Annotated in this window: 181 protein-coding genes and 2 riboswitches (1 of these 183 cut by a window edge); of the genes, 72 read left to right on the top strand and 109 right to left on the bottom strand. The window is 66.4% G+C overall.

The window, feature by feature from the left end:
• Both LK542_RS17840 and LK542_RS17835 read right to left on the bottom strand, forming a co-directional pair.
• On the bottom strand, positions 1–172 hold the beginning of the coding sequence (locus LK542_RS17840) for a carbohydrate ABC transporter permease (RefSeq protein WP_227802447.1). Its footprint begins 710 nt before the window's first position; only the first 172 of its 882 coding nucleotides appear in the window; it begins with the start codon at positions 170–172; the stop codon falls past the left edge of the window.
• An 8-nt stretch (positions 173–180) separates the two neighbouring features.
• Positions 181–1476 (bottom strand): extracellular solute-binding protein, encoded by a 1296-nt coding sequence (locus tag LK542_RS17835; protein WP_227812937.1) that lies wholly within the window; start codon positions 1474–1476, stop codon positions 181–183.
• A 132-nt stretch (positions 1477–1608) separates the two neighbouring features.
• Here LK542_RS17835 and LK542_RS17830 point away from each other — a divergent pair, with 132 nt between their 5' ends.
• Positions 1609–2607, top strand: a complete 999-nt coding sequence (locus LK542_RS17830) for a DMT family transporter (protein ID WP_227812936.1) — start codon at positions 1609–1611, stop codon at positions 2605–2607.
• Here the strand turns inward: LK542_RS17830 and LK542_RS17825 are convergent.
• Positions 2530–4341 (bottom strand): family 43 glycosylhydrolase, encoded by a 1812-nt coding sequence (locus LK542_RS17825; RefSeq protein WP_227812935.1) that lies wholly within the window; start codon positions 4339–4341, stop codon positions 2530–2532. The genes LK542_RS17830 and LK542_RS17825 overlap by 78 nt on opposite strands.
• A gap of 298 nt (positions 4342–4639) precedes the next feature.
• Between LK542_RS17825 and LK542_RS17820 the strand changes: the two genes are divergently transcribed.
• The 4 genes from LK542_RS17820 to LK542_RS17805 are packed head-to-tail and all read left to right on the top strand — an operon-like array spanning position 4640 to position 12696.
• Positions 4640–6883 (top strand): TonB-dependent receptor, encoded by a 2244-nt coding sequence (locus LK542_RS17820; RefSeq protein WP_227812934.1) that lies wholly within the window; start codon positions 4640–4642, stop codon positions 6881–6883.
• Positions 6884–6941: 58 nt separating this feature from the next.
• Positions 6942–8309, top strand: a complete 1368-nt coding sequence (locus LK542_RS17815) for an oxygenase MpaB family protein (RefSeq protein ID WP_227812933.1) — start codon at positions 6942–6944, stop codon at positions 8307–8309.
• Positions 8306–11770: a hybrid sensor histidine kinase/response regulator gene (locus tag LK542_RS17810; protein ID WP_227812932.1), complete on the top strand. Its 3465-nt coding sequence runs from the start codon at positions 8306–8308 to the stop codon at positions 11768–11770. Before LK542_RS17815 ends, LK542_RS17810 begins: the two co-directional genes overlap by 4 nt.
• Positions 11767–12696, top strand: a complete 930-nt coding sequence (locus LK542_RS17805) for a diguanylate cyclase (RefSeq protein WP_227812931.1) — start codon at positions 11767–11769, stop codon at positions 12694–12696. Before LK542_RS17810 ends, LK542_RS17805 begins: the two co-directional genes overlap by 4 nt.
• Positions 12697–12705: 9 nt before the next feature.
• On the opposite strand, the gene LK542_RS17800 is transcribed toward LK542_RS17805, so the two are convergent.
• Positions 12706–13665, bottom strand: coding sequence for a hypothetical protein (locus LK542_RS17800; protein WP_227812930.1), 960 nt, complete (start codon positions 13663–13665; stop codon positions 12706–12708).
• A 98-nt stretch (positions 13666–13763) separates the two neighbouring features.
• A complete protein-coding gene (locus LK542_RS17795) occupies positions 13764–14366 on the bottom strand; it encodes a DedA family protein (RefSeq protein ID WP_227812929.1) in 603 nt (200 codons plus the stop codon).
• Between the two features lie 126 nt (positions 14367–14492).
• Between LK542_RS17795 and LK542_RS17790 the strand changes: the two genes are divergently transcribed.
• Entirely contained in the window at positions 14493–15434 is a 942-nt protein-coding gene (locus tag LK542_RS17790; RefSeq protein ID WP_227812928.1) for a LysR family transcriptional regulator, read from the top strand.
• Here the strand turns inward: LK542_RS17790 and LK542_RS17785 are convergent.
• Positions 15431–15814, bottom strand: a complete 384-nt coding sequence (locus tag LK542_RS17785) for an OsmC family protein (protein WP_227812927.1) — start codon at positions 15812–15814, stop codon at positions 15431–15433. The genes LK542_RS17790 and LK542_RS17785 overlap by 4 nt on opposite strands.
• A gap of 23 nt (positions 15815–15837) precedes the next feature.
• Positions 15838–16539 (bottom strand): pirin family protein, encoded by a 702-nt coding sequence (locus tag LK542_RS17780; protein WP_227812926.1) that lies wholly within the window; start codon positions 16537–16539, stop codon positions 15838–15840.
• Positions 16540–16773: 234 nt separating this feature from the next.
• On the opposite strand from LK542_RS17780, the gene LK542_RS17775 reads away from it, so the two are divergent.
• From LK542_RS17775 to LK542_RS17765, 3 genes are all read left to right on the top strand, one after another.
• The gene (locus LK542_RS17775; protein ID WP_227812925.1) at positions 16774–17292 is read left to right on the top strand and encodes an ankyrin repeat domain-containing protein; all 519 of its coding nucleotides are present in this window, start codon (positions 16774–16776) and stop codon (positions 17290–17292) included.
• An 88-nt stretch (positions 17293–17380) separates the two neighbouring features.
• Positions 17381–19258, top strand: a complete 1878-nt coding sequence (locus tag LK542_RS17770; protein ID WP_227812924.1) for a bifunctional diguanylate cyclase/phosphodiesterase — start codon at positions 17381–17383, stop codon at positions 19256–19258.
• Positions 19259–19326: 68 nt separating this feature from the next.
• Positions 19327–19788 (top strand): hypothetical protein, encoded by a 462-nt coding sequence (locus tag LK542_RS17765; protein WP_227812923.1) that lies wholly within the window; start codon positions 19327–19329, stop codon positions 19786–19788.
• Here the strand turns inward: LK542_RS17765 and LK542_RS17760 are convergent.
• A complete protein-coding gene (locus LK542_RS17760) occupies positions 19739–20281 on the bottom strand; it encodes a GNAT family N-acetyltransferase (protein WP_227812922.1) in 543 nt (180 codons plus the stop codon). The two genes, LK542_RS17765 and LK542_RS17760, sit on opposite strands and share 50 nt — an antisense overlap.
• Positions 20282–20435: 154 nt before the next feature.
• Between LK542_RS17760 and LK542_RS17755 the strand changes: the two genes are divergently transcribed.
• From LK542_RS17755 to purU, 5 genes are all read left to right on the top strand, one after another.
• Positions 20436–21632, top strand: a complete 1197-nt coding sequence (locus LK542_RS17755; protein WP_227812921.1) for a sensor histidine kinase — start codon at positions 20436–20438, stop codon at positions 21630–21632.
• Positions 21629–22375 (top strand): LytTR family DNA-binding domain-containing protein, encoded by a 747-nt coding sequence (locus tag LK542_RS17750; RefSeq protein WP_227812920.1) that lies wholly within the window; start codon positions 21629–21631, stop codon positions 22373–22375. Before LK542_RS17755 ends, LK542_RS17750 begins: the two co-directional genes overlap by 4 nt.
• Positions 22376–22508: 133 nt before the next feature.
• Positions 22509–24263, top strand: coding sequence for a histidine kinase famiy protein (locus LK542_RS17745; RefSeq protein ID WP_227812919.1), 1755 nt, complete (start codon positions 22509–22511; stop codon positions 24261–24263).
• 5 nt (positions 24264–24268) lie between these two features.
• Positions 24269–24628 (top strand): response regulator, encoded by a 360-nt coding sequence (locus LK542_RS17740; RefSeq protein WP_227812918.1) that lies wholly within the window; start codon positions 24269–24271, stop codon positions 24626–24628.
• A gap of 188 nt (positions 24629–24816) precedes the next feature.
• Positions 24817–25713 (top strand): formyltetrahydrofolate deformylase, encoded by an 897-nt coding sequence (gene purU / locus LK542_RS17735; RefSeq protein WP_227812917.1) that lies wholly within the window; start codon positions 24817–24819, stop codon positions 25711–25713.
• A gap of 6 nt (positions 25714–25719) precedes the next feature.
• Here purU and LK542_RS17730 read toward each other — a convergent pair whose 3' ends face one another.
• Positions 25720–27486 carry an ABC transporter ATP-binding protein/permease gene (locus LK542_RS17730; protein WP_227812916.1) on the bottom strand — a complete coding sequence of 589 codons (1767 nt, stop codon included), beginning with the start codon at positions 27484–27486 and terminating at the stop codon, positions 25720–25722.
• Positions 27487–27664: 178 nt separating this feature from the next.
• Between LK542_RS17730 and LK542_RS17725 the strand changes: the two genes are divergently transcribed.
• The 5 genes from LK542_RS17725 to LK542_RS17705 all read left to right on the top strand — a co-directional run bounded on the left by LK542_RS17725 (position 27665) and on the right by LK542_RS17705 (position 32807).
• The gene (locus LK542_RS17725; RefSeq protein WP_227812915.1) at positions 27665–28078 is read left to right on the top strand and encodes a hypothetical protein; all 414 of its coding nucleotides are present in this window, start codon (positions 27665–27667) and stop codon (positions 28076–28078) included.
• Positions 28078–28863, top strand: a complete 786-nt coding sequence (locus LK542_RS17720) for a DUF2145 domain-containing protein (RefSeq protein WP_227802471.1) — start codon at positions 28078–28080, stop codon at positions 28861–28863. The genes LK542_RS17725 and LK542_RS17720 overlap by 1 nt, the downstream gene beginning before the upstream one ends.
• A 100-nt stretch (positions 28864–28963) precedes the next feature.
• Positions 28964–29488, top strand: coding sequence for a (2Fe-2S)-binding protein (locus LK542_RS17715; RefSeq protein ID WP_227812914.1), 525 nt, complete (start codon positions 28964–28966; stop codon positions 29486–29488).
• Positions 29485–30489 (top strand): xanthine dehydrogenase family protein subunit M, encoded by a 1005-nt coding sequence (locus LK542_RS17710; RefSeq protein ID WP_227812913.1) that lies wholly within the window; start codon positions 29485–29487, stop codon positions 30487–30489. Before LK542_RS17715 ends, LK542_RS17710 begins: the two co-directional genes overlap by 4 nt.
• Positions 30486–32807, top strand: coding sequence for a xanthine dehydrogenase family protein molybdopterin-binding subunit (locus LK542_RS17705; RefSeq protein ID WP_227812912.1), 2322 nt, complete (start codon positions 30486–30488; stop codon positions 32805–32807). The genes LK542_RS17710 and LK542_RS17705 overlap by 4 nt, the downstream gene beginning before the upstream one ends.
• A gap of 172 nt (positions 32808–32979) precedes the next feature.
• On the opposite strand, the gene LK542_RS17700 is transcribed toward LK542_RS17705, so the two are convergent.
• From LK542_RS17700 to LK542_RS24845, 4 genes are all read right to left on the bottom strand, one after another.
• Positions 32980–33528 (bottom strand): hypothetical protein, encoded by a 549-nt coding sequence (locus LK542_RS17700; RefSeq protein WP_227812911.1) that lies wholly within the window; start codon positions 33526–33528, stop codon positions 32980–32982.
• Between the two features lie 105 nt (positions 33529–33633).
• Entirely contained in the window at positions 33634–34791 is a 1158-nt protein-coding gene (locus tag LK542_RS17695) for a serine hydrolase (protein ID WP_227812910.1), read from the bottom strand.
• Positions 34792–34817: 26 nt separating this feature from the next.
• On the bottom strand, positions 34818–36893 hold the full coding sequence (pbpC, locus tag LK542_RS17690) for a penicillin-binding protein 1C (RefSeq protein ID WP_227812909.1): 2076 nt from the start codon (positions 36891–36893) through the stop codon (positions 34818–34820).
• Complete coding sequence (locus LK542_RS24845; protein WP_267877557.1) at positions 36893–42619, bottom strand: alpha-2-macroglobulin family protein; 5727 nt, start codon at positions 42617–42619, stop codon at positions 36893–36895. Before LK542_RS24845 ends, pbpC begins: the two co-directional genes overlap by 1 nt.
• A 369-nt stretch (positions 42620–42988) precedes the next feature.
• On the opposite strand from LK542_RS24845, the gene LK542_RS17675 reads away from it, so the two are divergent.
• The 3 genes from LK542_RS17675 to LK542_RS17665 all read left to right on the top strand — a co-directional run bounded on the left by LK542_RS17675 (position 42989) and on the right by LK542_RS17665 (position 46049).
• On the top strand, positions 42989–43975 hold the full coding sequence (locus LK542_RS17675) for a tripartite tricarboxylate transporter substrate binding protein BugD (RefSeq protein WP_227812908.1): 987 nt from the start codon (positions 42989–42991) through the stop codon (positions 43973–43975).
• 87 nt (positions 43976–44062) lie between these two features.
• Complete coding sequence (locus tag LK542_RS17670) at positions 44063–44539, top strand: tripartite tricarboxylate transporter TctB family protein (RefSeq protein ID WP_227812907.1); 477 nt, start codon at positions 44063–44065, stop codon at positions 44537–44539.
• A 4-nt stretch (positions 44540–44543) separates the two neighbouring features.
• On the top strand, positions 44544–46049 hold the full coding sequence (locus LK542_RS17665) for a tripartite tricarboxylate transporter permease (RefSeq protein WP_227802479.1): 1506 nt from the start codon (positions 44544–44546) through the stop codon (positions 46047–46049).
• A 202-nt stretch (positions 46050–46251) separates the two neighbouring features.
• Here LK542_RS17665 and LK542_RS17660 read toward each other — a convergent pair whose 3' ends face one another.
• Both LK542_RS17660 and LK542_RS17655 read right to left on the bottom strand, forming a co-directional pair.
• Positions 46252–48621: a DNA polymerase II gene (locus tag LK542_RS17660; RefSeq protein ID WP_227812906.1), complete on the bottom strand. Its 2370-nt coding sequence runs from the start codon at positions 48619–48621 to the stop codon at positions 46252–46254.
• A 4-nt stretch (positions 48622–48625) separates the two neighbouring features.
• Positions 48626–49426, bottom strand: coding sequence for a ferritin-like domain-containing protein (locus tag LK542_RS17655; RefSeq protein ID WP_227812971.1), 801 nt, complete (start codon positions 49424–49426; stop codon positions 48626–48628).
• A gap of 99 nt (positions 49427–49525) precedes the next feature.
• Here LK542_RS17655 and LK542_RS17650 point away from each other — a divergent pair, with 99 nt between their 5' ends.
• The 3 genes from LK542_RS17650 to LK542_RS17640 all read left to right on the top strand — a co-directional run bounded on the left by LK542_RS17650 (position 49526) and on the right by LK542_RS17640 (position 51586).
• A complete protein-coding gene (locus LK542_RS17650; RefSeq protein WP_227812905.1) occupies positions 49526–50068 on the top strand; it encodes a hypothetical protein in 543 nt (180 codons plus the stop codon).
• Between the two features lie 294 nt (positions 50069–50362).
• Positions 50363–50920, top strand: coding sequence for a cysteine hydrolase family protein (locus LK542_RS17645; protein ID WP_227812904.1), 558 nt, complete (start codon positions 50363–50365; stop codon positions 50918–50920).
• A 105-nt stretch (positions 50921–51025) separates the two neighbouring features.
• Positions 51026–51586 (top strand): hypothetical protein, encoded by a 561-nt coding sequence (locus tag LK542_RS17640; protein WP_227812903.1) that lies wholly within the window; start codon positions 51026–51028, stop codon positions 51584–51586.
• Here the strand turns inward: LK542_RS17640 and LK542_RS17635 are convergent.
• Together LK542_RS17635 and LK542_RS17630 are read right to left on the bottom strand one after the other, a co-directional pair.
• A complete protein-coding gene (locus LK542_RS17635) occupies positions 51549–52334 on the bottom strand; it encodes a LytTR family DNA-binding domain-containing protein (RefSeq protein WP_227812902.1) in 786 nt (261 codons plus the stop codon). The two genes, LK542_RS17640 and LK542_RS17635, sit on opposite strands and share 38 nt — an antisense overlap.
• Entirely contained in the window at positions 52331–53449 is a 1119-nt protein-coding gene (locus tag LK542_RS17630; protein WP_227812901.1) for a sensor histidine kinase, read from the bottom strand. The genes LK542_RS17635 and LK542_RS17630 overlap by 4 nt, the downstream gene beginning before the upstream one ends.
• 333 nt (positions 53450–53782) lie before the next feature.
• Between LK542_RS17630 and LK542_RS17625 the strand changes: the two genes are divergently transcribed.
• Genes LK542_RS17625 through LK542_RS17615 form a run of 3 tightly spaced genes read left to right on the top strand, consistent with a single transcriptional unit; the run spans position 53783 to position 56457 of the window.
• A complete protein-coding gene (locus tag LK542_RS17625; protein ID WP_227802485.1) occupies positions 53783–54946 on the top strand; it encodes a sialidase family protein in 1164 nt (387 codons plus the stop codon).
• Positions 54946–55641, top strand: a complete 696-nt coding sequence (locus tag LK542_RS17620; protein ID WP_227812900.1) for a hypothetical protein — start codon at positions 54946–54948, stop codon at positions 55639–55641. Before LK542_RS17625 ends, LK542_RS17620 begins: the two co-directional genes overlap by 1 nt.
• Before the next feature lie 3 nt (positions 55642–55644).
• On the top strand, positions 55645–56457 hold the full coding sequence (locus tag LK542_RS17615; protein ID WP_227812899.1) for a hypothetical protein: 813 nt from the start codon (positions 55645–55647) through the stop codon (positions 56455–56457).
• A 128-nt stretch (positions 56458–56585) separates the two neighbouring features.
• On the opposite strand, the gene LK542_RS17610 is transcribed toward LK542_RS17615, so the two are convergent.
• Positions 56586–59081 carry a TonB-dependent siderophore receptor gene (locus LK542_RS17610; RefSeq protein ID WP_227812898.1) on the bottom strand — a complete coding sequence of 832 codons (2496 nt, stop codon included), beginning with the start codon at positions 59079–59081 and terminating at the stop codon, positions 56586–56588.
• A 194-nt stretch (positions 59082–59275) separates the two neighbouring features.
• On the opposite strand from LK542_RS17610, the gene LK542_RS17605 reads away from it, so the two are divergent.
• The 4 genes from LK542_RS17605 to LK542_RS17590 all read left to right on the top strand — a co-directional run bounded on the left by LK542_RS17605 (position 59276) and on the right by LK542_RS17590 (position 63276).
• Positions 59276–60181, top strand: coding sequence for an alpha/beta fold hydrolase (locus LK542_RS17605; protein WP_227812897.1), 906 nt, complete (start codon positions 59276–59278; stop codon positions 60179–60181).
• Positions 60182–60272: 91 nt separating this feature from the next.
• Positions 60273–61076 carry an SPFH domain-containing protein gene (locus LK542_RS17600; RefSeq protein ID WP_227802490.1) on the top strand — a complete coding sequence of 268 codons (804 nt, stop codon included), beginning with the start codon at positions 60273–60275 and terminating at the stop codon, positions 61074–61076.
• A 179-nt stretch (positions 61077–61255) separates the two neighbouring features.
• Entirely contained in the window at positions 61256–62650 is a 1395-nt protein-coding gene (locus LK542_RS17595) for an APC family permease (protein WP_227812896.1), read from the top strand.
• 32 nt (positions 62651–62682) lie between these two features.
• Positions 62683–63276 carry a cyclopropane-fatty-acyl-phospholipid synthase family protein gene (locus LK542_RS17590; protein ID WP_227802492.1) on the top strand — a complete coding sequence of 198 codons (594 nt, stop codon included), beginning with the start codon at positions 62683–62685 and terminating at the stop codon, positions 63274–63276.
• Positions 63277–63291: 15 nt separating this feature from the next.
• Here LK542_RS17590 and LK542_RS17585 read toward each other — a convergent pair whose 3' ends face one another.
• Positions 63292–64413: an MBL fold metallo-hydrolase gene (locus LK542_RS17585; protein ID WP_227812895.1), complete on the bottom strand. Its 1122-nt coding sequence runs from the start codon at positions 64411–64413 to the stop codon at positions 63292–63294.
• A 418-nt stretch (positions 64414–64831) separates the two neighbouring features.
• Between LK542_RS17585 and zwf the strand changes: the two genes are divergently transcribed.
• Positions 64832–66298: a glucose-6-phosphate dehydrogenase gene (gene zwf, locus LK542_RS17580; RefSeq protein WP_227802494.1), complete on the top strand. Its 1467-nt coding sequence runs from the start codon at positions 64832–64834 to the stop codon at positions 66296–66298.
• Here zwf and LK542_RS17575 read toward each other — a convergent pair.
• Positions 66223–66642: a DUF2784 family protein gene (locus LK542_RS17575; protein WP_227812894.1), complete on the bottom strand. Its 420-nt coding sequence runs from the start codon at positions 66640–66642 to the stop codon at positions 66223–66225. The genes zwf and LK542_RS17575 overlap by 76 nt on opposite strands.
• Before the next feature lie 136 nt (positions 66643–66778).
• On the opposite strand from LK542_RS17575, the gene LK542_RS17570 reads away from it, so the two are divergent.
• Both LK542_RS17570 and LK542_RS17565 read left to right on the top strand, forming a co-directional pair.
• Positions 66779–67894, top strand: a complete 1116-nt coding sequence (locus tag LK542_RS17570; protein ID WP_227812893.1) for an alpha/beta fold hydrolase — start codon at positions 66779–66781, stop codon at positions 67892–67894.
• A 107-nt stretch (positions 67895–68001) separates the two neighbouring features.
• The gene (locus LK542_RS17565; protein ID WP_227812892.1) at positions 68002–68658 is read left to right on the top strand and encodes a trimeric intracellular cation channel family protein; all 657 of its coding nucleotides are present in this window, start codon (positions 68002–68004) and stop codon (positions 68656–68658) included.
• A 10-nt stretch (positions 68659–68668) separates the two neighbouring features.
• Here the strand turns inward: LK542_RS17565 and LK542_RS17560 are convergent, their stop codons facing one another.
• Together LK542_RS17560 and LK542_RS17555 are read right to left on the bottom strand one after the other, a co-directional pair.
• Entirely contained in the window at positions 68669–70912 is a 2244-nt protein-coding gene (locus LK542_RS17560; protein WP_227812891.1) for a glycoside hydrolase family 3 N-terminal domain-containing protein, read from the bottom strand.
• A gap of 91 nt (positions 70913–71003) precedes the next feature.
• Positions 71004–72221, bottom strand: coding sequence for a YeeE/YedE family protein (locus LK542_RS17555; RefSeq protein WP_227812890.1), 1218 nt, complete (start codon positions 72219–72221; stop codon positions 71004–71006).
• Between the two features lie 241 nt (positions 72222–72462).
• Here LK542_RS17555 and LK542_RS17550 point away from each other — a divergent pair, with 241 nt between their 5' ends.
• A complete protein-coding gene (locus LK542_RS17550) occupies positions 72463–73593 on the top strand; it encodes an acyltransferase (protein WP_227812889.1) in 1131 nt (376 codons plus the stop codon).
• On the opposite strand, the gene LK542_RS17545 is transcribed toward LK542_RS17550, so the two are convergent.
• Entirely contained in the window at positions 73590–74906 is a 1317-nt protein-coding gene (locus LK542_RS17545) for an MFS transporter (RefSeq protein WP_227812888.1), read from the bottom strand. The two genes, LK542_RS17550 and LK542_RS17545, sit on opposite strands and share 4 nt — an antisense overlap.
• A 128-nt stretch (positions 74907–75034) precedes the next feature.
• The gene (locus tag LK542_RS17540; protein ID WP_227812887.1) at positions 75035–76480 is read right to left on the bottom strand and encodes an NAD-dependent succinate-semialdehyde dehydrogenase; all 1446 of its coding nucleotides are present in this window, start codon (positions 76478–76480) and stop codon (positions 75035–75037) included.
• 485 nt (positions 76481–76965) lie between these two features.
• On the opposite strand from LK542_RS17540, the gene LK542_RS17535 reads away from it, so the two are divergent.
• Complete coding sequence (locus tag LK542_RS17535; RefSeq protein WP_227812886.1) at positions 76966–77520, top strand: hypothetical protein; 555 nt, start codon at positions 76966–76968, stop codon at positions 77518–77520.
• 67 nt (positions 77521–77587) lie between these two features.
• Here the strand turns inward: LK542_RS17535 and LK542_RS17530 are convergent, their stop codons facing one another.
• Positions 77588–77731 carry a hypothetical protein gene (locus tag LK542_RS17530; RefSeq protein ID WP_227802504.1) on the bottom strand — a complete coding sequence of 48 codons (144 nt, stop codon included), beginning with the start codon at positions 77729–77731 and terminating at the stop codon, positions 77588–77590.
• 182 nt (positions 77732–77913) lie between these two features.
• Positions 77914–78405: a DUF421 domain-containing protein gene (locus LK542_RS17525; protein WP_227812885.1), complete on the bottom strand. Its 492-nt coding sequence runs from the start codon at positions 78403–78405 to the stop codon at positions 77914–77916.
• 193 nt (positions 78406–78598) lie between these two features.
• Between LK542_RS17525 and LK542_RS17520 the strand changes: the two genes are divergently transcribed.
• On the top strand, positions 78599–79801 hold the full coding sequence (locus tag LK542_RS17520; protein ID WP_227812884.1) for a family 1 glycosylhydrolase: 1203 nt from the start codon (positions 78599–78601) through the stop codon (positions 79799–79801).
• A gap of 25 nt (positions 79802–79826) precedes the next feature.
• Here the strand turns inward: LK542_RS17520 and LK542_RS17515 are convergent, their stop codons facing one another.
• Together LK542_RS17515 and LK542_RS17510 are read right to left on the bottom strand one after the other, a co-directional pair.
• On the bottom strand, positions 79827–80027 hold the full coding sequence (locus LK542_RS17515; protein ID WP_227812883.1) for a hypothetical protein: 201 nt from the start codon (positions 80025–80027) through the stop codon (positions 79827–79829).
• Positions 80028–80116: 89 nt separating this feature from the next.
• Positions 80117–81739 carry an NAD(P)/FAD-dependent oxidoreductase gene (locus LK542_RS17510; protein WP_227812882.1) on the bottom strand — a complete coding sequence of 541 codons (1623 nt, stop codon included), beginning with the start codon at positions 81737–81739 and terminating at the stop codon, positions 80117–80119.
• A 220-nt stretch (positions 81740–81959) separates the two neighbouring features.
• On the opposite strand from LK542_RS17510, the gene LK542_RS17505 reads away from it, so the two are divergent.
• The 4 genes from LK542_RS17505 (at position 81960) to LK542_RS17490 (ending at position 87102) form a co-directional block, all read left to right on the top strand.
• Complete coding sequence (locus LK542_RS17505) at positions 81960–83192, top strand: DUF4071 domain-containing protein (RefSeq protein ID WP_227812881.1); 1233 nt, start codon at positions 81960–81962, stop codon at positions 83190–83192.
• Between the two features lie 68 nt (positions 83193–83260).
• Positions 83261–84421 carry a hypothetical protein gene (locus LK542_RS17500; protein WP_227812880.1) on the top strand — a complete coding sequence of 387 codons (1161 nt, stop codon included), beginning with the start codon at positions 83261–83263 and terminating at the stop codon, positions 84419–84421.
• Positions 84422–84536: 115 nt separating this feature from the next.
• Entirely contained in the window at positions 84537–86720 is a 2184-nt protein-coding gene (locus tag LK542_RS17495) for a serine/threonine-protein kinase (protein ID WP_227812879.1), read from the top strand.
• A gap of 13 nt (positions 86721–86733) precedes the next feature.
• Positions 86734–87102, top strand: a complete 369-nt coding sequence (locus tag LK542_RS17490) for a hypothetical protein (protein WP_227802512.1) — start codon at positions 86734–86736, stop codon at positions 87100–87102.
• Positions 87103–87113: 11 nt separating this feature from the next.
• Here the strand turns inward: LK542_RS17490 and LK542_RS17485 are convergent, their stop codons facing one another.
• The 4 genes from LK542_RS17485 to LK542_RS17470 all read right to left on the bottom strand — a co-directional run bounded on the left by LK542_RS17485 (position 87114) and on the right by LK542_RS17470 (position 94163).
• Entirely contained in the window at positions 87114–88607 is a 1494-nt protein-coding gene (locus LK542_RS17485; RefSeq protein ID WP_227812878.1) for a sigma 54-interacting transcriptional regulator, read from the bottom strand.
• 114 nt (positions 88608–88721) lie between these two features.
• The gene (locus LK542_RS17480; RefSeq protein WP_227812877.1) at positions 88722–89411 is read right to left on the bottom strand and encodes a hypothetical protein; all 690 of its coding nucleotides are present in this window, start codon (positions 89409–89411) and stop codon (positions 88722–88724) included.
• A 465-nt stretch (positions 89412–89876) separates the two neighbouring features.
• Entirely contained in the window at positions 89877–92435 is a 2559-nt protein-coding gene (locus LK542_RS17475) for a family 20 glycosylhydrolase (protein WP_227812876.1), read from the bottom strand.
• A gap of 12 nt (positions 92436–92447) precedes the next feature.
• Positions 92448–94163, bottom strand: coding sequence for an MFS transporter (locus tag LK542_RS17470; protein ID WP_227812875.1), 1716 nt, complete (start codon positions 94161–94163; stop codon positions 92448–92450).
• A 169-nt stretch (positions 94164–94332) separates the two neighbouring features.
• On the opposite strand from LK542_RS17470, the gene LK542_RS17465 reads away from it, so the two are divergent.
• Entirely contained in the window at positions 94333–96090 is a 1758-nt protein-coding gene (locus LK542_RS17465; RefSeq protein WP_227812874.1) for a glycoside hydrolase family 9 protein, read from the top strand.
• A 123-nt stretch (positions 96091–96213) separates the two neighbouring features.
• Positions 96214–97746, top strand: a complete 1533-nt coding sequence (locus LK542_RS17460; protein ID WP_227812873.1) for a tryptophan halogenase family protein — start codon at positions 96214–96216, stop codon at positions 97744–97746.
• A gap of 13 nt (positions 97747–97759) precedes the next feature.
• On the opposite strand, the gene LK542_RS17455 is transcribed toward LK542_RS17460, so the two are convergent.
• From LK542_RS17455 to LK542_RS17440, 4 genes are all read right to left on the bottom strand, one after another.
• Positions 97760–98848: a GDSL-type esterase/lipase family protein gene (locus LK542_RS17455; protein ID WP_227812872.1), complete on the bottom strand. Its 1089-nt coding sequence runs from the start codon at positions 98846–98848 to the stop codon at positions 97760–97762.
• On the bottom strand, positions 98845–99981 hold the full coding sequence (locus tag LK542_RS17450; RefSeq protein ID WP_227812871.1) for a glycosyl hydrolase: 1137 nt from the start codon (positions 99979–99981) through the stop codon (positions 98845–98847). The genes LK542_RS17455 and LK542_RS17450 overlap by 4 nt, the downstream gene beginning before the upstream one ends.
• Positions 99978–102857, bottom strand: a complete 2880-nt coding sequence (locus tag LK542_RS17445) for a TIM-barrel domain-containing protein (RefSeq protein ID WP_227812870.1) — start codon at positions 102855–102857, stop codon at positions 99978–99980. The genes LK542_RS17450 and LK542_RS17445 overlap by 4 nt, the downstream gene beginning before the upstream one ends.
• 204 nt (positions 102858–103061) lie before the next feature.
• Positions 103062–104726 carry a DUF5597 domain-containing protein gene (locus tag LK542_RS17440; RefSeq protein WP_227812869.1) on the bottom strand — a complete coding sequence of 555 codons (1665 nt, stop codon included), beginning with the start codon at positions 104724–104726 and terminating at the stop codon, positions 103062–103064.
• A 466-nt stretch (positions 104727–105192) separates the two neighbouring features.
• On the opposite strand from LK542_RS17440, the gene LK542_RS17435 reads away from it, so the two are divergent.
• Both LK542_RS17435 and LK542_RS17430 read left to right on the top strand, forming a co-directional pair.
• Positions 105193–108255, top strand: a complete 3063-nt coding sequence (locus LK542_RS17435) for a TonB-dependent receptor (RefSeq protein ID WP_227812868.1) — start codon at positions 105193–105195, stop codon at positions 108253–108255.
• 94 nt (positions 108256–108349) lie between these two features.
• Positions 108350–109939 carry an aldehyde dehydrogenase (NADP(+)) gene (locus LK542_RS17430; RefSeq protein WP_227812867.1) on the top strand — a complete coding sequence of 530 codons (1590 nt, stop codon included), beginning with the start codon at positions 108350–108352 and terminating at the stop codon, positions 109937–109939.
• A gap of 79 nt (positions 109940–110018) precedes the next feature.
• On the opposite strand, the gene LK542_RS17425 is transcribed toward LK542_RS17430, so the two are convergent.
• The 9 genes from LK542_RS17425 to LK542_RS17385 all read right to left on the bottom strand — a co-directional run bounded on the left by LK542_RS17425 (position 110019) and on the right by LK542_RS17385 (position 122453).
• Positions 110019–111221 carry a sugar ABC transporter permease gene (locus LK542_RS17425; RefSeq protein ID WP_227812866.1) on the bottom strand — a complete coding sequence of 401 codons (1203 nt, stop codon included), beginning with the start codon at positions 111219–111221 and terminating at the stop codon, positions 110019–110021.
• Positions 111221–112747 carry a D-xylose ABC transporter ATP-binding protein gene (gene xylG / locus LK542_RS17420; protein WP_227812865.1) on the bottom strand — a complete coding sequence of 509 codons (1527 nt, stop codon included), beginning with the start codon at positions 112745–112747 and terminating at the stop codon, positions 111221–111223. Before xylG ends, LK542_RS17425 begins: the two co-directional genes overlap by 1 nt.
• Positions 112748–112848: 101 nt before the next feature.
• Positions 112849–113859, bottom strand: coding sequence for a D-xylose ABC transporter substrate-binding protein (xylF, locus tag LK542_RS17415; RefSeq protein WP_227802527.1), 1011 nt, complete (start codon positions 113857–113859; stop codon positions 112849–112851).
• 118 nt (positions 113860–113977) lie between these two features.
• Positions 113978–115777, bottom strand: a complete 1800-nt coding sequence (locus LK542_RS17410; protein WP_227812864.1) for an IlvD/Edd family dehydratase — start codon at positions 115775–115777, stop codon at positions 113978–113980.
• Between the two features lie 4 nt (positions 115778–115781).
• Positions 115782–116672 (bottom strand): SMP-30/gluconolactonase/LRE family protein, encoded by an 891-nt coding sequence (locus tag LK542_RS17405; protein ID WP_374040153.1) that lies wholly within the window; start codon positions 116670–116672, stop codon positions 115782–115784.
• Complete coding sequence (locus LK542_RS17400) at positions 116669–117460, bottom strand: SDR family NAD(P)-dependent oxidoreductase (protein WP_227812863.1); 792 nt, start codon at positions 117458–117460, stop codon at positions 116669–116671. The genes LK542_RS17405 and LK542_RS17400 overlap by 4 nt, the downstream gene beginning before the upstream one ends.
• Before the next feature lie 10 nt (positions 117461–117470).
• Entirely contained in the window at positions 117471–118664 is a 1194-nt protein-coding gene (locus LK542_RS17395) for a fumarylacetoacetate hydrolase family protein (RefSeq protein ID WP_227812862.1), read from the bottom strand.
• Between the two features lie 10 nt (positions 118665–118674).
• The gene (locus LK542_RS17390) at positions 118675–121089 is read right to left on the bottom strand and encodes a glycoside hydrolase family 3 N-terminal domain-containing protein (protein WP_227812861.1); all 2415 of its coding nucleotides are present in this window, start codon (positions 121087–121089) and stop codon (positions 118675–118677) included.
• Between the two features lie 236 nt (positions 121090–121325).
• Positions 121326–122453: a LacI family DNA-binding transcriptional regulator gene (locus LK542_RS17385; RefSeq protein WP_227802532.1), complete on the bottom strand. Its 1128-nt coding sequence runs from the start codon at positions 122451–122453 to the stop codon at positions 121326–121328.
• Between the two features lie 413 nt (positions 122454–122866).
• Here LK542_RS17385 and LK542_RS17380 point away from each other — a divergent pair, with 413 nt between their 5' ends.
• Positions 122867–124015 (top strand): endo-1,4-beta-xylanase, encoded by a 1149-nt coding sequence (locus LK542_RS17380; protein ID WP_227812860.1) that lies wholly within the window; start codon positions 122867–122869, stop codon positions 124013–124015.
• A 27-nt stretch (positions 124016–124042) separates the two neighbouring features.
• On the opposite strand, the gene LK542_RS17375 is transcribed toward LK542_RS17380, so the two are convergent.
• Positions 124043–125056, bottom strand: a complete 1014-nt coding sequence (locus LK542_RS17375) for a LacI family DNA-binding transcriptional regulator (protein ID WP_227812859.1) — start codon at positions 125054–125056, stop codon at positions 124043–124045.
• A gap of 146 nt (positions 125057–125202) precedes the next feature.
• Here LK542_RS17375 and LK542_RS17370 point away from each other — a divergent pair, with 146 nt between their 5' ends.
• Positions 125203–126570: a GH1 family beta-glucosidase gene (locus tag LK542_RS17370; RefSeq protein WP_227812858.1), complete on the top strand. Its 1368-nt coding sequence runs from the start codon at positions 125203–125205 to the stop codon at positions 126568–126570.
• Complete coding sequence (locus tag LK542_RS17365; protein WP_227812857.1) at positions 126557–127912, top strand: MFS transporter; 1356 nt, start codon at positions 126557–126559, stop codon at positions 127910–127912. Before LK542_RS17370 ends, LK542_RS17365 begins: the two co-directional genes overlap by 14 nt.
• Here the strand turns inward: LK542_RS17365 and LK542_RS17360 are convergent.
• From LK542_RS17360 to LK542_RS17345, 4 genes are all read right to left on the bottom strand, one after another.
• The gene (locus LK542_RS17360; protein WP_227812856.1) at positions 127902–129824 is read right to left on the bottom strand and encodes a sialate O-acetylesterase; all 1923 of its coding nucleotides are present in this window, start codon (positions 129822–129824) and stop codon (positions 127902–127904) included. The genes LK542_RS17365 and LK542_RS17360 overlap by 11 nt on opposite strands.
• A gap of 10 nt (positions 129825–129834) precedes the next feature.
• A complete protein-coding gene (locus LK542_RS17355; RefSeq protein WP_227812855.1) occupies positions 129835–132105 on the bottom strand; it encodes a beta-glucosidase in 2271 nt (756 codons plus the stop codon).
• Positions 132106–132152: 47 nt separating this feature from the next.
• Positions 132153–133763 (bottom strand): glycoside hydrolase family 43 protein, encoded by a 1611-nt coding sequence (locus LK542_RS17350; RefSeq protein WP_227812854.1) that lies wholly within the window; start codon positions 133761–133763, stop codon positions 132153–132155.
• A gap of 289 nt (positions 133764–134052) precedes the next feature.
• Positions 134053–134508, bottom strand: a complete 456-nt coding sequence (locus LK542_RS17345; RefSeq protein ID WP_227812853.1) for a universal stress protein — start codon at positions 134506–134508, stop codon at positions 134053–134055.
• 261 nt (positions 134509–134769) lie between these two features.
• Between LK542_RS17345 and LK542_RS17340 the strand changes: the two genes are divergently transcribed.
• Positions 134770–136092: a polysaccharide lyase family 1 protein gene (locus tag LK542_RS17340; protein ID WP_227812852.1), complete on the top strand. Its 1323-nt coding sequence runs from the start codon at positions 134770–134772 to the stop codon at positions 136090–136092.
• A 230-nt stretch (positions 136093–136322) separates the two neighbouring features.
• Positions 136323–138827: a toll/interleukin-1 receptor domain-containing protein gene (locus LK542_RS17335; RefSeq protein ID WP_227812851.1), complete on the top strand. Its 2505-nt coding sequence runs from the start codon at positions 136323–136325 to the stop codon at positions 138825–138827.
• 84 nt (positions 138828–138911) lie between these two features.
• On the opposite strand, the gene LK542_RS17330 is transcribed toward LK542_RS17335, so the two are convergent.
• The 4 genes from LK542_RS17330 to guaB all read right to left on the bottom strand — a co-directional run bounded on the left by LK542_RS17330 (position 138912) and on the right by guaB (position 144284).
• On the bottom strand, positions 138912–139493 hold the full coding sequence (locus tag LK542_RS17330; RefSeq protein ID WP_227812850.1) for a hypothetical protein: 582 nt from the start codon (positions 139491–139493) through the stop codon (positions 138912–138914).
• 178 nt (positions 139494–139671) lie between these two features.
• Positions 139672–140727, bottom strand: coding sequence for a substrate-binding domain-containing protein (locus tag LK542_RS17325; RefSeq protein WP_227812849.1), 1056 nt, complete (start codon positions 140725–140727; stop codon positions 139672–139674).
• Positions 140728–141140: 413 nt separating this feature from the next.
• Positions 141141–142751: a glutamine-hydrolyzing GMP synthase gene (gene guaA / locus LK542_RS17320; protein WP_227802545.1), complete on the bottom strand. Its 1611-nt coding sequence runs from the start codon at positions 142749–142751 to the stop codon at positions 141141–141143.
• Positions 142752–142823: 72 nt separating this feature from the next.
• Complete coding sequence (gene guaB, locus LK542_RS17315) at positions 142824–144284, bottom strand: IMP dehydrogenase (protein WP_227802546.1); 1461 nt, start codon at positions 144282–144284, stop codon at positions 142824–142826.
• Between the two features lie 150 nt (positions 144285–144434).
• Between guaB and LK542_RS17310 the strand changes: the two genes are divergently transcribed.
• Positions 144435–144932, top strand: a complete 498-nt coding sequence (locus LK542_RS17310) for a DUF4124 domain-containing protein (RefSeq protein ID WP_227812848.1) — start codon at positions 144435–144437, stop codon at positions 144930–144932.
• On the opposite strand, the gene LK542_RS17305 is transcribed toward LK542_RS17310, so the two are convergent.
• From LK542_RS17305 to LK542_RS17295, 3 genes are all read right to left on the bottom strand, one after another.
• Positions 144929–146089 (bottom strand): diguanylate cyclase, encoded by a 1161-nt coding sequence (locus LK542_RS17305; protein ID WP_227812847.1) that lies wholly within the window; start codon positions 146087–146089, stop codon positions 144929–144931. The two genes, LK542_RS17310 and LK542_RS17305, sit on opposite strands and share 4 nt — an antisense overlap.
• A 140-nt stretch (positions 146090–146229) precedes the next feature.
• Positions 146230–146547: an RnfH family protein gene (locus LK542_RS17300; RefSeq protein ID WP_227812846.1), complete on the bottom strand. Its 318-nt coding sequence runs from the start codon at positions 146545–146547 to the stop codon at positions 146230–146232.
• Positions 146540–146971, bottom strand: coding sequence for a type II toxin-antitoxin system RatA family toxin (locus LK542_RS17295; RefSeq protein ID WP_227802550.1), 432 nt, complete (start codon positions 146969–146971; stop codon positions 146540–146542). Before LK542_RS17295 ends, LK542_RS17300 begins: the two co-directional genes overlap by 8 nt.
• A gap of 107 nt (positions 146972–147078) precedes the next feature.
• On the opposite strand from LK542_RS17295, the gene smpB reads away from it, so the two are divergent.
• Positions 147079–147528, top strand: a complete 450-nt coding sequence (smpB, locus tag LK542_RS17290; RefSeq protein WP_227802551.1) for an SsrA-binding protein SmpB — start codon at positions 147079–147081, stop codon at positions 147526–147528.
• Positions 147529–147537: 9 nt separating this feature from the next.
• Here smpB and LK542_RS17285 read toward each other — a convergent pair whose 3' ends face one another.
• From LK542_RS17285 to lepB, 4 genes are all read right to left on the bottom strand, one after another.
• Positions 147538–148188, bottom strand: coding sequence for an ATP-binding cassette domain-containing protein (locus LK542_RS17285; RefSeq protein ID WP_227812845.1), 651 nt, complete (start codon positions 148186–148188; stop codon positions 147538–147540).
• A 7-nt stretch (positions 148189–148195) separates the two neighbouring features.
• The gene (locus LK542_RS17280; RefSeq protein ID WP_227812844.1) at positions 148196–149395 is read right to left on the bottom strand and encodes a hypothetical protein; all 1200 of its coding nucleotides are present in this window, start codon (positions 149393–149395) and stop codon (positions 148196–148198) included.
• Positions 149396–149417: 22 nt separating this feature from the next.
• Entirely contained in the window at positions 149418–150599 is a 1182-nt protein-coding gene (locus LK542_RS17275) for a multidrug effflux MFS transporter (protein WP_227812843.1), read from the bottom strand.
• A gap of 106 nt (positions 150600–150705) precedes the next feature.
• The gene (lepB, locus tag LK542_RS17270; RefSeq protein WP_227812842.1) at positions 150706–151371 is read right to left on the bottom strand and encodes a signal peptidase I; all 666 of its coding nucleotides are present in this window, start codon (positions 151369–151371) and stop codon (positions 150706–150708) included.
• Positions 151372–151514: 143 nt separating this feature from the next.
• On the opposite strand from lepB, the gene ppk1 reads away from it, so the two are divergent.
• Positions 151515–153665, top strand: coding sequence for a polyphosphate kinase 1 (gene ppk1, locus LK542_RS17265; RefSeq protein ID WP_227812841.1), 2151 nt, complete (start codon positions 151515–151517; stop codon positions 153663–153665).
• Positions 153637–154113, top strand: coding sequence for a histidine phosphatase family protein (locus LK542_RS17260; protein ID WP_227802557.1), 477 nt, complete (start codon positions 153637–153639; stop codon positions 154111–154113). Before ppk1 ends, LK542_RS17260 begins: the two co-directional genes overlap by 29 nt.
• A 149-nt stretch (positions 154114–154262) precedes the next feature.
• Here LK542_RS17260 and LK542_RS17255 read toward each other — a convergent pair whose 3' ends face one another.
• The 3 genes from LK542_RS17255 to LK542_RS17245 form a co-directional block, all read right to left on the bottom strand.
• Positions 154263–155729 (bottom strand): Ppx/GppA phosphatase family protein, encoded by a 1467-nt coding sequence (locus LK542_RS17255; RefSeq protein ID WP_227812840.1) that lies wholly within the window; start codon positions 155727–155729, stop codon positions 154263–154265.
• A 76-nt stretch (positions 155730–155805) separates the two neighbouring features.
• Entirely contained in the window at positions 155806–155994 is a 189-nt protein-coding gene (locus tag LK542_RS17250) for a hypothetical protein (protein WP_227812839.1), read from the bottom strand.
• Complete coding sequence (locus LK542_RS17245) at positions 155991–157154, bottom strand: PepSY domain-containing protein (protein WP_227812838.1); 1164 nt, start codon at positions 157152–157154, stop codon at positions 155991–155993. The genes LK542_RS17250 and LK542_RS17245 overlap by 4 nt, the downstream gene beginning before the upstream one ends.
• 109 nt (positions 157155–157263) lie before the next feature.
• On the opposite strand from LK542_RS17245, the gene LK542_RS17240 reads away from it, so the two are divergent.
• Positions 157264–159405: a TonB-dependent siderophore receptor gene (locus LK542_RS17240; protein WP_227812837.1), complete on the top strand. Its 2142-nt coding sequence runs from the start codon at positions 157264–157266 to the stop codon at positions 159403–159405.
• Between the two features lie 54 nt (positions 159406–159459).
• Here the strand turns inward: LK542_RS17240 and LK542_RS17235 are convergent, their stop codons facing one another.
• The 6 genes from LK542_RS17235 to ppsA form a co-directional block, all read right to left on the bottom strand.
• Positions 159460–160059 carry a hypothetical protein gene (locus LK542_RS17235; protein WP_227812836.1) on the bottom strand — a complete coding sequence of 200 codons (600 nt, stop codon included), beginning with the start codon at positions 160057–160059 and terminating at the stop codon, positions 159460–159462.
• A 145-nt stretch (positions 160060–160204) separates the two neighbouring features.
• Positions 160205–161026, bottom strand: coding sequence for an SDR family oxidoreductase (locus tag LK542_RS17230; protein ID WP_227802563.1), 822 nt, complete (start codon positions 161024–161026; stop codon positions 160205–160207).
• Complete coding sequence (locus LK542_RS17225; protein ID WP_227812835.1) at positions 161023–161958, bottom strand: SPFH domain-containing protein; 936 nt, start codon at positions 161956–161958, stop codon at positions 161023–161025. The genes LK542_RS17230 and LK542_RS17225 overlap by 4 nt, the downstream gene beginning before the upstream one ends.
• Before the next feature lie 40 nt (positions 161959–161998).
• Entirely contained in the window at positions 161999–162421 is a 423-nt protein-coding gene (locus tag LK542_RS17220) for an NfeD family protein (RefSeq protein ID WP_227812834.1), read from the bottom strand.
• A 199-nt stretch (positions 162422–162620) separates the two neighbouring features.
• Entirely contained in the window at positions 162621–164531 is a 1911-nt protein-coding gene (locus LK542_RS17215; RefSeq protein WP_227812833.1) for a carboxy terminal-processing peptidase, read from the bottom strand.
• Positions 164532–164665: 134 nt separating this feature from the next.
• Positions 164666–167098, bottom strand: coding sequence for a phosphoenolpyruvate synthase (ppsA, locus tag LK542_RS17210; protein ID WP_227812832.1), 2433 nt, complete (start codon positions 167096–167098; stop codon positions 164666–164668).
• Between the two features lie 182 nt (positions 167099–167280).
• Between ppsA and LK542_RS17205 the strand changes: the two genes are divergently transcribed.
• Positions 167281–168129, top strand: a complete 849-nt coding sequence (locus tag LK542_RS17205) for a pyruvate, water dikinase regulatory protein (protein WP_227802568.1) — start codon at positions 167281–167283, stop codon at positions 168127–168129.
• 298 nt (positions 168130–168427) lie between these two features.
• On the opposite strand, the gene LK542_RS17200 is transcribed toward LK542_RS17205, so the two are convergent.
• The 19 genes from LK542_RS17200 to rpsB all read right to left on the bottom strand — a co-directional run bounded on the left by LK542_RS17200 (position 168428) and on the right by rpsB (position 186260).
• Positions 168428–168709 carry a hypothetical protein gene (locus tag LK542_RS17200; protein WP_227812831.1) on the bottom strand — a complete coding sequence of 94 codons (282 nt, stop codon included), beginning with the start codon at positions 168707–168709 and terminating at the stop codon, positions 168428–168430.
• A gap of 202 nt (positions 168710–168911) precedes the next feature.
• On the bottom strand, positions 168912–169448 hold the full coding sequence (locus tag LK542_RS17195) for a peptide-methionine (S)-S-oxide reductase (protein ID WP_227812830.1): 537 nt from the start codon (positions 169446–169448) through the stop codon (positions 168912–168914).
• Between the two features lie 10 nt (positions 169449–169458).
• The gene (locus tag LK542_RS17190) at positions 169459–170676 is read right to left on the bottom strand and encodes an EAL domain-containing protein (RefSeq protein ID WP_227812829.1); all 1218 of its coding nucleotides are present in this window, start codon (positions 170674–170676) and stop codon (positions 169459–169461) included.
• Between the two features lie 50 nt (positions 170677–170726).
• Positions 170727–171524, bottom strand: a complete 798-nt coding sequence (locus tag LK542_RS17185) for an RNA methyltransferase (RefSeq protein ID WP_227812828.1) — start codon at positions 171522–171524, stop codon at positions 170727–170729.
• The gene (gene rnhB, locus LK542_RS17180; RefSeq protein ID WP_227802572.1) at positions 171521–172168 is read right to left on the bottom strand and encodes a ribonuclease HII; all 648 of its coding nucleotides are present in this window, start codon (positions 172166–172168) and stop codon (positions 171521–171523) included. Before rnhB ends, LK542_RS17185 begins: the two co-directional genes overlap by 4 nt.
• Positions 172165–173295, bottom strand: a complete 1131-nt coding sequence (gene lpxB / locus LK542_RS17175; protein WP_227812969.1) for a lipid-A-disaccharide synthase — start codon at positions 173293–173295, stop codon at positions 172165–172167. The genes rnhB and lpxB overlap by 4 nt, the downstream gene beginning before the upstream one ends.
• 13 nt (positions 173296–173308) lie before the next feature.
• Positions 173309–174097, bottom strand: a complete 789-nt coding sequence (gene lpxA / locus LK542_RS17170) for an acyl-ACP--UDP-N-acetylglucosamine O-acyltransferase (RefSeq protein WP_227812827.1) — start codon at positions 174095–174097, stop codon at positions 173309–173311.
• Between the two features lies 1 nt (position 174098).
• Positions 174099–174590 (bottom strand): 3-hydroxyacyl-ACP dehydratase FabZ, encoded by a 492-nt coding sequence (fabZ, locus tag LK542_RS17165; protein WP_227802574.1) that lies wholly within the window; start codon positions 174588–174590, stop codon positions 174099–174101.
• Complete coding sequence (gene lpxD / locus LK542_RS17160; RefSeq protein ID WP_227812968.1) at positions 174587–175636, bottom strand: UDP-3-O-(3-hydroxymyristoyl)glucosamine N-acyltransferase; 1050 nt, start codon at positions 175634–175636, stop codon at positions 174587–174589. The genes fabZ and lpxD overlap by 4 nt, the downstream gene beginning before the upstream one ends.
• A 70-nt stretch (positions 175637–175706) precedes the next feature.
• Positions 175707–176234, bottom strand: coding sequence for an OmpH family outer membrane protein (locus LK542_RS17155; protein WP_227802575.1), 528 nt, complete (start codon positions 176232–176234; stop codon positions 175707–175709).
• 52 nt (positions 176235–176286) lie between these two features.
• Positions 176287–178620 (bottom strand): outer membrane protein assembly factor BamA, encoded by a 2334-nt coding sequence (bamA, locus tag LK542_RS17150; protein WP_227802576.1) that lies wholly within the window; start codon positions 178618–178620, stop codon positions 176287–176289.
• Between the two features lie 71 nt (positions 178621–178691).
• Complete coding sequence (gene rseP / locus LK542_RS17145; protein WP_227812826.1) at positions 178692–180032, bottom strand: RIP metalloprotease RseP; 1341 nt, start codon at positions 180030–180032, stop codon at positions 178692–178694.
• Between the two features lie 3 nt (positions 180033–180035).
• Positions 180036–181211 (bottom strand): 1-deoxy-D-xylulose-5-phosphate reductoisomerase, encoded by a 1176-nt coding sequence (ispC, locus tag LK542_RS17140; RefSeq protein WP_227812825.1) that lies wholly within the window; start codon positions 181209–181211, stop codon positions 180036–180038.
• Positions 181212–181224: 13 nt separating this feature from the next.
• Positions 181225–182055 (bottom strand): phosphatidate cytidylyltransferase, encoded by an 831-nt coding sequence (locus LK542_RS17135; protein ID WP_227812824.1) that lies wholly within the window; start codon positions 182053–182055, stop codon positions 181225–181227.
• 34 nt (positions 182056–182089) lie between these two features.
• A complete protein-coding gene (gene uppS / locus LK542_RS17130; protein WP_227802580.1) occupies positions 182090–182842 on the bottom strand; it encodes a polyprenyl diphosphate synthase in 753 nt (250 codons plus the stop codon).
• A 136-nt stretch (positions 182843–182978) separates the two neighbouring features.
• Entirely contained in the window at positions 182979–183539 is a 561-nt protein-coding gene (frr, locus tag LK542_RS17125) for a ribosome recycling factor (protein ID WP_227802581.1), read from the bottom strand.
• Between the two features lie 39 nt (positions 183540–183578).
• Entirely contained in the window at positions 183579–184295 is a 717-nt protein-coding gene (gene pyrH, locus LK542_RS17120; RefSeq protein WP_036207004.1) for a UMP kinase, read from the bottom strand.
• A 154-nt stretch (positions 184296–184449) separates the two neighbouring features.
• The gene (tsf, locus tag LK542_RS17115; protein WP_227802582.1) at positions 184450–185355 is read right to left on the bottom strand and encodes a translation elongation factor Ts; all 906 of its coding nucleotides are present in this window, start codon (positions 185353–185355) and stop codon (positions 184450–184452) included.
• Between the two features lie 152 nt (positions 185356–185507).
• The gene (gene rpsB / locus LK542_RS17110) at positions 185508–186260 is read right to left on the bottom strand and encodes a 30S ribosomal protein S2 (protein WP_227802583.1); all 753 of its coding nucleotides are present in this window, start codon (positions 186258–186260) and stop codon (positions 185508–185510) included.
• Between the two features lie 295 nt (positions 186261–186555).
• Here rpsB and map point away from each other — a divergent pair, with 295 nt between their 5' ends.
• The 3 genes from map to LK542_RS17095 are packed head-to-tail and all read left to right on the top strand — an operon-like array spanning position 186556 to position 190765.
• Positions 186556–187392, top strand: coding sequence for a type I methionyl aminopeptidase (gene map / locus LK542_RS17105; protein WP_227812823.1), 837 nt, complete (start codon positions 186556–186558; stop codon positions 187390–187392).
• Between the two features lie 9 nt (positions 187393–187401).
• The gene (locus tag LK542_RS17100; RefSeq protein WP_227812822.1) at positions 187402–189984 is read left to right on the top strand and encodes a [protein-PII] uridylyltransferase; all 2583 of its coding nucleotides are present in this window, start codon (positions 187402–187404) and stop codon (positions 189982–189984) included.
• A 34-nt stretch (positions 189985–190018) separates the two neighbouring features.
• A complete protein-coding gene (locus LK542_RS17095; RefSeq protein WP_227812821.1) occupies positions 190019–190765 on the top strand; it encodes a pseudouridine synthase in 747 nt (248 codons plus the stop codon).
• A gap of 12 nt (positions 190766–190777) precedes the next feature.
• On the opposite strand, the gene LK542_RS17090 is transcribed toward LK542_RS17095, so the two are convergent.
• Complete coding sequence (locus tag LK542_RS17090; protein WP_227812820.1) at positions 190778–191026, bottom strand: hypothetical protein; 249 nt, start codon at positions 191024–191026, stop codon at positions 190778–190780.
• A gap of 189 nt (positions 191027–191215) precedes the next feature.
• Here LK542_RS17090 and LK542_RS17085 point away from each other — a divergent pair, with 189 nt between their 5' ends.
• Positions 191216–191809, top strand: coding sequence for a DUF488 family protein (locus LK542_RS17085; protein WP_227812819.1), 594 nt, complete (start codon positions 191216–191218; stop codon positions 191807–191809).
• Here LK542_RS17085 and LK542_RS17080 read toward each other — a convergent pair.
• Genes LK542_RS17080 through LK542_RS17065 form a run of 4 tightly spaced genes read right to left on the bottom strand, consistent with a single transcriptional unit; the run spans position 191751 to position 194736 of the window.
• Positions 191751–192491, bottom strand: a complete 741-nt coding sequence (locus LK542_RS17080; protein ID WP_227812818.1) for an amino acid ABC transporter ATP-binding protein — start codon at positions 192489–192491, stop codon at positions 191751–191753. The genes LK542_RS17085 and LK542_RS17080 overlap by 59 nt on opposite strands.
• 15 nt (positions 192492–192506) lie before the next feature.
• The gene (locus LK542_RS17075; protein ID WP_227802590.1) at positions 192507–193199 is read right to left on the bottom strand and encodes an amino acid ABC transporter permease; all 693 of its coding nucleotides are present in this window, start codon (positions 193197–193199) and stop codon (positions 192507–192509) included.
• A gap of 7 nt (positions 193200–193206) precedes the next feature.
• Entirely contained in the window at positions 193207–193902 is a 696-nt protein-coding gene (locus LK542_RS17070; protein ID WP_227812817.1) for an amino acid ABC transporter permease, read from the bottom strand.
• Between the two features lie 3 nt (positions 193903–193905).
• Positions 193906–194736, bottom strand: a complete 831-nt coding sequence (locus tag LK542_RS17065; RefSeq protein ID WP_227812816.1) for an ABC transporter substrate-binding protein — start codon at positions 194734–194736, stop codon at positions 193906–193908.
• A gap of 184 nt (positions 194737–194920) precedes the next feature.
• Between LK542_RS17065 and xth the strand changes: the two genes are divergently transcribed.
• Positions 194921–195724: an exodeoxyribonuclease III gene (xth, locus tag LK542_RS17060; protein WP_227812815.1), complete on the top strand. Its 804-nt coding sequence runs from the start codon at positions 194921–194923 to the stop codon at positions 195722–195724.
• A 57-nt stretch (positions 195725–195781) separates the two neighbouring features.
• A complete protein-coding gene (locus tag LK542_RS17055) occupies positions 195782–196405 on the top strand; it encodes a LysE family translocator (protein WP_227812814.1) in 624 nt (207 codons plus the stop codon).
• A 39-nt stretch (positions 196406–196444) separates the two neighbouring features.
• On the opposite strand, the gene LK542_RS17050 is transcribed toward LK542_RS17055, so the two are convergent.
• From LK542_RS17050 to LK542_RS17040, 3 genes are all read right to left on the bottom strand, one after another.
• Positions 196445–198832, bottom strand: coding sequence for a TIM-barrel domain-containing protein (locus LK542_RS17050; RefSeq protein WP_227812813.1), 2388 nt, complete (start codon positions 198830–198832; stop codon positions 196445–196447).
• Between the two features lie 102 nt (positions 198833–198934).
• Positions 198935–200362 carry an FAD-dependent oxidoreductase gene (locus LK542_RS17045; RefSeq protein ID WP_227812812.1) on the bottom strand — a complete coding sequence of 476 codons (1428 nt, stop codon included), beginning with the start codon at positions 200360–200362 and terminating at the stop codon, positions 198935–198937.
• 121 nt (positions 200363–200483) lie between these two features.
• Positions 200484–201431, bottom strand: coding sequence for an amidohydrolase family protein (locus LK542_RS17040; protein WP_227812811.1), 948 nt, complete (start codon positions 201429–201431; stop codon positions 200484–200486).
• 166 nt (positions 201432–201597) lie between these two features.
• On the opposite strand from LK542_RS17040, the gene LK542_RS17035 reads away from it, so the two are divergent.
• Positions 201598–203112: a peptide MFS transporter gene (locus LK542_RS17035; protein WP_227812810.1), complete on the top strand. Its 1515-nt coding sequence runs from the start codon at positions 201598–201600 to the stop codon at positions 203110–203112.
• A gap of 69 nt (positions 203113–203181) precedes the next feature.
• Positions 203182–204393, top strand: a complete 1212-nt coding sequence (locus LK542_RS17030) for a pyridoxal phosphate-dependent aminotransferase (RefSeq protein WP_227812809.1) — start codon at positions 203182–203184, stop codon at positions 204391–204393.
• 1 nt (position 204394) lies between these two features.
• On the opposite strand, the gene LK542_RS17025 is transcribed toward LK542_RS17030, so the two are convergent.
• From LK542_RS17025 to LK542_RS17015, 3 genes are read right to left on the bottom strand one after another with little or no spacing between them, the layout of a single operon-like run.
• On the bottom strand, positions 204395–205780 hold the full coding sequence (locus LK542_RS17025) for an ATP-binding protein (protein ID WP_227812808.1): 1386 nt from the start codon (positions 205778–205780) through the stop codon (positions 204395–204397).
• Positions 205781–205787: 7 nt separating this feature from the next.
• Positions 205788–207257 (bottom strand): ATPase domain-containing protein, encoded by a 1470-nt coding sequence (locus tag LK542_RS17020; protein ID WP_227812807.1) that lies wholly within the window; start codon positions 207255–207257, stop codon positions 205788–205790.
• Positions 207258–207656 (bottom strand): hypothetical protein, encoded by a 399-nt coding sequence (locus LK542_RS17015; RefSeq protein ID WP_227812806.1) that lies wholly within the window; start codon positions 207654–207656, stop codon positions 207258–207260.
• 238 nt (positions 207657–207894) lie between these two features.
• Between LK542_RS17015 and LK542_RS17010 the strand changes: the two genes are divergently transcribed.
• Positions 207895–209652: a DUF885 family protein gene (locus LK542_RS17010; RefSeq protein ID WP_227812805.1), complete on the top strand. Its 1758-nt coding sequence runs from the start codon at positions 207895–207897 to the stop codon at positions 209650–209652.
• A gap of 99 nt (positions 209653–209751) precedes the next feature.
• On the opposite strand, the gene LK542_RS17005 is transcribed toward LK542_RS17010, so the two are convergent.
• From LK542_RS17005 to LK542_RS16975, 7 genes are all read right to left on the bottom strand, one after another.
• Positions 209752–210240, bottom strand: a complete 489-nt coding sequence (locus tag LK542_RS17005) for a hypothetical protein (RefSeq protein WP_227812804.1) — start codon at positions 210238–210240, stop codon at positions 209752–209754.
• Positions 210240–210776, bottom strand: a complete 537-nt coding sequence (gene def, locus LK542_RS17000) for a peptide deformylase (protein WP_227812803.1) — start codon at positions 210774–210776, stop codon at positions 210240–210242. The genes LK542_RS17005 and def overlap by 1 nt, the downstream gene beginning before the upstream one ends.
• Before the next feature lies 1 nt (position 210777).
• Positions 210778–211665 (bottom strand): UTP--glucose-1-phosphate uridylyltransferase GalU, encoded by an 888-nt coding sequence (galU, locus tag LK542_RS16995; protein ID WP_227812802.1) that lies wholly within the window; start codon positions 211663–211665, stop codon positions 210778–210780.
• Between the two features lie 13 nt (positions 211666–211678).
• Positions 211679–213985: an NAD-dependent DNA ligase LigA gene (gene ligA, locus LK542_RS16990; protein ID WP_227812967.1), complete on the bottom strand. Its 2307-nt coding sequence runs from the start codon at positions 213983–213985 to the stop codon at positions 211679–211681.
• A 39-nt stretch (positions 213986–214024) separates the two neighbouring features.
• A complete protein-coding gene (locus tag LK542_RS16985) occupies positions 214025–215197 on the bottom strand; it encodes a cell division protein ZipA C-terminal FtsZ-binding domain-containing protein (protein WP_227812801.1) in 1173 nt (390 codons plus the stop codon).
• Positions 215194–218718: a chromosome segregation protein SMC gene (gene smc, locus LK542_RS16980; protein WP_227812800.1), complete on the bottom strand. Its 3525-nt coding sequence runs from the start codon at positions 218716–218718 to the stop codon at positions 215194–215196. Before smc ends, LK542_RS16985 begins: the two co-directional genes overlap by 4 nt.
• A gap of 117 nt (positions 218719–218835) precedes the next feature.
• The gene (locus LK542_RS16975) at positions 218836–221037 is read right to left on the bottom strand and encodes a DUF1631 family protein (RefSeq protein WP_227812799.1); all 2202 of its coding nucleotides are present in this window, start codon (positions 221035–221037) and stop codon (positions 218836–218838) included.
• Between the two features lie 271 nt (positions 221038–221308).
• On the opposite strand from LK542_RS16975, the gene LK542_RS16970 reads away from it, so the two are divergent.
• Positions 221309–221506 carry a hypothetical protein gene (locus LK542_RS16970; protein ID WP_227802610.1) on the top strand — a complete coding sequence of 66 codons (198 nt, stop codon included), beginning with the start codon at positions 221309–221311 and terminating at the stop codon, positions 221504–221506.
• A 71-nt stretch (positions 221507–221577) separates the two neighbouring features.
• On the opposite strand, the gene LK542_RS16965 is transcribed toward LK542_RS16970, so the two are convergent.
• Positions 221578–222138, bottom strand: coding sequence for an ATP-dependent Clp protease proteolytic subunit (locus LK542_RS16965; RefSeq protein WP_227802611.1), 561 nt, complete (start codon positions 222136–222138; stop codon positions 221578–221580).
• Between the two features lie 167 nt (positions 222139–222305).
• Positions 222306–222391, top strand: a riboswitch (glycine riboswitch).
• Positions 222392–222410: 19 nt separating this feature from the next.
• Positions 222411–222510, top strand: a riboswitch (glycine riboswitch).
• A gap of 47 nt (positions 222511–222557) precedes the next feature.
• Here LK542_RS16965 and gcvT point away from each other — a divergent pair.
• From gcvT to LK542_RS16945, 4 genes are all read left to right on the top strand, one after another.
• Positions 222558–223676 (top strand): glycine cleavage system aminomethyltransferase GcvT, encoded by a 1119-nt coding sequence (gcvT, locus tag LK542_RS16960; protein ID WP_227812798.1) that lies wholly within the window; start codon positions 222558–222560, stop codon positions 223674–223676.
• Positions 223677–223734: 58 nt separating this feature from the next.
• The gene (gene gcvH / locus LK542_RS16955) at positions 223735–224115 is read left to right on the top strand and encodes a glycine cleavage system protein GcvH (RefSeq protein ID WP_227812797.1); all 381 of its coding nucleotides are present in this window, start codon (positions 223735–223737) and stop codon (positions 224113–224115) included.
• 104 nt (positions 224116–224219) lie between these two features.
• Entirely contained in the window at positions 224220–227099 is a 2880-nt protein-coding gene (gcvP, locus tag LK542_RS16950; protein WP_227812796.1) for an aminomethyl-transferring glycine dehydrogenase, read from the top strand.
• 277 nt (positions 227100–227376) lie between these two features.
• The gene (locus tag LK542_RS16945; RefSeq protein WP_227812795.1) at positions 227377–227823 is read left to right on the top strand and encodes a DUF4440 domain-containing protein; all 447 of its coding nucleotides are present in this window, start codon (positions 227377–227379) and stop codon (positions 227821–227823) included.
• Positions 227824–227846: 23 nt separating this feature from the next.
• On the opposite strand, the gene LK542_RS16940 is transcribed toward LK542_RS16945, so the two are convergent.
• Positions 227847–229526, bottom strand: a complete 1680-nt coding sequence (locus LK542_RS16940; protein ID WP_227812794.1) for a methyl-accepting chemotaxis protein — start codon at positions 229524–229526, stop codon at positions 227847–227849.
• Between the two features lie 296 nt (positions 229527–229822).
• Here LK542_RS16940 and LK542_RS16935 point away from each other — a divergent pair, with 296 nt between their 5' ends.
• Positions 229823–230494, top strand: a complete 672-nt coding sequence (locus LK542_RS16935) for an outer membrane beta-barrel protein (RefSeq protein ID WP_227812793.1) — start codon at positions 229823–229825, stop codon at positions 230492–230494.
• Positions 230495–230686 lie beyond the last annotated feature (192 nt).

The raw sequence follows: 230686 nt of genomic DNA, 5'->3' as shown, positions 1-230686 counted from the left end.
CGATGCCGATGAAGGCATTGGTGCGGGTCAGGCTGCTCTCGGTCAGGCTCATGTAGAAGGTCTGAAGCGCCGGCAGCAAGAAGAACAGCAGGAACACGATGGCGAAGGGCGCCAGCAGTGTGAATGCCGACAGCGTGTCGCCGCGCCCGCCCTGGGTATGGTGCCTGGACATCGTCCCTCCTAGTAGCGCGGCGCGCGCTTGCGCAGCAAGAGCGCCGCTTCGGTTTCGAACATGCGCAGCGCCTGGGTAGGCGTGAGTTGCGACGAGAGTGCGGCCGGCAGGTACTTCGAGGCCATCGCCTCCAGCGGACCGGCGGCGCCCATGTACCAGGCGTCCGGCGCGTAGATCACGCTGCGCGCAACTTCCGCATACAGACGGTTGGGCATGAGGGACAACGCGGCCGGCGACTCGGCCACCGGCCGGTAGGCCAGCACGTGGCCGCCCTCGGCCCAGGTCAGCGAATTCTTGGTGACAAAGGCGATGAAGCGCATTACGGCGCGCAGCTTCTGCGGCGACATCGCCTCGCCTTCGTTGGCAGGGATCGCGAAGGCGTGCGAATCGGCCCAGACGCTGTCGTTACCGTACATGCGCGGCAGCGGCACGATGCCGTACTCGAAGCCGAGGGTGCCCTGCTTGGTCGCGCGCACCATCTCGGGCACTTCCCACACGCCGTTGATCATGAAGCCGGCGTTGCCGCCCATGAACTGGCTGGTCGATGCCTGGTAGTTCAGCCCGGCCTGGGCATAGCCCTTGGCGAACCAGTCGCTGATGCGGGTCAGCGAATCCACGCCGGCGGCCCCGTAGGCGAAGCGCCCGTTCTGGATCAGCGGAACCTCGCGCTGGGCCAGCATCGACAGCCACAACCGCAACACCGCGTAGGAACTCTGGTTGCTCTCCATCGTCATGCCGGGGCGGCCAGTGGCCTGGCGTACGGCGCGGAAGGCGCTTGTCAGGGCATCGATGCCCTGGATCGGCTTCAGATTGCCGCCCGCGTCGAGCAGTCCCGCCTTGCCGACCAGGTTCTTGTTGTAGTACAGGACCAGCGGGTGCAGGTCGAGCGGAATCGCATAGGTCTTGCCGGCGTGCTGGGATTTCTCCCACTGGCGCGGATAGAAGTCGGCCGGGTTCAGGCCCGCCTGGCGCAGTTCGTTCGGCGCGATCGGGCGCAGCACGCCGCCGCCGGCCAGGTTGGTCATGCGCGACAGGTGCACGGTGGCGATGTCGGGACCGGCGCCGACCACGGACGAGGTGATGAGCTTCGTGTAGAAGGGCTCGCCCCACTTCAGCGTGGTGCTGACCACCCTCACCTCGCGCTGGCTGGCATTGAAGCGTTCAACCAGCGCCGCCATGCGCGCACCATCGCCGCCGCTCAGTAGCGTCCACATGCGCACTTCGGTCTGCGCCAACGCGCACGTGGGTGCGCACAGCAGCGCTGCCAGCACCGCGCCGGCGAGGCGCAACGTGAATGGGGTCAAGCCTGTCTCCTGGTCGATCTGGTGGGATGCCACTCTTTTATCATTAATACTAGCAAATAATTATTAATAGGGGCTGTCCTGCAGGCATGAATGCGTGCGAGGTAGAATCAGCCTTTTTGGCGGTGGACGGGGATGTGGATCGGTGTGCTGTGCGGCCTGGCTGCAGGAGCCTTGTGGGGCCTGGTGTTCATCGCGCCCGCCTTGCTGGCGGCGTTCTCGCCGCTGGAACTGGCGGTCGGCCGCTATACCGCCTACGGCGCCATGGCCCTGGTGCTGCTGTTGCCGCGCCTGAAGTCCCTGCTGACCAGCCTGCTGCCGGCCGATTACGCGGCGCTGCTGCGCCATGCGCTGGCGGGGAACATCGTGTATTACATGCTGCTCGCGGCCGGCGTGAAGTATGCCGGGGTGGCGCCAACGTCCCTGATCATCGGCATGCTGCCGGTGGTGGTCACCCTGATGGGCCGCAACGACCACGGCGCCCTGCCGCTGCGGCGCCTGGCGCTGCCGCTCCTGCTGGTGGCGGCCGGCATCGCCTGCATCAACGTCGACAGCTTCCTGCATGCCGGCCCTAGCACGTCTGCCGCCGACATCCTGCTCGGCATGCTGTGCGCGGCGGGCGCTTTGCTCTGCTGGAGCTGGTATGCCCTCGACAACGCGCGCTACCTGAAGCGCAATCCGCAGTTCTCCAGCACCCAGTGGTCGGCCCTGTATGGCCTCGCGACCGGCGTGATCGCCTTGGTACTCGGCTGCGTTGCCTGGGCCTTCGGCATCGGGACGGGCGCAGGACCGGCGCGCGACTGGCAGCTGTTCTGGGCCTGCAATGCGCTGGTGGCGCTGGGCGCTTCGGTGATCGGCAACGGCCTGTGGAACGTGGCCAGCCGGCGCGTGCCGGTCACGCTGTCCGGCCAGCTGATCCTGTTCGAGACCCTGTTCGCGCTGCTGTATGGCTTCCTGTACCGCGGCCACGGCCCGCGCGCGCTCGAGCTGGCCGCGATCGCGCTACTGGTAGCGGGCGTGACCTGGTCGGTGCACGCCCATGCAGCGCAAGACGATTCAGCGCGGCAGGCGCTCGATCCGGACCTCGTCGATCGTGACGGCGTGTCCGGCGCCGCCCATCGCCACCAGCCCTAGGCGGGCCTTGCCGCCCAGGCGGTGGGTCCAGGTCGTGCCGCCGACCCAGGCGCCCTTGGTCTTGCCCTCGGCCTGCGACCAGGCCGTGTAGTGCTCCTCGTCGCCGACGCGGCGGATGTCGATGCGCAGCCAGGTCCATTCGCCCGGCGTGCCGGCCACCGTGTTGCCGTAGCGCGGATAGCCCTTGGCGACCGGCGCCAGCTCCTTGCCGAACTCGACCTGGCGCAAGCCCTCGTGCGCCAGTTCCACCAGCTTGACGTAGTTGTCGTCGTCGCGCATCACCACGATCCCGGCCTGCACCGGCTTCTCGCAACAGTCGAGCGGCGCGTCCAGGCGGATGCGCGCCAGGATGCGCAGGTCGCCTTCGGGTAGCGGCGTGGCCAGCACGGCGGCGCTGTTGGTGTCGACATGCAGGTCGGTCGGCTGGGTCGACAGGCGCAGACCCGGCTGGCCGCTGCTCCAGCTGCCGGCTGCACGCGGGCGGATCCAGCTCCAGCGTGCATCCAGCTGGGCCTTGTCGAAGCGCTCGCTCCACAGCGGTGTGGTCGCCACCGGCGTAGGCGCCGCCGGCAGCGCCGCCGGCAGCGGTCCCGGGGTGACCGCAGGCCCCTGCATGGGGCGGTCCGACGGCCCGTCACCGCGGTTGATGACCGGCCACCCATCCACCCAATCGACACGGTCCAGCAGCAGCGGGCGCCGCGTCAGCTTGTCCTCGACGCTGAAATAACCCTGGTTGCGGTCCACCGCGTGGTACAGCGTCCACCATTGACCGGCCGCGTCCTGGAACACGCTGTTGTGGCCTGCGCCGACCCAGCGGTTGCCGTTCTGCGGCAGCACCGGGGTGCCGCCGGCGCGCGCGGCGGCCATGTCATTGCCCTCGCGGTCGAGGAACGGGCCTTCCGGACTGGTCGCGCGGCCAACCATCAGGGCGTAACCGGTCAGCGGGCCGCGGCAGCAGTCGGTGGTGGACGCGAACATGTACCAGTATTTACCCACCCGCACCACTTCCGCGCCCTCGTAGCGATTGGCGGCCCCCACGCGCACCGCATTGCCTTCAACCTGCAGCCCATCCTTCGACAGGCGCTGGACAAAAATGCCGCCGCCGTAGCTGCCGTAATACAGCCAGCGGTCGCCCTGCCCGTCCTCGACCACGTCCGGATCGAAGGTCCATTGGAAGTTACAGCCGGCGCCAGCGCGGCGCGGCGCCACCACCGGGCGCTCCACCGCTTTCCACGGTCCGGCCGGCGAAGCGCTGGTCGCCACCGCGATGCCGCTGTCCGCCTCGCAGCCCTTTTCCGGGCTGTGGCGGTCGGCCACGTCGGTGACCGTGAAATACAGGTAGTAGCTGCCGTTCTGGTACACCGGCTCGGGCGCCCACAGCCCGGCCTTCGGGCCCGCGAGGCCGGCCGGGCGCCGGTCGAAGGAGTCGCGTACGAAGTGCCAGTTGACCAGGTCGACCGAGCGGTAGACCGGCATCATGCGGAACTTCCAGCCCGCTCCATCGCGTTCCTTGCGGCTGACCGGGTCCATGGTGCAGTACAGGTACCAGACGGTGGGCGACGAGGTGCGGTCGCGCAGCAGCGCCGGGTCGGCGCAGCTCTCGGCCAAGCTGCCGTCGGCCAAGCGCAGCGGCAGCGGATTGGTATAGGTGCTCGCGGCAGCGGACTGGGCCGCGGCGCCGCAGGCCAGGAACAGCGCCGCCAGGCAGACGGGCAGTCGCGGGAATCGCATCATGGGGTCTCCTCGTGGGCGCCCGGGCAGGACGCCTGTTATTGCCCAAAAAATATTCTATTCGTGTGTCCGGCGGCGCACGGGTGGGCCTCGGCCTTGCCGTTCTGGCCAAATTGTCTAGTCAATCGTTGTAGCTGGATGATATTTTCGTTCAATTATTTTTGTAGGACTATTGCCCGTTGTCACTACCTGCTAGACTGCCCGGGCTGCATCCAAGCATCATCGCAAAGTTGTCGAAATAGAACAACAGGGATGCGGCCAGAGTGAGAGAATTAACAAGAAGAAACAGGGGAAGTCTGAAATGAAAGTCATGCAGGTCCGTCCGGCGCGCAAGCTGCTGGCGCTTGCCGTATCCAGCGTCGCCTGCGGCATGGTCGGGGCACAGGAAGTGCCGGCCGCCCACGAAGACGCCGTTCCGGAAGTCGTGGTCACGGCCCAGCGCACCGTTTCCACCATCTCGCGCACCCCGGTCGCGATCAGCGTGCTCCAGGGCGAGCAGCTGCGCGAGCTCGGCCTCGACAACCCGGCCTCGCTCGGTGCACGCCTGCCCAACGTCCACGTCGACCAGGCCTTCTCGGGCCTGCGCGTGAGCATGCGCGGCATCAGCAACAACGACACCACCGACAAGGGCGACCCGTCCGCCGCCTTCATGCGGGATGGCGTCTACATCGCGCGGCCGGCCGGCCAGACCGCCAACTTCCTCGACGTCGACCGCATCGAAGTGCTGCGCGGTCCGCAGGGCACCCTGTACGGCCGCAATACCACGGCAGGCCTGATCAACGTGATCTCGAACGCGCCCACAGCACGGCTGGAAGGCCGGATTGCTCTCGAGGCGGGCAGCTATCGCAACCGCAAGGTCGAGGGCGTCATCAACGTGCCGGTGAACGATGCGCTGGCCCTGCGCGCCGCCGTCAGCGCGCGCGAGCAGGACCCCTTCCTGGAAAACCGGCAGGGCACGCGCTGGACGCCCGGCATGAACCGCGACGACCGCGATGCGCGCCTGAGCGCCAAGCTCGCGCTTGGATCCGACGCCGCGCTGCTGCTGCGCTACGACCACAGCATCGTCACCGACAACAACGACCGCATCGTCCCCGACACCAATTTCTATACCGGCGTTTCGAGCGGCGCCCCGGTATGGAAACCAGGCAGCACGGACGAGCGCCTGGCCATGGCCTTCCGCCCCACGAACATCGCACCGGTGCAGGGGATGCAGGACCGCCGCGCGCGCGGCCTGTCGGCCGACCTGAGCTGGAAGCTGGGCCCGGCCACCTTCTACTACCTCGGCTCGCACCGTGAACTCGACCAGCAGATGGTCAACAACTACTATTACCGGATCGCGCCGACACTGGCGCTCGGCGTGATCAACACCTACGACGGCGCCAATGCCCAGGATTCGCACGAACTGCGCGTCGCCAGCAATGGCGATGGCCCGTTCAGTGCGCAGGGCGGCCTGTACTGGTTCAGCGAAGAATCCGACACCAGCTATGCCTTCCAGGGCCTGCGTCCGGTCGGCCTGCCGCCCTACTACTCCTTCCCGCTGCGTACCGAAGCGCGCAGCCGCGCCACATTCGGCCAGTTGACATGGCGCGCCCGCGCGGACCTGCGCCTGACCGCCGGTGCGCGCCGCACGCTGGACCGCAAGTGGCGGGTCGGTTCGACCGACTTTCAGCAAGGCCCGGTGTTCAACCCGGCCCTTGATCGCCGAATCCTGAGCGCCGCCGACCTGTCGACAGGGCGCACGACCTGGCGCCTGGGCGCCGAGTTCGACCTGGCCCCAGGCACCATGGCCTACATCAGCCTGGCCACCGGCTACAAGGCCGGCGCCTTCAACGACGGCTGCGTGGCCGGCGCCAGCGCCCTCGGCATCGCCTGCCCGGCTGCCACCGCCGTCACGCCCGAGTACCTGTACTACCAGCCGGAAGAACTGCGCGCCTGGGAAGGCGGCGTCAAGTCGCGCCTGATGGGCGGCCGCCTGACGCTCAATGCGGCTGTATTCGACTACGACTACACCAACCTGCAGCTGACCGGCAATGCGATCGTCGCGGGCGCCCCGCGCCTCCTGACCCGCAACGCCGGCGCCGCGCGCAGCCGCGGCCTCGAGCTCGATGGCGAACTGCGCGTCGGAGCAGGCGGGCGCCTCAGCTACGGTCTCACCCTGCTCGACGCCCGCTACGTGAGTTATATGGCGACGCCGACCGTGTCCTGGGCAGGCCACAAGCTGGACCGGGCGCCGAGCCGCGTGATTACGCTCGGCTACCAGCAGCGGCTGACGCTTGCCGGCGGCCAGCTCAGCGCCGGCGTGTTCACGCGCGCCAGCAGCGAGTACGTCCTCGGCATCCCGACCCAGCTGCTGACCTACCGCGTGCCCGCGCACACCAGCAGCGACGCCACGCTGGCGTGGGCGCCGGGAGCCGGCGCTTGGCGTCTGCTGGCGCGCGTGCGCAACATCGAGAACAAGGTGCGCCCGACGCTGATCGACAGTTTCGGCATGACCACGCCGAGCGCCCCGCGTACGGCCGACCTGCGCCTGGAGCTGCTTTTCTAACCTGCGCCGGGAACCGCCCGGCTTTTCCTTATCCGTGAATTCTTCTGCTGGAGGCTGAATGAAGCGCGACGCCGTGCCCTTGACGTCCCCCTCGATGCGGGCCGACCCGCCCGCCGACGACACCGTCGCCCGCCTGCTGGCCGGCGCCGACGGTCCCCATGCACTGGCCGAGCGCGTCGCCGCGCTCAACCGCGAGCTCGTGCGCTGGGACAGCAACGGCGGCCTGGCGGCCTGGCAACCGGGGCCGGATTGCGATCCTCAGCTCGGCGCCGCGCTAAAAGACTACCTGGCGCGCTGCCGGCAGCTTCCCGACTGGGCCGATGTGGAGAAGATCGACCGCGCGGAGCACCTGTTCATGGACATGAGCATGCTGTCCTGCACCCTGCTGTTCTGCGCCAGCCTGCCCGAGTGCTACGTGCTGCCAGACCTCTCCGCCGTGCTGCACGCCGCCGGCCAGCTGGAACAGCACACCGACTACCGGATCCGCTCCACCGCCGCCATGATCTTCCCGGTCATGATGCGCGGCGGCCTGACGTCGCCGCAGGGCTTCGGCGTTGCCCAGGCCCTCAAGGTGCGCCTGATCCACGCGACCATCCGCCACCTGATCCTGCGCGGCGCTCCGCCAGCTAGCGAAGCCGTGGCCGCGCCGCCGCTGGCGCCGCTGCGCCCGGCCGGCGGCGGCATGTACCACCTGCTCTACGCCCACGGATGGGACAGCGCGGAGCGCGGCTTGCCCTGCAACCAGGAAGAACTGGCCTACACCCTCCTGACCTTCAACTTCGTGTTCCTGCGCGGGCTGCGCCGTCTTGGCCTGGGCCTCCAGCGTAGCGACGAGGAAGCCTACCTGCACGCCTGGAACGTGCTGGGCCACCTGCTCGGCATCGAGCGCGAGCTCATGGCCTGGACCATGATTGACGCCGAGGCGCGCTTTGCCGAGATCCAGGCGCGCGCCCGCAAGGCGCCGCGCGAGAACGACCCGCGCCCGCCCCTCGCCGCGGCCCTCATGCGGGAAATGGAAAACCAGATCCCGCTGCGGATCCTGAAAAGCTTCCCGACCCTGTTGACGCGCCGCCTGTGCGGACCCCAATCCAGCCGCGACCTCGGCCTCAACGGCCGCGTGTCGCTGGCCTCGCGCATCCTGTTCCGGCTGTGCTTCGGCGCCGTGCGCGCCTTCGACGCCGTGCTGCGCCTGTTCGTGCCGGGCTTTTCGATCAGCCGCATGCTGACGCGGGTGGCCGGCTACCGCCTGGTGTCGCGCTTCCTGATGGACCAGACCCGCCCGCTGCGCCTGCCCGATGCGCTGCTCAACCAGGTCGACGCCGCTTTCGAGGACTGGCGCAGCGACCCGGACGCACCGCGCTGGCTGAACCGGGTCGAGGACAGGCTCGCCGGCCGTTCCCCCACGGCCGGAGGAACGCCCGCATGATCGCTACCCTCGCTATGCTGCGCGCGCACCTGCGCAGCTACCTGCTGCTGGCTCTGGTGCTGCTCCTGGCTTGCGCGAGCGCAGGCGCCGCCGCCCCCGCCCCGCTCGTGCTCGGCCCGGAAACCTCCAGCGTCGACGCCTGGCCCGCCACATCGGTGCTGGTCGACGAGGGTGGCCGGCTCGACGCCGCCGCCGCGCTGGCGCTTGGGGCCCGCTACGCTCCGCCGACCACCTCGCGCGGCGTGCTCAAGCTGGTCAAGGATCCCCACTGGGTGCGCATCCCGCTGCGCCTGGCCCCTGATGCGCCGCGCGACTGGGTGGTGCAGATCGACTTCGGCATGCTCGACGAAGTGGCGTTCTACCTGGAACACGAGGGCCGCCTGCGCAAGCTTGCCAGCAGTGGGCGCCGCCTGCCGGAAGAGGGGGCGCTCAAGGGGCGTGTGCCGGCCGTGGCGCTGACGCTGGAACCTGGCGCCGACTACACCCTGCTGGTGCGGGTATTCACCGTGGGTTCGCGCGTGGCCCCGATCAGCATCATGCGGCCGGACGCCTACAACCGCGCCGCGCTGGGCGAGCAGATGCTGCAAGGCCTGCTGCTCGGCCTCGCGCTCTGCCTGGTCGCCTACAGCCTGGGCCAGTGGCTGGCCCTGCGCGAGACCCTGTACCTGAAATACGCCATGTACGTGGGCGGCCTGACCCTGTATTCGATGGCCTGGTTCGGCCTGGGCGAGCAGTTCCTGTGGCGCGGCCATGCGTGGTTCAGTACTCACGTGCTGGGTATCGCCTCGCAGATCGGCTCCGCCGGCGCCTACCTGTTCGTGGAACAAATCCTGGCGCGGCCCGGCGCCGACCGCCGCTTCAGCCGCATCATGAAGGGCGGCGCGGCCGTCTGCATCCTGGCCGCCGTGCTGTGGGGCGCCGGCCTGGTGGGCCAACGCGCCCTGATGGTGTTCACCATGACGATCGGCGCCCTGCCGATGTTCCTCGGCCTGCCCGGCGCCTGGCGCCGCATGCGCGCCGGCGACGAGATCGGCTTGTTCTTCCTGTTCAGCTGGTTCTTCAGCGCAGGCGGCGCCGTGGTGCAGGGCATGCTGGCCGTGGGCGTGCTGCCCGCGAATTTCTGGACCCTGCACTCGCTGCAGCTGGGCGTCACGATCGACATGCTGATGTTCCTGCGCATGATCAGCATCCGCAGCGAGGCGACCCGGCAGGCGATGCTGCGCGCGGAAGCGGAGGCGCGCATGAAATCCGAATTCCTGGCCAACATGAGCCACGAGATCCGCACGCCGATGAACGCCATCATCGGCATGAGCCGCCTGGCCCTGATGGGCGACGCGCCGCCCAAGCTGCGCAACTATCTGAGCAAGATCCTGGGCGCGGGTGAGCACCTGCTAGGCTTGATCAACGACATCCTTGACTACTCCAAGATGGAAGCCGGCAAGCTGGCGATCGAGGACGTCGCCTTCGACCTGAACGAATCATTTGACCACCTCTCGAGCGTGATCAGCGTGAAGAGCGACGCCAAGGGTGTCGAGCTGGTCTTCCGGGTGGGCCCCGGCGTGCCGCAGCACCTGGTGGGCGACCCGTTGCGACTGGGCCAGGTGCTGGTCAACCTGGCCGGGAATGCCGTCAAGTTCACCGAACGCGGCGAGATCGTGGTGGCAGTGGAAGTGGTGGAACGCCTGGACGAGCGCGTGACCCTCGAATTCTCGGTGACCGATACCGGCATCGGCATGAGCGAGGAAGAGATCGGGCGCCTGTTCCAGTCCTTTACCCAGGCCGACAGCTCGACCACACGCAAGTACGGCGGCACCGGCCTGGGCCTGTCGATCTCGCGCCAGCTGGTCGAGCTGATGGGTGGATCCATCGGCGCCACCAGCACGCCCGGCAAGGGCAGCCGCTTCGCCTTCACGCTGCCGCTCGGCGTGGCAGCGGACGAGGCCGCGGCGGCGCGCCCGGGCGCCCTGCGCCAGGTGCGCGCCCTGGTGGTTGATGACAGCGCTACCGCGCGCGCGGCACTGGCTGAAATGTTGGACGCGCTCGGCGTGCAGGCCGACACCGTTGCCTCGGGCGAGGAATGCCTGGCGGCGCTCGCCACGGCCCGCCAGGGCGACAAGCCGTACGGCGTGGTGCTGATGGACTACCTGATGCCGGGCCTGGACGGGGTCGAGACCATCCGCCGCATCCACGCCGCCAGCCCCGGCGCGGCGCCGCCGGCGATCCTGATGGTGTCGGTGTGCACCCGCGACGCCGTGCTGGAGCAGGAAGGCGAGCTCCCGGTCGACGCTTTCCTGCACAAGCCGGTTGCCCCGGCCCTGCTCTACCACAGCATGCTGCAGGCACTGTATCCGCAGGGAGCGGGCCTCGGCCCGCTGGCCCCGCCCGCAATGGCGCCAATGAGCTCGGTGGCCGAGCTGCCGCGCCTCGATGGCGCCCGCATCCTGCTGGCCGAGGACAATGCCAACAACCGCGAAGTCGCACTCGACTTCATGGCCGCCGCCCGCATGCAGGTGGACGTGGCCTTCAACGGCGTCGAGGCGGTGCGCATGGCGAAAGCAGGCGACTACGACCTGGTGCTGATGGACATCCAGATGCCGGAACTCGACGGCCTGGACGCCGCCCGCGAGATCCTGGCCGACCCGCGCCTGCGCAAGCTGCCGATCGTGGCCATGACCGCGCATGCGCTGCCGAGCGACCGCGCCCGGAGCCTGGAAGCGGGCATGATCGACCATGTCACCAAGCCGATCGACCCAGACCTGCTGTTCTGCGCCCTGCTCAAGTGGATCGACCCGACGCGGCTGGCCGGACGCCCGCTGCCGGCCGCCCAGCCGCAGCCGGCGATCCAGTTCGAGGGCCTGGCCGCGCTGCCCCGCGTGCCCGGACTCGACTGGCAGCGTGCGCTGGAAAAGGTCGACGGCCAGCGCAGCCGCCTGGAAAAGCGCGCCAGCAGCTTCGTGCGCGAATACGCCGATGCGCCGCGCATCCTGCGCGAAGCCCTGGGCTCTAGCGACCATCCGCGCCTGCAGTCGCTGGCGCACAACCTGAAGTCGAGCGCCGCCTACGTCGGCGCCTTCGAACTGGCGGCCAGCGCGCATCGCCTGGAACAGGACCTGCGCAACGGCCAGGCCGAGCGCCTGGCGACCCAGGTCCCGGGCCTGGTGCACGCCGCCGAGACCGTGCTGGCGGCCCTGGCGCAGCTGGCCGAGGCGGCGCAGCCGCGCCGGGCCGACCCGGCCGCGCTGGCTGAGTTGCTGGGTCAACTGCAGGAACACCTGCACCAGGACGACGCGCGCGCCGAGGACGTCCTGCGCGAGCTGGAAGCCCTGCTGCATGGTGGCGCCCACGACGCCGTGCTGGGCGAACTGCGGCGCGCGGTGCTGGACCTCGAATACGGCGCCGCCCTGGCGCCGCTGGCGCGCCTGGCCGCCAGCCTGGAACTGAGCATGGAGGACGCCCGATGAATGGGGTGGAGATGCAGAAGGTGCTGGTCGCCGACGACGACGCGGTCAACCGCGACGTGCTGGGCGAACTCCTGATGCCCGAATACACCGTACTGCTGGCCCGGAACGGCGCCCAGACCCTGGAGCGCGCCCTGCGCCACCTGCCCGACCTGATCCTGCTCGACGTGATGATGCCGGACATGGACGGCTACGAGGTGCTGCGTCGCCTGCGCGCCGAGCCGCAGACGGCGCACATCTCGGTGATTTTCATCTCGGGCCTGGACCGGCCGGAGGACGAAGCGAGCGGCCTCAAGATGGGCGCCTCGGACTACATCACCAAGCCCTTCAACCAGACCGTGGTGATGGCGCGCGTCGCGCTGCACCTGCAGGTGGTGCGCCAGCGCCGGATGCTCGAGCGCCTGGCCAACATCGATGGCCTGACCGAGCTGGCCAACCGGCGCCGCTTCGACGAAGTGTATGCGCTCGAGTGGCAGCGCGCACGGCGCAGCAACCGCCCGCTGTCGCTGGCCCTGCTCGACATCGACGCCTTCAAGCAGTACAACGACCGCTACGGCCACCCGGCCGGCGACCGCGCCCTGCGCGCGGTGGCGCGCCTGGCCGCGGGCGCGATGCGGCGCCCGGCTGACCTGGCGGCGCGCTACGGCGGCGAAGAGATGGTGCTGCTGCTGCCCGAGACCGGCGCCCTGGAAGCCTGCCAGGTGGTGGCGCAGCTGCGCGAGGCCGTGGCCGCCCTGATGATCACCCACGAAGCGTCGAGCGTGGCGCCGGTGCTGACCGCCAGCGTGGGCGGTGCCACCCTGGCGCCGGACGACCCGGGCTCGGCGGCCGACCTGTTCGAGGCTGCCGACGCCGAGCTCTACCGGGCCAAGCAGGCTGGCCGCAACCGGGTGGCCTGGCGCGGGCTCGATGCCTGCGCCGTCCAGTAGACGGAGCCTTCAGCCGCGACAGGCCAGGCCGTAGCGGGTCGCCTCGCAGCCGCGCTTGAGGCAGGCGGTGGCGTGGTAGCCCGCCGCGCGGCACATGCGCAGGGTTTCCGTGAGCGGATCGTCGACCGGCGGCGGCGCCGGCGGCGGTTCTGCCACGGGCGCGGCAGGCCTGGGCCTGACCGGCACGCTGGCGCGCGCCAGCACCCGTTCGCGGGGTGGGGCCGCCTTCGGCTTCGACGCCGTTTTCTTCAGCTCGGGACGGGAACGCTTTGCCGGTGCGGCGGCGACCCGGCGCTCCGGCGGCGGCTTTGCAGCCACCGGCGCTTTCGGCTGCACGGTGGGTGGAGCGGGAGGGGGCGCGGCGGCAACGATTTCTTCAGGCTCGGCGGCCGGTGCGGGAAGCGACGCCACAGCCACCGGCTCCGGCGGCAGCATGCGCAAGGGCGGCGGCTCGTCCTGCACGGCTGCGGGTGCGGGCGCTGGTGGCGGCGCAGCGATGGCGGGCGGCGCCGCCGCCGGCGTATGGTCGGCCACCACCGCCAGCGTCGACTGCACCTCGGTCTCGCGATACATCCACACGCCGGCGCTGGCCACGGCAAAGGCGGCAACCACGGCGGCCGTCCAACCCAGCACCTTGCGGCCCCAGCGCTCGGTCCAGGGCGCCGGTTCGGGCGGCAGCGGCCTGGCCCAGTCCGGCTGTGGGCTGGAGAACGAGGCCATCGCGGGGTCGATGCGCGGCCGCGCGGGGGCTTCGGGCGCGGGTGTGGGTTGTGGCGGAGGCGGCGGCGGCGGTGTCGGTGTCGACAATGCCGCGGCGTCGCGGCTGCGCCACACGCCCGCACGCTGGCGGGCGGCCGGCTGTGGAGCCGGGGCGATTGGCGCGGGGGCGGCAGCCGGGGCGCGGCGTAGCAGCCGTCGCGGCACGCTGGACTGGCTGTCGCCGAAATCTTCCAACAACTGATTCTTCATGGGCGGGCCTGCTTTGGAACAAGCCGAGTGTAGCCGAATCGCCGCGAACCTGCCTCCGCACGCCATGCTGCGGTGCGGCAGACACGCACAACCCGGGTTCAAGCCCTGGCCGGGCGGTGCGTGACGACGCGGTAGAGGTACCAGACCAGCAGGATGCCGAAGATGCCTTTCGAGATCGGGTCGATGTATTTCCCCACCTGCTCATAATTGCTTTCGAGCAGGTAACCGGCCCCGGTCAGCACGCCGGTCCAGGCCAGCGAACCGATACTCGAATACAGCAGGAACTGCCCGAGCGACATGCAGGCCAGGCCGGCGGGCACCGAAATCAGGGTGCGGATGGCGGGAATCAGGCGTCCGAACAGCACCACCGAGCGGCCATGCCTGTCGAAGGCGGCAATCGCCTTGTCGATGTCTTCGGAAGTGACGGTCATCCAGCGCGCGTGGCGATCGGCAAACTTCTTGAGGCGTTCCTTGCCGTAGACGCGCGCGCCGTAATACCAGGGCAAGGCGCCCGCAATCGAACCGGCAGTGCCAGCCGCCAGCACACCTACCACGTTGAGGTCGCCACGGGCGGCAACGAAGCCGGCAAAGGGCATGATGAGCTCGGACGGGATGGGCGGAAAAATGTTTTCCACTGCCATCAGGACAAAGACGCCCAGGTAGCCGCTGGTCTGGAGGAATTCGGTAATGAACTCGAACATGATTGGTCGCCACTCAAAACAGTCAGCCTGGACCTTATCATGTTGTCAAAAATACTTGCGCCCGCCTGCGCGTCCGGTACCATGCCGGATTAATTGCAAGCATTCTTACAGGAAAAAGGAACGCAATTGCTGAAGCTCAGCCTGGATGCCCTCGAAATCGTCGAAACCATCGCCCGCAAGGGTTCCTTCGCAGGCGCCGCGAAGGAATTGTTCCGCGTCCCTTCCACCATCTCATATACGGTCTCCAAGCTGGAAGACGACCTGGGCGTGCGCCTGTTCGACCGCTTCGGCCCCAAGGTGGCCTTGACGGCGGCTGGCAAGGAATTGCTAAAGGAAGGGCGTTTCCTGCTGCGCGCGGCCGGCGACCTGGAGTCGCGCGTGCGCCGCGTCGCGTCCGGCTGGGAAACGGAACTTGCGATCGGCATGGATTCGATGCTCGCACCGAGCGCCCTGGAAGACGACATCGCCGCCTTCTACGACGTGGCCGACCAGACCCGGCTGCGCATCGTGCGCGAAGTGTTGTCCGGCACCTGGGATGCGCTGCTGGACCGCCGGGTCGACCTGCTGGTGGGTGCGGCCGGCGAAGGCCCGTCGGGCGGCGGCTACACGGCCGAGCCGATCGGCAAGAGCAGCTTCGTGTTCGCGGTCGCCCCACACCATCCGCTGGCCGCGATCGATCGTGCGCTCGACAAGGCCGACCTGCTCGACTACCGGGCAGTGGCCGTGTCCGACTCGGCGCGCCAGCTGGGCCCGCGCACCGTCGGCCTGCTGTTCGGCCAGGACATGCTGGCGGTGCCGGACATGGAAACCAAGTACTCCTTCCAGCTCAGGGGAATCGGTTTCGGCTTCCTGCCCGAAGCCTGGGCCAGGCCCGCGATCGCGGCCGGGCTGCTGGTCGAGAAGCAGGTGGTCGAGCCCAAGCCGGACGAGACCTTCTATCTGGCCTGGCGCAGCGGCGAGGAAGGCGCCGCGCTGTCGTGGTGGCTCAAGCGAATGCGCGATCACCCGCCGTTCGCGGGGATGATCGCACGGCATTGTCACGAGGCTGAACGGGCGCGGGCAGGCTAGCGCGCTTCGGTCTCGATGCGGATGCTGCCGCTGAGCGTCTTGTGCACCGGGCACTTGTTGGCAATTTCGGTCAGGCGCTGGCGCTCCTCCAGGCCGAGCTCGCCCACGTACTCGATGTGGCGCCGGAAGGCGTAGACACCCGCCTCCTGCCCATGCTCGATGCGCACCCGCACGTCGTCCAGCGCCATGCCCTTGCGCCGGGCATACATGGTGACGGTCAGCGTGGTGCAGGCCGCCAGCGCGGCGGCCAGCAGGTCGTGCGGTTCCGGCCCGCTGTCCTCGCCGCCGAAAGCTTCCGGCGCGTCGCTCAGCAGCTGGTGCCGGCCGACGGTGATCACCTGCTGCAGCTTGCCGCTGCCCTTCTGTGCGCGCACTTCCATGGCATTCCCCTTGTCGTCAATACTTACTGTGGCAGGTCGAACACCAGGATCTCGGCCGCTTCGGCGCCCTCCAGGCGCACTGCGTCCTCGTCGGTGACCTTCAGCGCGTCGCCGCCCTGCAGCTGCACGCCGTTCACGCTGGCACGGCCGCGGATCACGTGCACATAGGCCTGGCGCCCTGCCGCAAGCGGGTGGCTCAGCGCGTCGCCGCCGTTCATGATGGTGGCGTAGATCGACGCATCCTGGCGCATCGACACCGAACCCTCGCGGCCGTCGTTCGAGGCGATCAGGCGCAGCCGCCCCTGCTTGGAAGCGGTGTCGAAGTGCTTTTCCTCGTAGCCCGGCGGCTCGTTCGTGGTGTTCGGCTCGATCCATATCTGCAGGAAGTGCACGCCCTCTTCCTTCGAGTGGTTGTACTCGCTGTGCACCACGCCGCTGCCGGCGCTCATGCGCTGGACGTCGCCGTAGCGCAGCACCGAGCCGTTGCCCATGCTGTCCTTGTGCTCCAGCGCGCCTTCCAGGACATAGGAAATGATTTCCATGTTGCGGTGGCCGTGCGACTCGAAGCCGCGGCCCGGCGCCACGTGGTCTTCATTGATGACGCGCAGCGGACCGAAGCCCATGTGCTTCAAGTCATAGTAGTGGCCAAACGAGAAGCTGTGCTGGGATTTCAGCCAGCCAAAGCTGGCGGCGCCGCGTTCATTGCTTTTACGTACGTTCAACATGGTGTTCTCCTTGTGTCTGGTTGATCATCGACCGCTTCGATCCTCGGGTTCTCTCCTGTGCCGCTGTTCGTTCGATGCGATGGAGTCATTATGCGCGCCACACTGGGAATTGAAAAACGAGTAATTTACCGCCACTTAATCGAAATTTTCGATGATGCTCCTTGAGACCACCGCCCGTGCTCCCCCTGGCGCCGCCCTGTGGTCTAATCTTCGCATCCCCCAATGGAGAAAACGATGCAGCAAGCCCCCGACCCGACCCAGCTCGACGAAGAGACGCTGGCCTTCGTCCGTACCGTGTTCCAGCACGCACGCACCGGCGAGACAGGGGCGCTGGCCACGCTGCTGGGGCAAGGACTCCCGCCGAACCTGCGCAACGAACGCGGCGACAGCCTGCTGATGCTGGCCTGCTACCACGGCCATGCCGAGACCGCACGCGTGCTGCTCGAGCATGGGGCCGATCCGGAACTGATGAACGACGCCGGCCAGACGCCGCTTGCGGGCGCCGCCTTCAAGGGCGACCTGCTTGTTGCCACGCTGCTGCTGGAGCATGGCGCCAGCGTGGACACCGCCGGGCCGAACGGCAAGCAGGCCTTGATGTTCGCGGCCATGTTCAACCGGCTCGACATCGCCCGCCTGCTGCTGGACCGCGGGGCCGATCCTGCCGCGCGCGATGCCGACGGCGTCTCGGCCATGGAGGCGGCACGGCGCATGGGCGCGGCCGACACCGCGGCACTGCTGGCGTCCCTGGGTTGACCCGGCAGTTCGTTTGCCTGCAGCAAGATTGCAAACTGTCTCTGGTTCTGGCGTAATACATCCAAGCAAAGAGATCGGACAACCCAGGATGGAACGACCCCGTATTCCGCTCGACGAAGCCCAGCGCCTCGCTGCCCTGCACGCCACCCGGCTGCTCGGCAGCGCGCCGGAAGAAACCTTCGACCGCATCACCCGTACCGCCGCACGCCTGCTCGGCGTGCCGATCGCCCTGGTCTCGCTGATCGACAAGGACCGCCAGTGGTTCAAGTCGCGCACCGGGCTCGACGCCTGCGAAACACCACGCGACGTGTCCTTCTGCGGGCACGCCATCCTGGCCGACGAGCCCATGGTGGTCCCCGACGCCGCCCAGGACGCGCGCTTCGTCGACAATCCCCTCGTCACCGGCTCGCCCCACCTGCGCTTCTACGCCGGGGTGCAGCTGTATTCGGTAGACCGCAAGAAGATCGGCACCCTGTGCGTGATCGACCGCAAGCCGCGCGAACTGAGCCCGGGCGACCTGGATGCCCTGCGCGACCTGGCGCGGATGGTCGAGCAGCTGGTCTATCACCGCCAGCTGGCGATGGCCGCGCAGTCCCTCAGCGAGCGCCTAACCGACGAACCGGCCCCTGGCAAGGGCGCCCCGTCCGGCGAATTGGCCTGGCTGGTGGCGCACGACCTGCTTACCGGCCTGCCCAACCGCCAGGCCATGCTGCGCGCCATCCAGCACAGCATCGCCGCCTGGCGCGAGGACGGCACGCCGGCCCTGATCGCCTGCATCAACGTCGACCGCTTCAAGCGCTTCAATGAAACGCTCGGCCACCGCGCCGGCGACGAGATCCTGGTGGCGCTGGCCACCAGCCTGCAAGCCCTGCTGCGCGAAGGGGACATGCTGGCGCGCGCCGGCAGCGACGAATTCCTGGTGCTGCTGCATGCACGTGGCGAGCACCCGGAGCCGGAACGGGCGCTGGAGCGCATCAGCGCCGCCGCCAACCGCGCGGTGCCGATCCCGGGCGGCGAGATCGCCCTCACCTGCAGCATCGGGACCACCCTGCTGCCGCAGGACGGCGAGGATGCCGACGCCCTGCTCAACAACGCGGTCACCGCCATGCGTCACGCCAAGGCGCAGGGCCGTGGCGCTATTCAGCGCTTCACGCCTGATTTGCGCACCGAACATGGCCGCCGCCTGACCCTCGAGAGCCACCTGCGACGCGCGATCGCCCAGGACGAACTGTTCGTGCAGTACCAGCCCAAGGTCGACCTGAGGAGCGGCACCCTGGCGGGTTTCGAGGCCCTGGTACGCTGGCGCCATCCCGAATACGGGGTAATCCCGCCGGACGAATTCATCCCGATCGCCGAAGAAAGCGGCATGATCGTGCCGATCGGCGAATGGGTGCTGCGCACCGCCGTGGCCCAGCTGGCCGCCTGGCGTGCGGAGGGCCTGCCGCTGGCGCCGGTGGCGGTCAACCTGTCGGCGCGCCAGTTCCTGCAGAGCGACGTGATCGCCATGGTGGGCGACCAGCTGGCGCAGTCGGGGCTTGCCCCGGAACTGCTGGAACTGGAGCTGACCGAGAGCGTGTCGATGGCCGACCCGGAACGCAGCGTGGTGGTGATGCAAGGCCTAGGCGAGCTCGGCGTCATGCTCAGCATCGACGACTTCGGCACCGGCTACTCCAGCTTCGGCTACCTGCGCCGCCTGCCGCTCGACAAGCTCAAGATCGACAAGTCCTTCGTGCAGGACATGGCGTCCAGCGCCGAATCCTCGGCCATCGTGCAGGCGATCGTGGCGATGGCGCACCGGCTGCAGCTGGCCGTGATCGCCGAGGGTGTCGAGACCGCCGAACAGGTGGCGGCGCTGCGCAAGGCCGAGTGCGACCAGATCCAGGGCTACTACTATTCCAGGCCGCTGGCGGTCGAGGACTGCGCCGGCTTCATCCGGCGCTACGCGGCCGAACCGGTGGGCGGCTGAGAACCCGTCCCGCCGGGCCGGCTTGTCGATATAATCCTTTGCTTGTGACAAACAAGCGAAGGATGACGATGAAAGCACTGCCCCTTTTCCTGCTCCTGCTGGCCGGTTCCGCATGCGCCAGCGATGCCGATGTGCTGAAGTGCCGCGCGCTCGCCGACACCGGTGCGCGTCTGGCCTGCTATGACGCGATTCCTGTCGGCGCGAAGCCTGCGCTGGCCGCTGCCACTCCTGCACCTGTTGCTGCGCCCATGCGCAACAAAGAAGAAAGCTTCGGCATGGAAGCGAAGAAACAGCGCGAGGAAGAGCCTAAGTCGATCACCAGCACCATCGCCGGCGAATTCCAGGGCTGGGGCCCTGGGGCGCAGATCCGCCTCGCCAACGGCCAGGTTTGGCGCGTCATCGACGGCAGCGAAGCCGTGCTGCCACGCACGCGCGACCCGAAGGTCACCATCGAGCGCAACATGTTCGGGACCCTGTTCCTCAGGGTCGAAGGGACGAACAGCTCGGCGAAGGTACGCCGGGTCCAGTAAGGGGGCGCACCATGTAGCGCGCCTCGCCCGGGTAGCTCGCCAGCGCATCGGCACAGGCGCTGTTCGCGGGCCGGTAGCCGAGCGTCGTCCAGAAGCCTGCGGTGTCCTGCACCGAAACCAGCGCCGACGCCGACAACCCTTGTGCCCGCGCCAGGAGGTGCTCGACCAGTCGCCGCGCCAGGCCGCGGCCATGTGCGCGCGGGGCTACTGCCAAGTCGTGCAGGTAAAGCGTGTCCGCATCCGCTGCGGGCGCGAACTCCGCGCCGAGCGGCGTCACCATCCCGAGCGTGCTCGGATAGGCGAACAGGTAGGCGCACACCCCGCGGTCATCTTCGGCCACGATGCAGGTGTCACCGGCCGCGGACACGCGCGCCAGCACCACTGCTGCCGCTTCCTGCATCGCGGGCGGATAGCAGGCCGCCTGCACGGCCAGGACGGCATCGAGGTCGGCGGCGCGCATGGCGCGAATGGAAGCTTGGTATGCGTGCTGCATGGTGGGTGCCCGGCAAAGGGCGCGATGGTAGCACGGCACAGTCCATCGTACTTCGTGACCGCGCCGCCGTCGTTCGTCGCAACCGCGTTTTCTCGCCCCACAGCCTTTCCTAGACTTGCCACATTGCCTTATATTGAACACCGAGGAGAGGACGATGTGGCGCAAGATCATTAACTGGTACACGGAGCTGGAACGCGAACAGCTGGCGCTGCTGGAACGGCCCGAGCTGGCAGCCCAGGTGCCCTGCGGCTACCGTCGCAAGATGGCCGACGGCATCGCTCTGATGTCGCCGATCGAGCGCCAGCAGCTGCGCGCGTTCATGCTTCGCTATCGCGGACCGCGCCTGTGGATTGCGCTGGCCGCGCTGTTTGCCCTCTTCACGCTGGCCGGCCTCGCGCTCGAGCTGATGATCGCCAAAGGCAGGTGGTGGATCCCGGTCATCGCCGCCAACCTGATGGGCGTTATCCTGATCCTGGGCGGCACGGTGGTCTGGTTCAATGCCAGCCAGCTGCTCCGGCACAAGCGCCGCCTCGTGTGGGGCGTGTTCGGCGGGGGCGTCGGGGCCTATTGCGGCATGGCGCTGACCAGCCCACGGCCCCTGTCCGATCCTGCCCTGTTGAAGGTCGTGCCGATGGGGCTCCTCGCGAGCACCTGTGTTGCGATCCCCTTCCTCGCGCTCGGCGTCTACCGCCGCCGCCAGCACGCGGCGCTGACAGCCCAGCTCCAGCGCCAGGCCGAAAGCGAGCGCCTGGCGCGCGAGCTGAGCGAATCGAAACTGCGCATGCTGCGCGCCCAGATCGAACCGCACTTCCTGTTCAACACCCTGGGCGCGGTGCAGCAGCTGGCCACCGACGGCGCACCACGGGCCGCCGCCCTGACCGCCGACCTGATCGCCTTCCTGCGCGCCAGTTTCAGCGACATGCGCGCCGAAACGGTGACCCTGTCAAGCGAATTCACCACGATCAGCTCCTACCTGCGCGTGATGCAGGCACGCATGGGTGCACGGCTGCGCTTCGATGTTTCCTTACCCGTTGATCTGGCCCGGACCGCGGTGCCGAGCATGCTCGTCCTCACCCTGGTCGAAAACGCGATCAAGCACGGCATCGAACCGTCGCTGCGTGGCGGCGACATCCGCGTCAGCGCCGTGGAGGACGGCGGCACGATGCGCATCCGGGTGCACGACAGCGGCGTCGGCATGAGCGACACGCCGGGCAATGGCGCGGGCCTCGACAACGTGCGCCGGCGCCTGCAGCTGGCCTATGGCGACGCAGCGGGCCTGGCGCTGATTGATGCCGATCCGGGACTGCTCGCCGAGATCACCATCCCGGCCATGATCGAGGTGGCGGCATGACCCGGGTCCTGATTGCCGAAGACGAACCGCTGATGCGCGAGCGCCTGGCCGGCCTGCTGGCGACCAGCTGGCCCGAGGCCGAGGTGGTGGCACTGGCCGAGAACGGCAACGATGCCTGGGATGGATTCCTCGAGCACGAACCCGAGGTCGTGTTCCTCGACATCCGCATGCCAGGCCTGTCCGGCCTGGAAGTGGCCGAGCGCATCGGCGACAGCGCCCACGTGGTATTCGTCACGGCCTATGACCAGTACGCGGTCGACGCCTTCGATGCCGGTGCGGTCGACTACCTGCTCAAGCCGGTGCAGGCCGACCGCATGGAGCGCGCCGTCTCGCGCATCCGCGCGAAACTGAGCAAGCCGCCGGCCGACCTGGGCGACCTGCTGCGCCACCTGAAAACCGCCTTGCCCGGCGCCGCGGCCGAGAAGATGAAGTGGATCAAGGCCACCGTCGGCAAGCAGATCCGCCTGATCGACGTCGAAGAAGTGCTGTTCTTCCAGTCCGATACCAAGTACACGCGTGTGGTGCTGCCCGACTCGGAAGCCTTGGTGCGCATCCCCCTGAAGGACCTGCTGGGCGGCCTCGACCGCGACCGCTTCTGGCAGATCCACCGCGGCACCCTGGTCAACGTCGGCGCCATCGCAGCGGTGGAGCGGATCGATGCCGAACGCATGCAGGTGCTGCTGCGCGGCTGCGAGGAGAAGCTGCCGGTGAGCCGGACCTTTACCCACCTGTTCCGCGACTGAGTCACCCTGCAGTCCCCAAAGCCGCGCGATTCCGTCAATTTTAGACTTGTAAAATTGCCTCTGTTATATAATTCACACGGGAGTCCGATCCTCCAGGTGCGTCGGCCTTCTTTCCACGATCAAGGGGGCCGCATTGGCGACAGGGAGCAGCAAGGAAGAACGGGACCGTCTGCCGCATGACGATGCGCACAGCCGTGGCCAGAGCGAAGGCGTGCCCAGCGTCGGGACCCTCGAAGGCAGCGCCTTCAATCCGCTCGGCGACCCCGGCATCCGCCACTGGCAGGCGAGCCAGATTTCGCGTCCCGGCTTCGAAGAGCGCGGCAACATTTTCTTTGCCGCGATCGAGATGACGCGCATGCCGATGGTGGTGACCGACCCGAACCAGCCGGACAACCCGATCGCCTTCGTCAACCGCGCCTTTCTCGACCTTACCGGCTACGAGGAGCGCGACGTCCTGGGCCGCAACTGCCGCTTCCTGCAGGGCGAGCAGACCGACCCGCATACCATCGACGAGATCCGCGCCGCCCTCGCCGAGCAGCGCGCGGTGGCGGTCGATGTCCTCAACTACAAGGCCGACGGCCGGCCGTTCTGGAACGGCCTGTTCATCGGCCCTGTGTTCGACGACCATGGCAAACTGCTGTACTACTTCGCCTCGCAGATGGACATCACGCGCCGGCGTGTCTCCGAGCAGTCCTACCTGCAGGCGCAGAAGATGGAAGCCATCGGCCAGCTCACCGCCGGCCTGGCCCACGACTTCAACAACCTGCTGCAGGTCGTCGCCGGCAACCTCGAACTGGCCGCCACCAACCTGGACGACCGCGTCACGGTTGGACAAGCGATCGACCGCGCGCGCCAGGCCAGCGACCGGGCCGGCAAGCTCACCCAGCAGCTGCTCACCTTCGCGCGCAAGCAGCGGCTGGAGCCGAAGCGCCTCAACCTGAACTCGCTGGTGGTCGAGTTCAGCGAAATGCTGGTGCGCACCCTGGGCGACAAGGTCGACCTGCACCTCGACCTGAAACCCGGCCTGCCATCCTGCACGCTCGATCCGACCCATATGGAGATGGCGCTGCTCAACGTCCTGATCAACGCGCGCGACGCCATGCCGGACGGCGGCAAGGTCACCGTCGCCACCTCGACCATGGACGACCCCGAGCGGCTCGAGCGCCTGCGCCTGGCGCCCGGGCGCTATGTGGTGCTGTGCGTGATCGACGAAGGCGAAGGCATGTCGCCGGAAGTAGCGGCGCGTGCGACCGAGCCCTTCTTCACGACCAAGGGTCCCGGCACCGGCCTGGGCCTGGCGATGGTGCACGGCTTCGTGCAGCAGTCGCACGGCCGCCTCGAGATCGACAGCGCGCCGCAGCGCGGCACCGTCATCCGCATGGTGTTCCCGCAGGCCGCCAAGTCGGGCATGGAAATCATGGGCGAGCGCGCCGGCAGCGGCGCAAAATGGACGCCGGAGGCGATCCTGGGCAGGCGCACCGTGCTGGTGGTCGACGACAGCGAAGAAGTGCGCGAGCTGGCGGAAACCCACCTGCGTGCCAGCGGCTACCGCGTGCTGGGCGCCCCGAGCGGCGAGGCGGCGCTCGAGATGATGGACCGCTACGGCAGCATCGATCTGCTGTTCACCGACATCATCATGCCGGGCGGGATGAACGGCCTGCGCCTGGCCGAGCTGGTGCGTGAACGCCAGCCCGAGGTGCCGGTGCTGCTCGCCACCGGCTACATCGATGCGCTGCCCGCTTCCAAGGGCGAGGCCAGCGCCTTCCCGATCATGACCAAGCCCTACCGCCTGAACGAACTGGCCGAGCGCATCCGCCAGGCGCTGAAGGTCGAGAAACGGACCCAGTCCGCGGTCGACCCGGCCGACGGTTTCACCCACGAGGGCTGAGGACGATGGCGCATATCCTGCTGGTCGACGACGAAGAGGCCATTACCTACGTCTTCAAGCGCTACCTGGAGCGGGCCGGTCACCAGGTGACGGCGGCCGTCGATCCGGTCGATGCGCTGACGATCGGCCTGGCAGGCGGCATCGACCTGCTGGTCACCGATTTCCGCATGCCCGGCATGACCGGCGCCAGCCTGATCGGCCGGCTGCGCGAACATACGCCGCAGCTGCCGGCCCTGATCGTGACCGCCTACGGCGCCGAGGTCGGGGTGACTGCCGCCGACATCCGTGTCCTCAACAAGCCGCTGCCGCCCCAGGACCTAGTCGACGCCGTGGCCAGCGCCCTGCGGCCGGACGGCGCGTCCTGAGCGGCAAATCGTGCGCTCCTTGACGACGGCATCCGCATCGGCGATGCTAGCAAAATGACAAGGTCTGCACCGTCCACAAGGCTTGCACGGCGGCGCCAACGGCATGCGGCTACCCGTCGCGGCGCCGCGGCGTCACCGGCAACAGCGCAGGCACCCACCCGCCACGAACGCACCGACAGGACAGAAGCATGACGCCGAACGAAAACGCCAGGGCCCCCAACGCCCCGATCGAATACATCCTCAACGCCAGCTGCCGCGCCGGTATCGGCATCGTGGCCGCCGTTGCGACCTTCCTCGCGGAGCGCGACTGCTACATCTGCGCCCTCGAGCAGTTCGACGACGATTCCACCGAGCGCTTCTACATGCGCGCCGTGTTCCGCCTGCAGGCCGGCTCGCCCACCATCGAGAACATCCGCGAGCAGTTCGGCGAAGGCTGCGGCGCCCGACTGCAGATGCAGTGGAAGATCCACGACCCTTCGGACGCCGTCAAGACTGTGATCATGGTGTCGAAAGACGACCACTGCCTCGACGACCTGCTGTACCGCCGCCGCAACGGCGAACTGAACATGTCGCTCACGGCGGTGGTGTCGAACCACCTCGACCTGCGTCCGATGGTCGAGCGCGAGGGCATCCGCTTCATCTTCCTGCCCGTCACGAAAGACAACAAGGCGCAGCAGGAAGCGCGGCTGCTGGAAGTGGTCGAGGAAACCGGCGCCGAGCTGGTGATCCTGGCGCGCTACATGCAGATCCTGTCGGACGAGCTGGCGCGCCGCCTGGCCGGGCGCTGCATCAACATCCACCACTCCTTCCTGCCGGGCTTCAAGGGCGCCAAGCCCTATCACCAGGCCTTCGACCGCGGCGTCAAGCTGATCGGCGCCACCGCGCACTACGTCACGCCCGACCTGGACGAAGGTCCGATCATCGAGCAGATGGTCACGCGCGTGGACCACAATTTCCGGCCCGAGCAGCTGGTGCGCGTGGGGCGGGACAACGAATGCATGGCGCTGGCCGCGGCGGTCAAGTTCCACATCGAGCGCCGCGTCTTCCTGCACGGGAACAAGACCATCGTCTTCCGCGGGCCCTGAGCGCCGTCAACGCGCAGCGTCCTCCTCCATCCTCTGCTGCAGCAGCCACAGGCGCGCATAGGCGCCCTTGCGGCGCAGCAGTTCCCCGTGCGTGCCCTGCTCCACGATGCGTCCCCGGTCCATCACCACGATCGTGTCGGCATTGACGATGGTGGACAGGCGGTGCGCGATCACCAGGGTCGTGCGGTGCTGCGACAGCCGGTCCAGCTCCTGCGTGATGGCGTGCTCCGAGTCCACGTCCAAGGCCGAAGTGGCTTCGTCGAAGATCAGGATCGGCGGATCCTTCAGCACGGCGCGTGCGATCGCGATGCGCTGTTTTTCGCCACCCGACAGGTTGACGCCGCGCTCGCCCACCGGCGCGTCATAGCCGCCGGGCAGCGCCTCGATCACCTCGTGCAGGTGGGCCGCGCGGCAGGCCGCCACGACCTCCTCCAGGGTGCTGCCGCTGCGGCCATAGGCGATGTTGCTGCCGATCGTGTCGTTGAACAGGGCCGTATCCTGCGGCACCACGCCGATCGCCTGGCGCACGCTGGCGGCGCTGCACAGGCGGATATCCTGGCCGTCCACCAGGATGCGGCCATTGGCCGGGTCGTAGTAGCGCAGCAGCAGTCGCGCCAGCGTCGATTTGCCGGAGCCGCTGCGTCCCACCACCGCCAGCGTGGTGCCCGGCGCGATGCGCAGGCTGACGTCAACCAGCACCGGGCGCGCCGCCTCGTAATCAAAGCTGACGTGCTCGAACACGATCTCGCCGGGGCCGGGCTGCAGCGCCGGGCTGCCTGGCGGATCGTCGATCTCGGGCCGCTCGCGCAGCAGTTCGAACAGGCGCTCGGCATTGACCCAGGCGTCGCGCGCCTCGCGGTAGGTGAAGCCGAGGGCGTTCAGTGGCAGGCAGACCTGCAACGCATAGGCATTGATCAAGACCAGGTCGCCCACGCTCATCTGGCGCGCCAGCACCGCCTGCCCGGCCAGCACCATGATCGCCGCCACACCCAGCGCGATGATGGCGCTCTGCCCCACGTGCAGCGTGAACAGGGCGCGCTGGTTGGCGGCGCCGGCATCGACCCAGTCGCCCATGATGGCGGCGAAACGCCGGGCCTCGCGCGCTTCGCCGCCGAAGTACTTGACCGTGTCGTAGTTGATCAGGCTGTCGGCCAGCCGCCCCTTGGCGGTGGAATCGAGCTTGTTGACGCGGCGCTGGTAGAACACGCGGCGGGCGGTGAACACCAGCGTGAAGCCGGCATACACCAGGAAGGTGACCAGGATGATGCCGGCGAATCCCGCCGCGTAGCGGTTGAGCATGATGGCCAGCACCAGCCCGATCTCGACCAGGGTCGGCACGATGGTGAACAGGCCGACACCGAGCAGGAAGGCGATGCCGCCCGTGCCGCGGTCGATGTCGGGCAGCAGGCTGCCCAGCTTGCGCCGGGCGTGAAAGCGCGGCCCCAGCGCATGCAGGTGCGAGAAGGTCTTCTGGGCGTATGCCGATACTGCGGCCAGGGTGACGCGCACGAACAGCAGGTCGCGCCACTCGTTGAACAGGGTGGACGAAAAACGCAGCAGCGCATAGCCGACCAGCAGGTAGAGCGGCAGGCTGGCCGGCAGCGAGGCCGTCGACAAGGCATCGATGATCCGCTTGAGCAGCAGCGGCACCGCGACCGTCGCGAGCTTGGCCACCAGCAGCAGCGCGACCGCCGCCGCGATGCGCCAGCGGTGGCGCCGCAGCACTTCCCACAGCTCGGCGCTGATGCGGCCGCTACGCTCCCCTTCCTTCATCCCGCCCCTCCCTGAGTCAGGATGTTGGACCAGCCTTTGCTGCCCACCGTTCACCGGGACCACCGTCCGGTATCGCAATCCGATACCGCAGCGTCAGTACCGCGCTACTTCGTGCGTTTTTCTTGCAAGCATCACGTCGGGTGGCGATCATGCCAACACTTCAACGAAGGAGCACACCATGAAACGGATCATCCTCGCTACCCTGCTCGGCCTCGCCTGCGCCGCCACCCAGGCGGCGGGCCACGCCGGCCAGTCGGGCCAGTCGGCCGTGTCGAACGCCAGCGCCAACCTGTCGGGTGTGGTGGTCGGCGGTTCCATCCTGGCCGTTGCGGCCACCGGCAGCGTGGTCGTGGCCAGCGTCAAGACTGTCGGCGACGGCCTGGAAGTGGTACTGGAAAACGCGGCGGACGCCAGCCGGGCCACCGTGCGCCTGTCGGGAAAGGCCGCCGGCGGCGTTTCCGTGGCGGTCGGCAGCACGCTGGAAGTGGTCACCGCCTCGACCGGCTACGTGCTGGTCGCCTCGGGCAAGGCGCTCGCCTTTATCCCGAACGAAGCGGGCAAAGCCCTGCTGCACCATGCGAGGGCAAGCTGATGCGCCCGCTGCTTGCCGCGGCCCTGCTCGGCGCACTGGCTGCGACTGTCCCTGCGCACGCGGGCCAGCCCTGCGAGGAACGTCCTCTCGCGCCGCACGAGGTGGTACTGTCGATGGACCTGGCCCAGCGCACCGTGCAGGCGCTCGAGGCCAGCGGCGCCCAGGTCGCGCTGGTCTCGCGCGCCGGCCAGGACCTCAGCAAGTATCGCCTGCGCTACTCGCACATGGGGATTGTGGTGCGCGACCATCCGGCGGGGCGCTGGATCGTCGTGCACGAACTGAACGACTGCGGCAGCGCCAGTTCGGCGCTGTACAACGAGGGCATGGGCAACTTCTTCCTCACCGACCTGTATCGCTTCGAGGCGCAACTGGTGATTCCGGGCCCGGAGATGGGGGCGAAACTGGCCAAACTGGTGGCGACCCGCACCCCGGTGCGCCTGCACGAGCCGAACTACAACATGCTGTCCTACGTGTACTCGACCAGGTACCAGAACTCGAACCAGTGGGTGCTGGAGAACCTCGCCGCCGCTTTCGCTCCCGCTGGCCAGGTAGAGACCCGTCTTGAAGCCCAGAAATGGCTGCGCTCGATCGGCTTCCAGCCGCCCACCGTCGAGGTGCCGGCGGCGGTGCGCCTGGGCGCGCGCATGTTCCGCGCCAATGTCGCCTTCGACGACCACCCGTTCGAGCGCCGCATGGCGGGGCAAATCGACACCGTCACCACCGACGCCGTGGTGCGGATGCTCCGCATGGTGGACCCGCAGGCGAAGACCCTGACTGTGGATTGAACCGCCGAGGCCGCGATGGTACGTGTGTGAACTAACCGAACAGGATCGGGTGGACGGTTAAGGTAGTGGCTTCGCTCAAGGATATTACGAAGGGACGGCCATGGAACTGCACCAACACCCGATCCGGCTGCGCATCAACGGGGAGGACCGCGAGTATTCGGTCGAACCCTGGGTGACGCTGCTCGACCTCCTGCGCGAACGCGCAGACCTCACCGGCACCAAGAAGGGCTGCGACCATGGCCAGTGCGGCGCATGTACCGTCCTGCTGGACGGCAAACGCATCAATTCCTGCCTGACCCTGGCGGTGATGCACGACGGCAAGGAGCTGACCACGGTCGAGGGCCTGGCCGACGGCGACACCCTGCATCCGCTGCAGCAGGCCTTCATCGATTGCGACGCCTTCCAGTGCGGTTACTGCACCCCCGGCCAGCTGTGTTCCGCCGCCGGCCTGATCGCCGAAGGCCAGGCCAGGAGCATCGACGACGTGCGCGAGCTCATGAGCGGCAACGTGTGCCGCTGCGGCGCCTACCCACAGATCACCGAAGCGGTGATGCAGGTGATGGGCATCCAGGGCAAGCCTGGCGAAGGCGAAAAGCCGTTCACGACCGGTCCGGTGCTCGCATGAACCCGTTCACCTTTACCCAGGCCAGCGACGTGGACGCCGCGCTGGCCCGCCTGGCGTCAGGCGCGCGTCCCATCGCGGGCGGCACCAACCTGCTCGACTTAATGAAAGAAGGCGTGATGCGCCCAGGCGAGCTGGTCGACATCAACGGCCTCGGCCTTGACACGGTCGAAGAAGCGAACGGCGGGCTGCGCCTGGGCGCCCTCGCCCGCAACGCCGACACCGCCTACCACCCGCTGGTACGCGAACGCTATCCGCTGCTGAGCGCCGCGATCCTGGCCGGCGCCTCGCCCCAGCTGCGCAACATGGCCACCAACGGCGGCAACCTGCTGCAGCGCACCCGCTGCTATTACTTCTACGACGTCGGCACGCCCTGCAACAAGCGCGAACCGGGCACCGGCTGCCCCGCCAAGGACGGCCTGAACCGACTGCACGCCATCCTCGGCACCAGCGAACACTGCATCGCAACCCACCCGTCGGACATGTGCGTGGCCCTGCGCGCCCTCGACTCCGTGGTGCACGTGCGCTCGCAGCGCGGCGAGCGCGACATCCCCTTCGCCGACTTCCACCGCCTGCCGGGCGACCGGCCCGAGCTGGACAACACGCTGGAGCCGGGTGAACTGATCACCCACATCACGCTGCCGGACGCCGCCCGCTTCAGGGCGCATTCCGCCTACATCAAGGTGCGTGAGCGCTTGTCCTATGCGTTTGCCCTGGTGTCGGTGGCGGCGGCGCTCGACATCCAGAGCGGCACCATCCGCGCCGCCCGCATCGCCCTCGGCGGCGTCGCCCACAAGCCCTGGCGCGTCGAAGAGGCGGAGGAAGCCCTGGTGGGCAAGACGCCGGGACTGGAAACCTTTGGAGCTGCAGCCGACATCGTGCTGCGCGGCGCGAAAGGCCACGGCCAGAACGACTTCAAGCTGACGCTGGCCCGCAATACCATCGAACAGGCATTGACGACCGCCGCGCGCGGCACCGAGTACGCCAAGGGAGAACAACGATGACCGACCTGATTCCAGAACTGCGCACCCCGACCGCGCCCGAAGGCACCGGCCGCGTGCGCAGCGGCATGCCGGTCTCGCGGGTCGACGGCTACGCCAAGGTGACCGGACAAGCGAAATACGCCGCCGAGCACGAGGCGCCCGACCTGCGCTACGGCGTGGTGGTGAGCGGCACCGCGGCGCGCGGCCGCGTCAAGAGCATCGACACCCGTGCGGCGCTCAGCGTCCCCGGCGTGGTGGAGGTGCTCACCCACCTGAACCGCCCCAAGGTCCGCTCCTGGGACCTGGCCTACAAGGACATGACCGCGCCCGCCGGCTCGCCCTTCCGCCCGCTGTTCAGCGACCGTATCTTCTACAGCGGCCAGCCGGTCGCCCTGGTGGTGGCCGAGACCTTCGAGGCTGCGCGCCATGCGGCCCAGCTGGTGGACGTCAGCTACGAGGAAGAGGAGCACGAAACGAACCTGCTGGAGAGCCTGGACCAGGCCTACAAGCCGCGTCCGCTGAAGGCCGGCTTCACGCCTCCCAGCTCCACCGGCAACGCCGACAAGGCGTATGAACAGGCCGAGGTCAAGATCGAATCGCAGTTCTACCACGGCGTCGAGCACCACAACCCGATGGAGATGCATGCCACCACCGTGGTGTATGGCGAGGACGGCCACCTGACCATCTACGACAAGACCCAGAGCTCACAGAACAACCGTTGGTACGTGTCGCGCGCCTTTGGTTTGAAGAAGGAAAAGGTCACGGTGCGCAACCCCTACGTGGGCGGCGCCTTCGGCTCCGGCCTGCGTCCGCAGTACCAGCTGCCCCTTGCCGTGATGGCGGCGCTGAAGCTGAAATGCTCGGTGCGCGTGGTGCTCACGCGCCAGCAGATGTTCAGCTTCGGCCACCGGCCCGAGACCTGGCAGCAGGTCAAGCTGGCCGCCAATCAGGACGGCAAGCTGCAGGCCATCGTGCACGAGGCCATCCACGAGACCTCGCGCCTCGAGGACTACGTCGAAGTCGTCGTCAACTGGTCGGGGCAGCTCTACGCCTGCGACAACATCAAGCTCGGCTACAAGCTGGTGGCGCACGACCGCCACTCGCCGATCGACATGCGCGCCCCCGGCGCCGCCCACGGCATGCATGCGCTGGAAGTGGCGATGGACGAACTGGCCTACAAGTTGCGCATGGACCCGCTGGAGTTCCGGCGCCTGAACTATGCCGACCGCAATCCGCTCGAGGACAAGCCGTATTCGACCAAGGAACTGAGCCAGTGCTACGACAAGGGCGCCGCCCGCTTCGGCTGGAAGGACCGCCCGATCGAGCCGCGTTCGATGCGCGACGGCGACGAACTGGTCGGCTGGGGCATGGCAACCGGCATGTGGGATTCGCTGGTGATGCTGGCGCGCGTGAGCGCCGTGTTCCATGCGGACGGGCGCCTGGTGGTGAGCAGCGCGGCGTCCGACATCGGCACCGGCACCTACACGGTGATGTCGATGATCGCGGCCGAGAGCCTGGGCCTGCCGCTGGAGCGCGTCACCTTCCAGCTGGGCGACTCGACCCTGCCTTTCGCACCGGTCGAAGGTGGTTCTTCGCACGTCTCGACGGTGGGCAGCGGCGTGCACAGCGCCTGCGACAAGCTCAAGAAGAGTCTGATCAAACTGGCCAAGAAGATGCCGGGTTCGCTGCTGGCCAAGGCGCGGCCCCAGGACCTGGAGTTCACCGACGGTACCGTGCGCCTGCGCAATCGGCCGGAAACCGCGATGCAGCTGCGCGAAGTCCTGGCTTCCGCAGGCGTCGACCGGGTCGAGGAAAAGTTCTTCATGACGCCCTCGATGCTCAAGCAGCGCAAGTACACGCGCGCCGTGCACTCGGCAGTATTCTGCGAAGTGCGGGTCAACGAGAAGCTGGGCATCGTACGCGTCACGCGCGTGGTCAATGCGGTGGCGGCTGGCCGCATCATCAGCGCCAAGACCGCGGCCAGCCAGGTGATCGGCGGCGTGGTCTGGGGCATCAGCCAGGCGCTGCATGAGGAGAGCTTCACGGACCACCGCTTCGGGCGCTTCATGAACCACAACTACGCCGAGTACCACGTGGCGGTGAATGCGGACGTCCACAACATCGAGGTGATCTTCGCCGACGAGGACGACCGCATCGTCAGCGAGCAGCTCGGCGCCAAGGGTGTGGGCGAGATCGGCCTGGTGTCGGTGTCGGCGGCGATCAGCAACGCGATCTTCCACGCCACCGGACGACGCCTGCGCAGCACGCCGATCACGCCGGACAAGATCCTGCTGGGGGATCTGGAGATTCCAGTGCAGGACCCGCCGCAGGTCAGTTAGGAGATTGCTGACTGAACGCTTGTCCTTGTCAGCAAGACCGTGGCACTGGCGAAGGTCGGTGCCCAAGTTGCAGCACCGCGAGAACATGCAGAACCTGGCTTTCGGTGGACCGTCGGGTCTTGCTGTCGTCCAACGCTCTGAGGCTGGCTGCCGACATTGATTTTCGCTGGTCTCACGGCGCACAAAGGAAGGGCCGCGGACGTTTTGCCAGGCTCGCCCTCGCCGAGGTGACTTGGCCCTTCAGTCCGGGGAGTGCTGCGTTGAGCTCGTGCCTGACCGCCTCCAGATTTCGGCTGAGTGAAACGACCTGGCTCTTCTCGAAGCGGAAAATTCCTAAGTATACGATTTGCGCAGGTGGGGCCTCGAAGGCTACAAAATCACCTGCGAATCGCGTTGCGTGGAAGGGACTGTAGCCATAGTGACCTGGCGGCACATCGAAAGCGAAGTATCTAACAGGTCCGGGAACCGAAGAGACGCTGGCAACGGCACGATTAAAGCGGAAACAGTTACCTGTAATGTTCTGTTTCTCGATATCGTACTCATCTATTTGGACACCGAAACCAGCGTAATCCCAGACGCCTTCGACTTGTACACCATACACGATTACCGCGCGATTCGCAGACGGTAAGCCGCCGGCAGGCAGGGGTTTGACTGAATTGAAGGTGCAAGCCACATTCAGTAATCCAGGTAGAAGCACCAGTAAACTTCGGAAAAATTTCATTATTGCGATTCTATTATCGTAAACAGATCAGCAAACCAGTCGAGACTTGACCCTGGATCCCGCTGCATCCGCTCGTGATCAACCCGCTGCAAGGAAAAATGCCGGTCACGGCCTTGCCCAACTGCGCGGCCCATACTCCCAGCTCCAGGGCATACCGGTCTCACCCAGGATGAGGCGGACGATCTCCGGGAACAACGGCTCGGCGCGCACATCGTTCGACAGGATCACTACGCAGCTTTGTTGTCGTTCCAGGCAGACCCAGGTATTGCCGGTGGAATCATTGTGTCCGCCTTTCTGGAATCCACGACCCTGAGGCCCGTCGAAGGTGATGACGCCAAGCCCCGCGGTCAGGTCGCGGTGCCGTCGCTCCGGCGGGGCGATGGCCTGCAATGAAGGAAACTGTGAGGCAGTCAGGATGGGCAACTGGGGCCGCGTCAGCTCAGCCCGGGATCCTGGCTGCAGGCCGTCGCCGCGGACGTAAGCAGCGGCAAATTCGGCGAAATCCCTGATCGTCGTGTCCATCGAACCGGCAGCGCGTGTCTTGCTGCGCTCGTCGTGTGCTTCGACGCTGCCATCCTCTTTCCACCCATCGGCAAGATTCGTGGCGAAATCCGGACGCCAGGTCATGCTGGTTCGCTTCATGCCGAAGCGGTCGAACACACGCCGCTGCATCTCCTTGCCCAAGTCGAGACCCAGCCCGCGTTCAATGACGAACTGCAGCAGGATCAACCCATCGCCGGAATAGGCGTACCGGGAGCCGGGGTCGAAATGGAACTTCAGTTTTCCGTCAGGTTCGAGAAACCCGAAATTCGAAAAGCCGGCGCTGTGGGTGAGCAGGATGCGTGGCGTGAGTTTTCGCCAGCGCTCATCGCCGGCGAGATGCTGCCAGGCGGCGTACCTGCCTGCTTCGCCCGCATACTCGGGAAGCGCTTTCGGAAGATAGGCCGCGATCGACGTATCCAGGTCAAGCCTGCCTTCCTCGACAAGCTGCATCACCGTATAGGCAAACACGGCTTTGGTGAGCGACGCGCCATACATCACTGTGTCGGGCGTGAGAGGCTCGCCGCGGGCGTTGCGCTTTCCCCAGGTAGCTACCCGCGTCACGACTCCGCCTCGGACGACCGCGATCGCCAGACCCTGCGCACCGGTTTCCCGCATACCCTGGACCACGTACTTATCCAGCGCGTGCCCCGAATCACCCGTAGCGCACCCCGTCAGCAGCAGGCACGAGACCAGGAACGATCGAAAGAATGTAGATGTCATTGGTGGCCCTCTCGTTCGCACGTTTGCTAGTTACCCCGCACCTCGAAGCGGCTGGTCGATACGGCCTTGCCTGAACCATCCACCAGTTCCAGGCGGTGCTCGCCGACGGCAGGATGCCAGGCCAAAGGATTGGACGCCAGGCCGACGTCCTTCCCGTCCAGTCGCCAGCGGTGCTCGCCCGCCCCCTGGGCCTGGAACAGCACGCGTTCCACGCCGTCCGGGATGTCCGGGTCCACCGCCACGATGCTGCCATCCACCGGATACACGATGCGCGGTGAACGGCGCGCGGCCGGCACGGCTTCCACAAGCGCCGTCTCGGTCCCGCGCAGGAACCATTCCTCACGCGCCGGCTCGTGTGCGGGCTGGTAGCTGACGGCTTTGCGCACCACGCCCGCCGGCGCCGCAGCCTGCCGTCCGGGCCGGTCGCGGTGCAGGAAGTCCATTACATCGCGCCACACTGGCGCCGCTCCTGACACACCCGACACGTCCCACATCGGCTGACCATTGAAGTTGCCCACCCAGACGCCAACCGTGTAGCGGTCCGTATAGCCGATGCACCAGTTGTCGCGCATGTCCTTGCTGGTGCCGGTCTTCACAGCGCTCCAGTAGGCAGTGGCGAGGTCGCTGCGTAGCCCGAATGTCGGGCTGCGGGCGCCGCGGTCGGCCAGGATGTCGCCGATGACGAAGGTGGCGGCGGGATCGAGCAGTCGTATCAGCGGCTCTTTCGCGCGCGGCCGCAGCGTCGGCGTCCCCTGGCGCCCGCCATTCGCCAGGGTCCGGTAGGCATTGCTCAGTTCCAGCAGCGTCACGTCGCTTGAGCCCAGCGCCAGCGAGGGGCCGTAGAAGTCGGCGTCCTCGCTGAGGGTGCCGATCCCCAGCGCGCGCAAGCGCTCGTGGAAGCGCTCACCGCCGGCCAGCAGCAGCGTGCGCACGGCAGGCACGTTGAGCGAACTGGCCAGGCTGGTGCGCACACTGGCATAGCCCCGAAATGCGCGGTCGTAGTTCTGCGGCACGTAAGAAGCGCCCCCTAGCGCGATGTCGACCGGGCTGTCGTCCAGCAGCGAAGCGGCCGTGAGCAGGCGCCGCTCGAGCGCCAGCTGGTACAGGAAAGGCTTGAGGGTGGAACCGGCCTGTCGCGGCGCGGCGACGCCGTCGACCTCGCCCTTGCCGGTATTCGCCACATAGGCCAGCAGCTCGCCGCTGGCATTGTCGATGACGACCACGGCGCCGTCGCCGACGTTGCGCTCGGCCAGTTCGCGCACATGGCGGCGCAGCGCGTCGAGCGCGGCGGCCTGCACCCGCGCGTCGAGGGTGGTGCGTACGCCGCTACCGGCGTTCCCGAGCAGCCGGCGCAGCGCAGGCGGTGTGTTTGCCTGGGCTGCTGGGGCCGGACGCGCCAGGGCCACGGCGGCGCGCCATTCGACGGCGGTGCAGTCGCCGGGCAGCTTCAGCTCCTTCGCCAGCTGGCAGGCGCGCCGCGCCACTGCTTTCGGCGCGGCGGAAGGTGCGCGCAGCAGCGCGGCCAGGATCGCCGATTCGGTACCGTCCAGGCCCGAGGGCGCCTTGTTGAACAGCGCACGCGAAGCGGCGCCGACGCCCTGCAGCTCGCCACGGAAAGTCACCAGGTTCAGGTAGGCTTCCAGGATCTGCTGCTTGCTCCAGCCGGCCTCGATCTCGCGCGCCGCCAGCACCTGGTCGAACTTCTGCATCCAGCTGCGGCCGTCCTTCGCCGCCCGCAGTTCCGCATCGAGCAGGCCGGCCAGCTGCATGGTGATGGTCGACGCGCCGCGCGGGCGCTGGCGGAACAGGTTGTCCCAGGCCGCCTGCCCAGCCGCGCGCAGGTCGATGCCGCCGTGCTGCATGAAGCGCTGGTCTTCCGCTTGCAGCACGGCCACCCCGAGTGCGGGCGAGATATCGGCCAGGCTCACCCAGTTGCCGCGCCGGGCCTTCAGGTCGACGCGCACGGAATCGAGGGCGACGCCATTGCGGTCGAGCAGGCGTGCCTCGGACGGCTGCCAGGCCGCGCGCACATCAAAGGGTGTGGGCATTGCCGCCACGGCGAACGCCGGCAACAGCAACAGCAGCGCAGGAACGAGGCGCATCAGCGTCCCACCACCACGGGCGGATTCGGCGCCTCACCGAACATCTCGGGGTTGTACATGGCTTCCACCCGGGTCGGCGGCAGCGCGAAGCGGCCGTCGTTGTTCAGGCGGACAGTGTACTCGATGCTCCACTTGCCCTTCGGGACCCAGGCATAATAGGCGCGGAAGGCGCCGGCGCTGCGTTCCTGGAAGTCCGGCTGTACCCAGCCGCGCTGGACTTCGCCTCCGGTAGCGATCTGCGAGTCGCCGCCCAGGCCGCTGCCGAGGATGCTGGCGCTGGCGGGAATCGGGTCGTCCACGACCACCCAGTTCATGTCGGCCTGCGCTTCCAGGTCCAGGCGGACCCGGTAGACGTCGCCGCGTGTCCACACGCCGGCCGTCTGCTGCTCGACCGGGGTGATGCTGCGCGCGATCCTGTAGCCGCTCGAGAGCGGGGCCTTGAGCGGGATCGCGGCCAGGCTCTGGATCGTGGCCCAGGGCTTCCCGCTACCCTCGTGGCGGATCGAGACCGGCGCTGCGCCCTGCGGCCAGGCCTGCAGCACGCTGCCGGGCACGCTGCCGCTCCAGTGGTTGTCGGCCAGCTGCACGCTGCTCTTTCCCGTGACGGGAACCGCCTCGAATTTGTCCGAGAATTTGCGCATCGCCAGCGCGCCCCAGGCATTGGCCAGCGTGGTCTCCCAGTGGCCGCGCTGCTGGCGCCCGAGGCTGCCGCGCGCGATGCGCCCCATGTCGGCCTGCCAGGCTGGATTGTCGAGCATGGCCAGCAGCAGCCGGTTGGCGTTCGCGTCGGGCGAGGCCATCAGCCACCACCAGTCGTCGCTGCGCTCGGTGGAAAAGCCCATGGTGCTGCCCTGCAGGTTCAGGCGCGAGCGCAGGATGTGCTGGGCCTGGGCCAGCAGCTCGTCGCGGCGCGTTAGCCCCTCGGAGCGCTGCAGGATCAGGTACCAGTCGACCACGGCAGACGTCGGCCACAGGTTCGGCTGGATCTGGAAGGATAGCAGCCAGTTGTCGCGCACCGGCTGTCTGCGCGACAGGGCTTCCAGCGCCGCGATCTTGCGCACCGCCAGCTCGCCGGTGCGCAGGCTGCTCCCGCGCACGATGCGGCCTTCGACGAAGGCGACCAGGGCCGCTTCCATGCGCTCGCGCTGTTCCGGCGCGATGTCGTAGCCTGCTTCCGCCGTCACCGACAGTACATAGGCAGTCAGGGCGTCGTCGCCCAGGCCCATGGTGGCGAAGTATTTCAGGAGGCCGTCGCCGTCGAGGTGGGCCGGCAGCGTTGCGGCCACCTCGCGCCACATCTTCTCGTCGCCGAGCGCCACCGCCTTCGAGGTGCGCTGCTCGAAGCAGGAATACGGATAGCGCGCCATGTAGTCGCGCACGCCGGCCATGCTGCCCGCCAGCTGCGGGCTGAAGCTGGTGCGCACGCCGCCCTTGCCGGGAACTGCATCGCCCGGGCGCTGCACGGTGATCGACTTGGGACCGTCGACCTGCAGCAGGGTTGCCTGGTAGGTCCGCACCGGCACCGCTTCGCCCACTTTCTGCGTCACGCGGATGCTGTCGCGTGCGGAAGCGCTGTTCGCCTCGACCTCCCAGCGCAGGCTGCGCGCCTGCGGCACAGTCACGTCCCAGAACACCTCGCGCGCCTCGCCCGGCTCCAGCTTCACGGCCTGCGCCGGCAGTGCCTGCGGCCCACGCTCGTCGGCCGCCATACTGGCACCCAGGCGGACCTCAAAGCCTGCGTCCGAGGCGTTCCGCACCGTGAAACCGGCGCGCAGGCGGTCGCCCTCGCGCACCAGCGTGGGCAGACCGGACAGCAGCATGAGGTCCTGGGTGCTGCGGATGTCGGCAGAATCGGTGCCGAACAGGCTGGTCCCCGCGCTGGCCACCGCCACGATACGGAAACCGGTCAAGGAATCGTTCAGCGGCACCGTCACCTCTGCCTCGCCGTTCGCATCCAGCACGACCTTGCCCTTCCAGAGCAAGAGGGTGTCGAACAGCTCGCGGCTGGCGCCACGGCCGCCGCCGCCGCCATGCGCCACCGACTTGCGGCCGAAGTGGCGCTTGCCCACCACCTGCATCTGGGCGGTCGAGGTCTCGACCTGCTGGCTGCGCGGACGCATCATGGCGTCCAGCAGCTTCCAGCTGTCGTTGGGCTTGAGTTCCAGCAGGCCCGTGTCCACCGCCGCCAGCGCCACCTCGGCCCCAGCGGGCAGCGGCTTGCCATCAGGGCGCCTGACCTTGACCCGGACACTGGCGCGTTCGCGCACCTTGTACACCTGGCGCTCCGGCAGCACCTGCACGTCCAGCTCATGCGCGGCCCAGCCTACCTTGACCGGTGCGATGCCAAGCTTGTAGGCGGGCTTGCCCAGGTCCACCAGCGCGGTCGGCTTGGCCCCGGCCACGCGCCCGCGCACCACCAGCGCCGACACGAACACATTGGGCGCATAATTGGCCTTGACCGGGATCGAGATGGTCGGGTCCTTGCTCGATACGCGCCGCACATAGGTGTCGAGGATGCCTTCGCGCTCCACCGTCACCAGCACCGTGGCATCGCGGAAGGGCGAGCGCACCTGGAAGCTGGCCTGTTCGCCCGGTTCGAAACGCGGGCGCGAGGGAAGCAGGTCGATGCGGTCGTTGTCGGAGACGTCGAACCAGCTCTCCTTCCTGCCCGCCACGTAGACCTCCTGCTGGCTCACGGCGGCGCGCCCTTCCGCATCCTGGACACGGGCGCGCAGGATGATGTTGCCCTCGCCCGGGGCCGGTACATCGCACAGCAGCAGGCCACGGACGTCGGTGCGGCCCGAGCAGGCGCCATCGATGCGCTTGATCTCGCTGGTCGATTCGTAGGCATAGAAGCCGCCGACCAGGCGCCGCCGGTGCGAGCTGTATTCGCGGCGGAAGAAGTCGACTGTCGCCTCCCTGCCTGGCGCCGGCCGGCCGTCGACGCTGACTACCGCCACCTGGAACTTCAAGCGGTCGCGGCTCATCCAGTCGCCGTTGCGGATGCCGACCGCCAGCGCCGAGGGCCACAGCGGCACCCGAGTGGAGGCGGTGAGGGTCTCGCCGTTCGGGTCCTGCCAGCTCAGTTCCGCCAGCAGGCTGCGCGGCCGGTCCAGCGCCGGCAGCTCGGGCACCTCGATGCGCGCTGCGCCGTTGCGGTCCAGGACCACACGCTGCGTGCGCGGCGCCACGCCGGTACGCTCGCCTTCAAGCGGCATCCCGTCCTCACCCTCGCCTTCATCGTCGACGTATTCGCCGCCGCCCTCGCCCGTCTTCTCGATGCCTTCCTTGACATCGCCGCCGCCAAAGCTAAAGCCTTCGAAGGCGTCGAAGTGAGTGTATGAATCCTCGACTACAGTGCGCAGGGTCGTTTGGGTCTTGCCGGCCGGGCCGCCGTTCAGGTAATTGAGCTGGGCGTCGATCGCCAGTGAGCGCGCCGCGACGACGGGTTTTGCGGGACCTTTCAGCACCGCCTTCATGGTCGGCACACGGAACTGCTCGACCCGGAACTCGCCCGCCACCTGGTTGCCGATTACCACCTGGTAGCCCCCGAGCTTCGATTCTTCAGGTATCTTCCATTCCCCGTGGGCCTGGCCTGCAGCGTCCCAGCTGAGTGGCAGCGCGATCTTGTCGCCGCTGCCCTGGTGGACCAGCCAGGCCTTGCTCGGCACCGCCGCGTCTTCGACGGTGTCCTCGCCCAGCCAGGCATAGTCCGGCCGCGGCGCCTTGTCCTTTGTGTAGACCAGCGCCATCCCGCTGCCGACGCGGCGCCGCAGGAAGTGCTTCATGTGCACCGTTTCGCCGGCGCGCAGCAGGGTGCGGTCGAGCACGGTGGCGACAATGCGGGTGTCCTCGCCCAGGCTTCCCTGCTGCAGGTTGAAGCGCCAGGGCTCGATGCCCTGCTGCCAGGTCGACAGGGTGAACGTAAAGTCTTCGCCCTTGCGCGCACTGACAAACAGATTGTCACCGCACTTGGCGCGCGGCAGCGCTTCGCGGATGCGCGCCACACCATCGGGGCCGGTCGTGCCCGACCACAGCTGGCGGCCGTCGCAGTCGCGCAGCGCCACCCGGGCGCCCGCTACCGGCCGGCCCTTGTCCAGCGAGGTCACCCACACCAGCGACGACTCGGCGCCACGCTTGAGGTGGGCCGCCATGTTAGTGACCAGCGCGGCGGTGCGCACGTAGGCGGTCTGCTCCTTGTCATTCAATGCCTTGCCGAGCAAGGGGCTCGCCACCTCGACCACATAAAAGCCCGGCTTCTTCAGGGGAATGCCGATGACTTCGAAGGCGCGTTTGCCGCCCGGCTTCGGCAGGGCGAAGCGCTCAATGCGGCCCGCGTCGTCCTTGGCGACGTTCCGGCCCAGCAGCGACACCTTCAGGTTGCCCTCCGGCTGGCGCCAGGGATCGCGTCCATAGGTATTCAGCCTGGTCAGCCAGGCCAGCACGTCCTGTTCGCGCTCGACCCGCAGGCTGGCGCCGCTGCGCACGGCCGTGGCCAGCGCGGGTTCGACGTTGCGCACTGTGACGGGCAGCAGGCGGTCGCCGTGCGCCTCCAGGATGCCGAAAGGCGCTGCGAACTTGACCAGCGGCGGCTGGCGGTCCACCTTCAGGCTGAGCGATTTGCTCCGCACGGCCAGGGGGCGCCCGGCGTCGTCGCGCAGAGAATCGGGAACGCGTAGATCCAGCGTCGCCAGCTCGCGAAATGGCCCGGTGAAGCGCACCGATGTCGCAGAACCGCCCTTCGCTTCCTCGTCCAGCACCGGGGCGTGGCGCTTGCCGCCGCTTTCCTCCAGCACCAGCTTGCGCAGCTCCTCGCTCGCTACCGGAGCACTGAACTCGACCCGCACCGGCAGGAAGGGCACGCAGCCGGCGCGCGCATTGGTGCGCTCGCAGTGCAGGCTGAAACGGAAGTCGGGCCGGGTGCGGAAGGCCAGCTCCTGGTCCTCGATGGTGGCGACGCCGTTCGGCGCCGCCACGCCCTTGCCCCAGACCAGGGTGAAGTCCGTGTCGGCGGGCAGCGTGCGGCGGCACTGCAGCGCCGCCACCGGCAGCTCCGCATCGATCTTCGCGCGCAGCGGCGCCTTGGCTACCCAAACCCGGCCGCGCGCCTTGAACCACACGATCAGATGACGGTCGATGAAGTCACGCCGCAGCGCCAGCAGGCGCTCGCGTTCCTCGCCCTCCAGCAGGCGCACGCCGATCTTCTCGTTGACGCCGCCGGCGCGGCACCAGGCATGGCGCTCGATCGATTGGGGCGTGGCCGGCGCGTCGAGCGCCAGCAAAAAGACCTGATTCTCGTCGAGCTGGCTGCCTTCGAAAGGCTGCATGCGGATCACCGCGGGGCCACCGGTGGTGAAGGCGAAGGCACGCTGCCCGCCCACCGGCTGGCCGGCCAGGTCGCGCAGGCCCTCGCGCAGCGTGAAGCGGCAGGCGCTGGCGCCCGGCAGGTCGCGCTCGAAATCGTAGCTCCAGATGCTGCCGTCGACCCAGCGCCCGGCACCCCCGATCGCCAGGCCGGGACAGTCGACCGTGAACGGGCTGTCGCCCCGCGGATCGCCGAAGGCCGCCATCGGCTGCGAGAAGCGCGCGACCACCTGGCGCACCGCCTTGACCTGGCCCTCGGGACTGAAACCCTCGACGATGGTCGGGGCCGGGCCTTGCGCGAGCGCGCCGTGCGCGCACAGGAACAGGGCCAGGGGCGCCAGCAGGCGGTTCAGGGCACGCATTGTCTCTCCAGGAGCCGCCGGGCCCGGGACGGTGTCCCGGGCAAACCCGGCGATGCTCGACAGTACAGACGAGTGTGTCGAGCGTGTATGTTTTTGTCAACACAGAGTGCAGCTGATTTGCCAGAACATGCCGGGCGCATGGCGCTGGATGCGCGTCAGGACGGCAGTTTTCAAATTGTTCAGAATCTTTTCCGGCATGCCATACGGGTTTCCACGTAGTTGCAAATCTATCTATTTGCTGGTACAACAAGCCGTACGTATGGACGCGCTCCATGGCGACTGGCCCGATTCGTCGCGGCCCGTCTCGTGCTTGTCCCTGCGTCGCCAACACAATAAACCGAGACAAACCGAGGTTAGAGGAAGACACCGATGAAAACCACATTCCTGCGCTCCGTCGCCGCCATCGCCCTGGTGGGCGCTGCAACAGTTTCCGCAAGCGCTTCGGCCCAGAACTACCCCACCAAGACCATCACGATGATCGTGCCCTTCGCCGCCGGCGGACCGACCGACACCGTGGCGCGACTGGTCGCCCAGTCGATGGGCAATACCCTGAAACAGCAGATTATCATCGAAAACGTCGGCGGCGCCGGCGGCACCATCGGCGCTGCACGCGTGGCCAAGGCCTCCCCGGACGGCTATACCCTGCTGCTGCACCACATCGGCCACTCGACCGCCCCGGCCCTGTACCGCAAGCTGAGCTACAACGCGCTCACCGACTTCGAACCGGTCGGCCTGGTCACCGACGTGCCGATGACCCTGATCGCCAAGAAGGACTTCCCTGCCAAGGACTTCAAGGAGTTGCTGGCCTACGTGAAGGCCAACAAGACCAAGGTCACCTATGCCAACGCGGGCCTCGGTTCGGCTTCGCACCTGTGCGGCATGCTGTTCCAGACCGCCATCGGGGTCGACCTGACCACAGTGCCGTACAAGGGTACCGGCCCGGCCATGAACGACATGCTGGGCGGCCAGGTCGACATCATGTGCGACCAGACCACCAATACCACCAGCCAGATCAAGAGCGGCAAGGTCAAGGTCTACGGCGTCACCACCAAGCAGCGCCTGGCCTCGATGCCGAACGTGCCGACCATGAACGAAGCCGGCCTGCCGGGCTTCGAGGTGTCGGTGTGGCACGGCGTGTACGCACCGAAAGGCACGCCGAAGCCGGTGGTCGACGCCCTGTCGAACGCCCTGCGCGTGGCGCTCAAGGACCCGACCGTGAAGCAGCGCTTCGCCGACCTCGGCACCGAGCCGGTAGCCGAGAACCGCGCCCGTCCGGAAGCCCTGCGCGCCCACGTGAAGGCGGAAGTTGACCGCTGGGGCCCGATCATCACCAAGGCCGGCCAGTACGCCGACTGAGCGCTCGCCAGCTCCGCGGGAGGCCGCGCGGCGATTGCCGTGCGGCCTTGCACCACCTGACAACAACAAGCAACAAGGGGTTTCGCTGTGGCTTCCACCATCCGCCATCCGAAGAATTTCTGGATCGGCATCATCTTCGTCACCTTCGGGCTCGCTGCCGTGTATTTCGGCCGCGAGCTCGGCATGGGCACCGCCGGCCGCATGGGCCCCGGTTATTTTCCGACCGCCCTCGGTTGGCTGCTGGCCTTCGTCGGCCTGATCGACATCGTGCGCGCCTTCATCGGCCGCCATTCCGAGGCACACGACGCAATCGGCACCTTCCATTTCAAGGATATCGCCATCATCCTGGGCGCGGTGCTGCTGTTCGGCGTCCTGATGCGCGGCGCCGGCCTGGCCGTCGCCGCCTTCGTCCTGGTCATGCTGAGCGCGTATGCCAGTAAAAAGTTCCAGCTCGGCAGCACGCTGCTGCTGGCGGTCGGGCTGACCCTGTTCGCCGTGGTCCTGTTCGTCAAGCTGCTCGGCTTGCCGATGCCGATCATCGGCCCCTGGCTGAACGGAGGCTGACAACATGGAAATCATCGCCAACCTCGGACTGGGCCTGGAAACGGCCTTCACCCTGACCAACCTGTTCTACTGCCTGGTCGGCGTCTTCGTCGGCACCGCCGTCGGCGTCCTGCCCGGCCTGGGCCCGATCGCGACCATCGCGATGCTGCTGCCGGCCACCTTCGGCCTGCCGCCGATCTCGGCCCTGATCATGCTGTCCGGTATCTACTACGGCGCCCAGTACGGTGGCTCGACCACGGCCATCCTGGTCAACCTGCCGGGCGAATCGTCCTCGGTCGTCACCGCCCTCGACGGCCACCAGATGGCGCGCAACGGCAATGCCGGCAAGGCGCTCGCCACCGCTGCGCTGGCCTCCTTCTTCGCCGGCACCGTCGCCACCGTCCTGCTGGCCCTGTTCGCGCCGCCGCTGGCCGAACTGGCCCTCAAGTTCGGCTCGGCAGAGTACTTCTCGCTGATGGTGCTCGGCCTGGTGGCCGCGGTGGTGCTGGCCAGCGGTTCGCTGCTCAACGCGATCGGCATGGTGCTCCTCGGCCTGCTGCTCGGGCTGATCGGCACCGACGTCAACTCGGGCGCACAGCGCTACACCTTCGACCTGCCGGAACTGGCGGACGGCATCAATTTCGTGATCGTCGCGATGGGCATGTTCGGCATCGGCGAGATCATCCGCAACCTGGAGCATGACGAAGACCGCACCTTGATGATGAAGAAGGTCACCGGCCTGATGCCGTCGAAGAGTGACCTCAAGCGCATCGTGGCGCCGGTGCTGCGCGGTACCGGACTTGGCTCAGCCCTCGGCATCCTGCCGGGCGGCGGCGCCATGCTGGCGTCCTTCGCGTCCTATTCGATCGAGAAGAAGATCTCGCCGAATGCAAAGGAATTCGGCAAGGGCGCGATCGAAGGCGTAGCGGCGCCGGAGGCGGCCAACAATGCCGGCGCCCAGACCTCGTTCATCCCGATGCTCACCTTGGGCATCCCCTCGAACCCGGTGATGGCCCTGATGATCGGCGCCATGATCATCCAGGGCATCCAGCCGGGGCCTGCGGTGATGACCGAGCAGCCGGCCCTGTTCTGGGGTCTGATCGTGTCGATGTGGTTCGGTAACCTGTTCCTCGTGGTCCTGAACCTGCCGATGATCGGCCTGTGGATCAAGATGATCATGGTGCCCTACCACCGCCTGTTCCCGGCGATCCTGATGTTCTGCGCGATCGGGGTGTTCAGCCTGAACAACAACCAGTTCGACGTCTACCTGATGGCGCTGTTCGGGCTGTTCGGCTACATCTGCGCCAAGCTGGGCGCGGAACCAGCGCCGATGCTGCTCGGCTACATCATCGGGCCGATGATGGAAGAACACCTGCGCCGCGCGCTGCTGCTGTCGCATAGCGACCCGACCGTGTTCGTGACGCGTCCGATCAGCGCCACCCTGCTGGGCATGGCCGCCCTGTGCCTGATCGTGGTGATGCTGCCGGCGCTACGCAAGAAACGCGAGGAAGCCTTCCAGGAAGAAGACTGAGCACGAAACGCCGCCCACCCGGGCGGCGTTTTTCATTCGGAAATTGTAGGGTGGGCGGGTTCCCCGCCCACGCGGTCATAGTTATGATACGAACAGCTGCACGGGATGCAGTGCTGTGGATTGACCGCGTGGGCGGGAGACCCGCCCACCCTACGGATGAGCGATAACTCTGGCATTAGTCCATCTGGGCGGCATTTTTCATTCAGAACAGCGCACCCTGAGGACTGGTAAGGCGCGCGAAGCTGTCTCCCAGGAAGGGCAGGATGGCGTCGGCGATCGGCTCGAGCTGCTTGGTGAGGTAATGCTCGTAGTCGATCGGCGCGCGGCGAAGTTCGAGCGGTTCCGGTCCGGCGGTCGTCATCACGTAGCGGATCCAGCCACCCCTGCGGTACTGCGCAGGACGACCCTGGCCCGTGTGGAAGTCGTCGGCCATGCGCGCCGCGCGCACGTGCGGCGGGACGTTGCGCTCGTACTCGTCGAGCGGGCGGCGCAGGCGCTTGCGGTAGACCAGCAGCTCGTCCAGCTCCCCGCGCAGGGTGCGCGCCACGTAGTCGGCCACCCAGGCTTCGTAGGGCTCGCGCTTGAAGACGCGCAGGTACAGCTCCTGCTGGAACTGCTGGGCCAGCGGCGACCAGTCGGTGCGCACCGTCTCCAGTCCCTTGTACACCACCTCCTCGCTGCCGTCAGCGTGCGTCACCAGGCCGGCATAGCGCTTCTTGCTGCCTTCGTCCGAGCCGCGCACGGTAGGCATCAGGAAGCGCGCGTAATGGGTGTCGAATTCCAGTTCCAGGCTGGATGCCAGCCCGTACTCGGCCTCCAGGTGTTCGCGCCACCAGGCGTTGACCTGTCCGACCAGGGCATGGCCGATGCGCTCGGCGCCTTCCTGGCCGTGCGGCCCGCCCAGCCACACGAAGGTGGAGTCGGTATCGCCATAGATCACGCTGTAGCCCTGCTCCTCGATCAGGGCGCGGGTGCGGTGCATGATGTCGTGGCCCCGCATCGTGATCGAGGAAGCCAGGCGCGGGTCGAAGAAGCGGCAGGCGGTGGTACCAAGCACGCCGTAGAAAGCGTTCATGATGATCTTCAGCGACTGCGACAGCGGCGCATTGCGTTCGCGCTTGGCCGCTTCGCGCCCCTCCCACACCTGGCGCACGATGCCGGGCAGGCAGTGGCGTGCGCGCGAGAAGCGCGCGCCGCGAAAACCGGGCACGGTGGCATCCTCCGGTTCGGCCAGGCCGGCCACCAGCCCGACCGGGTCGATCAGGAAGGTGCGAATGATCGAGGGGTACAGGCTTTTATAGTCGAGCACCACCACCGAGTCGTACAGGCCCGAGCGCGAATCCATCACGAAGCCGCCCGGACTGTCGCCGGCGGCGACGTCGCCGATGTTCGGCGCGACGAAGCCCTGGCGGTGCATCAGCGGCATGTAGCGGTGCTCGAACGCCGCCACCGAGCCGCCGCTGCGGTCCACCGCCAGTCCGGTGACGCTGGCGCGCTCCAGCAGGAAGCGGCACAGCTCCGTCTTTTCGAAGATGCGGGTGACGAGTTCGCAGTCCTTCAGGTTATAGAAGGCCAGGGCCGGCTTGTCTTCCGCGAACATGCGGTTGATCTCGTCCATCCGGCTGTAGGGATTGTCGATCGCCTTGCCTTCGCCCAGCAGGGTTTGCGACACCGACTCGAGGCTGAACGAGGGAAAGCTGTAGGTGGCCGAGCGCAGCGCCTCGATGCCATCGATGACGAGGCGCCCCGCGATCGACACAAAAAAATGCTCGGAGCGCCCGTGCTCGCGGGTCTCGATGGCGCTGCCGTCGCGTCCCAGCCTGAGCGGTCGACCGGCGCGTTCGGCGGCCTGCACCAGCATGCGCATGTCGAACTGGATCACGTTCCAGCCGATGATCGCATCCGGATCGTGGCGGCGCATCCATTCCTCGAAGCGGTCCAGCAGCGCGGCCCGGCTCTCGCAGTATTCCAGGTCAAAGTGGCGCGGCGCGTCGATGCCGTTCGGCTCGCCCAGCATGTAGACCTGGCGCTGGCCGCAGCCCTGCAAACCGATGCAATACAGCTCGCCGTGCTGATTGGTCTCGATGTCGAGCGAGACCAGGCGTAGCTGCGGGCGGTAGTCGCCGTCAGGTTTGAGCTGGGCATCGACGATCAGGCTGGGGTCCTGCCCATCCGGTGTGCCGTGTACCAGCACCGGCGCGGTGATGAAGCGCTCCATCAGGTAGCGCTCGGGCGGACGCACGTCGGCCTCGTAGACGTCGACCCCGAATTCGCGCAGGCGCTTTTCCACGCGCAGCAGCTGGCGGTACTGGCGGCAGTACAGACCCAGCACGGGTCGGTGATGGAAGTCGCACAAGCTCAGTTCGCGCAGCTCGCAGCCGCGCTCCGTGCCCAATACCAGTTCGGCCGTCTTGCGCTGCTCCAGCGGCAGGAAGGCGACCGGGGTCTGGAGGGGCAGGCGTACCCGGCGCGCACCCTGTTCGGTCGCGATCCAGAAGTCGACCTCGACCCCGGCGTCCGTGTCGCGCCAGTGGCGCGTCAGGAGAAAGCCCTGCAGCGGCGTGGCATCCATGGGTCTAGGCGAAGCGCGCCAGCTCCGCTTCGCTGAAGCCCGCCTGGCGCCGTGCTTCGATATTGAATGGCCCCTTGAGCATCGGCGCTTTATAGCGCAGCGTCAGCTCGCCGTAGGTCGCGATCGGCTCAAGGCCGCGCAGGCCGCACAGGTACAGGTACCAGCGGTTGCCGATCTCGACGTGGCCGACTTCGTCGCGCAGCAGCACGTCGAGGATGGCCGCCGCCTCCACGTCGCCGGCCTGCGCCAGCTTGGCGCGCAGCGGCGGGATCGCATCCAGTCCGCGCGCCTCCAGCGTGCGAGGAACAAGGGCCATGCGCGCCAGCACGTCGCCGCGGGTCTTCTCGACCATCTCCCACAGGCTGTCGTGGCCCGGGAAGTCGCCGTAGGCGTAGCCGAGCGTGTTCAGGTGCGCACACAGCATCTCGAAGTGCAGCGCCTCCTCGCCCGCCACCCGCAGCCAGTTGCTGTAGTACTCCGGCGGCATGCCGGGAAAGCGCCAAAGGGCGTCCAGCGCCAGGTTGACGGCATTGAATTCGATATGCGCCAGCGCATGGATCAGCATGGCCCGGCCCTCGACGGTGGCCATCGAACGCCGTCCCACCAGTCGCGGCGGCACCAGTTCCGGGCGCGCCGGGCGCCCGGGAATGACGTCCGGCGCGCCGGGCAGCGCGTCACGATCGAGGGTGGTCTCGCCACGCGCGTGGGCCGCGACCAGCGCCGCCACACCCGCCGTCTTGGCGGCTGGATCAAGGGCGAGCAGGGATTGCAGAGCGCATGCGCGAAGCTCCAGCGGTTGCGCCATCATCAAACCTGTAGATATTAGAAAAGTGCTAGTGTATCAAAGCCTGCTAGCGGCTAGCGGCTGGGTTACCATGGGAGCCCGACCATTTACACACTCGCCATGTCAGATCACTTCACGATCAGGTTCTTAAAGAGCGTAACACCTCAGCCAGGTGATCCAACGTTCTCAATCCTCAAGACCCACCTGCTCGTCGAGGATCTACTTCGAACATTCTTAGAGCAGCGGGCTGCTAATCCCGCTGCTATGAAAAAGGCGAAACTCACGTTCGCTCAGGCCTTGCAAGTAACGCGAGCATTTTGCACCGACGTGGATCAGGACCACTGGATTTGGAAGGCGATGGGAAACTTGAACAAACTCAGGAATGATCTCGCGCACAAGCTTGAGCCTGAAGAACTGCATAGCACGGCTGAAACCTACGCTTCAAACATCCTCACTTCGATAGGCATACCTTTACCGAAGCCACTAACCGATGCACAGAGAGCAGAGATGGTGGAGGCGATAGGAACAGCAGTATATGCGGAGGCGGTCGAGTCCTTCGCATCCGCTTCGTATTCGAGAGTAGATATAGCCAACAGCGGCCTTTATGGCGCAGTGCTAGCTGCGCTGGGATTTGACGAACGCGGAGGTATCCGGACGATATAACAGCTGTGGCGAGTGTAAACGCAAAGGGCCATGAAATCATGGCTCCCCGGCATCCAGAAACACAGGCATTTCAAGCGCCGCCGGGAACCCTACAGTAACCTCGCTATGCGGCAACGGTCTTCGACGCAGCCGTTTTCGAGGAAGGACTGCAGGAAGCAGGCTTGCTCCGTCGGTGCTTGCGCTGTTGTTTCACCTTCATAAATAACAGCAGCATTAGGGTAACAACGTAGTCGTCTGCATATCTCGGTAGTCCCTGCGGTACCATAAAGGTCAAGACCATTTCCGGACCTGCCCATGCAACGCGACCAACCCGCCCTCCTGATCATCGACATGCAGCAGTGCATGGCCGACCCAAGCGCCGGCGCCCGCAACAACCCGCAGGCGGAAGCCAATATCGACCTGCTGCTGGACGCCTGGCGCGGCCGGCGCGGGCCGGTGGTTCATGTGCGCCACATGTCGCGTTCGCCGGACTCCGGCTTCGCTCCCGGCCAGCCGGGCGCCCAGTTCCAGCCGGTGTTCGCGCCGCGTCCGGGCGAACACGTGGTGGAGAAGAACGTCCCGGACGCCTTCATCCAGTCCACCCTGGAGCGCTGGCTGCGGGTGCGCGGCATCGAGCGGCTGGTGGTGGCGGGCGTGAGCACCAATATTTCGGTCGAATGCAGCGTGCGCAGCGCCGGCAACCTCGGTTTCCAGGTGATGGTCGCCGCCGACGCCTGCTTCGCCTTTGCACGCCGCGATTACACGGGCGCGCTGCGCAGCGCCGACGAGGTCCACGCGATGTCGCTCGCCAACCTGGCGGCCGAGTACGCGAAGGTGGAGAGGACGGCCGATATCCTGGGCATGCTCGACTGAGGGCGCCGAGCCATTTTACCCAAGGCGAGTTGTGGCAAAACAAGCAAGTGCGCTAGGATCGACGCATCGGCCTCCCGATCCCTGCCTTTGCGAAGGAAACGCGCCATGTTCGACCGCCCTGCCCCGCAGTCTCGCCTCATCCTCGCTGCCACCGCCCTCGTCGCCGAACTATGCCATCTGGGCTGGGAATACACGCACGGCGGCGTACCGGCCCACCACCTGCTGAACAATCCCGACCTGCCCGCGATCTCCAACTGGTGGGGCCTGCTGGTGGTGCCGCTGCTGGTATGGTTCCTGGTCGGCCGCATCCAGCGCCGCGCCGCCAGCCTGACGCAGGGCGGCAGCCACGAGCGTTTCTTCACCCAGGTGCGTCTGCGCTTCGTCGCTGCCCTGCTGTGGGGCGCGACGCTGGCGATCGCTTTCACCCTCGGCCACCCGGCCGTTACCTGGATTTTCTTCGGCGCCTTCGCAGTTGGCCTGTTCGTGCATGCTTATCGCGCGGAATACGTGCTGGGCTTCGCACTCGGCATGAGCTTCACCTTCGGCGCGGTGCTGCCGGTACTGATCACATCCGTCATCGCCGCCTGCTCGTTCACGGTCCACCTGGTGTTGGGCGCCGCGCTGCGGCTCACATCTGCCGGAACAGGTGGGCGTAGACCGGGCTGACGCGCGGCTGCTCGGGGCGGTGCTTCAGCTTGAGCATCACCTTGCCCATGTCGTCGCGCGCGGCGCTTGTCACGCAGGCCATGTTCACCACCATGCTGCGGTTGATCTGCCGGAAGCGCGCCGGGTCCAGTTGCGGCAGCAACTCCTTGAGCGGCACCCGGATCAGGGCTTCGTTCTCGGCGGTCGCCACATTGACGTACTTGTCGCTGGCCTGGAAGAACACCACGTCCGAGACCGGAATCATGCGCACCACGTTGCCCACGGCCGCGCGCACGAAGTCGAGCCGCTCGGGCGCGACTGCGGCCGGCATCAGCGCCTGCAGGCGGCCGACCAGCTGCTCGAGCGGGTCGGCGTCCTGGCGGCGGCTACCCAGCAGCGCCTGCAGGCGCTCCACCGTGCGCGCCAGTCGCGTCTCGTTGACCGGCTTGAGCACGTAGTCGGCCGCGGCCTGCTCGAAGGCCTGCACCGCGTAGTCGTCGTAGGCGGTGACGAACACCACGTGCGGGAACGGCGCGGGACCTTCCCAGCGCTCGGCCAGCTCCTCGGCCGCCTCGATCCCCGTCTGGCCCGGCATCTTGATGTCCATGAACAGCACGTCGGGCCGCGTGGCCAGGGCCTGCTCGACGGCCGCCACGCCGTTGGGCGCGGTGCCGACAATTTCCAGGCCGGGCCACAGCGTGGTGAGGGTGCGGGCCAGGGTGGCCGCCAGGATCGGTTCGTCTTCTGCAATCAGGGCGCGGATGTTCATGCGGTCTCCAAAGGTAGGGTCAGGCGCACCAGCGTGCCTTGCGGCTGGCTTGGCGCGAGCAGGATCGAGGCGCGCTCGCCGTACAGCACGCGCAGGCGTTCGCGGGTAGTGGACACGCCCACGCCGCCACCCTTGCTGGACGACTGGCCCGGCCCCAGCCCGGTGTCGAGCACGGTGATGTCGAGCAGGCCGTCGCGGCGCTCGGCGGCGAGCGTGACTTCGCCACCCTCGATCTTCGGCTCCAGCCCGTGGACGATCGCGTTCTCGACCAGCGGCTGCAGCAGCATTGGCGGAAGCCGCAGCTGGCGCAGCTCCTGCGGCAGCGCCAGGCGGTAGCGCAGGCGCTCGCCCATGCGCACGCCCATCAGGCCGAGGTAGGCTTCCATCGCGGCGAACTCCTCGCCCAGCGTGGTGCTTTCGGCGCGCGAGACGCCGAGGGTGGCGCGCAGGTACTGGATCAGCTGGTCGAGCATGGCGTTGGCCCGGTCCGGGTCGATCGCGATCAGGCCCTGCAGATTGGCCAGGGTATTGAAGAGCATGTGCGGCTCGATCTGGGCCTGCAGCAGGCGCAGCTGGGCCTGCACGGCCTGGCGCTCGATGGTCTCGGCGCGCAGCTGGGCCGCATGGTGCTCCAACCTGGCGCGCTGGAGGTTCTCGCGGTGTTCGATGGTCCAGGTGCCGGCGACCAGCACCATGAAGGTCAGCACTACCATGCTCAGGCGCGGCAGGGTCGGATACTCGAACAGCGAGGGCGTCGGATGCAGGAACAGCGGCCCGACCACCTGCACGGCTGAAAAGTGGACCACGGGAGCGGTCAGCGCCGCCAGCGCGACCAGCGCTGCCCACTGGGCGCGGGTCCGGGCCGGCCCCGGCCACAGCAGCAGGCGTGCACTGTCGACGATGGCGAAGCCCGTCACCGAAATGAAACAGGAGTACAGCAGCTGTTCGTACAGGGTTTCCGGATGCCCGACCACCAGGGTGATGATCAGCGCCGCCCCCCCGCCGACCAAGGCGGCGAAGCGCAGGTCGCGCAGCAGGCGCAGGGCGAAGCGCGGCTCAGCCGGAGGCGGATGATCGAGGTGGCGGCTTGCTGTGGCCTGGAGCAGGCTGTTCATACTGTCTCACTCCGATGTGTTCAAGATGAGCGCATTCTGCCGAGCCGATGCTATTGCGGCAAGTCGCAGGGCGACGAAGTCCCGAAACCGGCCCGTGAACCGGCTATCCGTTCGACCGAAGTGTGGCGCGGGAGCCCTGTAAATACGAAAGTTCCATGTCACATTGTGAGCTCTTTCCTGTAGGATAGCGGCTTTGCCAGGTTATAGCTCAGCCAGCTTCGTCCCGAAAGAGACCGCGGAATGCCCGTTCCGCCTGGACGCGAACCCTGCAGTTCTCAAACCTGTAACAGTCAACGTGTCGCGGACCCGGCCAGCCCGGTCCGCCGGGAGTGTATGGAGCGTCCCCTGCCACCGCGCGCTGCTGCGCGCAGCCGCATCGCCCTTGCCTGCATGACCGTGGTGCTGGTCATCGGCGCCGCCGAAGCGGCGCGCTGGACCCGCAGCGCCCGCGCCGCCGCCGCGCCGTCGACCCTGCCGTCGGTCGTGCCCGGGCGCGCGACCCTGTCCGAGCTGTCGCGTTCCCTGATCCCGATGCCGCGCAACACGCCCTCCGCCCACGCCAGCGCCATGGCCACCCTGCCGGGCGACCGCATGGTGACCTTCTGGTGGGCCGGCAGCCGCGAGAGCGGTCCGGACGTCAAGGTCTACGCATCGCAGTGGCACAACGGCAAGTGGGGCGAGCCCTGGGAAGTCGCCAGCCGCGATTCGCTCGGCAAGGCACTCGGCTTCGGCGTGCGCCGCATCGGCAACCCGGTGGCCTGGACCGACCGCAGCGGCCGCATCCACCTGTATGTAGTCGCCACCGGCCTGGGCGGCTGGGCAGCCTCGCGCGTGGCCCACATGGTGTCCTCCGACGAAGGCGCTTCGTTCCAGATGAAGCGCGTGCTGCCGATGTCGCCGCTGTTCAATACCAGCGTGCTGGTGCGCACCAATGCCGTCGGCCTGGTCGACGGCGGCTGGTGGCTGCCGGTCTACTTCGAGCTCGGCATCAAGTACCCGATGCTGATGTCCTTCGGCCCGGACGGCGAGCCCGCCGGTCTGGGGCGCATCGGCGCACGCACCACCACGCTGCAGCCGGCCATCGTGCCGGTCTCGCGCAACGAGGTGCGCGCCTGGATGCGCGACGCCAGCGACGAGCGGCGTGTGCAGCACGCCTACAGCCGCGACGGCGGCGCCAGCTGGGAAGACCTGCCGCCGCTGGACCTCAACAACGAAAGCACCTCGCTGGCCGCGCTGCGCCTGGCCAACGGCGACTTCCTGATGCTGCACAACCACATGGGCGCCCGCGATTCCTCGCGCAGCACGTTGCGCCTGTCGCTGTCGAAAGACGGCCAGACCTGGCAGAAGGTGGCGGACGTCGCCACCGGCGGCGCTGGCGACGAGTTTTCGTATCCAACCATGCAGCAGGTCGGCAATGAGCTGCACGTTACCTATACCTTCCAGCGCCAGGCGATCGCGCATCACCGGTACCGGATCAGCATTGGGGAGAACATCTGATGGCATTGCCTGAACTCGGATTGCAGTTCGTGTACGCCCGCCTGGCCTGGGGCCTGGTGCTGGCCGCGCTGGTCGCGGGTGCCTGGCCGGCAGCCTGGCGCATGCCGCCGCGCGCGCTGGCCGGCATCGTGGCGGGCAGCCTGCTCCTGATGGCGCTGCCGGGTGCGGCCTCGCCGGCCTGGCACCTGGGCCTGGCCTTCCAGTACCCGAGCGCGCTGCTGGCCGCCCTGTGCGTCGCCCGGCTCCATGCGCGCTGGCGCGGCGAACGTCCAGGGACCATGCCGACCCAGCTGGCGGCCGCACTGGCGCTGGGCGGCGCGCTGCTCTACCTCGACGCCTTCGGCCTGCTCTCGCGTGGCTTTTACTATGCGGGCTTCGGCCCTGGTGCGGCGCTGTGCGCCGTGCTGCTGGCGGGGGCCTGCGCCTGGTCCGTGCTGAAGGGCCGGGCGAGAAGGACTTCCTGCGCCGTCCTCGGCGCCCTGCTGCTGTTCTCGCTCCTGCGCCTGCCGAGCGGGAACCTGGCCGATGCGCTGCTCGACCCGCTGCTGTGGGCCTGGGCCCTCGTTTCCCTCGGCGCCGCCGCCCTGCGCGCCCTGCTCGGCCGCACTAGCCGCGCGCAGCCGGCCGCGGTCCAGCATGAGCTGCCGGCGCTGCACAGCACCGGCAACGAACCGTTTTCACCCATTAAGGAGTAATCAGTGGCCAACAAGCAGTCGCTTCTTCATCCCGCCATCGCCACCGGGATCGTCATCAATCTCTTCATCCTCTTCCTGGCGCTCGCCAACCGGGGCGACACGGCCGCCCTGTGGCACATCCTGATCGAGGACGGCATCGTCGAATGGATGCAGTTCCTGTGCTTTACCGTGATCTCGATGCTGCTCGGCTTCGCCTTTTTCGAGCGCCTGAAACGCGCCGACCGCGGCGTGCTGGAACTGCTGGCGCTGGGCGGCCTGAGCCTGCTGTGCGCATTGGCGGCGCTGGAAGAGATCTCCTGGTTCCAGCGCATCCTGAATGTGCAGTCGTCCGAATACTTCCTGCAGAATAACCGCCAGGGCGAAACGAATATCCACAACCTCGCGGTCGGCGACGGCAGCCTGCACAAGAACGTGCTGCTCAAGCTGATCGCCATCGCCGGCCTCACGCACAACCTGATCCTGCCGCTGGTGGCGCGCTTCAAGCCGGGCGTGCGCAGCTGGGTCGAAAAGCTCGGCCTGTACCTGCCGCCGCTGTCGGCTTCCATCATCTACCTGGTGCTGGTGGCGCTGTCGCATGCGCTGATCGAGCATCCGCGCAAGGGCGAGCTGGGCGAGATGTTCGGCGCCGTGCACTACCTGGCGACCGTGTTCGCGGCCTACTTCGCCGGCGTCCAGTACACCCGCCCGACCCTGTTCGAGAACCCGGCCGACATCCGCCGCTTATCAAGGCTGTTCGCCAGCTGGATGGTCTTCCTGCTGCTGCTGGCCTGGCTGCTGAGCGCCGGCGCGGGCGCCGGCGCGCCTCCTGCTGTCTGACGCTGTCGTAGGGTGGGCGGATTCTCCGCCCACGCGGCGATAGCTAGCTGCGAGATCATCCGGCCCGTCCGCGAAGCCTGCAACAATCACCGCGTGGGCAGGAAACCCGCCCACCCTACAACATCCCCTTAGAAGCCGTAGTTCATGCGGGCGTAGATGAAGCGCCCGCCACGCCCGAAGGGTGCGTAGTTCGCGAACGGCGTGTTGCCGGTGGTGTTCAGCGCCGGCGGCTGGGTTTCCGGGTACTGGTCGAACAGGTTATCCGCACCCAGCGCCAGGCTCAGTTTGGGCGTGAGCGCCACCCGTCCTTCCAGGTCCACCACCGTCTTCGCCCCCATCCAGAAGTCCAGCGCCGCCGTGGTGCCGGGCGAGAGCACCTTGCCGTAGCGGGTGGCGCGGAAGGTCGCACCCCACTGGCCGAGCTTCCAATTCACGTTGGCGCTGACCTTGTTCTCCGGCTGGCCTTTCTCCAGCGAGAGCACGTTCAGGCGGTCGAACAGCACCGGCGCCGGGTTCAGGGCTGCGAGCTGCGCCGTCACCGGGGTCTTGGTGACCTTGGTGTCGGTGAAGTTGCCGGCCACGGTGAAGTCGAAGTTACCGGCAGCCGCCGTCTTCCACGGCCAGCTCACCACCACGTCCACGCCCTGGGTGCGGGTATCGACGCCGTTGATGAAGAAGCGCCCGCCACCGACGCCGTTGATTCCTTGCGCGATGATGTAATTGCGCACGTTGGTCTGGGTCAGGTTCTCGGACAGGACGATGCGGTCCTCGATCTCGATGCGGTAGGCATCGATCGTGATGCTGAACGGATCAAAGCGCAGCACCGCGCCGAGCGAGGCGTTGACCGACTTCTCCGCCTCCAGCGGCCGGGCGCCCAGCGCCACAGCGACCCGGTCGGTCGGCTTGAAGGTCGTGATCTCGAAGGGCACGCCGTTGATGAAGTTGGTCGAGGTGGCGGTGAAGTTCTGCTGCTGCGGCGACGGCGCGCGGAAGCCGTTCTGGATCGCGCCGCGCAGCGCAAAGGACTTGCTGAAGTCGTAGCGGCCGGAGAGCTTGCCGGCCAGGCTGTTGCCAAAGTCGGTGTAGTGTTCGCCGCGGACGGCGACCGAGGCCAGGAACTCGGGCGTGATGTTCGCTTCCAGGTCGACGAAGGCGCCAACCGCGCTGCGATGCGCATCCACTTCGTTCGAGGGGCGGAAGCCCGGGAACACCTGGGCGCCCGGCGCCGCCGGCACGCCGCTCGGCAGGATCTCGGGACCGGCGCGCCAGGAATCCGGCTCGCCCGCGAACAGCTCGTAGCCTTCGCGCCGCGCCTCCACGCCGACCGCCAGGTTCAGCGGAGAAGACAAGGCGCCGACATCGAGCGAGCGCACACCGGTCAGGTTGAACACCAGCTGGTCGTAGGCATAGCCGCCGGCATAGAACTCGCGCTTGCTGGTCGGGCCGATCGAGCGGTTCAGCGTGTTCTGGATGTCGTACTTCATCTTGTTCTTGCCGTAGCCGAGCGAGGCGTCCATGTCCCAGCTGCCCTGGGTCCAGGTGACGCCACCCGTGAGCGCGAAGTCGTCGACGGTGGGCGCGATGATCGGCAGGAAGCCGTCCGGGTAGATCGAGATGATGTTGCGCGCGTCCTGGGCCGGGCGGAAGAAGCCGCCGGAACGGGCCTCGCGGTTCTGGTAGCTCGCCCAGCCGTACAGCTTGACGCCGCCGCCCAGGTTGGAGCCCGCATTGGCAAACACGGTCGCCTGCTCCATCTCCGGTTCGCCATACCAGGCGTTGAAGCGGTTGATGGTCAGTTCGCGCGGATCGAAGCTGCCGTTGGCCAGGCGCGGATACTGCTGGCGCATGTCGTAGCCGCTGCGTTCGGTGCGGTGCTGGTCCTTGTACTCGGCCGCGATGGTCAGGTAGCCGTCCTCGCCCAGGGCCAGGCCCTTCCACAGGCTGACGGTGGCGGTCTGGCCGTCGGTGCGTTCGCGCGAGCCCGGTGCGGTCCAGGTGGCGCCCGTCGGGGCGACGTCGTTCCACAAATCGTATTCGGTCTTGCGCGCGCCGTAGGTGACGCTGGCTTCGCCGCCGCTGCGGTCGGTGCGCAGACGCAGGTTGACCACGCCGGAGATCGCGTCCGAGCCGTATTGCGCGGCGGCGCCGTCGCGCAGCACCTCGATGCTTTTCACGATCGCGGTCGGGATCGTGTTCATGTCCACCGCCGCCGAGCCGCGCCCGATCGAGCCGTTCACGTTCACCAGCGAGGACGCGTGGCGGCGCTTGGAATTCACCAGCACCAGGGTCTGGTCCGGCGCCATGCCGCGCAGGGTGGCCGGACGGATGGTGTCGGTGCCGTCGGTGATCGCGGGGCGCGGGAAGTTCAGCGAGGGCAGCGCGATCGACAGCGCCTGGTTGATTTCGGTGCTGCCGGTATTTTTCAGGGTCTCGGCCGAGATGATGTCGACCGGTGCGGCGGTGTCGAGCGCGGTGCGGTTGGCGACGCGGGTGCCGGTCACCACCACCGTGGCCGCGGCGCCGGGATCGGTGGACGGGGGCGCGGCGTCCTGGGCGTGGGCGCTTGAAAACAGTGAGGCGATGGCGAGGGCAAGGACGGTTTTTTCCGTTACAGTTTTGTGCATCGTGATTTTCCTCTTGTTGTTGGACCGCGCCGGACTCGCTGCATGCGAAAGGCGCCATTCGATACTGCTGGGCACGCTAGAGGATGTCAATTCGGAAACTTGCAAACCAGCATATTTACAACAGTCAGGCTGGCGTAAGGATGTGCTGCCGCGCCCTGCTACACTTTTCACTCTCACACTGAGCAAATATCGATATGCAAAACGCGTTGTTTCCAGGCTTTCGCCAGTTTCGTATTCCGGTCGACGACAGCGTGTCGATCGCGGGCGTCGTGGGCGGGGCGGGTCCGCCCCTGCTGCTGCTGCACGGCCATCCGCAGACCCATGCGATCTGGCACAAGCTGGCGCCCGCCCTGCAGCAGCACTTCACGGTGGTCGCCTGCGACCTGCGCGGCTATGGCGATTCATCCAAGCCGGCGGGCGCGCCTGACCATATGAACTACAGCAAGCGCACCATGGCCGCCGACATGCTGGCCGTGATGCGCGCACTCGGTTTCGATGACTTCCGCGTGATGGCGCACGACCGCGGCGGGCGTGTGGCGCACCGTTTGATGGCCGACCATCCGCAGGCGGTGCGCCGGGCCGTGCTGCTCGACATCGCGCCGACCCTGGCGATGTACGAAGGCACCGGCGAAGCCTTCGCGCGCGCCTACTGGCACTGGTTCTTCCTGATCCAGCCGGCGCCGCTGCCGGAACGCCTGATCGAGGCCGATCCGGCTGCCTACCTGCGCGACGTGATGGGCCGGCGCAGCGCCGGGCTGGCGCCCTTCGATGCGCGCGCGCTGGCCGAGTACGCGCGCTGCCTGGCCTTGAGCGGCACTGCCCACGGCATCTGCGAAGACTACCGCGCGGCGGCCGGCATCGACCTGGAACATGACCGTGCCGACCGCGATGCGGGCCGCCGCATCGACACGCCGCTGCTGGCGCTGTGGGGCGCGCAGGGCGTGGTGCAGCGCTGCTTCGATCCGCTGCGGGAATGGCGCAAAGTGGCCACCCGGGTCGAAGGCGAGGCGCTGGACTGCGGCCACTACATTCCGGAAGAAGCGCCGGACGCCCTGCTGGCGCGTGCGCTGCCCTTCCTGCTGGGCCCCCAGCCTGCGTGAGAAACCGAGGATTTTCTCTCTTCCAACTCTGGTATCGTTCGTGCGCGCCCGTCCATACGGCGCGTCCAAGACATACCTGAAGGAGAGAAGAATGAAAAAACTGTACCTCGTGATCGCCTTGGCAGCCGCCGTCGGCGTCCTGGCCAGCGGCTGCACCATCGTCGACACCGGCGAAGTGGGCTTGCGCGTCAACTTCGACAAGACCATCGAACCGGAGGAACGCGTCGCGGGCAGCTTCAACCAGACCATCGTCGGCAAGATCCTCACCTTCCCGGTGAAGGACGTCACCGTCGACGTGCAGAACCTGACCCCGCTCGCGGCCGACAACTCGACCATGAAGGAATTCGACATCAGCGTGATCTACAACATCACGCCTTCGTCGGTGTCCGACCTGTACATCAACAAGAGCCGCTCCTTCCATACGGTGGACGACAGCGGCGACATCTACCTGATGCATTCCTACATCTACCAGACCGCGCGCAATGCCGTGTACAAGACGGCGCGCAAGTACGAGGCGCTGAACATGAACGACAACCGCGCCCAGATCGAGCAAGAAATCCAGGAAGTGATGGCGGCCACGCTCAACGAGGAAAAGCTGAGCGGCATCGTAATCTCGCAGGTGCGGGTCGGCAGCATGGTGCCGAGCGACGCGGTCAAGGCCAGCGCCGACAACCTGGTGCGCGCCAAGAACGAAGAGAAGACCAAGGAAGTCGAGGTCCAGATCGCGAAGAAGGAAGCCGAGCGGATCGCCGCGCTGAACGCCAACGCGGGCGCCATCAGCTACATGCAGGCCCAGGCCCAGATGAAGATCGCGGAAGGCATTGCCGAAGGCAAGGTGCAGACGGTCGTGATTCCATATGACTTCAAGGGCATGGTCAACATCACGTCGAAATAAGCCGGTTCACCCGCCGGCATGGACGGACCGGCTCCCGTCCACGCGTTTCAGGCGCGCGCCACCCCGGCGGGCGCTTCCTTATAATCGGTCGCCGCAGGTCCTCGCACGGGCCTGTGCACGATGCTCCCGGGCCGGCGCGCTTGCCGGCAAAGTTCCCTCTCAAGTGTTGATCGGCACCCATGGACCGTACCGACGAGGACTTGTTTGCATCGACCGGCGACGGCACGGCGCCCCGACGCGTACTTGATTTACGCCAGGCAGTTGCCCTGATAGTTGGCGTGGTCATCGGCGCCGGCATCTTCAAAGCCCCCTCCATCGTCGCCGGACTCAGCGGTAGTGCCGACTGGATGTTCCTCATGTGGATACTCGGCGGACTGATCTCGCTGGTGGGCGCCCTGTGCTATTCGGAACTCACGACCGCCTATCCGCACCCCGGCGGCGACTACCATTTCCTGCACCGCGCCTACGGCCGCGGCACCGCCTTCCTGTTCGGCTGGGCCCGCTTTGCGGTGATCACCACGGGGTCGATCGCGCTGCTGGCCTTCGTGTTCGGCGACTACATGCAGCAGGCCGTGCCGCTGAGCATGCTGCCGGACGGCTGGGGTGCGACCGCCTATGCGGCCGCTGTGATCGTCGTGCTGTCGCTGCTCAACCTGCAGGGCCTGCGCGCCGGCGCCGGCGCCCAGATGTGGCTGACGCTGGCCGAGATCGGCGGGCTGGTGCTGCTGGCCCTGGCCGCGGCCTTCTTCACCGATCCGGCGCCGGCCATCGCCGCCCCGGCGACTGCGGCAGCGCCGGTGTCCTTCGGCCTGGCCATGGTCTTCGTGCTGCTCACCTATGGCGGCTGGAACGAGGCGGCCTACATCAGTGCCGAAGTGCGCGGCGGGGCGTCTTCCATGGTGCGCGCGCTGACCTTCTCGATCCTGATCATTACCGTGCTCTACCTGATGGTCACCTGGGCCTGCCTGCAGACGCTCGGCATGCAGGGCATGGCAAAATCCGAAGCGCTGGCGGCGGACGTCATGGGCCTGGCCTTCGGCGCCTCCGGCGAGCGCGTCATCTCCGTACTGGTCGCCATCTCGGCGCTGACCTCGATCAACGCCACCATGATCGTCGGCGCCCGCACCGGCTATGCGATGGGGCGCGACTGGCCGCCCCTCAGCCGCCTCGGGCGCTGGGACGGCGAACGCGGCACCCCGGCGGTGGCGATGTCGATCCAGTGCGCCGCCGCGCTGCTGCTGGTCGGCATCGGCGTCGCCTTCGGCAGCGGCTTCAAGTCCATGGTCGAGTTCACGGCGCCGGTTTTTTGGCTGTTCTTCCTGCTGAGCGGCGTGTCGCTGTTCGTGCTGCGCCGGCGCGAGCCCGACCTGCCGCGCCCGTTTCGCGTGCCCCTGTATCCGCTGCTGCCCCTGCTGTTCTGCGCCACCTGCGCCTGGATGCTCTGGTCCAGCCTGTCCTACGTGTACAGCCAGTCGCTCGGCGGGCTGAACGCGGCCTGGATCGGGGTGGCCGTGCTTGCCAGCGGATCGTTCCTGCTGCTCTTCCTCGACCGCAAGGAACGATCCCGCCCCTAGACATTCTCGAACCCACCTGAAGGAGATTGCACATGCATACCGACCAACGCCGTCGTACCCTGCTGCTGTCCGCCGCCGCCACTGCGGGTTCGCTCGTCCTGCCGATGCGCGCCTCGCTGGCGCAGGACGCGGTCGAGCCGAAGAATCTCGATGTGCCCTACGTGCCCACGCCGCAGGACGTGGTCGACCGCATGCTGGAAATGGGGCGGGTCGGCAAGAACGACGTGCTCTACGACCTCGGCTGCGGCGACGGCCGCATCGTCGTCACCGCCGCCAAGGCGCGCGGCGCGCGCGGCACCGGCATCGACCTGAATCCCGTACGCATCGCCGAGGCCCAGGAAAACGCCAAGAAGGCGGGCGTGAGCGACCGCGTCAACTTCAAGGTGGGCGACCTGTTCCAGGCCGACGTATCGCCGGCGACCGTCGTGACGCTCTACCTGCTGCCCTCGGTGAACGTCAAGCTGCGCCCGCGCCTGTGGCAGCAGCTGAAGGTGGGCACCCGGGTGGTGTCGCACGCCTTCGACATGGGGCCGGACTGGCCGCCCGAGAAGAAGGACGAGGTCGACGGCCGCACGATCTACTACTGGACCATCACCCAGGCCAACAAGAAGGCGGTGAAGGCCTGAGCCGGCGCGCCGCTCTCACGGGGCGCCGCTTGCTGCTGGCGCGCGGGGCCCGAGGCGAAGCGTCTCGCCGATCGCCAGCACGCCGAAGGCATCGTCCGCCACGCCCTGCGCCTGGCGCGCAATGGCGAGGTCGCGCGGCGCCTGGTCGATCCGCTCCTGGCCCATCGGAAAGGTGCCCCAGTGCATGCCGACGCTGCGCCGCACGCGCAGCTCGCGGTGGATGCGCACGGCCTCGTCCGGGCTGACGTGGGAATTGCGGTACCAGACGGGCTGGTAGGCGCCGATGCCGATCGCGGCCAGGTCGAAGCCGTCGGGGAAGCGCGCGGCGATGTCCTGGATATCCCTGGAATAACCGAGGTCGCCCGAGAAGAAGAAGGCGAAGCCGGGACGGGTCACGGCCCAGGCGCCCCACAGGCTTTCGTTGCGATCCCAGGGCGTGCGCGAGGACCAGTGCTGCACCGGCAGCAGCTGCAGTTCCAGGCCGCGGTAGCTGGCCTTGTCCCACCAGTCGAGCCGTACGATGCGCGAACGGTCGCCGTCGGTCACGTGCCTGGCCAGCCACAGGTCGATGCCGAGCGGCGCGTAGAACATCGGCGCCCCGCCCTTCTGGCGGTACAGCGCGCGCAGCGAATCGAGCGACAAATGGTCGTAGTGCGAGTGGCTGATCAGGACCGCGTCGATGTGCGGCAGGTCGTCCAAGGCCACGCCGGGCGCCTGCAGGCGCTTCGGGCCGGCAAAGGAGACCGGCGAAGCGCGCTCGTCGAATACCGGATCGGTCAGGATGTTCACGCCGTTGCCGGTCTGCAGGAGAAAAGTCGCGTGGCCGATCCACGTCAGCGCCGTCTCGCTGCGGTTCTGCTGCAGCCAGCCCAGGTCCGGCTCTACCTTCGGCACCGCGGCCAGTGGAGCACGTTCGGCGCCATCCGAGGTCCAGTTCCTGATCCTGCCCGCCCAGCCGGCGAAGAAGCCGGTATTCGTGCTCACGGGCCGCTGGTAGGCCGGATTCGGCGCGTAGTTGTTGGCAAAGCCTTGCGGCCGGTGGTGGGATTTGCTGGCGTCGTAGTAGGGATTGACGCTGCTGCAGCCTGCGGCGAGCAGGACAGTAGCAAAGGCGGCGACGCGGAAAAGACGCTGCATGGGGTGCACTGGGCAGTGGGAAAGGGCCAGTATAAGCGAAGCTCCGTGCATGCCCCGGCACTGCCCGGGCCACCGCACACGATGCAAACAAGATTTGCATGGACGGGCTTCCATGCAAATATTATTTGCAATTTATGCAAAACTACGCGCCCTCGCCCGCATTTTGCCATTTCCTTATTATTGTCCAGGATGTAAGCTTGAGGGTCCAGCCCACGCGCTGCCACCGCCCGCGGCCCCAACCCTGCGCCCCGGGCCCCGTCTGGCCATGAGCGGGACCGCACGAGGGACAATCCGTGCGCGTCCGCTGTCATTCTGCTACCGTATCAGGGGCGGCGACAGCAGACCAGCCTGGCCGGGGCGCGCAGCGCGCCCGTGTGCCGCGTTTTTCACTCATTTGGCGATTCAATTGGCTTTCAATATGACCCCTTCGACAGACACTGATACCGGCCTCCCCCTTGACATGATCATCTTCGGCGGCATGGGCGACCTGGCGATGCGCAAGCTGCTGCCGGCGCTCTACATGGCCTTCCTGCACGGTAACCTGCCGACGCCGACCCGCATCATTTCGACCGGCCGCCAGGAATTCGACCGCGAAGCCTACCTGGCCCACATCGAAGCGAACTCGCGCAGCTTCATCGCCAGCAACAACTTCAACGAAAAGACCTGGGACGGCTTCCTGCAGCTGCTCGAGTACGTGCGCCTCGACGTCCAGCAGGCGCCCGATTTCAGCGCCCTGGCCCGCGCCACCCATCCGGGCGCCCAGCGCGTGTTCTACCTGTCGACGGCGCCGGCCCTGTTCACCACCATCTGCGACAAGCTGGCGGATGCCGGCCTGGTCGACGCCAAGGCCCGCGTGGTGCTGGAAAAGCCGCTGGGTCACGACCTGGCGTCCGCCATCGAGATCAACGAAGCGGTCGGCAAGCACTTTGCCGAATCGCAGATCTACCGCATCGACCACTACCTCGGCAAGGAAACCGTGCAGAACCTGATGGTGCTGCGCTTCGGCAACTCAATCCTGGAACCGCTGTGGCGCGCGCCGAACATCTCGAGCGTGCAGATCACGGTGGCCGAGGAAGTGGGCGTGGGCAGCCGCGCAGGTTTCTACGACGGCACCGGCGCCATGCGCGACATGGTACAGAACCATCTGCTGCAGCTGCTGTGCATCGTTGCCATGGAGCCGCCGACCTCGCTGTCGCCGGACGCCGTGCGCGATGAAAAGCTGAAGGTGATCCGCTCGCTGCGCCGCTTCGGCCTGGCCGACATCGCCCGCGACACCGTGCGCGGGCAATATACCCACGGCGTCAGCGGCAACCAGGAAGTGCCCGGCTACCACGAAGAAAAGAACGTCCCGGCAGACAGCAAGACCGAAACCTTTGTCGCCCTGCGCGCCCACATCGACACCTGGCGCTGGTCCAAGGTGCCGTTCTACCTGCGCACCGGCAAGCGCATGCAGCGCCGCTCGTCCAAGATCGTGGTCGAGTTCGCCAACCCGCCCTTCCCGCTGTTCCCGGACATGCCGGGCGGGGTCGCCAACCGCCTGGTGATCGAGCTGCAGCCGGAAGAAGCGATCAAGCTCCAGCTCATGGCCAAGCAGCCGGGCAGCGGCATGCAGATGCAGCAGGTGGCGCTGAATCTCGACCTGCAGTCCGCCTTCCAGCAGCGCCGCGCCGAAGCCTACGAGCGCCTGCTGATTGACGTGGTGCGCGGCCGCCTGACGCATTTCATGCGCCGCGACGAACTGGAAGCCGCCTGGGAATGGGCCGACCCGATCATCGAAGGCTGGAGCACGCTGGGCGAGAAGCCGCACCCTTATCCGGCCGGTTCCTGGGGCCCGTCGGAAGCCTTTGCCCTGCTGGCGCGCGACGGCTTCTCCTGGTTCGAGTAAACGATCCAGCCATACAGTCCGGCATTGATGAGGAGCACCGCGGCCGCCAGCGCCAGCTGCAGGCCGCGGCTCATCGCCCCCGGATAGATCAGCGGCAGCAGGTAGTGGTCGATGAAGCCGCCGCTGTAGCCTGAACCGCCGGCCAGCAGGCGCATGTGGTTCTCGAGGTAGGTCAGCGGGCAGATCGCGCCCAGCACCTCGATGCCGAAGCCCCAGGCCGCAGCAAGCAGGTGCAGCAGCAACAGGCGCGGCCAGCGCGCCACCAGCAGCGCGCCGAACACGACGAAGAGGATAAAGGCGAGGTGCGCGAGCAACACGGCATCCGCCAGGAAACGATAGACCACGCTTTGTCGATCTCTCGGGAAAGCTTCGGGTCTTGGAGTTTAATACGCCGCAAATGCCGCCGCCATTCCAAACGTGCGCGATTGAAGGCGTACCGCGGGCGGCGTAGAGTAGCTCTCCCAATCCGACGAGACCGCCATGCACGCACCGACTTCTTCGCAAGCAGCCGCACATCCCGCCCTGCCCTCGCTTGGCGCCTGGGGCGCCGCCGCCCTCAAGAACATGGACCGTACGCGCCAGGAGCGCGGCCGGCTGCTCGACCGCGCCGGCTACGGCCCGCAGGAAACGCCCTTCAGCATCCTGCACAGCGAGCCCGGCCTGAACCTGCGCCGCTACGGCGACGAGCAGCCCGACGGTCCGGCCGTGCTCCTCGTTCCGGCGCCCATCAAGCGCTCCTATATCTGGGACCTCGCACCCGAGATCAGCGTCGTGCGGCGCTGGATGGAGCAAGGCTACCGGGTCCACCTGGCCGAGTGGACCCAGATAGCGGACGACGACGACCCCGACTTCGGCCTGGACGACTATGGCGACCGCCTGCTGACGGCCTGCCGCCAGGCCATCGCACGCGACAGTGGCAGGGACAGCGTCGCCATCGCCGGCCACTCGCTGGGCGGCATCCTGGCCGCCATCCACGCCTGCCTGCACCCGGACGCGATCGACGCCGTCATCCTGCTGGAGTCGCCCCTGCACTTCGAGCACGGTTCCTGCTGCTTCCGGCCGCTGGTCAACGCGACGCCTCATGCGCGCCAGGTCGCGGACAACTTCCGCCAGGTGCCGGGGGTGTTTCTCAACCTGATGAGCGCCATGGCGGAGCCGCATGCCTTCCAATGGGAACGCATGCTCGATCGCTGGCTGTCGCTGTCCAACCCGCAGCTGCTCGCCACCCACATGCGCGTCGAGCGCTGGACCCACGACGAATTCCCGCTGCCTGGCCGGCTGTTTACCGAGCTGGTCGAGGAGCTCTACCGCAAGGATGCCTTCATGCGCGGCGAACTCGCGATCGGTGCGCGCCGCATCGGCCCGCAAGACCTGCGCTCGCCGCTGCTCGGCGTGGTCGACCCGCGCAGCAAGCTGATTCCCGAAGCGGCGCTCGCTCCCTTCTGCGACGCGGCGGCAAGTATGCGCAAATGCCTGCTGCACTATGGCGGCGACATCGGCGTCAACCTGCAACACGTCGGGGTGCTGGTGGGCGCCAACGCCCACGCGCAGATCTGGCCGGCGATCTTCCGCTGGCTGGCATCCCGCGACGACTGAGGAGGGTGTCGGGGCGGGATCTTCTAGGGTACCATGGCGGGTTTCGTCTTTCACTCGTATCAAGGACCGCCGTGTTTGAAGTACTCGCTCTCGACATGGGAGCTGCCATGAAAACCCTCGTGCTGACCCTCGACCTGGTCGGCACCTTCGTGTTCGCGCTCAGCGGCGCGACCGCCGGCGCCCGCCGCCGGCTCGACATCTTCGGCGTGCTGGTGCTCTCCTTTGTCGCCGCCAACTCGGGCGGCATCGTGCGCGACCTGCTGATCGGCGCCACCCCGCCGGCCGCGATCAGCGACTGGCGCTACCTCGCGGTCTCGATCCTCGCCGGCCTGGTGATCTTCTTCTGGTACCCACTCATCAACCGGCTGCGCAACGCGGTCCTGATTTTCGACGGCGCCGGCCTGGCCCTGTTCTGCGTGGCCGGCGCCCAGAAGGCGCTGGTGTTCGGGCTGGAACCATGGATGGCGGCGCTGCTCGGCATGCTCACCGGCATCGGCGGCGGCGTGGCGCGCGACGTCCTGCTGAACGACGTGCCGGCCGTGTTCCGCTCCGACATCTATGCCGTCGCGGCGCTGGCCGGGGCCGCCGTGGTCGTGCTCGGCGACGCCCTGCAGCTACCCACCACCGCCACAGCCTGCGCCGGCGCCGCCCTGTGCTTCGGCCTGCGCCTGGCCGCGATCCGCTTCGGCTGGCACCTGCCCACCGCGCGCACGCCGGAACACGGGCAAGAAGACAAGGATCCGAACCGCGGCGGCTTCCGCTGACGGCGAGCGGCTAGCGCTCGGTCAGGGTGATGCTGTCGCGCAGGCGAATGTCGTCCGACGCGCTGCCCACCATCAGCTCGAACTTGCCCGGTTCCGCGACCCATTCCAGCTTGCGGTTGTGGAAGGCCAGCGTGTCGCGATCGATGCTGAAGCTGACGATCTTTTGCTGCCCCGGCTGCAGTTCGATGCGCTGGAAGCCCTTCAGCTCCTTCACCGGCCGCACGACCGACGCGAGCGGATCGCGCAGGTAGAGCTGCACCACCTCGGCGCCGGCCACCTTGCCGGTATTGGCCAGCGTGAACGAGAGCGTCAACTTGCCGTTCGGCGCCATCGCGCTGGCCGACAGGCGCAGGTCGCGGTAGGCAAACCTCGTGTAACTCAGGCCATGGCCGAAGGCATAGCGCGGCGTGTTGGGCGAGTCGATATAGGCCGACTTGTAGACGATGTTCTTCTCGTCGCGCACCGGGCGGCCGGTTTCGTACTGCTGGTAGCTGATCGGCACCTGGCCCAGGTTGCGCGGGAAGCTCATCGGCAGCTTGGCCGAGGGGTTCACGGCGCCGAACAGCACGTCGGCGATCGCCCGCCCGCCTTCGCTGCCCGGGAACCAGGCATACAGGATGGCGTCGGCCTGCTCCGCGACGTTTTCGAACGTCATCGGGCGCCCGGCCATCATGACCACCACCGGGGTCTTGCCGATTGCGCGCAGGGCGTCGAACAGCTCGCCCTGGCGGCCCGGCAGGCCGATGTCGGCGCGCGACTTGGCTTCGCCCGACATGTCCCAGCTCTCGCCGACGGCCAGCACCACGGCGTCGGCCGCACTGGCCGCATCGAGCGCGGCCTTGAAGCCACGATCGTCGCGGCAGGCCACGTCGCAGCCCGGCGCGTAGGTGACGCGGGTGCTGGGGCCGGCCTGCTCGCGCACCGCGTCCACCAGGCTGGCCAGATTTGCCGCGTCGGATTTCACGATCCAGCCTCCCTCGAGGTCGCGCCGGGCATCGGCCAGCGGGCCGATCACGGCAATCGACCTCAGGCCGCGGCGCAGCGGCAGCGCCGCCTTTTCGTTCTTGAGCAGCACGATCGACTTGCCGGCAATGCGGCGCGCGGCCTGGCGATGGCGCGGGTCGTTCAGCGCCGCGCGTTCGCGCTCTGCGTTTGAGAAGCGGTACGGGTCATCGAACAGGCCCAGCTCGAACTTCTTGGTCAGCACGCGCCTCACCGCATCGTCGACCAGCGGCTCGGGAACCTTGCCGGCCTTCACCTGCGCCACCAACCCGGACGAATAGGCGTTGCTCTCCATGTCCATGTCGCTGCCCGCGACCAGCGCCTTGGCGGCGGCGTCCGGCAGGTCGGCCGCGTAGCCGTGCACCACCATCTCGCGCACCGAACCCCAGTCGCTGACAACGAAGCCCTTGAAGCCCCAGGCGCCCTTCAGGATGTCGCGCTGCAGGCCGCTGTGGGCGGTGGCAGGAATGCCGTTCAGGGTATTGAAGGCGTTCATGAAGGTAGCGGCGCCGGCATCGAGCGCCGCCTTGAAGGGCGGCAGGTAGGTTTCGTGCAGCAGATGCTCGCTCATGTCGACGGCGTTGTAGTCGCGTCCCGCGATCGCCGCGCCATAGGTGGCGAAGTGCTTGGCGGTGGCCATCACCGATTCCACGCCGCCCAGCTGCTTGCCCTGGAAGCCGCGCACGCGGGCGGCGGCGATGCGCGCACCGAGGTAGCTGTCTTCGCCGGCACCTTCCATGACGCGGCCCCAGCGCGGGTCGCGGCCGACGTCGACCATCGGCGCAAAAGTCCAGTGGATGCCGGAAGCCGCAGCTTCGCGCGCCGCGATGCGGCTCGACTCCTCGATCTCGTCCAAGTCCCAGGACGCCGATTCGCCCAGCGGCACCGGGAACACGGTCTGGTAACCGTGGATGACGTCGAGCCCGAACAGCAGCGGGATCTTCAGGCGCGACTGCAGGGCCAGCGCCTGCAGGCGGCGGGTATCCGGCACGCCCTTGATGTTGAGCATGGACCCGACCCGGCCACTGCGGATCTCGGTTTCCATGCTGCGCACCTTGTCGGTAGCCGGGCCAGTAAACTCCTTGCCCGAGAGCTGGTTCAGCTGGCCGACTTTTTCCTCGAGCGTCATCTGCCGCAGCAGCGCCTCGACGCGTTGCCCGACATCGCTCGGTTCGGCAGCGCCCGCCGGACCGGCGCCGAGCGCCAGCAGCACCGCGGCGACGCCCGCGGCAAGTCTCCATCCCTGCTTCATCCATGCCCCCTATAAAACGTTTTACGTATTATGTTCCTGCAAAGCTTCTCAGCAGGAATATACCGTCCAGTTAAACGTTTTACAAGACCGTTCAGCAGCCGCTCGCCTTCACCCGTTCGACCTCGAGCCCAAACCACGGACGCAGGCGGGTACCGAAGACATTTCCGGCGAACGCCGCCACCAGCCACAGCCATCCATGCAGGCTGCCGGACAGGATGCCGCTGAAGTAGGCGCCGATGTTGCAGCCGTACGCGAGCCGCGCGCCATAGCCGAGCATCAGGCCACCGACGACCGCCGCCGCCAGGGAGCGCAGCGGCAGGCGCCACACCGGCGCATAGCGTCCCGCGAGGGCCGCCGCCAGCATGGCGCCGACCACGATCCCGAAGTCCATCACCGAGGTGATGTCGTGCGAGACCGGCGCCGCCAGCGCCGCCGCATTCGATTTGCTGCTCCAGTAGGTCCAGCTGGCGATGTCGATGCCCATGCCGGACGCCGCCTTGGCGCCCCACAGCGCAAAGTCCGAGGTGACGCCCCAGGGCCGCCCGGCCAGCGCCAGGGTGGCGAAGTTGAGGATCACGAGCGCAATGGCGCCGGCCAGCAGCGGCCACGGCCCATGCAGCCAGCGCGATCCCTGGACCGGCTGGACCTCGCTAATCACCAGGCGGCCGTGGCGGCGCTTCTCGACCGCCACGGTGATAGCCGCAATGGCGGCGAACACCGCCAGGTTCAGCACCAGCGCAGGCACCAGCCCGAGCACGGTCACCAGCGATATCGGCTTGAGCTGCGGCTGCGCGGTCCAGAACGGCATGTGGGCGGTGGCGATCACCGAGCCAGCGATGAAGGCGATCAGTGTGACGACCATGCGCGTGCTGCCGCCGCCAACCGTATACAGGGTGCCTGAGGCGCAGCCGCCGCCCAGCTGCATGCCGATCCCGAACAGGAAGGCGCCGACGATCACCGAGGTGCCGGCGGGCGACACCAGGCCGCTGACCGGATTGCCGAACAGCGTGCCGCTCGCCAGCACCGGGAAGAACAGCAGCACGCCGATGCCGAGCATGAGCATCTGCGCGCGCAGCCCGGCCCCGCGGCCGTCGGCGATGAACACCCGCCAGGCCGAGGTGAAACCAAAGGAGGCGTGGTAGAGCGACACGCCCAGCAGCGCGCCGACGATGAACAGCGCCGACTGGCGCGGCCCGACCTCCTGCGCCAGGTACCAGGCGCCCAGCAGGATCAGGAGCAGCGAGACCCCGAGGGGCTTGAAGTTGATGTCGATGCGGCGCAGCGACGGTAGAGTTGTGGAATGGAGCATGATGAGTTGGCGTGCGAGCGACGAAAGCCGCCATTTTCGCGCGTTTCGTGTCGCGACGCGGGACGCGGGCGATATCCGTGCGGCTTGCAGGTCTTGGAGGCATGCGCACTCGGCGATTGAAGCATGTGGTAAGCTGCCGCCGAGCCAAAATTGTAATGCCAATAAGCATTGTTTTTCCTGGAACTGAGCATTTTTTTGTATCCGGAAAACCCTCGCAAGCAGATCCGCACTTGTTATCCTGATGACCCCTATTACCGATACGCGACCTAAACTGGCCTGGATCCAAGCCTTGCGTGGCATTGCTGTCGTGCTAGTCGTCTTGACCCACGCGCGCTACTTTTTCCTCGACACGCCAAGCTGGGAACTGGCTGAACAATGGCTACGTCCCGGCGCCATGGGCGTCGACCTGTTCTTCGTGATCAGCGGCTTCATCATGGTCTACACGACCCGTCACATGGCAGGGACGCCGGCAGACGCGGTCGATTTTCTGGTGCGACGTTTCGCGCGCATCTGGCCACTATATGCGCTCATCACGGTGGTTTGGCTCACAGTCAACAACCTCGGACCAGGATGGCTTCGCAACCCGTCACAAATCAAGGCTCTCATGCTCAGCCTGAGCTTTCAACCAGTGAACCTGGAAAAAGCTCCCTTCTTCGACCCCGCGCTTCCCTTGGGCTGGACCTTGAATTTCGAAATGTATTTTTACCTCATCTTCGGGCTGTGCCTGCTGCTCGGCCGCTGGCGCCTGCTGATGCTGGCCGGCTGGATCGTCCTCACCGTGATCCTGCTTCCTGCAGTCAAACGCGACCTGAGCTTCGACATTCTGACCAACTTTCACTTCTCGCTCGGCTACCTGAACCTGATGACCAACGCGATCATTCTCGAGTTTCTTGCAGGGGTGGGCATCGGCTGGCTGTTCCTGCAGGAGTGGTTCCGGCTGCGTTCGCAGACGGTCGCATGGCATGTCGTGTTCCTGGCGCTGTGCGCGGCGGTATGGGCACTTTGGGGAGGGCCAGCCAATTTCCATGGGCCAAAGCAATGGGGCGCTGTGGCAGCGCTGCTGGTGCTGGCGCTCGCGTTGGCGAGCAAGACCGTCACGCTGGTGCCGCCTGCCGTGCTGGTATGGTTGGGGACGATCTCTTTTTCCCTCTACCTGACCCACACCACCACCCAAGCGCTCGTCCATCACGCAGTCGCCGCAATCGGAGGAGAGGTGCACAGCTGGGGCCATGTGCTGCTCAGCACTGCCGTGGCGATCTCGGCTGCGGCCGCCGTCTACCATTACCTCGAAGTACGGCTGTCGAACGCAAGCACTGCGGCCTTGCGCGCGCTTAGCCTTGTCATGCTTAAGCGCATCGCTGCAAAAACCTAGTCCAGTGCGCGCTTGCGCGACTCGATGTCGACCATCCCGATCGCAGCGGCCCCGATCGCCAGGAAAGCCGCCAGCATGCCCAGCGCCAGCGTGAAGTGCGTGGCCATCACCGGCGCCACGATGCTCGGCGCGAACAGGCCGCCGAAGCGGGCCACCGCCCCGGCCATGCCCATGCCGCTGGCGCGCAGTTCGGTCGGGTAGACCTCCGGCGTGAACGCGTACAGCGCGCCCCAGGTTCCCAGCAGCGCAAAGCTCATCAAGAGGGTCGAGCCCACCACCAGCCAGGTGGCACTGCCCAGGCTGTAGGCCATGCAGCCGGCGGCGCTCAGCAGCAGGAAGCCGACCAGGGTCGGCTTGCGTCCCCAGCGCTCCACGCCGTAGGCGGACAGCGCGAAGCCGGGCAGCTGGACCAGCGCCAGCACGATCAGGAATTCCTGGCCGCGCATGAAGGCGAAGCCCTCCGCCGACAGGCGCACCGGCAGGTAGACGAACACGCCGTAATAGGCGATCGAGATCAGGCCCCAGGCCACGAACAGGGCCAGGCTGCGACGCCGCAGGCCGCCTGCGAACAGCGCCGCGAGCGAGCGTTTCACGGGATGCTCGGGTGCCAGTTGCGGGATCGGGCCTGAGCGGCCGTTGGTGCGGGCGACGCGTTCGAGTACGCTGCGTGCCTCTTCGCTACGCCCGCTGCGGTTCAGGTACATGGGCGACTCCGGGACGTACAGGCGCAGCACCACTCCGATCAGGGCCGGCAGGCCGGTCACGAAAAAAATCAGGCGCCAGGCGTCCTCACCCCAGCTCACCGCGACCAGGGCCAGCACCGCCAGCGCGATGGTGCCGACGGCCCAGAAGGATTCGAGCAGCACCAGCCAGCGCCCGCGGCGGTCGCTGGGCAGGAATTCCGCCATCATCGTGTAGTCCACCGGCAGCGTGCCACCAACCCCGATGCCGGTCAGGAAGCGCAGCGCCAGCAGCCAGGTGAAGTCCGGGGCGAAGGCCGAGGCCACGCCGAAACAGGCGTCGACGACCACCGCCGCCATCAGCACCGGGCGCCGGCCGATCCGGTCGGCCAGGCGACCGAAGGCAAAGGCGCCGACCAGCATGCCGACAAAGAAGAAGGTGCCGGTTTCCAGCGCCTGCGGCAGGGTGACACCGAATGTTCTGGCGATCGAAGGGGCGGAAAAGCCGATCGACAGCACCTGCATCGCGTCGGCCATCCAGACCAGGCCGAAGATGGCGAACAGGCGGTACTGGAATCGGCCCACGCCCGCCGTCTGGATGCCCTGTTCTACCGTCGCGCCCCCTGTCGCCATCGTCGTCTCTCCGCAATGCAGTGCACGTGAGTTTGCCGTAAAGACGGGCATCGAACCGTGCATTGGGAAACAGAGCGCAAAAAAAATGCCCGCTCGGAAGCGGGCATTCGTCCAGCACAGGCGCTTGCTTACACGCCGACCATCGACACGGCCTTGACGTTCAGATAGGACTCCAGCGCCTCCGGGCCGCCTTCCGAGCCATAGCCGGAATCCTTGATGCCGCCAAAGGGCAGCTCCGCGCTCGGCGTGGCCGGCTGGTTGATCCACAGCATGCCGACTTCGACGCGGTTCATCAGGAGCTGGGCGTTCTTGATCGAGCGGGTGAACGCATAACCGGCCAGGCCGTACGGCAGGCGGTTGGCCTCGGCAATCGCTTCTTCCAGGCTGTCGAAACCGCGCACCGCCGCGACCGGACCGAAGGGCTCGTCGTTGAACACGCTGGCTTCCAGGGGTACATCGGCCAGGATGGTCGGTGCGAAGAAGTTACCCGAATCGCCGACGCGCTGGCCGCCGGTGGCGATTTTCGCGCCCTTGGCCTGGGCATCCTCAACCACCTTGGCCATCGCGCTCAGGCGACGCGCATTGGCCAGTGGGCCCAGGTTGGTACCTTCGGCCAGGCCGTCGCCGATCTTCAGGCCTTCGGCGTGGGCGACCAGCGCGCGGGTGAATTCGTCCTTGATCGCGTTGTGTACCAGGAAGCGGGTCGGCGAGATGCACACCTGGCCGGCATTGCGGAACTTGGCGGCGCCGGCGGCCTTGACCGCCAGCGCGACGTCGGCGTCCTCGGCGATGATGACCGGGGCGTGACCGCCCAGTTCCATGGTGGCGCGCTTCATGTGGGCGCCGGCCAGGGCGGCGAGCTGCTTGCCGACCGGGGTCGAGCCGGTGAAGGTCACCTTGCGGATGATCGGGTGCGGAATCAGGTAGCCGGAGATCTCGGCCGGGTCGCCGAACACCAGGCCCACCACGCCCGGCGGCACGCCGGCGTCGACGAAGCACTGCAGCAGCGCGGCCGGCGAGGCCGGGGTTTCTTCCGGCGCCTTGCACAGGAAGGAACAGCCGGTGGCCAGGGCGGCGGCCAGCTTGCGCACGATCTGGTTGATCGGGAAGTTCCAAGGGGTGAAGGCGGCAACCGGACCGACCGGCTCCTTCAGCACCAGCTGTTGCGCGGCCGGGTTACGCGATGGCACGATACGGCCGTAGACGCGCATGCCTTCGGCAGCGAACCAGTCGATGATCTCGGCGCCGGCCATGGCTTCCATTTTCGCTTCTGCCAGCGGCTTGCCCTGTTCCTGGGTCAGCAGGCGGGCGATGTCGCCGGCGCGCTCGCGCAGCAAGGTGGCGGCGCGGCGCATGGTGGCGGCGCGCTCGGCGGCCGGGATGACTCGCCAGGCCTCAAAGCCCTTCTGCGCGGCAGCCAGGGCGCGGTCGAGGTCGGCGATGCTGGCGTGGGCCACGCTGCCGATATTCTGGCCGGTAGCCGGGTTCACGACCGGGATGGTCTTGCCGCCGGTGGCGTCACTCCATTCGTTGGCGATCAGGAGGCGGGTATCGGGGTAGCTGGAAGTCGTCATGGGGCGTCGGTTCCTGTGTTGAGTGATTCGTAGATCATGATCATAACCCGTCTGCGGGCGTCCTGCAGGCGCCTAGCCGCGCGGCGGCTGCTTGTAGGCGAGCGCAAGCGCGATCAGGACGACGGCGGCGAAGTGGTTGGTGTTCAGCATGGCCACCAGTTTGGTCAGTGCGTCGATAGTCTCCATCTTGTTTCTCCTTGTGTGCAAAAGTGGACCCGGTCTCGAACGCCAGCGAAAACAATATGTTGGACGTTCTTTCTCCAGGCTCAGGTTTGGACACATGAGGCCGTCAATCGGTTGCCGGATCCGGCATGAGGCATGTCAATCCATCGCATAGCTCGCCAATTCCTGGCGATAGAAACCTGCAGCGCAGCCTTGGCACGGTGAGCCAGCGCAAGCCGGCGCGCAGACGTCACCATGCGGCGATTGATTTCCATACAATGCTTTCAGCCAGTAATGTCGAGTAAAGAGAATTTGGAACGCGCATGGAAAGCGTGATTGTCTACACAGGGAAGGATTTGCGCCGGATGCGCGAGGAAGGCGGCTGCGGTCACTGGACCGCGAGCCCGGAGCGCGTGCAGGCGGCGCAATACCTGGTATGCGTGCGCAATCGCCGCGAGCAGTGGGCCGCCACCGATTTCGAGCACGGCGTGGCTTTCCTGATTGCGAAGATCGAGGGCATCAAGCCCTCGCCGCATGCGGCCAGGATCACAATTGAATTCCGCTCCTATGCGATGCTCGATATCCCGGGCGCCTGGCAGCTGCTGGCCAAGGGACAGCGCTTTCCCGTGGCCTACCTCGAAACGGACGAACTGCTGCGCCGCCTGGACATCGATCCGGACGCGCTCAGCTGGCGGCGCCTGGCGGGCAATGGGGAGGGCCTGCAGGTCGCCCAGCGCGCCCTGCCCTATGTGCAGCCGCTTGACGGCGCCCAGGTCAAGACGGGGAACCTGGCCGATGCGATCGCTGAAGCCAAGCGCAAGCTGGCCGAGTCCCTTGGGATAGGACTGGAAAAGATAGAAATAACCATCCGGCTGTAACGCCGCTCAGTGCAGGCGAAAAAAAAGCCCCAGTGCGGGGCTCACTTCGGTGCCGGCCAATGGCGGCTTACAAGTAGCTGGCGCCCTTGACCAGGTAGGCGGCACCGTACAGCTCGATGGCGCGGCGCAGCTTGGCGGCCAGGCCGGCGGTCGGGAAGCGGAAGGTGCGCGGTGCTTCAGGACGGATCGAAACGATAGTAGCGGTAGTCATAGGGATTCCTCGAATGTGTCTAGCGATGGGCAATGGATACAGCTTAGCCCGCTCAAAGACATAAATCCAATTGCGATTTCAGATCGCAGCGATAACAAATCCGGATATCTCGCAATCTTCGGAGTTGCCTGTCATCACTGCCGCGAATATCGACAAGCCGGCGAGCGGATAACTGCACCGGCTCAGTGGGACTTGATCACCGTGATCGCGCCCTCGCCTTCGATATAGGCGGTCCGCACCTCCTCGACCGAAGCGACGCCCTGCTGCCGAAGCGCGCTCATGAGTTCCTCTTCGGTGAGGAATTCGCGCCGCATGTTCCGCTTCAGCATTTTGCCGTTCCGGACGACCTCGATCGGCGGCGAAGACACCAGCCGTTCGATCCAGCGAAAGCGCCAGCTGGCCGCGTTGACGGCGAAGTTCCATCCCATCAGCACCAGGACCAGCACCAGGCCCTCGCTCACCGAGCGGTATTCGCCGAACGCGTTCGAGGCGGCTTCCGCGATCAGCAGCAGGAAGATCAGGTCCATGGTGGCGAGCTCCCCGCCCGTACGGCGCGGCATGAAGCGCATCAGGAACAGGATCACGAAGTACAGGATGGTCCCGCGGGCCGCCAGTTCGAGCAGCGGTGTCTCGACAAGGAACAGCTCCGACCATGTATCCGGCAACCAGGTCATCGTTTCTCTCTTCAGGTTCAAGGCCTGCGCTACTCTACAGGCACGCGGGATTCGGGGCCGCGCCATAGGCAGCGTTGCGCGCATGCCGAAACGGGGCAAGCAGCCGCGCTTTGGACTTGCATGCGGCGGTTTTTGGCAGGATGATGAAACTGCCGGTCCACGCACTACAGGGCAGCCGGAGTCAGGAGACACCATGCACAGCTTCTTGTTTGCGACCGGGATCGAAGGCAGCTATCCGGTCGTCTCCGGGCCCGATGGCGCCCGCCTGCGCGTCGACGAAATGGACAAGACAGGCCACTACCGGCACTGGAAGCAGGATCTCGCCCTGGTCGAGGAGCTCGGCATCGAAGCCCTGCGCTATGGCCCTCCCTACTACCGGGTGCATCTGGGGCCGGGCCGCTACGACTGGGACTTCACCGACGAGGTGTTCGCCGAGATCCGACGGCGCGGCATCCGCCCGATCGTCGACCTGTGCCACTTCGGCCTGCCCGACTGGCTGGGCGACTTCCAGAATCCCGAGTTCCCGACCTACTTCACGGAGTACGCCGACGCCTTCGCGCGCCGCTACCCATGGGTCGACCTGTACACGCCGATCAACGAGATCTACATCACCGCCAAGTTCTCGGCGCACGAAGGCATGTGGAACGAGCGCCTGCGATCCGACCACGCCTTCGTCACCGCGATCCGCAACCTGGCGCGCGCCAACATCCTGGCCACCGAGGCGATCATGATGGTGCGGCCGGACGCGAAGTTCATCCAGAGCGAATCGTCCGAATACTTCCATCCCAGCGGGCCCGAAGCGACCGATGCGGCGCGCCACATGAACGAGCTGCGCTTCCTCGCTCTCGACCTCACCTACGGGCACGACGTCAGCGGCAGGATGTACGAATACCTGATGGACCACGGCATGGCGCGCAAGGACTATCACTTCTTCCTGAACCGCAGCGTCAAGCCGGTCTGCGTCATGGGCAACGATTACTACGCCACCAACGAGCACGTGATCCACCCCGATGGCTCCACCAGCAGCTGCGAACTGTTCGGGTACTACGTGATCACCCAGCAGTACTACCACCGCTACCGCATCCCGGTGATGCACACCGAGACCAACAACCGCGACGCCGGTAATGGCGAAAAGGATGCGCGCGCCTGGCTCGACAAGCAGTGGTCGAACGTGATGCGGCTGAAGTCGGACGGCGTGCCGATCCTCGGCTTCACGTGGTACAGCCTGGTCGACCAGGTCGACTGGGACAGCGCCCTCACCGAGGACGCGGGCAACGTCAACCAGTACGGCCTGTGCGACCTGGAACGGCACGTGCGGCCGGTGGGCGAAGCTTACCGCGCGCTGATCCAGACCTGGCGGCACCGGGTCGGGAATGAACTGATGCACCTGCGCTAGCGTGCAGGCCGGGCGCTGTTCGCGGTCAGGAAACGACGGCGGCGATCCAGCGCGCGGCGCCGGCCACGCCGTTGGCGATCAGCCTGGCGCCCACCACCGCCACGACGGCCAGCACGGCAAGCTGGACGAGGCGCAGGGCCAGCTCATGGCCGCGCCAGCGGCGGCCGAAACGCATGGGACCATGGAACCGTTCGGCCAGGTGTGGCGAGGCGAGTCGGAATTTCATGATTGTCTCCGCTATATGTATGTTGTGAATCCAGCATACTCCTGGATCAGCATGGCTGCAAATACGCAGCCTTCGGTCTGTGCGCAGCCTCAGAGCGGCGCGCTCTGGCGCGCCACGCGCCGCCTGGCAAAGTCGCGCAGCACCTCGCGCGCGGCATTGTGGCCGGGGGCGCCGGTCACGCCGCCGCCGGGGTGGGTTCCCGAGCCGCAGGTGTACAGGCCCGCCACCGGGCCGCGGTAATCCGCATGGCCCAGCATCGGGCGCGCCGCGAACAGCTGGTCCAGCCCGAGGGCGCCGTGAAAGATGTCGCCCCCGACCAGGCCGAAGGTGCGTTCCAGATCGAGCGGGCTCATGATCTGCCGGCCCAGTACCGCGCGCTTGAAGTTGGGCGCGTAGCGGTCGACCGTGTCGATCATCAGGTCCGCCACGCGTTCGCGCTCGCCGTCCCAGCTCATCCCGTCGGGCAGCTGCGGCGCCACGTGCTGGCAGAACAGACTGGCCACGTGCTGGCCCGGCGGCGCCAGCGTCGGGTCCAGCGTGGAGGGAATCAGGAGCTCGACGATCGGCTCGCGCGACCAGCCGTGGGCACGCGCATCGTGGTAGGCGCGCTCCATGTACTGCAGGCTGGGCGCGATGATGATGCCGCTGCCGTGGTGCTCGGCCGCGTCCTTGCCGGGCAGGCAGCTGAAGTCGGGCAGTTCGGCCAGCGCCACGTTCATGCGGAAGGTGCCGGAACCGCAGCGCCAGGCCTGCATGCGGCGCAGGAAGTCGGCCGGCAGCGCGCCCGGGTCGACCAGCGAGGTGTACAGCAGGCGCGGGTTCAGGTTCGACACCACCACGCGGGCGTCGAGCCGCTCCCCCTTGGCCGTGACCACGCCGCAGGCACGGCCCCTCTCCAGCAAGACTTCGTCCACCGCGCAGCCAGTGCGGATCTCGACGCCCAGCGCGGCAACGGCCTTCGCCATCGCCTGGGTGATCGCGCCCATGCCGCCGATGGCATGGCCCCAGGCTCCCTTCTTGCCATTGACTTCGCCAAACACGTGGTGCAGCAGCACGTAGGCGGAGCCCGGGGTGTAGGGACTGGCGTAGTTGCCCACCACGCTGTCGAAGCCATAGGCCGCCTTGATCGGCGCGCTCTCGAACCAGCCGTCGAGATAGTCGCCGGCCGATTTGGTGAACAGGTCGAGCAGTTCGCGCTGGGTCGACAGGCTTAAACCCGCCACGCGCTTGCCGAGCCGCCCGGCCTTGAGCAGTTCGGGCAGCGTGGCCAGCCAGCCGCCCTGCACCCGGTTCGGCGGCGTCTGCAGCACCAGTTCGCGCAGCAGGTCGGCGGCGGCATCCAGCCGGCTGCCGTAGGCGGCGAGCCGGTCGGCGTCGCGCTGCGAGAACTTCGCCACTTCGGCCGCCGTGCGTCCGGCCCCGAGCTTCAGGTAGCGGCCGTCGTCAAACGGCAGGAAGTTCGACAGCGGCCGCTCGACCACGCGCAGGCCGTGTCGGGCCAGGTCCATGTCGCGGATCACCTTCGGATTGAGCAGGGAGACGGTGTAGGACGCGACCGAGTTGCGAAACCCCGGATGGAATTCCTCGGTGACAGCGGCGCCGCCGACCACCTCGCGCCGCTCCAGCACGCTCACCTTCAGGCCGGCCCGCGCCAGGTAGAAGGCGCATACCAGGCCATTGTGGCCGCCACCGATGATGATCGCGTCGCGCATCTGCTGTCTCCCCAGGTAACGCGGCCATTATGGACCACAAGAGGGTGTCGACGCACCTCGCAGAGTCGAGAGCTGCCTGGACGTGGCACTGGCCTGCGAAAATGCAGGAGGCTGGTAGCGCAAGCACAAAAAAAAGCGTAGTGTTATCTGTGCAACTTTAATGCAGCGGGTTTCCGGCGGGGTGCTTACCTCAAGGCTAACGACAATCAAGGCAATGAACATGAGCGACGAGCGCAAAGTGTGTTTTGTTGTGATGGGCTTTGGTAAAAAAACGGACTACGAATCGGGGCGCACGCTCGACCTGGACGCCACGTTCGACGCCATCATCCGTCCCGCAGTCGACGCCGCAGGACTGCGCTGCATCCGTGCGGACCAGATCATGCACTCCGGCCTGATCGATCTTCCGATGTACGACATGCTGTTGCGGGCAGACCTGGTGATTGCCGATATCTCGACCGGCAACGTGAATGCGGTTTACGAACTAGGAGTGCGCCATGCGCTCAGGCCGCGCTCGACCATCATCATGAAAGAGTCGGCTGGAAAACTGTCCTTCGATCTCAATCATGTCAGCACGCTGCATTACGAACATCTTGGCCCCGATATTGGCAACCGCGAGGCGCGTCGTGCAAGCGCAGCCCTCCAGAACCTGATTACGCAGGTAATGGCCGAGCAAAAAGCGGATAGTCCCGTTTACACCTTCCTGCCCAAACTGCGTCAACCAAGCCTGAGTGACGAGGAATATGAAGAGCGGCTCGTCGAAGCAGAGACCTTGCAGTGTCAGCTGAGTTCCCGCATCAATGAAGGAGACCTTGCGATGCGTAGCAGCCGGCCTGCGGATGCTGCGAAAGCATTTGCCGCCGCAAGGAAACTGAAACCCGACGACCCGACACTTATCCAGAAGCTGGCGCTGGCAACCTACAAATCGAAGATGCCAAGCGAGACGGCGGCACTGTTCGAGGCCAAGGAAATCATCGGCGCGCTCGACCCGGAACACTCGAATGACCCCGAAACCCTGGGCCTTGCGGGCGCTATCCAAAAGAACCTGTGGAAGCTGCACCGGAACCGCGCGCACCTGGACGCGGCGGTCCGTTTTTACGGTCGCGGCTTCGAGCTGATGCGAGATTATTACAACGGCGAGAATCTCGCTCTGTGTTACGACTTGCGCGCCGAGGTCCAGACCGACGGCGCCGAGGCGACTTATGACCGCATGTCGGCGCAGAAAGTCAGGAAAGCGGTCATCGAGTTGCTGTTGGAACTGATGGCGCGTCCATCGTTTGCCGATCGAAAGGACCGGAGGTGGATACATGCAACCATGGCAAACTGCTATTTCGCGCTCGGCATGATGAACGACGGCGAGACCCAGGAACGCGCCTTCATGGAACAGAACGCGAGCGATTGGGAAATCGACTCATACAAGACGGGGAAGCAGACGGCAATGCAAGCCAAGGCGTGAATGTGCAGCCGGCTCGGCGGTTCGCGACCCGCTGAGCCTCCACCGAAACACGAAACGGGAGATACGCGATGTCTGCCCTGCTGGAATCACACGGTCCCGATCCGGACGTCCTCACTGCGGAAATTCCCAGTTTCCGCAAACCTGCCGCTGCAGCAAGCAATATCGCAGCCGCCCGAAGAATGCGGCTGTTCAGACGCTTCATTCTTCCGCTCCTCATGCTGGTCTGGGCCTTCTCGATGGTTTCCTTATCCGAGCGCGAAGCCAAACGAGCGGAGCTGCTCGATCAGGCGGAAGTCAACAGGCTTCTGGCCGATGGCGGAATCATGATCAGGAAGGATGGCGAATTCGGCGTCGTCGAGAAGAGCGATTATGACGAAGGGGCAAAGGAAGCCGGTGACGAGGTCGCCATCCTGAACAGGGCGCTGCTCGCGTCGCACGAACTCGGCGTGAATGCGCCGGATCTGGAGTCGCTGGTTCGCCAGGACGATCCGCCCGATCCTTACGCACTGCTTTTCTTCGTCGGGCTGTATGCCATTTTTGCACCAATCATATTATGGCGCCAGCCACTCAGGATCCTGCTCCTGCGGCCCTTCAACGACAGGAAGATCTCATCCTCGATACGCAGATTCGTACGGAAGAACCTGCGTGGATGGGGAAACATCGTGACCCTCTCGGACCGGCACATCAACGAGTCGGTCCTGCGTAACTCGACGATCTACGCCTTTTCGCCGAGGCGCATTATCGGATCTGCACTCGTGCTTCCGGTCTTGCCGCTGGTGCGACTGCCTCCATTGATTGTTGCCGTGCGCAAGGAGCACCATTTCCGTAGACTATACGCCGCACTGAAAAATCGCTATAACCTGAATTTCTTTTCCATATTCGACGTCATACGCAAGATCCGCTCAAGCGACGGACTCTGGCAACGCGTCGTGCTGTTTCTCATCGCGAATACCGATCTCATCGTTGTCGACCTGACCGCCAATAAGAGCGGCACGCTGTGGGAAGTCGAGCAACTGTCCAAACATGGCCTCCTTTGGAAGTGCATTTTCGTGGCTGAGGAAAGTACGGATGCCGGCATCGAGGCGAGTGCCTTGCTGCTTGGGTCAGCGCTCGGCAAGGTGTACCGATACCGTAAGAATGGTGCGATGCTCGAAGTGAGCGAATTCGAAGCGGCGGTGGCGGGCATTGTCAGCACGCCTGCCCGGGAGCGCGTTGCAAGCCGACCGTAAGCGACGGCCAGACAACAAACGAAAGCCTTTGTAAGCATCGGTCATTGCGCTACCGCAACGATTACGGTAATGTACGTTGATCCGTTTTCAACACCGGACAATGACCGATACTTCCTTGACTTCCGCCCCCTGCGCATCGGCAGGGTCCCCGCCGAGCCCGCCTGCCCTGCCCGGCCATTACGAGCTGCGCGACTGCCTCGGCGAAGGCGGCTTCGGCCAGGTCTACGAGGCCTGGGACAGCAAGCTGCGCCGCCCGGTGGCGGTCAAGTGCATCAAGCAGGGCGCCGGCGCCGACCCCGTGCGCGAAGCGCGCGTCGCGGCGGCCCTGCGCCATCCCGCCTTCGTCAAGGTGCATGCGATCGAAGACGGCGGCGATACCCAGTCGATCGTGATGGAACTGGTGCCGGGCCAAACCCTGAAGCAGGTCCTGGCGGCCGGCCCGGTGGCGCGCACCGATGCGCTGGCGTGGACGCGCCAGGTCGCAGAAGCCATGCGCGAAGCCCACGACGCCGGCCTCGTGCACGGCGACCTCAAGCCGTCGAACCTGATGCTGGAGCCGGGCGGCACGATCCGTGTGCTCGATTTCGGCCTGGCCCAGGACCTGGACCCGCTGGCCACCGCCGCGCTGCCGACCAGCACGCTGCAAGGCACGATCGCCTACATGGCGCCGGAGCGCATGCTCGGCGCACCGCTCTCGCCGCAGGCCGACGTGTACGCCCTTGGCCTGATCCTGTATGAACTGGTCGCAGGCGCCCGGCCTTTCGCCGCGCTCGACGGCCTGGCGCTGGCGGCAGCCCAGGTCCAGACCTCGTCCGACGGCTGGAGCTATCCGCCCGATGCCAGTCCACAGTTGATCGCCCTGATCCGCGCGATGACGGCGCGCCAGCCGCAAGGGCGACTGGCCGGCATGGGCGAGGTGCTGGCCCGGCTGGCGGAGCTGGACGCCCCGCTTGCGCCGGCTACGCGGCCGGCCAGAGCACCATTGTCGAAGCGCGCGCGCTATCTTCTCGCCGGCGCGCTGTCGGTGACGCTGCTGGGCGCCGCCGGCTGGGTCGCTGCGCCGCGCCTGGCGGCGCTCGGGTCGGCGCTGGCGCCCTTCTCCGAGTCCTTCGAGATAGAACAGGGGCTGGCGGCCGTGAAGCTGTTCGACCGTCCGGGGAGCCTGGACAAGGCTGAAAGCCATTTCCGCCGTGTCCTGGAACGCCAGCCGGACAGCGCCGCGGCGGCGGCCGGAATGTCGCTGATGTACGCGCTGCGCTACCAGACCGACAAGAGCGACGAGACCTGGCTCAAGCGCGCCGATGCCAGCGCCCAGCGCGCCACCCAGCTCAACGAGCAGCTGGCCCTGAGCCACATCGCGCGCGGCTGGGTGCTCGACATGCAGGGCAAGCGCGACGAAGCGCTGCAGGCCCATGCCGAGGGACTGCGCCTCGACCCGGGCAGTTTCTTCGGCTGGTACGGCCAGGCCGCGGCCTTGCGCCGCGCCCACCGCTACGACGAGGCGCGCGCGAAGCTGCTCGAGGCCACGGCGCGCTTCCCGCAGGAGCGCGTGTTCAGCGATGAACAGGGCAGCGTCGAATACGAGCAGGCCAACTATGCGGCGGCCGAGCGCGCATTCAGGCGCAGCATCGCCGTGCAGCCGGACGCGGTCATCGCCTACGCCAACCTGAACGCGGCGCTGCTGCGCCAGAACCGCGACGAGGAAGCCCTGCAGGTGCTGCAGCAGGGCCTGCAGATCCGGCCCAACGCCAAGCTCTACACCAACCTGGGCAATGCGCTGTTCCTGCGCCAGGACTACGTCGGCGCCGCCGCCGCCTTCGAGAACGCGGTCTCGCCCACGCGCGGCGCGCCCGGCGACTACCAGCGCTGGGCCGACCTGGCCGACACCCTGAACTGGATCCCGGGCCGCGAGGCGCAAGCGCGCGCCGCCTACGAAAAAGCGCGCGCGCTGCTGGCGCCGCGCCTGGCGCGCGCGCCCGACGACGTGCTGCTGGTCTCGCGCATGGCCCTGTACGCCGCACGCGTCAGGGCCGAGCAGGACGCAGGCAGGCTGCTGCCGCGGGCGCTGGCCCTGGCCCCGAACAGCGCCGACGTGCAGTTCCGCGCCGGCCTCGCCTACGAATTGCTCGGCCAGCGCGACGCCGCTGTCACCGCCATCAATAATGCCCGTCGCCTCGGCTATCCGGTCAAGTTCATCGACGCCGAACCCGACCTGGTGGACCTGCGCCGCGACGAGCGTTATGTCCGGGCCGCTGCGCTCGGCCTCCAGCGTGCTGCAACAGCACTCACGACGAAGTGAACTGAAAGAGACCATGGCAAGCAACTACAACATCACTATCCAATTCAATCCCGGCAACCCGATGGCAACCTGGAGCATCGACGACAAGATCGAAGCGCTGATCAACGCGCAGGTCGGCGATACGCTGACCTTTGGTTTCCGCATCCCCGACTCGCCGGCCGTCGAGCTGTCGAGCGCCATGCTGTTCGCCGGACCGCGCAAGCCGGCGGAAGCGATCTCGCCATTCAACCAGACCCAGATCCCGCTGGTGCAGGGCTCGAAAGTGAAGGTCCAGAACGAAGGCTTCTACGGTTTCTCGATCGCCTTCAGCACGACCGACAAGCAGGGAGTGAGCAACTTCTACTTCCTGCCCGATCCGGAGCTGGACGTCGGCTCGACCTGAGCCGGCCCGGGCTAGTCCGGCCGCAGCAGCCGCCAGCGGCGCCGCAAGGCTTCCGCCGGTGTGCGCAGCAGCGCCGCACAGCGCTCCACATCGCCCGCGCACTGGCTCATTGCGCGGGCGATGTCGTCTTCAGGGATGGTCTCGGCGCGCCGGATGTCGGGATGGTCTTCCAGCAGCTTGTACAGGCTGGGGCGCGAGATGCCCAGCGCCCCAGCTGCGGCCTGGATGTTCCAGTCGTTCGCGGTCATCGCTTCCAGCACTTCGCCGTCCGACAGCGCGGACGGCCGCCGGCGTGCAGCCGGCGCCTCGGTGGCCGGTGCCTGCGTTGGCGCCGGCGCCGGTTGCGCCTGCATCTGCGGCCGGGGGCTGCGCACCAGCTGCGCCAGGGTCGGCGTCGCGCCCGAATTCAGTATCAGCGCCGCGCGCTGCAGCACGTGCGCCAGCTGGCGCACATTGCCCGGCCAGTCATAGCTCGCCAGTTCCGCCACCAGCGCCGCCGGCAACGCTGCCTCGATGCCCTGCTCGCGCAACAGCTCCACGATCAGGACGCCGATATCCTCGCGCCGCGCCCGCAGCGGCGGCATCCGGATCACGAAGCCCGCCAGGCGGTGCAGCAAGGCCTGGTTGAAGGCGGCGCCATCGAGGTCCTGGTCGGACGCGGCGATCAGGCGCGCCGACGAATGGCGGTCTCGGGCCGCGCCGACCGGCCGATAGTCGCCCCCTTCCAGCACCCGCAGCAGCATGGGCTGCATGGCCGCCGGCGTGCTGCCGATTTCATCGAGGAAGAGCGTGGCCCCGTCAGCCTGCGCGAACAGGCCTTCGCGCGAGGCCTGCGCGCCTTCGGCCACGCCGAACAGCGAGGTCGCCGCCAGCGGCTCGCCCAATGCCGCCATGTTGACGGCGACCAGCGGCGCTTCCGCGCGGTCGCTCAGGGCGTGGATGGCGCGCGCGGCGATCTCCTTGCCGGTACCGGTTTCGCCCAGCAGCAGCACCGGCAGGCTGGTACGGGCCACCATGCGGATCTGCTCGCGCACGCTAAGGCCGGCGCTGCCGACGCCATGCAGGCCGGGCACGGCGTCCAGCGTGGGCAGGCGCGTCATCCAGTGCAGGCACAGCACGACGGCGCGGCCCAGGCTCAGGACCTGGCCGCTTGCCACCTCGGCGGCGCTGAAGTACAGCGACCCTGTCGCGACCTGGCCGTTGACTTCGACCACCATCGCGCTGGCGGGCAGCGTCATGGCCACCCCATCGTGCTCGTCGCGCGCCAGGCGCAGCGGCTGGCGCGACACCCCGCCGTGGCCGAGGGGCAGGCCGGAGCCGCCGGGGTGCATGAAGGCGGGAGCGAAGCGATTCAGTTCGACGATGTCGCCGCCGGTCGCGCCGATGAACTGTTCACCGACACGGGCGCGCTCGGGGTGCCAGACGATGGTCAGGGCCAGCAGGGGTTTGCCTGCGCTGGCCAGGTCGCCGAGCGGGGACGTCAGCGTAAAGTCGGTGTTGGTCATGGGGCCTGACAATGTACACGGGGTTGCAAGCTGTGCAGATTGTCATTTTAACCTCATGCGGAACCCCTTGGCCCGGAAACAGCCGCCCGTTTTCCTGCCTGTTCGGGCGATGCCCTAGCTCGCGCCTGCAGCGGAAATGCGTTCGGCCGCCGGCCCACACTGACGCGGCCGCAGGCGCGGCGATGCGACTTCGCGCGCCAGCATGGCGCCCTTCGGCGGGAACACATGCGCGCGCCGGTGATCGGCGATGTTGGCCACGGCAAACCGCGAGAAGCCCGCGCCACCAGGCGCTCCGTCATTCCCGCCACGGTGCTCGCCCGTGCCGGCCCTCTCGTCCTTGGGTCGCTTGCCGCCGGTGTCGAAGCGGATGTGGAAGTGGCGCTGGCGGACATCGACGACGTCGAGCAGAGCAGGGGTGACCGCCACCTGGATCACCATGGCCGGGGTCGGAGCCAGCACGCGCTCACCCAGGATGCCCCCGAGCCTGGCGTGGTCGCGCTCCAGGAAGGCGGATGCGTCGACGAAAGGCGTGGCATGCACGACCCGGCGTCCGCTCTCATCCGTCACCGAATCGGCGGTGTCCAGGAACAGCAGCTTGCCGCTCGGCCAGGCCGGGGTCGTGTAGTCGAAGAAGTGCGGATCGGTGAAAAAAACCTGGAATGCCATGCCGAGCGAGCCGCCGGCCGCATCGACATGGCGGCGCAGCCGTCCGATTGCGCTGTCGTCCGCGTACACGGCGATGCCGTCTTCCAGCGGACGCAACACCAGCCCGGCGCGGCGCAGCCTGTCGAAGCAGGACGGCACCGGCACGATCCGCAATTCGCGCAACACCCCGTCGGAGAAAAACGCGTGTCCGAACGAGAGTCGGAAGATCAGGCGGTGCGACGCCGGCATATCACACACCTTTCGCATGATGGCCACCGTGAAGAGGTTGATAATATTATGTCGGATAGCGCATTAATTGAAATGCGCCGGTATTGGGCAGCTCAACGTGGAAAGATTCGCCCCCGCCATTCATTTCCACGTGGCTGCAAGACAATGATAGTAAAGGGATAAATGGCTAGTCAATAAAATATTGACATTATTTTTTTACATGTAAAGTAACGTGTAAAACCTTGAGTTTTACACGTGCCATTTATCGATGACGTATTACCGCATTAATTGATTTTATTAATCTGAATTTCGGCGAATGAATTGGCCGATAATTCGAGAATTAATTATCTAGGGAATAAAAAAAACCCGCCGAAGCGGGTTATCGTGGTGAGCCTGTCAAGGTGAAACGATGCTGGCCGCCGGCCCTCGCCTGCCCGTACGATCGAAGGCCGCGACCCGGATCGTACCGCGCTCGAGGATCGGTCCGTCGACCAGGCGGCTCGACGCCAGCGGCTCGCTGCCATCGACGGTGTAGCGCAGCACCATGCCCGGTAATACATGGTTGGCCAGCACCCGGCCCCCATCCAGCAGCAGTCCGGGCGGCGCGATGCGGTAGGCCAGCTTGGCGCCGTCCAGGTCGAGGCGCGGCAGCACGCGCTGGCCCAGGGCATTCACGAAGCCGGTCCAGGCGCGGCGGTGCAGGACCCCGGCCTTGACCGGATCGAGCGTGGTGGCCCAGGCCGGATCGGCCGCCCAGGCGCGCTCGGCCAGCGCCGCCAGGCGCGGCATCACCAAGTAGTCGATCCGCGCGGGATCGCGCACGCTTTCCGCGAACAGGTTGGCCTGGATGCCGCGCACGCGGCGCTTGCCGTAGTCGGTCAGGCGGTCCTTGCCGATGCGGGCGCTGTCCGGCGCATCTTTCATGATGTCGAAGGGGATGAAGTCATACACGGTGTCGAGTTCCACGTAGGCGCCCCAGTTGACGCCATGCTCCTCCGGATTGGCATTGTGCGCCATGTCGAAGTACGCGCGCGTCACCGGCGTGAGCACGATGTCGTAGCCGGCATTGGCCAGGCGGTAGGCCAGGTCTTCGGCGCCCGCCGTGTTGTTCCACACGTAAGCGGTAAAGCCCTGGCGGGTGAAGCGTGGATTGGGGATCAGCTTGCGCGCGCCGTCGAGCTGCGTCTTGCGTACCGCCAGTTCTTCCCAGCCGGAAGTCCTCATGCCGTGGCGGCGCACGATGGCGTCGACGCGTTCGTAAAAATGGTCCCACAGGTCGGCCGTGCTCTCCAGGCCCAGCTTCTTCATCATGGCCAGGCTGGCGGGCGACTTTTCCCATGCGCCGTTGGCCAGCTCGTCACCGCCCATGTGGATCGTCTTCAAGGGCACGCCCGCTTCGCGGTGCAGGGCCGCCATCTCGCGCACCACGTGCTCGATGAAGGTATAGCTCGATTCCAGGCCCGGATTGATCACGTTGTCCCTGAAGTACTGGGCCGACAAATATTCCGAGCGGTCATCCAGGTCGTTCAGCAGGTAGCGCGCGGCGTCGCGGCTGCCCGCGCCCTTCAAACGGTGGTAGCGCGCCTCCATCGCCTGCACGGCGGCGCGCGCATGGCCCGGCATCTCGATCTCCGGGATCACCTCGATGTGGCGCGCCTGGGCGTAGCGCAGGATCTCCTGGTAGTCGGCACGCGAGTAGTAGCCGCTGCCGCTGCCGTCCTTCGGATCGGGCCCGGAGCCGAAGGCCGGCTGCAGGCGCTGGCCCGGGCGGGCAGCGTGGCCGCGCACGGCGCCGATCGCGGTCAGTTCCGGCAGACCCGCGATCTCGATGCGCCAACCCTCGTCGTCAGTCAGGTGAAAATGAAACTTGTTCAGCTTGAAGCGCGCCATCAGGTCGAGCCACTTGAACACAGTTTCCTTGCCATGGAAGTTGCGCGCCACGTCCAGCATGAAGCCGCGGTAGCCGAAACGCGGCGCGTCGACGATCGTCAAGACCGGCAGGTCCAGCGTGGCGCTGCCCGGCAGCGGCAGCAGGTCGCGCAGCGTCTGCAGGCCATACGCCACCCCGGCCGCGCTGTTGCCGACGATGTCGATGCCGCCGGCGGCGCTGATCTGCAGGCGGTAGGCGTCGGGGGGATCCTGTCCCTCGACCTTGCCGAGCACGAGGCGCAGGGCCGGGCCGCCGGCGGCGGGCAAGGCAGCCGGGAACAGCGAACGCGCCAGCGCCGCTTCATGCGACAGCCCTGGCGCGGCGCTGATCGCCGGCCGGCCGGCCAGCAGCAGGCGTCCGTCCCCAGGCTGCAGCTTCAGGGGCGTCGGCAGCACGAGCGGCAGCTGCGATGCCGGCAGCAGCTCCGCGCGCGCGTTGCGCCAATAGCTGTCTTCCGCGCTTACCGCCGAATGCGGGCTGCCGACCTTGCCGCGCTGGGGCGGCTCCGCCAAGGGGACGACGCTGTACTGCAGCGCCACCGCCTGCTCGGGCATGGCGTCGTACACGAGGTAGGGACTCCCGGGCGCCTTGGAGGACATGAACACCCCGTCGGGATGGCGATAGGCAAATTCCACGCTCTCGCCAGGCGCGAGCCCCTTGAACCCCGGTCCCGGGCGCAGGCGGTTCAAACCGCCGGCAATCTGCTCGAGTACCAGTCCGGCCGATTGCGCCCCGGACGGCATGCGGTCGATCCCGGTGAAGTACAGCGACCAGCCGGAAGGCGGCAGCGGCCGGGTGTCGCCGTTGGCGAGGATGAAGCGCGCAGGCGAACCTCCCTGCGCCAGCTCCAGGCCCGCCGGCTTGCGCTGCAGCTCCCAGCGCAAGGATAGCTGCGCGCCGTCGGCGACAACATGCACCCCGGTAGCGGTCCGGGTGGCGGACGCCTCTCCGGCCAGCGCGGAAGGCCCCGCCAGCACCAGCAGCGCCGCCAGCAGGGTCGATATCATCATCGTCTTCTTGTCCAAATCTGGGTCTCCTCAATTGGCCGCGCTGGGCCGCGCAAACAGGCGTTCGATCTCTTCCAGCGACTTGCCCCGGGTCTCCGGCAGGAAGAATGCCGCCGTGATGAAGTACAGCGCGGTGCAGCCGGCCCAGAACAGGAACATCATGTGGAAGCCGAAGTTGCCCACGATCGGCAGGAAGGCGCCGGCAATCAGCGTGCCGGTGCCCTGGTTGATCAGGAGCGCCACACCCATGCCGACCGAGCGGATCCGGGTCGGCATCAGCTCGGACAGGGCCAGCCAGACGCACACGCCCGGTCCGACCGAGAACGCGGCGATGAAGCCGGCGATGCACAGGGCCGCCAGCAGGCCACTGTTCTTGTCCGGGATCGGGCCGACGCTGGTGCGCACGATTTCCAGCCGCTCGGCGCCGGCGCCAGCGGGCGGCTTGACGACGATGCGCCCGTTCGGCACGGCCTGCGCTCCCGCTGTCGCCGTATACGCTTCGGCCACCTGCTGCTTGTCCCCGTACTGGTACAGGACGCTCAGCAGCACCGGTCCGGAGCCCGAACGGGCAAAGCGGGTGTCCGGCAGGTTCAGGTCGAGCGCATTGTCCCGCACCTGGGCCGCCACCTCGGCTCGCACGTCGACGCGTTGCGATTCGAAGCGGTAGAACAGCAGCGCCAGCAGCAACAGCGACACCATGATCCCGGCGGTGCCGATCTTGAGCAGGAACACCCTGCCCTTGCGCTCGACCAGCATGATGGCGAACACCGTCATCACCATGTTCAGGATCTTGATCGCGGTGCCGTAGCTGGCCGCGCTTACCGGATCGAGCCCGGCGTGCTGCAGGATGGTCGACATGAACTGCAGGATCGAATTGATGCCCGTGGCCTGGTTGCAGCCCAGGATCACGCAGGCCAGCACGAAGGGCAGCACGTAGCGCCGTTCGGTGAACATTTCGGCCAGCGCCGCGGCGCGGCCCACCTTGGGGCGTGCCTTTTCCTGCGCCAGCGCGGCGCCGATCTCGGCCAGCTCGGCCTCGCACTGCGCCGCCGGGCGCAGGCGCGCCAGCACGCGCGCCGCATCGTCCGTGCGCCCGCGCAGCATCAGCCAGCGCGGCGATTCGCGCACGAACAGGCAGCCGAGCAGGAACACGCTGCCCGGGTACAGCACCGCCAGGAACATGCTGCGCCAGGCGCGGTCGGCCGCAAGCGCCACCGCGGCCGCATCGCTGCCGGCGGCCTGGATCGCCAGCTCGGCACGGCCCAGGTAATGGTTGCCGATGAAGGCGGCCAGCACGATGCCCGCGGTGAGCGCGAACTGGAACAGCGCCAGGCCGCGCCCGCGCTGGCTGGCCGGCAGGCACTCGGCCAGGTAGAGCGGCACGACCACCGCGATCACGCCGCCGCTCAGGCCCTGCAGCAGGCGCCCGAGCAGCAGCGGGACGAAGGACTGCGACAGGTAGATCAGCGAAACGCTGCCGACGAACAGCAGCGCACTCACCACCATCATCGGACGGCGCCCCAGCCAGTCGGCCAGCATGCCGGCCACCACCGAGCCCAGGATCGAGCCGCCCATCACCGCCGCCACCACCAGGGACAGCTGCCCCTCGGGCAGGCTGGTAGCCCGGTGCAGGTAGGGCAAGGCGGGATCGATGATGCCGATGTCGATGCCGTACAGGAGTCCGCCCATACCGCAGACGGCAGTCAGGAACAACAGGTGCAGGCGCTGCTGGTGCTGTGTCGACATGGCTGGCCTCGGTAGCGATTGTTGCCGGATATCATAATCGCAATATGGGCCGGCGCACATACCGACGTGCTCGTTGACGTCGCCGGATACCGGACGGTATATTGAAATCGATTTCAAGTCGACAGCCACAGCCTGCGTCGGACAGCGCGACAACAATAACGGAGACCGCATGTACCACCCTGCAACCCATTCCGCCCCATTCCCTTCCGCGTCGCGCCTGGCCCTGGCGGCCGCCTGCGCCACGCTGCTGCTCGCCGCCGATGCCGGCGCCGCGCAGCCCGCGCAGATCAAGCTCAATCAGGTCGGCTTCCTGCCGGCTGCGCAAAAACTGGCGGTGGTGCCGGGCGACGCACAGGCGCGCTTCGCCGTAGTCGCGGCGGACAGCGGCAAGCCCGCATTCGAAGGCAGCCTCACGGAGGCCGCCACCTGGGACCTGTCGGGCGAGCGCGTGCGCCTGGCCGACTTTTCGGCGCTGCGCACGCCCGGCAGCTATCGGCTGCGCGTGGCCGGCCTGCCCGACTCGGCGCCGTTTGCCATCCAGCCCGGCGTCTACCGCGCGCTGGACACGGCCGCCATCCGCAACTACACCCTGAACCGCAGCGGCATCGCCCTGACGCCGGCGGTGGCCGGCGCCTATGCGCGTCCGCTGGCCCACCCGGACACCCGGGTACTGGTGCATGAATCGGCAGCGACCAAGGCGCGCCCCGCCGGCACCGTGATCGCCAGCCCCAAGGGCTGGTACGACGCCGGCGACTACAACAAATACATCGTCAATTCCGGCATCAGCACCTGGACCCTGCTGGCGGCCTACGAGCACTTCCCGGACTGGTTCGGCAAGCTGGCGTTGAACCTGCCGGAATCCGGCAACGGCCTGCCCGACATCCTCAACGAGGCGCTGTGGAACCTGGACTGGATGCTCACCATGCAGGATCCGGACGACGGCGGCGTCTACCACAAGCTGACCAACAAGGCCTTCGACGGCATGGTGATGCCGGAACAGGCCACGGCGCCGCGCTACGTGGTGCAGAAGACCACCGCCGCCACGCTCGACTTCGCGGCGGTGATGGCGACAGCCGCCCGCGTCCTGGCGCCCTTCGACGCCCAGGCAGCGCGTTCTCAACGCTACCTGGCCGCTGCCGAACGCGCCTGGCACTGGGCCGAGGCCAATCCGGGCGTGCTGTACCGGCAGCCGCAGGACATCAAGACCGGCGAATACGGCGACAAGAGCGTGGACGACGAATTCGCCTGGGCCGCGGCCGAGCTCCTGATCACGACCGGCAAGCCGGCCTATCACGCGCGCGCCTTCGGCTACCGCCCGGCTGCCGGCGAAACAGCGCCCGGCTGGGCCAACGTGGGCATGCTGGGCTGGCTCTCGCTCGCCCGGCACGGCGAGCGCCTGCCGCAAGGCGTGGATGCGGCGGGCGTGCGCAAGGACCTGGTGGCGCTGGGCGACCGGCTGGCGGGGCGCTGGCGCGCCTCGCCCTACCGCATCACCATGGCCAAGGAGGACTTCGTCTGGGGCAGCAGCTCGGTGATCCTGAACCAGGCCATGATGCTGGTGGCGGCCTATCGGATCGAGCCACGGCCGGAATACCTGCATGCGGCGCAATCGGGACTCGACTATGTCCTCGGCCGCAACGGTCCCGGGATCTCCTTCGTGACCGGCTTCGGCGCGCGCTCGCCGATGCACCCGCACCACCGTCCGTCGGAAGCGGACGGCATCAAGGCGCCGGTACCGGGCATGCTGGTGGGCGGCCCCAACCCCGGCCAGCAGGACGCCAAGGACTGCCCCGCCCCCTATCCATCGAAACTGCCGGCGCTGTCCTGGCTCGACCACATGTGCAGCTACGCCAGCAATGAGATCGCGATCAACTGGAACGCGCCGCTGGTCTACGTGGCCGGGGCGCTGGAGTCCCTGCAACGCTGAACCCACGCGCAACATTGAATGTTGTACGCAAACATTCTTGTTGCCGCGGGCTCGCGACCTGCTCTACACTCCTGTCGCAGGCGCGCGTAAAGACGCGTCGCTGGACCAAGTACAGGAGACGACATGAACGACAAGCCGATCCGCCGGATCGTGATCGTGGGCGGGGGCACCGCCGGCTGGATGGCGGCGGCGCCGCTGGCCCAGCGCCTGGCGCGCCGCCAGGAGGCGCCGTGCGAAGTGATCCTGGTGGAGTCGCCGGAGATCGGCACCATCGGGGTCGGCGAGGCGACCTTGCCGACCATCCGCTACTACAACGCCGCGCTCGGCCTCGATCCCGATGACTTCGTACGGCGTACCAAGGCCAGCTACAAGCTCGGCATCGAGTTCAAGGACTGGGGCCACCTCGGCAACCGCTTCTTCCACGGATTCGGCGACTTCGGCCCCTCGCTCGACCGCCACCCGTCCCACCTGTTCTGGCTGCGCATGGCCACGCAGTTCAGGGAGATGCCGGCGCTGGAGAACTGGTCGATCACGTCGATCATGGCGCGCAAGAACAAGTTCATGCCGCCGCACCACCACACGCCCTCGATCACCGACGGCTATTCCTACGGCTTCCATTTCGATGCCGGCCTGTACGCGAACTACCTGCGCGACTACGCGGTGAAACACGGCGCGCAGCGCATCGAGGGAACCGTGGCGGAGGTGGAGCAGCACCCGGAGAGCGGCTTCATCACGGCCCTCAGGCTGCGCGACGGCCGCCGGGTGGAAGGCGACCTGTTCGTCGATTGCTCGGGATTCCGCGGCTTGCTGATCGAAGGGGCGCTGAACGCCGGCTACGAGGACTGGAGCGCGCAGCTGCCCTGCAACAGCGCCCTGGCCGTGCCCTGCGCCAGCGCACCGGTGCTGACGCCCTATACCCGCTCCACCGCCAAGGAGGCGGGCTGGATCTGGCGCATCCCGCTGCAGCACCGCACCGGCAACGGCCACGTCTACAGCAATGGCTTCACCAGCGACGAGCGGGCACGCGAGCTGCTGCTCGACTCCCTCGACGGCGCCGCGCTGGACGAGCCGCGTCAGCTGCGCTTCGTCACCGGCCGCAGGCGCAAGTCATGGATCAAGAACTGCGTTGCGGTGGGCTTGTCCGCCGGCTTCGTCGAGCCGCTGGAATCGACCAGCATCAGCCTGATCGAGACCGCGGTCGGCAAGCTTGTCGAGCTGTTCCCGGACCGCGACTGCCGTCCCGAACTGGCCGACGAGTTCAACCGCTTCATGGGCGTGCGCTACGAGTCGGTGCGCGACTTCATCATCCTGCATTACAAGCTCACGAAGCGTGATGATTCGGAATTCTGGCGTTACTGCGCCAATATGCCGATTCCGGATTCGCTGCGCCACCAGATCGAGCTGTTCCGCGAGACCGGGCGGGTCACCATCCTCGACCCCCACGGCTTCGCCGAGCCTTCCTTCGTCGCCATGCTGATGGGACTGGGCGCAGTGCCGAAGCGTTACGATCCTTTCGTGGACGGCGCGGACATCCGCGAGGTCCATGGGCACTTCGCCGGTGTGCGCGACATGATCGTGCAGGCCGTGGAGCGCATGCCGACGCACGACGCCTACATCGCCAGCCAGCTCGCAGCAGCGAGCCCGCGCGCCGCCTGAGCCGCGCCCGGGCTTACCAGCCCATCCGAGCCCGCACCAGGGCGGTCAGCTTCGCTGCATTCGCCTGGTGATGGTGTACACGCGGATGCTGGCCGTAGCCCGTGTAGTCGAAGAACAGCGTGTCGATCCGCTTGTCGCCGTCTTCCTTGCGCATGCGTTCCACGGCCGCCGTGACGTAGCCCGGCCACGGCGAGCCGGGCCGGGTCGCGTCCATGCTGCCGAGCGCGCACACGATGTAGGCCTGCGGGTAGAGGCGGCGGATGCGATGGACGAAGCTCTTGTAGGCTGCGATACGCGCGGCATCGTCCGGCTCCGGCTGCAGCTTGTGGTCGCGGCCGATCAGCCAGCTGTCGTTCTGCAGCAGATTGACCACCACCACGTGCGGCGTCCAGCGCGTGAAATCCCAGCGGCTGTCGTTGTTGCCGACCGCGCTCAGCTGGTCGTAGAAGTCCGGCATGGTAAAGGGGAACCAGCTGATCATCACGCCGATGCCGCTCTGCGAGGTCAGGTGCGCCTCCGCCTTCAGCTGGCGGGCGGCGATCGCGGCATAGGACAGGAAGCTGTTCTTGTCCTTGCCGGCGTCGTCGCGGCCGTTGACCGCGCCCTCGTTGCCCATGCCGCTGGTGATCGAGTCGCCGAAGAACTCGATCCGGCGCGTGGGCCGCGGCGCCGGCGGCAGCAGTTGCGCGCCGTCGTCGAGTTCCAGGCCCCGGAATACGGTCGCGCCCTCTTCTCCTTCGGTGCGCTTGGTGATCAGGAAGCTGTGGGTGCCGGGCCGGAGCTTTTGCGCCACCACATAAGTGGCCTCGCCCTGCTTCGCTTCCACCACCAGCGGCGCGGAGAGATCCCCGTCGAGGAACACGTTGAAGTAGTTGCTGCCGCGCTGGTCGTCCAGCCTGATGGCCAGCGAGGTGCCCGTGAAGCGCCCGGCAATCGAGGTGTTCGGCCAGGAGATCACCGGCGCGCCAGGCCTCGAGAAGTCGATGCGGCCCGTGTACTGCAGCTTCGCATCGTCGGCGGGAACCGGCGTGGCGGCCGCGGCCAGGCCGGCATGCAGCAGGCCGGCCAGGGCAAGCCCCAGGGAAAAGGAGAGTGGTTTCATGGCGGCGCTTTCAGGAATGCCGGCAGCTTGTCCAGCGTGATGACCTTCGGATGGTGATACACCTTGTTTTTGTGCTCGGCCGTATTGTAGTAGTCGCCGGTCCAGAAGCTGGTCTTGTCGGCCACGCCGGCAGCGCCATTGGCGTCATTCCAGACGGTGAACCAGAGCCAGGGCGCCCCTTCGGCCAGCATCTTGTCGGGATCGGGGATGTAACTGGTTTCGGTCAGCGCCACCGGCTTTGCTTCGCGCCCGATCGCCAGCGCCCGGCGGTAGGTCGCGGCCTGCGCGCCGTAGCGCTTGCGGTCGCTGTCGTCGTAGATGTCCCAGCCGACGATGTCGACCACGTCGTCACCCGGATACCAGGTTTCGTCCTGCCCGTTCCACACCCAGATCAGGTTGTGCAGCCCGTGCATCCCGGTCATGCGCCGGTACATATGGCGCCACAGCTCGACGTTGGCGCGGGCCGGCGACTCGCCGTCGCTGCGCTGACGCCCCCACCAGAACCAGCCGTCGCCCTTGTGGCCGGAGGCCTCGTGCAAGGGGCGCCACAGCACCGTGACGCCGGCGTCGCGCAGGCGCCGCAACTGCGCCGCGACCAGGTCGATGCCGGCATTGAGCTGCCGGTAGGCGGCGCTGGCGGTATCCAGCTGCCCCTTGGCCATCGGGATGGTGAAGCCCGTGTTCTTGCCCGCATCCGGCTCGCGGACGTAGAAGTTGGCCCGGTTGACGCGCGCGGTCCCCAGCAGCGCCGGGTCGCGCCAGTGCCAGCAAAAGCTCACCAGGCCGCCGCGCCGGGCGAAGGCGATCGCCTCCTCCACCTGGTGCAGGCCGGAAGCGTCGGGAGCGCTCATCCCGGTGTTCATGAAGTCGTAGCCCATCAGGGCGGGATACTTGCCGGTATCGTCGAACACGCGCTGGGCCATGTCGACTCGGTCGTTCCAGGTCAGGTCCTGCTGGCCGGCGATGACCTGCCGGCCCCAGATGCCGTGCAGCCAGGCGTGGACCGCCTGCGCGTGGCTGCTCGCCTGCGGGTTCGACAGCCTTGGGGCCGCGGCCGCGGCGAACAGCGCCGGACTGGCCGCGGCGCCGGACAGCGCCGCCAGCCCCTTGAGCAGCTGCCTGCGTGCGTTCACAGCTTGATCGTGACCGGACGGCCGTCGTAGCTGACCGACTTGTCGTAGGCGTCCAGGTCGTTCGCCGCCGCGGTACCCGGACGCAGCACGCGCACCCGGAATTCGCGCTGCACGGGCATGCCCTTGTACTTGCCCTGGCGCGCGCCGATCGTGACGGTACCGGTGCGGTCGTCGTAGCTGAACGGAATGCGGCTGAATTCACCGCGCGCATAGGCGTTGCTCACGCCGTCGTCCTCGTACAGGCTGGCTTGGCCGTCGGCCCCGGCGACGACTTGCAGCACCAGTGGGGCATCCGGCTTCTCGTCTACGTACTGGGTCACCGGGCCGGTCGGGATCAAGGCGCCGGCACGCAGGAACAGCGGGATGCGCTCGCGCGGCGCCTGCACCGTGACGGTATTGCCCCCCTTGTGGCGCTCCCCGGTGTCGAAGTCGATCCAGTCGCTGCCCTGCGGCAGGTAGACCTGGCGCGAACGCGCGCCGTAGCTGGTGACCGGGGCGACCATCAGGTTGGCGCCGAACATGTACTGGTCCTTGATGTTCTTCACCCGATCGTCGTGCGGGAAGTCCATCACCAGGCCGCGCATCATCGTGCCGGACTGGTAATGGGTATCGGCCGCCATCGTGTAAATATACGGCATCAGGCGGTAGCGCAGCTTCAGGTAGCTGACCATCGCATCGCGCATGGCCTCATCGTCGCCCACCAGGTTGTAGATCTCGCGCTTGACCACCTCGCCGTGCGAGCGGAACAACGGAGAAAACGCGCCGAACTGGAACCAGCGCAGGTTCAGCTCGCGCCACTCCTTCATGTCTTCCGGATTGGCCTGCCTGGTACCGGTCGTGCGGTTCTCCTGGGCCGAGCCGACGTCGCCGACCTGGAACCGGGTCTCCTGGGCGTAGCCGCCGATGTCGTGGGTCCAGTTCGGAATGCCCGACATCGAGAAGTTGATGCCCGACGCGACCTGGTCGGCCAGGTTGTTCCAGCGCCCCACCGTGTCGCCGCTCCACACCGCCACCGAATTGCGCTGGATCCCGGCGAAACCGGAGCGCGACAGGATGAACTGGCGCTTGTCCGGCTGGTCGCGGCGCAGGTTCTCGGCGAAGCCTTGCGAGTGCACCAGGCTGTAGGGGTTGAAGGTGATCTCGCCGGCGCCGTAGACGGTGGGGCCGATCAGCTGCTTGAAGTCTTCCAGGCGCGCATTGGACAGGATGTCCGGCTCGGTATTGTCCATCCACCAGGCGTCGAAGCCCAGGTCGACCAGCTTGTGCTTCATCTGGCGGTAGTAGATATCACGCGCTTCCTTGGTGTAGGGGTCGTAGTGGCTGTTCTTGTAGCCCGGGCCGACCCAGTCCAGATCACCGTTCTCGACATTCTTGGTCCACATGTGGCCCTTGGCCGCCAGTTCCTTGTAGTTGTCGGTATTGGCGTAGAACTTGCCCCAGATGGACAGCATGATGCGCGCGTTCTGCTTGTGGACGGCATCGACCATGCCCTTCGGGTCCGGGAAGCGGGTCTTGTCCCAGTCGTGCGAGCCCCAGCCGTCTTGCGGCCAGTAGAACCAGTCCTGCACGATGTTATCCAGCGGCCAGCCGCGCTTGCGGTATTCCAGGACCGTGTCGAGCAGCTGCTGCTGGGTCTCGTAGCGCTGGCGCGACTGCCAGAAGCCGTAGGCCCATTTCGGCATCATCGGCTGCTGCCCGGTCAGGTGGCGGTAGCCGGCGATGACGCGGTCCATGCTGTCGGCGCTGATGACGTAATAATTGATCGCCTCCGCGATTTCCGAGGACATGGTGAGCGAATGGCGCTCCGCGCGCGGCAGCGGATTGTTGTGGGTGATGGCGATCATCCCGCTCGACACCTTCCAGTCGAGGTGCAGCTTCACCGGCTTGTTCTTCTCGAACTTAACCTCGAAGTTGTGGTACCAGGGGTTCCAGCCCATGCGCCAGACGTCCATCACCTCCTTGCCGTCGATGGACAGGCGCGCGTAGTCCGACGAGTACAGCTGCATCTTGTGCACGCCGGGCTTGTCGCTTTCCATGCTGCCTTCCCACACCACCCTGCCGTCCTTGATGTCCTTCAGCGGCGGCAGCTCCTTGGGCCAGTTTTCCGCCACGTCCTTCAGGTACTGGTAGGCGATGTCCTTCTCCTGGCGCGTGAAGGCCAGCTTGCCGTCGATGTAATAGCGGGCCGTGAGGCCACCCGGCTTGCCTTGCGCGTCGCGCAGTTTCAGGTCGCGCGACATCCAGGCATAGGGCGTCGGGTCGCCGAAGCGCGAGATGCTGTTGTTATCCCATAGCAGGCCGTAGTTCTTGTCCGAGACGACGAAGGGTACGGAGGCGATCATGTTGTGCTGGGCCAGCAGCACGTCTTCGCCGTTGTAGTTCATCTGCGAGTTCTGGTGCTGGCCCAGGCCGTAGTAGGCGTCGCGGGTGCCGTGGTTGAAGCCCTGGGTGATCGCGAGGAAAGGCTTGCCGCCCACCGTGAGCGGCTTCATGGTCTCCGCGTCCTGGCGCAGGATCGGCTTGCCGGCCGCATCGAAAAAGGCCACACGGCCGTCCTTCAGCGACACCGTGGCCGAGATCTTGCCCGCCTTGAGCAGTACCGCTTCGTCCTTGCCGGCGTGGGGCGCTTCCACGCTGAAGCTGCAGGCGCAGGGCGCCGCGACCGTCATCAAGGACGGCGTGAGCGCCTTGCCGGGCGCGTCGAACTTCAGCACCTGGATGATGTTGTCGCTCATCAGATTCAAGCGCACCAGCTTCGCGGCGCCGCGATCGGGCCGCACCTCGATGCCGGTGGCGGTTTTCTGGTAGCTGCCGGCAAAGGCCTGGTTGGCTGCGCACAGCAGCAGGACGGCGGTCGCCGTACGGGTAATTCGCATTGCGGGTCTCCTGGTCTTATTGTTGGGGCTTAGAACCTATCCCAGTAGGGAATGAGTCGTTGCTGGCGCGCCTGACAAGCGTGGGCTGCGTTGTTCGTCGTTGCATGGCTAGCCATGCGGCCTCCTCTCGCCTTGCCCACGCTTGCCATGCATCGCAGACGCGCATGTCGCCATCAACTTCCTCCTCCCTACTGGGATAGGTTCTTAGTATTCGTAAGTGCGCATCTTCACCTTGAGCACGGTCGGTGCAGCAGGCAGGTTCAGGCCATAGTCGGTCTGGTCGCCGTTCCAGTTGCGCTCCATGATCCATTTGCCGGCGGCGTCGAAGCGCCCTTCTTCCACGCGCGCATACATGGACGGCTTGCCGGTGTCCGGCGCCAGCTTGACGCGTGCGCGCTGGCCGGCCAGCACGAACTCGTCCGGCCCGGTCTGCGCGATCGCCACGCCGCCGCCCGGCTGTTCGGTGCCTTCGGCATACTCGTTCTTGTCGCGCAGGTATTCGCGCTCGCCGAACTGGAACTCGCGGAAGGTGACGGTCGCCTGCCAGCCATCCATGGCGACCGTTTGCGGCGTGCGGTCGTCACCCTCGGCGACGCCATGGGTGCGGCCCTCGAAGGCCCAGCGCGCCCACAGGCGCGACATCGGGGCCAGCAGCTTGTAGACCTGGCCGAAGGGCTCGACCATGCGGCGGTCCGTGTACTTCGAGCCGAGCGGGTAGTTGCTGTAGCTCGCATAGTCGATGCCGAAGGGGACCACGCCGAGCGCCCCCTTGCCGACGATCTGCCAGACGTAGCGCGCGTAGCCGGCCGCATTGCCCATCTCGGCCACCAGCAACGGGTTGTCCGAACGGTGGAAGCCGGCCAGCACGGCGCTTACCTTGCTGGATTCCGGCATGTAGATGTCGGGCGCGGCGAAATCGATGTGGGGCGCAGCGGCCTTATAGATGCCGAGCACGTCCCAGGTCGGGCCGCCGCTGGCGAAGTCTCCCTTCCACACAGTCGCCGGCCGGCCGGGCTGGCCGGGCTCGCGCAGCGCATTGTTGACGAACATCGGCAGGTCGTAGACCGCGCGGCCGGCTTTCGCGATTTCCTCGATATAGCTGGCGATCGCCCAGCTATGGAAGTATTGCCCCGCATAGTCGCCGTACACCTCACTCCAGCTGCCTTGCGCGGGCCGCCCGGCCGGCGCACTCTGTCGTGCCAGTACCTCCTTCGGCACCGGCTGGCGGAACGCGGCTTCGGCACGGGCGCCGTGGTCGCGCACCAGGCCATAGGTGCCGACCTCGTTCTCGACCTGCACCATGATCACGGTGCGCCTGGCGGCATCGATGTTGCGGATGTGGCGCATCAGGGCCACGAAGGCCTTCCTGTCGGCCGCCAGGGTCGCTTCGCCGAAGGGCGACAGGCAGTAGCTGGGCTTGCCGTCCGCATCGAGCATGCGGGGAAAGCGCCGGTTGTCAAATTTGACCCAGTCCGGCGTATAGGCCGGGCCGGTGTTCTTCCAGGTGCCGAACCACAGCAGCACCAGGCGCTTGCCATGCGTTCTAGCCTGGGCCACCAGCGTATCGACGTAAGCAAAGTCGAAGCTGCCCTCTTCGGGCTCGACCTGCTCCCACGCGACCGGGATCGCCAGGGTATTCGCATGTGCATCCTCGAGCGCGGCCCAGACCTTGGGCAAGGCCGCCGGATAATTGCTGGAATTGTGGGCCTGGCCGCCCAGCACCAGGAAGGGAGCGCCGTCGACCAGGAGGGCATGGCGTCCATCGCGCTCGACAAGACGCGGCAGTTCCGCGGCAGGCGCGGCGGCAACCTGCGCTGAAACCAGGGTCCATATCATCGCGGCCAGCGCGGCCCTGGAAAATCCATGCATGCTCACTGTCCTGTCTCCGGATTGTTGTTATTTATGCCAACTATGTGAGGCATGCTAAGCGAGAGCGGCAAGGCGTGGCAAGCAAAATGTTCGCGCTACCAAGTCACGTGCTGTCGACCTCTCCGCGCCACATTCCGAATAAATGCCGAAATCGCTGAAATCGATTTCTTGACCGCCGGGGAGGTATTGCGTAGTGTAAGCATCTGGCAACGCGACCTGTCACAGTACGCATGTGTTCCCGGTAGCCCGGTCTCGCCCTGCAGCAGGCATATCCAGGCCGGTTCAAGATCGTGTCGTTACGCAGTATCCCGGGCAATGTGTTGTGCAATGACAAAAAAATGGAGTTTGTAAGGCCATCATTACAAATCTATGGTAGCGTCCAACAAACAGTGTTAGCTGAGCCACAATGCGGTGCCGGCGTGCTATGAACTGTTAGATAAAAAAATTACCTATACCAGGAGACAACGTGAGGAAGTTCCAGAAAACTGCGATCGCCGCGGCGGTTGCGCAGGTGGCCGTCCTTTACAGCGGCGTAGCATGGGCCCAGACCACCACCACGGAGGAATCCGTCGCCCCGGGGACAGCAGTCGTCAGGGTATCCGGCCAGCGCGCCGCGCTGCAATCGGCCCAGAAACTCAAGCAGGATTCCGACGAGGTGGTCGACTCGATCGTCGCCGAAGACATCGGTAAGCTCCCCGACCGCTCGATCACCGAGGTGTTGCAGCGTATCGCCGGCATCACCATGGACCGCAACATGCAGGGCGACCCGAATCGCCAGGCCGTCGAAGGGTCCGGCGTGTCGGTGCGCGGCCTGACCTACGTACGTTCGGAAGTCAACGGCCGCGATGCCTTTTCGGCCGGTGGCGGCCGCTCGCTCGGCTTCACCGACGTGGCGCCCGAACTCATGGCCGGCGTCGACGTCTACAAGAACCCCTCGGCGGAACAGATCGAAGGCGCGCTCGCGGGCCTGGTCAACCTGCGCACGGCCATGCCCTTCGATTTCAAGGGCTTCAAGGGCGCGCTTGGTGCCTCGCTGAGCTATTCGGATCTGAACCGGAAGAAGGGCCCGACCGGCACCCTGCTGCTGTCGAACCGCTGGAACACCGGCCTCGGCGAATTCGGCGCCCTGGTCGACTTTGCGTATGCGAAGAACCCGACCCGTACCGACGCCATCGGCATCGATCCCTACTTCCCGCATGTGAATTCGCGCAACCCTGCCCAGTACCAGCGCGAGGCGACCAAATGGATTCCCCTGGGCGGCGGCCTGCGTTCGCAGGACTTCGAGCGCGTTCGCCGCGGCGACTATGCCGCGTTCCAGTGGCGCCCGAACCGGGACATCACGGCTGGGCTGACCTACTTCAAGACCCAGTACGACGAAGACCTGAGCGAGCGCGTGGTGGCCTCGTCCGAAGACAAGTGGTACCAGCAGGTGGCCGGCGCCGACACCGTGTATGACGCCCAGGGCGCCTTCCTGAAAGGCACCATCGCGAACCCGAGCTACGGCGGCTCGCCGTTCAACAGCTCGCGCCGCATTAACCAGCGTAATTCCGGCACGCGCGACCTCGCCCTGAACGTGCAATGGCGCATTACGCCGGACCTGACCTGGACCAACGACGTCCAGCACGTGCGTTCCACCACCCAGGGCTTCGACGCCGACGTGTCGACCGGCTTCATCCTGCCCAACCAGTCGATCGACCTCACCGGCAGCATTCCCCAGATCGGCCTCGGCTCGGCGCAGTTCATGGCCGACCCGAAGAACTACTTCTGGGCCTACACCCAGGAAGCGCTGGACCGCGCCAAGGCCACCCAGAAGAGCTGGCGCAGCGACGTCAAGTTCGCCTTCGACGACCCGGTGCTGCGCGACGTGCGTTTCGGCGTGCGCCTGGCGGACCGCGAAGCCGAAAACCGCAAGGCCCAGAAGTACTACAACTGGTCGTCGATCACCTTCCCGTGGATGGAAGGCTGGCAGATCCCGGGCGTGGCACGCCTGAACGACCCGCGCTTCGCGGGAGGCACCGAGCTGGCACAGATTCCGAACTTCTTCGGCGGCAAGGTATCGGTCCCGGCGCTGCTGTATCCGACCGACGCGCTCGCACGTGACTTCCCGAACGGCTGGACCAAGCTGCACAGCTACCACACCACCCTGTGCGAAGAGCAGAAGGCCGCGCAGGGCTGGGGCACCTGCGACCCGTGGAAGCCGTCGACCTTTGACACGCCATCGGCGCTGAACACCCAGACCGAGAAGACCCAGGCCGCCTACGCTCAGCTGCGCTTCGGCTGGGACGACCTCAAGTATCCGATCGACGGCAACATCGGCGTGCGCTACGTGCGGACCAAGAACGCGACGCGCGGCTACATCGCCTACGACCCGACCAATGTCAGCATTCCGGGCGACGTGCCTGTGGAAGGCGTGAACACGCTGGTGAACATCGCCAAGTTCGAGACCCCGCGCGAGACCGATACCTCGTACAACCACTGGCTGCCAAGCCTGAACCTGCGCCTGAAGGCCAGCGACCAGCTGCAGTTCCGCTTCGCCATCGCCAAGTCGATGGCGCGCCCGGACTTCAACCAGCTGCAGTCGCTGACCACCCTGACCTCGCCGGCCAACCAGCTGACGATCAAGGATCCGGTCACGCTCGCGGACCAGCGCGTCGTCTTCAGCGGCAACAACCTGACCGGCACCAGCGACGGCAATCCGCTGCTCAGGCCGACCACCGCGACCAACGTCGACCTGACCGCGGAATGGTACTTCGCCAAGGCCGGCTCGCTGACCATGGCGGTGTTCAACAAGGACATCAAGGACATCATCGTGAACACCACCTACGGTTACACGGTGAAGGATGTCAACGGCAGGGACCAGACCTTCAGGGTCACCCATCCGATCAACGGTGCCCACGGCTTCGCCCGCGGCTTCGAAATCAGCCACCAGCAGTACTACGACTTCGTGCCCGACTGGCTGCGCGGTATCGGCACCCAGGCCAGCTGGACCTACGTGTCCAGCGAGCGCAAGCTGGACAATCCGGTGCCGGCGGCGTTCTGCGCGGGTAGCGATGCATCGAACATGAACCTGTCGATCAACGGTTGCGACACCGACGGACGCCCGTTCGGCAACACCCCGCTGCAAGGCCTGTCGCGCCACACCGTCAACTTCGCCGTCATGTACGAGAAGAACGGGTTCTCGGCGCGCCTGGCCTACAACTGGCGCTCGCGTTACCTGGTCGCCGTCAATACCTGGGGCAGCCGCGGCAACAACGGCCTGAACACGAACCCGGATGCCGGCCCGCGCTTCCTGATCCCGACGCCGAACAACGACCAGGCTTACGGCCTGCCGCTGTGGCAGGACGATTACGGCCAGCTGGATGGTTCGATCTTCTACGATTTCACCGACAAGTTCCGTATCGGCCTGTCGGCCCAGAACCTGAACAACGCCAAGACGCGCCAGCTCATGCAGCAGCACGCCGGCATGTTCACCCGCCAGCTGTTCATGAGCGGTCCGCGCTACACGGTGCAGGCACAGTACTCGTTCTAAGAAGCTCGTCTCTCCTGAAGTCGCGGTTCCGCCCTGTGCGGTCCGCGGCTTTTTTTATCCTCCGTTCCACCTTTTTACTCATTAGGAGCACTCCATGCAGATCCACGGCGACATGATTATCGGCAGGCGCAGCGTGCGCGGCGCCGCCGGCACCGTCCATGCCATCGACCCGGCGCGCCATACGATCCTCGAGCCGGGCTTCGGTCTCGCATCCGCCGACGAGCTGGCTGCCGCCTGCGCGCTCGCCGAGCAGGCCTTCGACAGCTACCGCGCCTTCTCCCTCGAGCGGCGCGCCGCCTTCCTGGAGGCCATCGCCGCGCGCATCCTCGACCTCGGACCAAGCCTGATCGAGCGCGCCGGCTTAGAGACCGGCCTGCCGCAGGCGCGCCTGGAAGGAGAGCGCATGCGCACCGTCAACCAGCTGCGCCTGTTCGCCAAGGTGGTCCGCGACGGCCACTTCCTCGCTGCGACCCTCGACTCCGCCCTGCCAGAGCGCAGCCCGCCGCGCCCCGACCTGCGCATGCGCAAGATTCCGCTGGGTCCGGTCGCGGTCTTCGGCGCCAGCAACTTCCCGCTCGCCTTCTCGGTGGCCGGCGGCGATACCGCGTCCGCCCTCGCCGCAGGCTGCCCGGTGGTGGTCAAGGCCCATAACGCCCACCTCGGCACCTCGGAGCTGGTGGCGCGCGCCGTGCAGCAGGCCGCTATCGACTGCGACATGCCGGAAGGCGTGTTCTCGATGCTGATCGGCGAAGGCAGGAGCATCGGCACCGCGCTGGTGGCCCATCCCGCCATCAAGGCGGTCGGCTTTACCGGCTCGCGCCAGGGCGGCCTGGCCTTGATGCGCACTGCGGCCGCGCGTCCCGAGCCGATCCCCGTGTATGCGGAGATGAGCAGCGTGAATCCCTTCTTCCTGCTGCCCGGCGCGCTCGAGGGCAAGGCCGCGCAGCTTGCGCCGGGCTTCGTCGATTCGCTCACCTTGGGCGTCGGCCAGTTCTGCACCAACCCGGGCCTGGTGATCGGTCTCGAGGGCGACGCATTCAATGCCTTCAGCGTGGCGGCCGCCGAGGCCCTGCAGCAGAAGACCGCGGGCACCATGCTGACTCCCGGCATCCACAAGGCCTACGTCGAGGCCATCGAAGCCCGCTCCGCCATCCCCGGCGTGCAGTTGCTGGCGCGCGGCGGTGCTGCCACGTCGGATGGCCCGGCCTGTGCGGCGCAGCCGGCGCTGTACGGATGCGATGCGGCCACCTTCCTCGCTACCGCGGCGCTGGAAGAAGAAATCTTCGGCCCGGCGGCGGTGCTGGTGCGCTGCCGCGACGAGGCCGAGCTGCTGGCCGTGGCCGGGCATGTGGAAGGCCAGCTGACGGCCACCGTCCACGCGACGCCGGCGGACCAGGCGCTGGCCGGCGCCCTATTGCCCCTGCTCGAGCGCAAGGCTGGCCGGATCCTGTTCAACGGCTTCCCGACCGGCGTCGAGGTGTCGCACGCGATGGTGCATGGCGGCCCCTTCCCGGCCACCTCGGACAGCCGCACCACCTCGGTCGGCGCCACCGCGATTGACCGCTTCCTGCGGCCGGTGTGCTACCAGGCGGTGCCGGCGGAGCTGCTGCCGGAAGCGCTGCGCGACGACAATCCGCTGGGACTGGCGCGCGTGGTCGACGGCGTCCTGAAGACTGCCGGCTGACGAAACCGAAATCCAATGAAAAAAAGCCAGGCAGGTGCCTGGCTTTTTTGTGCCCGCCGGCGCCGTAGCGCCGTGCGGATCAACGGCGGCCGGTACGGGTCGCCACGTCCAGCCACACCGCCAGGGTCAGGATCAGGCCCTTGACGATCATCTGCCAGTAGGTGTCGACGTCCAGCATCGACATGCCGTTGTCCAGGCTGGCCATGACCAGGGCGCCGACCAGGGCGCCGTGCACGGTGCCGGCGCCGCCGCGCATCGAGGTGCCGCCAATGAAGCAGGCCGCGATCACGTCCAGCTCCGCCGACATCCCGGCCGATGGCGAACCGGCGGCCAGGCGCGCGGTGTTGATCAGGCCAGCCAGCGCACACATCAGGCCCATCAGGCCGAAGATCCACAGCTTCACGGCGCGCACGTTGATGCCCGAGAGGCGCGTCGCTTCCATATTGCTGCCGACTGCGTAGATGCGGCGGCCGAACACGGTCTGGCGTGCGATGTAGCTGAATACGCCCAGCAGCACCAGCAGGATCAGCACCGGCAGCGGAATGCCTTCGTAACTGTTGAAGGTGGTGATGAGCCCAGCCAGCACCACGCCGATGATGGCGACCCTGCCCACGCTGCGCCACAGCGGCAGCACCGGCAGGTTGTGGCGGGCCTGGCTGATGCGCTGGCGCCAGGCCAGCACGCAGGCCAGCACGAACAGGCCCACGCCGAGTGCGATCCCGAGGGCAGGCGGCAGATAGGCCTGGCCGAGTTGTTCGAATTCCGGCGAGATCGGGGCAATGGTGGTGCCGTCGGTCAGCCCAAGCACGATGCCGCGGTAGGCCAGCATCCCTCCCAGCCCGACAATGAACGAAGGTATGCCCGCATACGCCGTCAGGTAGCCGTTCAGGAAGCCGAGGAACATGCCGCCCGCCAGCACGATCGCCATTGAGATCGGCAAGGGCAAGTGGTGGACGACATCGAGCACGGCAGCCAGCCCGCCGAGCAGGCCGAGAAGCGAGCCGATGGACAGGTCGATCTCGCCGGCGATGATGACGAACACCATGCCGCAGGCCAGGATGCCGGTGACCGACATCTGGCGCATCAGGTTCGACAGGTTGCGCGCGGAAGTGAAGCCGCCGTCCGTCTTCCAGCTGAAGAAGGCCCAGATCAGAGCGATCGCGACCAGCAGGGCCAGGATTTTATATTGCGTGAAAATCTGCTTGAAGCCGATTCCCGTGTTCGTGCCTGATCGCGCCGCGCCGCCCTGGGCGGCCACGGGGGCGTGTACCTTGTCTAGCATTATTTCACCTGTCCGATTGCAGCGGCCAGCACCTTTTCCTGGGTCAGGCCTTGATTGAGAAAGTCTCCGCGCAGCTTGCCTTCGCCCATCACCAGCACCCGGTCGGAGACCCCGAGCACCTCGGCCAGTTCGGACGAGACCATGATGATGGAAATGCCCTGCGCCGCCAGTTCGAGGATCAGCTTGTAGATCTCGAACTTGGCGCCCACGTCGACGCCCCGCGTGGGCTCGTCGAGGATCAGCACCTTCGGGTTCGTGAGGAGCATCTTGGCCAGCACCGCCTTCTGCTGGTTGCCGCCCGAGAGCGCCGTGATCGGCAGGGCCGGGCTGGCGGTCTTCAGCGCCAGGCGGCGGATCTGCTCGCCCACTTCGCGCGCTTCCAGGCCGTCGTCGATGCGCGACAGGGTCGAGAAGCGGTCCAGCACCGACAGCGTGATGTTCTCGCCCACCGACAGGTCGCGCACGATGCCGTGCTGCTTGCGGTCTTCCGGCACCAGCGCGAAGCCGGACTCGATCGCCTTCAGGGGCGTCGTTGTGTCGGCCCGCTTGCCGTCGAGCCAGACCTCGCCTTCGTAGGCGCCTTCGTAGGAGCCGTAGATGGCGGTCACCAGTTCCGTACGGCCCGCTCCCACCAGGCCGGCGATGCCGAGGATCTCGCCGCGCCGCAGCTGGAAGGAGACGTCGTCGACCTTCTTGCGCTGCGGCTGGTCCGGGTCCCAGCAGGTGATGTGGCGCGCTTCCATCACCACCTCGCCCACTTCGTGCGGCAGGGATGGATACAGCTGGTTCATCTCGCGCCCGCACATCTGGGCGATGATGCGGTCCACGTTCATGTTCTGCATCGGGGTGGTGGCGATGTGCTTGCCGTCGCGGATCACCACGATGGTGTCGCAGATGGCGGCGACTTCTTCGAGCTTGTGCGAGATGTAGACGCAGGCCACGCCCTTGGCCTTGAGGTCGCGGATGATCTCGAGCAGCACCTCGATCTCGCTGGCGGTCAGCGAGGCCGACGGCTCGTCCAGGATCAGGAGGCGCGCCTTTTTGTTCAGGGCCTTGCCGATCTCGATCAGCTGCTGGTGGCCGCCGCCGTAGTTCTTCACTGGCAGCACCACGTTCACATCGGGGAGCTTCAGCTCGCGCAGGATCTCTTCTGCGCGGCGGTTCATGGCGGGATAATCGAGACGCCCGCCGGGCAGGGTCAGTTCGTTACCGAGGAAGATGTTCTCGGCGACGGACAGCTCCGGCACCAGCATCAGTTCCTGGTGGATGATGATGATCCCTGCGTCTTCGGTTTCACGCACCGAGCGCGCCCGCAGCGGCTCGCCGTCGAGCAGGATCTCGCCGTCCCAGCTGCCGTGCGGGTAGACCGCCGACAGGACTTTCATCAGGGTGGACTTGCCGGCGCCGTTCTCGCCGCACAGTCCGATGCACTCGCCGGGACGGATCGACAGATCGATCCCGTCGAGCGCTGGGACACCGTCGAATCGCTTCGCGATGCCCTTCATTTGGAGGAGGTAGCCGGACATTCAGGACTCTGTTTCGCTGGTTGAAAATCGCAGGCGCGGACCGCCCTGCCCGCGGCGTCGCCGGGACGACGCGGGCGGGGGGATACGGCTGCTTCGGGTCCTTACTTGCCGGCCAGTTGGGTCTGGGTGTAGAAGCCGTCCTTGACCAGCAGGTCGACGTTCGACTTGTTCAGCAGCACCGGCTTGAGCAGCAGGCTGTCGACGTTCTTGAAGCCGTTGTTGAGCTGGGCGTTGTAGGCCGGCTTCTGGTTGCGCACCAGCTGCACCGCCACACTGGCCGCGTTCGAGGCCAGCGCGCGCAGCGGCTTGTACACGGTCATGGTCTGGGTGCCGGCGATCACGCGGCGCACCGCCGCCAGGTCGGCGTCCTGGCCGGACACCACCACCTTGCCGGCCAGCTTCTGGGCCGCCAGGGCCTGGATCGCGCCGCCGGCGGTACCGTCGTTGGACGCGACCACCGCATCGATCTTGTTGCCGCTGGCGGTCAGCGCATTCTCGACGATGGCCATCGCCTCCGAGGCGTTCCAGTCCTTGACCCACTGCTTGCCGACGATCTTGATGTCGCCCTTGTCCACCAGCGGCTGCAGGACCTTCATCTGGCCTTCGCGCAGGATCTTGGCGTTGTTGTCGGTCGGCGCGCCGCCCAGCAGGTAGTAGTTCCCTTTCGGCTTGAGCGCCACCAGCGACTGCGCCTGCAGCTCGCCGACCGCCTTGTTGTCGAAGGAGACGTAGGCGTCGACGTCGGCATTCAGGATCAGGCGGTCATACGAAACCACCTTGATCTTCGCCTTCTTCGCTTCGCGGATCGCGTTGTTCAGCACCGTGGCGTTGTAGGGCACGATCACCAGCACGTCCACGCCGCGCGAGATCAGGTTTTCAATCTGGGCGATCTGGCGCTGCTCGCTGGCGTCGGCCGACTGGACGTACACCTTGGCGCCCAGCTTCTGCGCGGCGGCGGTGAAATAGTCGCGGTCGCGCGCCCAGCGCTCCAGGCGCAAATCGTCGATCGAGAAGCCGATCTTCGGGTTCTGGGCATCGGCGTGCGCGACGCCGACCCCGCCGGTGAACAGCATTGCGCAGGCCAGGCTGACGGCCTTAATCATCTTTTTCATTCTTGCGTCTCCTATTGATTTCTTGTGTGTTGCCGGGCTGGTCGAAAGCTGGCGGCAGCGTCTGCCATTCTGGTCAAAATTCTGCCGCTGCGCCAGCACTTCCCGTTGATCGTGTCGTTCAGTGGTTATGGCGCGGCATGTCGTGCCCCACGCCGCGGTAAGGGAGTGCCAGTTCCATGCAGGCCCCGGTATGCAGCTGGCCCACGGTGGCGCGGTAGATCTCCTGCCATGGCGTCTGGTTCGGCGGGATCGCCGGCGGCGTGTCTTGACGGCGTGCCTCCATTTCCGCGTCGCTGATCAGGACGTCGCAGCGGCCCGCGTTCAGGTCCACGCGCACCACGTCACCGGTGCGCAGCAGCGCCAGGTTGCCGCCGGCCGCGCTCTCGGGCGAAGCGTTCAGGATCGAGGGACTGTCCGAGGTGCCGGACTGGCGCCCGTCGCCCAAGGTGGGCAAGGCCGTGATGCCGCGCTTGATCAGGGCGTCGGGCGGCTGCATGTTGACCACTTCGGCGGAACCCGGCCAGCCGATCGGGCCCGAGCCGCGGATCACCAGCATGGTGCGCTCGTCGATGTCCAGCGACGGATCGTTGATGCGGTGGTGGTAGTCGTCCGAGCCGTCGAACACCACCACGCGGCAGTCGAAACGGTTTTCCGCACCCGGTTCCGACAGATAGCGCTCGCGGAAGCTTGGTGAGATGACGCTGGTTTTCATGATGGCGAAGTCGAACAGGTTCCCCTTCAGCACCAGGAAACCAGCGCTGTGCTTGAGCGGGTCGGCGAAGGGACGGATCATCTCGCGGTCCGCGCTTTCCTTGCCCGCCAGGTTCTCGGCCATCGTGCGGCCGGTCACGGTCGGGCGCTTTGAGCGCAGCAGGCCCTGCTGCTCCAGCTCCCACATGATGGCTGGCACGCCGCCGGCCCGGTGAAAGCGCTCGCCCAGGTATTTACCGGCCGGCTGCATGTTGAGCAGCAGCGGCACGTCGTAGCCGAATTCCATCCAGTCCGACGGGGTGATCTCGACGCCCGCATGGCGCGCCATCGCCACGATGTGGGGCTGGGCATTGCTCGAGCCGCCGATCGCGGCATTGACCACGATCGCGTCGAGGAAGGCTTCGCGCGTCAGGATGGTGGACGGACGCAGGTCCTGGCGCGCCATCTCGACGATGCGCCGGCCCGTGTCGTAGGCCATCTGGCCCCGTTCGCGGTAAGGCGCGGGGATCGCCGAGCAGCCGGTCAGCGACATGCCCAATGCCTCCGCGACCGCGTTCATCGTCGATGCCGTGCCCATGGTGTTGCAGTGGCCGGCGGACGGCGCCGAGGCGGTGGCGATCTGGATGAATTTGTCTTCGTCGATCTCGCCGGCGGCCAGGCGCCGGCGGCCCTTCCAGATCGCAGCGCCCGAGCCCACCAGCTCGCCTTCGAACCAGCCGTCCAGCATCGGGCCGCCCGACAGCACGATCGCAGGAATGTCGACGGTGGCGGCGGCCATCAGCTGGGCCGGGGTGGTCTTGTCGCAGCCGGTGGTGAGCACCACGGCGTCGATCGGGTAGCCATGCAGGATCTCGACCAGGCCCAGATAGGCAAGGTTGCGGTCCAGCGCCGCGGTCGGGCGGCGGCAGTTCTCGAAGATCGGGTGCAGCGGGAATTCCATCGGGATGCCGCCGGCGTCACGGATGCCGTCGCGCACCCGCTTGGCCAGCTCCAGGTGGATGCGGTTGCAGGGCGCGATGTCGCTGCCGCTCTGGGCGATGCCGATGATTGGCTTGCCGGAGCGGAGTTCTTCGGGCGTGATCCCATAGTTCATGAAGCGCTCGAGGTAGAGCGCGGTCATGTCGATGCGGTCCGGATTGTCGAACCAGTCCTGGGAGCGGAAGCGCCGCGGCGCCCCGTCTTTATTCTGCTTGTCGTCGTGATTCATGTTCTCATTCCTCCAGCCGCAGCAGCGCTTGCGGCAGCCCGGGCGTCTCGACCCGGAAGCTGAACAGGCCGCCGGCCAGCGGCTGGGCGGCCAGTTCCTCGTTCGTCAAACCCTTGCGGGCGGTGGTGGCGTAGACCGTGCGCAGGTCGTCCCCGCCGAAGGCCAGCTTGGTGACGTTGGCGCAGGGGAAGCGCACTTCGCCTACTTTTTTTCCGGCGGGGTCGAAGCGGTCGATGCGCCAGCCGCCGAAGGTCGCCACCCACAGGTGGCCCGCCGCGTCCACCGCCATCCCGTCCGGATAGCCCCCGTCGGCCAGCTCCACGAAGGGACGCTTGTTCGACAGCGCACCGGACGGCGCCAGGTCGAAGGCATAGATGCGCTTGGCCAGGGTGTCGGTGTGGTACATGGTGCGGCCATCGGGGGCGACCGCCGGTCCGTTGGTGATGACGTAGCCGGCGTCCTTGCGTTCGGCATCAACGCCATTGAAGCGGTACAGGGCGCCGCTCGGCTGTTCCTCGGCGTCGTCCATCGAACCGAACCACAGGGCCCCGCTGGCGTCGACGTGGCCGTCGTTGAAGCGGTTGCCCGGCTGGTCCACTTCCACGCCCAGCAGGGGCACGAAGGCGCCGCTTTCCTCGATGAAGCGATACAGGCCATCGTCCAGCGAACAGACCAGCGCACCGTTCTCGGCGCGGACGATGAAGCTGACCTGGCCCGGCGCGTCCCAGGTCTGCCTTCCGCCGCCGTCGGCGTCGCAGCGGTGCAGGCGCCGGCCCTTGATGTCGACGAACCAGACCTGCCGGCTTGCTGCGTCCCACAGGACGCCTTCGCCGAGGGTGGCCTCGACCTGCCACAGGCAGTGCGGGACTGCACCCATGTCGCGTGCGCCGCTCATGCGCCGTACCATCCGGCGTCGACGAAGTACTCGCGGCCGCTGCAGCGGCGCGCGTTGTTAGAAGCCAGGAACAGGGCCAGCGCCGCCACGTCCTGCATCTCGACGCGCTCCGGGATGCACTGGCCGGCCAGGATGCGCGCTTCTTCTTCCGGGTTGTGCCACAGGGCCTGCTGGCGCGGCGTGCGCACTGCGCCCGGCACCACGGTGTTGGCGCGAATGCCGTACTTGCCGACCTCGCGCGCCAGGGCCCGGGTCATGCCCTCGATGCCGGCCTTGGCCGTCATGTACAGGTGCAGCTGGGTGTGCGGCAGGTGCCAGGAAATCGAGCCGAAGTTCAGGATCACGCCGGCGCCGCGCTGCTTCATGCCCGGCAGCACGGCCTGGGTGCAGAAGAACTTGTGGCGCAGGTTGACGTTCATGCGGCTGTCCCAGTAGGCGGGCGTGACGTCCTCGATCTCGTGGCGATCGTCGTTGGCCGCGTTGTTGAGCAGGATGTCGACGCCGCCGAGCGATTCCTCGATGCCGGCAAAGACCGCCTTGAGCTGGTCCAGGTCGGTGAGGTCGCAGCGGACAAAACGCGGCGCGTGCTCGCTGCCTGCCAGGCTGGCTTCCAGCTCGCGCGAGGCTTCCTCGGCGATGTCGAGGAAGACCACCTGCGCGCCCTGGCTGGCAAAAGCGGCCGTCAGTTCGGCGCCGATGCCGCTGCCGCCGCCGGTGACGACCACGCGCTTGCCGCGCAGGTCGGGATAGGTGGCGTAGGCGAATTCTTGTTTCTCGTTATCAAGCATGAGCATCTCGTTAGCTAGTGGCGTCCTCGCGGGCGCCGGCGGCGGCCAGCAGGCCGCGTCGCGCCAGGTTGTTGTACAGGGCCCGTACGCCGAAGGTCCAGGGTTCGATGCCGTCGCTGCGCTGGACCGTGTTGACCAGCGTGCCCAGCGAAGGCGTCGAGATGCTGACGCGGTCGCCCATGTGGTGGGTGAAGCCCTTGCCGGGCGCGTCGCGGTCCTTGATGGGCGAGAACATCGTGCCCAGGAAGAGCATGAAGCCGTCCGGGTACTGGTGGTGCGCTCCGCAGGTCTGGGCGACCAGGTCGAGCGGGTCGCGGCTGATCTCGCGCATGCGGCTGCGGCCTTCGAGCGTGAAGCCGTCGTCCGTGCCTTCGATCAGCATGCCCACCTCGGCCTCGCGCAGCGTATCGAGCGTGAAGCCGCCGTCGAACAGGCGGATGAAGGGGCCGATTGCGCAGGAGCCGTTGTTGTCCTTCGCCTTGCCCAGCAGGAGCGCGCTGCGGCCTTCGATGTCGCGCAGGTTGACGTCGTTGCCGAGCGTGCCGCCGACGACCTCGCGGCGGCTGTTCACCGCCAGCACGATTTCCGGTTCCGGGTTGTTCCAGTGCGACGCCGGGTGCAGGCCGACCGCGGCGCCATGGCCCACCGCCGACATCGGCTGCGACTTGGTGAACACCTCGGCGTAGGGACCGATGCCCACTTCCATGTACTGCGACCACAGGCCGCGCCCGGCGAGTTCCTCCTTCAGGCGCAGGGCAGCGTCCGAGCCCGGCACGATCTGCGACAAGTTGGTGCCGATCGAGGCCTGCAGCTGGGCGCGCAGCTCCCCTGCCCGTCCCGGGTCGCCCTTGGCTTGCTCCTCGATCACGCGTTCCAGCAGGCTGACCGCGAAGGTCACGCCGCAGGCCTTGATCGCCTGCAGGTCGCAGGGGGCGAGCAGGCGCACGCCGTCGATGGCGGCGGGAGCCGCCTGTACCAGCGCCAGCGCGTCGCCCAGGTCCTCGCCGGGAGCAGCGCGCACCAGGTCCAGCAGGTCAGCGCGATCGAACAGTTCGGCCACCGTGGCGGCGTGCCAGGTGATATCGACCAGGCGGCCGTGGCGCACCGCCACCACCGCGGGTCCGGCCGCGTCGTCGCGCCAGACGCGGCCGACCAGCAGGGCATCAATCAGGTCGGTGGGCAACGCTTGGGTTACTTGTGTCATGTTCCTCTCCTTATGCAACCGTCAGGGTCGCCTTTTTCAGGTCGACGCTGTTCGGTCCCACGAAAATGCTGAACGTTCCCGGTTCGACGACGCGTTTCATGTCGCCATTGAAGAACCACAGGTCGCTCGGTTTGATGTCGAAGCTCAGGCGCCGGCTTTCTCCCGGCTCCAGGCTCACGCGCTGGAAGCCCTTGAGTTCGAGCAGCGGGCGGGTCACCGAGCTGACGTCGTCGCGGATGTAGAGCTGCACGACTTCGTCGCCGCGCAGGCTGCCGACGTTGCGCACGTCGACCTCGACGCGGGTACTTCCGGCCGTGCCGATGCGGGCCTGCGCCAGGCGCGGCGCCGAGATCTCGAAACGGGTGTAGGACAGGCCGTAGCCGAACGGGTACAGCGGCGAGGTCGTACCGTCGATGTAGCCGCGCCGGCTGCTGGGCTTGCGGTTGTAGTACATCGGCAGCTGGCCGACCTCGCGCGCAATCGTGACCGGCAGCTTGCCGCCCGGGTTGGCGCGGCCGAACAGCAGGTCTGCCACCGCGTGCCCCGTCTCCTGGCCCAGGTACCAGCATTCGAGCAGCGCGTCGGCGCGCTCGGCCAGCAGGGTCGTCGACAGCGGGCGGCCATTCAGCAGCAGTACCACGGTGGGTTTACCCAGCGCGAAGATGGCGCGCGCCAGGTCGTTCTGCTGGCCCAGCAGGTCGAGGGTGGTGCGATCGCCCAGGTGGTTGTCGGCCCAGGCTTCGCGCGCCGTCATCTCGTTGTCGCCCAGGACCATGACGATCGTATCAGCCGACTTGGCAGCCTCCACCGCCTCGGCGATCAGGCGCGCATTGACGTCCGGCTTGGTGAACACGATCTGGTCCTTGCCCCAGATGCGTTCCTCGGTCAGGCGCACCCCTTCCGCGTAGGCGAGCGAGAAGCCTTGGGCTTGCGCCTCCTTCTGCAGTCCTTCGTAGATGGATACCACGTGGCGCGGGATGTCGGAATAGCCGCCGATCGGCGTATCCCTGGCGTGGGTACCGAGCAGCAGCATCTTGCCGACGCGCTTCGGCTGCAGCGGCAGCAGGCCTTTGTCGTTCTTCAGCAGCACGGCACTGCGGCGCGCGGCCTCGCGCGCCAGCTCGATCGCGTCCGGGGTGGCGGTCAGGGCATCGGCTTTGGCGGCGTCCGCGTAGGGATTCTCGAACAGGCCGGCGTCGAACTTGAGCCTCAGGATGCGGCGCACCGAGTCATCGATCTCCTTGACCGAGATCCGCTTCTCGCGCACCAGTTCGGCGAGGGTCAGGTAGCCCAGGGGATCCGGCGTCTCGACGTCGACCCCGGCCTTGATGGCGCGCAGCGCCGCTTCCTTGGGCGTGGCGGCCAGGCTGTGGCGGGTAATCAGTTCGTTCACCGCCATGTAGTCCGACACGGTTGCGCCCTTGAAGCCCCATTCCTTGCGCAGCACATCCGTCAGCAGCCAGCGGTTGGCGTGCGAAGGCTGGCCGTCGATCTCGTTATACGAGGGCATCACGGCCGCGATCTTCGTTTCCTTGATGATCTTCTCGAATGGCGGGAAGAAGTCCTCGCGCAGGGCACGTTCGCCCACATTGGCAGGACCGATGTTGGTGCCGCTCTCGGGCTGGCCATGGCCGGTCATGTGCTTGAGGGTGGCGTGCACCTTGTTCGTAGCCAGCGGCAGGGTCTCGCCGGAAAAGCCGATCACGGCGGCCTTGCCGATCACACCGCACAGGTGCGGGTCTTCGCCGTAGGTTTCCTCGATGCGGCCCCAGCGCGGGTCGCGTGCGACGTCGACCACCGGCGCCAGCGCCAGGTTGGCGCCGCGTGCGCGCATCTCGCGCGCCGCCACCGAGAACACCTGGGTCACCAGGGCCGGATCAAAGCTCGAGGCAAGGCCGATCGCCTGCGGGAAGCAGGTCGCCTCACGCGCCGTGTAGCCGTGCAGCGCTTCTTCGTGCATCAGCACCGGGATGCCGAGGCGGGTGCGCTCGACCGCCCACTTCTGGACTGCGTTCACATACTCGGCGGTCTCGCGCGGGCCGCGGTTGGCGGTCGCCCCCGAATTGCCGGCCACGTTGGCGGCATTGCCCAGCAGGCGGTCGGACGGGCGCGCGAACATGCCCATCCCGTTCGGGTAGGCTGCTACCGCCTTGTCGGGAGAGAAGCTGCTGTCCGCATTCTGCACCGCGGGCTTTTTCTGCCACAGGCACTGCATCTGGGCGATCTTCTCTTCCAGCGTCATGCGCCGCAGTAGATCCTCGACCCTCGCGTCGACCGGCGCACCGGCCTGTTTGTACAGCGGCGCGCCAGGCGCCGCAGCGCGAGCGGCGCCGGCGGCCGTCGCAACGGCCGGCACACTCCCCAGGCCCGCGATGCCGGCCATGCTGCCTACCGACGCCAGAAATTCCCTGCGTTTGATCCCCATCGAGCATGTCTCCGATGCTTTGTCGTTATATCCCGCTCGTGCTGGCGGGTGCTGGTCTCCGTGCGGCCTGCATGTGCGAACAAACATTCGCATAACAGAAATGTTACCGCAACCATTCCAGTCTAAACGGCGGCCTTATCCCCTGTCAATGAAATACGTGAGGGAAGTTCGGGCGCGCGCGGCGCAGTGATGGGAACGGGAAGACGCGGCGCACGGAGCTGTGCGCCGCACAGGGGTCAGCGCGCTGCGTGGGCGCGGCGGGAGCCGGACTTGGGCAGGGCCAGGCGTGCCGGCGGGCGGATGCGCGGCGCCGCATCGGACTGGCGGCGCACCAGTTCGAATTCCATCGGCACGCGTTCCGGCGGCGCCGCTTCGCCTTCGCGCAGGGCGCGCACGCGCCGCACCAGCGACTGCACCGCCTGGCGCGCCATTTCGGCGATCGGCTGGCGCACCGTCGTCAGCTCCGGCCAGATGGTGGTCGCCAGCGCGGAATCGTCGAAGCCGGTGACAGTCAGGTCCCCGGGCACGTCCAGGCCGAGGCGGTGCGCGACGGCGACTGCGGCCGCGGCCATGTCGTCGTTGCTGGCGAAGATCGCGGTCGGGCGCAGTTCGAGGGCGAGCAGGTGCTCGGCCGCGTCCAGACCGGAGCGGTAAGTGAACATGCCCTGCACCACCAGTTCTTCAGACTTGTCGGCGCCCTTCTCTTCGATCGCGGCGCGATACCCGGCCAGGCGGCGTGCGCTGGCGCTCTGGTTGGGGTGGCCGACCACGAAGCCGATGCGCTGGTGGCCGAGGGCGATCAGGTGGCGCGTCATGCGGTAGGCCGCATCGTAGTCGTCGATGCTGACGGCGCCCACGCGCTCGTCGGGGGTACCGCAGGCGACCACCACCGCCGGAATGTCGGCTTCGGCCACGCACGCAATTACGGCTTCGCTGTCGCACAGCGGCGGCGGCAGGATAATGCCGTCCAGTCCGTTGCCGATCAGGCGCCGCGTCTGCTCCTGCTCGTGCTCGCCCGCTTCGCACTTCTCGACGAACAGCTGGACGTTGTTCAGGCCCGACTGGCTGAGCAGGCCCACCAGGAATTCGCTGAGGTAGGCGGCGCTCGGGTTACTGTACAGGAAGCCGACCCGGATCGGCTTGGAGCCGGCCAGGTTGCGCGCTTCCTGGTTGGGGGTGTAGTTCAGGGCCGCTACCGCCTCGGCGACCTTGCGCCGCGTGCTCTCGCGCACCAGTCCCTTGCCGTTCATGACGCGCGACACCGTCATCGGCGACACGCCGGCCAGCTTGGCGACGTCGGCCATGGTCGGCTGGCCACGGCGCTCCACATCTTCCTGGACGGCTTTCACGTTGGCTTTACTCATGTTCTTGCGGATCCCTGGTTGGCATTGCGCCCTGTTGTTTGCGCTATCTTAGCACATTCACAAAGCACCTCGTATCGCCCTCCTTCTCCGCTCTAAGCGAGCCGGACCCTGCGAAATCGATTTCAATCCGCAAAAGTTTGCGCTAACATAAGTGCGAAAGGCGCGCGCGCGAGCGCAGCACGCCGATAACGACAAAACGGAGACACATCTTGCCGCGCTCACCCGTCCGGCTCCCGCCCGTACCGTGCGCCACGCCGCGCTGGTGGGGCCACGCCTGCCTTGCCTGTTTTCCCTCATGTGCCGTGCCTGGCGCTACCGCCCGGCGCCCCGCCCTCAGATTCCTCCATACGCCCTGCAACGGCTGACCGCGCCTGCCTTTCCATAACAACGACACTCTGGAGACCAAGAACGACATGACTACACGACGCACCATGCTGCAAGCCCTCGCCGGCGCCGCCCTCCTGCCTTCCAGCCTGCCGGTCCTGGCGGCCGCTGCCGCGCCGGAGGGAGAAGCCCTGAAAGAGATCGCCCGCCGCAAAGGCCTGCGCTTCGGCACCGCCGTTGGCGGCGGCCGCAACCAGTTCGGCGATCCGGCCTACCGCGCCCTGGTCGAACGCGAGTGCTCGATCATCGTGGCCGAGAACGAGATGAAGTGGCAAGCCCTGGAGCCGGCGCGCGACGCCTACCGTTTCGAGCCGGCTGACGCGATGCTGGCCTGGGCCGAGCGCAGCAAGATGACGATGCGCGGCCACAACCTGTTCTGGCAGGCGGAAAAATGGCTGCCGGCCTGGCTCGCGAAGGAAGACTTCGGCGCAGACCGCAGCCGCGCCGAGCGCCTGATGCGCAAGCACGTCCAGACCGTATGCCGGCACTACGGCACCCGGATCGCCAGCTGGGACGTGGTCAATGAAGCGATCGACCCGGCCGACGGCAAGCTGCGCCAGAACGCCCTCACCCGCGCGTTCGCGCGCGGCGCCGGCGCGATCGACCAGATCGATCTGGCTTTCCGCCTGGCGCACGAGTATGCGCCGCACGCCCAGCTGGTCTACAACGACTACATGCGCGGCGACAGCGGCAGCACGAAACACCGTGCGGGCGTGCTGGCCATGCTGGCCGAGCTGAAAAAGCGCGGCACGCCGATCCACGCGCTCGGCCTGCAGGCCCACATCGGCTCCTGGGACGAGAGCCCTGAGCGCGGCCGCGAAGACATGCTGCAGTGGCGCCGCTTCCTGGACGAAGCGACCGCCATGGGTTACGACCTGTTGATCACCGAATTCGACGTCAACGACCGCCGCCTGCCCGCCGATATCGCGCAGCGCGACGCCGGCGTGGCGGCCGCCGCGCGCGACTTCCTGGACGTGACCCTGTCGTATCCGCGCCTGAGCGACTTCCTGCTGTGGGGCATGGCCGACCATATCAGCTGGCTGCAGACCTGGGACGAGGCGCCGCGCGCGGACAAGCTGCCGATGCGCCCCTGCCCCTACGACGCCCAGCTGCGCCCGAAACCGCTGCGCCAGGCAATCGCCGACGCGATGCGGACCATGCCGGCGCGCCGCGCCTGAGGAAGCGCCGTGCTGATTTACCGCAGCCTAGACAGCCCGCACCGACTCGCGTATCACCAGGGTAGGCTGCGGCGCCTCGAGCGCGAGGGGTTCGCGGCGGATCATCTGCAGGATGGCCCGCCCGAGGCGCTGGCCGACGTCGAACAGCGGCTGGCGCACCGTCGTCAAGGGCGGCGTGGTGTACATGGAGCTGTGCAGGTCGTCGAAGCCGACTACCGAGACCTGGTCCGGCACCGCAATGCCGCGCCGGTACAGGGCCAGGCGCGCGCCGTAGGCGGTCAGGTCGTTGGCCGCGAACACCGCCGTGAAGCGCTGGCCGGAGGCGAGCAGGCGCTCGAGCGCCTGCAGGCCGCCGGACTCGGAAAAGTCGCCAGGCGCTTCCAATGCCGTGCGCTGAGGGATGCCATGGCGCGCCAGGGTGTCGCGGTAACCCGCCAGGCGCGCCTGCGCATCTCGGTGGTCGGGCGGGCCGGCGATGAACGCGATGTCGCGGTGCCCGTGCTGCACCAGGTGCTCGACGGCGTCGCAAGCGCCGCGGTAGTTGTCGAGGCAAAAGCCGCGGGCGTTCTCGCCCTGCAGCTCGCGCCCAAAGGCGACGATCGGCACCTGTTCCGACAGCGCCAGGATGCGCTCATCCTCCAGTTTGCCGCTCAGGATCACCAGGCCGTCCACGCGGCGCGCGATGAGCAAGGCGATGCGCTCCGCCTCTTCCTCCGGCTTCCAGTGCCCGGACACGATCAGGGGCGCGTAGCCGGTGCCCTGCAAGGCTTCGTCGACGCCGGCCATGGCGTCGGCAAAATAGCCGGACGCCAGCGACTGGGTCAGGATGCCGACCGTGCGCGAACTGCCGCTCTTGAGGTTACGCGCCAGCACATTCGGCTTGTAGTTCAGCTGCGCGATCGCCTGCTCGATCGCCAGGCGCTTGTCCTCGGCCACCCTGGCGGTGCCGTTCAGCACGCGCGAGACGGTGGCCGCCGACACGCCGGCCGCGCGCGCGACTTCATGGACTGTGGCCACCGGCCTGACGGATGCTTTATTCATGCATGCAAGGGGCCGGACGCCGGTGCGGGGCCGCGGCCAGGAACGGAAACGCCCAGTATAGCAGCAGCCCCCACACCCCTTCGACCGAACCGTTTCCAGGCGCGCCCGGCCCCAAGGCGCGCCGCCAACCCACCCATTCATCTGCCATGACCGATTCCACCGCATTCCCGCCCGACTTCACCTGGGGCGTCGCCACCAGCGCCTTCCAGATCGAGGGCGCCGCCGACGCCGACGGCAAGGGTCCCTCGATCTGGGACAGTTTCTCGCGCAACCCGGCCAATATCAAGGACGGCAGCAACGGCGACGTCGCCTGCGACCACTATCACCGCTACCGCGAGGACGTAAGTATCATGGCCGGCCTCGGCGTCGACGCCTACCGCTTCTCGATGGCCTGGGCGCGCGTGCAGCCGGACGGCAAGGGCGCCTGGAACGAAAAGGGCTTCGACTTCTATGCCCGCCTGCTCGACGCGCTGCAGGAAAAAGGCATCGCCCCGCACCTGACCCTGTATCACTGGGACCTGCCGCAGGGCTTGCAGGACGAAGGCGGCTGGCTCAATCGCGATACCGCGCACCGCTTCGCCGACTACGCCCACGAAGTGACGCGCCGTTTCGGCGACCGCCTGGACAGCATCGCCACCCACAACGAACCCTGGTGCACGGCCAATCTCGGCTACGGCAATTCCCAGTTCGCGCCCGGCGTGACCGACGCCCGCCAGGCGATCCAGGTCTCGCACCACCTGCTGCTCTCGCACGGCCTGGCGATGCGGGCGATGCGCTCCCTGAACCCGCGTGCAAAGCTGGGGATCGTACTGAACCAGTGGACGTCCGACCCCGCCACCGACAGCGCCGCCGACCGCGCGCTGGCCGAGCTGGAATGGGCGCGTTCGGTCCAGTGGTTCATGGACCCGATCTTCAAGGGGCGCTACCCGGAACTGGCGCTGCGCGCACACGGCGCCGACGCCCCGCACATCGTGGAGGGCGACCTCGACATCATCCAGGGCCCGCTCGACTTCCTGGGCGTGAACTATTACTTCCGCCATTTCGCCAGCGCCGAGACGCCGCCGCGCACGGCGCCAGCCGTACTCGGGACCACCGACATGGGCTGGGAAATCTACCCGCAGGGGCTGAGCGAGCTGCTGCTCAAGCTCCAGGGTGAATACACGCTGCCGCCGATCTACATCACCGAGAACGGCATGGCGGCCCCGGACCGGGTCGAGGGCGGCGAGGTGTCCGATGCGGCGCGGATCCGCTTCGTGCAGCAGCACCTGGCGGCCGTGAAGGCTGCCATGGACGCGGGCGTGGACGTGCGCGGCTATTTCCTGTGGAGCCTGATGGACAACTTCGAGTGGAACTCGGGCTATGCCAAGCGCTTCGGCATCGTCTACGTCGACTACGCGACCCAGCAGCGCATTCCCAAGGCGAGTGCGCACTGGTACCGCGACTTCGTGGCCGCCCAGCATGCCCAGCGGCGGGCGGCAGCGCTTGCGATGGAGGCTGGCCATGGGGCGGGCTGACCGCAAACCCCACCCGCTACTGTGGGTGCCGACAGGCTACTTCACGATGGCGCTCGCCTACGTGATGCTCACCAGCGTCACCGCCATCATGTTCAAGAACCTGGGCATGGACAACGGCCGCGCAGCGCAGTATTCGAGCCTGCTGATTTTGGCCTATACCATCAAGCCGCTGTTCGCGCCTTTCGTGGAGATGTACCGCACCAAGAAGTTCTTCGTGCTGTGCGCCCAGGTGACGGTTGGACTGGGCTTCGCCGGAGTCGGCCTGGCGCTCGGGCTGCCCGGCTACATGGGCTTCCTGATGGCGCTGTTCTTTGCCCTCTCGTTCATTGGCGCCACCCAGGACATCGCCAGCGACGGCGTCTACGTCACTTCGCTCGACAGCCGCGCCCAGTCGCTCTACTGCGGCATCCAGAGCCTGTCCTGGAACATCGGCCCGATCGTCGCCGCCGGCGGCATGGTCTACCTGAGCGGCTACCTGCATACCAGCGTGTTCGGGCACGACCCGAAGGTGTTCGGGCCGAACTGGATCGACGCCTGGCGCATCATCTTCTTCCTGGTGGGCGGCCTGACCCTGCTGATGGCGCTGTGGCACCTGCGCTTCATGCCGCAAGGCGCACGCGCCGCCGACACGCCCTCCAGCGTGCGGGACGCCGGCCGCATCCTGCTGGATGCCTTTGTCACCCTGTTCCAGAAGCGCGACATCTGGCGCATGATCGCCTTTGCCTTCCTGTTCCGCCTCAGTATCGGCTTCCTCGAGAAGATCGGTCCTTTCTTCATGGTCGACCCGGCCTCGAAAGGCGGACTGGGACTATCGAATGAAATGCTGGGACTCATCTACGGCACCTACGGCCTGGCGGCCGTGCTGCTCGGCTCCCTGCTGGGTGGCTGGTACGTGGCCAAACGCGGACTGAAGTCGACCCTGTTCGCGCTGTGCTGCGCGGTGAACATCCCGAACGTGACCTTCCTCCTGATGAGCATCTACCTGCCCAGCAGCCTGCTCGCCATCACGCTGGGCGTCGTGATCGAGAAGTTCTTCTTCGGTTTCGGCGCGGTCGGCTTCATGATCTACCTGATGCAGCAACTCGCGCCAGGCAAGTACACCACCACCCATTACGCCTTCGGCACCGGCCTGATGGCCCTGAGCGGCATGGTCACCGGCATGATCAGCGGCCACCTGCAGGAAATGCTGGGCTACGTCAGCTATTTCGTGTTCGTGATGGTCGCGACCATTCCGTCTTTCCTGGCCACCTGGTTCGCCCCCTTCCACAATGATGAGGGCGAACCAGCGGCGTCGGGCGCTACGGCGGGCGGCGCCCCCACCCAATCCAGCCTTAACGCTTGACGTCCTGCTCGAAGGGCACCGCGGGCAAACCCGACTTGCCGTCGTACAGCGTGCAGGTCGGGGAGTCGCCCCAGCAGTAGCGGATCCTCTCGGCATCGGCGGCGGCGCTCAGGACCACCTGGCTGCCGGCCGCCCTTGCCTCGACCCAGCGGCAGCCGCTGGCGGTACAGGCTTCGAAGCCGATCGGGCCGGCGGCGCCATAGGCCAGCAGCGCGCCATCGACACCGTCGAATTCCACCAGCACGCGCTCGCCCTGCACGGTGGCCGACTTCACCATCGGGCCCGAGGCGCTGCCCGGCTCGCCGTACAGCCGGATCGCAAAGGCACGCGCCAGGCGTTCGCCCACGACTTGCTTGTTGGCGGGATGGATGTCCCCCGGGTCGCCCACGTCGATTGCCGTCGCCAGCACGGCATTCCGGTCGGCCAGCACCGCGCGGCGCTGCTCTTCGCGCAAGCGCGCCCAACCCGATTCGACCGGCTGCGCCGGACGAGCGCCGAAGTTCGCGAGCTGTACCACGCCGAAAGCCATGTCTTCCCCGAACTGGCTGCGCCAGTCGCGGAACAGGCGCGCCAGCAGGCCCTGATAGGGCGAACCGACGTTGCTCTCGCCCTGGTACCAGAGCGCGCCCTTGAAGGGGAAGCGGCCGAGCGGTGCGATCATGCCGTTATGGAGGACGCTGACACCGGCCATTGCATCCCAGGGGGCGCGCGGCGGATAGCGGTTGGCCGCCGGCGGCATTTGCCAGCGCCAGCCGGTCAAGGGCGCCACGCTGCCGTCGGCGAAGCGCAGGCGGCGCGGCGCATCGCCGTACATGCCGCCGTAGCTCCACAAGTCCAGCACGTTCAGCACGACCGTGTTGTCGCCGGCCTTGAGCATGCCGGCGGCCACGGGGTAGGCGCGCGGCGTGCCGGCGCCCGCCGTGAAGCCGACCGGCTGGCCGTTGACCCAGGTGGTGTCGACCTCGTCGACCAGCCCCAGTTCGAGCGTGGCAGCCTGCCTCGCCTGCGCCGGCGTCAGGCGCGCACTCGCAGCGTACCAGATGCTGCCGTCATACCCCGACAACTCGGGCAGGCCCCAGTTTTCCCAGTTCCTGGCGACGTCGGGTGCCGGCTTCCAGCTTGCCAGCTCCGCAGCCGCGGCAGACCATGGCCGGCCGGGGCCATTCGATGCCTGCCACCAGCGCTCGACCTCCTTGCCGAAGGCGATGCTGGCCGCGGCCGGGTCGCTCGCGTACAGCTTGAGCAGCTCCTGCTGGCGCGCGTAATCGGGCAGCGAGGCCGCAGGCGAGAGCCAGGCGGTCAGGTTGGAGCCGCCCAGCGAGGCGTGCACCAGGCCGATCGGCAGCTTGAGCCTGCGCTGCAGTTCCTTGCCAAAAAAATAGCAGGTGGCCGACCAGTCCTTGATGGTGCCGGGCGCCGCGGCCTGCCAGACGACCGGTTTTGCCAGCCGCGTGCGCGGCGCCGGCACCGGATCGACGGCAACTGTCGCCATGCGCAGGTCCGGGTTGCTCGACGTGCCGATCACCGTGTCCGCGTTCAGCGCGCGGTTCACGGACAGCTGCATGTTCGACTGGCCGGAGCACAGGAAGACGTCGCCACTGACAACGTCCTGCAGCGTCACGCGCTGACCCCTGGCGCTGGAAACGGCCAGGCTGCCGCGCTGTCCGGCCGGCAGGCTCGGCAAGGTGACACTGAAACGGCCGGCGCCGTCGGCGCTGGTTTTCCAGGACCCGCCGAAGCCGCTCACCGTAACCGCCTCGCGTGCGGCTGCGCGGCCCGAAACGACCGCGCCCTGGCGCGGCAGGACCATGTGGTCCTGGAACAGGCTGTCCAGCTGCAGGTCAGAAGCCTGCGCGGCCAGGCCTGGTACGGCGTGCGCCAGCAGGGCCGCCGTCATGATGAGTTGTCGCATGCAGCCCCCTTCAGCGTGCGCGTGGGCGACCGCGTGCGTCCAGCGTGCTGGCCGGCAGGTCGACCGTCACGCTGGTCGCGCCGGTGCCGGCAGCATCCTCGGCCAGCACCAGCTTGATCTTGCCCTGCGGGCGGCGCCAGGTGCGCGACTTTTCGTCGAACATGGCGAGCACGCGCGGCTCGACCGCGACCTCGACTTCCCGGGTCTCGCCCGGCTGCAGCGCCACTTTGCTCCAGGCGGCCAGGCGCTTCGGCGCTTCCCACTTGACCGACAGCGGCGATGCGTAGACCTGCGGCACGTCCTTGCCGGCCACGTTGCCGGTGTTGGTGACTTTAAAACGCACGTGCAGGCGGCCATCCTTCACCTGGCCGGCGAGGCCCGAATACGCAAACGTCGTGTAGGACAGGCCGTGCCCGAACGGGAACAGCGGCTTGTAACCTTTCAGGTCGAACCACTTGTAGCCGACCGCGGCGCCTTCGTGGTAGTCCACGGCGAACTGCAGTTCCGGGTTCTTCGGGTCACCATCCAGTTTCGGGCGCGGCAGCTGCTGCTCGGACGCCGGGAAGGTGGCCGGCAGGTGGCCCGATGGGTTGACCGCGCCGAACAGCACGTTGGCGATCGCCTCGCCGCCGCTGGTGCCCGGGTACCAGGCTTCCAGTACCGCCGGGACGCGCGCCAGCCAGGGCATGGTGACCGGCCCGCCGGTTTCCAGCACCACCACGGTGCGCGCATTGGCGCCCGCTACCGAGGCGACCAGATCGTCCTGGCGATCCGGCAGCGCCAGGGTCTGGGCGTCATTGGCTTCACCGATCCACTGGGTGGCGAAGACCACGGCCACGTCGGCTTCAGCGGCCACCCGCGCGGCGCGCGCCGGGTCACGCCCGTCGTCGAACACCACTTTGGCATTTGGGGCCTGGGCGCGGATCGCGCGCAGCGGCGAAGAAGGGTAGTACACCACCGGACCTGGCCAGGTGGCCGGCAGCAGGCCCTTCACGGCCAGTCCGCCCACGGGATAGACCTGGGACGAGCCGCCGCCCGACAGCACGCCCACGTCCGCGTGCCCGCCGATCACGGCGATGCTGCGCACCGTCTTTGCCAGCGGCAGGATGCGTCCTTCGTTCTTCAGCAGGACCATGCCCTCTTCCGCCGTCTGGCGGCTCACCGCGCCATTCCCGGCGAAGTCGATGGTGGCGCCGGCCTTGAGCGGATTGTCGACCACGCCCTTGGCGAACATGGTGCGCACGATGCGCGTCACCATGTCGTCCAGGCGCGCCTGCGGCACCGCCCCGGTCTTCACCGCTTCTTCCAGCGCCCCGCCGAAATAGGGCGACTTGTCGAATTCATGGCCGGACTGCTGGTCCAGGCCATTGTTGGCGGCGGCCACGGTACTGTGCGTGGCGCCCCAGTCGGACATCACATAGCCGCGGAAACCCCAGTCGCGCTTGAGCACGTCGTTCAGGAGCCAGGCGCTCTCGCAGCTATACGGGCCGTTCAGGCGGTTGTAGGCGCACATCACCGAGCCGGCGTCGGACTGCTCCAGCGCGAGTTCCATCGCCAGCAGGTCGGACATGCGCAGCGCCGCCTTGTCGATGCGCGCATCGAGTTCGTTGCGGCCGGTTTCCTGGTCGTTCAGCACGAAGTGCTTGAGCGTGGAGATGATGCGGTTCGATTCCACGCCCTTGATCGCCTGCCCCGCCATGCTGCCGGCCAGCAGCGGATCCTCGCCGGCGTACTCGAAGTTGCGGCCGTTGCGCGGCTCGCGCTGCAGGTTCACGCCGCCGGCCAGCATCACGTTGAAGCCCGAGGCGCGCGCCTCGGAGCCGATCATGGCGCCACCGGCATAGGCGACCTTCGGGTCCCAGCTCGCCGCCGTGGCGAGGCCCGAGGGCAAGGCGGTGCGTTCGCGTACGGCGGGACCGGCCTGCGAGGCCACGCCCTGGGCGGCATCGGTTTCGAACAGGGCCGGCAGGCCAAGGCGCGGAGTGCCCGGGATGTAGCCGGCCGACTGCGGCAGCGCATCCGGATGCTTCTTGCTCTTGCCGAAATCGTGGCCGAAATAGCCCAGCACCCAGCGCAGCTTTTCCTGCTGGGTCATGGCCTTGACTACCAGACGGGCGCGCTGGTCGGCGTCCAGCGAGCGGTCCAGCCAGGGTTTCTGGGCCGGCTCGGCTGGCTCCGGCGGTGCGGCGAAGGCGCTGCTCGCGGACAGGGGGAAGGCGGCGGCGATCGCCGCGACGAGGGCCGTGCGCGCGGCGGCCACGGCGAAGTGCTTGCGTTGCATGTTGTCTCCTGATTGGTTTTTGTTGTGTGTTACAGCGGGCAGAGATGCTAGTCTTCCGCGCCCGGGCGGTAGTCGAACCAGTCGAAGTCGGCCGGGGGCATCGGCGCGGCGGCGGGATTGTGCGCCACCATCCCGAGTCCCACGCCGGTAAACCCGCCCGCGTCCTCGGAACTGAGCGGGGCGGTCGGCGCGCTGCCGAAGTCAGCGACCTCGCGGCCGCCCTTGCCGCCGTCGAGGCGGTAGCCGAACACGTAGCGCTCCGCGGTGGCGCGCACGATCAGCTCCACCTTGCCCGCCCCGAGCGGCGCCTCGCGCAACACGGTGTTTACGCCCTTGACCCGCGTGAGCAGCCGGATCACCCTGCCCTTGCCGCTACCGGCGACCAGCAGCTGGTAGTGGTTGTCCTCGTTCATGCGCAGCGCCAGGCCCGCTTCCTGGCCAGCCGCACGCGGCGCGAAATCGAGGAACGTCGAGGCGCGCACGTTCAAATGCGCCTGGCGCCTGCCCACGAAGGCGGGCGTGCCGATGTCGGACAGCGACAGCTTCGTGCCCTTCAGGCGCAGGAAGCCCGGCCGCTCGGCCAGCGACCACAGGTCGCGGGCCGGGGCGCGCAGGAAGATCCAGTCGCCGCCCAGCGTGCGTGCGCCGAACTCGTCGCGCGCCGGCGCGGCCGGCCACGGATGCGGCGCCGGCAGCCCGTCTGCCTGCATCTTCTCGGCCAGCGGCGCGCCGCCATTCACCTTGAGCCAGCCGTCCGCCGTCCACTCCACCGGCGCCAGCAGCGTTTCGCGGCCCAGGTGGTGCTTGTGCTTCAGGTGACGGACGCCGAGCAGCACCATGAACCATTTGCCGGCCGGCGTCTGCACCAGGTCGGCATGGCCGAGCGCCTGCAGGAGTAGCTCCGGGCGGTCGCGGTGGGTCAGGATCGGATTGTCAGGCGCGCCCTCGAACGGTCCCCAGGGCGAGCGCGAACGCGCAAGGATCACCACGTGGCCATAGGAGGTACCGCCTTCCGCATGCAGCAGGTAATACCAGCCGTTGATCTTGTACAGGTGCGGCCCTTCCGGCCAGACCCCGCCGGTGCCGTTCCAGATGCGGCGCGGCTGGGTCTTGAGCTTGCCCGTGGCGACGTCGATCTCGGCCTGTGCGATGCCGCCGCGCTCGCCGCCATCCTGGTAAGTGAGGTAGACCTTGCCGTCCTCGTCGAAGAACAGCGAAGGGTCGATGCCCTGCGCGTCCTTGATCCAGACCGGTTCCGACCAGGGCCCGCCCGGGCTGGTGGCCTGGACAATGAAGTTGCCGCCGCCGGTGACGTTGGTGGTGATCATGTAGAAGCGGCCGTTCCCGCAGCGTAGCGTGGGCGCGAAGATGCCCTGCGAACTCTTCTGTCCCGCGAGCGGCAGCTGGCTGGGGCGGTCGAGCGCATGGCCGACCAGGCGCCAGTTCACCAGGTCCTTGCTGTGGTAGATCGGTACGCCCGGGAAGTATTCGAAGGTGCTGGTGGCGAGGTAGTAGTCGTCGCCGTCACGGCAGATGCTGGGGTCCGGGTTGAAGCCGGTCAGTACCGGGTTGCGGTACTCGCCCGCAACGGCGCTGGCTGCGTACGACAGGGTCAGGACTGTGCATGCCGCCAGCGCCACGCGCAGGAAACGGCTCATCGCCCCTCCCCGACGGGTGCTGTAGCCGGGCAGCGGGGGCAATGCGGGCGACTGACACCCGACAGAGTTCGACGTGACATCCAGGCTCCTTTTCGTGCGTGCAATGTTAGCGCAACCAGTATAAGTTACAAAATGGTTACGGGCAACGAAAAGAATTCGCGTGCGCGTCGGGGAAATAATGTGCTTTTCTATATGGGGCCGGTACGCGGTGACCCCTTGGCGGGCTCTCGTGTCGGAAGTTTGCGGATGTCGCGTGCCGGCACGGTCGCCGGCGCACCGGATCGCGCTTTCAGCTGGTGCCCGCGCCCGGCCGCAGCACCATGACCGGCACCGGGGCATTGGCCAGCACAGCCTGGGTCACGCTGCCGGCGATCAGGCGGCTCAGGCCGCGCCGTCCATGCGAGCCCATGACGATCAGGTCACACCCCTGCTCGCGCGCAGTCGCCGCGATCGCTTCCGCGATGTCGAGTGCGCTGCAGGTGAGCGCGGTACATGGCACGCCGGCCCGATCGGCACGGACGGCGACAGCGTCGACGTTGCGCTGCGCATGCTCCAGCAGCACCTCGGGCTGCAGGCCCGGATCGTAGGCCATCGCTCCTTCGAGCGATTGAAAGGAGGGTTCGGGCACGGCGACCGACAAGGCCACAATGGCGCTGCCGCGCGCCCGCGCGAAGTCGATGGCGGCCTCGACGGCCGCCTCGGAAACGGGCGAGCCGTCGCTGGGCACGAGAATGCGTCGGTACATGGCGAGCTCCGGTACGTGGAAATGATGGGTCAGGTCGGTAATGGGGTGGGAGACATTGGAGCGGAGTGAGGCCAGTCTGTTCTCCCGACTACCCAAAATCTTTGACGTACATCAAAATCGACCCATGCAGTCCACCGCGCAGGTCGCCCAGTGCCGCGCTTGGCAGGTTTCAGCGCCAGCTTGCCCCCAGGCTGCGCCCGAGCCGCGCATTCCCCTGCTGTGCCATAATTTTCGTACTACACGACAAGACAGGAGACGAGGATGCGGTTTTCCACGCGCGCCGCCGTAGCGACGATGCTGTACTGGTGCCTGGGCGCGCATGCCGCCGGGCCCTCCCCCGAGCTAGCCGGCATGTCGCGTGCGGGCATCGACGTCAAGGGCTGGGCCGACACGAAGGGCGGCGCAGGCGGCAGGATCGTGCGGGTGAGCAATCTGAACGCCTCCGGCGAAGGCTCGTTCGCCGCCGCGGTGATGGAAACCGGTCCGCGCATCGTGGTGTTCGAAGTGGGCGGCGTGATCGACCTGCAGGGCGCCAGCATCCGTATCAATGAACCCTTCGTGACGATCGCCGGCCAGACCGCGCCCAATCCCGGCATCACCTTCATCCGCGGTGAATTCGCGGTCGCCACGCACGACGTGATCGTGCAGCACATCGCGGTGCGGCCGGGCGAATTCGGGCGCGCCAAGAAGAGCGGCTGGGAAGCCGACGGGCTCTCCACCAGTTCCGCCGACAATGTCATCATCGACCATTGCAGCTTCAGCTGGGCCACGGACGAAAACCTGTCGGCCTCCGGCCCGCGCTTCAAGGGCGCGACGGTCGAGGAATGGCGCCAGGGGACCTCGCGCCGCATCACCTTCAGCCACAACATCGTGGCCGAAGGCCTGCGCGATTCGACCCACAGGAAGGGCGAGCATTCGAAAGGCTCGCTGGTGCACGACAACGCCAACCGGGTGCTCTTCTACGGCAACCTGTATAACGCCAACCACGAGCGCAATCCGCTGATCAAGGGCGGCGCCCACGTCGCCGTCGTGAACAACCTGATTCATGACTTCGGCGCCAGGGCGATCCACTACAACCTGATCGCCCACGAATGGGGCGCGCATCCGCCGCAGCTCGGGGTCGTGACCCTGGTCGGGAACGTGGTGCGCGGCGGAGACGATTCGCGGCCCGGCGTGCCCCTGTTCAGCCTGGGCGGCGCGGGCGATGTCAGCCTGTACCTGCACGACAATGTGGCGGTCGACGCCAACGGCAAGCCGATGCCGCAGACCGGCAGCTATACCGCCTCCGGCGCGCGCATTCTCAAGGCCGAGGCGCCCTACCTGCCAACGGGCCTCACACCGCTATCGAGCGCACGACTGGAGAACGCGATCTACATGAGCGCCGGCATGCGGCCGTGGGCCCGCGATGCGGTCGACTTCAAGATCATCTCGGATGTCGCCGAAGGGCGTGGTCATATCGTCGATTCAGAAGGGCAGTCGAGCGGCTACCCGGGCTATGCGCCGACGCGACGCGCGTTCGATCCGGCCGAATGGAATCTGGCGGACATGTCGCCGAAGGCAGGTTGGGCGACGCTGTTCCGCTAACAAGAGGCTACGATTCCAGCCCGAGCCGTCTTGTTCTTGAAGCCTGTTGTTCATGCGACGGGATCGGCTCTCCCAGAAGGAGGAACCGGGGCAGAGATGATGTGGAGTCTGTTGCATATCATTTAATATCGGTCCCTTAAGCGATCAAAGCCAGCGCAGCGCTTTGCGAGCTGGATTGGCAGATCGCTAACCTGCATACTGGTTCATTCGCGAGCAGAGGGAACCGTCTCTTGAAATATCGCGCCTTCCTTTCGTACAGTCATGTAGATACCCTCACTGCCAGGTGGCTGCAATCCAGGCTGGAGTCGTTCAGGATCGATTCCGACCTGGTGGGCAGAAAGACCGCCATTGGAGAGGTTCCAGCCAATCTGAGCCCGATCTTCCGCGATCGCGGGGACTTTCGCGCTGGTTTGCCACTGCCTGAACAAACCTTGCTTTCGCTCGACGACTCGGCGGCCATGATCGTTCTGTGCTCTCCGGCCGCGGCAAAAAGTTTTCACGTGAATGAGGAAATACGCCTGTTCCGGTCACGGCATCCTGAACGCCCTTTCGTTCCCGTCATTGTCCCGAACGTCGCCAGTGTTTCAGAAGCGGAGATATTCCCACGCGCGCTACGCTTCCACGTATCCCCGGATGGCACTGTAACGGATTGCGCGCAATCGCTGCTGGCTGCAGACCTTCGCGAGACGGCGGATGGTCGCGACCTTGCGCTTGCAAAAATATCGGCATCCTTGATGGGAGTCGATACCGACGAGATCTTCCGTCGCGCAGTTCGGCAGCGCAAACGTCGAACACGCATCGTCGTAGCAACTCTCGCGGCATTGGTAATCGGATTCGCCGGCTTGTCCGGATACGCCCTGTTGCAGGGATATCAGGTCGAAACATCGCGCAGACTCGCGCAAGCCCAGCTGCTCGGCAGAGCGCAACCCACCGAGGCATTACTCGCGCTGGCGGACGCAGGCGGCAGATTGTTTATCGATAAAAGCCTGCTGAACCAGCTGACGCCAGACCTGATCCACGCAAGACTCACCCTGGCACGGCACGTGCATTCGGATAGTCTTTCCAGAGCGACGTGGGGGCCGAACGGCTCCTATGTCGTGGCCTCGCATGACGGCAGCGCCCTGCTCTACTCGTCCGACCATCGCCTCGCGGGCGTTGCGCCAGGCAGGAGCCCTGCAACTGCTGGCGAGCAGACGGCCTACGGCAAGAATGGTATCCCTTTGTCCTCGGCCGTCCTGGCGTCTGGCGGAAAAGTGCTGGTCACACTCGATTGGCGAGGTTGTTTACGCCAATTGTCAGTCAAGCAAGATAGCGGCCGACCAGCAGCGGACGAGCCGAGCGTCCAGCGCTGCTTGAACAAAAATGTGGACGCAGGGGAGCCGGAGTATGCGCCAGCAGACCTGGCGGCCGATGGCAGCTTTGTGATCGCGAGGGATCAACAGCTCGAAATCTACGGTCCAACCCGTCGGCTTGTGCCATTGCAAAGCAAGGGAAAGACGATTAAATCCTTGAAACTTGGCCCGAAGCACCAGGTGGCCATCACGTACGCAAATGGAGATATTCGACTCGTTTCGTCGCAAGGACAAGACGTTTCCCTCATGTCGTCAGCTGCGCAAGCCGGATTTTGCGCAGACGGCCGCGTGTGGTCAGTAGCTTCCGATGCAAGTCTTGTACTCATTGACGGCGCCCGTCAAACGCAGGTTCGACTGGCAGGCAAGCGACCGTGGCACATCTCGAACACCTGTTCGCTATACCTGGACGACGCTGGTGACTTGTATCGCATTGGACGTAAGGACCCGCTACGAAAGGCCGTCGCATACGGCTGGAACTACAGCGGAAATGCCATTGCTACCGCATTCGCCCCAAGTGACAGGTATCTGGCTGTCTCCGGCAACCGTGGCGAGATCCAGGTATATGACCTCTCTACTGCCGAGAGCTTCACATTAAGAGGTCATACCCGCCGCGTGTTCAGCATGCGATTCGATGCAACTGAAACCAGGCTCCTCACGGCCAGCCTGGACAGGCAGGCCCGGATCTTCGACCTCCAGCAACGGCTGATCTATTCGGGTGGCAGGTACACAGGGGCCGCTGCGGTCTATTCGGCCCAATCCGGACGCGCGGTGGTCAGCCAGAAGCCCTTCGATTACCTCGAGTACGCGCCCCTCCCGGCCGAGCGCCCATTCGAGGTGCCTGCGATGCCTACAGGCGAACGTGTCCGTGTACGACAGGACTGGCGGGTCGGAAATCTGTACGCCATGGTTGACGGTGATACCCAGTTGCTGGCGCTGTGCAGTACGAGTGATTGTCCCGATGAAGCCATTCAACGCCGGTTGGAAATGGATATCGCAGGCTCCGGCATTGGCCCCAATGCACGGGCCAGTGCGGCCGGAGAATTCCTGGTGGTTCTTGACGACAGTGAAAGGCTTTCGATTTTTGACTTACGTGGCCAGACCAGTCTTCCCGTGCTCACGCTCCCCAGTCAAGGGGTTACCAGCGCCACATTCAGTGCGAACAAGCAGGAGCTATTCATGCTGACTGGGGATGAGCTTTCGATTTTACCCTTCGGACCAAGCGAGATCGCGCGCCGACTGCGTGGGCTGTCTTTCTGTTTTACACCTGAAGAACGTGAAAGCCTGTTCAATGAATCGGCGCGGGAGTCGATCGAACGACATCGCGCGTGCGAGAGCCAGCGCATCGGCCCGCAGCGGCTCCAGTCAGGCGGGAAAAGCAGCTGAAGCAAGAGGCGGCCAATCCATCCTTGTTCTTCGCTGTCGAATGAACGCGACCGCTCCACGCCATCGCGCGGTCCGTCCTGTTCCTCACTGAGTACTGCCAAAGTCGCGCTTTGCAGCCAGCACGCGCGCGAGCGCCGTTTCGGGGTCGAGTCCGGCCATCATCTGGTTGATGATCTCCCGCTTGTCCTCCGATGTCAGGGTTTCGCAGGCCTCCCGGTGCGAACAGAAATAGGCATACCAGGCTACGTCCGCCGGCCGTTCCTTGCGCGGTTTGAAACGTGCCGGCACCTTGGCGCGCATCGCTTCCACGTACCCCGCCAGCTGCGCATCGGCGGTACTCCAGTTGAAGCCGGCAACGGCGCGCTTGTCGGCTTCCCAGTCACCCTGGTACGCTGGCCCGGGCCGCAAGGTCTCCCTGTTCACGGCCAGGCATGCCAGGTTGGGAAAGCCGTGCGAAGCGCAAAAGCCTTCCACGAACTGGAGCTTGGGTCCGATGCCCACCGGTACCGCCCGGCCGAGCACCTCGTCTTTCGGATGCATGGAGCGCGCCAGTGTCAGCAGGTCGCTGTAGGTGATGGGCATGCCGGGCAGGGACGTGGCCTGGCGTGCCAGGGCCTCGACCATGCGGGCGCCTACCTCAATGTCGTTGAAGGTGAATGGAATCATTACGGGAATACGACGTGTGCTCGCTGCGCTCAAGAAAAAGCGCGCCTTGCGTAGCAGCTTGTCGATGCGTCAAATGCCTATCTTAGCAAATACTCGAGACCAGGACGCCAGAGTAGCCCTTCGCCGCATGGTGCATTGTTTCAACGCGCTCGCACTTGCGCCTGCCGTAATCCGCTGCTTATGCCGGCTGCCGGCGTTTGGGGACATTCGCCGGGCGCCCGACGCCCGCCCCGGGCTTGGTAAGCGAGGCCCGCATCGTCACGCTGACGGGAAAACTGCGCACCACCGGCCGGCGGCCGCCATCGCACAGGTTGAGCAGTTCGGCGACGCCGCTGGCCGTCATCTCGCGCCAAGGAATGCGCACCGACGTCAAGGGCGGCGCGGCATACGCGGCGCTGGGCGCGTCGTCGTAGCCGATTACCGACACGTCGCGTGGCACGTGGATGCCCGCTTCATAGAAACACGAAATCGCACCCAGGGCCATTTCGTCGTTGGCGCAGAACAGGGCCGTGAAATGCGTCCCGGACGCGAGGAGTTCATGCGCGGCCGACCAGCCCGCGCTCGAAGAAAAATCGTGTTCGGTCACCCACATGGCGCCGGTATCGATGCCGGCGTTTTCCAGCTCGCACATGAAGCCTTCGATGCGCTCGACGTTGTCCTGTACCGTCCACGGCCCCGCCAGTACCGCGATGGCACGGTGTCCCTGCTCGAGCAGCGCGCGCGCTGCGAGGCGTCCTCCCAGCACGTGGTCCACCGTAAAACACTGCTCGGGGATGCTCTCGAAGGCGTAGTTCAGCGCCACCAGGCGCTTGCGCCGCTCGCCGAACAGGGCCAGGTCTTCTTCCTGCAGGGGGCTGGTCAGCACGATCACGCCGTCGCAGCCGCGCTCGATTAGAAGGCTCACGCCTTCGATCGCTTCCTTCCTGGGTTCGCCCTTGCCGGTGCCGAAGCCGATCATCATGTGCAGTCCGGCGGCGCGCAGTTCGGCGTCGATGATCTTCAGGATGGCGGTATAAAAGGTCCCCGCCAGCATCGGGATGTACACGCCGATCATGCGCGAGCTGCCGTACAACAGCGAACGCGCCGTGTGCGACGGCCGGTAGCCTAGCGCGTCGATGGCTTGCTTCACCCGCTTCAGCTTGTCGGGCGAGACCGAGCCCTTGCCGCGCACCACGCGCGACGCGGTCCCCGTCCCTACCCCGGCCATGCGGGCCACATCCTTAATTGTCGGCACACTCTCCCTCGATTGACGCTGTTATGGCAAAGAAATCAACCTACGACAGTTTGAAGGGCGCGGGCCGGAATGTCCACCGCCACCTCGCTACCGTCTACCAACAGGCAATAACCCTGGGCCTGGTCTAGTTCAAGACGTTACCAAATCAACATAGCACGGTTGAGTGCTCTAGTGCCCGCGAACGCTTGACGCCGTCGACCTGCCCCCCTTTCTTGGAAGCCATGGTGAAGCAGTGTTGACTTGTTTGTGGTTGTTAGCGTTGAGGTATCTGTCCGCAGAATAAGATCCAGTGGGTTAGTTACATTTTTTGGAATTTGAAATTATGCAAAAACAAAAAAGCCGTTGATCATTCAAATCGAATGATCAACGGCTTAGCTGATTGCTTGACAGTCAGAGCTGGGCTTTTACTCCGCTCACTCCCATTCGATGGTCGCCGGAGGTTTCCCTGAAATGTCGTACACCACCCGGTTCAATCCGCGCACCTCATTGATGATGCGGTTCGACACCTTCCCCAGCAGCGAGTGCGGCAGATGCGCCCACTGCGCCGTCATGAAGTCCAGCGTCTGCACTGCCCGCAGCGCCACCACGTATTCGTAGGTGCGGCCATCGCCCATCACCCCTACCGACTTCACCGGCAGGAACACGGCAAACGCCTGGCTGGTCGCTTCGTACCAGTTAACCGGCGCCTTGCCGGGATCAATGCCCGCCACGGCTGGCAGCTCGAACGGCGTATTGCGCAGCTCTTCGATGAAGATGGCGTCCGCTTCGCGCAGCAGGTCGGCGTACTCCTTCTTCACCTCCCCCAGGATGCGCACGCCCAGGCCCGGGCCCGGGAACGGGTGGCGGTACACCATGTCGTGCGGCAGGCCCAGCGCGACGCCCAGCTTGCGGACTTCATCCTTGAACAGCTCGCGCAGCGGCTCCAGCAGTTTCAGGTTCAGGGTCTCCGGCAGGCCGCCCACGTTGTGGTGGCTCTTGATGGTCTGGCCCTTCTTGCCCTTCCCGGCCGATTCGATCACGTCCGGGTAGATCGTGCCCTGCGCCAGCCACTTCGCATTGGTCAGCTTGCCGGCTTCGACCTGGAACACTTCCACGAACTCGCGGCCGATGATCTTGCGCTTCTGCTCCGGATCGGTCACGCCGGCCAGGTGGCCCATGAACTGGTCTTCGGCATCGATGCGCAGCACCTTGACGCCCAGGTTCTTCGAGAACATGTCCATGACCATCTTGCCCTCGTCCTTGCGCAGCAGGCCGTGGTCGACGAACACGCAAGTCAGCTGGTCGCCGATGGCGCGGTGGATCAGTGCCGCTGCCACGCTCGAGTCGACGCCGCCGGACAGGCCCAGGATCACCTCATCGGTGCCGACCTGTTCGCGGATCTTCTGCACCGCTTCGCCGATGTAGTCCGGCATGTTCCAGTCCGACTTGCAGCCGCAGATCTCGTGCACGAAACGGCCGATGATGGCCTCCCCTTGCGAGGTGTGGGTCACTTCCGGGTGGAACTGCAGCGCGTAGAAGCGGCGCTCCTCGTCGGCCATGGCGGCGATCGGGCAGCTGTCGGTCGAGCCCATCAGCTTGAAGCCCGGCGGCATGTCCAGCACCTTGTCGCCGTGGCTCATCCACACGCGCAGCATGCCGTGGCCTTCATCGGTGACGAAATCGTTGATGCCGTTCAGCAGGGCCGTATGGCCGCGAGCGCGCACTTCGGCGTAGCCGAACTCGCGTACCTTGCCGTTCTCGACCTTGCCGCCGAGCTGGGCGGCCATGGTCTGCATGCCGTAGCAGATGCCCAGCACCGGCACGCCGGCTTCGAACGCGGCCTGCGGCGCGCGCGGCGAATCGCCCTCCAGGGTGGAGTTATGGCTGCCCGACAGGATGATGCCGGAGGCGCCGTAGTTGCGCACGAATTCGTCGCTGACGTCATACGGATAGACTTCCGAAAACACGCCGGCATCGCGCACGCGACGGGCGATCAGCTGGGTAACCTGGGAACCGAAATCGAGGATGAGGATTTTAGAATGCATGTGGAGAGGCAACAGTAGTCAGAATCGGGGTCATACGAAAACGCGGCCCTCGGGCCGCGTTTCATGGATGCGTTACTCGGAACGGTAGTTCGGCGCTTCCTTGGTGATCTGCACGTCGTGCACGTGCGATTCGCGCATGCCGGCCGAGGTGATCTCGACGAACTCGGCTTTCTCGCGCAGTTCTTCGATGGTGGCGCAGCCGCAGTAGCCCATCGACTGGCGCACGCCGCCGACCAGCTGGAAGATGATCGCCAGCACGCTGCCCTTGTAGGCGACGCGGCCTTCGATGCCTTCCGGGACGAACTTGTCGGCCTTGGCGGAGGCTTCCTGGAAGTAGCGGTCGGCCGAACCTTCGGCCATCGCGCCCAGGCTGCCCATGCCGCGGTAGGATTTGTAGCTGCGGCCCTGGTACAGGATGGTTTCGCCCGGCGCTTCATCGGTGCCGGCGAACATGCTGCCCATCATGACGGTGTGCGCGCCCGCTGCCAGTGCCTTGGAGATGTCACCCGAGAAGCGGATGCCGCCGTCGGCGATGCAGGGAACGCCCGTGCCTTCCAGCGCCTTGGCCACGTTCGAGATCGCGGTGATCTGCGGCACGCCGACGCCGGCGACGATACGGGTGGTGCAGATCGAGCCCGGGCCGATGCCGACCTTGACCGCGTCCGCGCCGTACTCCACCAGCGCTTTCGCAGCGGCCGCGGTGGCGATGTTGCCGCCGATGACGTCCACGTGCGGATAACGTTCCTTGATCCACTTCACGCGGTCGAGGATGCCCTGCGAGTGGCCGTGGGCGGTGTCGACCACCAGCACGTCCACGCCGGCCTGCACCAGCAGGTCGATGCGCTCTTCGTCGCGCTCGCCAACGCCGACGGCGGCGCCGACCAGCAACTGGCCGCGCGAATCTTTCGATGCCAGCGGGTGTTCGTGCGACTTCTGGATGTCCTTGACGGTGATCAGGCCGCGCAGTTCGAAGTCGTCGTTGACAACCAGCACGCGCTCGAGGCGGTGCTTGTTCATCAGGCGCTTGGCTTCTTCAGTGTTGGCGTCTTCGTTCACGTACACCAGCTTTTCGCGCGGAGTCATCTTGGCGCGTGCTTCCGCTTCCAGGTCTTCCTCGAAACGCAGGTCGCGGTTGGTGATGATGCCGACCACCTGCTTGCCCTCGACGACCGGGAAGCCACTGATGCCGTGCTGTTGCGACAGCGCCAGCACTTCGCGGATCTTCATGGTCGGGGGAATGGTGATCGGGTCGCGCAGCACGCCCGCTTCGAAACGCTTGACGCGCGCTACTTCTCTCGCCTGGTCGGCCGGGCGCAGGTTCTTGTGGATGATGCCGATGCCGCCTTCCTGCGCCATCGCGATCGCCAGGCGCGCCTCGGTCACGGTGTCCATCGCAGCCGACAGCAGCGGGATATTCAGCGTGATATTCCGGGTCAGTTTGGTGCGAAGGGAAGTTTCGGCCGGAAGAACATTGGAGTAAGCCGGGACGAGCAGCACGTCATCGAACGTGAGTGCTTTTTGGAGTAGACGCATAGCATTTTCCTATAGGCGCAAAAGTGAATTATACAGAAAGTACAAACGACTGTCGCAGCCATGCCGAAAAAATGGCCGTAGGGAAGAGTCCGCGATTGACAGCCGGACTGAAGCATGGCGAAATCCGACTGTTACTTAAGGAAAACTTTTATGCCGCACCAGACCGCACCCCTTCGCCTGTTTTCCGCCTGTGCCCTGCTCCTTGGCAGCACCTTGGCCCATGCCCAGTATTCCTGGATCGGCGAGAATGGCGTGCGCCAGTTCTCCGACCGCCCTCCCCCACCGTCCACGCCGCAGCACAAGATCCTGAAGGCGCCGGGCCGGCTGCCGGCACCGCAGGCGGCGCCCGCTCCGGCCGCCGCGACACCTGGAATAGCCAAGGAATTGCCCGACCTGGCTCAGCGCGAAAGGGACTATCTCAAACGCACGAAAGCAAGGGAAGAACAGGAAAAGAAAGAGCTGGTGGAAGCCCAGCGCCGGCGCGACGACGGCGAGCGCTGCGATGCCGCGCGCCAGGCGCGCGCCCAGGTGGAATCGGGCATCCGTATTTCCCGCGTCAACGCCAATGGCGAGCGCAGTTTCGCCAGCGACCAGGAGCGCGCCGAACAGCTGGCGCGCGCCAACAGGATCCTGGCGGAGTGCCGCTAAGCCCCGCCGACTGAAGCGCCGGTGCGCGCGGACGCACACTCCACACGGTTGCGTCCGCCCTCCTTCGCCGCATACAGGGCTGCGTCCGCACGGCCCATCAGGCTAGCGACATCCTCGCCCTCTTCCAGCATTGCCAGGCCGATACTGACCGTGTAGGCCGCGCCGGTCTGCGCCGAGCGGTCGAGCGCGCTGCGCAGGCGCTCCGCCACCGCCAGCGCCGTCTCTCCCGTCGCGTCCGGCAGCAGTACGCCGAATTCTTCGCCGCCGAGGCGCGCGAAGTAATCGACCTTGCGGATCACGTCCTGGGTGCGATGCACCAGGTCGCGCAGCACCTGGTCGCCGGTCGCGTGTCCATGGGTGTCGTTGATGCGCTTGAAGTGGTCGGCATCGACCAGCAGCAGGCCGAGTCCGCTGTGGTGGCGCCGGGCCCGTGCCAGCTCGCGCTCGGCCGCCTCGAAGAAGGCGCGGCGCGAAGGCGCGCCGGTGAGGTGGTCGTGGTCGGCGGCGTAGGCGGTGTCGGACAGCACGCGCGCATTCGACATCATCACCGCCCCCAGCGTCAGGGCCGGCAGCGCCAGGGTGCCGAGGGCGAAGAAGATCAGATTGGCCGTGCCGGGCGCAATGAAGCTCACCGGTTCGATGGCATCCGCCAGATAGAAGATGCCGCGCACGCCGTGGGCCAGTCCCAGCAGGAAGGCCGCTGTGCGGGTAAAAGCGTAAGGGTAGCGCAGGCGGCCCTGGGCATGGGGCAGGCTGGCCGCGATGCCGAAGCAGGCCGCGCCGTGGAAAACCGATACCGAGGTAATCCGCAGCGAGGTCGACTCAGGACCGTAGTGGAACAGCACCACCCCGGCAAAGGAGGCCAGCCCGCCGATCGCGAGGAGGCGCCAGGGGACTGGTAGTCCCAGGTGGCGGCGGAATCCTGCGAACATCAAAGCGATGGTGAGGAGAAAGATCGCGTTCGCGGCCTCAATGCTCAACAGGTCCGGCAGTACGCCGCGCGACGCAAACAGCAGCAGCGCGACCACCGCCAGGCCGTTGGCCTGCCCCCATTCGCGGATGCCCTCGACCTTGCTGCCGGCGAGCGAAGACAGCACCAGCAGCATGACGACCGACAGCGCGGTGGTGACCAACAACAGACTCAGGGTGCTCAGCATGGGGGAAACGGGCAGCGGACAAGGTAGCGGCCTCGCTACGCAGGCAAGGCAAATCCGGCTGCCGGGCGTCGAGGTATCACATGATACCCTGAAGCGGGCAATCCTTATTGCGCAGTGGAATTTTTACCACTTAGCAAAACTCAGGCAGCTGGCTGGGCGCCGCCTTCCTTCTTGGCTGCGCGCTTGCGGCGCGAATCCTTGGGATCGGCCACGAGGGGCCGGTAGATCTCAATGCGGTCGCGCTCGCGCAGCACCGTGTCCAGGGTCTTTTTCTTGGCGTAGATGCCGACCGGCTGGGTGCTCAGGTTAATGTCCGGATAGGCTTCCAGGACTCCGCTCATCTCGATGGCCGCGCCGATCGTGGTGCCGGGCACGACCTTCATCGGGCACAGGAATTCCTCGCCAGCCTTGGCGTAGCAGACATAAACCTGCAGCATCGCATCGGCCGGATCAGCCATAGATGGCCTCGGCACGCTTGCTGAAGGAATCGACCATGGTATTGGCGATCATGCCGAACACCGGGCCGATGATCTGTTCCAGGATGATGCTGGAGAACTCATAGTGAAGGTCGAAATCGATCTTGCAGGCGTCGGCGCGCAGGGGCTTGAAGTTCCAGGTTCCTTCCAGCATCTTGAAGGGACCGTCGACCAGGTGCATCTTCATCTGGGTCGGACGGTTGTTGTGGTTGGAAGTGGTAAAGCTCTGCTTCACGCCGTGGAAATTGATTTGCAGGCTGGCCACCAGCTTGTCGTCGCCGCGCTCGAGCACTTTCACGCCGCCGCACCACGGAAGGAATTTTGGATAGTCTTCGACCTTGGCGACAAGGTCGAACATCTGCTCGGTGCTATACCCGAGAAAAACTGATTTGTGCACTACTGCCATTGGTCAACCGTTTGTTATGATGTTGGACGAGTTGCATTTTGCGCCATGCAATCTTTGCATTGGCGCCACAGCAGTAGTTTAACCGAGACGCGGATTTTCGCTATTTCATGAGTATCGCAGACAATAAAAAAGCATTTTTCGACTACTTCATCGAGGACCGGTACGAGGCCGGCATCGTGCTGGAAGGGTGGGAAGTCAAGGCCATCCGCGCCGGCAAGGTGCAGATCAAGGAAGCCTATGTGGTCGTGCGCAACGGCGAGCTGTTCCTGTTCGGCGCCCACGTCAGCGCGCTGAACACGACCTCTGCCTTCAGCCACCCGGAAGCGCTGCGCACCAGGAAGCTCCTGCTGCACCGCGCAGAGCTGGACAAGCTGGTCGGCAAGGTCGAGCGCGCCGGCTACACCCTGGTGCCGCTCAACCTGCACTTCAAGGCCGGCCGCGTGAAATGCGAAATCGGCCTGGCCAAGGGCAAGAAGCAGCACGACAAGCGCGCCACCGAGAAGGACCGCGACGCCAAGCGCGAAGTCGCCGCGGCCATGAAGACCCACCGCCGCTGATCCCTTCCTTCACGCCGCGCTGCGCGCCTCCTCCCCTGGCAGCGCGAACACCTGCGCTCGCGATCCCGCGACCGCCTCCTGGTCGTGGGTCGAAAAGAAGAACAGGCGCCTGTCCCCTTCCCGCCTGAAGACCTCCAGCAGGAATGCCTTGGCCTGGGCATCGATGCCGTTGGTCGGCTCATCCATCAGCACGACCAGGGCGTCGCTGGCCAGGCCGGCGGCCAGCATGAATTTCTTGCGCGTGCCCAGCGACATCGTCCCGAAACGCTTGCCCGTGTGCGGCGCCAGCCCCAGTCCGTCCAGCAGGCCGGGCAGCGCCGGCGCCTTGCCTTGGCCGCGCAGGGCCAGGACAAAACGCAGGAATTCGTCGCCCGTCATGAAGTCGTAGGCCGCCGCTTCGTCCGGCACCCAGGCCAGCAGCGCACGCGCGCGGCGCGGCGCCCCGGCCAGGTCGTGGCCACCCACCAGGATGCGCCCACTCTGCTGCGGCGCCACGCCCGCCAGCAGCGACAGCAGCGTCGACTTGCCGGTGCCGTTCGGCCCCATCAGCGCGACCGCGCCAGGCCCGAAGCCGAATGACAGGTCGGAAAACAGCGCCTGGCCGGAAAAGGCCATGCCAAGCCCCTCCACCGCCAACAACTTGCTCGTCACAGGATGCATGCGTCTCTCACAGGATCAGGAACGTTGCGACCAGCACCACGAACTTGAGCAGGACTCCGTCCTTGTGGCGCTGGATGATGGGGGCGCCGAGCAGCGCCAGGGTGGCGAGGCTGCCGGCGCCGTGCCGCAGCAGCTGCGCCGCGACCACGTCGCCCGCGCTTCCCTGCAGCTGGCAGGCCGCGTAGCCCGCGCCCAGGATCAGTGCATGCAGGCCGAGCACGCAGCCCTGTTCGGCCACGGCCACACGCAGTGCCCCGAACGGCAGGCTGCGCAGCCACTCGGCCAGCTGCGTGCGGGCGCTCCACAGCACGTGGAAGAGTCCTGACAGCACCGCGGCGATCATCCAGCAGCCGACCTTCAGGAAGGCCGAGGATTCCGCCAGCTTGCCGACACTGAAGATCATCCACAGGCAGGCCGCCTGCAGCGCGGCGGCCAGGAGGATGCGCGGCAGCGCGGCATGCGCGTGGCCGCGCACCAGCACATTCGCCTGCCATGCGAGCAGGAAGGCCATGCCGCCGATGCGCGGGCCGCCGCCGCGGCGTGCGCGTCCCGGTGCATGCGGCACGGGATCGGCAGCCAGCGCACTCCGCAGTCCGAGCAGCACGGCGCTCGAGGCCAGTCCCAGCATCAGCGGCTCGTACGGGCCGTAGACGCCGCACCCAGCCAGCACACCATAGCCGACGCACAGCATTGCCAGGGACAGCGCCGTCGGTCGCATGGCGGCCGCCTGCGCCGCGCCAAGGCTCAGTAGCGCGAGCAGTACCGCGCGCAAGATGAACCACGGCGCCCCGCCGCCGTGCGCTGCGACCTGCCATATGGTCAATGCGACCGGCACCACGAAGACCTGTAGGCCCACCAGCAGCATGGCCGTATCGACCTGCCTCAGCGTACTCCGGTCCAGCGGCAGCGAGCGCGCATACGCCGCCAGCGCGCCGCCGGCGATGAAACCGCGGTGGATGCGCGCCCACAGCGCCACAATGGCCAGCCAGGCGCCGGCCCAGGCGGCGTTGGCGCCGAAGCTGCCGGGCTCGCGCCAGAAATGCAGGATCGGCTCGGCCGGCAGCTCCGGCCGCTCGAGCAGCATCGGGCCGCACAGGGCCACCACCACGCCGAGCACGTGGGCGTAGCGCAGGTAGAGACCGAAGGACTCGCGCCGGAACCAGGCGCGCCGGCTGCGCAGCAGCAGGAAGAAGGGATGCGCCGTCATCCAGCGCATCCCTGCGCGGCCATCAGACGGCCGGTTTCGCGAAGCGCAGGCTGAGGCGCCACATCAGGAAGCTCAGCACGCAGCCCAGGGCCGCGCCGCAGGCCAGCTTGAAGGCGCTGCCGAACAGCAGCGGCGCCACCAGGCCCGACACCAGGGCGAAGGACATCATCTGGATGAAACCGACCATCGACGCGGCCAGGCCGCGGTTGTGCGGGAACAGGCCCATCGCCGACAGCTGGATGCCCGGCATTGCCACTGCCAGACCGAAAGTGAACACCGCCAGCGGCAGCACCGCCCAGGGCACGCTGGCCGCGAACAGGGCGTTGTAGCCGACGTTCAGGATCGAGGCCACGGCCATCACGCCGTAGCCGACCCACAGCAGGCGGCCGGGCGGCGCCTTGGCGGCGCGCTTGCCGCCCCAGGCCGAACCGACCACCATGCCGCCGATCAGCGGGATGAACATCCAGGCAAAGGCCGTCTCCGGCAGGCCCAGGATCTCCATCACGAAGTTGGCAGCGGAGCCGATATACAGCGACAGGCCGCCGAACACCAGGCCGAGCGCCAGCGACAGCATCACGAACTGCGGATTGCGCAGCACCATCAGGTAGTTGCGCGAGATCGTCACCGGGTGGAAGACCTGGCGCTTCTCGCGCGGCAGGCTTTCCGGCAGCAGGCGCAGCACCAGCAGGATCATGGCGGCGCCGAACAGGGCCAGGAACACGAAGGTCGCGCGCCAGCCGAAGGTCACGTGCAGCCAGCCGCCCAGCACCGGCGCGATCGCGGGCGCCAGGCCGAACACCATCATGATGTGCGACATCATCTTCTGCGCCTGGGCGCCGGAGAAGCGGTCCTGCACGATGGCCTGGCCGATCACCGAGCCGGCGCCGGCCGAGATGCCCTGCAGCGCGCGAAAGGCCAGCAGCCAGCCGAAGGTCGGCGCCAGCGCCGCGCCGATCGAAGCCAGCGTGTACAGCACCAGCGCCCCCAGGATCACCGGACGGCGCCCGAAGGAATCGGACAGGGTCCCGTAGAACAGCATCATCAGCGCGAAGCAGAACAGGAACACGCTGAGCGTCTGCTGCACCGCCACCGGCCCCACCCCGAACTCGTTGCCGATCGCCGGCATCGACGGCAAATAGGTATCGATCGCGAGGGCCCCGATCATGCCGAGGCAGGCGAGGATGGTGGTGAGGAGTCGTTGCATGGCAGTGCCTTCTGAAAATGACCGGCACTGCGACAGGCAGGCGTCCGGGGGACGCAATTGTACTGAATTTCACAGAAACAATTTTGGCAAGGTCCAATCTGCGCTGTCAGCGCAGCGACATGCCGAAGCGTTCGGTGCGCGGCATCCAGTTGCCGAGGTAGTCGGCCGAGACCAGGATGCGCTCGGCGCGTCCGATCAGGAGGTGGCGCGGCACGAAGCCGATGTAGCGCGAGTCGCGGCTCATGTCGCGGTTGTCGCCCAACATCAAATAGGAGTCCTGGGGCACGAGCACCGGGCCGAAGTCGCGCGGCACCACCAGCTGCGGCAGCACCTGGATGCGGTGCTGGTGGCCGTCGACGGATTCGGCGATGCGCCGCGCCTGCAGCGTGGTGCCGGCCGCCAGTTCCTGCGCCGCTTCCTGCAGCAGGTAGTCCGACTCGACGCCGTTGATCACCAGGCGTTCGTTGCGCATCTCGACGCGGTCGCCCGGCAGTGCGATCAGGCGCTTGATCAGGCGGGTGCCGTCCTCGGGCGAGGTGAAGGTGACGACGTCGCCGCGGCGCGGTTCGCCGGTGCGGGCCAGCACCACGTCAGTCAGTGGTACTTTGACGTTGTAGGCAAGGCGGTTGACGAACACGACGTCGCCTTCCAGCAGGTTGGGCCGCATCGAGCTGGACGGAATCGGGTTCCAGTCCGCCACCGCAGTGCGGAACACGCCGAACAGCAGCAGGAAAGCCAGGAAACCCTTGTTGTCGCGCAGGAACGCTTTCATCGAACAACCCTCCTCTTGTTATGATGAGAACGTTATACGCAGGCTGGCTTTAATGATGCTTAAACGTTAAGGCTGCGCCTGCATGTCACCGGGTTGTCATATTCAACAACTACACTTCCTGCGCCGACACTACGACGCAGATCATGGATATGAAACACAAGGCCATCGATACCGAGGCCAGGACCATTCCCGAAGGCGGCGCCTTCCTGAACCGCGAGCTGTCGCTGCTCGAGTTCAACCGTCGCGTGCTGGCCCAGGCCGAGGACCCGTCCATTCCGCTGCTCGAGCGGCTGCGCTTCCTGACCATCGTGTCCGGCAACCTCGACGAATTCTTCGAGGTGCGCGTCGCCAGCCTGCTGGCCCAGCACCAGATGGAAGCGGGCCACAGCGGCGTCCCGCACGCGGTGCACCACACGTTGGAACGCGCCAGCGCGGAGTGCCGCCACCTGATCGACCGCCAGTACAAGCTGTTCAACCAGCAGATCGTGCCGCAGCTAGCGGAGAACGGCATCCACATGCTGCGCCGCAGTGAACGCAACGCCGCCCAGCGCGCCTGGGTCAAGGCCTTCTTCGACAAGGAAGTGCGTCCGCTGCTCACTCCGATCGGGCTTGACCCGGCCCACCCCTTCCCGCGGGTGGTCAACAAGAGCCTGAACTTCATCGTCGAACTGGCGGGCAAGGACGCCTTCGGGCGCGGCACCGGCATCGCCATCATGAAGGCGCCGCGGGTACTGCCGCGCGTGATCCGGCTGCCGAGCGAACTGTCGGACAAGAAGGGCGAGTCCTACTGCCTGCTGTCCTCGGTGATCCAGGCCCACATGGCCGACCTGTTCACCGGCCGCGAAGTGGTCTCGTATTCGCAGTTCCGCGTCACCCGCAACAGCGACCTGTGGGTCGACGAGGACGAGGTCAAGAACCTGCGCCAGGCCCTGCAGAGCGAGCTCCATGCGCGCAACTACGGGTTCGCCGTGCGCCTGGAGGTCGGGCGTGCCTGCCCGCCGCACTTGTCCAACTTCCTGCTCGAGCAGTTCGACATCGACCGCTCGCGCCTGTTCGCGGTGGACGGACCGGTGAACCTGGGCCGGATGCTGGAGATCGCCAACACCAAGGACAAGTCGGAACTGAAGTTCCCGCCCTTCACGCCGGGATTCCCGCCCAAGCTGACCGGACCCGATATCTTCTCGGCCCTGCGGCGCCAGGACGTGCTGCTGCACCACCCCTTCGAATCCTTCCAGCCGGTCATCGACTTCATCCAGCAGGCCGCCGCCGACCCCTGCGTGGCCGCGATCAAGCAGACCATCTACCGCGCCGGCATGAACTCGGACCTGATGGAAGCCCTGATCGCCGCAGCCCGCCGGGGCAAGGAAGTCACTGTGATCGTCGAGCTGATGGCGCGCTTCGACGAAGAAGCCAACATCAACTGGGCCGAGCGCCTGGAACAGGCCGGGGCTCAGGTGGTGTACGGCGTGGTGGGCCTGAAGACCCACGCCAAACTGGCCCTGGTGCTGCGCCGCGAAGAGAACGGCCTGCGCCGCTACGCCCACCTCGGCACCGGCAACTACAACTCGACCACCGCCAAGTTCTATACCGACTTCGGCCTGCTCACCTGCGACGACGAGATCACGGCCGACGTCAACGAAGTCTTCATCCACCTGACCAGCCTGACCCGCCCGAAGGCGATCAACAGCCTGTGGCTGGCGCCGTTCTCGCTGCAGAAGGAAGTGGTGCGGGCGATCCGCGACGAAGCGACGATCGCCAAGGCGGGCCGCCCCGGGCGGATCATCGCCAAGATGAATTCGCTCACCGACGATTCCGTCATCAAGGCCCTGTACGAGGCTTCGCAGGCGGGCGTGCGCATCGACCTGATCGTTCGCGGCGCCTGCTCGCTGCGCCCCGGCGTGAAGGGCCTGTCCGAGAATATCAAGGTGCGCTCGATCGTCGGTCGCTTCCTGGAGCATTCGCGCATCTTCTACTTCCGCAACGACCTGAAGCACGACATTTACCTGTCGAGCGCGGACTGGATGAACCGCAACCTGTTCCGGCGCGTGGAGGTGGCCTTCCCGGTGCGATCCCCTGCCCTCAAGCGCCGGGTGCTGCGCGAAGGCCTGCATCCCTACCTGAAAGACAACGTCAACGCCTGGGAACTGGGCAGCGACGGGCACTACCGACGCAAGAAGACCCGCAGCGGCCAGAAGGGCAGCTGCGCCCAGCAACAGCTGATGGAGATGCTCGGCGCCGACAAGCATCCGAACAAGGAGATCGAGCATGGACCTGATCCTGTGGCGGCACGCTGAGGCTGAACCGCACGTGGAAGAAGGCGACGTCGCGGGCGACCTGCGGCGCGCGCTCACGCCCAAGGGCAAGCGCCACGCCGCGCGCGTCGGCGCCTGGCTGCACCGCCAGCTGCCGGACGACGTGCGGGTGCTGTGCAGCCCGGCGAAACGCTGCGTGCAGACGGTGGAAGCACTGGGGCGCAACTACAAGCTGCTGGACGCTTTGGCCCCGGATTCGAACGCGGAGGCGATACTCGACGCCGCGAGCTGGCCGGAACACCGCCAGCCGGCGCTGATCGTCGGCCACCAGCCGCTGCTGGGCCATGTCGCCTCGCTGGTGCTATGCGGCGGCAAGCAGGACTGGCGCATCCGCAAGGCGGGCGTGTTCTGGATCACCCGCAAGGGCAGCGACGGCCTGCCCTATGTAAAACTGGTGGTGGGGCCGGACTTCATCGGCCAGCTGCGCTGACCGGACACCCGTGGGGTGGGCGGCTCCACCTGCTCACCGGATCTGTCGCGAACGAAGCGCCGCCCACGCGGTCAGCTGCTTGTCCGCGTGGGCGGCTCGCAAGCTGCCAGTAGGTCAAGGTGCAGGGTGGAGCCGCCCACCCTACGAAATCAAGCGATACGCACGTGGAACGGGATCCCGACCTCGTTCCACGCCCCCTCCTCTTTCGCCAGCCAGGGCCCGAGCGTCGGGTGCCTGTCCAGCAGCTCTGCCGGCAGCTCGAGCTCGATGCGCAGCGTATCGAAGCGGCTCTTCATGCGCGCCTTGACGCCGCCGATGTCATTGTCGGCGCGTGCATGCATGAACACCACCGCCATGCGCAGCGCCAGCACCGCGCGCGCGACATCGGTGTCGTCCAGGGCCTCGCGGATCTTGCGCAGGTTGCCCTTCTGGCCCAGCACCAGGGTGCTCATCAGGCGCTGTTCGCGGGTGGTGAAGCCCGGCAGGTCGGCGTGTTCGACGATATAGGCGCCGTGCTTGTGGGCGCCCGTCATCGATATCGACAGGCCGGCTTCGTGCAGCATCGCGCTCCAGCACAGGTAATGGTGGCGCGCATCCAGCGGCTCGAGTTTTTCGTACAGGGTCGAGGCGATGTGCGAGGTGCGCAGCGCGCGCTGGCTGTCCACCCCGAAGCGGCGCATGCAGGCGCGGATCGCGGCGTCGCGCCGGTCGCGCCGGTTGGCGCGTAGTTCGAGGTCGGACAGCACGCCCAGGCGCAGGCCGGCGTTGATGGCGGTGAGCTGCTGCACGCCCAGTTCCTGCATCACCCCGATCAGCACCGTCAGGCCGCCGACCATCACCGGCACCCGTTCCTTCTTGATGCCGGGCATGTTGAAGGCGTCGACGTGACCCAGTTCGAGCAGGATGTCGCGCAGTGCATGCAGGCTGGCCTGCGACATGCTGCCATCACCGATGCTGTTCTTCGACAGGACTTCGGCGATGGCGCGCATCGTGCCCGAAGAGCCATAGGCGGCGTCCCAGCCCTGGGCCTTGTACAGGTCGGCCGCGTCCTCGAAGCGGGCGCGCGCCTCGGTGACGGCGGCGTCAAAACGCTGGGGCGTGATGCGCCCGTCGGCAAAGAAGGCGGCGGTCTGCGGATGGGTGCCGATGCCGAAGGATTCGACCAGGTTGATCTCGGGGCCGATGGCGGCGATGACTTCGGTGGAGCCGCCGCCGATGTCGATGACCAGGCGGCGCTCCTCCAGGCGGTCGATGGCGCGCGCCACGCCCATGTAGATCAGGCGCCCTTCTTCCTCGCCGGAGATGACTTCGACCGGATAGCCGATCGCCCGCTCGAGCTGCGGCAGCAGCTGCTCGGCATTGCGCGCCACGCGCAGGGTGTTGGTGGCGACCACCCGCACCGCGTCCAGCGTGTATTCGTCGAGGATGGCGCGAAAGCCTTCCAGCGAGCGCACCGCGCTCTTCATGGCAGCCTCGGTGAGCATATTGTCCTGGTCCAGCCCCGCCGCCAGGCGAATCGGGTCGCGCGCGGTGCGCACGATATGCATGCGGCCACCCGCCGGTTCGCCGATGTGCAGGCGGAAGCTGTTGGACCCGAGGTCCACTGCTGCAAACATACGCTCTCTCGCTGGTTGCGCAGGCGGCCCGCCAACCGGGCTGCCGCGTTGGCGAAAGTATACCGTGTCACGCCGTCTAGCGTGCGTCCTTCGGAGGCGTGCGGCGCAGCGCGTACCAGGCGCCCACCGCCACCGGCGCGCCCAGTGTGACGGCCGAGACCAGGTCCCAGGCGCCGTCACCCAGCAGCGCCGCCACCAGGCCGACCAGGGTCAGGACGGCCAGCAGCACGGGGACGACCCAGATCTGCGTGCGGGTGCGGATCATGGCGACTCCGTCGAACGCGCCAGCGCCGGCGACTCGTGCACGGCGGGCGCAGTGTGAACGGCCGCTTTGGCCTTGCGGCTCCGCTTGAGCCACAAGTAGAGGCCCGAGCCGAGGATGATGATGGTGCCGATGTCGAGCAGCGCCCACAGCAGCTTCATGGCCTGGCCGCCGTAGTCGCCGAAGTGCAGCGGCTGCGACAGCAGCAGCGCCGTCAGGTACCAGGGCAGCTCGCGGCGGTCGGTGATCGCGCCGGTGCCGGCGTCGATCAGGACCGGCTTGTACAGGCGCGAGCTGAAGGCTTCCTCGCCGCGCATGTAGACCCCGTAGTGGTGCGGGCTGGCAAAGGGCGTGCCGGGGAAGGCCACAAAGGCCACTTTCATGCCCGGCTCGGCCTGTTCGGCGCGTACGATGGCTTCGTGGATCGAGGCCATCTTCGTCACCTTCGGCTGGCCCTCGTAGGGCTTGAGCATCGCTGCGATCTCGGTGTTCTGCCAGTACTTGAGCAGCAGGTCGGCCCAGGTGTTGACCATGCCGGTCGCGCCCACCACGAAGACCCAGACCAGGGTCACGATGCCGAGCAGGTTGTGCAGGTCGAGCCACTTGATGACGCGGCTGCGTTCGTGGCGCACGGCGCCGAAATCGAGCTTGCGCATGAAGGGTGCGTACAGCACCACCCCGCTGACCACGGCGACGATCAGCAACAGCCCCATCAAACCCAGGAACAGCTTGCCGTACAGGCCCGCGAACAGGTCCACGTGCAGGCGGAACATGGTGGACATGAAGGCGCCGCCTTCGAAGGCCGGTTCGGTGATCACCTTGGTCGTCCGCGCGTCGACGGCGATCGGCTTGTAGTGCTCGTCCGTGGGGTGGTCGCCCAGGGTGACGTTCCAGATCGCGGGTTCGTCGATTTCCTGCGACATGTACATCGCGATCTTGGTGGGATACAGCTCCTTGGCCGAGGCCAACACCGCATCGATGTTGCCGCGCGGGGTATCGGCGGGCATCGCCGGGGCTTCGACGTCGGTGCCCAGCAGGTGGCCGATCTCGTGGTGGTAGATCAGCGGCAGGCCGGTCAGGCACAGCAGTAGCATGAAGACGGTGCAGACCAGGCTGCTCCATTTGTGGATCCAGCTCCAGCGGCGTAAAGAGACGGGGGACATGGGCGTGGGAAAGCGACAGTTCGGCAAATAATAATCGTTCTCATTTACAGAAGCAAGCCAAAACGGTTAGAATGACAATCATTCTCATTAAGAAAAACACCGTTCACCGATGAAACTGCTTCGCCTGACTCCGATCGCCCTCGCCGCCGCTGCCTTCGCCGCCCATGCCCAGGAGAGCGCCCCCGCCGAACCCGTTGCCACCGTCGTGGTGAGCGCCTCCGCCGACGCCTCGGCCCAAGGCCTGCCCTCCGCCTACGCCGGCGGCCAGGTCGCGCGCGGCGGGCGTCTCGGCCTGCTGGGCAACGTGGACATCATGGACACGCCCTTCAACTCCATGAACTACACCCAGGCCCTGATCCAGGACCAGCAGGCGCGCAGCGTGGCCGACGTGGTGCAGAACGACCCGTCCGTGCGCTCGGCGCGCGGCTTCGGCAACTACCAGGAGCTGTACATGATCCGCGGCTTCCCGGTCTATTCGGACGACATGGCCTACAACGGCCTGTATGGCCTGCTGCCGCGCCAGTACATCGCATCCGAACTGCTCGAACGCGTCGAGGTGCTGCGCGGCGCCAACAGCTTCATCACCGGCGCGCCGCCCAGCAGCGGCGGGATCGGCGGCGCCATCAACCTGCTGCCCAAGCGCGCCACCAACCGTCCGCTGACGCAGGTGACGGCGGGCGTGGAGACCGGCGGCCAGGCCTACCTGGCGACGGACCTGTCGCGCCGCTTCGGCGTCGATGAACGCCTGGGCGTGCGCGTCAACGCGGTGCGCCGTGACGGCGATACGGCGGTCGACCGCGAAAGCCGCGAGCTGAGCATGTACGCGATCGGCATGGACTACCGCGGCAAGGGCTACCGTCTGTCGGCCGATGTCGGCCACCAGGACCACCAGCTGCGCGGCGCCCGCCCGAGCGTGACCGTGAGCGAGCCGCTGCCGATCATCGCCGCGCCCGACAGCGACAGCAACTATGCCCAGCCCTGGACCTTCTCGGGCGAACGCGACACCTTCGGCACCCTGCGTGCCGAAGCCGACCTGCCGGGCGGCGCGACCGCATGGGCCGCGATCGGCCTGCGCAAGGGTGTGGAATCCAACATCATCTCCTCGCCGACCGTCATCGCACTGAACGGCAATACCACCATGACGCGCTTCGACAATGTGCGCGAGGACGACGTGCGCACCGGCGAAGTCGGCGTGCGCACTGAGCTCAAGACTGGCGCCGTGTCGCACAAGCTGAGCGCCACCGCTGCGACTTTCCACGCCGAGTCGAAGAACGCCTACGCGATGAGCGACTTCGCGGGCTTCCCGTCCAACCTGTATCGCCCAGTCGACGTGGCCGCGCCGTCGAACGCCTTCTTCACCGGCGGGAGGATGGACAATCCGCTGCTGACCCAGAAGACCATCGCATCGAGCCTGGCGATCGCCGATACCATGGGCTTCCTCGACGATCGCTTCCTGGTAACGGTCGGCGCGCGCTACCAGAAGCTCAAGGACTACGGTTACGACTACGGGACCGGCGCGCCCAACGCCGCCTACGAGGAAGGCGAACTGACGCCGGCGGCGGGCATCGTGTACAAGCCGGCCAAGGGCGTGTCGCTGTATGCCAACTACGCCGAAGCCCTGCAGAAGGGCCCGGTGGCAAACGGCGTCAACATCGTCAACCAGGGCGAGATCTTCCCGCCCTACGTCTCGCGCCAGAAGGAGGCAGGCGTGAAGTACGACGGCGGAAAGCTGGGCATGAGCGCAGCGGTCTTCACAACGACGCAGCCCAGCGGCAGGGTGGTCGACAGGCGCTTCGGCATCTACGGCGGGAAGCGCAACCGTGGCGTCGAGCTGAACGTGTTCGGGATGCCGATGCAGGGCTTGCGCCTGCTGGGCGGCCTGACCCTCCTGGACGCGGAAGAGCTGGCCACTGGCCAGGACGTCATCGGCGTGCCGAAGACCCTGCTCAACATGGGTGCCGACTGGGACGTGCCGGGCGTGCAAGGGCTGTCGCTGAACGCTCGGGCGCTGTACACCTCGAAGGTCTACGCCAACGAGGCCAACACCCAGCGCCTGCCCTCGTGGACCCGGTTTGATGTCGGCGCGAACTACACCCTGCGCGTCATGGACCGCGACGTGACGCTGCGCGCCCGCATCGAGAACCTCACCGACAAGAGCTATTGGGCGTCGGCCGGCGGTTATCCGGGGTACGGCTATCTGGTGCAGGGCAACCCGCGCAGCGTGGCAGTGTCGGCAACGGTCGACTTCTGACCCGCCGCGCCTGCGCCCGCTTTACAGCCGCACACTTGCCCCTCCGAAGGAGCACTACCAGGCCATTCTCACATTGACTAGCAGGTCTGCGGTGTCGAGCGAGTCACCAGCGCTGGTGACTCGCGCCGCACTTATCGTGACGAAGGTATCTTTCGGGCCATCGTAGCGTTCGACGACGTTATACCCGAGTACTTCCGAGGTAATTTGTTCGCCGGGACCCAGCGCTGCAAACCGTATCGGGGGCTGCCCCCAGATATCAGCGGGCATGTGCGTATCGTCGAGGCCGAACTTGCCAGGGTGTAGAAGCCAGGTGTGATCCAGCGAGACGTCGATCAGCGTGTCCGGGGAGCCGTTGTAGACGGTGATCGCATATCGACAATCAGCGCCAGGAACGGGGCGAATACTGACATTGACCAAGGATTTGGGGCGCTGCTCGATTTCACGCGCCCGTTCCATTGTCCGTTCTGCCAGCGCCCTTATCCGCCCTCCCGGGTCTGCCTGTTCCGCAGCACGCTCAGCCATTCTTCCGACGATGTGGCCACCAAGGCCGAGCGCTACACCAGCCAGGGCGAACGGCATGACGTAGGGCCGGCCACCATCGATAAAATAAAGCGCTGCCAGCACGACGAGAATCGTGCAGTTCAGCCCCGTCATAGCTAGCCGCAGCCTGGCCAGGAATCGCGCTCGCTGGAAAGCCTGATGCATTGTCATAAAGTGCCGTACATATCGGTTTGTTGTGAACGCGGCAGTATCGCGCAAGCTGTCCATATCCGCAATCGCGGAGCGTTGCCAGGTGCGGTCAGTGCGGGCGCACGTCCTGTTTGAGTGCAGCCAGCGCCATCTTCTCGACCAGCCCAGGGGCGATCAGCTTGATGAATCGCCCCAGCTTGCCCTTGGCCGTCATCACCACCTCGCGCTTGCGTGCGTCCATCCCGTCGATGATCAGGCGCGCGCATTCCTCCACGCTCATGGCGCCCTCTTCCTTCAGCGCGCTCGAACCCAGCTCGCCGCCCTGCGCGTTGAAGCCGCGGTAGCGGATACGGGTCGCCACCACGCCCGGGTAGGCAGTGGTGACGCTCACGCCATAGCCCTTCATCTCCGCGCGCAAGGCTTCGAAGAAGCCGGTCATCGCGAACTTGGTGGCGCTGTAGGCGGTGCGTCCCGGCACCCCGACCAGTCCCGCCAGCGAGGACACGGCAACGATCCGGCCCTGCGCGGCCTTGAGCGCCGGCAGCGCCGCCTGGGTGCACCAGACCGCGCCCCACAGGTTCACGCGCATCAGCTCCTCGTACCACGACAGGTCTTCGACTTCTTCGAACAGCGCGTGTGCCGAGCGGCCCGCGTTGTTGACCAGCACGTCGATGCGTCCGAATTGCTCGACCGCGCTGACGATCAGGCGGCGGCACTGGATCTGCACGCCGACGTCGGTTGGCACCGTGAGCGTTTGCGCGCCGTGCGCCGCGCACTCGCCGGCCACGGCATCGAGCTGCTCGGCATTGCGCGCAGCCAGCACCAGGGCGATATTGGCGCCCTCCTTTGCCGCCAGCTGGCGCGCGATCTCGGCGCCGATGCCGTCCGAGGCGCCGGTGATGACGATGGTACGAAACTGCGCCCGCATCATCGCAGGATGTCCGGCTGTTGCGACTTCACGATCTGCAGCGCGCTGGCGATCACGCTGCCCATGTCGCCCATATTCGCTGGCACGATCAGCGAGTTGTTGGTCTTGGCCAGCTTGCCGAAGGCGTCCACGTAGTGCTCGGCCACGCGCAGGTTCACCGCATCCATGCCGCCCGGCTCGCGGATCGCGGCGCCCACCTGGCGCAGCGCAGCGGCGCTGGCGTCGGCCAGCGCGACGATGGCGCTGGCTTCGCCCTGGGCGCGGTTGATCGCGGCCTGGCGTTCGCCTTCAGAGCGGGCGATCGCGGCTTCGCGCTCGCCGCTGGCGATGTTGATCTGCTCCTGGCGGCGGCCTTCCGAAGCGGCGATCAGGGCGCGCTTTTCGCGCTCGGCGGTGATCTGGCGCTGCATCGCGTGCAGGATTTCGGCCGGCGGCGTCAGGTCCTTGATCTCGTAGCGCAGCACCTTCACGCCCCAGTTGGCGGCCGATTCGTCGATCGCGTTGACGATGGTGGTGTTGATGTGATCGCGCTCTTCAAACGTCTTGTCGAGCTCCATCTTGCCGATCACCGAGCGCAGCGTCGTCTGCGCCAGCTGGGTGATCGCCTGGATGTAGTTCGACGAGCCATACGAGGCGCGCATGGCGTCGGTGACCTGGAAGTACAGGATGCCGTCCACCTGCAGCTGGGTGTTGTCCTTGGTGATGCAGACCTGGGGCGGCACGTCGAGCGGGATCTCCTTCAGGCTGTGCTTGTAGGCGATGCGGTCGATGAAGGGCACCACGATGTTCAGGCCCGGCGCCAGCACCGCATGGAACTTGCCGAGGCGTTCGACCACCACCGCATGCTGTTGCGGCACCACGTTGATGGTCTTGAAGATGAACACCAGCGCAATGATGAAGAAGACCAGCGCAACCGTACCAAACGAGAATTCCATGAGCATCCCTTATAAATGATGTGCCAACTATTAGTTGATCTTATGAATTAGAAACAATGAGCCGGTTGCCGAGCACTTCGACGATGCGGTAGTCGCCCGCCTCGGGAATTGCGCCCGGCCCCAGCTCGACATCCCACAGCGCGCCCCGGTACAACACGCGCGCCTGGCCGTTCTGCCATGCCGGCACGACCACACGCTGGCCGATGTCGAGGTTGACGTTGCGGTCGCGCGTCGGCTCGGAACGGGCGGGACGGCCGAAGCGGCTGCGGTGCAGGACCGCGGTGGCCCCCAGGCCGACCACGGCGGCGACCAGGGTCTGGGCCGGGCCGCTCGCGCCGAGGATGGCGGCAAGGGCGCCGGCGCCGAGGCCGATCGCGATCATCAGGAGGTAAAAGGTGCCGGTGAACAGTTCGGCGATCACGAGGACACCGGCAACTACCAGCCAGTTCATCCAGTCGGTCATGGGCAGGTCTCCTTCGGGTGGGTCAAAAAAGTAAAAAACCCCCGCGGCCTGCAACAGGCGGCGAGGGTTCAACCATGTCGATGCGCTTGATTATTGTGTGCTTTCCGGCAAAGAGTTATCAATGTCAGTGTAGCAGGTCTGGAGGGGAATGGAAGCGTGGCGCCCGCCGTTTATCGCAGACGCATAGCGAGAGGCCTCGTCAAGGCTTGCCCTGTCTTGGCAGCGCAAGCGCATCGGCCAGGACCTGCAGGGCTTCGGCCTGCTGGACCGCCCGCGCATCGATGACTGGCTGCGCGTCGCGCATGCTGCGCCGCTCCGCTTCGTTCAGTGAGACTTCGCGCTGCCCGCGCTCATCCAGCGCGCGGCTCGCCAGCAGCGCCTGGCAACGTGCGTCCTTCGCACACCGTTGCTGGTGCTGAGCGCGCAATGCCGGCAGCAGCGCAGCCAGCGTGCCATCCTTGCGATAAGCAAGCGGCATCAAGGGAGGGCTGTCGAATGCCTTGCCCGGCGCCTGTGCGGGGCCGGCGTCGGCCAGGCCGGGCAGCAGGATATCGGGCTTGACGCCCTGCCCTTCGAAACTGCTGCCATCGAGACGGAACACCTGAGACACGGTCATTTTCAGCTCGCCCGGAATATCCTTCGACAGCCGCGACAGGTCGACCAGCGTCTGGACCGTGCTCCTGCCGTACGTCCGGTCACCCAGCACGATGGCGCGCCCGAGGTCCTGCAAGGCAGCCGTGACGATTTCGGCGCCGGCCGCGCTGCCCCTGTCGACCAGGACCGCGAGCGGTCCGTCCCACGCTGCTGCGCCCTCCGGCGCCTTCTCGACGCTGATCTCGCCCTTGCCCGAGCGCTGCTGCGTGACGGGCGCACCCGGCGCGAACAGCCCGACCAGGCGCAGCGTCTCGTCGAGCGCGCCGCCGCCGTTGCCGCGGAAGTCCAGCATGAGGGCATCGACCCGGTCGCGCCTGAGTGCCCCCAACTGGACCGCCAGGTCGCGGCTCATGCTGGAAAAATCCGTGAGCCCACGGCGCTTTGCCGCGGTGTCCTGGTAAAACTCCGGGACCTTCACGACGCCGATCCGGTAGCTTGCCGCGCCACGCTTGACGACCTCGATCCGGGATTCGGCCAGCCTGGTAGGCCCCGGCTCCCTGTCCCGCACCAGGCCGATCCGCGTGCGCGGGGCATCGGGCGAGGCGCCCGCAGGCAGCACATCCAGGATCATCTCGACCCCGACCACCTCGTCCGCCAGGGCGGCGACTTCGTCCGCAGGCCAGCCGACCACGTCGACCATCGGCTCGGCGGCATTGCGCGCAAGGCCGAGGATGCGGTCGCCCGGCTTCAGGCGGCCCGAGCGCGCCGCCGCGCCATCCGGCGCCATTGCGTGCACGCGGATCAGGCCCGCCTTCGACCCGATGTCGACGCCGATTCCGGACAGGCGGTGGGTAGCCCCGTGGTAGCCGCCCTCCTCGGCCAGGTAGGCCGAGTCCGGGTCGAGGTAACGGGTGTAGGCGCTCATGAAGCGCTCGAACACGGCCATGGGTTGCATGCGCTCGGCGTGCCTGAGCTGGGCATGGTAGCGCTGCCGCAGCCTGAGCCTGACGTCCTCCTCGGCCAGTCCCGCCAGGCGCAGGCTGAGGTAATCGTCCATGACACGCAGGCGCCAGAGCCGGTCCAGTTCCTGCCCGTCGCGCGGCCGCGCCGCCCCTGTGCGCAGGCGCTGGTAGCGCTCCTTGCCGCTGAAATCCATCGGCTGGTCGAGCAGCGCCACGGCGGCCACCATCCGGTCCGCCAGGCGCGCGCGATAGCGGTCGTGGATGGTGAACGCGATTGCCACATCGGGCGCCTTGCGGGCCATTCCCAGGCCGGCGCGCAGGGAGTCGTAGGCCTCGACGTCGGCCTGGGTGAACACCAGGCGGTCCGGGTCGAGCGCATCCAGATAGGCATCCAGCACGGGAACCCCGGCAGGCGCCGACTGCCCCTCCGGCTTGTAGCGGTAACGTTCGAGTACCCGCGAGGTCCAGAGCGCGGCTTCCGCCTGCGCCGCCGTCGGCTTCATGAGCACGTCGGCGGCCATGAGCTGGGTGCTCAGGGCCAATCCGAGTGCCATCCACGCGTGCCTGAACCCCATGTACCGCTCCTGTCGAGAAATGCGAGCGAGTCTAGCATGGGCAAGCCGCCCCAATGAAAAAGCCCCGCCGGCTTGCGCTGGCGGGGCTGTGGCGGGAGTCTGGCCGGCGGCGCTTAGCCCTTGGCGAGCTTCTGCCAGGTGTCGATCACCGAGTCCGGATTCAGCGACATCGACTCGATGCCCTCGCCCACCAGCCATTCGGCGAAGTCCGGATTGTCCGACGGCCCCTGGCCGCAGATGCCGATGTACTTGCCCTGCGCGCGGCAGGCCTTGATGGCGAGGCTCAGCATGGCTTTCACGGCCGGGTCGCGCTCGTCGAAGTCCTTGGCCAGCAGCTCCATGCCGGAATCGCGGTCCAGGCCCAGGGTCAGCTGGGTCAGGTCGTTGGAACCGATCGAGAAGCCGTCGAAGTATTGCAGGAACTGCTCGGCCAGGATGGCGTTCGACGGTACTTCGCACATCATGATGACGCGCAGGCCGTTTTCACCGCGCTTGAGGCCATACTTGGCCAGCAGCTCGATGACCTTCTCGGCCTGGCCCAGGGTGCGCACGAAGGGGATCATGATCTCGACGTTGGTCAGGCCCATGTCTTCGCGCACGCGCTTCATGGCCATGCATTCCATCTCGAAGGACTCGGCGAAGTCCTCGGCCAGGTAGCGCGCGGCGCCGCGGAAGCCCAGCATCGGGTTCTCTTCGTCCGGCTCGTAGCGCGAACCGCCGATCAGCTTCTTGTACTCGTTCGACTTGAAGTCGGACAGGCGCACGATCACCTTCTTCGGCCAGAAGGCGGCGGCGATGGTGGCCACGCCTTCGGCCAGCTTGTCGACGTAGAAGGCGCGCGGCGAGGCGTGGCCACGGGCGACCGACTCGACCGCCTTTTTCAGGTCGTTGTCGATGTTCGGGTACTCGAGGATGGCCTTCGGGTGCACGCCGATGTTGTTGTTGATGATGAACTCGAGGCGCGCCAGGCCGACGCCGGCGTTCGGCACCGACTGGAAGTCGAAGGCCAGCTGCGGGTTGCCGACGTTGAGCATGATCTTGGTCGGGATCGGCGGCAGCTCGCCGCGCGAGACTTCAGTGATCTCGGTTTCCAGCAGGCCGTCGTAGATCTTGCCTTCGTCGCCTTCGGCGCAGGAGACGGTGACGAACGTGCCGTCCTTGAGCGCTTCGGTGGCGTCGCCGCAGCCCACCACCGCCGGCACGCCGAGTTCACGTGCGATGATCGCCGCGTGGCAGGTACGGCCGCCGCGGTTGGTGACGATGGCCGAGGCGCGCTTCATGACCGGCTCCCAGTTCGGGTCGGTCATGTCGGCCACCAGCACGTCGCCCGGCTGCACGCGTTCCATCTCGCTCGGGTCCTGGATCACACGCACGGGGCCAGCGCCGATCTTCTGGCCGATTGCGCGGCCGCTGGTCAGCACGGTGCCGGTGCCCTTCAGGTTGAAGCGCTGCTGGGCGTCGCTGGCCTTCTGCTGCGACTTCACGGTTTCCGGACGCGCCTGCAGGATGTAGAGCTTGCCGTCGCGGCCATCCTTGCCCCACTCGATGTCCATCGGACGGCCATAGTGGTTCTCGATGATGACCGCGTACTTCGCCAGCTCGACCACTTCGGCGTCGCTCAGCGAGTAACGGTTGCGCATCTCGATCGGCACGTCGACGGTCTTCACCGAACGGCCGGCCTTGGCCTCGTTCGTGAATTCCATCTTGATGAGTTTGGAGCCGATGTTGCGGCGGATGACCGGCAGCTTGCCCTGGGCGAGCATGGGCTTGTGGACGTAGAACTCGTCCGGGTTGACGGCGCCTTGCACCACGGTCTCGCCCAGGCCATAGCTGGAGGTGACGAAGACCACGTCCTTGAAACCGGACTCGGTGTCGATGGTGAACATGACGCCGGCGGCGCCGGTGTCAGAACGCACCATGCGCTGCACGCCGGCCGACAGCGCGACTTCGGCGTGAGTGAAGCCTTTGTGGACGCGGTAGGAAATCGCGCGGTCGTTGTAGAGCGAGGCGAAGACGTGCTTCATCGCTTCCAGCACGTTGTCGATGCCGACCACGTTCAGGAAGGTCTCCTGCTGTCCCGCGAACGAGGCGTCCGGCAGGTCTTCGGCGGTGGCCGATGAGCGCACGGCAAACGAGACTTCGGTACTGGAATCGGCGACCAGGCGCTCGTAGAACGTGCGGATTTCCTGTTCCAGGCGCGGCTGGAACGGGGTGTCGACGATCCACTGGCGGATCTCGGCGCCGGCGCTGGCCAGCGCGCGCACGTCGTCGATGTCGAGGTTCTCCAGGCGCGTGGCGATGCGCTGGGCCAGCGAAGGCCCACCATCGCTGTGTTCGAGGAAGTCGCGGAAGGCGTCGGCCGTGGTGGCGAAGCCGCCCGGCACGCGCACGCCGGCGCCGGCCAGCTGCGAGATCATCTCGCCGAGCGAGGCGTTCTTGCCGCCGACCGACTCGACGTCGGTCATGCGCAGGTTCTCGAACGATGCTACGTAGACGCGTGAGGCTTGGTCAGGCTCCTTCAATGCCGCTACAGACAGGTTGGTCATGGTGATACACCCTTACTTGATGATAGAAAGCTTTTGGCGCATTTCACAATCTGCTGGGTGACGGAGTGTTCTTGTTATTCTGGCCGTCGTGCAGCACAATGCAGACCCGTTGCCGAGCATTTTACCCCGTGACCGGCAGACCATGCTGCTAGTTTGACAGCAAGACTTAGCAAATCGACACCATGACCGTAGAGACCAGCGTTCCCGCCACTCCCCCCTCGCGCACCGTATTCTTCGTCTCGGACGGTACCGGCATCACGGCAGAGACCTTTGGTCACGCGGTGCTGAGCCAGTTCGAGATGCGCTTCCGCCAGATCCGCCTCCCCTTCATCGACTCGATCGAAAAGGCGCACGAGGCGGCGCGCCGGATCAACGACAGCTTCAGCCGCGACGGCCAGCGGCCGATCGTGTTCTCGACCCTGGTGAAACACGACCTGTCGAGCGTGATCCGGGCCGCCAGGGGCATGCACATGGACCTGTTCCAGACCTTCGTGTCGCCGCTCGAGCAGGAACTGGGCGTGAAGTCGACGCACACGATCGGACGCATCCACAATGCAGTGGACACCGAGGAGTACAAGAACAGGATCGAAGCGATCAACTTTTCGCTGGCCCATGACGACGGTCAGTCGCACAAGAACCTGGCCGAGGCGGACGTGATCCTGGTGGGCGTGTCGCGCTCCGGCAAGACCCCGACCAGCCTGTACCTGGCGATGCAATATGGCTTGAAGGCGGCGAACTACCCCCTGATCCCGGACGATTTCGAGCGCGGCAAGCTGCCTTCCTCCTTGCCACCGTTCAAATCCAAGCTGTTCGGGCTGACGATTACCCCCGAGCGCCTGTCCCAGATCCGGAACGAGCGCCGCGCGGGCAGCAAGTATGCGTCGATCGAGAATTGCCGCTACGAGGTGAACGAGGCGGAAGCGATGATGCGCCGCGAAGGCATCCGCTGGCTGTCGTCGACCACCAAATCGATCGAAGAAATCGCCACGACGATCCTGCAGGAAATCAAACCGGACCGCCGCGAGTACTAAGACTGCATTCGGGTCAGAATGTTTCGCAATAAATCGACTCCAACCCTCATTAATTTAATTCCGGATGGAATTGAGATCTTGAGCACAACAGAATCCCGATTAGTGTCGCGCGATCGTTGATACGTGCGGTCTACCTTTCGGCGATCTGCGATGAGTTGGGAGATGAACTACTAAAAGCGACCGAAGGTCTTCGGAGAGAAGTGCTTGGGCCATGGTATCCATTCGTCTGGGCAAAGGGCCGCAAGCTTAGCTACCGAACTACGGCCGTGTACGTCCGCTTTCGACCCATCGCGGACGTTTAGAGCAACCGGTGCCTGCGCATTCTTCGCACCGCATCTAATGCTATGTAGAACGATGGCATTGCGGTCTGGTTCATCGGGCCGGAGTCAGTGTCGCTTCTCGCAATCGCTAGTATTTCGAGCTCGGCTGACTTAGCGTCGCTAAGAGCACTCGCATGTTCCAGACGTGCAGCAAGCTGTTCAAGCCAGCTCTTCTGAACATAGGATGCTTCGGAACTAGTCTGTTGAAACTGCCTCATCTCCATCGACGCTTTTTGCAGCATTACACTGTAAGGATTCATGTTGTCTTCATCCTTTCTGTCCGCTCTTGGCCGATTTGAGCCAGTTCACTTCGATAAGAAGCGCGAAAAGTGTAGAAACAACTCTTCGTGCTTCGCCAGACAAGCGTCTGAAGCACTATGACGCGATGCTCATGCTGCCATGAAGAGTTCGTTCCATACGTCGTCGAGCGACTCTCGTTTTTGCTGGATCAGGATTCCTCGGCTACTCACGTGCCGACCTCAGTAAACCACCGAAATCCTTTCCAAGTAGCGCCAGCTTCGGGTCGATATAGGTGGTGCAGAACGGGCCGCCGGCATTCTTTTCAGAATAGCGCTGAAAGCGCTCATCCGAAGCTTTGAAGCTTCGAAAGGGCAGGATTCGGGTAACAAGAGGCGCCTCGAATCCTGGCCCGACTTCTATCAGGACGCGCCGTGCAGCCTCGGCCTGGGCCTCGTCCATTACATAAACCGCGCTGCGATACTTGCGCCGCATGGAGTGGTCCGACGTGCTCGAATGCGTCCGCAAATGGATCTCGATCAAGGACCCAAGTGAGATCTGGTCTGGTTGAAAGGTGAGCAGCACGGCTTCGGAGAAATTGTCGTCGGGCGCGTCGGCCCGGATGAACCCCTGCTCCACGCGGATAACGCCGCGAAGAGCGGCGAACACGGCTTCAGTACACCAATGGCAGCCTCCACCAAAGCCGATTCTCTGCACCTCGGCAGACAACAAAGTTTCCCCTTGCGAAGCTGCATGGGTCATGACGGCACCCTTAGAAGAAGTGCCGCCAGTCTTCGAGCCAGCCGGGGAAGGCCGCCGCTTCCATGGGATTGGCGATATGGTAGCCCTGCGCGTAGGTGCAGCCGAGGTTTTGCAGGAAGTCCCAGTCCTGGCGGGTTTCCACGCCAACGGCCACCGACATGCGGTCGAGGCTGTGGGCCAGGCCGAGGCAGGAACGCAGCACCGTACCCAGCGGGCGGCGCTTGGAGGCGCCGTCGACGAAGCTGCGGTCGATCTTCAGTTCGGTGAAGGGGATGCGCGCCAGCAGCTGCAGGTTCGATCTGCCCGTGCCGTAGTCGTCGATTGCCAGGCCGAAGCCCATCATGCGCAGGCGCACCAGGCGTTCGATGAACTCGGGGTCGGTGTTCAGGACCGAGGATTCCGGCATCTCGAAGGTCAGGTATTCCGGCAGGATGCGGTGGCGCCCGATGCAGGCCGTGATCCGGCGCACGAAGGCTGGATGGGCCAGGGTCTCGGGCGCCAGGTTGATCGAGATCGGGACCGGGATGCCCTGGTCCTGCAGCCAGCGACAGCGCTCGGCCGAGAGCTCGATCATGCTCCAGTCGAGGAAGTCGACCCGGTTGTTCTGTTCCAGCGCGTCGATGAAGGCGCCGGGACCCAGCACGCCGTGTTCTGGATGGCGCCAGCGGGCGAAGGCTTCCAGGCCTTTCACCTGGCCGGTGGCGAGTTCGATCTTCGGCTGGAAGAAGGGTTCGAACTGGCGCTTCTGCAGGCCGATGCCGATTTCCTGGAAGCTGAAGCGCGGGCTGCCTGCAGCTTCGCTGCTGCGCACGAGCGGGGTGTAGTTGTCGAGCAGGGGTTTGAGCTTGGCGGCGGTGACCGGCTTGCCGACGGTGCCCAGCAGCTCGACGCCATAGGCCTGGGCCAGGGTCTCGACCGAGAACAGCAGGCCGGCCGGCTGGGCGCCGGTGACGATCAGGCGCAGGCCATCGACGACCGCCCCCGTCGCTGCATGCAGCGACCCCACGCTGCGGATCAGTTCGAGGCCGTCCATGCCCGGCAGCGCCAGGTCGACGATCGCAACGTCCACCTTCGGCGTGAAGCCGGCTTCGAGGCGCTGCAGCGCCAGGTGCCCGTCTGGGACGTCGGTGACGCGGCTCGCGCCCAATTGGCCGAGCAGCTCCACCAGCGTCCTGCGCTGGGCAGCGTCGGCTTCCGCCACCAGGAAGTGCAAATGCGCGATGTCCATCTCTACTCCAGTCTGTCAGACGCAGCTTAACCCGAAGGCCAGCCCGGCGTCTATGGCCGAGCGGCCAGCTGCCCCTGGCGCAGCCCCTCGAAGAAGCACACGGCGGCGCAGGCGGCCACGTTCAGGGACTCCACCTTGCCCGCGTGCGGGACGGCGACGCGGTGCGTGGCCAGCTCCAGCAGTTCGCGCGAGACACCCTGCCCTTCATGGCCCAGCACCCAGGCGACCGGGTGGCGCAGGTCGAGTGCGTACAGCTGCTCGCTGGCGTAGCCGCTGGTGGCCAGCACCGGCACCCTGGCCTCGCGCACCAGCGGCGCCAGCTCGATGTTCTCGAAAATGTCGAGCACGAAGTGGGCGCCCATCGCGGCGCGCAGGACTTTCGGCGACCAGCAGAAGGCGGTGCCGGGACTGCAGTAGACCTGCTTGATGCCCGAGGCGGCGGCGCTGCGCAGGATCGAGCCGACGTTGCCTGGGTCCTGCACGCCGTCGAGCAGCACGCTCGATTCGACCAGCCCGGGCGCTTTCGAAGGGGTCGGGGATTCGACGATGAAGACGATGTTCACGCCGTGCTCGACCTGGCTGATGGCGCCGAACAGGGCCTCAGGCAATGCGGTCACGTGGGCATGCAGGGACTCGACGCGCGCGACGATAGCGGCCACTTCGGGGTTGTGCAGCGCTTCGTCGGACACCACGCAGTGCTCGGGCGCGCCACGCAGCTCGAGCCAGCTTTCGCACAGGTGGACGCCGTCCAGCAGGCTGCGACCCGCCTTGCGGCGCGCCTGCGAGCTGGTGGCAAGGCTTTTCAGCTCCTTGTAGAACGCGTTGTCGCGCGAGGTGATGCTCTTCATGCGGCGGCGAACAGGTCCGGCTGCAGCAGCTCCCGCACCGGCGCAAACGAGCGGCGGTGTACCGGCGACGGGCCGTGCAGGCGCAGGCGCTCCAGGTGCAGCGCGGTCGAGTAGCCCTTGTGCTGGTCGAAGCAGTATTGCGGATACTGCGCGTGCAGCTGCACCAGCGCAGCGTCGCGCGCGGTCTTGGCCAGGATCGAGGCGGCCGAAATGGCGTGCACCTTGTCGTCGCCTTCGACCACGGCGTGGGCCTTGATCTCCATCGGCGGACAGCGGTTGCCATCGATCAGGGCGATGGTCGGCATGGTCTGCAGAGCCTCCACCGCGCGGCGCATCGCCAGCATGGTCGCATGCAGGATGTTCAGGGTGTCGATCTCTTCGCAGGTGCACTCGGCGATGGCCCAGGCCAGCGCATGTTCCTTGATGAGCGGCGCCAGCTCGTCGCGGCGCGCTTCGGTCAGTTTCTTGGAGTCGCGCAGGCCCTCGATCGGGCGCTTCGGGTCGAGGATCACGGCGGCGGCGAACACCGGTCCCGCCAGCGGGCCACGGCCGGCCTCGTCCACGCCGCACACGATGTCGGCGTCGGTGAACGGCCGCAGGCGTGGCGGGAGTCCCGGGTAAAAATTGACCTTCTTTCTACTCATTTCTTACGTCCTATCACGCGGAGCACTGCGTCCGCGCTCGCCTCCGCGCTGTTGCGCAGCAGGCTGTGGTGCATGTCAGTAAAGCGGCGCGCCAGCACCTCGTTCCCGGCCGGGTCGTCCAGCTGGCGCTGCACCGCGTCGGCCAGGGCCTGCGGCGTGGCCGCATGCTGAAGATACTCCGGAACGACGAATTCGCGCGCCAGGATGTTCGGCAGGCCGATCCAGGGCTGGTAGCCCATGTGGCGCATGATTTCCCAGGAAGCGCGCATGACCTTGTAGGCGATCACCATCGGCTTCTTGAACAGCGCCACTTCCAGCGTCGCCGTCCCCGAGGCCACCAGCACCGCGTCGGCGGCCGCGATCGCCGCATGCGACTGGCCATCGATCAGCCGTACCGGCACGTCGGCCAGGCCGGCCTTGTTCACGATCTCGGTATAGTAGGCACGCTGGCGCTCGCCCGCCATCGGCGCGACGAACACCAGCTTCGGATCGCGCTGGGCCAGCAGTTTCGCAGCCGCCACAAAAGGCTCGACCAGGTACTTCAGCTCACCCATGCGGCTGCCCGGCATGATCGTGACCACGCGCGCATCGTGCGCAATGCCGAGCGCCGCGCGCGCCGCAGCGACGTCGGGCTGCAGCGGGATCATTTCGGCCAGCGGATGCCCGATATAGGTCACCGGCACCCCGGCCGCGCGGTAGATCGCTTCCTCGAAGGGGAAGATCACCAGCATGTGGGAGACGGCGCGCTTGATCTTCTTGATGCGCCCGCCGCGCCAGGCCCAGATCTGGGGGCTGACGAAGTGCACGGTCGGAATCCCCTGCGCGCGCAGCTGCTCTTCCAGTCCGAGGTTGAAGCCCGGGTAGTCGGCGCCGATAAAGGCCGCCGGGCGTTCCGCCAGCAGGCGGTCGCGCAGGCTGTTCTGGATGCCCTTGATTTCGCGGTAGCGCGGAATGATCTCGAACAGGCCGCGCACCGTGAGGGTCTCGATCGGCAGGTCCGACACCATCCCCTGCTCCATCATGCGCGGTCCGCCGATGCCGTGGAAGCGTACATTGGGCAGCTGCGGGCGCAGGCCGGCCATGAGGCGGGCGGCGAGCATATCGCCGGACACCTCGCCGGCGACCATCGCTAGCGAAACCTCAGCGGACAATGCCACGGGTAGCCACCCCGAGGAATTCGCGCATGGCGCGGATGTCGGCGCTTGCCGCCGCATGCTGGGCTTCCAGCTCGAGCAGCGCAGCCTTCGATTCTTCCAGCGTCAGGCCCGAGCGGTACAGCTGCTTGTAGGCGGCGCGGATGCCGTCGATCTGCTCGCGCGTGAAGCCGCGGCGTTTGAGGCCTTCGACGTTGATGCCGCGCTGGCCGGCCGGGTTACCCGACACCAGCACAAAGGGCGGCACGTCTTGCGTCAGGCTGGTGTACATGCCGATAAAGGCATGTGCGCCGATCTTGCAGAACTGGTGCACGCCGCAGTAGCCGGAGAGGATCGCATGGTCGCCCACGTGCACATGGCCCGCCAGCTGCGCATTGTTCGAGAAGATGGTGTGGCTGCCGACCTGGCAGTCGTGCGCCAAGTGGACGTAAGCCGAGATCCAGTTGTCGTCGCCCAGGCGCGTCACGCCTTCGTCCTGGGTGGTGCCCAGGTTCATGGTGACGAATTCGCGGATGGTGTTGCCGTCGCCGATCTCGAGGCGGGTCGGCTCACCCTTCCACTTCTTGTCCTGCGGCGCGGCGCCGATCGAGCAGAACTGGAAGAATTTGTTGTCCTTGCCGACCGTCGTATGGCCTTCGATGACCACGTGCGGGCCGACGACCGTGCCGGCGCCGATGCGCACGTCGGGACCGATGATCGAGTACGGGCCGACCTCGACCGAGCTGTCCAGCTCCGCCTTCGGGTCGACGATCGCGCTCGGATGAATCTTGCTCATGTTACTGCCCTGCCGCTGCGTTGTCGTTGGCGCGGATGGTGCACATCAGTTCACCCTCGACCGCCACCTTGCCGTCGACGCTGGCGACGGCCTTGTATTTCCAGATGCCGCGCGAGACGCGCAGGATCTCGACTTCCATCTTGAGCTGGTCGCCCGGCTCGACCGGACGCTTGAAGCGCGCGTTGTCGATGCCCACGAAGTAGACGACCGAATTCTCGTCCGGCTTCACGTTCATGGTCATGAACGACAGGATGGCGGCGGTCTGCGCCATCGCTTCGATCATCAGGACGCCCGGCATCACCGGCTTGTGCGGGAAGTGGCCGTTGAAGAATTCTTCGTTGACGGTGACGTTCTTGATGGCGGTAATGCGCTTGCCCAGCTCGACGTCGAGCACGCGGTCGACCAGCAGCAGCGGATAGCGGTGCGGCAGGTATTCCTTGATCGCATTGATGTCGAGGGTCGTCTTCGCGGTCGTTTGAACTTCGGTATTCATTGTTGTTCTGAGAGAGTTTTGATGGTTTTTTCGAGCGTGCGGATCTTTTCGCGCATCGAGGCCAGGTTGCGCACGATGGCGGCGCTGCGTTCCCACTCGGCGTTCTTGGCCAGCGGGTAGAAGCCGGTGTACTGCCCCGGCTCGAGCACGGAGCGCGACACCATGCTGCCCGACGAAATATGGACGTTGTCGGCGATCTCAAGGTGGCCCAGCACCATGGCGGCGCCGCCGAAGGTGCAGTGCTTGCCGATCTTCGCGCTGCCGGCCACGCCGACGCAGCCCGCCATCGCGGTATGGGCGCCGATGTGGCAGTTGTGGCCGATCTGGATCTGGTTGTCGAGCTTGACGCCGTCCTCGATGACCGTGTCGGCCAGGGCGCCGCGGTCGATGCAGGTATTGGCGCCGATGTCGACGTCGTCGCCGATCACCACGCGCCCGGTCTGCGGGATCTTGATGTACACGCCGGCTTCGACGGCGAAGCCGAAGCCGTCGGTGCCGATCACGGCGCCCGAATGGACGATGCCGCGCGCGCCGATGCTGCAACCTGCGTGGAAGGTGACGTTGGCGAAAAAGTGCGTGTCCGCCCCGATGCGCGCGTCGCGGCCGACGAAGCAGCCGGCGTCGATCACGGCGTGGGCGCCGATCACGGCGCCGCTTTCCACCGTCACGTGCGGGCCGACGTGGGCGGTCGGGTCGACCGTTGCCTGTGGCGACACGACCGCGCTCGGGTCGATGCCGGGCGCCTTCGGCGTCTCGGACAGCGACACGAAATACTGCGCCGCGCGGGCGAAATAGGCGTACGGGTTGGTGGTGACGATGCGCGCGCCCTCGTAGGTCGCGGCCACGCTCGGATCGTCCAGCGGCGACAGGATCAGGGACGCAGCCCCGCTTTGCGCCGCCAGGGCGCGCAGCTTGCTGTTGCTGAGGAAGCTGATGTGCTCGGGGCCGGCGCTGTCGAGGGGCGCAATGGCGCTGACGGTGATGCCTGGATCGCCGACCAGCTGCCCGCCGAAGCGTTCGACCAGGTCGCCGAGTCGAATGCCGATGTTGGTGTGTCGGGTGTCAGTCAAGATGTGGTGCTTCTCAAAGTCTGGTGCTGCGCCGTCCGTGGACGTATCACTTGTCGAGCAGCTTCAGGATCTTGTCGGTGATGTCGATGCGCGGGCTGTACCATGCGGCTTCGGCCAGCACGGCGTCGAGCTTGTCCTGCTCGGCCACCTGCTCGATGATCTTGTAGGCACGCGTCGCGATCGCGGCGCGCTCTTCGTTCTTGCGCTGCATGAGGTCTTCCTGGAACTCGCGCTGCATGCGCTGCACGTCCTTTTCCATGTTCAGCAGTTCGCGCGCACGGCGGGTGCGGTCGATGTCGGTCAGGCCGGGCGCCTCCTTGTCGAACTTCTCGGACATCTGCTTGAGTTTGGTGACGGTTTCCTCGACGAGCTTCTGGCGCTTCGAGAATTCGGCCTCGATGCGGGCATCGGCCGTCTTCGCCATTTTCGACTCGGTCATCAGGCGCTCGGTGGCGACAAAACCGATCCGGCCCGCGCCCGGCTGGGCCTGGGCGTGCGCCGGCGCCAGCGGCGCTGCGCACAGCGCGGCCAGGATCAGGGTCCGAGGCAGGTTGGCTATCAGCGTTTTCAACATCTTTCTCCGCAATTCTGGCGGCCTGCGCGAGGCGCAGGCGCCGTCTGGCCTGTCAGAAGCCGGTACCCATCTGGAACTGGAAGCGCTCCAGTCGGTCGCCCGGCAGGCTGTTCAAAGGCTTAGCATAACTCAACTTGAGCGGACCCACCGGGGAAATCCACGACAGCCCGATACCGGCCGAGTAGCGCATGCGGTCGAGGCGGATCTTTTCCTTCTCCTGGTAGACCTGGCCGCCGTCGACGAAGGCAAACCAGCGCAGGCTGCGGTCCTTGCCGCTGCCCGGGAACGGGAATTGCAGCTCGGCGTTGCCGATGAGACGCTTGGAGCCGCCGATCGCGTAGCCGTAGGCCTCGTCCACCACGCCCAGGGTCGAGCTTTCGTAGCCGCGCACCGAACCGATGCCGCCCGCGTAGAAGTTCTTGAAGACCGGGTAGCGGTCGCCGCCGATGCCTTTGCCGTAGTCGAACTCGCCGCGCAGGGCCAGCGTCATCCAGGAGGTCAGCGGGCGATACCACTGCTGCTCGTACACGGCGCGGTAGTATTTCAGGTCGCCGATCGCGTCGATCTCGAGGTTGGCGCGCTGGTAGCGGCCGCGGGTCGGCGTGACCGCGCTGTCGCGGGTGTCGCGGCCCCAGGCCGCGGTCAGCGGGATCGCGGAGGTGCTGGCGCGGCCGATGCCGCTGGCAGCGCCGCCGTTCTGGCGCACGAACTCGAGGTACAGGAAGGGGCTGTTCTCGTCGGTCTCGATCTGGGTGCGTTCCAGGCCGGCGCCGAAGTACACGGTATCGCTTTCCGAGAACGGCACGCCGAAGGTCAGGTTGCCGCCGGTCTGGCGCGTCGAGTAGGTGCCGTAGCCGTACAGCGGACGCGAATTGCGGTGGTACATCTGGAACGAGCGCGAGATGCCGTCGTCGGTGAAGTACGGATTGGTCTGCGAGACCGCGATCGTGCGGTTGTACTTGCTGGTATTGACCTCGATGCCGACGGTATTGCCGCTGCCGGCGAAGTTGGCCTGCGAGACCGAGGCGGTGAAGGTGAATTTCTCCGACTGCGAGAAGGCGCCGCCGATCATGAAGTTACCGGTCGGCTTTTCTTCGACCGAGATGTTGACGTCCACCTGGTCGCTGGTGCCCGGCGACTCCGGGGTCTCGACCTTCACGTCCTTGAAGTAGCCGAGGCGGTCGACGCGGTCGCGCGAGAGCTTGACGCGGTTGGCGTCGTACCACGAGCTTTCGAACTGGCGGAACTCGCGGCGGATGACTTCGTCGCGGGTGACCGTGTTACCCGAGATGTTCATGTGGCGCACGTAGGCGCGCTTGCCCGGATCGATGAAGAAGGTGAAGGAGGCTTCGCGCTTGTCGCGGTTGATCTCCGGGTTGGCGGTGACGTTGGCAAATGCGTAGCCGAAGGTGCCGAGGCGGTCGGCGATCAGCTTGTTGGTCGCTTCCTGCAGTTCGCCCGAGTAGGTTTTGCCCGGCTGCAGAAGGATCAGCTTCTTCAGCTCTTCCTCGCGGCCGAACATCTCGCCTTCCAGCTTCACGCCCGAGACGGTGTACTGCTCGCCTTCGGTGATGTTGATGGTGAGGTAGATGTCGCGCTTGTCCGGCGTGATCGACACCTGGGTCGATTCGACGTTGGCTTCCAGGTAGCCGTTATTCAGGTACAGGGACTTGATCGCTTCCAGGTCGCCGGTCAGCTTCTGCTTGGAGTACTGGTCGGCCTTGGAATACCAGGTGAACCAGCCCGACTTCGACAGCTGCAGGACTTCCTGCAGGCGCTTGTCGCTGAAGGCCTTGTTGCCCACAAAGGTGATCTGGCGGATCTTCGCCACGTCGCCCTCGTCGACGTTGAACATGATCGTCACGCGGTTGCGTTCGATCGGGGTGACGGTGGTGGTGATCTTCACGCCGTACAGGCCGTGCGACAGGTACTGGCGCTTGAGCTCCTGCTCGGCGCGGTCGACCGCGGCCTTATCGAAGATCTTGGTCTCGCCCACGCCGATTTCGCGCAGGGCCTTGACCAGCATGTCCTTTTCGAATTCCTTAGTGCCGGTGAAGTCCACCGAGGAGATCGCCGGGCGTTCCTCGACCAGCACGACCAGCACGCCGTTTTCTTCTTCCAGGCGGATGTCCTTGAAGAAGCCGGTGGCGAACAGGGCCTTGATGGCGGTGGTCGCCTTGGCATCGTCGAAGGTTTCGCCCACGCGCACCGGCAGGTAGCTGAACACGGTGCCCGCTTCCGTCCGCTGGATGCCTTCGACCCGGATGTCCTTGACGACGAACGGGTTGACTGCGAAGGCATTGCTGGCGCAGAGAGCCAGCACGGCTGCGCCAATCATGCTGCGACGGATGAACGGCAGGGCAAAACGATCAGGTTGTGAATTCATTGGCTGGATCAAAGTCATTGGACAACGTACATATTGTTTTAGCCGGTGCGTCGGGCCGCTTGACGAGCTTTCTAAAGCAACCGCACCAGGTCATTGAAGACGGCGAGCGCCATCAGCATGAACAGCAGGCCGACTCCGAAGCGCTGTGCGAACTCTCCGACTCGCGCAGGCAGGGGGCGCCCGGTCAAAACTTCCAGCGAATAATACAGTAAATGGCCCCCATCCAGAACCGGAATTGGTAACAAATTCATTACGCCTAAGCTAATACTAATAAATGCAATGAACTGCAGATAAGTGGCCAGACCGATGCGCGCGGTCTGCCCGGCATAGTCGGCGATCGTGATCGGGCCGGTCACGTTCTTCCACGACGCCTCGCCGGTAATCATCTTGCCGATCATCTTGATCGTCATGACACTGGTTTCCCAGGTGCGTTCGGCGCCCCTGGCCAGCGCCTCGAGCGGTCCGGAACGCACGGTCACCATCTCGACCGGCTGCGAGAGCAGCACCTTGGCCATGCCGCGGCCGCTGGCCGCGTCCTTCTCGGGCGTGACCGCCAGCGGCACGACGCGGCCGGCGCGTTCGACCTCGAGCTGCACGGTGCGGCCGCTGGCCGCGCGCATGGTCTCGGTGAAGGCCATGCCGTCCACCACCGGCTTGCCGTCGGCGCGCAGCACCAGGTCGCCCGGCTGCAGGCCGGCGCGTTCCCCTGCCCCGCCCGGCAGCACCTTTTCGATACGGGCGCGCGCGCGCCACAGGTCCAGGCCCAGGGCCGTGGTGACGTCGCCTTCGACATCGAGCTGCGCGATCCGTTCGGCGGGAATGGTCGCCGCATAGCTGCCGCCACCCTGCCCGCGCAGGGCCATGCGCAGCTCGCGCTTGTCGACGGTGGCATGGATGATCTGCCAGCGCAGCTCGGACCAGGACTGCACCGGGTTGCCGTTCACGGCCACCACGGTGTCGCCGCCGCGCACGCCGGCGATCTGGGCGCTCGAGCCCTGGGGCGCGGCGCGCAGGCGTGCCGAGGGTTCCTCGACGCCGTGCATGAACAGGACCGCCATCAGGCCGATGGCGACGATGAAGTTGGCGATCGGGCCGGCCGCGACGATGGCGATGCGGCGCCACACGCTCTGGCGGGTGAACTCGCGGTGCAGTTCGGATTCGTCCTTGGGCGCGGTCTCGGGGTCGCGGCTATCGAGCATCTTGACGTAGCCGCCCAGCGGCAGCATCGAGATCGCCCATTCGGTCTGGTCCTTGCCGAAACGGCGCGACCAGACCACGCGGCCCATGCCGATCGAGAAGCGCAGCACCTTCACGCCGCAGGCGCGCGCGACCAGGTAGTGCCCCAGTTCGTGCAGGACGATCAGGGGACCGAGGGCCAGCGCGAAGGCCAGCACGGTATAGATCAGGCTCATGGCTCAGCCCCGCAGGCGGGCGATCACGGCGTGCGCAGCTTGGCGGGCGAGCGCGTCCTGCTCCAGCACGGCCTCGATCGAGGACGCCGGGCCGTGCGGCAGGTCTTGCATCACCTGCGCGATCACGCGGTCGATGTCGCGGAAGCCGATCTCGCGTTCGAGGAAGGACTGCACCGCGACCTCATTGGCGGCGTTCAGCAGGCTCGGGGCGGTGCCGCCCGCGCGCAGCGCGTCAAAGGCCAGCGCCAGGCAGGGGAAGCGCTCGAAGTCCGGCTTGTAGAACTGCAGCGCGGCCATGTCGGTCAGGTCGAGCTGGGCCACGCCCGAGGCGATGCGCTCGGGGAAGGCCAGCGCGTGCGCGATCGGGGTGCGCATGTCTGGGTTACCGAGTTGCGCCAGCACCGAGCCGTCTGTGTACGACACCATCGAGTGGATCACGCTTTGCGGATGGATCACGACCTCGATCTGTTCGGCCGGGGCGCCGAACAGCCAGTGGGCCTCGATCACTTCCAGGCCCTTGTTCATCATGGTGGCCGAGTCGACCGAGATCTTGCGGCCCATGACCCAGTTCGGGTGCTTGCAGGCCTCGTCCGGCGTGACCGCTTCCAGGGTCTCGACGGCGCGCTTCAGGAAAGGCCCGCCGGACGCGGTCAGCAGGATCTTGGCCACGCCCGCACGCTGAGGGTCGCGCGCATAGGTGGCGGGCAGCGACTGGAAGATCGCATTGTGCTCGCTGTCGATCGGCAGCAGGGTCGCATGGTGCTCGCGCACCGCGTCCATGAACAGCTGGCCGGACATGACCAGGGCTTCCTTGTTGGCCAGCAGGACCTTCTTGCCGGCGCGGGCGGCGGCCAGCGTCGGCGCCAGGCCGGCGGCGCCGACGATGGCGGCCATCACCGTGTCGGTGTCGCTAGTGGAGGCGATCTCGCACAGCGCCGCTTCGCCATGGTCGACCTGGATGTCCAGGCCAACCAGCAGCTGGGCCAGGCGCGCGGCGGCGTCCGCCGAGCCGACCACGGCGCGCGCCGGCTTGAAACGGCGGCAGGCCTCGGCCAGTTCGTCGACGCGGCCGTGCGCGCTCAGGGCGTGGACGCGGTAGCGGTCCGGATGGCGCGCGAGTACGTCGAGGGTCGAGGCGCCGATCGAGCCGGTGGCGCCCAGGACGGTAATGCTTTGCATGGTGTGCTTCCTTTTACAGCCAGGCCCCGATCAGGGCCGCCAGTGGCAGGACCGGGACGAGTGCGTCCACGCGGTCCAGCACGCCGCCGTGGCCGGGCAGCAGGTTGCTGCTGTCCTTCATGCCGGCGCGGCGCTTGAGCTGGGATTCGAACAGGTCGCCGACCACGCTGGCGGCGACGATGAGGATGAGCACCGCGTAGAGGACGGCCCAGCCGAGGACAGCCTGGACGCGCGCGGCGAAGGTGCCGAGCATGGCCTCGCCGCCGAACAGGATGCTGAGCGTGGCCAGCACCAGTACGGCGATGCCGCCGCCGATCGCGCCTTCCCAGGATTTGCCCGGCGAGATCGATGGCGCCAGCTTGCGCTTGCCGAAGGCCTTGCCCGAGAAGTAGGCGAAGATGTCGGCGGCCCAGACGATGGCCATCACCGACAGCAGGTAGAGCGGCGACAAGCGGTACATCTCGACGATGGCGGCAAAGCAGCCCACCACGGAGATGGCATAGACCAGGCTCAGGAAGGTGTTGGCAGTGCTGTTCAGCGGCGGCAGGCCGAGCTTGAGCGAGGGTGCGAAGCGCAGCACCCACACCAGCACGCTGATCGCGAACCAGAACACGGGATTCGGGCTCGGCGAGATGAAGAAGGCGTAGACGAAGGCCGCGGTCCAGAAAGCGGCGATCAGCGGCGCCTTGCTGGTGCCCGGGTTGAACAGGCGGAAGCACTCCCAGATCGCCGCCCCGAAGAATACCGAGGCGACCACCGCGAACGCCGTGTAGTTGTTGAAGTACAGGACCGGCAGCAGGACTGCCAGCAGTGCGAGCGCGGTGATGATCCGGGTTTTGAGCATTATTGGTCTTTTGCGTCCGTCTTGTGCGTCTGTCTTATGCCTTGGTCTTCTGCGCCACCTGGTCGCCGGTCTGGCCGAAGCGGCGTTCGCGCTGCTGGAAGGAAGTAATCGCCTCGTCCAGCGACGCCTTCGAGAAATCAGGCCAGTAGGTTTGCGTGAAGTAGAGCTCGGAATACGCCAGCTGCCACAGCAGGAAGTTCGAAATGCGCTCTTCGCCGCCGGTCCGGATGAACAGGTCGGGTTCGGGCGCATAGGCCATGGCCAGGTGCGGCGCCAGCATCTCTTCGGTGTACTCGGTGACGCCCGGATGGGCCGCCACCATCTTGCTTGTTGCCTGCATGATATCCCAGCGGCCGCCGTAGTTGGCGCACACGCTGACCGTGAGGCGGGTATTGTTGGCTGTGCGGCGCTCGGCCGCGCTGATCATTTCCTGCAGCTTCGGGTCGAAGCGGCTCAGGTCGCCCACGACCTTCAGGCGGATGTTATTCGCGTGCATTTTCGACACTTCGCGCTCGAGCGCGGTGACGAACAGCTTCATGAGCAGCGAGACTTCCTCGGCCGGACGGCGCCAGTTTTCCGACGAAAAGGCGAACAGCGTCAGGTATTCGACGCCGCGCTCGACGCAGGCCTCGACGACGCCGCGCACCGCTTCCACGCCCTTGACGTGGCCGGCGACCCGCGGCAGCAGGCGCTTGGTGGCCCAGCGGCCATTGCCATCCATGATGATGGCGATGTGGCGCGGCACGGCAAGCGCTTCGGGAATGGCTGTGGTCGAACTTTTGAACATCTTTGCTTCCAGCTAGGCCGGCGAAGCAGCTCATGAGAAGCAAGCAGCGTCGGCCGTCTTAAAGGGACTCGGACCGGCCGCAGCACGCATGCCGGGGCCGGTCCGCCTGGGCGGGGCATGTGCCCCAGACCCGGTGTTACACGGTCATGATGTCTTTTTCTTTTTCCGCCAGCAGCTTGTCGATCTCGGCGACGAACTTGTCGGTCAGCTTCTGGATCTCGTCGGCAGAACGGCGCTCGTCGTCTTCCGACGCGGTCTTGTCCTTGACCATTTTCTTGACGGCTTCGTTAGCGTCGCGGCGGATGTTGCGCACGGCGATCTTGGCGTCTTCGCCTTCCGACTTGGTCAGCTTGACCATTTCCTTGCGGCGCTCTTCGGTCAGCGGCGGGGTCGGCACGCGGATCATATCGCCCTGCGACGACGGGTTCAGGCCCAGGTCGGAGTCGCGGATCGCTTTCTCGATGGTGCTACCCATTTTCTTTTCGAACGGGGCCACGCCGATGGTGCGGGCGTCGATCAGGGTCAGGTTGGCCACCTGCGACAGCGGAACCGGCGAGCCGTAGTACTCGACCATCACGGAATCGAGAATGCCGGCGTGGGCACGGCCGGTACGGACCTTGGCCAGGTTGGCGCGCAGGGTCTCGATCGACTTGGTCATGCGGTCCTGGGCATTCTTCTTGACGTCAGCTAGGGACATGCTGCTCTCCTATTCTTCTTAAATATGTTGAAACGTGGTTCAAACGTGTACCAGTGTACCCTCGTCTTCACCCATGATCACGGCTTTCATCGCGCCGGGTTTGACGATGGAGAAGACCTTGATCGGCAGCTTCTGGTCACGGCACAGGGCGAACGCGGTGGCGTCCATCACCTGCAGGTTCTTGGCGATCGCCTCGTCGAAGGAAATCGAATTGTAACGGGTGGCGTTCGGATCCTTCTTGGGATCGGCGGTGTAGACGCCGTCGACCTTGGTCGCCTTCAGGACGATCTCGGCCGAGATCTCGGCGCCACGCAGGGCGGCGGCGGTGTCGGTGGTGAAGAACGGGTTGCCGGTACCGGCAGCGAACACCACGACCTTGCCTTCTTCCAGGTATTGCAGGGCCTTCGGGCGGACATAGGGTTCCACCACCTGCTCGATGCTGATTGCCGACATCACACGCGCGGTGATGCCCACATGGCGCATCGAATCGGCCAGCGCGAGGGCGTTCATGACGGTGGCCAGCATGCCCATGTAGTCCGCGGTGGCGCGGTCCATGCCCTGGGCGCCCGGGGCCACGCCGCGGAAGATGTTGCCGCCGCCGATCACGACCGCCACCTGCACGCCCAGCTTCGCCACTTCCGCCACGTCGGCCACCATGCGGTCGATGGTTGCGCGGTTGATGCCGAACTGGTCGTCACCCATCAGCGCTTCGCCAGACAGTTTCAGGAGGACTCGTTGGTAGGCTGGTTTTGTCATGATGAAGCGGCTCCTATGTTGTGTTTCGAATTCGGGTCTGACCGCCGCTAAGGCAGTCTCATCTGCAACGACAGATGGCGCGGGTGGAGCCGTGCGACCAACGACGCATGCAGCACCACCCTGCAAAAACGGGCCTTACGGCCCGCTTTGTTGATTACTGCTTGTTGGCAGCCATCTGGGCTGCGACTTCTGCTGCGAAGTCGTCCACCTTCTTCTCGATGCCTTCGCCGACGACGAACATCGTGAATGCCTTCACGCTGGCGTTCGAGGCCTTCAGGTATTGCTCGATCGACTGCTTGTCGTTCTTCACGAATGCCTGGTTCAGCAGCGAGACTTCCTTCAGGTACTTCTGCACCGAACCGTCGATACGCTTGGCGACGATCTCGGCCGATTGCGGCTGCTTGCCTTCGGCAGTCGCCTTGTCGGCGTCTTCCTGGGCCTTCAGCTGGGCAACCGAACGCTCTTTTTCGATCAGTTCAGCAGGCACTTGCTCTGCCGACAGCGAGACCGGCTTCATTGCAGCGATGTGCATGGCCACGTCCTTGCCGACTTGCTCGTCACCCTCGAACTCGACCATCACGCCGATACGGGCGCCGTGCAGGTACGAAGCCAGCTTGGCGGTGGTTTCGAAGCGCTGGAAGCGGCGAACGGTCATATTCTCGCCGATTTTGCCGATCAGTGCCGTACGCACGTCGTCGAAGGTCTTGCCTTCGTGCGGCAGGGCTGCCAGGGCGGCGACGTCGGCCGGGTTGTTCTCGGCGATCAGCTTGGCTGCCAGGTTGGCCATGGCCAGGAAATCGTCGTTCTTGGCGACGAAGTCGGTTTCGCTGTTGATTTCCACCAGCGCGCCGATGTTGCCGGAGATGTAAGCCGCGACCACGCCTTCAGCGGTGATACGCGACGCTGCCTTCGATGCCTTGCCGCCCAGCTTGACGCGCAGGATCTCTTCGGCACGACCCATGTCGCCTTCTGCTTCGGTCAGTGCCTTCTTGCATTCCATCATCGGCGCGTCGGTCTTCGCGCGCAGTTCACCAACCATCGCTGCGGTAATAGCTGCCATGTTGAATTCTCCCAAATGTTTGATGTGTGAGCGGATGCCCGCCGGACACCCACGTGATAATTTATTGCTAAGCGTCGTGCTTAAAAAAAGGGGGGCTCGTGCCACGGCTCGGCGCCCCCTTTGATGTTCAGGCAGGATTTCCCTGCCCTACATTATGCCTGCTCGGAAACTTCGACGAAGTCGTCAGCGCCGGCGGCCTTGACCATCTCAACGACTTCGTTGGTGGCGTTGGCGCGGCCTTCCAGGATCGCATCGGCGACGCCGCGTGCGTACAGGGTGATCGCCTTCGACGAGTCGTCGTTACCCGGGATCACGTGGGTGACGCCTTCCGGCGAGTGGTTGGTATCGACCACGCCGATGACCGGGATGCCCAGCTTGCCGGCTTCGGTGATGGCGCCCTTGTGGTAGCCGACGTCGACGACGAAGATCGCGTCAGGCACGCCGCCCAGGTCCTTGATGCCGCCGATCGACTTCTGCAGCTTGACCAGCTCGCGCTGGAACATCAGGGCTTCTTTCTTCGACAGCTTCTCGACCGAACCGTCTTCGATCTGGGCTTCCATGTCCTTCAGGCGCTTGATCGAGGTCTTGATGGTCTTGAAGTTGGTCAGCATACCGCCCAGCCAGCGCTGGTCGACGTAAGGCACGCCTGCGCGCTGCGCTTCGGCGGCGATGATGTCGCGGGCCTGGCGCTTGGTGCCGACCATCAGGATGGTGCCGCGGTTAGCCGAGATCTGCTTGATGGTTTTCATCGCATCCTGGTACATCGCCATGGTCTTTTCCAGGTTGATGATGTGGATCTTGTTGCGATGACCAAAGATGAACGGTGCCATCTTCGGGTTCCAGAAACGGGTCTGGTGGCCGAAGTGGATACCGGCTTCCAGCATTTCACGCATAGTAACGGACATGTAATTCTCCAGGGTTGGGTCTTGAACGTAGCCAGTCACCTGACAGGCACCCTTTTGCGGCCACGTTCGCGATTTCATTAAAAAAGACGTTTTTTACAACGTTGCTCGATGCGAATACGAGCAACCCGAGATTCTAGCGGGATTTCACGTGGTTTTCAAGGGCTGTGAACGGGTGCTGCGGCTCGGCAGTCCGCCATGGGGGCGTGGGCAGCATAGCCGCCTACCCTACGAACCTTTATAATGGCGCAATATCGCCCGATAAGCGGGCTAAATCTATATAGCAGGATAAGAAACTATGGCTTCCACCCCCAAGACCCCCGACGAAATCGAAGGCATGCGCGTCGCCTGCCGCCTCGGTTCCGAAGTGCTCGACTACATCACGCCCTTCGTGAAGCCGGGCGTCACCACCGGGGAACTCGACCGCCTGGCCAAGGACTACATGATCAACGTGCAGGGCACGGCGCCTGCCACGCTGAACTACGCGCCGCCGGGCTACCCGCCCTTCCCCGGCTCGATCTGTGCCTCGGTCAACGACGTCATCTGCCACGGCATTCCGGGCGACCGCGTGCTCAAGAGCGGCGACGCGCTGAACATCGACATCACCCCGATCACCAAGGAAGGTTTCCATGGCGACAACAGCCGCATGTTCCTGGTCGGCGAACCCACCATCCTGGCCAGGCGCCTGTCCGAAGTGACCTTCGAGTGCATGTGGCTGGGCATCGCCAAGGTCAAGCCGGGCAACCGCCTGGGCGACATCGGCCACGCGATCCAGCAGCACGCCGAGAAGCACGGCTACAGCGTGGTGCGCGAGTTCTGCGGCCACGGCGTCGGCCGCGTGTTCCACGAAGAGCCGCAGGTGCTGCACTACGGCCGCCCAGGCACCGGCGAAGAGCTGGTGCCCGGCATGATCTTCACCATCGAACCGATGATCAACGCCGGCCGCCGCGAGATCCGCGAAATGCCGGACGGCTGGACCATCAAGACCAAGGATCGCAGCCTGTCGGCCCAGTGGGAGCACACCGTGCTCGTCACCGAAACCGGCGTCGAGGTGCTGACCATGTCGGCCGGCAGCCCGCCGCCTCCCGCTATCGTGCTGCCGCTGCTGCCCCAGTACGCCCCGGCAGAGGCCTGAGGAAGCAGCATGGGCCAGGCGGCGCTCCTCGACGGCTCGCGCAGCACGCTGCGCCAACGGCTGAAGGCCGAACGCCAGGCCCTGATCGATGCCTTCCACCAGGACGGCAAACCGGAAAAACTGCTGCGCGGCCTGCGCACCTGCGTCGACGGCATCCTGAGCGACGCCTGGACCGCTGCCGGCCTGCCCGCCAACACGACCCTGGTCGGGGTAGGCGGCTACGGGCGCGGCGAACTCTTCCCCTATTCCGACGTCGACCTCCTGATCCTGCTTGGCCAGCCAGCCGACGCCATCACCCAGGCAAAGCTGGAGGCGCTGGTCCAGCTGTTCTGGGACCTGGGGCTGGAAATCGGCCACAGCATCCGCACCGTCGACGAGTGCCTGGTCGAATCCAGCGCCGACATCACGGTGCAGACCAGCCTGCTCGAAGCGCGGCTGGTCACCGGCGACGCCCAGCTGTTCGACGAGCTGCGCCGGCGCTACCGCGAGGCCCTGGATCCGCAGGCCTTCTTCCAGGCCAAGACCGCCGAGATGCGCCTGCGTCACGCCAAGTACGAATACACCGCCTTCGCACTCGAACCCAACGTCAAGGAAAGCCCGGGCGCGCTGCGCGACCTGCAGGTGATCATGTGGGTGGCGAAGGCTGCGGGCCTGGCCGAATCCTGGAGCCAGATGGCGCGCGCCAAACTGATCACGCGCGCCGAGGCGCGCCAGCTGATGGAGAAGGAATACGCCTTCAAGGACATCCGCGTGCGCCTGCACCTGCAGACCAAACGGCGCGAAGACCGCCTGGTGTTCGACGTCCAGACCGCGATCGCCAAGACCTTCGGCCTCGAGAACGCGGATGGCCGCCGCGCCAGCGAGTTCCTGATGCAGCGCTACTACTGGGCCGCCAAGGTGGTGACGCAGATGAACACCATCATGCTGCAGAACATCGAGGCCCAGCTGTTCCCGCGCCCGAGCACTGCGGTCCCGATCGGCGGCGACTTCAGCGAGCACTTCAACGAGGTCAACGGCTTCATCGACGTCGCCGAGGACGATACCTTCGAACGCTTCCCCTCGACCGTGCTCGGGATTTTTGTTGCCATGACCGAGCGCCCCGACATCAAGGGCATGACGGCGCGCACCATGCGTTCCCTGTGGCACGCGCGGAACGTGATCGACGCGGGCTTCCGCGCCAATGCGGCCAACCGCGCCCTGTTCCTGCGCATCCTGAAGGCGCCGAGCGGCCTGGTGCACGCGCTGCGCCGCATGAACGATATGGGCGTGCTGGGCCGCTACCTGCCCGCCTTCCGCAGCATCACCGGCCAGATGCAGCACGACCTGTTCCACGTCTATACCGTGGACCAGCACATCATGATGGTGGTGCGTAACCTGCGCCGCTTCACGATGCCGGAGCACGCCCACGAATACCCGTTCTGCAGCCAGCTGATCGCCAACTTCCGCGACCGCTGGCTGCTGTACGTGGCCGCCCTGTTCCACGACATCGCCAAGGGCCGCGGCGGCGACCATTCGGAACTCGGCATGATCGATGCGCGCGAGTTCTGCCGCGGCCACGGCATCTCCGCGCCCGATACCGAACTGGTGGTGTTCCTGGTGCAGCATCACCTGGCCATGTCGACCGTCGCCCAGAAGCAGGACATGTCCGATCCGGACGTGATTGCCAGCTTTGCCGCCCTGGTCAAGGACGAACGCCACCTGACGGCGCTCTACCTGCTCACCGTGGCCGACATCCGCGGCACCAGCCCCAAGGTCTGGAACGCCTGGAAGGCCAAGCTGCTGGAAGACCTTTACAAGGTCACCCTGCGCGTGCTGGGCGGCGAGCCGCACAGCGCCGACCGCGAACTGCGCGCGCGCCAGAAGGAAGCGCTGGCCACGCTGCGCCTGTACGGCCTGGGGGCCGAGGCCCACGAAGCGCTGTGGAAGCAGTTAGATGTCGCCTATTTCCTGCGCCACGACGCCTCCGACATCGCCTGGCAGACGCGCGCCCTGCACGACAAGGTCGACCGCGGCAAGCCGGTGGTGAAGGCGCGCCTGGCGCCGATCGGCGAAGGCCTGCAGGTGGCCGTCTACATCAAGGACCAGCCCGACCTGTTCGCGCGCATCTGCGGCTACTTCGAGCGCAAGAACTTCAGCATCCTCGACGCCAAGATCCACACCACGCGCCACGGCTACGCACTGGATTCCTTCCTCGTCACGGAAGAGAATTTCGCGGGGAGCTACCGCGACATCATCAGCCTGATCGAGCACGAACTGTGCGTGCAGCTGGCCTCGCAGGAAGCCCTGGCGCCGCCTACGCGCGGCCGCCTGTCGCGCCTGTCCCGCACGTTCCCGGTCACGCCAACGGTCGACCTAAGACCGGACGAGCGCGGCCAGTTCCACGTGCTGTCGGTCGCCGCCAACGACCGCCCCGGCCTGCTCTACGCGATCGCCAGCGTGCTGACGCGCTACCGCATCAACCTGCACACCGCCAAGATCATGACCCTGGGCGAGCGCGTCGAGGACGTATTCCTGATCGACGGCGCCGCCCTGAACAACCCGCGCACCCAGGTCCAGCTCGAGACCGACCTGCTGGATGCGCTCAAGATTTAAACCCTCAGTTTCAACCCTTTTTCCTGTTTTCCCGATGACCGAACCTGTCCGCCTCTCCAAACGTATGTCCGAACTCGGCCTGTCCTCGCGCCGCGAAGCCGATGACTGGATCGCCAAAGGCTGGGTGCGGGTGGACGGCAAGGTGGTGTCGGAACTGGGCAGCAAGGTGCTGCCGCACCAGAAGATCACCGTCGAACGCCAGGCCGCCGCCGAGCAGTCCAAGCGCGTCACGGTCCTGATCAACAAGCCGGTCGGCTACGTCAGCGGCCAGGCCGAAGACGGCTACAAGCCGGCCGTCACCCTGATCAAGCCGGAGAACCGCTGGCCGGACGACCCGTCGCCGGAGCAGTTCCACCCGACCCAGCTGCGCAGCCTGGTCCCGGCCGGCCGCCTCGACATCGACTCGGTGGGCCTGCTGGTGCTGACCCAGGACGGCCGCATCGCCAAGCAGCTGATCGGCGAGAACACGGAGATCGAGAAGGAATACCTGGTGCGCGTGCAATACACCAAGCCCGGCACCCTGCCGGAGGCGGACCTCAGGAAACTCAACCACGGCCTGTGGATGGACGGGAAGCCCCTGCTGCCGGCCAAGGTGCGCTGGCAGAACGAGGACCAGCTCAGCTTCACCCTGCGGGAAGGCCGCAAGCGCCAGATCCGCCGCATGTGCGACATGGTGGGGCTGAAGGTGCTTGGCCTGAAGCGCGTGCGCATCGGGAAGGTGAAGCTGGGCGACCTGCCGCCGGGGCAATGGCGTTATCTGCGGCCGGACGAGCAGTTTTGAGGCTCCACGGCCTTATTGGCCGACGCAAATGATCCTGGTGTCGTATTCCCGGGCATCGCCTTTCTTTTGCTTCGCCCACCGGATGACTTCCTCTGCTTCGGCGACCGTCATCACGGTCGCTTTTTCCTTGTTTCGGATGAAGGACACGCCTTCGAACTTGCCCTCCTTGCTGCGCATGACGCGGGCAAATACGGGTGGCTTCTTGCCGTCTTCGGTGCGTTTGTTTTGTTGGACGAGGTAACGCTGGTCGATGTTTTCCATGCTGGGGTTCCATGTGGGGAAATGCAGGGGCGCATTGTACGGGTAATGAGGATACCGTGACGATCGGAGACGGCCGCCTCCGGTTGAACCGGGCGACCGGCCAAGCCCGGAAGCCTCATCGGTCAACGCGGCGCCATCGCAACCGCCTCCGCGCGACAATGGGCGCACGATAACCGCCACGCGAGCGAAATGGAAACCGTCTACACCATCGGCCACTCCAACCGGCCGATCGAGGAATTCATCGCACTGCTGCGCGAGCACGGCATCAAACGCGTGCTCGACATCCGCACGGTGCCGAAGTCGCGTCATAACCGACAGTTCGGGCAGGACCAGCTGCCTGGATCGCTCGAACAGGCGGGCATCGGCTACGAGTACATCCGCGAACTCGGGGGACTGCGCAAGGCGCGCAAGGATACGCCCAACGGCGCCTGGCGCAATGCCTCGTTCCGCGGCTATGCGGACCACATGCAGACGGATGCATTCCGGGAGCACGTCGATATCGTCGCCGCCATGGCGCAGTCGATGCGCTGCGCGCTGATGTGCGCCGAGGCAGTGCCGTGGCGCTGCCACCGCTCGATGGTGGCCGATGCGCTGGCGGTGCGCGGCGTGCCTGTGGAGCACATCATCAACAAGGGCAAGACAAAGCCGCATACGGTGACGCCGTTCGCGCAAGTAAGCGGCACGCAGATCCCCGCCGGAAGCAGCCGAGCTCAGGACCTGAGCTTCATTCGCGGCGGCGGTCAGCCAGGAACTGTTGGGCGCGCGGGTGCTGCGGTTTGCTGAAGAATTCTTCGGGCGTAGCGCGCTCCAGGATGCGCCCTTCAGCCATGAACAGGATGCGGTCCGCCACTTCGCGCGCAAAGCCCATCTCGTGGGTGACGCAGACCATGGTCATGCCCTGCTGTGCGAGCGAACGCATCACCTGCAGCACTTCGCCCACCATTTCCGGATCGAGCGCGCTGGTCGGCTCGTCGAACAGCATGATCGGTGGACGCATGGCCAGGCTGCGCGCGATCGCCACGCGCTGCTGCTGGCCGCCCGACAGCGCGTTCGGGTAAGCATCAACCTTGTGCGCCAGGCCCACCTGCTCCAGCAGCTGCATCGCGTACTCGCGCGCTTCTTTTGCGGTGGCGCGCTTCAGGTTGACGGGCGCCAGCGTGCAGTTCTCCAGCACCGTCAGGTGCGGGAACAGGTTGAAGTGCTGGAACACGAAGCCGATCCCGGCGCGCAGCTCGTTGACGTCCAGGCCCCTGGCGTGGATATCGCGGCCATCAATGTTGATACTGCCGCTGTCGATTTCTTCGAGCCGGTTGAGGGTGCGGATCAGCGTGGACTTGCCGGAACCGGAGGGGCCGCACACGACCACCACTTCGTTCTTTTCCACCCGCTCGCTGATGTCGACCAGGGCGTGGTATTTGGTCGATCCTTCGCCGTACCACTTGTTGACTTTGTCGAGAACGATCATCGTTCGCTTTCTTGATTACGAAGCCTGCCTTGCGCCGCGCTGCATGCGGCGTTCGAGCAGGAAGGCCAGGCGGGACAGGCCGAAACAGAGGATGAAATAGGTCAGCGCCAGGATCAGGTACACCTCGACCGCCTGGGTGAACACGAGCGTGTTGACCTGGGTCGCGATGAACGAGACCTCGGACAAGCCGATGATGTAGCCGAGCGAGGTCGCCTTGATGGTCGAGACCAGCTGGCTGACGATCGAGGGCAGACCGTTCCTCAGGGTCTGCGGCAGCACCACCAGGCGCAGCGCCTGGGCATAGGACAGGCCGAGCGAGCGGGCGCTTTCCAGCTGCCCCTTCGGCAGTGCACGGATACCGGCGGCCACGATCTCGGCCAGGTACACGCCGTCGAACAGCACCAGCACCATCAGCATGGTCGTGGCCTGCCCGGTCTTGACGCCGGTGACGGCCGGCAGGAAGAAGTACACCCAGAACACCACCAGCAGCAGCGGCACCGCGCGCACCAGCTGCACCAGCGCGGCGACGGGCCAGGCGACGGCGCGGCGGCTGCTCACGCGTGCCACGCCCAGCAGCAGGCCGAAAGGCATGGCCAGCAGCAGCGCGCCAAACGACAACAGAACGGTCAGCGCCAGCCCGCCGAGCGGACCGTCCGGGTACTGTCCGACCAGGAAGTAGAGCCAATAGGTATCGATCAGTTCGAGCATATTGACCTCATGCCGGACGGACCGGATAACGCCGCTGGAACAGCCAGGCGGCAAACGAAATCAGCAGCGATACCGTCAGATATGCCAGGGTCGCGAAGGTGAACGCTTCGGCGCTGCGGAAGCTGCTCGTCTCCACACGCGCGGCCTGATACATCAGTTCGGCGGCGCCGATGACGGTGGCCACGCTGGTGTCCTTCCACAGGTTGACCGTCTGCGACAGCAGCGGCGGAATCGAGGCGCGGAAGGCTTGCGGCAGCAGCACCAGGCGCACAGCCTGGATGCGTCCGAGACCAAGCGAACGCGCCGCTTCCAGCTGGCTCCGGGGCACCGCGCGGATACCGCTGCGGATGTCCTCGGCCATGTGCACACCGCTGTACAGCGCCAGTGCGATGACGGCGCATACGGCTTCCGGGTTGTGCGCGTACAGGAACTCGCGCGCGCCCTCGGGCAGCAGCTCGGGGAAGGCGAAGTACCAGAACAGCAGGTGCGCCAGCAGCGGCACGTTGCGGATCGCTTCGACAATCGTCGAAGCGATCGCACGCGCAGGCGCGAAGCTGGAGGTGCGCATCACCGCCAGCAGCGCGCCGAAGGGCAATGCAACGACGAAGCTGGCCGCCGTCAGTTGCAGCGACAGGATGAGACCCTGCACCAGCCAGTCATGGTACTGGCCGGATTGCAGAATGCTGGGGTCGAAAAACTGCAAAACTTAAATCTTGTCGGTGCTGATCTTGAAAGTGCGCTTGGCGATGTTGGCGCGGGTGCCCGGGCCATACCACTTGTTGAACAGCTTCTCGGCTTCGCCGCTGGCTTCCAGGCCGCGCAGGGTCTCGTCGACCACGGCCTTCAGGTTCTTCTCGCCCTTGCGCAGGCCGAGGGCGATCGACTCGATGCCGATGCTGGTCGGCAGGATGGTAAAGCCCTTGGCGGCCGGACCGAGCTTGCCATAGTCGGCCAGCAGCGAGGATTCGTCGTTGACGTAGGCGATGCCCTTGCCCTGGCGCAGGGCCTGGAAGGCCTGCTGGGTGTTCTCGAAGGTGACCACTTCGGCAGTCGGCACGGCCGCGCGGATATTGGTTTCCTGGGTGCCGCCGCGCACGGTGACGACCTTCTTGCCGGCCAATTGCGGCAGCGCGGTGACGCCGCTGCCCGCGCGCACCATGACTTTCGAGCCGGTCACGAAATGAGTCAGGGCGAAGTCGACCTGCGATTCGCGTTCCTTGTTGTGGGTGAGCGTGGCGGCCAGCACGTCCACATGGCCCTGCTGCAGCTCGGGGATACGGCTCGATACCGACATCTGCTTGAACTTCGGCGTGACGCCGATCTTCTTCGCGACCGCGGTCGCGATGTCGATCTCGTAGCCCACTAGCTGGCGGGTCTTGGGATCGATGAAGCTGTTCGGCTCATCGGTGCCCAGCACGCCGAACACGATCTCGCCTTTCTTCTTGATGTCCGCGAGCTGATCGGCGTGCGCGGCAGCGGCCAAGAGGTTGGCGGACAGGGCGACAGCGCCAATAAGGATGTGACGGCGGGTGAACATGTTCTTCTCCAGACAGCAAAAATTCGATCGCAACAGTATACGGCATGCTCTTGCATGGCCGAACGATCAATTAGCCATAAGAAAATGTGTTACGGACTATAAGCGCAGAGAAATCTTCAGCGCCCCGTGGCCCTGCGCCCGCATGCTAAAGTAGCAATCAGATAACGGATACCACGGAGGCACGATGCTGGTCGTCACCTATAACGTCAATGGAATCGGGGCCCGCCTGGGCGCCCTGCTCGAGTACCTGGAAGAACGCAAACCCGACGTGGTCTGCCTGCAGGAGCTCAAGGCGCCGCAGGAAAAATTCCCGGAAAGTGCGATTCGGGACATCGGCTACCACGCCATCTGGCACGGCCAGAAAAGCTGGAACGGCGTCGCCATCCTCACCCGCGACGGTCCGGCGCAGGAACTGCAGCGCGGCCTGCCGGGCGACCCCACGGACGAGCAGAGCCGTTACATCGAGGCGGTCTACCAGGGCCTCCTGATCTGCGGCCTGTATCTTCCGAACGGCAACCCGGCGCCGGGACCGAAGTTCGACTACAAGCTGGCGTGGATGGAACGCCTGATCAGCCGCGGCGCCGAGCTGCTCGAGGCGAAGGTGCCGGTCGTGATGTGCGGCGACTTCAACGTCATCCCGACCGATCTCGACGTCTACAAGCCGGAACGCTGGGTCGACGATGCCCTTTTCCGGCCGGAGTCGCGCGCAGCTTTCGAGCGCCTCATGGCGCAGGGCTGGACGGATTCGCTGCGCGCCATGTACCCCGACCAGGTCATCTATACCTTCTGGGATTACTTCCGCAACGCCTTCGGGCGCGACGCCGGCATCCGCATCGACCACCTGCTGCTCAGCCCTGCCCTGGCGCCCGCCCTGCGCGGCGCCGGCGTCGACAAGTTCCAGCGCGCGAAGGAAAAGCCGAGCGACCACGCACCGACCTGGGTCGAGCTGGACATGGATGCGGTCGTGCAGCTGAAGGGCAAGGGCTGACCCGGCTTTAGACCGCTCTTAGGCTAAGATGCGGGTTTGCCAACACGCAGACCCACCATGCTCACGCCAGAACAGTTCTTCGGTTTCCTCACCGCCGCCATCCTGATCACGCTCTCGCCCGGGCCCGACAACATGATGGTGCTTGGGGTGGGCATCGCAAAGGGCCGGACGCGCGGCATCGCGTTCGGCCTGGGCTGCGCGCTGGGATGCCTGAACCATACCCTGCTGGCGGTGATCGGGGTGAGCGCGCTGATCGCCGCCTCGCCCACGGCGTTCACGGCGCTGAAGATCGCCGGCGGCCTGTACCTGATCTGGATGGGGATCGGCGCGCTGCGCAGCCGCGGCGGCGCCCAGGCCGCAGGCGTGGTGCCGGACGAATCGGCGCGCCAGCTGTTCTTCAAGGGGCTGCTGGCCAATGCCATCAATCCGAAGGTGGTGCTGTTCTTCCTGTCCTTCCTGCCGCAGTTCGTGGTGGCTTCGCGCGGGGATGCGAACTGGCAGATTGCCTGGCTGGGCCTGATCTTTACCGTGCAGGCCGCGGTGCTGTTCGGACTGCTGGGCTACTTTTCGGGCGCGATCGGGCAGTGGCTGAACCGCACGCCGCGTGCCGGCATGTGGCTGGATCGGACCGCCGGCGCGATCTTCGTGGGACTGGGCCTGCGCCTGATCGTGGCGCGCTGATGCGCCCTGTGCGCGCCAGTGGCGCGCACAGGACAGGACTTACAGGCTGATGCTGACCTTTGCTGCGGGCTGCTTGCGCGCCGCCAGCGGCACTTCCAGCAGGTGATGCTTGGCATTCCAGCTGAAGGGAACGGCACGTCCATCCACCGTCACCGAGCGCGGTTTCTTCTCGATGTTGTGCACCTTCAGTGCAAAGCCGCGTTCCAGCGGCGCCTGCGCCTTGCCGGTCTCGGTCTGCAGCTTGACTTCGAGCTTGCCGCCGGCGTAAGTGCTGTCGAAGCGCACGATCTCATACATGCCCTTGGCGTAGGCGTCCGCGGTCTCGCCGTCGTCGTCGTACATTTTTCCTTCACCGCGCCCGACGCTGGCGTCATGGTAGTAGTGCAGGTCGATCTGGCGGCTCGAATAGTCGCGCGTGGTCTGCACTACCTTCGCCATCGGAACGAAAGCGCCGGCGCGCACGTAGACCGGGATGTTCGCCTCCACCGGCTTCACCACTTCCAGGATGCCGCCCCGGTGCTTTTCGCCCGTGTGGAAGTCGAACCAGACGCTATCCTTGACCGGGAAGTGCACTTCCTGGCGCATCGCTCCCGGCTGCACGACCGGCGACACCAGGAAGTCGGGTCCCCAATGATAGGTCGAAGAAATCGAGGTAGCTTCCTCTTCGCCGAACAGCACGGGACGCATCAGCGGCATGCCGGTCTGGCTGTTCTCGAACGCTAGCGTGTAGTTATACGGCAGCATGGCGTAGCGCAGCCACACCGCTTCGCGCGCCAGCACCTTGGTGCGCTCGGAACGGAACACCGGTTCGGGCGGCACGTCCGCCTGCGCGTGCGGGCGGAAGATCGGCTGGAACACGCCGTACTGCAGCCAGCGCACGTACAGCTCGTCGTCCAGCACGGGGCCGGCAAAACCGCCGAGGTCCGAGTGCATGTAGGCCAGGCCCTGCATGCCCATCTGGAGCGAGATCTCCATCTGCGACTGCAGTCCGCCCCAGCCGCGGCTGACGTCGCCCGACCAGGGGATCATGCCGAAGCGTTGCGAACCCGAGTAGCCGGCGCGCATCAGGATGAAGGGACGCTCGTTCGGGTAGTCCTTGCGGTAGCCGTTGGCGATCAGGCCGGCCCAGTCGTGGCCGTAGACGTTATGGACCTGGTCTGCCGTCTTTCCACCACCATGCTGGACCCACGAAGGATGCACTTCCGGCTCGCCCAGGTCGCCCCACCAGCCGGCGACCCCGCCCTGCTTCAGGCCCTTGTAGATATTCCAGAACCAGTCGCGGCCCTGCTGGGTATACAGGTCGACGATGCCGGTGTTCCCGAAGTAGAAATCATAGGTGGCGGGCTTGCCCGCCTTGTCCGTGGCAAGCACCTTTTGCTGCACCGCTTCCTGCCAGCGCTGCGACGTGGTCAGGATGAAGGGCTCGGTGATGACGATGGTCTTGACGCCCTTCTGCTTGAAGTCCGCCATCATCTGCTCGGCCCTGGGGAAGGTGTCGCGGTCCCAGGCCAGGTTGCCCATGGTGCCCTTGACTTCCTTGCCGAACCAGTACAGGTCGAGCACGACGGCGTCGAGCGGGATCTTCTCCTTGGCGAACATCTCGACCACGGCGCGCGTCTCCGCCTCGGACTTGTAGCCGAAGCGGCTGGCGAAGTTACCGAAGGCCCAGCGCGGCGGCAGCGGCTGGCGGCCGGTCAGGCTGGTGTAGTTGGCCATCACGTCGGCCCAGCTGTCGCCTGCCACCACCTGGTAGGTCTTGCGCCCGCCGATCACTTCGTAGCGCAGCGTGCCGTCCTTGCGGCTGTCGAAATCGAGGAAGCCCACCTGCGGATTGTCGAAGTGGATCGCGTATTTTTTCGAGGACAGCGCGACGGGAATCGTGAAGTTGAGCAGCTGCGAGCTCTTGCCATACCCGTAGTCGGCCTTGTTGTAGAGCTGGAAGCGGTTGCCGCGGCGGTTCATGCCGACTGCACGCGCGCCGGCGCCGTACAAGGCCTCGCCCTCTTCCAGCGCGAATTCGATCGATTCCAGCTTGTCGCCGCGCGCATAGCCGCCCTTTTCGGCCACCAGCGGCTTGCCCTTGTACAGGTAGCTGATGCGGAAGGGCTGCTTGTCGACGACGACGGTGATACCCGGCGTGGCGAACTCGATGCGGCTACCCTCGGTCTTGAGCGTGGCGCCGACGTCCACGGGCGCCAGCACCACGGCGTGCGAAGACGGGTCAAACTGCTGGCCGTTCGGGATGAAGGTGGTCTCGACCACGTTGGCCGAATACGGCTTGATCAGGTAACGGCCGTCGCTGGTGGACAGCTCCAGGGTGTTCTGGTTGCGGGTGACGCCTTCGAGACGCCGTTCGGCGTTCTGGGCAAAGGCGAGCGGACTGGCGAGCAGGCACAGGAGAAGCCGGGCGATCGTGGTTTTCGTCATGGGGTCTCGGTTGGTTGTCTTGGACGGCAAGCGAGAGCATGACAGAAAATCACGCCGCGAAAAAGTGGCAATGTAACTAAATTACAGGATGGGTTTGCCAAATCATGGAATCGAGCGGCCTGGAACCGCAGCCCGCGCCAGCCCGGCCAGGTCGTCGTACATTCGCGCTTCGATGGCCAGCCGGGCACGAACGCCGCGTTCTGCCAGCACGGTTTCGGCGGCGATGTAGCCGGACTTCGTAGCGCCTTCCATAGTGCAGGGCATGCGGGTGCGGGTCCAGTCGCCCGCCAGGGTCAGGCCCGGCATCGGCGAACGGGCCCGCGGACGCATGGCTTCGAAGCCGACCGTCGGGCAGGGAATCGCCATCGGCACCCGGTGTACATCGGCGTGCAACAGGCGTGCACGCGCGGCGCGCGGCGCAATCTCGGCCAGCTCCTCCACGGTGCGGCGCACGATCTCGGCGTCGCTCAGGTGGTGGGCGCGGTGGCTGTAGATGATGTTGCTGGCGATGACCGTGGGGCGGCCGCGCCAGCCCTTGCGGATCTGGCACAGGTCATAGAAATCGTAATTCAGGCGGCCGGGCGACCACAGGTGCGAAGCGAAGCGCTCGGCCTTGATGTCGCGGTCGAACCAGAGGTAGACGCAGACATAGGGACTCGGCTCGAAGCGCGGCAGCACGTCGAAAGGCGCCTGCTGCCGCCAGTCGCGCGGAAGCGTCGCGGACAGGTCCTGGGGCGGCAGTGCGCTCACCACCTGCTGGGCCGGAATGGGCGTGCCGTCAGCCAGCACCACGCCATCGACGCGTTCGCGGCCGGACAAATAGGCCACGCCCCTGCCCTTGATGACGCGCCCGCCGGCGCGCTCGATGACGCGCACCGCCTGCTGCGTGTACAGCTCGCCCAGGCCCACCTTGGCGAAGCCGAAATGCAGTCCGCGGTAGCCGCTCAGCTGCGCATGGATGCGCATCAGGGATGCGGCGGATACCCGCTCGAGCGGCACGTTGGTGACCACCATCGAGGCGAAGCGCCACCACCAGTCGATCAGGTCTTCGGTCACGCCTAGCGAGCGGAAGAAGTCGAGTCCGGAGATGCGGTCCAGCTCCGGTACCTGCTCTTCGCCGAAGCGCATGCCGCGCCAGCCCGTGGGAAGCATCGACAGGTAGTCATGCATGCCGAGGCCAGGGGCGCCCAGGATGCTGGGCGCGAGGCTGAGCGGCGCCGGCAGCGGATAGTGCCGCAAGACCGTGGGCCTGGGCTTGCTGGCCACCGTGAGCACCTTGCCCGGCTGCCAGCAGATCAGGTCATCCGTGCCGAGGCGCTTTAGGAAGGCCAGCATGTTGTGGTATTCGGAGTGGAAGATGTGGGGACCGATGTCGACCACGTCGCCGCTCACCGGCTCGACCCAGCAGCTGGCCCGTCCTCCAAGGCGGTCGGAACGCTCGACCACCGTGACCGCGATCCCATGGTCCGCCAGCGCAACCGCGCATGCCAGGCCTGCCAATCCTCCTCCCACCACCGTGACCTGCGTCATCCCTCCACCTTTCGCTCACCGCAACAGCGCGTCCGGCCAGTGTAGGGAAGCAGGCGCGGCCTTCGGTTAGCACGCGCACATAGCGGTATCGAAATGCGGGTAGAGCCGGTTCAATCCCCGCTCAGCGCAGGTAGGACATGACGTTGTTGGCCACCCGCGACGCCTCGGCGTCGGTCAGCGGCAGGCTGCGGAACGCCGCCCAGGCCTCCCGCGGACGCACGTCGACGCCGACCGCGGCGTCGGAACCGTAGAGCACGCGCTCCATGCCGACCTGGCGCAGCCGCCGTACCAGCCGGCGCGCATCAGCGGCCGACAGGCCGGGACGGGCAAAAGCGGTGACGTCGACCCAGACCTGGCGCATGCGCGGATCCTGGCGCGCGGCGGCGTCGGCCAGCACCGCCAGGCCGGCCAGCTGCGGCGCGGCCTCGCGCTCGCCGGCATAGGCCACCTGCACCGGCACGTCGGGCGCATGCGGCAGCAACTGGTCGATCAGGAGGCGCGCCTCGCGGGTGCCGGTTTCGCGCAGCTGCAGCACGATCGCCATGCGACGCGCGTTGGCCGAACGGAATACCCGGCGCAGGCGCTCGACCTGCTCCGGATCGTCCAGCATCACGCCGCCGGCGGCGGGCTGCAGCCGGATGCCGCGCCCGAACTCCGGGCTGGCCGCGCAGCGCGCCAGTTCGGCCAGGGCGTAGTCCTTGAGCGGATCGACGCTGCACAGCGCCACCAGGCGCTCCGGATATTCCCCGGCCTGGCGCGCCGCCCAGTCGTTCTCGGCGCGCACGCGCTCGTATTCCTCGTCCTGCGAACGCACCGGCTGCCCATACACATAGGCCACCGACAGCACCGCGGCGCGCGCGATGCCGGCGGCATCGAGCTGCGGAATCACGTCCTGCGCCGATACCGGACGCAGGGTGATGGTCGACGAGGACATGAAGGCCGCGGCGGCGGGGCTGTACACATACTGCTGGTGGTCGGCCATGGGCGCGCCGGGTACGGCGGGAGCCGCCGACACAAGGCCGTGTGATGCTGCCAGGATGCCGCACAGCAGGACGGAAAGACGCCTCATACATACACCTCGAACTGGATGGGCCGGCCACGAACTGATGCCGGACAAAACGCCATGTTATCTCATTGGCACGAACGGCTGTCAAGATTGCATCTTCCATGCCCCTCGCGTAGCATCGCCGGGTGCCCGCCGCCGAGGGCCGATAACCAGAACAGCAAGGAGACCCATGAAAAACGAATTCCCCCCGCAAGTGGGCCAGCCCATGAACCAGACCCGCTCATTCCTGACGGTGGCGCTGATCGAACTGTGGGAGCGCTTCGGCTACTACGGCATGCAGGCGCTGATCGTCTACTTCATGGTGCAGCGCCTCGGCTTCGAAGACAGCCGCGCCAACCTGGTATGGGGTGCGGCGGCCGCGCTGATCTACGTGGCCCCGGCCATCGGCGGCTGGATCGGCGACAAGGTGCTGGGCACACGCCGCTGCATGATCCTCGGCGCCCTGGTCCTGACCCTCGGCTATGCGCTGATGGGCGTGCCGACCACGAACACCTGGATGACGTTCTCGGCGCTGGGCGTGATCGTGGTCGGCAACGGCCTGTTCAAGCCCAACACCGCCAACCTGGTGCGCAAGATCTACGAAGGCGACGATTCCAAGATCGACAGCGCCTTCACCATCTATTACATGGCGGTGAATGTCGGCTCGACCTTCTCGATGCTGGCCACGCCGGCCATCAAGGACTACGTCAACGCGACCTACGGCGGTGAGCTGGGCTGGCACGTGGCCTTCGCCGTCTGCAGCGTGGGCCTGACCATCGGCCTCTTGACCGTGGGCGTGCTGCGCAAGACCATCGGCCACGTCGGCTCGCCGCCGGACGCGGAACCGCTGCGCATGAACCGCCTGCTGGCGGTCCTGGCCGGCGCCGTGTTCGCGGTGGCGGCATCGGCCGTGATCCTCGAGTACCGCGAACTGGCGCGCGCCTTCGTCTACGTCGCCGGTTTCGTCGTGCTGGGCATCTTCTTCCACCTGATCCGCACCAGCGCACCAAACGAACGCGCCGGCCTGATCGCCGCCCTGGTATTGACCCTGCAGACCGTGTTCTTCTTCATCTTCTACCAGCAGATGTCGACCTCGCTGTCGCTGTTCGCGCTGCGCAACGTCGACCTCGAGTTCAACGTGTTCGGCGCCCATCTGTGGACCTGGTCGCCGGCCCAGTTCCAGGCCCTGAACGCGATCTGGATCATGGTCCTGAGCCCGGTGCTGGCCTGGCTCTACACCCGCGCCGGCAGCAGCGGCAAGGACATCTCGATCGCGGGCAAGTTCGCGCTCGGCTTCGCAGTGGTCGCTGCCGGCTTCTTCACCTATGGCTTTGCCGGCGCGTTCGCCGTGAACGGCCTGACCTCGTCCTGGATCATGATCGCCGGCTACGGCCTGTACTCGCTGGGCGAACTGCTGGTGAGCGGCCTGGGCCTGGCCATGATCGCGCGCTACGTGCCGGCGCGCATGGGCGGCTTCATGATGGGCGCCTATTACGTCGGCGTGGGGATTTCGCAGTACCTCGGCGGGCTCGTAGCGAACGTGGCGGCGGTGCCGGAGGGCATGACGGATCCGCTGCAGACGCTACCGGTCTATACGAGCCTGTTCAACAAGCTGGGGATTGCAGCGATCGTCTGCACCCTGATCGCGCTGGCGGCACTGCCGCTGATGCGCCGCCTGACCGCCGCGCACCACACGCACCAGTAATGTCCGGCGTGGGGGGCGAAGCCGCCCACCCTACGGTATCATGGCGGATCAGATTTTACGGATTCGAGCATGTCCATCAACATTCCTACCGAGACCCAGTCCGCGCGCGCGCTACAGGTCGCCCAACGCGTCCACGCCATCGAGCCTTTCCGCGTCATGGAAATGGTGAAAGCCGCCGGCGAAATGAAACGCAACGGCATCGACGTCATCAGCATGAGCGTGGGCGAGCCCGATTTCACCGCGCCCGACATCGTGGCCCACGCGGCAATGGAAGCCATCAAGGGCGGCGTTACCCAGTACACCGATTCGCTCGGCCTGCGCGAACTGCGCGAGGCGATCTCCGGGCACTACGCGGCCGTGCACCAGCTCGACATCGACCCGCGCCGCATCGTGGTCACCGCCGGCGCCTCGGCCGGCCTGCTGCTGGCCTGCGCCGCGCTGGTCGCCGAGGGCGACGAAGTGCTGATGCCCGATCCCTGCTACCCCTGCAACCGCCATTTCGTCACCAGCTTCGGCGGCAAGCCGGTGCTGGTGCCGGCATCGAGCGAGGACCGCTACCAGTTGAGCGGCGCGCATGTGCAAGCCAACTGGCGCGAGCGCACCCGCGGCGTGCTGGTCGCTTCCCCCTCGAATCCGACCGGCACCTCGATGACGCCGGAGCAGTTGCGCGAGATGCTGGACGCCGTGCGCGCGCGCGGCGGCTTCGCCATCATCGACGAGATCTACCAGGGCCTGTCCTATGACCACCAACCGGTCAGCGCCCTGGCGCTCGATCCGAACGTCATCACCGTCAACAGCTTCTCGAAATACTTCAGCATGACGGGCTGGCGCCTAGGCTGGCTGGTGGTGCCGGAGGCGCTGGTGCCGACGTTTGAAAAATTGGCGCAGAACCTGTTCATCTGTGCGCCGACCGTGGCCCAGCAGGCCGCGCTGGCCTGCTTCACGCCGGAAGCGCTCGCGATCTATGAAGAGCGCCGGCGCGAATTCCAGCGCCGCCGCGATTATCTGGTGCCGGCCCTGCGCGAACTGGGCTTCCAGGTGCCCGTGATGCCGGACGGCGCGTTCTACGTGTACGCCGACATCAGCGCCCTGCCCCATGCGGAAAGCCACGACAGCACCGCCTTTGCCTGGTCGCTGCTGCGCGAGGCGCATGTGGCGATCGTACCGGGGGATGATTTCGGTTTCGCGGCGCCGCAGCGCCACGTCCGTTTCTCGTACGCGACGAAGCTGGAACGCATCGAAGAAGCCTTGGCGCGCATGGCGCGCGTGCTGCGCGCCTGATTCAGCCGGCCTGCAGCGCCTCGCGCGCCTCGCCCACCAGTTCCAGCAGGGTGTCGGGCGCCGCGGGCTTGACCAGGTAGCGGTCGAAGCCCGCCTCGAGCGCACGCTCGCGGTCCTCGCCCTGGCCATAGCCGGACAGCGCGATCGCAAACGGACGCCGGTCAAGCGGGCCGTCCACCGGCGCGCTGCGCAGGCGCCCGATGATTTCCAGCCCATCCATGCCCGGCAGCCCGATGTCGCAGATCACGATGTCGTAGCGGCGGGCCTGCGCCGCGGCCAGGCCGGCGCGGCCGTCGTAGGCCACCGCCACCTCGTGCCCGGCCAGCTCCAGCAGCGCGCGCAGGGTGTCGCAGGCGTCGACGTTGTCTTCGACCAGCAGGATGCGGCAGGCTCCCTCGGAGGCGCTCGGCCCGGCCGGGATTTCATCGATCGGCGCGCCCGTGCTGCACAATGGCAGGCGCACCGTGAAGGTGCTGCCCAGCCCTTCGCCCGGGCTCTCGGCCGAGACCGATCCGCCGTGCATGCCGACCAGGTTGCGCACCACGTTCAGGCCGATCCCGAGTCCTCCTTCGGAACGCGCCAGCGCGCGCGGGCCCTGCACGAACAGGTCGAACACCTGGGGCAGCATGTCGGCCCCGATGCCGCTGCCGTTGTCGTTCACCTGGACCACCACTTCGTCACCATCACGCCAGGCGCGCAGCACGATGCGGCCGCCCGGGCTGGTGTACTTGGAGGCGTTGCCGAGCAGGTTGGCGAAGACCTGGGTCAGGCGCACCGGGTCGCCTTCGATGCTCAAGCGCTCCTCGGGCAGCTCGAGCACGAGCGACTGGCCGCGCTCGCGGATGCGGCCGGCGACCGTCTCCACCGCCTGGTCGAGGGCGCCGTTCAGGGCCAGCGGCCGCACCGACAGGGTGATCTTGCCGCTGCTGATGCGGGCAGCGTCGAGCAGGTCGTCGAGCAGGTGTGCCATGTGGTCGACCTGGCGCCGCACCACGCCTGCCACGTGGGCCAGCTGGGCGGAGCTGCCGCTCAGGCTCTGGAGCAGGCTGGCCGACATGCTCAGCGGCGCCAGCGGGTTGCGCAGCTCGTGCGCCAGCATGGCGAGGAATTCGGTCTGGCGGCGATTGGTGGCTTCCGCCAGGTCGCGCAGCGACTGGGCGCTGACGGTGGCCATCACCAGGTGTTCATTGGCTTCGCGCAGCTGGACCACCTGCTCTTCCAGGCGTTCGCGTTCGCGCGCCAGGATGCGGGCGTGCGACAGTTCCGCTTCCAGCGCCGCGACACGCAGGCGCAGCTCCTGCTCGCGCGAGAGCTCAGACAGGGGACTGTCCTCCCCCATCATGGAACGTTGCTCCGAGCCGGTAGTCGATTCGTCGAACGTTCCCATGCCTGCCTCATTCGCCTGATTTGCCGCTGTCGGTGCGGCCGAACAGGACGCCGTTCACCTGGGCCGGGACGGGGTCGATTTCGATGCCGTCGTCGGTGATCCGGAACTCGCGCAGCTCGTTACTGTGGTCGGATCCGCGCACCTTCACGACCGCGATGTAGCGCTGCACATGGCCGTCGACTTCGGCGTAGCGCATCGCCACCATGGCATCGCTGAGATAGGCGATATCGGCGCGCGCGTGGTTCATGTTGAGGCTGCGGTCGTCCAGGCCCACGGTCACCAGCACCGTGACGCCGCGCTTGGCGAGCGAGGCCAGCATATGGAACACCCCCTCGCGGAAGTGGCGGCGGCATTCAGGCGCGAGATAGAGGCTGAACTCCGACAGCGAATCGATGACGACGCGGCGCGCGCCGGTGCGCTCGATGGTCGCCAGCAGTTCGTCCTCGAACTCTTCCATCGTCAGGTCGACGCGCCGGGTCTCGACGATGTGCACCTGTCCGGCCTGCACCATGGCCGCCAGCTCGGCATTGCGCAGCCGGGACGTACCTTTTTCGAAGCACAGCATCACGCCCTGCTCGCCCAGGCTGACGCCGGCCTGCAGGAAAGCGGAGCCGAGGATGGTCTTGCCGCAGCCCGTCGGACCGACTACCAGCAGCGAATGGGCTTGCGGCAGTCCGCCCAGCAGCATCTCGTCCAGCCCCGCCACCCCGGTCGGGATGCGGCGCGCTTCGCGGTCGACCGGCACGCCCGGATGACGGTCGTCGGCCAGCGGTGGCAGCAGGCGCGGATAGATGCGCAGGCCCTCGCTCGAGATCCGGAAGGTATGCGAGCCCGACATGTGGGCTTGGCCGCGCATCTTGACGATCCGGATCTTGCGCACCACGGCGTTGTCGTCATGGACCTGGCTCATGCTGATCATGCCGTCCGCGACGGTCGCAATCGGGTTGGCCTCGACTTCGCTGTGCTGGTATTCGCCGATCAGGAAGGTGGTCGCCATCCAGCTCGTCATGCGGGTGCCCAGTTCCTGGACGAAGTGCTGCAGGTCGTTCATGCCTTCGATGCCGGGCTTGCCGCTCTGGATGACCGAGCGGAAGGAATCGACGAACACCAGGCTGGGCGAGAAGTCCTCGACCTCGCGCGTGATGCGTTCCAGCACCCCGCTGTAGTCGCCGGCGCGCAGGTCGGCCGCCAGGTTGACGTAGCGGATCGACGTACCGACCTTGTCGGTATCGAAGAAGGTGTATTGCTGCTGGTAGCGCAGCATCTTCAGCGGCGGTTCGCCGAGCACCGTGAAGAACAGCGCGCGGCGCTCGGGATTGGCGAGCGCGAACATCATCTGGTGGGCGAGCGTGGTCTTGCCGCAGCCGGGAGCACCGGTAATGAGGTTGAACGAAAACTCGTTCAAGCCGCCGCCCAAGAGAATATCGAGCCCCGGCACGCCAGTGGCCAATTTCCTCAAGCTAACTTTATCGGTCATTTATTTCTGCTCCTGTGCATTCTTCTGCTGGCCTGCCGGATGGTCTGCGGCGCTGGTAGCCGAAGCCAGCAATTGCTGCGTCAGCCTCTCTCCGATGAGTGCGGCGAGTAAATCAGTGAAGGTCCGCAGCAAGGCATCGCTGGCTGCAGCGGCGCGTTGCCCGTCGACCAGCGCCATCCGCTCTTCGAGCGCACTGAAGAGCTGCTCGGGCGCACGGCAGGCCTGGCGCGGGGCAAGCCAGGCATAGTCCGGCCCGATGACGTGGACGGCACGGCCGAACAAAGCACAAAACCCGCTCTCTCCAATGAGCGGGCAAAGTTGCGTTGCGATCCGTCGCCACGGCTGTACCAGCGCGCTGTTGCCAGCGGTCGGTTCCGGCGCGCCCGTGCTATTCGTCATGTGTTTATCGTTCAACAATGATTGCCGCTGGTGGAAGTCTAAGTCGATGGGACTGGCGCGAGTCCGCGGCAAGGGACGCCGTGGCCGGGTCCCGATGCAACGGGAATTATAACGTGTCAACTGGGCAAAATGATGATTTAACCAACGATCTTTCGGAAACATTTGAACCGTGCCAATCCTTCGCCGAGCCGCTAATATGTATAGCGCGAGCAATATTGCTCTTCTGAGTAGGAGTTCCATGGAAAAGAAACTGGGCGCCGTCCTTGCAACGGCCTGTGTACTGCTGAGTCTTGCGACTACCCCTGCCGGCGCCGCCACCGACGCTGATGCTCGCTTCAAGACAATCTACACCAAAGAGTGGAAGTGGCGCGTCTCGGAACGACTCGCCAGGGCCGACGACGACCGCGGCGTGAGCCCCGCGCTGGCCCGGGTCGATGCGCCGGCCCAGGAGGCACGGCGCGCCTACTGGCAGGGCATCCTCAAGGAGCTCGACGCCATCAAGCCGGCCGACCTTTCCCCCGCCGAGCGCATCAACTACGCCGTGTACCGTGCCCAGATCGCCGCACTGGAAGAGGCCCAGCGTTTCCGCGAGTATGAACAGCCCGTGAATGCCGACAGCGCCTTCTGGACCAACGTCACCTTCGGCGCGCGCCGTCCATTCAGGAACGGCGAGGATTACCGCAACTACCTGAAGCAGCTGGCCGCCCTGCCCGAGTATTTCGCCCAGGAGACCGCCAACATGCGGGCCGGCCTGGCGCGCGGCTTCACGCCGCCCCAGGTGACGCTGCAGGGACGCGACGTCGCCCTGGTGCCGATCGCCGAAGCGAAAACGCCGCAGGAAACCGTGTTCTTCAACCCCTTCAAGACCATGCCGGCCTCGATTCCCGCCGCCGAGCAGGAAGCCTTGAAGGCGCAGGCAGCGCAAATCATTCGCGACGGGGTGCAGCCGGCCTACGCGAAGGTGCTGGCCTTCTTCCGCACCGAATACCTGCCAAAGGCGCGCACCACGCTCGCCGCCGAGAGCATGCCCGGCGGTAAAGCCTATTACCAGTCGAAGATCGTCGAGTTCACGACCACCAATCTCAGCGCCGAGCAGATCCATGCGATCGGCCTCGCCGAAATGGCGAAGATCCGCGCCGAGATGCACGAGACCATGAAAAAGGTCGACTTCAAGGGCGACCTGCCGGCCTTCCTGGCTTTCCTGCGTACCGACCCGCAGTTCTACGCGAAGACGCCGAAGGAACTGCTGATGCACGCGGCCTGGACCGCCAAGAAGTTCGACGCCAAGGCCGACCAGTATTTCGGCTACCTGCCGCGCCGGCGCTTCGCGATCCTGCCGGTGCCGGACGACCAGGCGCCGTTCTACACGGCCGGCCGCGGCGGCGCCGGCTCCTACTGGGTCAACACCTACAACCTGCCGGCGCGCGCGCTGTACAGCCTGCCGGCGCTGACCCTGCACGAATCGGCGCCGGGCCACGCTTTCCAGATGCCCGTCGCGCAGGAACAGAAAGGGGTGCCGAACTTCCGCCGCGCCTACATCTCGGCCTTCGGCGAAGGCTGGGCCCTGTATTCAGAGCGCCTCGGCGTGGAGATGGGCATCTACGAGACGCCCTACGAACACTTCGGCATGCTGAGCTATCAGGCCTGGCGCGCATCGCGGCTGGTGGTCGACACCGGCATCCACGCCAAGGGCTGGACCCGCGAGCAGGCGCAGAACTACCTGATGGAGAACACGGCGCTGGCGAAGCACGAGGTGGAGACGGAGGTCGACCGCTATATTTCGTGGCCGGGACAGGCGCTGTCCTACTACCTGGGCCAGATGGCGATCCAGGAAGCGCGGGCGCGGGCGGAAAAGGCGCTGGGGGCGAAGTTCGACATCCGGAACTTCCACGATACTGTACTGCAGCTGGGATCGGTGCCGCTGCCGGTGCTGCAGCAGCGGGTCGATGCGTTCATTGCGGAGGGTGGGCCGAGTCCGTATCCGAAGGAGGGCTAACTAAGGTCGAACAAACTTGGATTCCCGCCTGCGCGGGAATGACGGTCTTACGGCCGTTGGCTTTAAGACCGTCGTTCCCGCGCAGGCGGGAACCCAATTTCAGCGTGCCTGCTCGAACAGCTTGAACTTGAGCTGAAACGACACCCCACCATACAAGCGATCCTTGTACGTCGGGATGATCCCGATATTCACCCCCACCCGCTTGTACTCATAGCTCAAGGTCGGAATCGCCGCCGGGAACCAGCCGCCGCTGCGCATGTTCGGGTAGCCATCGAAGGCCGCCAGCGCCAGCCCCACGCGCACCGGGCCCACCGCATACGGCTGCCAAATCACCCCCGCATAGTTCGACCACGCGCGGTCGCTGTTGTAGAAGCGCCCGGCCGTGGCCGACATGGTGCCGCTGAAGCGGTACTCGGCGCCCAGGCCCTTGTTGGCGCCGTTCAGGTCCTTGTCGCTGTCGAAGTGGGCAGTGGCGAAGCCGGTGTCGAGCCAGAATTCGCTTCTCGGCGCCGGGTCGATTTTCGTGAACAGCTCATCGGCCTGCGCCAGCGGCGCAGCCAGCAGCAGAGAAAGGAAGATGGCGCGCATCAGTCGTCGGCCTTCGGATCGAGATCGGGGAACATCACTTCGGTAAAACCAAAGCGGGAAAAGTCGCGGATGCGCATCGGGTACAGGATGCCGAGCAGGTGGTCGACCTCGTGCTGCACCACGCGCGCATGGAAGCCGTCCACGTCGCGGCTGATCGGTTTTCCATACTGGTCGACGCCCTCATAGTGCAGCTGCGTGTAACGCGGCACGCTGCCGCGCAGGCCGGGGACCGACAGGCAGCCCTCGAAGCCCTCTTCCATTTCCTCGGACAGGGGCTTGAGCACCGGGTTGATCAGCACCGTCTCGGGCACCGGCGGCGCGTCCGGGTAGCGGCCGTTCTTCGCGAAGCCGAAGATGACGAGCTGCAGGTCGACCCCGATCTGCGGCGCGGCCAGGCCGGCGCCGTTCGCGGCGTGCATGGTGTCGAACATGTCGCCGATCAGGGCGTGCAGCTCGGCCGTATCGAAACGTTCGACCTGTTTGGCCACGCGCAGAAGGCGCGGATCGCCCATGCGCAGGATCTCGCGGACCGCCATGTCATTTCCCCTGTTCGAGCAGGCCCGCCAGCGAGGCGCGGAAGCCCTCGGCCGTCTCCGGGTGCTTCAGGCCGATCGCGGCGGTGGCCTTCAGGTAGCCCAGCTTGGAACCGCAGTCGTAGCGCTGCCCGTCGTAGCGGTAGGCCAGCACGCGCTCGGCCTGCATCAGCGCGGCGATACCGTCGGTGAGCTGGATCTCGCCGCCGGCGCCGGTGCCCAGGTTCTCGAGGTAGCCGAAGATGGAACCGGACAGCACGTAGCGGCCGACCACGGCCAGCGTCGACGGCGCCACTTCCGGCGCCGGCTTTTCGACGATGCCCGAGACCAGTTCCAGGTTCGGACGGTAGCTCGACGCGCTGACGATGCCGTACTGGCGCGTGTTCTCGCGCGGGACGTCCTGCACCGCCAGGATGCTGGAGCGCTCGTAGGCATACAGGTCGGTCATCTGGGCCAGCACCGGCTTGGTGCCCGCGTCGGTGTCCATGAAGTCGTCCGCCAGCAGCACGGCGAAGGGCTCGTCGCCGACCACCGGGCGGGCGCACAACACGGCGTGGCCCAGGCCCAGGGGCGCGGACTGGCGGATGTAGATGCAGTTGACGTTCTTCGGGATCACCCCGCGCACCAGGTCGAGCAGCGCCTGCTTGCCGGCCGCTTCCAGCTCGGACTCGAGTTCGTAGGCCTTGTCGAAGTGGTCTTCGATGGCGCGCTTGTTGCGGCCGGTGATGAAGACCATCTCGGTGATGCCGGCGGCGACCGCCTCTTCGACGGCGTACTGGATCAGCGGCTTGTCGACGATCGGCAGCATTTCCTTCGGCTGCGCCTTGGTGGCGGGCAGGAAGCGGCTACCGAGGCCGGCAACGGGGAATACGGCTTTACGAATCAGGGTCATGCGATTTTCCTTTTCATTGTCCCAGCAGCGCCAACAGGCCCGCTTCGTCGAGGACGGTGACGCCGAGTTCCTCCGCCTTGGCGAGCTTGCTGCCCGCTTCGGCGCCGGCCACCACGTAGGAGGTCTTTTTCGAGACCGAGCCGGACACCTTGCCGCCGGCGGCCTCGATCAGCGCCCCCGCCGCGTCGCGGCTCATGGTCGGCAGCGTGCCGGTCAATACAAACGTCTTGCCGCTGAATTTGCCTTCGGCTGTGGCCTGCTCCGGCAGCTGGGCCAGCAGCTCTGCGCGCAGCGTCGCCAGCGCGGCGAGCTTGTCGCGGTTGCCGGGGACCGCCATCCATTCTTCCAGCGACGCGGCCACGTTGGCCGGCAGCCCGAACACGCCGAACACGTTCAGGTGGGCCAGCGATTCCAGGTGCTGGCCGGCGGCGATGAGCTGGCGCGCACGCGGCTCGGTCAATTTCGGGATGCCGAGGGCAGCCAGCAAATTGACTTCGTCCAGCTTCTCGCGCAGCTGGGCCCTGGGCGCGTGTTCGCCCTGGGGCGCAACCCCGGCGGCGAGCAGCGCATCGATCTCGCGCTGGTTCTTTTCTTCGGCGAAGAATTCGGCAATCGCCTCGGCCACGGTGCCGCCGATATCGGGCAGCACGCGCAGCAGCGCTTCCGGCGCCTGGCGCACCAGCGCAAAGCGTCCCAGCCAGTCGGCCAGGGTCTTGGCGGTCGATTCGCCCACGTGGCGGATGCCGAGTGCGAACAGCAGGCGTTCCAGCGGCGGATTCTTGCTGGCCGCGATGGCCTCGAGCAGGTTATCGGCCCACTTGGTGGCCACCTTGCCCTGCTTGACGGTCTCGGGGGTGGTGCCGTCGCGCTCGTCGGCCATGCGCTTCATGGTGAGCAGGTCGTCGAGGGTCAGCTTGTACAGGTCGGCCACGCCGTGGATCAGGTTGCACTCGACCAGGCTGTCGATGTAGCGGTCACCGAGGCCTTCGATGTCCATCATGCGCCGGCCCGCGAAGTGGCGGATCGCTTCCTTGCGCTGGGCGGCGCAGGTCAGGCCGCCGGAGCAGCGCGCCACCGCCTCGCCTTCTTCGCGCACCACGTGCGAGCCGCACACCGGGCAGGTTTCCGGCAGCTTGTAGCGCATCGGCTCCGGGCTCGGGCGGCGCTCCAGCACCACCGACAGCACCTCCGGGATGACGTCGCCGGCGCGGCGCACGATCACGGTATCGCCCACGCGCACATCCTTGCGCAGGACTTCGTCCTCATTGTGCAGGGTGGCGTTGGTGACGGTGACGCCGCCCACCGACACCGGCACCAGGCGCGCTACCGGCGTGATGGCGCCAGTGCGCCCCACCTGCACGTCGATCGCCGACACGGTGGTCAGCGCTTCCTCGGCCGGGAACTTGTGGGCCAGCGCGAAGCGCGGCGCGCGCGACACGAAGCCCAGCGCCGCCTGGTCGGCCACGCGGTCGACCTTGTACACGACACCGTCGATCTCGTAAGGGAGCGAACTACGCTTTTCCCCGATACCACGGTAGTAGCCCAGCAGGCCTTCGCAGCCAGTGACGACGGCACGTTCTTTCGAAACGGGCAAGCCGAGACGCTCGAACCACTCCAGCACGCCCGAGTGCGTCTCCGGCAGCTCGGCGCCTTCGAGGCGGCCGATGCCATAGGCGAAGAAGCGCAGCTTGCGCTGGGCCGTGATGCGCGCATCCAGCTGGCGCAGGCTGCCTGCAGCCGCGTTGCGCGGATTAGCGAATTCCTTCTGCCCGGCGTCGCGCTGGCGCTGGTTCAGGCGGGCGAAATCATCCTTGAACATCAGGACTTCGCCGCGCACTTCCAGCACCGCAGGCAGCTCGTCTCCGTGCAGGCGCAGCGGGATCACCTTGACGGTGCGGATGTTGGCGGTGACGTCCTCGCCGGTATAGCCGTCGCCACGGGTGGCGGCCTGCACGAACACGCCGTTCTCGTAGCGCAGGCTGATCGCCAGGCCGTCGAATTTCAGCTCGCTGGAGTACGCCACCTGCTTCGCTTCCAGGCCGTCGCGCACGCGGCGGTCGAAGTTCTCGACGTCTTCATCAGAGAAGCCGTTGTTCAGCGAGAGCATCGGCACCGAGTGCGTCACCTGCCTGAACTCGGGGATCGGCGCGGCGCCCACGCGCGAGGTCGGCGAATCGTTCTTCACCGCCTGCGGGTACGCACTTTCCAGCTCCTGCAGCTCCTTGAACAGGCGGTCGTACTCGGCGTCGGGAATCGTCGGCGCGTCGAGTACGTGGTAGTTGTAGATGTGGCGGTTGAGTTCCTCGACCAGCCACGCCATGCGGTCCTGGATTTCCTTAGGGACGCTCACGGCGCTGCCTCAGACGAACAGGCGCAGCGCGCGGGTGGAACCGGCCGGAATGTCGGAGGCTTCCATCTCCTGGTAGAACTCCTGGACCTGGCCCTTGATCTCTTCCAGCGCCGGGTCAAGCAGCGGCTGCTCGAAATCGTCGACGATGGTCGCGTCCAGGCGCATGGTCAGCTCCTTTGCGCACTTGACCATGGCGCCGAAGCCGTCGCGCTCAGGCGCCACGCAGGGCACGTCCAGCAGCAGGGTCAGGCGGTTGGTGGTATCGGCGCCCAGGGTGACGTTGGTCGACAGCGTGAACAGCACGCCGCCCTCCCCGTCGGGCATCGAGAAGCGGCCGTCGGGACGCACGTCGAAGCCCTGGTTTTCCAGTGCGCCGATCAGGGTCGAGATGGCCCACGGGGCGCCGTTGGCGGCCAGGTTCACGCCCAGCTGGGCGTCGTGGCCGGCGACGAAACGGTGCAGCGTGCGCGCTTCGCTCATCACCTCGATCATGTCCGGCACTTCCGGCTCGGCGCCGATCTCGTCGGCCACGGCGCGCAGGCGCGTCACCAGTTCGGAGTATTCGATTTCATTCAGGGCCGTGGTGCGGGTGGCCATCTGCACGCCCGCCTGCAGCTTGGTGTACACGCCGCCGTGCACGATCGGCTCCCATTCGCCGCTGACGGCGAAGCCGATGTAGTGGATCGGCTTGTTGCCCACGCGGCGCAGCTTCTGCAGCGCCGGCAGCACCTTGTCGCCGCGCAGGGCGCCCTCGAAGTTGAGCGGGATGATGCAGTCGATCAGCGGATCGACCAGGCTTTCGGCCAGTTCCGAGGGCGTTGTGTCCGGCTTCGCGCCCGGCAGGGGCGCGGGGGCCAGTTGCTCGATCGGACGCACACCCGTCGTAGCCGGTGCAGCCGGAACCGCAGGCGCCGGCGCGGCGCTCGGCGCCGCGGTCGGGACCTCCACGGTACCCGGTTCGACGTCCAGCGGCGCCAGCGGCGTTTCCGCGGCGAGGTCCAGCACCGGCTCCTGGCGCTCGACGGCCGTTTCGCCGCTGCGCATCAGCACGTCGTCATGATCCGACGCGAACGCGCGTTCCACGCTCTTGCGGGCCTTGTACTCCTGCCACTTGTTGTAAGAGATGACGCCGGCGACGAACACGCCGCCCGCTGCGATCAGGGTCATTTGTAAATCAGTCATGCTGCTTGTGCCTCAGTAGCGAAATTCGCGGCGGACTCCATGTCCACCGCCACGATGCGCGATACGCCCTGCTCCTGCATCGTCACACCGATCAGTTGATTGGCCATCTCCATCGCAATCTTGTTGTGCGAGATGAAGAGGAATTGGGTATGGTCCGACATGCGCTTGACCATGCGGCAGAAGCGCTCGGTATTGGCGTCGTCCAGTGGCGCGTCGACCTCGTCCAGCAGGCAGAACGGCGCCGGGTTCAGGCGGAACATCGAGAACACCAGCGCGGTGGCGGTCAGCGCCTTTTCGCCGCCGGACAGCAGGTGGATGGTGGCGTTCTTCTTGCCCGGCGGCTGGGCCATCACCTGCACGCCGGAATCGAGGATCTCGTCGCCCGTCATCACCAGCTTGGCCTGGCCGCCGCCGAACAGGATCGGGAACAGTTCCGAGAAGTGGGTGTTGACGCGGTCGAAGGTATCCTGCAGCAGGTCGCGGGTCTCGCGGTCGATGCGGTGGATCGCATCTTCCAGGGTGGAGATGGCTTCCTGCAGGTCGTTGTTCTGCGAGTCGAGATAGCGCTTGCGCTCGGTCGCCTGGGCCAGCTCGTCGACCGCCGCCAGGTTGACCGCGCCGAGTGCGCTGATGGCGTTGGTCAGGCGCGTCACCTCGCCCTGCAGGTATTGCGGCTTCATGTCCGGCGTGAGCTTCTGCTCCAGCTCGGACTCCACGGCGCCGGTCGTGGCCAGCGCTTCGGCGAACTGCTCCTGGTTCAGGCGCGCGGCCTGTTCCTTCAGCTGCATCTCGGTGATGCGGTCGCGCTGCGGCTGCAGGCTGCGCTCGTTCCCCATCCGCAGCTCCTCGAGCTGGCGCAGCTGCTGGGTGATCTGGTCGAGTTCATGGCGGGCGTCGGCCAGCGCGCGCTCCTGGTTGGAGCGGCGATCGAGCAGCTCCTGCAGGCCTTCGTGTGCGGTGCCGGCTTCCAGCGCTTCCAGTTCCAGCCGGCCGGCGCCCAGGCTGGCGCCCACCTGCTCGGCCTGGCTGGTGGCGGTGGCGATGCTGCGCCGCAGTTCGTCGATCTTGCTGCGCTGGGCGCGCTCGGCGAACTGCGCTTCCTGGGCGCTGCGCTCCAGGTCGCGCAGCTTCTGGCGCGCGTCCGCCAGCACCTGCTCTTTTTCCATGAAGGCGGTCTGGCCGTCCTCGTGGCTGCCCTGCAGCTCGGCCAGCTCCATGTCGAGCTGTTCGAATTCCTGCTCGGCTTCCGCAGCGAGCTGGCGCTGCTCGGCCTCCTGCGCCGCGATCTCGGACAGGTCGGCGGCAATCTGGCCGCTGCGCTGGTTGAAGCGCGCCTCGATCTCGCTCTGCTTGAGCACTTCGATCTGCAGCGCATGCACTTCGCGCTGCAGCTGGCCGGAGCGCTGGCGCGCATCCTGCAAACGGCGCGTCAGGTCGCTGACGGCGGCGTCGGCGCGGGTGGCGCGGCTCTTAGCCTCGTCCAGCAGCAGGGCCTGGGCGCGCAGCTGCTTGCCGATGTTCTCGATCTCGTGCTGGCGCGCCAGCATGCCGTCCTGCTCCGCATCCGGCGCGTGGAAGCGCACGCTCGAAGACGTGACCAGATGGCCCTGGCGGGTGACGAAGCAGCCGCCCTGCGGCAGACGGCCGCGCTGCGCAAAGGCCTCGGCCGCGTCCTGCGCCACATAGACATGGTGCAGCCAGTCGTTGAGCACCCCGCGCAGGCCCGGGTCATTCAGGCGCAGCAGGCCGGCAAAAGGCTTCAGGCCGGGGATGTCGGCCGCAGCGGGTGCAGCGGGCGCCGGCGAGTACAGCGCCAGCCGGGCCGGCGGCGCATCGCTGAAGAAGGCCTTGGCCCAGTCCAGGTTCGACATCTCGAGCGCGCCGGAACGCTCGCGCAGCACGGCTTCGAGCGCAGTCTCCCAGCCTTCTTCGATGTCGAGCTTTTGCCACAGGCGCGGCAGGCCGGCCAATTCGTGCTTTTCCAGCCAGGGCTGGACCTTGCCCTGGGTCTGGACCCGGTCCTGGACCTGGCGCAGCGCGGCCAGGCGCGCTTCCAGCTGGGCGTTCGCAGCGGACTCCTGCTGGACCTGGGCGTGCGCATCCTTGCGTTCCTGCTCCACGGCGTCCTGGCGCGCACCCGCTTCGTCCAGCAGCATGGTCTGTTCTTCCAGCGCCAGCTGCTTCTCTTCCTGTTGCAGGCGCAGGTTGTCCAGGGTGGCGCTGTCGGGCAGGTTCAGGCTACTGCGTTCCTGCTGCAGGCGTTCGCGGCGGCCGGCCAGGCTGGTGAGGATGTTGGTGGCGTTGCGCTGGTGGGCGCTGGCCAGTTCGATGCGCTGCTGGACCTGCATGATGCGCGCGCGCGATTCGTTCGAAAGCTCCTGGGCCTGGCGCCATGCGGCTTCCAGTTCCGGCACGCGCTCGCTGTGCGCTTCGACTGCGATCTGGGCGCCTTCGGCACGCGCGCCGAGTTCTTCCAGCGTGATCTCGGCCTCGCCCAGCTGCTCTTCGTATTCCTGGCGCTGCGCCAGCCATTGGTCGCGCTGGGCCGTGAGCGTGCCGAGTTGGGTCTGCAGGCGGGTGCGCGACTCGACCACGAACTTGATCTGCGCCTCCAGGCTGCCGATCTCGGAATTGGTCTGGTACAGGGCGCCCTGCGCCGTGTGCAGGCGGTCGCCGATGGAAAAGTGCGCCTGGCGCATCTGCTCCAGCTTGAGCTCGACGTTGCGCAGCTTGGCGGTCTGGGCTTCCAGCGCGGTCTGCGCCTCTTCCACTTCGCGGAAGTAGCGGACCTGCTCGGCCTTGGCTTCGTTCTTGCGCAGCAGCCAGAGGAGCTTCTGCTTTTCTTCCTGGTCCGCTTGGAGCTGGTGGAAGCGGTTCGCCACCGCGGCCTGGGCTTCGAGTTTTTCCAGGTTGGCGTTCAGCTCGCGCAGGATGTCTTCCACCCGCAGCAGGTTCTCGCGCGTGTCCGACAGCCGGTTCTCGGTCTCGCGGCGGCGCTCCTTGTACTTGGAGACGCCGGCCGCTTCTTCCAGGAACACGCGCAGCTCTTCCGGGCGCGACTCGATGATGCGCGAGATCATGCCCTGGCCGATGATGGCGTAGGCGCGCGGGCCCAGGCCGGTGCCGAGGAAGATGTCCTGGATGTCGCGCCGGCGTACCGGCTGGCCGTTGATGTAATAGGTCGAGGTGCCGTCGCGTGTCAGGGTGCGCTTGACCGCGATCTCGGCATATTGCCCCCACTGCCCGGCCGCCTTGCCCATGCTGTTGTCGAACACCAGTTCGACCGAGGCGCGCCCGGCCGCCTTGCGGTAGGTAGAGCCGTTGAAAATGACGTCCTGCATCGACTCGCCGCGCAGCTCGGATGCCTTGGATTCGCCCAGCACCCAGCGCACGGCGTCGATGATGTTCGACTTGCCGCAGCCGTTAGGGCCGACCACGCCGACGAGCTGGCCGGGCACCTGGAAATTGGTGGGATCGACGAAAGACTTAAATCCCGACAATTTAATGGATGAAAGGCGCACGTTGCTTCGGCTGGGCTAGAGAGTCGTCAAAGGCCCCATCATACCATTTGTTGCTTGCATTTCGGCCAAGAATGAGCCTTGCGAACCCGACAATGCCCCTTAAAGGCCTCTAGGAGCTCAGCCGGCGTGGGTCGCGGCGTGCGCCGGGTCGTTCATGGCGGCCGCGCCGACGGCCTGGGTCAGTACCCGGCCGACCACACCCTCGGGCGCCAGCACCCGGATGCTGCCGCTGCGGAAGGCCTCGGCCAGGCGCTCCGCCGGCAGCGAAAAGCCTTCCTGGCGCCCGGCGCCCGAGAAGATGAAGAGCGTGCGCAACGGGCTGACCCAGGCCAGGCGCAGCTTGCGTACCCCGTTGGCGCCGGTAAATTCGACCCGCATCCCGCGCTCGAGGCGCGCCAGCTCGGCGCTGGCGGGATCGAGCGGCGCCTCTTCCTCGGCGGCAGCCGCCTGTTCCAGCGCGATGCGGCGCAGCGCATCCTGCTGGGCGGCTTCCACCGCCAGTTCCAGCTGGCGCTCGGGAGAAATTTCGATCGGCGCACGCACGATGGCGGCGTGGCACTCGGCCAGGCCGGCAAAGAACTGCAGGCGCTCGGCATCCTGCCACCCGGTGGCGTCCAGCCATTTGTTGAGGGTGGTGAGCAGGGCCGGCAGGCTCTTGATCAGGGCCTTGCGCTGCTCATGGGTGGCCTTCGGCTTGACGCTCCAGATCAGGTCATCCATGGCGCGGGTGGCGTTATCCACCGCGCCGGGTTTGCTGTCCTCGATGGTATAGGCCAGGGTGAGCACCGGGGTCCAGCGCTGCTCCAGGAAAGTGCCGACCAGGGCCACCACTTCATCCCCGGCCAGGCGCAGCGACACCGCCTTCCTTGCCGAGCGCGTGGCAGCAAGCTGCTTTTCCTGGCGCGTGGCCTGGGCGATCGGGCCGGCAATCGCGGCCTCTTCGCGCTGTTCACGGTCGGCAATGCTAGCCTCGAGTTCGGCCACGGCGGCAGCGAACACCTCGGGCTGGGCTTGCCGGCGCACCTGGTCGACCCCGCGCCGCATCGCGCGGTAGACCGGGTCGTCCGGGCTGGCAGCCTGCTCCCAGCCGGCGTGCGACAGCAGGTCGAGCATGCGCCGCGCCGGGTGCGCCTCTTCGAAAAAGAAGCTGCGGTCCTTGAGTGCCGCCTTCAGCACCGGCACCTGCAGGAAGGCGATCAGCTCGCGCGTCTCCTGGGGAATCGATTCGTCGATCAGCACCGTCTCGAAGATGCGCGACAGCAGGTCGAGCGTGGTCTCGTCGCCGCGCGACAGGCTGCCTTGCGGCAGGCTCTGTTTCAGGCGCGGCAGGTAGAACACTTCGTGCGCCGTGGCCTGGGGCGCGCTGCCGGTCAGCGTCTCCAGCACCTCGGCCAGCGGCGCCCCAGCGGACGCGCGAGCCACCGGCGCCGGCGCTCCTGGCGCCGGGCCGGCGGCGGAAGCGCCAGCAAATCCGGCCGCCGCGCTCGGGCGCCAGCCGCCGCTGCCTTGCGGCAGGTTCGGAATCATCGGGATAGCGAGCTCCGCGCCCACCGGCGCCTCGGCCGCGCCGAACAGCTGGCGCAGCTGCTGCGAAACGGCGGCATCGCGCCGCGCCCGCGCGGCCCGGGCGCGCGCGCTGTCGTCGGTCTTGGCGAAACGCTCTTCGCGGGCGCGCACCGGCTTGAGTTTATCGGCCAGGGCGTCGAGGATGGGGCCGAGCTCGAACACGATGGACGGGCGCAGCAGCGGCAGGACCAGGCCGTGCGAGGCCTCGTCAGGCTCGAACTCGTGCCAGGCCTCCTGCAGCCCCCGCAGGAAGACTTCGGGCCGGAAGGGATTATGGTTGGCGCGCACCAACTCGCGCCCGAGCAGGACGCCAAGGCGCACGCCCAGGCTGGCCAGGCGTTCGGACTGCTGGATGTCGAAGGGCCGGCTGATGGCGGCAAAGGCCAGCTGCTGGTCCATCTCTTCCAGCGGCACCAGGCTCAGGGTCAGAGGGCTGGCCGCTTGGGGTTTCGCGGCGGGCGCCAGCCGCGCTACCTCCTTGCGCAGCGCCAGTTCGATGGCAGTCGTGGCCAGGTGGACAAAGGCGTAGGCGTTGTCCTTGAGCAGGTTGCCGGAGCGGATGCGCCGCACCGCCTCCTGCGGGTCGGGGCCGGCGCTGGTCAGGTCCAGAAGAACGGCGCTCATGCGGGTGGCCATGTCCATCAGGCCGTCCGCAGCCAGGCGACTGGCGAGCGCGACGAGTTCATCCAGCGTCGCAGCTTGCGCGGCGGCGGCCTTGCGGACAGCAGGTGTCTGGGCAGAATTCACGGCCATCGAAGGAGAACGGGGTTGATCGTTTTATTGTGCCACATTATTTCCATATGGCAATAGGAAATAATGCATATACCGCCATACTGTAGCGCTTGGCGCCACAGTCTTGGTAATCTTTCCTTGAGAATGTCGGTTACCGTCCTACACTGGATCACGCCACGGTCTGATTCCGATTCAGCAATACGGGCAGCATGATGGGTCGACCGGACATGCCGCGGTAACGCTCCGCGGCTCGGCAACAGGGCATTTTTCCCCACAGTGAAAGGAAATGATGATGGCCTCGAATCAAGGTAAATCGAAGCAAGGCGGCAGCTCGCAGCAGCACGCCGAAGCCGGCCGCCAGGGTGGCAGCAAGCAGTCGGGTTCGGGCTCGGGTTCGCGCTCGGGTGGCAGCGGCGGCACCCGCGGCGGCACCCCTGAACAGCACGCCGAAGCCGGACGCCAGAGCCACAAGAACGACAAGAAGCGCTGACCCGCCGGCAGGCCCGCCCTGCCGCCGGCAGCCTGTGTCGCCAGCCCATCGCAGTGCGCGATGGGCTTTTTTTATATATTGCGCAGCATGCCGCCCCTGGGCGGACGGAAGTCGCGGATGTCGTTGACCAGGCCGGCAGTCTTCGCATCGCGCGAGTTCAGGTGCAGGTCCGAATACTGGTGGATCGCCCACTGCTCGGGGGTCAGCTCGATGCATTTGCGCAGGATCGACTCGGTGCGCGCGTCGTCGGCGCGCAGGCCTTCGACGATGATGTTCAGGGCATCCGGCCGCGAACCCGGCGACGCGGTCGCGTGCGACTTGTGCACCATGAAGCGCGCCGTCTCGCTGCAATAGCGCTCGCTGCCCGCCAGGTACAGGATCACCGCGATCGAAGCCACCGCCCCGCCGTTGTACATGACGAATTTGATCGGCGAGTTGGCCATGAAGTTGTACAGGCACAGGCCATCGCTGACGTAGCCGCCGTTCGACTGCACCAGCACGTGGGCCGTCTCGATGCCGTCCTCGGTCATCATCGACACCGCCTCGAACATGCGGTGCACCATATCGCTGTTGACGTCGCCTGACAGCGTGAACCATGCTTCCTTGACTTGCTGTGCTTTGTCTTCGCTCATAGTTTTTCCCACTGCAAAGTGTGTGGAATAAGTGTAGCAAAACACGCCCACAGGCCCTTGCGGGGCGCGCACCAATAGTGCGCGGCAATTCTTTTTGGAAATCGCCAATCTCTCTATCAGAAGACCCCTCTTTGGTTGACACCGAACCAATGCTGACATATCCTCCGCAGTCTTGACCGGGAGAGCGCAGGAACACCTGCCGCCGAAGGGGCACTACCCACAAACTCTCAGGCAAAAGGACTGGTCAGGGAGCGGCAGCGCAAGGCGCGGCCGGCTCACACTCTGGAGAGCGGCTCCGCACACACGGAGCCCACCGAAGGGGCAGGCAGCGCTTGCTGCTATCTCTCAGGTACCAAGGACAGAGGGGATACAGGCACCCGCAAGGTGTCACGCACCCCTATTCACTGCCCGAGGATTCCATGACGCTCAAAGCGACCCCGCTCAATTCCGCACACCGCTCCCTCGGAGCCAAGATGGTCGACTTCGGCGGCTGGGACATGCCGGTCAACTACGGTTCCCAGATCGAAGAGCACAACGCCGTGCGTACCGACGCCGGCATGTTCGACGTCTCGCACATGTGCGTGGTGGACTTGAAGGGCGCGAATGTCCGTTCGTACCTAGCAGGCCTGCTGGCCAACAACGTCGACAAGCTGCAAGTGCCGGGCAAGGCCCTGTACTCGGCCATGCTGAACCCTGAAGGCGGCGTGATCGACGACCTGATCGTCTATTACTTCAGCGAAGACTGGTTCCGCCTGGTGGTCAATGCCGGCACCGCCGAGAAGGACGTGGCGTGGATGAGCCAGCAGAACGAGGCCACCGGCTCGGGCGTCAGCATCACCCAGCGCCGCGATGGCAATGATCCGATCGCGCTGATCGCCGTGCAGGGCCCGAACGCCCGCGCCAAGGTGTGGCAGGTGCTGCCGACCACCCTGGCCGCCTCCGAGCCGCTGAAACCTTTCAACGTCGTGATCGTCCCGGATACGCAATTTGGCGAAGTGATGGTGGCGCGCACCGGCTACACCGGCGAAGACGGCTTCGAAGTCGGCGTCTCCGCTTCCCAGGTCGAAGCACTGTGGAACGCTTTCGCCGCCGCCGGCATCAAGCCCGCCGGCCTGGGCGCACGCGACACCCTGCGCCTGGAAGCCGGCATGAACCTGTACGGCCAGGACATGGACGATACCGTCAACCCGCTGGACGCCGGCCTGGGCTGGACCATCGACCTGGTGTCGGAGCGCGACTTCATCGGCAAGGCGGCCCTGCAGGCCAAGGGCCAGCAGGCCAACTTCGTCGGCCTGATCCTGCGCGAAAAAGGCGGCATCCTGCGCGCCCACCAGAAGGTGATCAGCGCGTCCGGCAATGTCGGTGAAATCACCAGCGGCACCTTCAGCCCGAGCATGCAGCAGGCGATCGCCCTGGCGCGCGTGCCGCTGGACGTGGCCATCGGCGACACCGTGCACGTCGAAATCCGCGACAAGAAACTGGCTGCCAGCGTGGTGAAGCTGCCGTTCGTGCGCAACGGCAAGGTCCTCGCAAGCTGATACAGAATACCTAGAACAAACGTTTATACTACCCGCCTCACCCAACCGGAGCCTTTACATGAACATTCCAACCGACCTGAAATACACCGAGTCCCACGAGTGGGTCCGTCGCGAAGCTGACGGCAGCCTGACCGTCGGCATCACCGAGTACGCACAGGACGCACTGGGCGACATCGTGTTCGTCGAGCTGCCGCAGGTCGGCAAGGCATTCACCGCCGGCGCCGACGCCGCGGTGGTGGAGTCGGTCAAGGCCGCCAGCGACATCTACGCACCAGTGGCAGGCACCGTCACCGCCGTCAACCAGCCGGTCGCCGACGCTCCGGACTCGATCAACCAGGATGCCTATGGCGCCTGGCTGTTCAAGCTGGCCCCGAGCGACGCCGGCGCCTACGACAAGCTGATGGACGCCGACGCCTACGGCAAGACCACCGGCAACTGAACCGGAATTGAATGACGGTGCGCCTGCGGGCGCACCTTTTGTTTGACGGTTCCGCCCCGATCTGGCGGATTCCCTCCCGATCTTCCTGCTCTCCTGAATTGACCATGACCCGCTCCAGCCTTACCCAACTCGAAGCGCGCGACTCCTTCATCCCGCGCCACATCGGCCCGTCCGAATCCGAACAGGCAGCCATGCTGTCGACCCTGGGCTACGCCTCGCGCGCCGCCCTGATCGACGCGGTCGTGCCCGCGAACATCCGCCGCAAGGACACGATGGACCTCGGCCAGTTCGTCGAACCGCGCAGCGAAGAAGACGCGCTGGCGACCCTGAAGGCGCTCGCCTCGAAGAACAAGGTCATGAAGTCGATGATCGGCCAGGGCTACTACGGCACCCACACACCGAAGGTCATCCTGCGCAACATCTTCGAAAACCCGGCCTGGTACACCGCCTACACCCCGTACCAGCCGGAGATCTCGCAGGGCCGCCTGGAAGCGATCCTGAACTTCCAGCAGATGATCACCGACCTCACCGGCATGGGCATCGCCAACTCGTCGATGCTGGACGAAGGCACCGCCGCCGCCGAAGCCATGACCCTGCTGCAGCGCGTCGGCAAGTCGGCCTCGAAAGTGTTCTACGTGGCCGACGACGTGCTGCCGCAGACCCTGGAAGTGGTGCGCACCCGCGCCGAACCGATCGGCGTCGAAGTGCGCGTGGTCCCGGCCGGCGAAATCGAGAAGCTGGAAGAGACCTGCTTCGGCGTGCTGCTGCAGTACCCGGGCGTGAACGGCGAAGTGCGCGACTATCGCGCCGCCGTGGAACACCTGCACGCCGCCGGCGCCATGGTCGTGGTGGCCGCGGACCTGCTGGCCCTCACCGTCCTGGAAGCGCCGGGCACCTGGGGCGCCGACGTGGTCGTCGGTAACAGCCAGCGCTTCGGCGTGCCGCTCGGTTTCGGCGGCCCGCACGCCGGTTACCTGGCCACCCGCGACGAATTCAAGCGCAGCATGGCCGGCCGCCTGGTCGGCGTGACCGTGGACGCCCAGGGCAACCAGGCCTACCGCCTGGCCCTGCAAACCCGCGAACAGCACATCCGCCGCGAGAAGGCGACCTCGAACATCTGTACCGCCCAGGTGCTGCTGGCCGTGATGGCCGGCATGTACGCGGTCTACCACGGCCCGCAAGGCCTCAAGCGCATCGCCGACCGCGTGCACCGCCAGACCACCATCCTCGCCACCGGCCTGAAGTCGCTCGGTGTGGACGTGCTCAACACCACCTGGTTCGACACCCTGACCATCAAGGGCGACGCAGCCGCACTGCACGCCGCCGCCGAAGCGGCCGGCGTCAACCTGCGCCGCATCGACGACGGGCACGTGGGCGTGTCGCTGGACGAAACCACCACCCGCGAGGACCTCGCCAGCCTGTTCGCCATCTTCGGCAACGGCAAGTCGGTCGACATCGATTCGCTCGACAGCGACGCCCAGGCCGCCTACCCGGCGGTTCTCTCGCGCACCAGCGCCTACCTGACCCATCCGACCTTCAACCGCTACCACGCCGAGCACGAGATGCTGCGCTACCTGCGTTCGCTGGCGGACAAGGACCTGGCGCTGGACCGCACCATGATCCCGCTGGGTTCGTGCACCATGAAGCTGAACGCGACCTCGGAGATGATCCCGGTCACCTGGCCCGAGTTCTCGAACGTCCACCCGTTCGCACCCGACGACCAGACCGTCGGCTACCGCGAAATGATCGGCCAGCTGGAAGCCATGCTGTGCGCCGCCACCGGCTACGCTGCCATCTCGCTGCAGCCGAACGCCGGCTCGCAGGGCGAGTACGCAGGCCTGCTGGTGATCCAGAAGTACCACCAGGCGCGCGGCGAAGGCCACCGCAACATCTGCCTGATTCCATCGTCGGCGCACGGCACCAACCCGGCGTCGGCCAGCATGGTCGGCATGAAGGTGGTGGTCACCGCCTGCGATGAGAACGGCAACGTCGACCTGGCCGACCTGAAGGCCAAGGCCGAGCAGTACAGCAAGGACCTGGCCTGCGTCATGGTCACCTACCCGTCGACCCACGGCGTGTTCGAGGAAGGCATCCGTGAACTGTGCGAGATCGTGCACCAGCACGGCGGCCAGGTGTATGTCGACGGCGCCAACATGAACGCGATGGTCGGCGTGGCCGCACCGGGCGCCTTCGGCGGCGACGTCAGCCACCTGAACCTGCACAAGACCTTCTGCATCCCGCACGGCGGCGGCGGCCCGGGCGTCGGTCCGATCGGCGTCGGCGCCCACCTGGCACCGTTCCTGCCGAACCAGCTGTCGACCGGCTACGTGCGCAACGAAGCGGGCATTGGCGCGGTGAGCGCGGCGGCCTACGGCTCGGCCTCGATCCTGCCGATCTCGTGGATGTACATCGCGATGATGGGCGCATCGGGCCTGACCGCGGCGACCGAAGTGGCGATCCTGAACGCCAACTACATCGCGCGCCGCCTGGCCCCGCACTACCCGGTGCTGTACACCGGCCACGACGGCCTGGTCGCGCACGAGTGCATCATCGACCTGCGCCCGCTGCAGGACAAGACCGGCATCTCGAACGAAGACGTGGCCAAGCGCCTGATGGACTTCGGCTTCCACGCGCCGACCATGAGCTTCCCGGTCCCGGGCACCCTCATGATCGAGCCGACCGAGTCGGAATCGAAGGCCGAGCTGGATCGCTTCATCGAAGCGATGATCACCATCCACGCCGAGATCGTGAAGGTCGAGCGCGGCGAGTACGACAAGATGGACAACCCGCTCAAGGGCGCCCCGCACACCGCCGAAGTCGTGACCGCCGACGACTGGCAGCATACCTACTCGCGTGAAGTGGCGGCCTTCCCGGTCGCTTCGCTGCGCAAGAAGAAGTACTGGCCGCCGGTCGGCCGTGCGGACAACGTGTACGGTGACCGTAACCTGTTCTGCGGTTGCGCGCCGATCAGCGACTACGAGTAAAGACTCATAGAGTTTTTCCATGCTTGCGAAAGGCGACCTCAGGGTCGCCTTTTTTTTCCGCCCTTCGCGCGTCGATCAATGCATTTCGACAGCGCGATCGGAGAGCGCCGGTGTCAGGATGTCGGAATCGAGTGTCCGCACTGTCCATCTCTGTCCGTCCGCCTGCTTGAATGGACACTGCCTACCCTTGCAATTCTCCTTGGAAAACAGGTGAATGGATTTTTGGCACACTTCGTGCTCACGGTGTAGTTCACATCATCTTATAGAAGAGCCTACCGTGAAAAAATTACTTTTATCTGTGGCACTGGCAATCACGATGTCGCCGCTTTGGGCCCAGCACCCGAGCAAGCTGTACCAAGAGATCGCGGCAGCAGATAAAAGATTGTTCGACGCGTTCAATCGCCAGGACGCGAACGGCGTAAGCGCCGCTTTTTCGACTGACCTGGAGTTCTTTCACGATACCGGCGGTCTGAGCAATTTCGAGCAGAACCAGGAAGCCACACGTAAGCTTTTTGCCAGGAACATGCACCTACGAAGCGAATTGGTCCCTGGAAGCATGGAGGTCTTTGAGGTGAAAGATTACGGCGCTATCCAGAAGGGAAAGCACAGCTTCTGTCATATGGAAAATGGCAAGAATGACTGTGGCACACTCAGTTTCTTGCACATATGGAAGCGAACTGGGAACGGATGGAAATTGGCGCGCGTAGTCAGCTACGGCCACTGACGGGTCGCTTGCCGATCATGTGTCTATTTGCGGCTTGACGCGAGCCGCAGATGCGAACGATCGTGACGGCGGCGTTCCCTCGGCAAGTCCCCAGTGACGCCGGTTTCTTTCTGCATTGGCGCGATAGATGTTGACGCCGGCGCTGCTTCCGGCTCGCCCAGCTGGAACGCAGCCACCGTGCGCGACAGCGCCAACGCCTGCATCTGCAGCGCGCGCGCGGCCGCCGCCGCTTCCTCGACCAGCGCGCAATTCTGCGTGGTCACCTCGTCCATCCGCACGATCGCCTGGTTGACGCCGGCCAGGCTGCCGGCCTGTCCGGCGCTGGCGCTGCCGATGCGGCTGGCCACGTCTTCCATGGCGCGCGCCGCACCGGCTGCATCCAGGATGCTGGCCCCGGCCTGGGCTGCCCATTCGGCGCAGCCCTCGATCTCGGCGACCGTTGCCGCGGCAAGTTCGCGCAGCTCGCGCGCGGCGCCGGATGCCTGCTGGGCCAGCGACCTCACCTCGCCGGCAGCAGTGGCAAATTCCGCCCCCTCGCCGCTGTCGCGCGCAGACGCCAGCGCCGCATTCAGGGCCAGCGTGCCGGCCTCGCAGGCAAAGGCGTCGATTGCCCCGGCCACTTCGGCGGCGCGCGCGGCGCCATCCTTCACCCGCGCCAGCGTCGCCGCCATGCGCTCCACGGTCTGGCCGCCCTCGCGCGCGCTGTTCGAGGCTTCCTGCGCCAGCCGGTTCGCGGCCAGCGCGCCAGTGGCGGTGACGGTGACGGTTTCGGCCAGGCGCTGCATGCTGGCGGCCGTGTCTTCCAGCGAACGGCTGCGGAACACCGCGCGGCTGTGCATGCTCAGGTTGCCGAGCGTGATGTCGCGCGAGGCCGTCCCGATGCTGCGCGCCGACTCCATCACGCTACGCAGGGTGCCGTTCAGGTTGCGGATACCGGCGTCGAGGGCGCGCGAGGTCTCCCCGATCTCGTCGTTGCCATATACCCGCTCGCCGACGGTCAGGTCGCCGCTGGCCAGCCCCATGGCGGCGGCGCCGATGCCGCGGATCTCGCGCAGCAGCACGCGCCGTACGGCCACCGTGATCGCCAGCGAGACCCCGACCGCGAGCAGCACCACGAAGGGCATCAGGCCGGCCGTCAGGCGAAAATCGGCGGCGGCGCTGCCGGACGCCTCTTCGGACAGCTGGCGCTCGAGCCGTGCCAGCATGGCCATGCGCTGCACCAGCACGGTGAACGCGGCTTCCGGCTTGATCATGGCATTCGCGCCGATGGTCTGGTCGGCATGCGCCAGCTCGACGACTTCGCGCGCGGCGCGCACGTAGCGGCGGTGTGCCAGGGCCGCGCCCTCGACGTGGCGGCGCTCCTCGCTGTCGGCCGTGGTCTGGCGCACCAGTTCGCCGAAGGCGCGTTCGATCGCGCCGTGCTGGCGGTGGATGTCCGCGATCAGGAGGTCGATGCGCGTGCGCGAAAAGCTGCTGCCGAGCCAGGTGAGCAGCTTGTAGGTATCGGCATGCACGCGCTGGGCCTGGGCCACCAGTTCGGTGGCGCTGCGCATCTGCACCGCGCGCGGACCGACGATGGTCTGCAGCGACTGGTGCTGGCGCACCATCGCATAGTAGGCGCCGCTCGACAGCAGGATCAGGAGCACCAGGACCACGCCGGGCGCGAGCAGCAGCTTGGGACCGATTTTCAGGCGCGACAGCATGGCTCAGGCGTTCCGTGGCGACGAGGCGGGATGGGATGGATTCGGTTGGAACTGCATGCTGCCTCCCTGTTCAAAAACGCATCACAAGCATTCAATTTCCCATACGCATTCATTGAATCTACGCGGTTCGAACCCGGCGCAATTTGCGCTGGCGCAGATCACCGTCCAGCCCCGCCGACATATGCACCTGTGAAACAGACGCTTACCAATTTGCCACAGTTGCTTGTCTGGTATCTTGTATCCTGCGCGGTGAGCTGAACAACTCGTATGAGGAAACACGCATGAATGCCAAGGGCATGCTTTTCACTGCAATCCTGCTCTGCGCCGGCGGCGCACAGGCGCAACTCGTCGACGCGCCGTCATCGCGCCTGGAAGCCGAATCGGGAAATCGCTTCGGGCCTCTGGCGGAAGGCTTCAAGCGGTATTCCCCTGTGTATGGCGGCAACGAGAGCGCCAACCCGAACGACAAGGTATTCCAGGGCTTCCGCACCGATCCGCGCCTGGTGCTCGGGGTGAAGCTCAACAAGTACCTGGCGCTCGAGACAGGCTTTTCATTCCTGGCGGACGAAGGTTTCCACAGGATCGACACCTTCGGGTCGGGCCCGGCCGAGGCGGCGGTGGCGGCGGGCGACCTGCTGGCCAAGAGCCACACCACCTATGCGGCGGCGAAGCTCAGCATCCCTGTCACCGAGCGCTTGAGCGCCTACGGCAAGGTCGGGGTCGCGCACAGCGTGGTGAAGAACGACAGCTTCATGTCGCCGCAACGGGCCCAGGCCATCGCCGCGGGCCGCGGCGCGGACATCGGCAAGGAAACGGGCAGCGGACCGTATGGCGCGATCGGCGCCAGGTACAAACTGAATGAGCGCACCACGGTCAGTGGCGAAGTCCGGTCGAACGGCAGCGCCACCCCTTTCGGCCGCGCCTCCAACGCCAGCGGCGTACGGGGCAGCGTCGGCATCGGTTTCTGACTCGCGCCGCAGGGTCCCGCGCGGTTACACTAGCGGGATGAGGAACGGAACCACCTTCAGCACGCGCCTGCTGGGCTTATGCGCGCTGTCCCTGCTGCTGCACCTGGCGGTGATCGCCTGGATCGACAGGTACATGGCTGTGCCGCCTCCCCTATCCGGCGCGGCGCCGCTGGCGGTGCGCCTGACGGTGCC

It is taken from the genome of Massilia sp. IC2-477 (assembly GCF_020707265.1).
GTDB lineage: Bacteria > Pseudomonadota > Gammaproteobacteria > Burkholderiales > Burkholderiaceae_D > Telluria.
The sequence above is the reverse complement of the archived record's forward strand: the minus strand, read 5'-3'. Positions and strand labels throughout refer to the sequence as shown.

Excerpts from the sequence above, each read along its gene's own strand:
- LK542_RS17035 (WP_227812810.1), top strand. The coding sequence starts at position 201,598 with ATGAAAAACGAATTCCCCCCGCAAGTGGGCCAGCCCATGAACCAGACC.
- xylF (WP_227802527.1), bottom strand. The coding sequence starts at position 113,859 with ATGAAAAAGATGATTAAGGCCGTCAGCCTGGCCTGCGCAATGCTGTTC.
- LK542_RS17005 (WP_227812804.1), bottom strand. The coding sequence starts at position 210,240 with ATGCGCGCCATCTTCCTTTCTCTGCTGCTGGCTGCGCCGCTGGCGCAG.
- LK542_RS17585 (WP_227812895.1), bottom strand. The coding sequence starts at position 64,413 with ATGCAGCGTCTTTTCCGCGTCGCCGCCTTTGCTACTGTCCTGCTCGCC.
- LK542_RS17635 (WP_227812902.1), bottom strand. The coding sequence starts at position 52,334 with ATGAACATCCGCGCCCTGATTGCAGAAGACGAACCGATCCTGGCGGCC.
- smpB (WP_227802551.1), top strand. The coding sequence starts at position 147,079 with ATGAGTATCGCAGACAATAAAAAAGCATTTTTCGACTACTTCATCGAG.
- LK542_RS17090 (WP_227812820.1), bottom strand. The coding sequence starts at position 191,026 with ATGGAAAACATCGACCAGCGTTACCTCGTCCAACAAAACAAACGCACC.
- LK542_RS17665 (WP_227802479.1), top strand. The coding sequence starts at position 44,544 with ATGGAAATCATCGCCAACCTCGGACTGGGCCTGGAAACGGCCTTCACC.
- lpxB (WP_227812969.1), bottom strand. The coding sequence starts at position 173,295 with ATGGTCGCCGGCGAGGTGTCCGGCGATATGCTCGCCGCCCGCCTCATG.
- LK542_RS17040 (WP_227812811.1), bottom strand. The coding sequence starts at position 201,431 with ATGAGGCGTCTTTCCGTCCTGCTGTGCGGCATCCTGGCAGCATCACAC.
- guaA (WP_227802545.1), bottom strand. The coding sequence starts at position 142,751 with ATGCATTCTAAAATCCTCATCCTCGATTTCGGTTCCCAGGTTACCCAG.
- LK542_RS17755 (WP_227812921.1), top strand. The coding sequence starts at position 20,436 with ATGTGGCGCAAGATCATTAACTGGTACACGGAGCTGGAACGCGAACAG.
- LK542_RS17425 (WP_227812866.1), bottom strand. The coding sequence starts at position 111,221 with ATGCTAGACAAGGTACACGCCCCCGTGGCCGCCCAGGGCGGCGCGGCG.
- LK542_RS17015 (WP_227812806.1), bottom strand. The coding sequence starts at position 207,656 with ATGACGAATAGCACGGGCGCGCCGGAACCGACCGCTGGCAACAGCGCG.
- galU (WP_227812802.1), bottom strand. The coding sequence starts at position 211,665 with ATGACCCTGATTCGTAAAGCCGTATTCCCCGTTGCCGGCCTCGGTAGC.
- uppS (WP_227802580.1), bottom strand. The coding sequence starts at position 182,842 with ATGTTCAAAAGTTCGACCACAGCCATTCCCGAAGCGCTTGCCGTGCCG.
- LK542_RS24845 (WP_267877557.1), bottom strand. The coding sequence starts at position 42,619 with ATGCGTGCCCTGAACCGCCTGCTGGCGCCCCTGGCCCTGTTCCTGTGC.
- LK542_RS17285 (WP_227812845.1), bottom strand. The coding sequence starts at position 148,188 with ATGCATCCTGTGACGAGCAAGTTGTTGGCGGTGGAGGGGCTTGGCATG.
- LK542_RS17050 (WP_227812813.1), bottom strand. The coding sequence starts at position 198,832 with ATGACGAAAACCACGATCGCCCGGCTTCTCCTGTGCCTGCTCGCCAGT.
- LK542_RS17530 (WP_227802504.1), bottom strand. The coding sequence starts at position 77,731 with ATGACTACCGCTACTATCGTTTCGATCCGTCCTGAAGCACCGCGCACC.
- ispC (WP_227812825.1), bottom strand. The coding sequence starts at position 181,211 with ATGCAAAGCATTACCGTCCTGGGCGCCACCGGCTCGATCGGCGCCTCG.
- ppk1 (WP_227812841.1), top strand. The coding sequence starts at position 151,515 with ATGGATATGAAACACAAGGCCATCGATACCGAGGCCAGGACCATTCCC.
- lepB (WP_227812842.1), bottom strand. The coding sequence starts at position 151,371 with ATGAAAGCGTTCCTGCGCGACAACAAGGGTTTCCTGGCTTTCCTGCTG.
- LK542_RS17025 (WP_227812808.1), bottom strand. The coding sequence starts at position 205,780 with ATGGGAACGTTCGACGAATCGACTACCGGCTCGGAGCAACGTTCCATG.
- LK542_RS17155 (WP_227802575.1), bottom strand. The coding sequence starts at position 176,234 with ATGTTGAAAACGCTGATAGCCAACCTGCCTCGGACCCTGATCCTGGCC.
- LK542_RS17465 (WP_227812874.1), top strand. The coding sequence starts at position 94,333 with ATGTACCACCCTGCAACCCATTCCGCCCCATTCCCTTCCGCGTCGCGC.
- LK542_RS17725 (WP_227812915.1), top strand. The coding sequence starts at position 27,665 with ATGAAACGGATCATCCTCGCTACCCTGCTCGGCCTCGCCTGCGCCGCC.
- LK542_RS17135 (WP_227812824.1), bottom strand. The coding sequence starts at position 182,055 with ATGCTCAAAACCCGGATCATCACCGCGCTCGCACTGCTGGCAGTCCTG.
- LK542_RS17205 (WP_227802568.1), top strand. The coding sequence starts at position 167,281 with ATGACCGTAGAGACCAGCGTTCCCGCCACTCCCCCCTCGCGCACCGTA.
- LK542_RS17630 (WP_227812901.1), bottom strand. The coding sequence starts at position 53,449 with ATGAACAGCCTGCTCCAGGCCACAGCAAGCCGCCACCTCGATCATCCG.
- LK542_RS17750 (WP_227812920.1), top strand. The coding sequence starts at position 21,629 with ATGACCCGGGTCCTGATTGCCGAAGACGAACCGCTGATGCGCGAGCGC.
- LK542_RS17075 (WP_227802590.1), bottom strand. The coding sequence starts at position 193,199 with ATGCTCGAACTGATCGATACCTATTGGCTCTACTTCCTGGTCGGACAG.
- LK542_RS17565 (WP_227812892.1), top strand. The coding sequence starts at position 68,002 with ATGAAAACCCTCGTGCTGACCCTCGACCTGGTCGGCACCTTCGTGTTC.
- LK542_RS17390 (WP_227812861.1), bottom strand. The coding sequence starts at position 121,089 with ATGGGGATCAAACGCAGGGAATTTCTGGCGTCGGTAGGCAGCATGGCC.
- LK542_RS16965 (WP_227802611.1), bottom strand. The coding sequence starts at position 222,138 with ATGAGCGAAGACAAAGCACAGCAAGTCAAGGAAGCATGGTTCACGCTG.
- LK542_RS16940 (WP_227812794.1), bottom strand. The coding sequence starts at position 229,526 with ATGCTGTCGCGCCTGAAAATCGGTCCCAAGCTGCTGCTCGCGCCCGGC.
- purU (WP_227812917.1), top strand. The coding sequence starts at position 24,817 with ATGACGCCGAACGAAAACGCCAGGGCCCCCAACGCCCCGATCGAATAC.
- LK542_RS17775 (WP_227812925.1), top strand. The coding sequence starts at position 16,774 with ATGCAGCAAGCCCCCGACCCGACCCAGCTCGACGAAGAGACGCTGGCC.
- LK542_RS17525 (WP_227812885.1), bottom strand. The coding sequence starts at position 78,405 with ATGACCTGGTTGCCGGATACATGGTCGGAGCTGTTCCTTGTCGAGACA.
- ppsA (WP_227812832.1), bottom strand. The coding sequence starts at position 167,098 with ATGACCAACCTGTCTGTAGCGGCATTGAAGGAGCCTGACCAAGCCTCA.
- LK542_RS17625 (WP_227802485.1), top strand. The coding sequence starts at position 53,783 with ATGGAGCGTCCCCTGCCACCGCGCGCTGCTGCGCGCAGCCGCATCGCC.
- LK542_RS17720 (WP_227802471.1), top strand. The coding sequence starts at position 28,078 with ATGCGCCCGCTGCTTGCCGCGGCCCTGCTCGGCGCACTGGCTGCGACT.
- LK542_RS17715 (WP_227812914.1), top strand. The coding sequence starts at position 28,964 with ATGGAACTGCACCAACACCCGATCCGGCTGCGCATCAACGGGGAGGAC.
- LK542_RS17360 (WP_227812856.1), bottom strand. The coding sequence starts at position 129,824 with ATGCGACAACTCATCATGACGGCGGCCCTGCTGGCGCACGCCGTACCA.
- LK542_RS17235 (WP_227812836.1), bottom strand. The coding sequence starts at position 160,059 with ATGACGGGGCTGAACTGCACGATTCTCGTCGTGCTGGCAGCGCTTTAT.
- LK542_RS17365 (WP_227812857.1), top strand. The coding sequence starts at position 126,557 with ATGGGGCGGGCTGACCGCAAACCCCACCCGCTACTGTGGGTGCCGACA.
- LK542_RS17195 (WP_227812830.1), bottom strand. The coding sequence starts at position 169,448 with ATGACCCATGCAGCTTCGCAAGGGGAAACTTTGTTGTCTGCCGAGGTG.
- LK542_RS17300 (WP_227812846.1), bottom strand. The coding sequence starts at position 146,547 with ATGGCTGATCCGGCCGATGCGATGCTGCAGGTTTATGTCTGCTACGCC.
- LK542_RS17280 (WP_227812844.1), bottom strand. The coding sequence starts at position 149,395 with ATGACGGCGCATCCCTTCTTCCTGCTGCTGCGCAGCCGGCGCGCCTGG.
- LK542_RS17260 (WP_227802557.1), top strand. The coding sequence starts at position 153,637 with ATGGACCTGATCCTGTGGCGGCACGCTGAGGCTGAACCGCACGTGGAA.
- LK542_RS17730 (WP_227812916.1), bottom strand. The coding sequence starts at position 27,486 with ATGAAGGAAGGGGAGCGTAGCGGCCGCATCAGCGCCGAGCTGTGGGAA.
- LK542_RS17380 (WP_227812860.1), top strand. The coding sequence starts at position 122,867 with ATGACTACACGACGCACCATGCTGCAAGCCCTCGCCGGCGCCGCCCTC.
- LK542_RS17030 (WP_227812809.1), top strand. The coding sequence starts at position 203,182 with ATGTCCATCAACATTCCTACCGAGACCCAGTCCGCGCGCGCGCTACAG.
- LK542_RS17020 (WP_227812807.1), bottom strand. The coding sequence starts at position 207,257 with ATGACCGATAAAGTTAGCTTGAGGAAATTGGCCACTGGCGTGCCGGGG.
- LK542_RS17560 (WP_227812891.1), bottom strand. The coding sequence starts at position 70,912 with ATGAAGCAGGGATGGAGACTTGCCGCGGGCGTCGCCGCGGTGCTGCTG.
- LK542_RS17590 (WP_227802492.1), top strand. The coding sequence starts at position 62,683 with ATGCATACCGACCAACGCCGTCGTACCCTGCTGCTGTCCGCCGCCGCC.
- ligA (WP_227812967.1), bottom strand. The coding sequence starts at position 213,985 with ATGGCGTGGCTGGTCGAGGAACTCAACCGCCACATCTACAACTACCAC.
- LK542_RS17355 (WP_227812855.1), bottom strand. The coding sequence starts at position 132,105 with ATGCAACGCAAGCACTTCGCCGTGGCCGCCGCGCGCACGGCCCTCGTC.
- LK542_RS17010 (WP_227812805.1), top strand. The coding sequence starts at position 207,895 with ATGGAAAAGAAACTGGGCGCCGTCCTTGCAACGGCCTGTGTACTGCTG.
- LK542_RS17800 (WP_227812930.1), bottom strand. The coding sequence starts at position 13,665 with ATGAAGAATCAGTTGTTGGAAGATTTCGGCGACAGCCAGTCCAGCGTG.
- LK542_RS17740 (WP_227812918.1), top strand. The coding sequence starts at position 24,269 with ATGGCGCATATCCTGCTGGTCGACGACGAAGAGGCCATTACCTACGTC.
- LK542_RS17375 (WP_227812859.1), bottom strand. The coding sequence starts at position 125,056 with ATGAATAAAGCATCCGTCAGGCCGGTGGCCACAGTCCATGAAGTCGCG.
- LK542_RS17540 (WP_227812887.1), bottom strand. The coding sequence starts at position 76,480 with ATGACGACTTCCAGCTACCCCGATACCCGCCTCCTGATCGCCAACGAA.
- LK542_RS17595 (WP_227812896.1), top strand. The coding sequence starts at position 61,256 with ATGGACCGTACCGACGAGGACTTGTTTGCATCGACCGGCGACGGCACG.
- LK542_RS17710 (WP_227812913.1), top strand. The coding sequence starts at position 29,485 with ATGAACCCGTTCACCTTTACCCAGGCCAGCGACGTGGACGCCGCGCTG.
- LK542_RS17650 (WP_227812905.1), top strand. The coding sequence starts at position 49,526 with ATGTCAGATCACTTCACGATCAGGTTCTTAAAGAGCGTAACACCTCAG.
- LK542_RS16975 (WP_227812799.1), bottom strand. The coding sequence starts at position 221,037 with ATGGCCGTGAATTCTGCCCAGACACCTGCTGTCCGCAAGGCCGCCGCC.
- LK542_RS17620 (WP_227812900.1), top strand. The coding sequence starts at position 54,946 with ATGGCATTGCCTGAACTCGGATTGCAGTTCGTGTACGCCCGCCTGGCC.
- LK542_RS17815 (WP_227812933.1), top strand. The coding sequence starts at position 6,942 with ATGAAGCGCGACGCCGTGCCCTTGACGTCCCCCTCGATGCGGGCCGAC.
- LK542_RS17805 (WP_227812931.1), top strand. The coding sequence starts at position 11,767 with ATGAATGGGGTGGAGATGCAGAAGGTGCTGGTCGCCGACGACGACGCG.
- LK542_RS17350 (WP_227812854.1), bottom strand. The coding sequence starts at position 133,763 with ATGAGCCGTTTCCTGCGCGTGGCGCTGGCGGCATGCACAGTCCTGACC.
- LK542_RS17190 (WP_227812829.1), bottom strand. The coding sequence starts at position 170,676 with ATGGACATCGCGCATTTGCACTTCCTGGTGGCGGAAGCCGACGCTGCC.
- LK542_RS17500 (WP_227812880.1), top strand. The coding sequence starts at position 83,261 with ATGTCTGCCCTGCTGGAATCACACGGTCCCGATCCGGACGTCCTCACT.
- LK542_RS17785 (WP_227812927.1), bottom strand. The coding sequence starts at position 15,814 with ATGGAAGTGCGCGCACAGAAGGGCAGCGGCAAGCTGCAGCAGGTGATC.
- LK542_RS17395 (WP_227812862.1), bottom strand. The coding sequence starts at position 118,664 with ATGACACAAGTAACCCAAGCGTTGCCCACCGACCTGATTGATGCCCTG.
- gcvP (WP_227812796.1), top strand. The coding sequence starts at position 224,220 with ATGACCCGCTCCAGCCTTACCCAACTCGAAGCGCGCGACTCCTTCATC.
- LK542_RS17520 (WP_227812884.1), top strand. The coding sequence starts at position 78,599 with ATGCACAGCTTCTTGTTTGCGACCGGGATCGAAGGCAGCTATCCGGTC.
- fabZ (WP_227802574.1), bottom strand. The coding sequence starts at position 174,590 with ATGAATACCGAAGTTCAAACGACCGCGAAGACGACCCTCGACATCAAT.
- LK542_RS17795 (WP_227812929.1), bottom strand. The coding sequence starts at position 14,366 with ATGTTCGAGTTCATTACCGAATTCCTCCAGACCAGCGGCTACCTGGGC.
- LK542_RS17820 (WP_227812934.1), top strand. The coding sequence starts at position 4,640 with ATGAAAGTCATGCAGGTCCGTCCGGCGCGCAAGCTGCTGGCGCTTGCC.
- LK542_RS17760 (WP_227812922.1), bottom strand. The coding sequence starts at position 20,281 with ATGCAGCACGCATACCAAGCTTCCATTCGCGCCATGCGCGCCGCCGAC.
- LK542_RS17225 (WP_227812835.1), bottom strand. The coding sequence starts at position 161,958 with ATGGAATTCTCGTTTGGTACGGTTGCGCTGGTCTTCTTCATCATTGCG.
- LK542_RS17330 (WP_227812850.1), bottom strand. The coding sequence starts at position 139,493 with ATGATTCCATTCACCTTCAACGACATTGAGGTAGGCGCCCGCATGGTC.
- LK542_RS17100 (WP_227812822.1), top strand. The coding sequence starts at position 187,402 with ATGGGCCAGGCGGCGCTCCTCGACGGCTCGCGCAGCACGCTGCGCCAA.
- LK542_RS16970 (WP_227802610.1), top strand. The coding sequence starts at position 221,309 with ATGGCCTCGAATCAAGGTAAATCGAAGCAAGGCGGCAGCTCGCAGCAG.
- LK542_RS17430 (WP_227812867.1), top strand. The coding sequence starts at position 108,350 with ATGCAGATCCACGGCGACATGATTATCGGCAGGCGCAGCGTGCGCGGC.
- LK542_RS17410 (WP_227812864.1), bottom strand. The coding sequence starts at position 115,777 with ATGAATCACGACGACAAGCAGAATAAAGACGGGGCGCCGCGGCGCTTC.
- gcvH (WP_227812797.1), top strand. The coding sequence starts at position 223,735 with ATGAACATTCCAACCGACCTGAAATACACCGAGTCCCACGAGTGGGTC.
- LK542_RS17080 (WP_227812818.1), bottom strand. The coding sequence starts at position 192,491 with ATGATCGTTCTCGACAAAGTCAACAAGTGGTACGGCGAAGGATCGACC.
- LK542_RS17605 (WP_227812897.1), top strand. The coding sequence starts at position 59,276 with ATGCAAAACGCGTTGTTTCCAGGCTTTCGCCAGTTTCGTATTCCGGTC.
- gcvT (WP_227812798.1), top strand. The coding sequence starts at position 222,558 with ATGACGCTCAAAGCGACCCCGCTCAATTCCGCACACCGCTCCCTCGGA.
- LK542_RS17470 (WP_227812875.1), bottom strand. The coding sequence starts at position 94,163 with ATGTCGACACAGCACCAGCAGCGCCTGCACCTGTTGTTCCTGACTGCC.
- LK542_RS17545 (WP_227812888.1), bottom strand. The coding sequence starts at position 74,906 with ATGGCGACAGGGGGCGCGACGGTAGAACAGGGCATCCAGACGGCGGGC.
- LK542_RS17645 (WP_227812904.1), top strand. The coding sequence starts at position 50,363 with ATGCAACGCGACCAACCCGCCCTCCTGATCATCGACATGCAGCAGTGC.
- guaB (WP_227802546.1), bottom strand. The coding sequence starts at position 144,284 with ATGCGTCTACTCCAAAAAGCACTCACGTTCGATGACGTGCTGCTCGTC.
- LK542_RS17345 (WP_227812853.1), bottom strand. The coding sequence starts at position 134,508 with ATGTACCGACGCATTCTCGTGCCCAGCGACGGCTCGCCCGTTTCCGAG.
- LK542_RS17230 (WP_227802563.1), bottom strand. The coding sequence starts at position 161,026 with ATGATGCGGGCGCAGTTTCGTACCATCGTCATCACCGGCGCCTCGGAC.
- LK542_RS17460 (WP_227812873.1), top strand. The coding sequence starts at position 96,214 with ATGAACGACAAGCCGATCCGCCGGATCGTGATCGTGGGCGGGGGCACC.
- LK542_RS17510 (WP_227812882.1), bottom strand. The coding sequence starts at position 81,739 with ATGCGCGACGCGATCATCATCGGTGGCGGCCACAATGGCCTGGTATGC.
- map (WP_227812823.1), top strand. The coding sequence starts at position 186,556 with ATGGCTTCCACCCCCAAGACCCCCGACGAAATCGAAGGCATGCGCGTC.
- LK542_RS17555 (WP_227812890.1), bottom strand. The coding sequence starts at position 72,221 with ATGCTCCATTCCACAACTCTACCGTCGCTGCGCCGCATCGACATCAAC.
- LK542_RS17305 (WP_227812847.1), bottom strand. The coding sequence starts at position 146,089 with ATGCTGAGCACCCTGAGTCTGTTGTTGGTCACCACCGCGCTGTCGGTC.
- LK542_RS17185 (WP_227812828.1), bottom strand. The coding sequence starts at position 171,524 with ATGAAGAGCATCACCTCGCGCGACAACGCGTTCTACAAGGAGCTGAAA.
- LK542_RS17295 (WP_227802550.1), bottom strand. The coding sequence starts at position 146,971 with ATGGCAGTAGTGCACAAATCAGTTTTTCTCGGGTATAGCACCGAGCAG.
- LK542_RS17455 (WP_227812872.1), bottom strand. The coding sequence starts at position 98,848 with ATGAAACCACTCTCCTTTTCCCTGGGGCTTGCCCTGGCCGGCCTGCTG.
- LK542_RS17200 (WP_227812831.1), bottom strand. The coding sequence starts at position 168,709 with ATGAATCCTTACAGTGTAATGCTGCAAAAAGCGTCGATGGAGATGAGG.
- LK542_RS17705 (WP_227812912.1), top strand. The coding sequence starts at position 30,486 with ATGACCGACCTGATTCCAGAACTGCGCACCCCGACCGCGCCCGAAGGC.
- LK542_RS17445 (WP_227812870.1), bottom strand. The coding sequence starts at position 102,857 with ATGCGAATTACCCGTACGGCGACCGCCGTCCTGCTGCTGTGCGCAGCC.
- LK542_RS17695 (WP_227812910.1), bottom strand. The coding sequence starts at position 34,791 with ATGACATCTACATTCTTTCGATCGTTCCTGGTCTCGTGCCTGCTGCTG.
- LK542_RS16935 (WP_227812793.1), top strand. The coding sequence starts at position 229,823 with ATGCTTTTCACTGCAATCCTGCTCTGCGCCGGCGGCGCACAGGCGCAA.
- LK542_RS17600 (WP_227802490.1), top strand. The coding sequence starts at position 60,273 with ATGAAAAAACTGTACCTCGTGATCGCCTTGGCAGCCGCCGTCGGCGTC.
- LK542_RS17515 (WP_227812883.1), bottom strand. The coding sequence starts at position 80,027 with ATGAAATTCCGACTCGCCTCGCCACACCTGGCCGAACGGTTCCATGGT.
- LK542_RS17400 (WP_227812863.1), bottom strand. The coding sequence starts at position 117,460 with ATGCTTGATAACGAGAAACAAGAATTCGCCTACGCCACCTATCCCGAC.
- LK542_RS17655 (WP_227812971.1), bottom strand. The coding sequence starts at position 49,426 with ATGGCGCAACCGCTGGAGCTTCGCGCATGCGCTCTGCAATCCCTGCTC.
- xth (WP_227812815.1), top strand. The coding sequence starts at position 194,921 with ATGCTGGTCGTCACCTATAACGTCAATGGAATCGGGGCCCGCCTGGGC.
- LK542_RS17215 (WP_227812833.1), bottom strand. The coding sequence starts at position 164,531 with ATGGCACTCGGATTGGCCCTGAGCACCCAGCTCATGGCCGCCGACGTG.
- LK542_RS17660 (WP_227812906.1), bottom strand. The coding sequence starts at position 48,621 with ATGGATGCCACGCCGCTGCAGGGCTTTCTCCTGACGCGCCACTGGCGC.
- LK542_RS17310 (WP_227812848.1), top strand. The coding sequence starts at position 144,435 with ATGCCGCACCAGACCGCACCCCTTCGCCTGTTTTCCGCCTGTGCCCTG.
- LK542_RS17250 (WP_227812839.1), bottom strand. The coding sequence starts at position 155,994 with ATGATCCGCACCCGCACGCAGATCTGGGTCGTCCCCGTGCTGCTGGCC.
- LK542_RS17055 (WP_227812814.1), top strand. The coding sequence starts at position 195,782 with ATGCTCACGCCAGAACAGTTCTTCGGTTTCCTCACCGCCGCCATCCTG.
- rnhB (WP_227802572.1), bottom strand. The coding sequence starts at position 172,168 with ATGAGTAGAAAGAAGGTCAATTTTTACCCGGGACTCCCGCCACGCCTG.
- LK542_RS17610 (WP_227812898.1), bottom strand. The coding sequence starts at position 59,081 with ATGCACAAAACTGTAACGGAAAAAACCGTCCTTGCCCTCGCCATCGCC.
- zwf (WP_227802494.1), top strand. The coding sequence starts at position 64,832 with ATGACCCCTTCGACAGACACTGATACCGGCCTCCCCCTTGACATGATC.
- LK542_RS17825 (WP_227812935.1), bottom strand. The coding sequence starts at position 4,341 with ATGATGCGATTCCCGCGACTGCCCGTCTGCCTGGCGGCGCTGTTCCTG.
- LK542_RS17810 (WP_227812932.1), top strand. The coding sequence starts at position 8,306 with ATGATCGCTACCCTCGCTATGCTGCGCGCGCACCTGCGCAGCTACCTG.
- LK542_RS16985 (WP_227812801.1), bottom strand. The coding sequence starts at position 215,197 with ATGACTGATTTACAAATGACCCTGATCGCAGCGGGCGGCGTGTTCGTC.
- LK542_RS17045 (WP_227812812.1), bottom strand. The coding sequence starts at position 200,362 with ATGACGCAGGTCACGGTGGTGGGAGGAGGATTGGCAGGCCTGGCATGC.
- rseP (WP_227812826.1), bottom strand. The coding sequence starts at position 180,032 with ATGAGCCTGATCTATACCGTGCTGGCCTTCGCGCTGGCCCTCGGTCCC.
- LK542_RS17275 (WP_227812843.1), bottom strand. The coding sequence starts at position 150,599 with ATGCAACGACTCCTCACCACCATCCTCGCCTGCCTCGGCATGATCGGG.
- LK542_RS17490 (WP_227802512.1), top strand. The coding sequence starts at position 86,734 with ATGGCAAGCAACTACAACATCACTATCCAATTCAATCCCGGCAACCCG.
- LK542_RS17405 (WP_374040153.1), bottom strand. The coding sequence starts at position 116,672 with ATGAGCGGCGCACGCGACATGGGTGCAGTCCCGCACTGCCTGTGGCAG.
- bamA (WP_227802576.1), bottom strand. The coding sequence starts at position 178,620 with ATGAATTCACAACCTGATCGTTTTGCCCTGCCGTTCATCCGTCGCAGC.
- tsf (WP_227802582.1), bottom strand. The coding sequence starts at position 185,355 with ATGGCAGCTATTACCGCAGCGATGGTTGGTGAACTGCGCGCGAAGACC.
- xylG (WP_227812865.1), bottom strand. The coding sequence starts at position 112,747 with ATGTCCGGCTACCTCCTCCAAATGAAGGGCATCGCGAAGCGATTCGAC.
- LK542_RS17245 (WP_227812838.1), bottom strand. The coding sequence starts at position 157,154 with ATGTCCCCCGTCTCTTTACGCCGCTGGAGCTGGATCCACAAATGGAGC.
- LK542_RS17770 (WP_227812924.1), top strand. The coding sequence starts at position 17,381 with ATGGAACGACCCCGTATTCCGCTCGACGAAGCCCAGCGCCTCGCTGCC.
- LK542_RS17535 (WP_227812886.1), top strand. The coding sequence starts at position 76,966 with ATGGAAAGCGTGATTGTCTACACAGGGAAGGATTTGCGCCGGATGCGC.
- LK542_RS17550 (WP_227812889.1), top strand. The coding sequence starts at position 72,463 with ATGACCCCTATTACCGATACGCGACCTAAACTGGCCTGGATCCAAGCC.
- LK542_RS17570 (WP_227812893.1), top strand. The coding sequence starts at position 66,779 with ATGCACGCACCGACTTCTTCGCAAGCAGCCGCACATCCCGCCCTGCCC.
- LK542_RS17675 (WP_227812908.1), top strand. The coding sequence starts at position 42,989 with ATGAAAACCACATTCCTGCGCTCCGTCGCCGCCATCGCCCTGGTGGGC.
- LK542_RS17485 (WP_227812878.1), bottom strand. The coding sequence starts at position 88,607 with ATGACCAACACCGACTTTACGCTGACGTCCCCGCTCGGCGACCTGGCC.
- lpxA (WP_227812827.1), bottom strand. The coding sequence starts at position 174,097 with ATGAGCAAGATTCATCCGAGCGCGATCGTCGACCCGAAGGCGGAGCTG.
- LK542_RS17385 (WP_227802532.1), bottom strand. The coding sequence starts at position 122,453 with ATGAGTAAAGCCAACGTGAAAGCCGTCCAGGAAGATGTGGAGCGCCGT.
- LK542_RS17780 (WP_227812926.1), bottom strand. The coding sequence starts at position 16,539 with ATGTTGAACGTACGTAAAAGCAATGAACGCGGCGCCGCCAGCTTTGGC.
- LK542_RS17065 (WP_227812816.1), bottom strand. The coding sequence starts at position 194,736 with ATGTTCACCCGCCGTCACATCCTTATTGGCGCTGTCGCCCTGTCCGCC.
- LK542_RS17095 (WP_227812821.1), top strand. The coding sequence starts at position 190,019 with ATGACCGAACCTGTCCGCCTCTCCAAACGTATGTCCGAACTCGGCCTG.
- LK542_RS17255 (WP_227812840.1), bottom strand. The coding sequence starts at position 155,729 with ATGTTTGCAGCAGTGGACCTCGGGTCCAACAGCTTCCGCCTGCACATC.
- LK542_RS17340 (WP_227812852.1), top strand. The coding sequence starts at position 134,770 with ATGCGGTTTTCCACGCGCGCCGCCGTAGCGACGATGCTGTACTGGTGC.
- LK542_RS17220 (WP_227812834.1), bottom strand. The coding sequence starts at position 162,421 with ATGACCGACTGGATGAACTGGCTGGTAGTTGCCGGTGTCCTCGTGATC.
- pbpC (WP_227812909.1), bottom strand. The coding sequence starts at position 36,893 with ATGCGCCTCGTTCCTGCGCTGCTGTTGCTGTTGCCGGCGTTCGCCGTG.
- def (WP_227812803.1), bottom strand. The coding sequence starts at position 210,776 with ATGGCGGTCCGCGAGATCCTGCGCATGGGCGATCCGCGCCTTCTGCGC.
- rpsB (WP_227802583.1), bottom strand. The coding sequence starts at position 186,260 with ATGTCCGTTACTATGCGTGAAATGCTGGAAGCCGGTATCCACTTCGGC.
- LK542_RS17240 (WP_227812837.1), top strand. The coding sequence starts at position 157,264 with ATGAAACTGCTTCGCCTGACTCCGATCGCCCTCGCCGCCGCTGCCTTC.
- LK542_RS17830 (WP_227812936.1), top strand. The coding sequence starts at position 1,609 with ATGTGGATCGGTGTGCTGTGCGGCCTGGCTGCAGGAGCCTTGTGGGGC.
- LK542_RS17640 (WP_227812903.1), top strand. The coding sequence starts at position 51,026 with ATGTTCGACCGCCCTGCCCCGCAGTCTCGCCTCATCCTCGCTGCCACC.
- LK542_RS17085 (WP_227812819.1), top strand. The coding sequence starts at position 191,216 with ATGGAAACCGTCTACACCATCGGCCACTCCAACCGGCCGATCGAGGAA.
- LK542_RS17700 (WP_227812911.1), bottom strand. The coding sequence starts at position 33,528 with ATGAAATTTTTCCGAAGTTTACTGGTGCTTCTACCTGGATTACTGAAT.
- pyrH (WP_036207004.1), bottom strand. The coding sequence starts at position 184,295 with ATGACAAAACCAGCCTACCAACGAGTCCTCCTGAAACTGTCTGGCGAA.
- LK542_RS17765 (WP_227812923.1), top strand. The coding sequence starts at position 19,327 with ATGAAAGCACTGCCCCTTTTCCTGCTCCTGCTGGCCGGTTCCGCATGC.
- LK542_RS17440 (WP_227812869.1), bottom strand. The coding sequence starts at position 104,726 with ATGCATGGATTTTCCAGGGCCGCGCTGGCCGCGATGATATGGACCCTG.
- LK542_RS17505 (WP_227812881.1), top strand. The coding sequence starts at position 81,960 with ATGAGCGACGAGCGCAAAGTGTGTTTTGTTGTGATGGGCTTTGGTAAA.
- frr (WP_227802581.1), bottom strand. The coding sequence starts at position 183,539 with ATGTCCCTAGCTGACGTCAAGAAGAATGCCCAGGACCGCATGACCAAG.
- LK542_RS17370 (WP_227812858.1), top strand. The coding sequence starts at position 125,203 with ATGACCGATTCCACCGCATTCCCGCCCGACTTCACCTGGGGCGTCGCC.